Here is a 229,190-nt window from a genome sequence, read left to right as displayed (position 1 = left end):
CGCCGGGACGAAGACCGCCGAACGCCTCGCCGAGGCGACGGTCGACGTCGACGCCGTGCTCGACTTCGCGGCGACGTTCGGCACCATCGCACTCGCGCGCGCCTACGCCGACTGGTCGACGCCGGTGAACGCCAGCTATCGCGGGCAGCTCATCGACCGGGCCGTCGACCTGGTGCAGCTCTTCCCGCTGTCGGCGACGAAGAACGGCGCCGACATCCGGCTCGCGGTCGACGCGGTCGAGGACCTGTTCCGGCTCGACGACCTCACCCACATCGTGATCGTGGCGGGCGACAGCGACTACGTCGCGCTCGCGCAGAAGGCCAAGCGGCTGGGTCGCTACGTCGTCGGCATCGGCGTGGCGGGCGGCACGAGCCGCGCGCTCACCGCGTCGTGCGACGAGTACGCCGACTACGACGCGCTGCTCACGACGGATGCGTCGGTCGACGATGACGAGACGGATGCTCCGCCGGCCGAGCCGCCCGCAGCGCCCGCGCCGGCCGCGAAGTCGTCGCGGGGCCGCGGCCGCCGGGCGACGTCCGAGACGGTGAAGCCCGAGGCATCCGAGAGCTCCGGGAGCGCCGACGCGTCCGGGGCCGCGCAGCCCGAGGCATCCGAACCGGCGAAAGCGCCCGGCCTCGCGGTCGCGTTCCAGCCGCCGGTCGCGGCCGGCGAGTCGGCTCCGCCGTCGCGCAATCCCGGCCGCCTGCTGCTGAAGGCCCTCGAGCTGATGCGCGCGAAGAACGACGAGGAGTGGCAGCCGTCGGGCGCGGTGAAGAACCAGATGCTGCGCATGGATCCGTCGTTCCAGGAGCGGCGACTCGGGTTCGTCTCGTTCAGCGACTTCTTGAAGTCGCGCGGCGGGGTCGTCGAGCTCGACGAGCAGGCGAACCGCATTCGGATCCGCCCGAAGAAGCCCTGACCCGCGGCGCGGCCGGGCGCGGGCGCGCAGGGCGCACGGCCGGGCGCGGGCGCGCGGGCGCGCCGGCACGGCCGGGGCGCGCGGATGCCTCAGATCACGCCGAGGGCGAGCATCGCGTCGGCGACCCGCAGGAAGCCGGCGATGTTCGCACCGAGCACGTAGTCGCCGGGCGCGCCGTACTCGTCGGCGGTCTCGGCGCAGCGCTCGTGGATGCCCTGCATGATCTCGGCGAGGCGCGCGTCGGTGTACTCGGCGCCCCACGAGTCGCGCGACGCGTTCTGCTGCATCTCGAGCGCCGAGGTCGCGACGCCGCCCGCGTTCGCGGCCTTGCCCGGGCCGAACAGCACGCCGGCCTGGCGGAACAGTGCGGTCGCCGCGGGCGTCGTGGGCATGTTCGCGCCTTCGGCGACGGCGACGACGCCCGCGTCGATGAGCAGCTTCGCGTCGGCGTCGTCGAGCTCGTTCTGGGTGGCGGACGGCAGGGCGACCGAGACCCGGTGCTCGCGGGCGATCTGCCACACGCGCTCGCCCGGCAGGAAGGTCGCACCGGGGCGCTCGGCGACGTACTGGTCGATGCGGGCGCGGCGCTGCTCCTTCACGTCGCGCAGCAGCTCGACGTCGATGCCGGCGGGGTCGTAGACCGAGCCCGACGAGTCGGAGGCGCCGACGACCTTGCCGCCGAGCGCGTGCACCTTCTCGATCGAGTAGATCGCCACGTTGCCCGACCCCGACACGAGCACGTCGAGCCCGTCGAACGACATGCCGCGGGTTTCGAGCATGTGCTGGGTGAAGTAGACCGCGCCGTAGCCGGTGGCCTCGGTGCGCATGAGCGAGCCGCCCCAGGTGATGCCCTTGCCGGTGAGCACGCCCGACTCGTAGCGGTTGGTGATGCGCTTGTACTGGCCGAAGAGGTAGCCGATCTCGCGGCGGCCGACGCCGATGTCGCCCGCGGGCACGTCGGTGTACTCGCCGATGTGGCGGTGCAGTTCGGTCATGAACGACTGGCAGAAGCGCATGACCTCGGCGTCGCTCTTGCCCTTGGGGTCGAAGTCGCTGCCGCCCTTGCCGCCCCCGATGGGCATGCCGGTGAGCGCGTTCTTGAAGATCTGCTCGAAGCCGAGGAACTTCACGGTGCCGAGCAGCACGCTCGGGTGGAATCGCAGCCCGCCCTTGTACGGCCCGAGCGCCGAGTTGAACTGCACCCGGAACCCGCGGTTGATCTGCACGCGGCCGCGGTCGTCGACCCACGGCACGCGGAAGATGATCTGCCGCTCGGGCTCGCAGATGCGCTCGAGGATGGATGCCTCGACGTATTCGGGGTGCTTGTCGAGCACGCGGTCGAGCGATTCGAACACCTCGCCCACCGCCTGGTGGAACTCGGTCTCGCCCGGGTTGCGGGCGAGGACGCTCTGGTAGATGTCGGCGATGGTGCCGTTCTCGGCCATGGTGAAACTCCAACGGCGGATTGAGGGATTCCGCACGCCGAGGGAGTCGGCGGAGGCGGTTGGGAATGCCGCGCCGGGGTGGTGCGCGGGGGTGCGCCGCAGGGGCGCGGGGACTTGGTCTTGCCAATAGCTGGGGACTTCGTCGACCCGTCGCCGCATTCACTGTAACCCATGTGAACAGAGTGTTTCCTGTGGTCAGACCATCGGGCGGCAGATCGTGCTACCGTGGTCTGACCACATCCGCACCGCCGAGGAGGGCGCTATGGCGCGAGTACACGCCTACGAACGCCCGTCGGCGAGCCAGCGTGCCTGGCAGGTCGTGCTCGAGCACATCGAGTCGCAACTGCTGTCGGGTGAACTGGCCGCGGGCGATCGGCTGCCCGGCGAACGCCAGCTCTCGACCGACCTCGGCGTCGGCCGATCGAGCGTGCGCGAGGCGCTCCGCGTCCTCGAGGCGATGGGGCTCGTGCGCACCGCGACCGGGTCCGGCCCGACCGCCGGCGCCATCATCGTCGCGACCCCGGCCGGCGCGATGGGCGCGCTCATGCGGCTGCAGGTCGCGGCCCGCGGATTCCCCGTCGCCGACATCGTGCGCACGCGGCTCGTGCTCGAGGCATCCGTCGTCGAAGAGCTCGCCGACGCCGATCCGGCACCGTCCTTCGCCGAACTCGATCGCCTGCTCGACGCCATGGACGCGGTCGGCCTCGCAGCGGAGGACTTCCTCGCGCTCGACGCCGCCTTCCACCTGGCGCTGGCCGAGGCATCCGGCAACCAGGTGATCGCCGCGACCATGGCGGGCCTGCGCAGCGGCATCGAGGGCTACGCGAGGGCGGGCGTCGCCCGCATCGCCGACTGGGACGCGACCTCGGCCCGGTTGCGGCACGAGCATCGCGGCGTCCTCGAGGCGATCCGCGAATCGGATGCCCCGCTGGCGCGCACCCTCATCCGCGACCACATCGCCGGCTACTACGCCGAGACGCTCGCCGAGACATCCGGCCCGCCGCCCGCCCGGCCACCCGCCCCCATCCCCGCTCCCCCTGTTTCGAAGGAGAACCGCACATGGTGAAGCGCCAGGTCCCGAACCCGCGCGACGTGTTCGAACTGATGCAGTTCAAGCGCCCCACCTGGAACGCCACCGACCGCCGGCTCGCGCAGGCGCTCACGATCGCCGACCTGCGCGCGATCGCGAAGCGCCGCACCCCGAAGGCCGCGTTCGACTACACCGAGGGCGCCGCCGAGGGCGAACTGTCGCTCGCGCGTGCTCGCCAGGCGTTCGAGGACGTCGAGTTCCACCCGTCGATCCTGCGCAGCGTGCCCGTCGTCGACACGTCCACGACCGTGCTCGACGGGCCCAGTGCGCTGCCGTTCGGCATCGCGCCCACCGGGTTCACCCGCCTCATGCAGACCGAGGGCGAGATCGCCGGGGCCGGCGCAGCGGGTGCGGCGGGCATCCCGTTCACGCTCTCCACCCTCGGCACCACCTCCATCGAGGACGTGAAGGCCGCGAACCCGACCGGTCGCAACTGGTTCCAGCTCTACGTCATGCGCCGGCGCGAGATCTCGTACGACCTGGTGCGCCGCGCCGAGGCCGCCGGGTTCGACACGATCTTCTTCACCGTCGACACGCCCGTCGCCGGGGCGCGGCTGCGCGACAAGCGCAACGGGTTCTCGATCCCGCCGCAGCTCACGCCCGCGACCGTCATCAACGCGATCCCGCGGCCCGAGTGGTGGATCAACTTCCTCACCACCCCCAAGCTCGAATTCGCGTCGCTGTCCTCGACCGGCGGCACCGTCGGCGAACTGCTCGACGCCGCCATGGACCCGACCATCTCGTTCGACGACCTCGACATCATCCGCTCGATGTGGAACGGCAAGATCGTCGTCAAGGGCGTGCAGACCGTCGCCGACGCCCGCGCCCTCGCCGACCGCGGCGTCGACGGCATCGTGCTCTCGAACCACGGCGGCCGCCAGCTCGACCGGGCGCCGATCCCGTTCCACCTGCTGCCCGACGTGGCGCGCGAGGTCGGCCGCGACCTCACCGTCATGATCGACACCGGCATCATGAACGGCGCCGACATCGTGGCATCCGTCGCGCTCGGAGCCGACTTCACCCTGATCGGCCGCGCCTACCTCTACGGGCTCATGGCCGGCGGGCGCCGCGGCGTCGACCGCACCGTCGAGATCCTGCGCGGAGAGATCGAGCGCACCATGAAGCTGCTCGAGGTCGCGACCCTCGACGAGCTCGGCCCCCAGCACGTCACGCAGCTCACCCGCCTGCAGCCCATTCGTCGCGAAGCGGCGGATGCCGCGGAGCGCGCGGTGGCCACCCCGAAGCCGCGCGCGAAGCGGCCGGCGGGTGCTGCCACCGCTGCTCCCAAGGCGGGCGCGCCGAAGGCGACTGCGTCCAAGGCCGCCGCGTCGAAGGCCGCGGGCGCGACCAAGCCCGCTGCGGCCGCGAAGCCGGCGACCCCGCGCGCGGCGAAGGCGAGCTGACCGCCTCGATTCATCGTGCAGGAGATTGGGCCCTCTCCCCGCTCCACGGGGTGGAGGCAGCCCGATCTCCTGCACCTCGAACGGTCGGCCCCGTCCGCGCGGCCGGCTACGCGATCGCGGGCGCGGCCGGCGGGTCGATCACGGTGCGGCGCAGGATGGCGCGCTGCGCGAGCGTCCAGGTGATGCTGACCGCGAGGTAGAGCCCGGCGGCGACCGGCACGAACAGCACGATCACCGCGGTGAGGAACGGCAGCACCGCCGCCACGCGATGCAGCGCCGCGATCGGCAGCGCCGGCGAGGCATCCGATCGCGCGCTCTGCGCAGCAGCAGAACCAGCAGAACCAGCAGAAGCAGCACCCGAAGCGGCACCCGCCTGCTGCGCCCGCATCATCCGCCGCGTGAGTTCGCCGACGACGACCGCGACGAGCACGAGCGCGGCGGTCACGGCGATGAGGGCCGGCGTCAGCGTGCCGGTGCCGACGGCGTGCGCGAACGACGACCCGAGCGGAACGCCGAACACGGTGTGGGTGAGCAGGTCGTTGGGGTGCCCGTTCACCGTCGGCAGGATGAACAGGGCGTAGACGACCGAGATCACGGGCGCCTGGACGAGCGCGGGCAGGCAGCCGGCGAGCGGCGAGACGCGCTCGGACGCGTAGAGGTCCATCATCGCGCGCTGGAGACGTTCGGGATGCTTGGCGTGCTTGCGCTGGAGCTCGGCGAGTTTCGGCGCGAGCCGCAGGCGGTCGCGTTCGCCGCGGGCCTGGGCCAGCGCCGCAGGGATGAGCGCGGCGCGCACCGCGAGGGTGAGCACGACGACGGCGAGCGCGGCGCCGGCCGCACCGGCGAGCGGTTCGAGCGCGCTCGCGAGCCAGGCGAGCACGGCGTAGGCGCCGTCGATGACGGCGGCGATGGGCGGGAATTCGTAGAGGTTCATGGTGTCCTGTCGGTCGAAGGGATGCGGATCCGTTCGGCCGCGGGCGGCGAGGTGGTCGGGTCGCGGGCGCGGTGCGGATGCCTCGGGCGGATGCCTCGTGCGGATGCCCCCGGCGGATGCCCCCGGCGGATGCCCCGGGCGGATGCCCCGGGCGGATGCCTCGGGCGCAGCACGCGCACAGGCGCAACGCAGCGCAACGCAGCGATCGGATGCCCCGCCGCGGTGCCGCCCGTCTCAGCGGACGACTGCGCGGCCGGTCAGGCCGCGGTCGGCGCTCGCGGGCGGGTGCGCCCCGGTGCGTCGGGGTCGCTCTGCGAGAGCAGCCGCGAGACGTCGACGGTCTGCCCGCGATGCACGGATGCCGCGGGGTCGGGCTCGGCGGCCACGAGCGCCCGCAGCGCGACGAACGCGATGGCCGCGACGCCCAGCGCCCCGACCAGGAGCAGCACCGTGGCGGGCGTGCCGGTGGCGGCGGCGGCGGCGAACGCGTCGCCGGCGGAGACCACGCCCTGCGCCACCGCAGCGACGAGCTGCACGAAGGCGGCGAGGACGACCGTGGACATGCCGGGGAGTCTACCCGCGCGATCCGACGGCTCGCTGCGCGCGCTTGCCCGACTTCGCGATGGAGCGGTCGAGTTCCCGATCGGTCGGCGCGACGGTCGCCTGCGCGATGACGTGTCGGGCGACGAAGTCCGACATCTTCTTCACCTGGGCGACGCGCTTGCGCCGCCGCTTCACGGTGCGTTCGTGCGCCTTGGTGCGGGCTTTCGCCTCGCCGGCGGCCGCGGCGATCGGCCGTCCCCCGGCGTACCGTTCGGGGCGCACCGGCTCGGTGCGTCCGCCGGGGCCGACGTGCAGCGCTCGGCGTTCGAGCAGCGCCGCGGCGTGGGCGGCGCGGCGGGCCGCCGCACGCGGCCGGTCGCGGCGTTCGCGTTTCGCGAGCTTGCGGATGCGACGCGCCTCGGCGATCGCCGCTTCCAGCCGCCTGCGCTGCCCGCGGTCGGTGAGCGCCTTCGCGAGGTCGCGTGCCTCGTGCTCGGTGCGCTTCGCACTGCGGATCGCGGCGCGCGCGGCACGGTCGTCGCGGTGCGCCGCGTCGGCGCGCCGCGCCGCGCCCCCGGTTCTCGCCGTCATGTCTCCGGTCTACGCGCGGGCCCGCCGGACGGCAAGGGCTTGCGTGCCCGAGACGGGTGCGATCCACCACGTCCCCCGAACGGGGTACGTGACCGGATGCCCCGTTCCACCCCATGCTTGGCCCATGACGCCGTTCGACTCCTCGTCTCCGGCATTCGACCGAACCCCGATCGACGGCGCGCGCGTGCAGCACTCGATCGCGCTGCTCGACCACCTCGTCGCCCACGGGCCGACGACGCGCAGCGAACTCGCCTCGGCGACGGGTCTCGGGCGCAGTGCGATCACCGGGATCGCGGCGCGGCTCATCGACGCGGGCGTGCTGGTCGAGCAGGCGGATGCCTCGGGCGACGGCCGCGCGGTGCCGCTCGCGCTGTCCGCTGCCGACCACGTGCTCGTGACGGCGTGGCTCGCTCCGCATGCCGCGATCGCCACCGTCGCCGCGCTGAGCGGCGAGGAAGCGGCGCGGTTCGCCGACCCGTTCGCACGCGACGGGGAGGCCGCGGCACCCGTCGACCTGCTCGCGACCGTGCTGACCCGGGCGCTCGCGCACGCCGGGCGGGCGGGGCATCCGGTGGCTGATCTCACCGTCGTCGTCGACGGGCAGGTCGCCGGCCGGCCGGCCGTGGCGGTCGGCAGCGAGCGACTCGGCGCCGAGCCCTTCGACCTGCTGGGCGAACTGCGCAAGCTGGTGCCCGGTGTCGCCGAGGTGGAGCGCGGCGGCCGGACGGCCCGGCTCGTCCCGGCCGGGCAGGCGGCGGCTCTCGCCGAGTGCGAGGCGCGCGGCGAGGCCGATCTGTTCTCTCTCGACGGCGACGGCGGCATCGACAGCGCGGTCGTCGACGACGGCGTCGCACGTGCGGGCGCGCACGGGCTCGCGGCCTCGCTCGCGCACCTGCCGATCGAACCGAACGGGCCGCGCTGCGCGTGCGGACAGCGCGGATGCCTCGCGAACCTCGCGTCGGCCCGCCACGTGCTCGAGCACGCCGGCCTCGGCGACCTCGATGCGCAGGCCGGCCGCACTCGCGCGCTCGACGAGCTGGTGCGGCGCATCGACGCGGGCGACGACCGGGCGCGCTGGGCGTGGCTCGACGCCGCGCACGCGATCGGCCGCGCCCTGCAGGTCGTGGTGCCGGTGCTCGACCCGCCCGTGATCGTGGTGGGCGGATACTGGGGCGATCTGCTCGACGAGATCGACACGAGTTTCCGCAGCAACCGGCCGACGATCGCGAGCGGCGCGCTGACGCGGGTGCCCCGGATCGAGCAGGCGGTCGCCGGCCCCGACGCAGCGCTGGTCGGCGCGCGCCGACTCGCTCGCGACCGCCTCATCGCCGACCCGGTCCTCCTCGCCGGCTGACGCCTCGCCGGCCCTCTCACCCCTCCCACCCCTCCCGCAGGTACGCAATTCCCGCGGGTACGCAATTCCCGCGGGTACGCAATTCAGGGCGGGAGGTGTGTCGGGGGCCGTGGACACGGCGTGTCCCGCGACACGCCGGGCGCGAACCTGAATTGCGTATCGGGTGGTGGTCAGCGGGTGCGGCGCGCGTACTCCGAGAACACGACGCCCGATCGGTAGGCCGTCGTCGTGATCTCGTCGAGCCGCTCGGGCGTATAGCGCCGCTGGCCGAACAGCGGGACGCCCGATCCGAAGAGCACGGGGCTGCGCTTGAGCACGAGCCGATCGATCTCGTCGGCGAGGGTCGCGGCGAGCGCGCCCCCGCCGCAGAGCCAGATGGATGCCCCGGGCTCGGCCTTCAGGCGTCGGACCACCGCGACCGGGTCTTCGGCGGTGACCTCGAGGTGCTCGCCCTCCGCCTCGTGCGAGCGCGTGAAGACGAGCTGCCGCAGGTGACGGTAGGGGCTGGTGACGCCCATCGGCAGGCCCACCGCGTAGGTGTTCCAGCCCATCAGCACGGTGTCGAACGCCGAGCGGTGCTGCTCGACGCCGATCGCGGCCGCAAAGTCGGTGGGGATCAGATCGGGGAACCGCTCGTTGATGGCGTCCATGTGATCGCCCTCGACCGGGAAGGCGTCGAACTCGCCGTTCGGGCCCGCGATGAATCCGTCGAGGCTGACGGCGACGTAGTACACGAGTTCTCGCATCATGCTCCCTGTTCACAACATCTGTAGTGATTGCGAGACTACAACAGATGTAGTGACTGCGCTAGTCTTCGGGCATGGCGAAGAACGAGACGCGTCGTCGGGCCATCGCCGACGCCGGATTGGCGGTGCTCGCCCACGACGGGTCGCGAGGGCTCACGCACCGAGCGGTCGACGAGGCGGCCGGATTGCCGGTGGGCACGACGTCGAACTACTTCCGCAGCCGGGACGCGCTCATCGCGGGTCTGGTGGCGCGCATCGGCGAACGGCTCGCACCCACAGCCGAAGATCTCGAGCGCCGGGCCGCCGAACCGCCGGGGCAGGAGCTGTTCACCGAGTACATCCGCGACATCGTGCGACGCCTCACCGAGCATCGCGAGGTCACCCTCGCTCTCATGGAATTGCGTCTCGAAGCCGCCCGGCGACCCGAACTCGCGACCGTGCTCGGCGGCTGGCAGCGCGAGGGGTTCGCCGCCGACGTGGCGTTCAACGAGGCGGCGGGGCTGCCGGGCGGGCGGCGCGAGATCGCGCTCCTGCACTACGCGATCGACGGGCTCATGCTCGACCGGCTGACCACCTCGATCGACCCCGACACCCCGACCGACGAGATCGTCGACGACCTCGTGCGCGGCCTGCTCGCCTGACGCGATGAACGCAATTCAGGTGCGGAGGTGTGTCGCGGGTGCCGCGCACGGCGTGTCACCACGACACGCCGTGCGCGAACCTGAATTGCGTACCGGGTGGACGTGGCAGAGCCACGGGCGCTGACCGGGGGGTGCCTAGTGCGCGGTGTTCGCGGCGGCGATGAGCTGCTCGAGCTGTTCGAACGTCACCGGAACGCCCGGGAACGACACGAGCCTGCCGACCGGGAACGACGCCATCATCTTCGCCATGCCCTCGTCGCCGAACACGTCGGTGTCGCCGAGTCCGCTCGCGAGCCCGGCCATCGCCTGCGCGACGATCGGCCCGGCGACCGGGTCGGCCATCAGGTCGGCGACGGATGACTCGAACGAGAGCGGCAGGCGCACCTCGTCGCCGACGACCGCCGCGGTCGTGGTGAGCCGGATGTCCCGACTGGACGCCGCGACCGAGACGTCGTAGTCCCCGCCCTCCACCACCCAACGGTCGACGCGGACATCCCAGTACGCGAGATCGTCGCGACGCACGTGCACCGCGACCTCGCGGGAGGCGCCCGCCTCGATCTCGACCGAGGCGAAGCCGGCGAGCGACCGCGGCGCCCGCTGCACGCGCGACGCGGCGATCCCGGTGTACACCTGCACGACCTCGCGGCCGGCGCGGTCACCGGTGTTCGTGACCGTGACCCGCACGTCGAGCCCGCCGTCGGCGGCAGCCGAGACGGTCAGAGCCGAGTACGCGAACGTCGTGTACGAGAGCCCGTGGCCGAACGGGAAGCGCACGGCCGTGTCGCGCGCGTCGTACCAGCGGTAGCCGACGAAGATGCCCTCGCCGTACCGCACATGCCCGAACTCGCCGGGGAAGTCGAGGAACGCGGGAGTGTCCTCGAGCCGGTAGGGGATCGTCTCGGCGAGCCGGCCCGACGGGTTCACGACGCCGTAGAGCACGTCGGCGATGCCGCCGCCGCCCGCCTGTCCGCCGAGCCAACCCTCGACGATCGCGGGCACGTCGTCGGCGAACGGCAGCTCGACGACCCCGCCGTTGGCGAGCACGACGACCACGTTGGGGTTCGCGGCGCGCACCGCATCGAGCAGGTCGAGCTGCTCCGCGGGCAGGCGCAGGTGCTCGCGATCGAAGCCCTCCGACTCGTCCGCGGCGGGCAGCCCCAGGAACAGCAGCACCACATCGGCTGCGGATGCCTCGGCCACCGCCTCGGCTCGCTGAGCCCGTCGAAGCGACTCCCCTTCGACAAGCTCAGGGAACTCCCCCGCCCGCTGAGCCCGTCCAAGCGACTCCCCTTCGACAGGCTCAGGGAACTCCCCCGCTCGCTGAGCCCGTCCAAGCGACTCCCCTTCGACAAGCTCAGGGAACTCCCCCGCTTGCTGAGCTTGTCGAAGCGACTCCCCTTCGACAAGCTCAGGGAACTCCCCCGCTCGCTGAGCCCGTCGAAGCGACTCCCCTTCGACAGGCTCAGGGGACTCGACAAGCTCAGGGGCCTCCACCGTGAACCCGGCCGCGAACCCCACGCGACCGTCGTCGGCGAGCCGTTCGATCTCGGCGAGCGCGGTGTCGAGCCGGGTCGGGTTGATGAGCGACGAGCCGGCGCCCTGGTAGCGGGGCGTGCGTGCGAATTCGCCGATGACGGCGACCCGCTGCCCGGCATCGAGCGGCAGGATGCCGCCGTCGTTCTTCAGCAGCACGGCACCGCGCGCGGCGGCTTCACGGGCGAGCGCGTGGTGCGCGTCGACGTCGCCTGCGGGCACTTCGCCGGTCGCGGCGGGGTCGGCGCCGGCCACCGCCTTCTGCACGAGCTCGACGGCGCGGCGCGCCGCGAGGTCGAGGAACGAGACATCCAGCCGTCCCGCTTCGACGGCGTCGACGAGCTGCGCGTCGGTGCGCCCGCCGGACGCGGGCATCTCGAGGTCGAGCCCCGCCGGCAGACCCTCGACGCGGTCGTTCACCGCACCCCAGTCGCTGACCACGAGCCCTTCGAACCCCCACTCGTCGCGCAGCACCCGCGTGAGCAGCCACGGGTCCTCGCTCGCGTAGACGCCGTTGATGCGGTTGTACGAGCACATGACCGTCCACGGCCGGGCGTCCTGGACGACGCGCTGGAACCCGCGGAGGTAGATCTCGCGCAGCGGCCGAGGGTCGACGTCGGCCGAGACGCGCATGCGGTCGGACTCCTGGTTGTTCGCGGCGAAGTGCTTGAGCGAGGCGCCGACGCCCTGCGCCTGGAGCCCGCGCACGAGCGCCGCGCCGAGCTCGCCCGAGACGAGGGGGTCTTCGGAGAGGTACTCGAAGTTGCGGCCGCACAGCGGCGAGCGCTTGATGTTGATGCCGGGGCCGAGCAGCACGCCGACGCCGAGTGCGCGCGCCTCCTCGCCGAGGGCGCGGCCCACCCGCTCGAGCAGTTCGGGGTCGAACGTCGAGCCGAGTGCGACGGCCGGCGGGAAGCATGTCGCCGGCACGCTGTCGCCGATGCCGAGGTGGTCGGCGCTGCCGCGCTGCAGGCGCACGCCGTGCGGCCCGTCGGTGAGCACGATGCCGGGGATCCCGGCTCGTTCGACCGGCTTCGTGCCCCAGAAGCTCGCGCCGCTCGTGAGCGACGCCTTCTCGGCGAGGGTCAGGTCGGCCACGAGGTCGCCCGCCGGCCGATCGAGCGCTCGGGATGCCGCATGGTTCGGGGTGTCGGACATCTCGCTCCTTCGACGCTGAGGCAGTGCGAACACTGTAGACGAGCGAGCCCGGCCTCGGTGGGCGTCCTCCCCCGTGGGATGTCGGAAGCACTCGTTCGATCGCCCGGCGTCATCGGGTGCGTCGGTTCGGTCGCGGCATCCGGGCCGCGACGCCCCACGCCGTGACCCGCACCATCGCCTCGAGCACGATGCCGAGGGTCATCTTCGATCGGCCGTGCTCGCGTTCGACGAACGTCACCGGCACCTCGACGATGCGCAGGCCCGCGTCGCGCGCGTGCCACAGCATGTCGACCTGGAACCCGTAGCCGCGGGTGTGCACGTCGTCGAGGCGGATGCGGCGCAGCGCATCCGCCCGGAACACCCGGAACCCCGCCGTCGCATCCCGGGCCGGCAGCCGCAGCAGCGCGTGCGCGTACGCACTGCCCGCCCGCGAGAGCCACTCGCGACGGCGCGGCCAGTTCACCACCGACCCGCCGGGCACCCAGCGCGAACCGATCACGAGATCGACCGGCTCCGAGGCATCCGCACCGCCCTCATGCGACGCGACCGCCCCGCCCGCGAGCGCCGCCAGCATCGCCGGAAGGTCTTCGGGTCGGTGCGATCCGTCGGCGTCGAGCTGCACGATCGGGTCGTACCCGCGCTCGAGCGCCCAGCCGAACGCGTCGAGGTAGGCGGCGCCCAGCCCCGCCTTGCCGGTGCGGTGCCGCACCTGGACGGCGGCATCGGCGGCGGCGAGCTCGTCGGCGAGCGCGCCGGTTCCGTCGGGCGAAGCATCGTCGACGACGAGCACGGATGCCTCGGGCACCGCGCCGCGCACACGGGCGACGATCTCGGCGAGGTTCTCGCGCTCGTTGTAGGTGGGGATGACCACCAGCGGTTCGGGCATCCCGTGAATCGTAATCGAGGGGCGACGCGGCGCGGTTCGCTACCGCACACCCGACATGAGCTTCAGCACGCCGCGGCTGCCGACGGCGAGCGCGACACCGAGCACGATGGCGATGCCGCCGAGCACCCCGAAGTACGCCACCTCGGTCTCGGCGGAGTAGAACTCGGCGAGCCGCCCCGAGATCGCGGTGCCGAGCGCGACCGAGAGGAAGAACAGCGCGACCATCTGGGTGTGGAACACCTTCGGCGCGAGCTTCGTCGCCACCGACAGGCCGACCGGTGAGAGCAGCAGTTCGGCGACCGTGAAGACGAGCAGGATGCCGACGATGGCCAGCAGCGGCGTCGAGTTCGGCCCGCCTCCGGCGAACGGGATGAACAGCAGGAACGCGACGCCCATGATGATCGTGCCGAGCGCGAACTTGATCGGCGTCGACGGCTGCCGGTCGCCGAGCTTCGTCCAGATCGCGGCGAACACGCCCGACAGCACGATGATGAAGATCGGGTTGATCGACTGCACCCACGACACCGGCATCTCCCAGCCGAACAGGTCGCGGTTCAGCTGCTTGTCGCTGTAGATCGTGAGCACGGTGAACTGCTGCTGGTACAGCGACCAGAACGCGACGGATGCCACGAACAGCGGGATGAACCCGTACACGCGGTGCCGTTCGACGGTACTGATCGCCCGGCTCGCGAGGATGACCGCGAAGTAGGCGATCGCGGCGACGATGGTGCCGCCGATGATCCAGAGCACCAGGTTCTGCGCGTTCACCAGGCCGGTGAGCACGAGCACCGCGACGAGCACCACGGCCGCGATCGCGACGCCGATCACGAGCGGGCGGCGTTCGCGCGGCAGCGGGTTGGGCACCACGGATGCCTCGGGCGGCAGGTTCTTGCGCCCGAAGGCGTACTGCACGAGCCCGATCGCCATGCCGACCGCGGCCAGGCCGAAGCCCCAGTGGAACCCGAGCGTGGTCTGCGCGAGACCGGTGAGGATCGGCCCGAGGAACGCACCCAGGTTGATGCCGAGGTAGAACACGCTGAACCCGGCGTCGCGGCGCGGGTCGTGCTCGCCGTAGAGCGTGCCGACGACGCTCGTCGCGTTCGCCTTCAGCCCGCCCGATCCGAACGCGACGAGCACGAGGCCGACGCCGACGCCGACGAACCCCGGCAGCAGCGCGAGCGCGATGTGCCCGGCCATGATGACGATCGCGCTGAAGAACAGCACCCTCTCGCTGCCGAGCAGCCGGTCGGCGATCCACGCGCCGAGGATGGTCGAGAGGTACACCGCCCCGCCGTACGCGCCGACGATGCCGGCAGCCGAGACCTCGTCCATGCCGAGGCCGCCGCGGGTCGCCGAGTAGTACAGGTAGATGAGCAGGATGCCCTGCATGCCGTAGAAGCTGAACCGCTCCCACATCTCCACACCGAACAGGTGCACGAGCGCCCGCGGCTGGCCGAAGAATCCGTGATCACCCCGCGTATCGCGTTCGCCGCCCTCGACGATGCCGGGCTCGGGCGGCCCCGCCTCGCCGGGAGCAGGCTGCGTCGTCTCCCCCATGCCGGTCACCCTACTCCAGCCCCCCGCGCGACCTCGGGGGTTCACCCCCGTGCCGCGAGCGCGTCCCCGGGGATAGCGTCGAGACCGTGAACGCCACCGATCCGACCCGCCACGCCACGCGCATCGCCGCACTCGCCGCCGCCGCCCTCGTCGCCGCCTCGCTGAGCGGCTGCGCGTTCCTCGCGCCGCGGCACACCTTCGACGACACCGCCTCGATCGATCAGTCCATCGCGCACGTCGTGCTGGACTCCCGAAACGGCAACGTCACCGTCCGCGGCGTCGACGGCGTCGACTCGGTCTCGCTCGAGCGCACCGTCACGTACCGCGGCGCCGAACGCGAGATCGGCGACACCCACCGCGTCTCGGGCGACGAGCTCGTGCTCGGCGACTGCGGTCGCAACTGCTCGGTCGACTACGTCCTCGAGGTGCCCGCGGGCGTCGAGGTGTCCGGCAGTACGACGAACGGCGCCATCGAACTCGTCCGCGTGTCGAAGGTCGACGTCGAGACGAACAACGGGCGCATCGAACTCGACCGGGTCACCGGCTCGATCACCGCGACCACGAGCAACGGCAAGATCGTCGGGCAGGGCCTCGCCGGCACCGAGCCGATCGTCGTCGAGACGTCGAACGGCGCCATCGAGCTCGAGTTCGACGAGCCGCGCGATGTGCAGGCCACCACGTCGAACGGCGCGATCGACCTGCGCGTGCCCGACGCCGCGTACCGGGTCGAGACCGAGACGTCGAACGGCGGCACCGCCGTCGGCGTCGTCGACGACCCCGACGGCGAGTTCACTCTCGAACTGCGCACCTCGAACGGTTCGATCACGGTCGAGCCGCGCGGTTGACGGCGGCCGGCGGCGGCCGGCCGCTCGCGTCAGGCGTTCTTCGCGTCCCGCCAGGCGAGCCAGTGCTCGACCGGCGCCAGGTCGTAGTCGGGCCCCGAGATGCCGACGGTGAACAGGCGCGTGCCGGCGGCGTACAGCGCCTCGGCCCGCTCGTCGTCGCCGCGGCGGCCGAGCTCGTTCGAGACCGTGATCTGCGAGACATCCCGCCCGACCTCGTCGCCCCATCGACGCAGCACGTCGAGCTTGTGCGCGATCTCGTCGGGCTGCACGAACGAGTGCCAGATGTCGGCGTGCTCGGCCACGATGCGCAACGTCTTCTGCTCGCCCTTGCCGCCGATCATGATCGGGATCGCGCGGGTCGGCGGCGGGTTCAGCTTCGCCCACCGGTCGCGCACGCGCGGCAGCGCGCCGGCGAGCGCGCGCAACCGGGTGCCCGGCGTGCCGAACTCGTAGCCGTACTCGTCGTAGTCCCGTTCGAACCAGCCCGCGCCGGTGCCGAACACGAATCGGCCGACGCCCGATCCCTTCGCCGAGATGTGGTCGATGGTGCGGGCCATGTCGGCCTGCAGGTCGGCGTTGCGATACGAGTTGCAGCCGACGAGGCATCCGAACTCGATCTGCTCGGTCTGCTCGGCCCAGGCCCCGAGCATGGTCCAGGCCTCGAAGTGGAGGCCGTCGGGCTCGCCCGACAGCGGGAAGAAATGGTCCCAGTTGAAGACGACGTCGGCGCCGAGCTCCTCCAGGCGCAGGACGGTGTCGCGGATGGTCTGATACGTCGCGTGCTGCGGCTGGACCTGCACGCCGATCCGAACGCGGGATTCGAGGGTCACCGATCCAGCCTAGGGTCGGATGCCACGGGGCGGGCATGTCCCGCCCGCCCCGTGACGTCCCGTTGCTCAGTTCCCGCCGAGCTCCTCGAACGCCCGCTCCGCGCCCGGCGAGAGCGGCACGGGGTCGGTCTTCACCGCGGTCGCCGGGTCGAACTCGCCGGCCGCCGAGTGCACCTGCTCGAGGCGGTCGACGTTGCCCCACACGGTCGACGCGATCGCGCACGCGGTGGCGTCGTCCAGGTCGTCGCGCACGAGCAGCATGTTCGGCACGATGATGGTCGGCACGTCCTCGTCGAGGCCGTACGTCTCGGCGGGGATGGTGCCCTCCTCGTACACGGCGCTGAACTCCTGCATGCCCTCGAGCTGGGGCGTGATGTCGATGAACTCGACCGAGCCGGCGTCGGTGGTGAACAGCTCGGTGATGTTCGGCGTCGGCAGGCCGCCCGACCAGAAGATCGCCTGGATGTTGCCGTTGCGCAGCCCGTCGACGCTGGAGGCGAGGTCGAGGCGCTGCGCCGAGACATCCGTCTCGGGGTCGAGCCCGGCCGATTCGAGCAGCCGGTTCGCGATCACCTCGGTGCCCGACTTCGGCGAACCCGTCGAGACGGTCTTGCCGGCCATGTCCGCGATGCTCGTGATGCCGCTGTCGGAGCGCACGATCACCTGCGTGGAGTTGGTGTGGATGCGCCCGAGCGCCTGCACGGGCTGCGACTCGCTGAACGATCCGGTGCCCTCGACCGCGTCGGCCGCGGTGTCGGCGAGCGAGAAGGCGATGTCGTAGTGGCCTGCGACGAGCTGTTCGATGTTCTGCACCGACGCGCCCGTCTCGGCCGCGGTGACGCGCAGGTCGGTCTCGCTGCTGAGCAGGTCGGCGATGGCGCCGCCGAGCACGTAGTACACGCCGGTCGAGTTGCCCGTGGCGATGGTGAGCTGCTGCGCGGGTGCGACGCAGTCGCCGGCGTCGCCGGTCGCACCGGCTTCGTCGGGCGTGCGCTGCTGCTGTCCTCCGCAGCCGGTGAGCACGAGCGCGGCCGCGAGGGCTCCGACGAGGGCGCCGCTTGCGCGGCGCCGGACGGTGGTCGAGGTCATGGGTGGGTTCCTTCCTGGAGTGCGGTCGATGGGGCGGACGGTGGAGCGGATGCTCCGTCGGATGGTTCGACGGAGGGCTCGGCGGATGCTCCGTGCCGGCCGAAACCGGTGCGGATTCCGTTGAGCGCGGCGCCGGCGAGCACGCACGCGAGGCCGACGGCGATCGAGACCGGTTCGAGGTAGAGGCAGAACACGGCGCCGACGAGCAGGAGCGCCCGTTCGGGCCAGGTGGCACGGGCGAACACCCACCCGCCGGTCGCGCCGGCGAGGGCTGCCACCGCGACGATCGAGACCGCGCCGGCCCAGATCGAGGTGCCCACGTCGCCCTGCAGCAGCAGGCTTCCGCCGGCGGGGGTGAGCACGATCGCGAGCGGCGCGAGGAACGCCGGCAGGGTGTACTTCGTGGCCTGCCACATCGTGCGGATCGTGTCGCCGCCCGTGATGGCCGCCGAGGCGACCGCGGCGAGCGCGGTCGGCGGCGAGACCTCCGACAGCACGGCGTAGTAGAAGATGAACATCGCCGCCTCGGGCCGTTCGACGCCGAGGCCGATGAGGGCCGGGCCGATGATCACCCAGGAGATGATGAACGACGCGGTGACCGGCACGGCGAGGCCGAGCAGGATGACCGCGAAGGCGGCCAGCACGGCGGTGATCACGAGGATGGCCTGCGGGTCGGATGCGAGCGACTCGGCGGCACCCACGAGCAGTCGCGCGAAGCTCAACCCGACGCCCGTCTTCACGATGACGCTCGTGATGATCCCGGCTGCGGCGCACACTGCGACGACGGGGATGGCGCTGCGGATCCCCGAGGCGAGCGCGAAGTACAGCTCTCGGCCGTACTCGACGAGCGCCCGCACGAGCGGCAGGCGAACGGCGTCGTCGTCGAGCGGGTCGCGCCGCGACACCATCCGCTCGATGAGCCCGAAGGCCGCCGCCACGGCCGTCGCGTAGACGATGGCGCGGAAGGGCGGCAGCCCGACGGCGAGGAACAGCACGATGACGGCGAGCGAGAGGAAGTGGTATCCGAACCGGGCGAGCAGCCATCCCGTGCGCTTGCGCGGCAGGTCGACGGCTTTGGCGCCGAACCGGCGCGCATCGATCTCGACCGCGATGAAGATGCCGACGTAGTACAGGATCGTGGGGATGATCGCCCAGATCATCACCTCCAGGTACGAGACCCGCAGGTACTCGGCGATGATGAACGCCGCGGCGCCGAGGGTCGGCGGCGAGAGGATCGCCCCGATGCCCGCGGCCGCGAGCACGCCGCCGGCGGGGTTCTTCGGGTAGCCGGCCTGCCGCAGCACCGGCCAGGCGAGCGAGCCGAGCGTGACCGCCGTCGCCGTGCCCGACCCCGAGACGGTGCCGAGCAGGAACCCGCTCGTGACCACCGTGCGCCCGGCCGCCGACCGCGACGAACGGAACAGCGAGAACGAGAAGTCGATGAAGAACCGGCCGGCACCGGTGGCCTGCAGCACCGCGCCGTAGATGATGAACAGCACGATGTAGCTCGCGGCGACCGCGAGCGGGGTGCCGAAGAATCCCGACTGGTCGTTGAAGAACCCGTTGATGATCTGGTCGAAGTCGACGCCGGCGTGGCTGATGGCCCAGTCCATCGGCAGGTAGCCGCCGTAGTACGCGAACGCGAAGAACACGAGGCAGAAGATCGGCAGCACGAGCCCGGTCGTGCGGCGGGCGGCTTCGAGGATGAGCAGGGTCAGGATGGCGCCGGCGATGACGTCGATCGCGGCCAGCGAGCCCTGGCGGTCGAGGAACGAATCGAACCCGCCACCGCCGTCGCCGATCGCGAACGGCAGCACGGGGTAGAGGCAGACGGCGGCCGCGACGACGGTGAGCGTCCAGTCCCACCAGGTCGGACCGGCCGACCCGCCGCGGCGCGCGAACCCGCGGTAGAGCAGGAACGCGAGCGGCAGCGTGGACGCGAGGAAGAGGATGAGCGAGAACTGGATGCCCTGACGCAGCGGGAAGAACACCTGGTAGAGCACGAAGAGCGTGACCGCGAAGCAGTAGGCGGTCACCACCCGGTCGAGGCGGGGCGGGAGGCTGCGCGCGACCCGTTCCTCGTCGAACTCGGCGATGACCTCGTCGGGGGTGCGGGCCGGCGCGACGGACACGACGGGGGTGTCGGAGAGGGCCGGGCGCTCGGCCGTGCCGTTGCGGTGCTGGACTTCGTCGTCGGGCATGCGGGTCACGATAGGTGCGGCCGACGGCCCGATGGATGCTCCGGGCGCGATCTTTGCACCATCTTGAGGTTCCGCCCCGCCGACGGCCGCGCGGGCTGTGGATGCGCATGCGACCCGCCGCGCAGGTCGACCTAGACTGCCGCCCATGCGCGTGCTCATCGCAGAGGACGACGACTCGGTCGCCACGGCGCTGGCGAGCGTGCTCGAACGCGCCGGGCACGAGACGACGCGCACCGCGCGCGGCGGCGACGTGCTGCTGCGCCATCAGGAGTCCGACCTGCTCATCCTCGATCTCGGGCTCGAGGACACGGACGGGTTCGAGGTGCTGCGCCGGCTCCGCATGGTCACCGAGCTGCCGGTGCTCGTGGTCACCGCGCGCGGCGACGAACGCTCCACCGTCCGCGCCCTCCGGCTCGGCGCCGACGACTACCTGGTGAAGCCCGCCCGGGTCCGCGAGCTCCTCGCCCGCATGGAGGTCGCCGTGCGCCGCCGGCCGGGGCGGGCGCAACCCGACGTCGTGCACGCGGGCGAGCTCGAGATCGACCTGCGGGCGCGCCGCGCACGGGCGCACGGGGTCGACCTCGCGCTGACGCGCACCGAGTTCTCGTTGCTCGCCGCGCTCGCCGCCCGCGCCGGCGCGGCCGTGAGCCGCGAACAGATCCTCGACGAGGTGTGGGGCGACGCGTTCGCCGCGCATTCGCGCGCATTCGACGTGCACCTCGCCCAGCTTCGGCAGAAGCTTCCGAGAGGCGACCTCATCACGACGATCCGCGGGTACGGCTACCGGCTCGAGGTGGGCTGACCGTGCGCGCGCGCCTGCTGCTGCCGCTCCTGCTCTTCGGCCTGCTCGCGGTCATCGCGTTCGTGCTGCCCGCGGCCGAGGCGCTGGCCGTCTCGCGATCGCAGCAGGTGTCGCTGGCCCGTTCGGCGGCACTGGGTCATCTCGTGCAGCTCGCCGAGGGCTCGATCGCCGCAGGCGACCCCGCACCGCTGGAGGCCTACCTCGACCGATTCCACGACGTGACCGGCGAATCGGTGCTCGTCGTCGACGGCTCGGGCGACGTGCTCGCCTCGGTCGGCGGGCTCGACTCCGCGAACCCCGAGGTCGAACGGCACGTGCGCGCCGCCATCCGGAACCTGCCGCGGCGCGAGCTCGAAACCATCCGCCCGTGGAGCGAACCCACGGCCCTGCTCTCGGAGCCGATCCCGGGCGTCGGCGAGACGAGTCTCGGCGGTGTGGTGCTCGAGGCCGACCTCGAACGCGCCGTCACCGACGTGGGCGTGCGGTGGCTCGCGATCGCCGGCGTCGGCTCGGTGCTGCTCGCCGGGCTCGCGATCCTCGCACTGCGGTTCGCGCAGTGGGTGCTGCGGCCCGTGCGGGCGCTCGACGACGCGGCGAACGCCTTCGCCGAGCGACGAGATCCCGGCCCGCTCGTCGTGACGGGCCCGCCCGAGCTGCGTCAGCTCGAGGCATCCTTCACCCGCATGGCCACCGGCATGAACGACACCCTCGAGCAGCAGCGCACGCTCGTGGCGGACGCCTCGCATCAGCTGCGCAACCCGCTGGCCGCCATCCGGCTCCGGGTCGACTCGGTGCGCGAAGACGTCGATGCGGAGGAGATCGCCCTCGTCGACGCCGACCTCGACCGACTGGAGCGCACCGTCGACCGGATGCTCGCGCTCGCGAACGCCGAGCACCGCGCCACCGCCGAGACGAGCGGCGCGAAGACCGGGTTCGCGGTCGACTCGCGACGCGACCACACCGTGCCGACGGCCGCCGCGCTCGCCGAACCGCACCGCCCGCTCATGCACGCCGCCGGTCAGCACCTCATCGCCATCGGCGACCGCGAGGTGCGGATCGCCTGCCGGCGCTCGGACCTCGAGGAGATCGTCGCGACCGTGCTCGAGAACGCCCGCGCGTACGCCGGGCCGGGCGCGACCGTGCGCCTGCGGCTCGAACGCGACGGCGACCTCGCCCGGGTCGAGGTGAGCGACGACGGCCCCGGTCTCGACGACGAGCAGCTCGCTCGCGCCGGCGTCCGGTTCTGGCGGTCGCCGAAGCACCGCCAGGTGCCCGGCACCGGTCTGGGGCTGGCGATCGTCGGCGAGCTCGTGCGCGCGAACGCCGGCACGCTGCGGATCGACCGCGCCGACGAGGGCGGGCTGCGGGTGCGCGTCGAGTTCGGGGTGATCGAGTGACGGACCTCAGCCGGCGCGCCTTCCTCGCCGGCGTCGCGGGCGCCGGAGCCCTCGGCGCCGCGGTCGCCCTCGCCGGATGCGCGCCGAGCGCCGAGTTCGGCCGCCTGCGGATGGCCTGCGGTGAACCCGGCGGCACCTACATCCGCTTCGGGCAGCTGCTCGGCGCGGCGGTCGTCGACCAGGGCGTCGCCCGCGCCATGGCGGCGCTGCCCACCGACGGGAGCGTCGAGAACCTCGCGATGCTCCGCTCGGGCGACGCCGAGCTCGCCATCGCCCTCGCCGATTCGGCCGCGCCGTACGCGGGCGAGCTCGTCGCCATCGGCCGGGTCTACCAGAACTACCTGCAGTGCATCGTGCGCGTCGACGGGGGCATCGCCCGCGCGGCCGACCTGGCGGGCCGCGTCGTCTCCATCGGCGCGCCCGGATCGGGCACCGCGCTGATGTCGCAGCGGGCCTTCGAGGCGCTCGGCCTCGCCGCTGGTCCGGCGGCGGCGGTACTGCGCGAACTCGCCCTCGCCGAGGCCGTCGGCGCGCTCGGCGACGGCTCGATCGACGCGGTCATGTGGTCGGGCGGCATTCCGCTGCCCGAACTCGCACGACTCGACGGCATCGCCGAGGTGACGCTCGTCGACCTCACCGAGGCGATTCCCGCCATGAACCGGGCGCACGGCGACAGCTACGCGACGACGGCGGTGCCCGCGGGCACCTACGGCCTCGACGAAGCGGTCCCCGCGATCGGGGTGTCGAACTTCCTGCTCGCGCGCGGAGACCTGCCGGGTCCGCTCGCGGCGGCGCTCGTCGACATCCTCATCGACCGGGCGCCGCGGCTGGTGCCCGAGCCATCCGTGGGGTTGCAGTACCTCACGTCGTCGAGCCTCATCGACACCGGGCCGATGCCGCTGCACTCCGCCGCGGCCCGCCGTTACCGGGAGCGGTACGGCTGAGGCCGTCTCACGCAGGAAATCCGCGCCGAGGGGTGCGCCCGCGCAACGGATCGCCCTATGCTCTCGGAGCATGGACAACCTCGACCGCGCCATCCTCGACCTGCTGCGCCAGAACTCGCGCGCGGGCTACGGCGACATCGGGTCGTCGGTCGGGCTCTCGGCGTCGGCCGTGAAGCGACGGGTCGACAGACTCGTCGCCGACGGGGTCATCCGAGCGTTCACCATCCAGGTCGACCCGGCCGTCGACGGCATGAGCACCGAAGCGTGGGTCGAGCTGTTCTGCCGCGGCACCGTCGCCCCCGAGGAGCTGCGGCGCATCCTGCAGGACGTGCCTGAGGTGGTCTACGCCGGCACCGTGACCGGCAGCGCCGACGCGATCGTGCAGATGCGCGCCCGCGACATCACCTCGCTCGAGGACGCGCTCGAACGCGTGCGCATCGCGCCGAACGTCGACCACACGCGCAGCGCGATCGTGCTGTCGCGCCTCGTCAACCGCGACCGGGAGTAGCTGTGGTGAAGTTCACGATCGACCCCGAATCGGATGCTCCGCCGTACGAGCAGCTTCGCGCGCAGGTGCTGGAGGCGGTGCGCGAGGGCCGGCTCGTGCCCGGCGAGCGCCTGCCGACCGTGCGGGCCCTCGCCGACCAGCTGGGGCTGGCCGCCAACACCGTCGCGCGCGCGTACCGCGAACTCGAACACGACCACCTCATCGAGACCCGCGGCCGCTCGGGCAGCTTCGTCGCCGCGTTCGGCGACCCCGCGCACCGCCGCGCGCAGGAAGCAGCGGCCGAGTACGCCGCGCTCGTGCGCCGCCTCGGCGTGCCGATCGACGACGCGCTCGACCTCGTCGAGGCGGCGCTCCGCATCGGCACCTGAGCCCTTCCGCTCCTCGACCGGCGGATGCCCTTGACATCCCTTCGTTTGTCGCACGACAATGTTTGTCGTGCGACAAACCTGCGAGCGGAGCATCCGATGAACTGGACGGTCTTCACCGTCGCCATCCTGATCGGTGCGGCCGCGGGCAGCGCCGTGCAGCTGTACCGCCGATCGCGGATGCGCGGCGACCGCCAGATCACCGCCGTCCTCGCCGTCGCGAACCGCGTCGGGCTCGTCGTCACGACCGAGGCGCTCGGCGATCGCATCGCCGATCGGCTGCGCCGGCAGGCTCGAATCACCCTCCTCACGCTGCCGCTCGCGCTCACCGTCGGTCTGCTCGTGGCGCTCCGGATCCCCGCCGATGCCTCCACGATCTTCGTCGCGCTGCCCGTATGGGTGATGGTCGTCGCGCAGCAGGTCGCCACGTCGATCGCCGCCGTGGTCGAGGGCTTCCGGCTCGACCCCGACCGCCCGCGCGTCGCGATGGTTCGCCCTCGCAGCCGCGGAGACTACTCCGATGCGGTCGTGCGCGTCGGCGTCCGGGTCCTCGCCGTGCTCGCGGGAGTGGTCGGCCTCGCCGCGGTGCTCGCACAGGTCGAGGGCGCCGTCGCGATCGGCGCGGCCGCACTCATCGCGATCGCCGGCACCTTCACCGCGGACCTCCTCGCCGAGTCGCTCGCCCGACATCCGCAGCATGCCCGCGACGACGACGAACTCCGGTGGGACGACGCGCTCCGCGCGCTCGCCGTCAACGACCTGTACACCGGCCCGTTCGCCGTCGCCGCGCTCACGGCCTGGGCCGGAGGCATCCAGTTGCTCGACATCGTGCCGATCACCTGGGGCTGGGCCGGCGTCGCGGTCGTCGCGGCCGTGCCGCTGCTCGCGTCGGCGACAGTGATCGCAGCCATCGTGACCGGTTTCACTCGCCGACCCGCCTACCGGGCCGTGCGTCGGCTCTGGCCCGAGGAGACACGCGCGTGATCACCGTCGACCCGTCCTCATCCGTCCCGGTCTCCGAGCAGGTGCGAGCGGGCATCGCCGCCGACGTGCGGGCGGGTGAACTCGCACCCGGGGAGCGGTTGCCGACCGTCCGGGCGCTGGCAGCCGACCTCGGGCTCGCCGTCAACACGGTGGGCAAGGCGTACCGCGAGCTCGAACGCGACGGGGTGGTGCAGACGCTGGGCCGGCGCGGCACGTTCGTCGCCGGCGACGCGTCGGACGATGCGGTCGAGGCGCAGGCGCAGGCCGCGGCATCCGCCTATGCCGAACGGATCGCGCGGCTCGGGCTCGAGGCATCCGACGCGATCGCCCTCGTGCGCCGCGCGCTGCGCCCGCGCGACTGACCCTTCCGCCTGCGCCGCGCGCTACTCGACCGGGATGGGCTGCTTCGGCAGACGACGGACCTTCGCGCGGCGCCGGCGGCGCTCGGGGATCATCGAGCGCATCTCCTCGAGCTTGCCGAAGCACAGCAGCCGGTCGCCCGACTCGAGCAGCACGCCCTTGCGCGGATTCGGGATGACGTTGGCGCCGCGGTGCAGCGTGAGCACCGTGATGTCGCGTTCCCACAGACCCGACTCGCCGAGGGTCTTGCCGACGAGGTCGGCGTTCGTGTGCACGAGCAGTTCGGCGACACCGTACCCGGTCGAGACCGTGAGCCGCTGACGCACGTCGATCTCGGGGAACGCCACCTGGTTGGCGATGTAGTCGATGATCGCGCCCGCGACATCCAGCTTCGTCGCCGTCTCGATGCCCTGCAGGCCAGGCGAGGAGTTCACCTCCATCACGAGCGGCCCCTCGTCGCCCTCGAGCATGTCGACGCCCGCGACCTTGAGCCCCATGATCTGCGCCGACCGCACCGCCGCCAGCTCGTACTCGGGCGTCAGCTCGACCGGCTCGACGGTGCCGCCGCGGTGCACGTTCGAGCGGAACTCGTCGCCGTTCGCGACCCGGCGCATCGCGGCGACCACGCGATCGCCGACGACCAGGGCACGGATGTCACGACCCCGGCTCTCGGCGATGAAGCGCTGGATCAACACGTTCTGCTTCGTCGAATGCAGGGTCTCGATGATCGCCTCGGCGACCTTCACCTCGGGAGCGAGGATGACGCCGATGCCCTGCGTGCCCTCGAGCAGCTTGATCACGACGGGCGCACCGCCGACTCGTTCGATCGCCGGACGCAGGTCGGCCCGGTTGCGCACGAACGTCGTCGCCGGCATGCCGATGTTGTGCCGCGAGAGGATCTGCGTCGCGCGCAGTTTGTCGCGCGCGTTCGAGATGCCGTTCGCGGTGTTCGGCGTGTAGACGTCCATCTGCTCGAACTGGCGCACCACGGCCGTGCCGAAGTACGTGATCGAGTTGCCGATGCGCGGGATGATCGCGTCGTAGTCGCTGAGCCGGCGGCCGCGGTACTGCAGGTCGGGTTCGTCGGTCGAGAGATCGATGCCGAATCGCAGGGTGTTGAGCACCTTCACGTCATGCCCGCGCTGCTGCGCTGCCGCACGGAGACGCTGGGTGGAGTACGCCTGGGGGGCGCGCGACAGGATCGCGAGTTTCATGGAGAGCCCCTGACAAGATGGGTGGGATGACCGAGCCAGCCTATGCGAACACCTCCGTCGCCGGATGGCGCGAATGGGTGAGCCTGCCGGCCATCGGCGTCCCGTGGATCAAGGCGAAACTCGACACCGGCGCACGTACGTCCGCGATCCACGCGTTCGACGTGAAAGTGTTCCGTCGGCGGGGCGCCGACTGGGTGCGATTCGGCGTGCGGCCGTGGCAGGAGTCCGACGCCGACGCGGTCGTCGTCGAGTGCCCCGTGCACGACCGGCGCCCCGTGCGCAGCTCGTCGGGGCACGTGCAGCACCGCATCGTCGTGCTGATGGAGCTCGTGCTGCTCGGCCGCACGGTACCGGTCGAGGTGACGCTGTCGAACCGCGACCAGATGGGGTTCCGCATGCTCATCGGGCGTGAGGCGCTGAAGCAGGGGTTCCTCGTCGACTCGGCGCGCTCGTTCGTCGGCGGACGCGCCCCGAAGGCCATGCGCCGCCGCAACCGCGGGCGGGCCTGACTCCCGGCCCAGTGCAGGCACGGTGTTTCAGTCGGCGGCACCGACGGAGGCGCTTCGGTCTGAACACGGTGCCGTGCTCGGGTGGGGTCGGGCGGAAACCCGGGGCGCTCACACCGACCGCAGCGCCTCGGTCGGCGCGAGCCGCGCCGAGCGCAGCGCCGGGTAGATGCCGGCCACGACACCGACCACCAGCGCCGCGACGGGACCGCCGACGACGACCTCGATCGGCAGCACCACGATGCTGCGGTTCACGGCGGCGTAGCCGCCGACGACGAGCGCTCCGATGCCGAGCCCCGCGAGGCCGCCGATGAGGGCGAGGATCGCCGCCTCGGTGAGGAACTGGCTCGCGATCTGCCCGCTGCGGGCCCCCAGTGCCCGGCGCAGGCCGATCTCACCGCGCCGTTCGAGCGCCGCCACGACCATCGTGTTCGCGATGCCGATGCCGCCGACGAGCAGGGCGATCGCGGCGAGCCCGATCGCGAGCGACGAGAGCGTCGCGTCGGCGATCGCTCGGGCGCCGACGAGTTCCGACAGCTTCGAGACCGCGAGGTGGGGCGAGTACGGGTTCGCCGTGCGGGCGAGCATCGGCCGCACGGATTCGACGGTGCCGGGCATGCTGCGCACGAAGATCGACTCGATGCGCGAGGTCTGGTCGGGGTCGATGAGCCGGGCGGGGTCCACCTCGTCGGCGGGCCAGCGGGCGTCGGCCCACTCCGCGCCGATGAACGCCATCGAGTCGAGTTCTGCGGCCAGCCCGAGCGGTTCGAGCACCCCGATCACGACGTGCCACTCGCCGCCGATCCACACCCGCTGGCCGATCTCGGCGCCGAGCCGGGCCGCCGCGGTCGAGCCGAGCACGGTCGTCGGCAGCGAGGCGCTCGCGTCGTCGAACCAGTCGCCCTCCGCGAGCACCCCGTCGAGCGCGTCGAGCAGCCCGAGGTCGGCCGCCCGCACCCCGAGCCCGCCGGTCTGGGCCGCGGGCACGATCGAGGTGCGGTACACGGCGGCAGCCGCGTCGATCCGTTCGACGACGCCGACCGCTGCGACGCCGTCGACGCGTTCGAGCATGGACGGTGCGGTGGCCGGGATCTCCACCGGTTCGCCCTGCGGGTCGCTGCCCGGCTGCACGACGAGCAGGTTCGCGCCCTGCCGGTCGAGCTCGGCGAGCAGCTGCGCCCGGTCGGATGCCGCGATGCCGGTGATCGCCGTCAGCGACGCGATGCCGATCGCGATGCCGAGGGCCGACAGCGCGGTCCGCAACGGTCGCGAGCGCGGGCCCGCCACGGCGGTGCGCAGCAGCTCGAGGGCGCTGAGACGGCGCCGCGGCGAGCGCGCCGGCTCCCCGGTCACGATGCCACCCCCTGCTCGGCCACCACGCGCCCGTCGCGCAACCCGACGCGGTGGTCGAGCGAGGCGGCGATCTGCTCGTCGTGGGTGATCACGACGACCGCGGCCCCGTCGGCGGCGGCGCCGCGCAGCAGTTCGACGATGCCGGCGCCGGTGGCCGAGTCGAGCGCACCCGTCGGCTCGTCGGCGAACAGCACGTCGGGGCATCCGACCATCGCCCGCGCGATCGCGACGCGCTGCTGCTCGCCGCCCGACAGCGCGCCCGGCCGGTGGTGCAGGCGGTGGCCCAGCCCCACCTGCTCGAGCGCGCGACGCGCGCGGCGTCGTCGCTCGGCGAGCCCGACGCCCGCGTAGAGCAGCCCCGTGGCCACGTTGTCGAGCGCGTCGACGGCCGGCAGCAGGAAGAACTGCTGGAACACGAACCCGAACCGTTCGGCACGCAACGCCGCCCGGCCGGCCTCGTCGAGCCGACCGGTGTCGACACCCGCGACGACCACCTCGCCCGCGGTGGGCGTGTCGAGGGTCCCCATGATCGACAGCATCGTGGTCTTGCCCGATCCCGACGCGCCGACGACCGCGGTGAGCTCGCCCGCGTGCACCTGCAGCGAGACATCCTGCAGCGCGTTGACCGGCGGGTGCCCCGGATAGGTCTTGCTCACCGATCGCAGCTCGAGCACGGCGGCGGTCATGAGGCGACCACCACGTCTTCGCCGGCCTCGAGCGGGTCGGCTCCCCCGCCGCCGCTCGAGGTGATCTGCACGCGCGCGTCGGCGATGAGCCCGATCTCGACAGGGATCCGCACGACCTCGCCGTCGCGCAGCACGTCGAGGGCGTAGCCGTCGTCACCGTCGGCGACGAGCGCCGTGACGGGCACGACCAGTGCGTCGTCGACGGTCTCGTCTCCGAGCTTCAACCGCACGTTCGACGGCCCGACCGCGTCCGCCGCGGCTCGGCCGGCATCGTCGACGAGGTCGACGACGGCTCGCGCGGGGGTGTCGTCCGAACTGTCGTCGGTCGCGGGCACCGACGGCTCGACGGCCGCCACGCTGCCCGCGATCTCGGCGCCGTCCTTCAGCGTGAGGGTCACCGGGGTTCCGGCGGCGATCTCGCGCTCCTGCGCGTCGGTGAGGTCGGCGTAGCCGTGCAGCTCGGTCTTCGTGACCTCGAGCACGGCGCCGCCGTCGGGTTCGCCGAGCGTCTTCACGAGCGAGTCGACGCGGACCGACGGGGCATCCACCGCCACGACCGCGCCCAGTGCGACCGCACCGGTGCGCTCCACCCCCAGGGCGGCCTGCCACGCCTTGACCGCCACGGCGGTGTTCGCGGTGAACGTGTCGTCCACGTCGAGGTCGAGTCCGGCCGTGAACCCGAGGTCGGCGAGGTTCTGCTCGAGCTGGCGCACGTCCGGCCCGTTCGTCATGCCGAGTTCGAGCGGCCGCCAGAACGGCCGCTCGCCGCGGAACAGCACGACCGGCACCCCGCTCGCCTCGTAGAGACGGCCGCCGATGCCGATCACGTCGCCGGCGGCGGGCAGCGCGGTCACCATGCCCGACCCGGCGCCCTGCAGCGGCACAGGGTCGCCGTAGCTCAGGGTGCCCGTCAGCAGCAGGCCGCTGGTCAGGGTCACGCGCTCGGCGGGTCGGGTCACCGGCCCACCGGATGCTTCGCCGGATGCCCCGCCGGGCTCGCCCGGTTCGCCGGGGGTTCCGGCCCGCATCCAGCCGACCAGGCCGGCGCCCGCGAGGGCGAGGATCACCGCGGTGGCGGCGAGCGCGACGACGCGCCGCCGGGTCCTCCGCGCGGGCGACGCCGATTCCACCGGCTCGAACCGACGCGTCATCAGCGGCTCGCCCCCACGGTGACCATGAGCCCGTGGTCGGTGAGCTCGGGATAGTCCTCGAACACCCGCCCGAGGTCGCCGCCCGGGGCATCCGGGATCGCCTCCATCCGCACCGAGAGCGGCGCCTCGCTGTCGGCGAGGTCGCTGCTGCACGCGTCGAGGATGCTCCGCAGCGTGTCCTCGTCGACCGAGGCGGGCACGACCATCGAGCCCTGTTCGGGGTCGGGGAAGTCGGCGACGCCCTGCTCGCGCGCGCACTCGGCGAACGCGAGCAGCAGTTCGGTCTGCGCGGCCGCGACCTCGGGATCGAGGTCGTCGTCGGGCGCCCCGAAATCGCTCGACGCCTGCTCGAAGTCGGGCACCTCGGCGAGGCAGTCGGCGTAGATCGGTTCGATGCCCCAGTCATCGGCGAAGTCGGCGGGGTCGTCCACCCCCTGGTAGACGGCGCCGTCGATCACCTCGAGGCTGACCTCGCCGCCCGGCTCGCCCTCGGGCGGTGCGACGGGTTCGGGGATCCCGTCGGCGTCGACCTCGATCGGCACCTTCACGAGCACCCGCCCGTTCGCGCTGGTTCGGGCGTCGAGCCCGCCCGCCTGCAGGCAGGCGATGAAGCGTTCGGCGGTGGCGTCGAGCGCCTGCGCGGTCGACTCGGGCGCTGCCGTCGAGCATGCTGCGAGCAGGCTCACGCAGCCTGCGGCGAGCGCGGTCGCGGCGAGGGCTGCGACGGATCGGGCGTGGATGGAACGGGACATGCCGGTCTCCTCGTGGTCGGTTTCGACCAGTTCTAGGCTCGGGGGCGTTGGTGCGGCATCGCACGTCGGCAAACGCGCGGCAAACGGGCTGCGGTGCACAATCGGGGTGGAGGGGCGGAGGAGCCATGCGCGTGCTGATCGTTGAGGACGAACGCGAGCTCGCCGACACGCTCGCCGAGGGCCTGCGCCTCGACGGGTTCGGCGTCGGCGTCGCGCACGACGGCGCCGCGGCGCTGCAGTGCCTGTCCGAGGGCGGATTCGATGTGGTGCTGCTCGACCGCGATCTCCCCGTGCTGTCGGGCGACGCGGTGTGCCGCACGCTCGTGGCTCAGGGGCATCCGGCTCGTATCCTGATGCTCACCGCGGCGGGCACCGTGGGCGACCGGGTGCGCGGACTCGACCTCGGCGCCGACGACTACCTGGCGAAGCCGTTCGCGTACGTCGAGCTGCTGGCCCGCATCCGCGCTCTGGGCCGACGGCGAGGGGATGCTTCGGCCGACACCGTGCTCGAACGCAGCGGGGTGCGCCTCGACCCGGTGCGCCGGGTCGCCGAGCGCGACGGACGCCCGGTGCGCCTCACCCGGCGCGAGCTCGCGGTGCTCGAAGCGCTGCTGGTCGCCGACGGCGGCTACCTCACCCCGCAGCGGCTGCTCGGCCTCGCGTGGGACGAACCGGGCGAGCACACCGCCGCCACCGTACGGCTCGCGGTGCACACCCTGCGCAAGAAGCTGGGGCATCCGTGGCTGATCGACAACTCCCCCGGCCTGGGCTACCGGATCGAGTGACGATGACCGACCCGAGCCCCGCTCCCCCGCGCCGCCGATGGAGTTTCCGCACCCGCCTCACGGTGACGATCGCGGCGATCTTCGTCGCCGCCGGCGTCGGCCTGCTCGCCGTGCAGTACCTGCTCGTGCAGAGCTTCTTCCGGGCGGCATCGACCACGACGATCTGCTCCGAGGTGAAAGGGCCGGATGCCTCGGGCCCGGCGACGTCCGCCAACTGCTTCGTGATGACGGGCACCGCGCTCGGCGATGCGGACCATCCGCCGCCCGGCGCCGCGATCACGCGCGAGACCCTCGAAGCCGCCTTCGACGAGTACTCGGGTGCACTGTCGCAGGACGTGCTCGGCAGCCTGCTCATCGCCTCCGTCGTGGTGATCGTGGTGTTCGCGGTGATCGCCGTGCTGCTCGCCGGCTGGCTCGCCCGCCGCTCGCTGCGCCGCATCGCCGAGGTGACCGAGCTGACCCGGCGCATCACGACCGACGACCTCGACCGCCGGCTCGACCTCGCCGGGCCCGATGACGAGATCAAGGAGCTCGGCGACACGATCGACGACATGCTCGACCGGCTGCACACCGCGTTCGAAGCGCAGGACCGGTTCGTCCAGAACGCGTCGCACGAACTGCGCACGCCGCTCACCGTGACGCGCGCGGCACTGGAGATCCCGCTCGAGCAGGGCCGGGTGCCCGCGGAGCTGCAACCCGCGATGCGCCGCGCGCTCGCCGCGAACGCGCACAGCGAACGGCTCATCGGGTCGCTGCTGGTGCTCGCACGCGGGCGGGGGCGCCTCGACGAACGGGTGCCGGTCGAGCTCGGTCCGCTGCTCGCGACGGTGGTCGCCGAGGCCGCCGGCGAGGCGGGCGCGCACGGGGTCGAGGTGTCGTTCGACCCGCCCGCGACGAGCGTCACCGTCGACGGCGACGAGCAGCTGCTCGCGCTCGCCGCGCGCAACCTGGTCGACAACGCCGTGCGCTACAACGACGAACGCGGGGTCGTGCAGGTGCGGATCGATGCCGAACGCCCCGGGTTCACGATCGAGAACACCGGCCGCGAGCTCGGCGACACCGAGATCGCCGCACTCGGCGAGCCGTTCCACCGCGGTGAGGCGTCACGACGTGCCGACCGCGACGGCTACGGGCTCGGCCTGTCGATCGTGCGTGCCGTCGCCGCGGCGCACGGCGGCGACCTGGTGCTCAGCCCGCGCCCCGGCGGCGGCCTCATCGCGACCCTCACCCTCGCTGGTCACTGAAGCCGAGCTCCACCCACACCACCCCGTTACAGGCACGGTGTTCAGTCGGCGGCACCGACGGAGGTGCCTCGGTCTGAACACGGTGCCTCGAATGCGGGCGCGCGGGCGGGCGGGGCGCGGGCGCGCGGGCGGGAGGCTGGCCCCCTCAGATCACGCCGGTGGAGAGGTCGGTCGGGTTGCCGAAGCGGTGGTTCGTGATCGACACGGCCTGCTCGCGCAGGAACGGCAGCAGTTCGACCCGCCCCGACGGGGTGACCGGGTGCGCCCACACCGCGATGTCGGGGCGGCCGTGCAGCGCGGCCGTGACCGTCGCCGGGTCGCCGCCGACGAGCCGGATGCGGTCGGCGCCGGCGCCCTGCGCGGCGAGGTGCTGGAGCCACCCCCGGTCGTCCTCGCGGCGCACCCGGATGTCGCGCGCCTCGAGCAGGGTGCGCACGCGCTTGGGCAGCGGATGCGCCGTCGACACCGAGATCCGCGACTTCGCGAGCGTGGCCGCGGCGATGACCCGCAGGCCGTCGACGAGCGTGCCGCCCTCGGCGATGCGCACCGCGACCTGGGTCGGGCGGTACCGGAACACGTTGCGCTCCACGCCGAGGCCCGAGACATCCTTCACGACGCCGTACTCCTCAGCCCAGGCGATCTCGTCCGACAGGGCGCCCCGGCGCAGCACCTCGAACTGCTCGTAGTCGAGCGACGACTGCGACGCCTCGATGAGCTCGGTGACCCGGCGCTCGAGTCCGCGCAGGTGCAGCGACGTCGACTGGCGGTCGTCGGCGGGCTCCCAGTCGCCGAGGCCGAACAGGTAGTTCGGTCCGCCGGCCTTGGCGCCCGCGCCGACGGCCGACTTCTTCCAGCCGCCGAACGGCTGGCGCTGCACGATCGCACCGGTGATGCCGCGGTTGACGTAGAGGTTGCCGGCCTCGACGCGGTCGAGCCAGGTGGCGAGCTCGTCGGCGTCGAGCGAGTGCAGGCCCGCGGTCAGGCCGTAGTCGACGGCGTTCTGCAGGCGGATCGCCTCGTCGAGGTCCTTCGCGTGCATGACTCCGAGCACGGGGCCGAAGAACTCGGTGAGGTGGAAGTACGACCCCGGCGCCACGCCCGTGCGGATGCCCGGCGACCACAGCCGCCCGGTCGCGTCGAGCTGGCGCGGCTCGACGAGCCACTCCTCGCCGATGCCGAGCTCGGTGAGCGCGCTCAAGAGCTTGCCCGACGCGGGTTCGATGATCGGGCCGATCTGGCTCGTCGCGTCCTCGGGGTACCCGACGCGCATCGACGTCGCCGCGTCGACGAGCTGGCGGCGGAACCGCTCGCTCTTGGCCACCGATCCGACGAGGATCACGAGCGACGCGGCCGAGCACTTCTGGCCGGCGTGGCCGAAGGCGCTCTTCACGACATCGGATGCCGCGAGGTCGAGGTCGGCCGACGGCGTCACGATGATCGCGTTCTTGCCGCTGGTCTCGGCCAGCAGCGGCAGGTCCTCGCGGAACGAGCGGAACAGCTCGGCCGTCTCGTAGGCCCCGGTGAGGATGACGCGGTCGACGAGCGGGCTCGCGATCAGCTGGCGGCCGAGCTCGCGCTCGCCCACATCGAGCAGGGCGAGCACGTCGCGGGGCACCCCGGCCTCCCACAGCGCTTCGACCATGACCGCGCCGGCGCGCTGGGCGAGCCCGGCGGGCTTGATCACCACGCCGGAGCCCGCGGCGAGCGCGGCGAGCACGCCGCCGGCGGGGATCGCGACGGGGAAGTTCCACGGCGGCGTCACGACGGTGAGCTTCGACGGCACGAACCGGGCGCCGCGCACGTGGTCGAGCTCGCGGGCGCGCTCGGCGTAGTAGTGGGCGAAGTCGATGGCCTCGCTCACCTCGGGGTCGGCCTCGGCGATGGTCTTGCCCGTCTCGGACGCCATCACCTCGATGAGCCGGTCGCGGTTGGCGGCGAGCGAAAGGCCGGCCCGGTGCAGGATCGCAGCGCGCTCGGCGGCGGGGCGGCGGCCCCACGCCTCGCCCGCGGCGCGCACGCTCGCGAGCAGCGCGGCGAGCTCGCCGGCGTCGTCGATGCGCGCGGCGCGGATCGTCTCGACGCCGAGCGTCGACTCGGGTACGCGGGCCAGGATGCGACGGCCCCAGTCGCGGTTGGCCGCGAGCGCGGGGTCGGTGTCGGGCTCGTTGCGGAAGCCGGGCGTGGCGCCGGGCCCCGACACCTCGCCCGGCTCGCTGAGCTTGTCGAAGCGCGCCGCCCCGCTCCCTTCGACACCCGGCTCGCTGAGCTCGTCGAAGCGAACCCCGCTCCCTTCGACAGGCTCAGGGAGCTTGTCGAAGCGCGCCGCCCCGCTCCCTTCGACATCCGGCTCGCTGAGCTCGTCGAAGCGCGCCGCCCCGCTCCCTTCGACAGGCTCAGGGAGCCTCCCGTCGACAGGCTCGGGGAGCGACCCGCGCGCGATGTCGAGCACCGCGACGGTCAGCGACTCCTGGTCGTGCTCGGGGCCGGGCGCGGGAGCGCCCGCGTGCGGCAGGTCGGCGATGGGCGTGCGGCCCTGCCACTCGGTGCGGCGGTTCTGGGTGCGGTTCGGGCGCGGCGCCGGCGTGGCCCCTTCGGCGGACTCAGGGAACACCGTCTCACCTTCGAGGGCCGCGACCGACGCGAGGTACCGGTCGCGCTCACGGGCGAACAGCCGCTCGTCGCCGAGCTCGAACACGGCCGACATGAAGTTGTCCTGGCTGGCGTTCTCTTCGAGCCGGCGGATCAGGTACGCGATGGCGACGTCGAACTCGGTCGGGTTCACGACGGGCGTGTAGAGCAGCAGCCGGCCGACGTCGCCGCGCACCGCGGCCGCCTGACCGGTGGCCATGCCGAGCAGCATCTCGAACTCCACCGCCGAGTTCACGCCGCGCTCGCTCGCGAGCAGCCACGCGTGGGCGATGTCGAACAGGTTGTGGCCGGCGACGCCGAGGCGCACCGCGTCGACCCGCTGGGGCGTGAGCGCCCAGTCGAGCACGCGCTTGTAGTTGGTGTCGGAGTCCTGCTTGGTCCCGTACGTCGCGACCGGCCAGCCGTGGATCGCCGCGTCGACGTGCTCCATGGCGAGGTTCGCGCCCTTCACGACGCGCACCTTGATCGGGGCGCCGCCCGCGGCGCGGCGGGTGCGGGCCCACGCGTTCAGCTCCTGCATCGCGCCGAGCGCGTCGGGCAGGTAGGTCTGCAGCACGATGCCGGCCTCGAGGCCGCGCAGCGAGGGGCGGTCGAGCAGGGTCGTGAAGACCGCGATCGTCAGGTCGAGGTCGCGGTACTCCTCCATGTCGAGGTTGATGAACTTCGGTGTGCCGGCCGCCGACGAGCGGGCGGCGAGCTCGTAGAGGGGGGTGAGCTTGGCGACGACCTTCTCGACGGCCTCGTCGAACGACCACATCGAGAGCTGGCTGACCACGCTCGACACCTTGATCGAGACGTAGTCGACGTCGTCGCGGGCGAGGAACTCGTAGGTGCCCTCGAGCCGGCGGTCGGCCTCCTGTTCGCCGAGCACGGCTTCGCCGAGCAGGTTGAGGTTGAGGCGGTTGCCCGATTCGCGCAGCTTCGCGATCGCGGGGCCGAGCTTCGACGGCGTGGCGTCGAGCACGAGGTGGCCGACCATGGCGCGCAGCACGCGGCGGGCGATCGGGATGACGATCCACGGGAACGCGGGTGCCAGCACGCCGCCGAGGCGCACGGCGCCGCGCAGGTACCAGGGCAGGAACTCCGGTGTGAGCTTCGCGACCCGCTCGAGGTTGCGGCCGGCGACGCGCAGATCTTCGGGGCGCATGACGCCGTCGACGAATCCGACGGTGAAGGCGAGCCCGTTCGGGTCCTTCAGCACGCCGGCGAGGCGCTCGGCGGAGGGGTCGGTGGGGTGGGTGCGGCTCTCGGCGAGCCAGCGTCGCACGAGGGCGACGACCTGATCGGCGCTCACGGTCGAGTCGACGGTGGTCATGCTCACGACGGTACTTCTCTTCTCTGCGTGGATCCGCGGGGGCGCTCGGGATGGCGCGTGTGCGCCCGCGCAGCATCCTGCAACACGCGTTCTGTTCGGTCAAACGGATGAATCCGACTGATACCGTTCGATAGAAACGAAGAATATGATCGGATGACGCGGAGGAACCATGCTCGAGGTACGACGCCTGCGCCTGCTCGTCGAACTGCACCGCCGCGGCACGCTGTCAGCGGTCGCCGAAGCGCTCTCGTACAGCCCGTCGACGGTGTCGCAGCAGCTCGACCAGCTCGAACGCGAGGTCGGCGTGACGCTGCTCGTGCCGGCGGGCCGCCGCGTGCAGCTCACGCCGCAGGCCGAGGTGCTCGTCGAGCACGCCGCGGTGATCCTCGACCGGCTTGAGGCCGCCGAGGCCGACGTGGCGCGCTCGCTCACCGACGTGGGCGGCACGGTGCGTGTCGCGGTGTTCCAGTCGGCGGCGCACGCGGTGGTGCCGCGGGCGCTCACGACGCTGTCGGCGGAGCATCCGTCGCTGCGCATCGAGATCACCGAGCGCGAGCCCGAAGCCGGCCTCTTCGAAGTCGCGGCCCGCGATTTCGACCTGGTGCTCGCCGAGCAGTACCCGGGTCGCACCCGGCCGCGGCACCCGGGCCTCGACCTGGTGCCGCTCGCGGCCGACGCGATCCGGCTCGCCCTGCCCGCCGAGGCCGCCGCGATCGGCGTGACCCCGCTCGCGCAGTCGAACACCGCCGCCGACCTCGCCGGCGGCGACGCGGCGAGCGCCGACGAGGCGCTCGCGTGGGCGGCGACGCGGCCGTGGGTGCTCGAGCCGCGCGGCACCGCGTCGCGCGAGTGGGCCGAACAGCTCTGCCGGTCGGCGGGGTTCGAGCCCGACGTGCGATTCGAGACCGCCGACCTGATGGCCCACATCCGCCTCATCGAGTCGGGCAACGCGGTCGGGCTGCTGCCCGACCTGGTGTGGGCCGGCGACGCGCCCCGGCTGATGCTCGCGGCGCTGCCCGGCGACCCGCACCGCGAGGTGTTCTCGTCGGCTCGCCTGGCGAGCGCGGCCCGACCCGCCGTGGTCGCCGTGCGCTCCGCGCTCGCGCGGGCAGCCGACCCGACCGCGGGGCCGCACGCCTGACCTCTCGGCCCGACCGCGGGCCGCGGCTCGCGCGGATGGCCCCGGGCGTAGGCTCGGCCTCATGTGGGGGAATCGCAGCGCCATCGTCACGTCCGCACTCGTCGCCGCCGCGGCCGCCGCACTCGCACTCGCCGGGTGCGCGGGCGCCGGCTCGTCGGGCGGGCAGGGCGGCGACCCGATCGGCACCTGGGGCGACCCGTCGGCGACGGGCGAGCCATGGCTCTCGTTGGCGGACGACGGCGTGCTCACCGGCAACGACGGCTGCAACAGCCTGCGCGGCACGTGGGAGCGCGACGACGACGGCATCGTCGACTTCAGCGGTCTCGCGGCGACGCGCATGTTCTGCGAGGGCGTCGACACGTGGTTGTCGAGCGCCGAGGAGGCGCGAATCGACGGCGACACCATGACGGTGCTCGGCGACGACGATGCCGAGATCGGCACGCTCGCCCGCACCTCGTCGACGCCGACCACGGTCCAGCCGACCCCGGCGGCGGCCGGCGAGGGCTTCATCGGGACCTGGGGCACGGATGCCACGGGCGAGCCGTTCCTCGTCATCGCCGAAGACGGCAGCGTCACGGGCAGCGACGGCTGCAACCGGCTGACCGGCACCTGGGAGCCCGATGACGGCGGCGGTATCGAGTTCGAGGGCGTGGCCTCCACGCTGATGGCGTGCGAGGGGGTCGACCAGTCGCTGAACCGCCTCGACTCGGCGACCGTCGACGGCGACACCCTCACCGTGCTCGACGACGACGACGTGGTGCTGGTGATGCTCACGCGCACGGCCTGACGGCGCACGCTCGCCTGCCGGGGCCGCTCGTGGTCGCGTCCGCGTGTCACGGGCGACCACAAGCGACCCCGGCGGGGTGGTCGAGGCAGCGTCAGGCGCGTGCGGCCCGGCGACGGATGACGAGCGTCACACCGCCCGCGACGAGCAGCGCGAGTGCGCCGAGCGCGGCGAACGCGCCCTCGAACCCGGTCGACGCGAGCCCGCCGGCCGCGCCCGATCCCGAGCCGGCAGAGGCGGCCGTCGCCGCGACGGTCACGCCGAGGCTGGCCACGACCGACCCGTCGGAGCCGACGAGCTCGATCGTGTGCTCGCCGGCGTCCACCTGCGGCACGGTGAACGCGACGGTGAGCGCGCCGTCGACGCCGACCTCGGCCTGCGCCACCTCGACCGGGTCGGAGCGGAACACGACGGTGTACTCGCCGGCCGGGACATCCGACCCGGTCAGCTCGACCTCGTCGCCGACCTCGAGGTCGCCCGACACGTCGATGCCGAGGCTCGGCTCGTTCGGGTTCGGCGCACCGTCGCTGTCGATCGCCGACACGTTGCCCGCGGCATCCGTCGCGCGGAAGCTGACCACCCGCGCGCCCGGCTGCAGCTCGACCGGCTCGGTGTAGGCCTGCCAGTCGGCGTCGTCCCCGACCTCGGTCGACCAGAGCGCGTACTCCAGCGACGCGACGCCCGAGAGCGCGTCGGTCGCGTCGAGCGCGACCGTGCCCGCCTCGTCGTCGACCGTGGCGACGACGACCGGTGCGGTGCCGTCGACCTTGCCCGACCAGTCGGTCGAGGCGACGTTGCCCGAGTCGTCGGTGGCGCGCACCTCGACGGCGAGGTCGCCGTCGGGCAGCGCGATCGGCGCCGAGTACGCCGCCCAGTCGCCAGAACCGATGCGCACCTCGACCGCGGGCGGCGGGGTGAAGTCGTCGGTCGCGGTGGCGGTGAGCGTCGCGCCGCGGTACCAGCCGTTCGCCTGCGCGCCCGCGACCTCGACCTCCACGGTCGGGGCGGTCGTGTCGGCCGGCGGGTACGACACCAGCTGCGGCGAGGCGAACGACCCGACGGCCGGCTCGCCGGCGTCGTTGACGATGCGGTTGATGCCGCCCGTGCCGTTCAGGAACACGCTCGTCATCGACTCGAACCGCACGTCCTTCGACTTCGGCGTCTGGATGCCGCTCTCGACGCGGATGTCCTGCCCGCCGTTGATCGTCTGGTCGAAGAACGAGTACACGCCGAGCCCCTGGGCCAGGTGCGAGGTGACGCCGTCGCCGACGCGGTACGACGCGAACCCGAGCCGGTCGCCGTCCATGTAGGCGGCCTGGGTCGGCGGGTCGTACGGGATCTCGCTCTGGTAGAAGATCGTGCGACCGCCGTCGCCGTTCCAGATCACCTGGTTCTTCTGGTAGTGCTCGACGAACAGGCCGAGCGCGGTGACGTCGTCGCCGTTCACGATCACGCCGTGGTCGCCCGTGTTCGCGTCCCACGCGACACCGTCGCCGTGGTCGGCGCGCCACGCCCAGATGTGGTCCAGCAGCGTGTTCGGGCTGTTCACCTCGATCGACGTGGTCGCCTTGCCGGCCCAGGGGCCGCCCACGCGGATGAACACGTCGGTGAGGGTGGTCGGGTCGGTCGCATCGGCCACGGATGCCCCGCGGGGCCCGACCTGCACGAGCACGTCGGAGTTCTCGAGGCCCGCGTCGACGGTGAGACCCGCGATCTTCACGCCGGCGACGTCGCCGACCTCGATCGCGGCGGTGCCGGCGGTCGGCACGAGCGAGGCGTACCCCAGGCCGAGCACGACGGTGTCGGCGCGGTCGACGTGCAGCGGAGCATCCAGCTCGTAGACGCCGGGGGTGATGAGCAGGTGCTTGCCGCTCGCGAGCGCCGCGTTGAGCTCGGCCGCGGTCGCGCCCTCCTTCGCGATGAAGAAGTCGTCGATCGCGATCGAGTCGCCGGCCGAGGCATCCGTCGACCAGTCGTGGCCGCGCGTGTCGGCCTTCGCCTTCGGCACGAACACCTTGTAGTCGTCGCCGTCGAGGTACAGGAACGGCGATTCGCGGTTGATCGGGGTCTCGTCGACGACGGTCTTGTTGCCGGTGCCGCCGCCCTCGATCGGGCCGAAGTCGTGCGCGGGTGCGCCATCGACGCCCGAGAACACCATGTTCCAGACGCCGCCGTCCCACGTGCCGACGGTCGAGTTGCGGGTGAACCACTGCTGCTGCGAGCCGGTCACGACCGTGCCGTCGACGTTCGAGTTCGCGAGGTATCCGCCCGAGGCGTACTCGCCGACCCGGCCGAACACCGTGAGCGAGCCCTCGATGTTGATGCGGCGCAGGGGCGCGGCCTGCGACACGGCGAACCGCATCTCGTGCGGCGAGGTGATGCCGCTCGGGAACGGCCGGTCGGCGTCGATGCCGACGGGCTGCTGGATCGGGTTGAACGTGAGGTTCGACATGGAGCGCCAGAACCGGGTGAGCGAGCCGGGCTGCTGGCAGTCCCACGGGTTCGGCTCGCACGCGCGCACGGGTTCGACGTGGATCGCCCCGTTGATGCGCACGTCCTCGGGGGAGGCGCCGAGGCCCGAGACCGACTGGTAGTAGCCGAGTTCGGAGTTGATGATGCCGGTCGCGGTCAGCGGGTCGTCCTGACCTGCGGCGGAGCCGTAGGTGCCCGGCTTGAAGAAGAACTGGTGCCGGTTCAGGCTGAACTCCTCCTCGTGCGAGGCGGCCTGCAGGGCGGCGTTGATGTCGACGACCGACCACGTCTCGTCGAAGATCGTGACGTTCGGGCCGAACAGCGAGTCGTCGGCGGCGGCGGGTGCTGCGGCGGTGATGACGGTTCCTCCGAGGGCGAGGGCGGTGATGGCCGCCCCGGCGCCGATGCGGCGGGCGAGGCGGGCGGGCGGATGCTCCGCCCTGATCGGGTGCGTCACAGGTTCTCCTTCGAACGAGGGGCCGGCGGCCGTCGCGCCGCCGGTCTGCCGGTCAGTGCGAGTGGTGCTCGACCCGCGCCGACGGCGGCGCGGACGTGCTCGTCACTGTAGCGGAATGCTTACTTACTTGTCAGTAACATTTCGCGCCACGCACGTCGCGGCGGGCGGCGACTACGCTCGATGGATGCCTCAGACCCACGACGTCGTGATCGTCGGCGGCGGCCACAACGGCCTCACCGCCGCGGCGTACCTCGCCCGCGCCGGCCTCGACGTGCTGCTGCTCGAGCGCGACGACCACCTCGGCGGCGCGGCCGTGTCGGCGCAGGCGTTCGACGGCATCGACGCCCGGCTCAGCCGCTACTCGTACCTCGTCAGCCTGCTGCCGCAGCGCATCATCGACGACCTGGGCCTCGACATCCGGCTCGTGCGCCGACGCTTCTCGTCGTACACGCCCGACCCCCGCGACCCGTCGCGGGGCCTGCTCGTCGACACCGAGGCCGGCCCCGAGGCATCCGCCGCCGCATTCGCGCGCGTGGGCGCCGAGGCCGACGCGACCGCCTGGTCGTCGTTCTACGCCGATACCGCGCGGGTCGCCCGCGCACTCTTCCCCACCCTCACCGCACCGCTGCCCACACGCGACGAGGCGCGCGCGCTCGTCGCCGACGAGCGGGTCTGGAACGCCTTCGTCGAGCGGCCGCTCGGCGAGGCGATCGACGGATGCTTCGTCGACGACCTCGTCCGCGGCGTCGTCGCCACCGACGGCCTGATCGGCACGTTCACCGAACTCGACGACCCGTCGCTCGACGCGAACCGGTGCTTCCTGTACCACGTGATCGGCGGCGGAACCGGCGACTGGGACGTCCCGGTCGGCGGCATGGGCGCGGTCACCGGCGAGCTCGCCCGAGCCGCCCGCGAGGCCGGCACCACGCTCGTCACGAAGGCCGAGGTGCTGGCGATCGGGGCGGGCATCCCCGGCGCGCCGGCGCGCGTGCGGTACCAGCACGAGGGCGTCGAGCACGAGGCATCCGCCCCGACCGTGCTCGCGAACGTCGCGCCCGCCGTGCTCGACCGCCTGCTCGAGGCCGGGTCGGCTCGCCCCGCGACCGGCGCAACCCCCTCAGCCGGTGTCGAGTCCCGCCACGGTACGCCTCCGACCGACCTCGCAGTCCCAGCCGTCGTGCGGGCGCGCATGCGCGAGCTCGCAACGCCCGAGGGCGCGCAGGTGAAGGTGAACCTGCTGCTCACCCGCCTGCCCCGGCTGCGCGACGCGTCGGTGCGGCCCGAGGAGGCGTTCGCCGGCACCTTCCACATCAACGAGCTCGCCTCCCAGCTCGACGCCGCCTACCGCGCCGCCGCCCGCGGAGCCATCCCCGACCCGCTGCCGTGCGAGATCTACTGCCACACGCTCAGCGACCCGACGATCCTCTCCCCCGAGCTCGTCGCGAGCGGCGCGCACACGCTCACCGTCTTCGGCCTGCACGTGCCCGACCGGCTCGTGGAGCGGTTCGGCAACGACGAGCTGCGCTCCCGCCTCGAAGCCGCCGTGCTCGCGTCGCTCGACAGCGTGCTCGCCGAACCGATCCGCGATGTGATCATGACGGCGCCCCCTGAGCCCGCCGAAGGGGCAACGGGCCGCCCCTGCATCGAGGTGAAGACCACGCACGACCTCGAAGCGGCGCTCGCGATGCCCGGCGGCAACATCTTCCACGGGCCGCTGTCGTGGCCGTGGGCGGAGCCCGGCGACGCGCTGGACACGCCGGCCGCACGCTGGGGCGTCGCGACCGCGCACCCGAACGTGCTGCTGTGCGGCTCGGGCGCCGTGCGCGGCGGCGCGGTCAGCGGCATCGGCGGCCACAACGCCGCGATGGCCGTGCTGGAGTCGCGGGGCGCGTAGCTCGGTCGTTGCCCGCGAGACCGCCGGCACGTCACCCGCGTACGGCTCGGGTCGCGCGGCGATAGAGCTGCCGGAGATCGGATCCGGGTTCTCGGAGCCATGCCTGGCCCGCGATGTCGAGGCACGCGATGGCGCTGGCGACGATCGCGGCCGCGGCCGGGTCGAGCGGGTCGCCGCCGGCAGCCTCGAGTCGGCGCTGGATGTTCGGAACCAGCAGCTCCTGCCAGTGCAGGTGCTTCTCGATACTGCGGGCGCGAAGCGACGGAGTCCCGTACATCATCACGGCCACCTTGCGCGCGGCGTCGAGATCGCCGTTCAGGTCGGCGACCTGCCAGAGCGCCTGCTCGAGCGCCTCCCACGGCGGCACCGACAGAGGCACGGCTTCGAGCGACCGCTGCACGAGCACGCCCTGGCTCGCCAGATCGCCGAGCACGATGTCCTCTTTGGTGCCGAAGTAGCGGAAGAACGAACGCCGGGAGATGCCGGCTGCCGCAGAGATCTGATCGATCGTGGTCTGCTCGAACCCCTGCTCGAGGAACAGCTCCATCGCCGTGCGGGTGATCTCGTCGTAGACCGCTCGTCGCGTCCGCGTCCAGAGTCGCTCATCATCCACACGCCGAGCCTACCCTAGATGCCTGATTGACACTCGGTGCCATTGAGGCATACTGTGCAGATCAGCCCATGCGAGGAGGAGTCATGTCGTTCGCTCGAGACCCGCGCGGTCACACCGTCATCGTCACCGGCGCCAGCTCCGGCATCGGCGTCGCCTTCGCGAGGGCGATCGCGAACCGCGGCGCGGGCCTCGTGCTCGTCGCCCGGCGTCGCGAACGCCTGGTCGAACTCGCCGCCGAACTGCGCGCCGCGCACGGCACGGCGGTCACGGTCGTGGCGCTCGATCTGTCGACTGCGGACGCGGCGACGAGCCTGCAGCACGAGCTGGCGGCGGCGGGGGTCACGGCGACCGCGCTGGTCAACAACGCCGGATTCGGCACCTTCGGTCGATTCATCGACGAGGAGCCCGGCCGCCTCGCACAGGAGATCGCGGTCGACATCGTCGCTCCCGTGCAGCTCAGTCGTGCGTTCCTGCCGAGCATCATCGAGGCGCAGGGGTTTCTGGTCAACGTCGCGAGCATGGCGGCGTACACGCCGACGCCGCGCATGGCGGTCTACGGTGCCGCGAAATCGTTCGTGCTCAGCTTCACCGAAGCGCTCTGGGCCGAGACCCGGGGCACCGGGGCAACCGTCTTCGCGCTCTCACCCGGCGCCACGAGCACGGAGTTCAACGCCGTCGTCGGCACCGACGACGCCACCGCCGGCGCCGCGATGCGAACGGCCGAGCAGGTGGTCGCCACGGCGTTGTCGCACCTGGACGCGCGTGATCCCGGCCCCAGCGTCATCGACGGGCGGGCGAACCGGTTCAGCACGCTGGCGGCACGTGTGCTCAGCCGTCGCGCCATCGTCGCGCTCATGCATCGAGTGACCGACCCCGCACGCCGAGCGAGCGAGCGAGCGGCCACGGCCTGAGGCGAGCCGCTCAGAAGACGAAGAGCTGCCCCAGGATCACGATCGCGACGACGAACAGCACGACGATCGCACCCACGATCACGAGCGACCGCGCCGACAGCTTCGCGACGCCGAAGCCGACCAGGAACGGCAGTGCGGCGAGCAGGATGGTGACGATCCACCAGAACGCCTGGTACCCCCCGCTGCCGACCTCCTCGAGCCGCCCGCCGAAGAGCTGCTGCGTGTGCGGGTGCGTCGCGAACGCGAACGCCGCCGACAGCGGCACCGCGATGAGCGCCGCCACGATGAGTCCGGCGAGCGCACCCCAGAGCCCCGACCTGCCCTCGCTCGGATCGAGCGTCGTCTCCTGCTTCGTCCCCTGCCCACCCCTGGAAGTCATGGCACCGACTCTAGCCGCCATCCCCTCTCCCCGATTAGCCTGAACCGCAGGGGATCGACAAGGGGGACGACGATGAACGCCAAGCCGACCGGCCACTACGTCACCAAAGGCGACGAGCTCCGACTCCAGTTCGACCGGCTCTTCCACGCCCCCATCGAGGATGTCTGGTACAGCCTCACGAACCCCACCGCGACCGGCGGATGGATCGGCACCTGGACGGGCAGCCCGTCGACCGGCGGCATCCTGTTCAAGATGACGGCCGAAGACCCCGACGCCGACTGGATGAGCGTGTCGGTGCTCGAGTGCGAGCCGCCGCATCGGTTCCGCCTGCACGTCGGCTCGGGCGACGACACCCGCCGACTGCACTGCCACGTGCGCGAGGCTGCGGGCGGGCTGACGACGCTCGTGTTCCAGGAGCGCGTCATCGACCCGTCGGTGGTCGCCGACATCGGTCCCGGCTGGGACTACTACCTCGACCGCCTCACCGCGTTCCGCGCCGGCCAGCCGATGCCCGAGTGGAACGACTATCTCGCGTTGCAGCGGCACTACCGCGAACTCCCGGTGCCGCGAACGGCCGCCCGGTGAGATCGATCGACCGGCTCCGCCGCCGCGAGCAGATCGAGGATCGCACCTCGATGATCTCGTCTCAGCCGTTCCGCTGGGGGTTCATCGTCACGCTCGGCGTGCTCCTCGCGCTGCTGCTGGCGATCGCGGCGGCGAACCTGCAGAGCGTCATCCTGTCGGTGTTCATCGCCGCCTTCGTCTCGCTCGGGCTCGACCCGCTGATCCGCTGGTTCCAGCGACGCGGGATGAGCCGCGGCGTCGCGATCGTCGTGGTGATCCTGCTGTTCGTGGGCGTGGTGGTGGCGATCATCTGGGTGGTGATCCCGCCGCTGGTCGACCAGATCACCGAGCTGGTCCGCGGGATCCCCGACCTGGTGCAGCGCGCGCAGGACGCGAACTGGTACGACGAGGTCAATGCGGCGACGAACGGCCTGCTCACCGACGTGCTCGCGGGGGTGCAGCAGATCCTCAGCGACCCGAACCTGTGGGCGTCGATCGGCGGCGGCGCACTCGCCTTCGGCGCCTCGGTCATCGGCGCCGTGTCGACCGGCGTGTTCGTGGTGGTGCTGTCGATCTACTTCATCGCGACGCTCGACATGACCAAGCACGCGATCTACCAGCTGGTGAAGGCGTCGCACCGCGAGCAGGTCGTGTCGTACTCCGAGCGCATCATGAACTCGGTCGGCAAGTACCTGAGCGGCATGGTGGTGCTCGCGTTCTTCAACGCGGTCTTCTCGACGCTGCTGCTGACGGTGGTGGGCGTGCCGTTCGCGCTGCTGTTCGGTGTGATCGCCCTGTTCGTCACGCTGATCCCGCTGATCGGAACCGTGCTGACCACGGCGATCATGACGATCTTCTCGCTCTTCGTCTCGCCCACGGCGGCCCTCATCGTGCTGCTCGCGATGCTCGTGTACATGCAGATCGAGGCGTACGTGCTGACGCCGAAGGTGATGGGCAAGGCCGTGCAGGTGCCCGGCACGATCGTGCTGATCTCGGCGCTGGCGGGCGGCACGCTGCTGGGCTTGCTCGGTGCGCTGGTCGCGATCCCGATCTCGGCGGGCATCCTGCTGATCATCCGCGAGATCGTGATCCCCCGGCAGGCGCGCTCGTAGCGCACCTGCCGGGGGCTGGTGGTCGCCGGGGGCTCAGACGACGGATGCCTCGAGCTCGGCCTCGCGCGCGGCGTCCGCGTCGGCGGCGGTCTCCCGGCGCGGTGTGCCGCGGCCCGCGGGCAGGAAGAGCGCGGCGACCAGGCCGACCGCGAGGGCGCCGGCTCCGACGAGCACCGCCGGCACCGCCGCATCCACGTAGCCCGTCGGCGTGAGCTCGCCGCCCGCGCCCGTGAACACCGCGGTGAGCGCCGCGATGCCGAGCGCGACCCCCACCTCGCGGAGCGTCGAGTTCGTGCCCGACGCCTTCGCGTGGTCGGCCTCGGGCATGCCCGCGAGCACGGCGGTCGACATCGGCGCGAACACCAGCCCCATGCCCACCCCGGCGAAGATGAAGGGGGCGACCAGGGTGCCGTACGCGACATCCGGGGCCATGGTGAGGGCGATCCAGACGAGGGCGACGGTCTGCAGCGCGAGCCCCGTCACCATGAGCGCACGGGTTCCGACGCGCGAGGCGAGCGCACCCGCGAGCGGTGCGACGACCATGGGCGCGAGCGTCCACGGCATCGTCTGCACGCCGGCCTCCAGCGGCGTCGCACCCTGCACCACCTGCAGGAACTGGATCAGGATGAACACCGCGCCGAACATGCCGAAGCTGAACGCGAGGCCCACGACGTTGGCGGCCGAGAACCCGCGGTCGCGGAAGAGTCGGAGCGGCAGCAGCGGGGCCGCCGCGCGCTGCTCCCACCCGACGAATGCGACGAGCAGCACGGCGCCGGCGATCAGCGAGCCGAGCACCTCGGCCGAGTCCCAGCCGGCGTCGTTGCCGCGGACGATGCCGAACACGAGCCCGAGCACGCCGAGACCCGCGAGCAGCACCCCGGGCACGTCGATGCGCAGGCGCGCGCCGAGCGAGTTGGGCAGCGCGGCGAGGGCGAGCGGAATCGCGATGACGCCGATCGGCACGTTGAGCCAGAAGATCGCCTGCCAGTTCCAGCCTTCGACGACGGCGCCGCCGATGAGCGGGCCGAGCGCGACGCCGAGGCCCGCGACGCCGCCCCAGATGCCGATCGCGGCCGGGCGCAGTCGCGCCGGCACCGAGCCGGCGAGCAGGGTGAGCGAGAGCGGCATGATGCCGGCCGCGCCGACCCCCTGCACGGCGCGGGCTGCGATGACCATCCACGGTTCGGTGCTGAGTGCGACGAGTGCGCTCGCGGCGGTGAACACGCCGATGCCGGCGAGGAAGACGGTGCGCCGCCCGATGCGGTCGCCGAGCGCGGCGGCGGCCAGGATGAGGGCGGCGAACGAGAGGGTGAACGCGTTCACGAACCACTGCAGTTCCTCGATCGAGGCGTCGAGGTCGACGCGCATCACGGGCAGTGCGTTGGTGATGACGAGGTTGTCCAGCGTCGCCATGAACATCGGCAGGGATGCCGCGACGATGGCGAGCCAGAGCGGCACGCGGCGGGCGGTCGTGGTGGACATATCGGTTCCTCCGGATCGGGCGAATGAGCTTGTGGTAATCGACTGATTACTTACCAGAGCCGAATGTAGTAATCGACTGATAACATGTCAAGCGTGAGCACCAGAACCGATCGCATCCCCGCAACGGAGCGGCGCGAACTGATCCTCGAGGCCGCCACCCGCGTGTTCGGCGAACTCGGCTACTCAGGCGCCACGACCGACCGGGTCGCGCGCGCCGCCGGCATCAGCCAGCCCTACGTCGTGCGCATGTTCGGCACCAAGGAGCAGCTCTTCGTCGAGGTGCTCGAGCGCACCTGCGACCGCATCATCGGCGCGTTCGACGAGGCGCTCGCCGCAGACGACGGCCGTGAGATCCAGGCCCGTCTCGGCGAGGCGTACGTCTCGCTCGTCGAAACCGATCGCGGCATCCTGCTCGCACTCATGCAGGGCTTCATCCTCGGCCACGACACCGGCATCGGCCCGGTCGCACGCCGCGGATTCATGCGGATCTACGATCGCCTCCGCGTCGTCCTCGACCCCGACGAAGCGATGCGATTCATGGCGCAGGGCATGCTCATCAACACGCTCATCGCATCCGGGCTCATCCGTCGCGTGCACGACGACGCGAACGTCGACGAGCTGCTGGCGTGCGCGTTCGGCGCCAAGCTCGACATCGTGCTCGAGGGGCTCGCGCGCGAGGAGTGACGGGCTCGACCCGCCGGCGCGCCCGTGGTCGGTTCCAGACCGACGGCGCGCCCGTGGTCAGTTCCAGACCGACGGCGCCGCCGCCCGCGTGGCCGGCAGCGCGACATCCTCACCCCAGCGGTGGATCCACTCGGGCAGCTCCTGACCCGACGGGTCGGTGCCGAACGCCTCGATGAGCTCGGGCACCGGCACGGTGCCGCCCGACCGACGCAGGAACCGACCGCGGATGAACCCCTGCGCGTAGATCTCGGGTTCGCCGTCCGGGCCCGGCCGCACGAACCGCTGCTCGACGTACACCGACTTCTCGTCGAAGCCGATCACCCTCGACTGGATCGTGAACCGCTGCCACGGGTTCAGCGACTTGCGGAACGTGATCGTCTCGCTCGCGACGACCGGGTACCAGCCCTTGCGCAGCATGGTCTTCCAGATGCCGTTGCGCACCAGCATGTCGAACCGCGCGACATCCATGATCGAGAAGTACACGCCGTTGTTCATGTGCCGGTTGATGTCGAGATCGGTCGGCAGCACGATGAACCGGGTCTCCGCGACATCCCAATGACCGAGGTCGGGTTTGCGGCGCGAGAGGAACAGCACGTGGAGCAGGGTGCGGAAGAGCATGTGCATAGTTCACGAGGGTACGAGGCATCCGATGTTCGGAGCGTCCCGTTGTCGCAGGGTGACAAGCCCACCGGCGGATGTCTCGCGCCCTCCTTGTACGGAAGCGCCGAACCGCGCGCTACTCGACGGGCTCGCGGGCCGGCACGTCGCGCTGGTCGACGCCGTTGTAGACCGACAGCGGGCGGATCAGCGCGTTCGCCGCGCGCTGCTCCATGATGTGCGCGGTCCACCCGACGACGCGCGACGCGACGAACAGGGGCGTGAACAGCTCGGTGTCGAACCCGATCAGGTGGTACGCGGGGCCCGACGGGTAGTCGAGGTTCGGGTGGATGCCCTTGCGCGCCGTGAACTCGTCGGCGAGCGCGTTGTACAGGTCGAGGATGTCAGGACGCCCGTAGTAGCCGACCAGACTGTCGAGCGCCGTCTTCATGGTCGGCACGCGCGAGTCGCCGTGCTTGTACACGCGGTGGCCGAAACCCATGATCTTGCGCTTCTGCGCGAGCGCCTCGTCGAGCCAGGCGGTGACGTTCGACGCCTCGCCGATCTCGTCGAACGTGTGCATGACCGCCTCGTTCGCGCCGCCGTGCAGCGGACCCTTGAGCGCGGCGATCGCGCCGACGACCGCCGAGTGCAGGTCGCTGAGCGTCGACGTGATGACCCGCGCGGTGAACGTCGACGCGTTGAACGAGTGCTCGGCGTACAGGATCATCGACACGTCGAACGCGTCGACCACCGGCAGCTCGGGCACCTCGTCGAACGTCATGAACAGGAAGTTCGCCGAGTAGCCGAGGTCGTCGCGCGGCTCGACGAGGTCGAGCCCTCGGCGGCGGCGCTGGTCGTACGCGACCACCGCCGGGATGGCGGCGAACAGCCGCTTCGCCTTGCGCAGCTCGGCGTCGGGCGAGTCGTCCGCGGTCTCGTCGTCGCGGGCGCCCATCACGCTGACCGCGCTGCGCACGACGTCCATCGGGTGCGCGGTCGTCGGCAGTTCGTCGATGATGCGCTTGAGCACCGGGTCGAGATGCCGGTTGGCGCGCTCGAACTGCTCGAACGCGGCGAGCTCCCGGTCGGTCGGCAGCTCGCCGTGCCAGAGCAGGTACGCGACCTCTTCGAAGGTGACGGATGCCGCGAGGTCCTGCACGGGGTAGCCGCGGTACAGCAGCGAGTTCGTCTCGGGGTTGACCTTCGAGACGGCGGTGTAGTCGACCGGAACCCCGGCCAGTCCCTTGTAGATCTCCTGGTCGGCCATGCATGCTCCTCGTGGGATCGGCGGGGCGCCGCTTCGCGCCGGGTTTCCAGCCTAAACCCCGGCCGCACGTCGACTCCCCGTTCGCGCAGAGCCCACCATCGCAACCCCGGCGATCAGCACGACCGCGGCAGCCAGCACCCCGTAGACCGGCCAGTCGAACGTCGGCGAGAAGCCGCCGAGCATGCCGTACGCGACGCCCACGAGCGCGGGCACGACCGACAGCGTGCCGATCACCACGGCAGTGACCATGACGAACCCCGACTCGATCGCGATCATCCGGGTCAGCTGGCGACGGGTGGCCCCGATGCGTCGCAGGAGCGCGAACTCCGCCCTGCGTGCGCCCGTGAGCATGACGAGCGTGTTCGCGGCGGCGATGGCGACGAAGAAGACGAGCACGAAGAGCAGAATCGCCGACAGCTGCTGCTGCGATGCCGCACCCGCCACCATCCCGTCGACGTACTCGTCGACGGATGCCGTCTGCAATCCCAGGGAGCTCAGATCCGCCGACCCCTGCGCGAGCAGCAGGTCGGCGACCGCCGGCCGGCTCTGCTCGGGCAGCGACGACTCGTCGATGAGGTACTCGCCGAAGCCGAGGCCCCGGTCGTACACCGCGACGATCGTCGCGGACAGCTCCGTCGATCGGTCGAACCGCAGGTCGACCGTGTCGCCGACGCCCTTGCCCGTGCCGAAGAGACTCTCGCTGCTCACAGCGATCGTGGCCGCACGGGTGAGCGCGTCGAGCGAGCCGGCGGTCACCTCCGCGTCGATCAGCCCCGCGGTGCTGCCGCTCACGGCGTGCACGCCGGTCTGCTCCCACACACTGCCGCCGGGATCCTCGTCGCCGTCGGTCTTGACCTCCGCGGCCACCGTCGAGCTGCGCACGACCGCGGCGATCCCCGGAGTGGATGCGACGGCCGCCGTCTGCTCGGCCGTCACGCCGTCGGGCGAGGTGATGATGACATCCGACCCCAATCCGGCACGCAACTGCACGCCGGCCGCTTCGACCACGCCCGCGTTGACGCCGGTCTGCACCGTGCCGAGCGCGAGGAAGAGGGCGAGCGGGATGATCGCCGCCGTGAGACGTCGTGAGAATCCTCGGCTGTTCACGAGAGCGAGCCTGACGGCCGCGTTGCTCGACGAGCGCGTTGCGTGCGCGGCCCGACTCGCGACCGCGCCGACGATCGCCGGCCCGGCCAGCGCAGCGGCGCTGATGAGCAGGAAGGCCGAGGTCGCCCCAGCTGCGCTGCCCATCGTGCCCGGCACGATGAACGGCGTGCCCGCGACGAGGATGCCCGAGACCAGGAGTGCGACGGCGGTGGCCCGCCGGGCGCCCGAGAGGTGCGCCGACTCCGCAGCGGCACCCTGCACGGCGGCGGTCGGGCTGACCTTCGTGACCTTGCGGGCGGCGAGCCGCGAGGCGAGCAGCGCGGTCGGGAGCAGCAGGATCAGCGCGCCGATCACGGGCAGCGGCGTGATCGTGAGTGCGAGCCCTGCGGGCACGATGCCGCCGGAGACGAGCACGGGCGTGAGCAGTTCGGCTGCGAACAGCCCGGGGACGGCTCCCAGCGGCGCCGCGAGCGCGAACACGATGACGACCTCCGCCGTCACCATCGAGCGCACCTGTGCGGTGGTGGCTCCGACGGCGCGCAGCAGGGCGAACTGCGCGTGTCGCTGGCGCAGCGCCGCGGCGAAGGTCGAGGCGACGACGAGCACGACCACGAGGATCGCGGTGCCCGCGAACGACGCAGCGACCGTGGTCAGCATCGGCGCGTCGCCCCGAAGGCCGGTCTCCATGAGCACCCCGTTCGCCGCGAGCAGCGCCGCGGCCGAGACGACGATGAGGAAGCTGCCGACGAACCCGGAGCGGTACGCGCGAACGGCTGAACGAGCGAAGGACCACATGGCGTCACCTTCCCAACTCGACGAGGCGGGCGGCGATCTGGCCGCTGGTCGGCGCGACGAGCTCGCCGGCCAGTCGTCCGTCCGCGAGGAAGAGCACCTCATCCGCGGTGGCCGCGACGTGCGGATCGTGGGTGACGAGCACGAGCGTCTGCGCGAACCGCTTGGCGGTGCCGCGCAGCACGTCGAGGACCTGATCGCCCGTGCGGCGGTCGAGGGCGCCGGTCGGCTCGTCGGCGAAGACGACGGTCGGTCGCGTGATGAGGGCGCGGGCGATGGCGACGCGCTGAGCCTGGCCACCCGACAGCTCGCTCGGCAACCGGTCGGTCTTGCCCGTGAGCCCGACGCTGTCGATGAGGGCCTGCTGCCACTGGTCGTCGGGGCGTCGCCCGTCGAGCAGCATCGGCAGCTGGATGTTCTCGCCGACGGTCAGGTGCCCGATGAGGTTGTACGACTGGAAGACGAACCCGATGCTGCGCCGACGGAACCGGGTGACGGCATCCGGCGAGAGCTCGGTGAGGTCGGTGTCCCCGATGATCACCCGGCCGCTCGTCGGGGTGTCGAGCCCTGCGGCGAGGTTGAGGAACGTCGACTTGCCGGAGCCTGAGGGGCCCATGATCGCGGTGAACGCACCCGGTCGAACGGCGAGCGAGACGCCCTGCAGCGCGGCGACCGGCTCCGGTCCGTTCGGGTACGTCTTGGTGAGGTGCACCAGGCGCACGGCGGAATCGACCCGCGGCGGGCTGGCATTCGTGGTCGAGATCATGAGCCGACCTTTCTGTGAGGGGAGGGGAATCCTTCCTCACTCGACGGTAGGCACACCGCTCGACCCGCTCTACGCGCCTTCGGGTGAGCTTTCAACCTTGCGTCTTTCGACGCAGAACTGCTCCCTTCGACGCCATTCGCGGAGTTCGATCCCTCTGCGCTCGAAGCGCGCGCCGCCCGTTTCTAGCGTCGGAACGTGGCCGACTCGCGCCACCGGCAACCGAGGAGAGGAACGAGCTCATGACTGCGATCGACCACGTGCGAACCGGCGCGACAGAACCGGTGCGAAGGGGAATCCGGGGCCTCATCAGCCGGCATCCGCTGCTCAGCTTCTTCGTGCTCACGAACGCGCTCAGCTGGATCGCCTGGACCCCGTACATCCTGTCGAACCAGGGGCTGGGCGTCTGGGACTTCACGTTCCCGGGCATCCTCGGCATGCTGCCCGGCGCCTACCTCGGACCGATCACGTCGGCACTCATCGTGACCGCCGTCGCGGACGGGTCGGCCGGGCTGCGCGCGTGGATCGCACGTCTCTGGAAGTGGCGAGTGGCCTGGCACTGGTACGCGATCACGCTGCTCGGCGTCCCCGCGGCGATCATCCTGACCGGCTTCGCGTTCTCGGGCGGTCAGATCCTCGCCCCGTCGGTGACCGCGGTCGCGGTCTACGTTCCGTTGCTGTTGATCCAGATGCTCACCACGGGTCTCGCCGAAGAGCCGGGATGGCGCGACTTCGCGCTGCCTCGACTGCAGCGCCGGTTCGGGCCGATGGGCGCGTCGTGGGTGCTCGGGCCGCTGTGGGCACTGTGGCACCTGCCGCTCTTCTTCACCGAATGGGGCGGATGGCCGAATGCCGACTGGACTCGTCCGGCCACGTTCATCGTGTTCTGCATCGCCTTCAACTTCGTGATGTCGTGGATCTTCAACAGCACCGGACAGAGCCTGCCGCTCTCGATGCTCGCGCATGTGAGCGTCAACACGTTCGTCTCCGCGGTCTGGAGCGACATGTTCCCGACCCTCTCCGAGAGCATGACCTCGTGGGCGCTCGCCGTCGGCGGCAGCCTCGCCGCGGTCCTCATCATCGCGCTCACCCGCGGTCGACTCGGCTACCGCCCCGAGCCCCAGCTACCGCGCGTCGGGCAGGTCGACGAATCGGTTCTGGTACGCCCACACGACCGCCTGCAGGCGTGATCGCACCCCGATCTTCGGCAGCATGCGGGCCAGGTGCGACTTCACCGTCGACACCTCGATGACCAGGGCGCGGGCGATCTCGTCGTTCGACATGCCCTGGGCGAGCAATTGCAGGATCTCCTGTTCCCGGCCGGTGAGCACCTCGCTTCGATGCGAGGCGCTCACCGGCTGCAGGCTTCTGCGGCGCACGAATTCGCCGAGGATGCGTCGAGTCAGCGACTGGTCGATGGTGCCGTTGCCCGCAGCGACGTGACGAATGGCCGCAGTGATCGTCTCGGGTTCGGCGTCCTTCAGCAGGAACCCCGAGACGCCGGCCTCGAGGGCGCTGAACACGTAGTCGTCGAGGTCGAACGTGGTGAGCACGAGCACCGGGATGGGCGCCTCGACGTCGGGTCCGCAGAGCTCCCGGGCGACGGCGATGCCGTCGAGACCCGGCATGCGGATGTCGAGGCACACGACATCGGGACGCAGTTCGCGGGCCATCGCGAGCGCGGCCACCCCGTCGCCCGCCTCGCCGACCACTTCGAGATCGGGCTCCAGGTTCACCAGCGCGGTCAGCCCGGCGCGCACGAGGGGCTGGTCATCGGCGACGAGTACACGGATCATGCGGGCCCCTCGGTCACGTCTTCGAGTATCGCTTCCCGACGCAGGGTGAGGCGCACCTGCCAGCCACCGCCCGGCGTGGCGCCGTAGTGCAGTTCGGCGTCGACGAGGTCGGCGCGCTCGCGCATGCCGACGAGGCCGAATCCGCCGCCCGGCCCCGGATCTGGCGCGTGGGAACCATCGTTCTCCACGAGCACCATGAGGCGATCGGGTCGGCGATCATCGATCTCGACCACGCAATGTGCACCCGGCGCGTGCACGGCCGCGTTGGCCAGCGACTCCTGCACCATGCGATACGCCACGAGCTGGGCGAGGGGGCCGACGCCGGCGCCGAGATCGTGCTCGGTGACGGCATCGTGCTCTGCCGTGTGCAGCACGAACTCCACCTCGATGCCCGTGGTGCGACGAAGCTCGACGAGCTCGCGCACCGCGGCCAGGGTCTCGACCGATCGGGTGCCTCCGGGCTCGTCGCGAAGCAGCCCGATGACCCGCCGCAGGTCGTCGAGCGCTCGGGTGCTCTGGGCGCGCACCTGCTGCGCGGCGAGCTTGGCCGCTTCGGGGTCGACGTCGACCTGGCGCGAGATCGCCGCGGCCGACAGCGCGATGCCCGACATGTGGTGGGCGGCGATGTCGTGCAGCTCACGCGACATGGCGACCCGTTCACGCGAGACGGCCGCCTCGACGAGTGCCTCGCGTTCGCGCGCGAGCGCGTCGCGTTCCCGGGCGAGCGCCTGCACCTCGTGCTCCCGGGCGATCCGCGCAGCCCGCTGCGCCCGGAGGAACAGCCCGATGACCACGCCGATCGCCACCGCGACGAGGCCCTGCAGCAATGCGCCGCTCGTCGCGATCATCGACGCGGGATCGGGTACGGCGCCGCTGCGCACCTCATTGCCCCACTGCGCCACGGCGACGAGCAGGCCGGCTACCGGCACGACGACCGCCGACCGACCCAGCGGCAGCAGCATGACCGCCCAGGCGACGGCGACGACGACGGCGGCGGTGGTCAGGCTGAACGTGGCACCGGGAACCACGAGCGCGTGGATCACCGGCACGAGCGCCACGAGGAGCAGCACCGCACGCGGGAACCGTCGCACCCACAGCATCGCGCCGGCCTGTGCGAGCCCGAGCACGACGACCGCCCACCACCCGGGCTGAGCGGGCGTCACCGTGGACGGGTCGTCGCTCCCGGCCTCGGCCGCGGCGAGCAGCGGCAGCGCGAGCGCACCGAACAGCACGAACGCGGCCGTGGCGCACGCCGTCACCACCTCCGCCCTGCCGGGCCAGGTCGAGCGAAGAGGTGTCGCGCCCATCACCACGCGGCTCAGCGTGCGATCGTGAAGTTGTAGATGTCGGTGTCGAAGTGGTTGTAGCCGGGGTAGTCGACGAGGTCGTAGAGCTCGGCGCGGTGCTGCATCTGGTCGAGCTTCGTTTGCAGCGAGCCGGCGGTGGAGAGTTCGTCGAGTCCGCGCATCGCGGAGCCCATCGCGAGGCGCAGCAGCGAGACCGGCCAGATCACCAGGTTCATGCCCACATCGCGCAACTGGTCGACGGTGAACAGGTCGCTCTTGCCGAACTCGGTCATGTTCGCCAGCAACGGCACGTCCACCGCGTTGCGGACCGCTTCGAACTCGGCCAGGGTCGCCATCGCCTCGGGGAAGATCGCGTCCGCACCCGCATCCACCAGCGCCTTCGCACGGTCGATCGCCGCATCCAACCCCTCGACCGCACGGATATCGGTACGCGCCATGATCAGAAAGTCCTCATCCCGGCGCGCGTCGACCGCGGCCGCGATGCGCTGCAGCGCGGTGTGCTGGTCCACGACCTGCTTCCCGTCCAGGTGCCCGCACCGCTTCGGATTCACCTGATCCTCGATATGCAGGCCGGCCAGGCCCGCGTCCTCGAGCTCCTGCACGGTGCGGGCCACGTTCATCGGCTCACCGAACCCGGTATCCGCATCGATGATCGCCGGCAACTCCGTCATCCGTGCGATCTGCCGACCCCGCCCCGCGACCTCGCTGAGCGTGGTCAACCCGATATCGGGCAACCCGAGATCGGCCGCGAGCACCGCACCCGAGACGTACACCCCCTCGAACCCGCGCTGCTCGATCAACCGCGCCGACAACGGGTTGAACGCACCCGGGAACCGCAACAACTCCCCCGACCGGAGTCGCTCACGAAACGCACGCCGCTTCTCATGCGCCGGAGTCTTCGCATACAACATCAGAGGTACCTCCCGATGGTCTCGATACGCCTCGCTACTCGACCGACGAGCAGCGTCAGAACAGTCCGGTCGGGATCTCGGTCGCGGCCAGCACGCCCGGTGCCGCCGTGAAGGTGAGGCCGCCGAGCTCGTCGGGCGAGAGCTCGGGCAGCCGCTGCGCGAGGTCGAGGAACCGCTCGATCTCGGCGGGCTCGAGCGCCCACTCCGCGAGCGTGCGGAACTTCTTCACATAGTCGTCGCGACCGAACGGGCGGGCACCGAGCGGGTGCGCATCCGCGACCGCGATCTCGTCGACGATCTCGCCACCGTCGGCGAGCTTGATCACGACGCGCCCGCCGAACGCCTTCTCGGCGATGTCGAGCGAGTGGTAGCGGCGCGTCCACTCCTCGTCCTCGACGGTGGTGACCTTCTTCCACAGCGCGATGGTGTCGGGCCGGTGCGCCCGCTCGGGCGAGTACGACGTCTCGTGGTTCCACGCGCCGTCCTGCAGGGCGACGGTGAAGATGTACGGGATCGAGTGATCGAGCGTCTCGCGCGAAGCATCCGGATCGTACTTCTGCGGATCGTTCGCACCCGACCCGATCACGTAGTGCGTGTGGTGCGAGGTGTGCAGCGTGATCGACTCGACCAGGTCGGGGTTGATGATCAGCGGGTACTCGTCGTGCAGTTTGCGGGCCAGGTCGATCCAGGCCTGCGCCTGGTACTCGGCCGAGTGCTCCTTCGTGTAGGAGTCGAGGATGGCCCGCTTCGCTTCGCCTGCGTCGGGCAGGGGCACTTCGTAGGATGCCTCGGGGCCGCCGAGGAGCCACGCGATCACGCCGTCCTCGCCCTCGTAGATCGGCACGGGGCTGGTCTCGCCGCGCATCGCACGGTCGACCGCCTCGACGGCCATCTTGCCGGCGAACGCGGGCGCGTGCGCCTTCCACGTCGAGATCTCGCCCTTGCGCGACTGGCGGGTCGCGGTGGTGGTGTGCAGCGCCTGCCCGATGGCCTGGAAGATCGTCTCCTGGTCGAGCCCGAGCAGGGTTCCGATGCCGGCCGCGGCCGACGGCCCGAGGTGCGCGACGTGGTCGATCTTGTGCTGGTGCAGGCTGATGCCCTTGGCCAGGTCGATCTGGATCTCGTATCCGGTCGCGATGCCGCGCACGACGTCGCGCCCGGTGAGCCCGCGCGACGCGGCGAGGTGCTGCGCCACCGCGACGATCGGCGGGATGTTGTCGCCCGGGTGCGAGTACTCGGCCGCGAGGAACGTGTCGTGGAAGTCGAGTTCGCGCACCGCGACCCCGTTCGCCCACGCCGCCCACTCGGGGCTGGTGCGCCGCGCCGCGTCCGCGCCGAACACCGTCGCGCCGTCGCCGCCGATCGACACGGGGTGCGCGAGCGCCTGGCTGCGCGCCGACACGACCGGCTTGCGGGCGATGGATGCCGCAGCCACCGCCGCGTTGTCGATCACGCGGTTCACGACCATCTCGACCACGTCGTCGTCGAGTTCGACGGGATCGGTCGCGAGCGCCGCGAGTTGCCAGGCGAGCTGGCCCTCGCGGGCGAGGTGCTCATCGCTTCGGTGGGTGCGCACGTGGTGGGTCTTCACCCGCTCAACGGTACCGGGTGGGGTGCCGGATGTCCCGGGCCGGGCGCCGCCCTTCCAATGCGTGGGACGATGGAGGGGATGACTTCGTTCGACACCGACACGGTCGGCGGCCGTCGGGTCGCCGACATCCGCCGCGACTTCCCCGCCTTCGACCCGGTCGACGGCGCAGCCCCCCGCACGTACCTCGATTCCGCGGCGACCTCGCAGCGCCCGCGGCAGGTGCTCGACGCCGAACGCGACTACCTCGAGCACCACCTCGCCGCGGTCCACCGCGGCACGAGCGCCGCGGTCGGCGAGTCGACCTCGCTCTTCGAGGACGCGCGCGAGACGGTCGCGCGGTTCGTGGGCGCCGGCGAGCGCGAGCTGGTCTGGGCCGAGAACGCCACCGATGCGCTGAACATCGTCGCGCTCGGCATGGCGGATGCCTCGGCCGGACTCGGCGGCCCCGAGGCATCCGTCTTCGCGCTCGGGCCGGGCGACGAGATCGTGGTGACCGAGGCCGAGCACCATGCGAACCTGATCCCCTGGCAGCGGCTCGCCGCCCGCACCGGTGCGACGCTCGTGCCGGTGCGCGTCGACCAGCACGGCCTGTGGTCGATCGACGCGATGCGCGCGGTGCTCAACGAGCGCACGCGGGTGCTCGCGTTCGCCGAGGTCTCGAACGTGACGGGCTCCATCGCCCCGGTCGCGGAGGTCGCGGAGCTGGCGCACGCGCACGGCGCCCTCGTCGTGCTCGACGCCTGTCAGTCGGTGCCGCACCGGCCGGTCGACTTCCCCGCCGCCGGCGCCGACTTCGCCGCGTTCTCGGGCCACAAGATGCTCGGGCCGAACGGTATCGGCGCGCTGTACGGCCGCGCCGAACTGCTCGACGCGCTGCCGCCCGCCCGCACCGGCGGGTCCACGATCACGCTCGTCACGCTCGAACACGCCGACTTCCTGCCCTCACCGCACCGGTTCGAGGCGGGCACGCAGCCGGTGTCGCAGGCGGTCGCCCTCGCCGATGCGGTGCGGTACCTCGAGGCGATCGGCATGGCGTCGGTGGCGGCGCACGAGGCGGCGTTCGCCGAGCGGGTGATCGACGGGGTCTCCTCGATGCCGGGTGTGCGCATCCTCGGCCCGCAGGCGGGTGCGGCCCGCGCCGGGCTCGTCAGCGTGGCGATCGAGGGGCTGCACGCGCACGACGTCGGGCAGTTCCTCGACGAGTCGGGCGTGGTCGTGCGTACGGGGCACCACTGCGCGCAGCCGCTGCACCGGGCACTCGGACTCACCGCGTCGACGCGCGCGTCGTCGCACGTCTACACGACCGGCGACGAGGCCGACCGGTTCGTCGCCGCGCTCGGCGAGGCCCGGAAGTTCTTCGGGGTGGCGGCGTGAGCGGGCTGTCGGGTTCGGGTCTCGAGGGGCTGTACCAGCAGCTCATCCTCGAGCACTCGAAGGCGCGGCACGGCGAGGGCGTGCTCGACCACGCGGATGCCTCGCATCACGAGTTGAACCCGAGCTGCGGCGATGAGCTCACCCTGCAGGTTCGCCTCGCCGACGACGGCGAGCGCGTCGAGGCGGTCGCCTGGCAGGGCGACGGATGCTCCATTTCGATGGCCTCGACGTCGGTGCTCGTGGATCTCGTCGCCGGAGCATCCGTCGCGGAGTCGCTCGAGCGGGCCGACGCGTTCCGCACCATGCTGCGCTCGAAGGGCGCGGGCGAGCCCGACGAGGACCTGCTCGGCGACGCGATCGCGTTCCACGGCGTCTCGAAGTACGTCATGCGCGTGAAGTGCGCGATGCTCCCGTGGGTGGCCCTTGAGGCCGCGGTCGCGAAGGCGCAGGCCGCGCGCTGACAGCCTCTCCCACCCATAACCCGGGGGAGCAGCGCCCGACATCACGGTTCGATTTGCCCTACTGATCTGGCATTGTGCCTCTTGAACCGCTCGGGACAGCACCTATACCCTCTGGCTGTATGGCTACAGCAATGCCGGTGGGGGCGGAACCCAAAACCCGCAACAGCTGTGCAACGTTTACCAAGTCGGAGTGCAGCTGAACTGGACGCCGAACCCGAATCAGTCGTACGACTTCTGGACGAGTCCGACTTGGGGTACGACAACCGTGGCACAGTTCAAATCCGTGACTATCGGCGCCGATCACATCAGTGGCTATGGAACGTCTTCGACGTAGAAGCGGGGTGGCCATGAACGGCCGAAGGATGCCCCGGCTGGCGACGGGTGGGGCGCTAGTCATCTTGGTGGCTGCGTGCATCACTGGGTGCGCCGATGCGGATCGAGCGACGGTGGCATCAATCGCCGAACCGCTGGCTTCGACGCCCGTGCCGACATCGGCGGAACAGACGAACGCGCTGTCCGATGAGGTCGTGACCGAAGCCGAGTATCGCGATGGATTCACGCGATACCGGTCGTGCATGTCAGAGCGTGGCTACGAAGTATTGGTGACCGACGAGGACGCCACGGTGATCTCGTACTCGGTTCCCGGCAAGGCGCACGATGATGGCACCGACCGGACCTGCTATCAGTCCGAGTTCATCGGCATCGACCAGCGCTGGCAACTGTCTCATCCGGATGACACGTCGACCGCGGAGGTGCTTCGCCACTGTCTCGACGCACGCGGCATCGACTCGGCCGACACCCTCGATGGGCTGGTCGCACAGCTCGAAGAGGCCGACATCGACCTCGCGGAGTGCCTCGCGGACGCGAATCCGTCGTAGGCCCTCCGGTCAGGCTCAGACGGGCGGTCAGGGCCAGACGGGCGGGTAGCGCTGCTCGTCGAGGACGCGCGCCGTGAGGTCGGCGGGCACGTCGGCGAGGGTCGCGGGGTTCCACTTCGGCGAGCGGTCCTTGTCGATCACCTGCGCGCGGATGCCCTCGGCGAGGTCGTGCTGCTCGATGAACCAGGTCACCGCACGGAACTCCTGCTCGAGCGCGTCCTCGAGCCTCGGCAGCGTGCGCGCGCGGCGCACCGCCTCGAGCGTGACGGTCAGTGCGGTGGGCGACAGGGTTTCGAGTTCATCGGCGGCGGTCGAGGCATCCGGATGCTCCGCAGCCCGCAGCCGCTCGAGGATCTCGCCGACCGTGGGCGCTGAGAAGCAGGCGTCGACCCAGTCGCGCGCGAGCGCGAGCTTGGACAGCCCGGGTGTCTCGTCGAAGAGCATGACGATCTCGCTGGGCGTGCCGGGGTCGGCGCGTTCGGCGAGCGCCTGCACGAGCGCGGGCAGGTGATCGCTCGGCACGTACGCGTCGGCGAAGCCGGCGTACAGCGCGTCGGCGGCGTCCATGGTGCGGGCGTTCAGCGCGAGATGCACGCCGAGCTCGCCCGGTGCCGACGCGAGCAGCCAGGTGCCGCCGACGTCGGGCGTGAACCCGATGCGGGTCTCGGGCATGGCGATCTTCGACCGCTCGGTGACGACCCGGATCGACGCGTGCCCCGCGAGCCCGATGCCGCCGCCCATGGTGATGCCGTCCATGATCGCGACGACCGGTTTCGGATAGCGGGCGATCGCGGCATCCAGCCGGTACTCCTCGCGGAAGAAGCGGTGCGCGTCCTCGTGCCGTTCGCTCGTGGCCATCTCGTGGAGTTCGCGGATGTCGCCGCCCGCGCAGAACCCGCGATCGCCGGCGCCGTCGAGCACGACCACGCCCACCTCGGAATCGTCGCGCCACGCGTCGAACACGCCGGTGAGCAGCCCGATCATCTCGTAGCTCAGCGCGTTGATCGCCTGCGGCCGGTTCAGCGTGACATGGCCGACCCCGTCGGCGACGGTCGCTTCGATGGGTGCGCTCACGGATGTCACGCTAGCGCGTCGCCCGCGGCCGCTCTCGTCTTCCCGCACCGCCCGACCGTTCGGGACCCGGATCCGGCGCGGCGCGGCGACGAGCGCAGCCGGGACGTAGGATCGGCGGGTGGTCCCGGTCGAGAGTCTCATCGCGTTCGCCGTGGCGTCGATCGTGCTGATCGCCATCCCCGGCCCGAGCGTGCTGTTCTCGGTGGGGCGGGCGCTCGTGCTCGGGCGTGTCGGCGGGCTGCTCAGCGTGCTGGGCAACGCGCTCGGGCTGCTGCCGATCATCGTCGCCGTCGCGCTCGGCGTCGGCGCGTTCGTCGCGAAGTCGGCCGTGCTCTTCACGATCATCAAGATCGCCGGGGCGCTCTACCTCGTGTACCTCGGCATCCAGGCGATCGGGCATCGCAGGGCCGCCGGCGCCGCGCTCACCGGTGAGGTCGTGCGCGTGTCGCGCTGGCGCCAGCTCGGGCAGGGCTTCGTCGTCGGCGTGACCAACCCGAAGACGATCGCGTTCTTCGTGGCCGTGCTGCCGCAGTTCGTGTCGCTCGAGGCCGGGTCGGCGGTGCTGCAGATGCTCGAGCTCGGGCTCGTGTTCTTCGTGCTGGCGATCATCGGCGACAGCACGTGGGCGCTCGCCGCCGGCGCCGCCCGCGACTGGTTCGTGAAGTCGCCGAAGCGTGCCGAGCGACTCGCCGGAACCGGCGGGGTGATGATGCTCGGACTCGGCGGGATCCTCGCCTTCTCGAGCAACGCCTGAGCCGGGCCCCCTCGCGCGCCTCTGCGCCACGTGCGCGCGCTCCGCGCCACTTCATCTGGCGCAACGGACGCGGAAGTGGCGCAGCGGGAGGGGTAGGTGGGGCGGTCGCCCGCCTCGCGAACGGGCAGCATCCTCACCTCAGGCTATGGGCATCCGCTCAACCTGCGCACGTACGATCGCCCCGTGCCGCTCGCCAAGATCCTGCTCTACTACGTCTTCACGCCGCTGCCCGACCCCGAGGCGATCCGGCTGTGGCAGCGCGACCTCGCCGAGTCGCTCGGCCTGCGCGGGCGCATCCTCATCTCGAAGGACGGCCTGAACGGCACCCTCGGCGGCGAACTCTCCGCCCTCAAACGGTACGTGCGGACGACTCGCGAGTACGCCCCCTTCCAGACGATCGACTTCAAGTGGAGCCAGGGCACCGGCCTCGATGCATCCGGGGCGAGCCTCGACTTCCCGAAGCTCAGCGTGAAGGTCCGCGACGAGATCGTGTCGTTCGGCGCACCCGGCGAACTGCGCGTCGACGAGCACGGCGTGGTCGGCGGCGGTCGCAAGCTCAGCCCCGAGGCGCTGCACGCGCTGGTGTCGATCCGCGGCGACGAGGTCGTGTTCTTCGACGGCCGCAACGCGCTGGAGGCCGAGATCGGGCGCTTCCGCGGCGCGGTCGTGCCCGACGTCGAGACCACGCGCGACTTCGTCGCCGAGCTCGACAGCGGCCGCTACGACGACCTGAAGGGCCGGCCGGTCGTGACGTACTGCACCGGCGGAATCCGATGCGAGGTGCTGTCGAGCCTCATGCGCGACCGCGGTTTCGGCGAGGTGTACCAGCTCGACGGCGGCATCGTGCGGTACGGCGAGGCGTTCGGCGACGACGGGCTCTGGGAGGGGTCGCTCTACGTCTTCGACGGGCGCGGCTCGGTCGATTTCAGCGACCACGCCGCGGTGATCGGGCGGTGCGCCGGGTGCGGCGCCGCGACCAAGCGCACCGCGAACTGCCCGGATGCCTCGTGCCGCGTGCAGTTCGTGGTCTGCGAGTCGTGCGACGCGATCGCGTGCGAGGCGCATGCCGGCGAGGCATCCGCTCACCGCGTCGCGTAGCGATCGCTCGGCCGAGGCGACTCAGTCGAGGTACCGGGTCATCAGGCTGACCCCGACATCGTCGATCGGTTCGCCGCGGTTCGCCAGCACGATCACCGCGGTTCCGGCGGTGCGGTCGATGCGCAGCGGCGCAGACGCGGCGAGAGTCGACGGTTCGACCGAGCGGCCGTCAGCGGCGCGAAGACCGGGTGAGCGCATGGGCTCGGCGCGAGCGGGGCGGCGAGCGCTCCGTCATCGGGGTCGTCCCTGACTCGGCCGCTCCCTCGGTCGCCGTGCGTACGCGCGCGCCGGCCGGCTCGACAGCGCGAGCATGATGAGGATGTCGAGGGCGAGCGTGGCAAGGGTCTCATCGATGGTGATCCGCTGGTCGCCCGCCCACCAGGCGGCGAAGGTCAGGCTGATGCTGACGGTCGCGAAGACCATCACGAGGATGCGCGGCCAGTTCCAGCCGACGAAGATGAATACGGCCAGCGCGAGCTGCACCGCGAGCACGACCGCGCCGACGACGATGACGACGGCGAGCGCCGCGTCGCTCGCCTCGCCGAGGTCCGCGGGGTCGAGGTCGTCGAACTCTGCGGACAGCACGTTCCGCCACTCGACCGCGATCGCGACGAGCACCGCCACACCGGCGAGCACGCGCAGCAGCACGAGGACCGCCCCGACCGTCGTCGCCGCAGGGCGCCGCATCCGCGGATCGGGCCGGACCGGTCGGGCGAGGTCGCTCGGCGCCTCGAACGCGGGCCGCTTGCCCACCTCGGTCATGGGCGTCCTCGCTCCACCGGGACGCCCACCGCTCGCAGATCGACGATCGGCAGGTCGCCGTCGGTCGTGATCGTGTCGCCGCCGCCGTTGCGCGAGTGGTAGCCGGCGGAGAACTTCTCGATGACCGCGACGCGCACCGCGGCATCCGCACCCTGCAGCGACCGCACGATGTGGTCGCGCTCGACGTCCGTGTTCGCGTCGATCTTGTGCGTGATCTGCAGCGTGAACAGCGAGAAGCCGACTGCGCGGTCGAACGTGCCGGCGGCGAGCCAGTCGACGCGCGCGCCGCCGGGCAGCAGCCAGCCGTCGGGGGTGCGCCAGAAGCGCACGTGGTGGCGTTTGGCGGGGTTGCCGGCGACCTCCTGCTGGTACGCGAAGTCCTGCTGGCGGCCGAACAGGAACAGCGGGCTCACCGGCGCCTCGTCGTAGCTGCGACGGGTGAGGGTCGAGGCGATGATGCGCCAGCTCGATCGGAGGGTGATGTCGTCGGCGCGGGTCCAGCCCGCCTCGGCGAGCACCCGGTGCAGTTGCGCCTCGTCGCCGAGCAGCGCCAGGTTGACGGGGTCGCCGAGCAGGCCGTCGCTCGTGCGGGTGCGCCCCATGAAGTAGTCGGGCACGTAGATGGTGGTGAGGATGCGGTGGAACCGCGGCAGCACCAGGTAGGCGAGCAGCGCCCAGAACGCGAGGAACAGCAGGATGCCCCACCAGCCGAATGCGAACGACTCCGTGAGCAGCAGGTACGCGAGCCACAGCGACGCGACGCCCGCGTAGACGAAGAAGAACCCGTCGAGCAGCGCGTTGACCGAGAACCGCTTGGCGTGCGGTGCTCGTGGGCGCTCCCCCGTCGCCTCGGGCATGCGGCCAGACTAGCGGGGCTGCTCGGTGCTAGCGGGGCTGCTCGGGCGTCCCGGCGAGCGCGGCGACGGCGGCCGCGAACCGGTCGCCGTACGCGAGCTCGGCGTCGGGGTCGATGAGCCAGAGCAGACCGAGCCCTTGCACGAGCACGAACGACAGGTACGCGATCGCCTCGATCTGCGCGTCGGGCAGCTCGGGGTGCGCGGCGCCCAGGTTCTCGGCCATCCCGAGATGCCCGGCCGCGACCGCCTCGCGCAGGTGGCGACCGGCATCGGGGTCGGGGTCCCGCAGCACGCGAAGGGTGTTCTCGATGCTCGCGACGAGCGCTTCGCGGTGGTCGGCGAAGACCTGCGGCATGCGGTTCCACATGTCGGCGAACCCGTCGAGCACCGGCTGATCGCGGGAGTCGAGCACGAGCGCCTCGATGTCGTCGCCGATGCCCGAGCCGAGTGCTTCGACGAGCGCCTCGGTGACGAGCCGGTCTTTCGAGCCGAAGTGGTACCCGATCGCGGCGAGACTCACCCCCGCCTCGGCGGCGATGTCGCGGGCGGTCGCCTTCGCGACGCCGCGTTCGAGGATGACGCGCCGCGCGCCGGCCAGCAGGTCTTCACGGTTGCCCATGTCCTCATCGTACCGAAACGTCTAAGACATATGTACTAGACATTCGTCTCAATCAGGAGTAGAACATCTGTCTAAGACATTCGTTCAGCGCAGCATCCGATCATCGACTCCCCGGAGGAACCGCCATGACCGCTCCCATCACCACCCCGCACGTCCTCGTCTCGGGGGCCGGCATCGCCGGCACCGCGCTCGCACTGCAGCTCATCCGCAGCGGCATCCGCACGACGGTCATCGAGCGCGCCGCCGCTCCCCGGCCCGGCGGCCAGGCCGTCGACCTGCGCGGCCCGAGCCGCGAGGCCGCCGAGCGCATGGGCCTCATGCCCGGCATCACCCGTCACCAGCTCCACGAGGAAGGACTCATCTACGTGGACGCCCACGGCCGCGGCTACGGCCGCATGGCGATGGCGGACTTCGACGGCCAGGGCGCGGTCGCCGAGATCGAGATCACCCGCGGCGACCTCGTCGAGGTCATCGCCGAGGTGCTCGCCGAGGCATCCGCCCAGGCCGTCGACGAGGCCGGCGAGCCGCTGCTCGACCTGCGCTACGACGACGCGATCGCGAGCCTCTCGCAAGACGAACACGGCGTGGATGTCTCGTTAACGTCGGGTCGCACCGGCCGCTTCGACCTCGTCGTCGGCGCCGACGGCGTGCACTCGGCGACCCGCCGGCTCGCGTTCGGGCCCGAGGAGCGGTACGCGACGCCGCTCGGCGGCTACGGGGCCTTCTTCACCATGCCGAGCCCCGCCGATCTCGAGCCCGACTGGTTCTCGATGCGGCTCGTGCCGGGCGCGATGCTCGGCATCCGGCCCGACGCCGACCCCGCGACCTCGAAGGCGATCCTCACCGTGCGCGGCCCGCACGACCCGTCGCTCCGGCGCGACCGAGCGGCGCAGCAGGAGGTGGTTCGGCAGGCGATCCAGGGGGCCGGATGGCACGCCGCCGCGGTGCTCGCCGCGATGGAGGAAGCCGACGACTTCTACTTCGACGAACTCGTGCGCGTCGACGTTCCCGACCTCGCCGCCGGCCGGGTCACCCTCGTCGGCGACGCCGGGTACTCGGGCTCGCCGCTGACCGGCATGGGCACCGCGATGGCGCTCGTCGGCGCGTACGTGCTCGCCGCCGAACTCGCCGCGACCCCCGGCGACCCGACCGGCGCGATCGCACGGTACGGGGCGGCGATCGCACCGTTCCTCGAGCAGGCGAAGAAGATCCCCGGCGGGAGCCTTTCGACCATGCTCCCCCGCACCAAGCTGCTCTCAGCGCTGTCGAAGGTCAACGTGAAGGTGATGCTGTCGCGCCCGCTGCGGCCGATCATGAAGCGGATGTTCCTCGCCGGGCAAGGTGCCGAGCTCGAGCTGCCCACGACCCGGCGCGCCGAGCCCGTCGAAGCCCGCTGAGGCTCGCTGAGCCCGTCGAAGCTCGCTGAGCCTGTCGAAGCGCCGCCCCCTTCGACAAGCTCAGGGAGCTCAGAGCCCGTCGAAGCTCGCTGAGCCTGTCGAAGCGAGCCCCCTTCGACAAGCTCAGGGAGCCCGTCGAAGCTCGCTGAGCCCGTCGAAGCGCCGCCCCCTTCGACAAGCTCAGGGGGCTTCAGGGGGCTCAGGGAGCCCGCGCCCACCCGCCCCGCGTTTAGGCTCGTCGTCATGGCCTACGACGTCTCGCGCATCCGTTCCATGTTCCCCGCGCTCGAGACCGGGTGGGCGCAGTTCGACGGGCCCGGCGGCACCCAGACCCCGCGCGCGGTCGGCGAAGCGATCGCCGCGACGCTCACCGGGCCGCTGTCGAACCGCGGCACCACGAGCCCGAGCGAGCAGCACGCCGAGGATGCCGTGGCCGGGTTCCGGCTCGCGATGGCCGACCTGCTCGACGCGCACCCGCGCGGCATCGTGCACGGCCGCAGCGCCACCCAGCTCGTCTACGACTTCTCGCGGCACCTCTCGCGCGACTGGGGCCCGGGCGACGAGGTCGTCGTGACCCGGCTCGACCACGACTCGAACGTCCGGCCGTGGGTGCAGGCCGCCGAGCGCACGGGCGCGACCGTGCGGTGGGCGGACTTCGACCCCGCCACCGCCGAGCTGCCGGTCGCGGCGGTCACCTCGCTGCTCTCGGAGCGCACCCGGGTGGTCGCGGTCACGGCCGCGTCCAACCTGCTGGGCACGATGCCGGATGTCGCGGCGATCGCCGAGGCCGCGCACGCCGTCGGCGCGCTCGTGTTCGTCGACGGGGTGCACTTCACCGCGCACGAGCTGCCGGCGCTCGGCGCGCTCGGCGCCGACCTGTTCACGTGCTCGCCGTACAAGTTCCTCGGCCCGCACTGCGGCGTGCTCGCGGGCGACCCGGCGCTGCTCGAGACGATCCGCCCCGACAAGCTCGCGCCGTCGACGAACGTGGTGCCCGAGCGGTTCGAGTTCGGCACCCTGCCGTACGAGCTGCTCGCCGGCGTCACGGCCGCCGTGGACGTGCTCGCCGGGCTCGACGGCGTGGCATCCGGTTCGCGAAGAGATCGACTGGATGCCTCGTACCGGGCGCTGCACGCGCACGAGTCGTCCCTGCTCGCCGACCTGGAGGCCGCGCTGGCCGACTTGGCCGGCGTGACGGTGCACTCGCGCGCCGCCCGGCGCACGCCGACGCTGCTGCTCACCTTCGACGGGCGCGAGGCGGCCGACGTGACCGCCGCGCTCGCTTCGCGGCGCATCCTCGCCCCGAGCGACAACTTCTACGCGCTCGAGGCGTCACGGCGCCTCGGCCTCGGCGACGCCGGCGGCCTGCGCGTCGGGCTCGCACCGTATACCGACACCGACGATGTCGATCGCCTGATCGACGGGCTGAAGGAGGCCATCGCATGACCGAAGGAACCAGCACCACCGTCGCCGAGCGCGGCGCCGAATTGCGGCGGCTGCACGACGCCCCAGAGCTGCTGCAGGTCGTCAACGTGTGGGACGTCGTGAGTGCGAAGGTCGTCGCGGCGCATCCCGAGACCCGCGCGCTCGCGACCGCCGGCCACTCGATCGCCGCGAGCTTCGGCTACGCCGACGGCGAGATCCCGCTGCACCTGATGCTCGACATGATCGGGCGCATCGTCGCGGCGGTCGACGTACCCGTCAGCGCCGACCTCGACGACGGCCACGGCGACGCCGCCGAGACCGTGCGCCGCGCGATCGGCGTCGGCGCGGTCGGCGCGAACATCGAGGACCGCCTGCGCCCGCTCGACGAGTCGGTCGCCGTCGTGCGCGCGGTCGTGGCGGCCGCCGAGGCCGAGGGCGTGCCGTTCGCGCTGAACGCGCGCACCGACGCGTTCCTTCGCGGCGGCGACCGTCCGCTCGCCGACTCGATCGACGACGCGATCGCGCGGGGGCGCGCCTTCATCGACGCCGGCGCGACGTGCGTGTTCGTGCCGGGGAACTTCGGCGAGGACGTCGTCGCCGCGCTCGTCGACGGCATCGGCGAGCGCCGCGTGAGCGTGATCGGCCTGCCCGCCCTGCCGGCACCCGGCCGGCTCGAAGAGCTCGGCGTCGCGCGGGTGTCGTACGGCCCGACCACGCAGCGAGTCGCGCTGGGCGCCCTCGACGACCTCGCCGCGTCGCTGTATGCGGGCGGCGTGCTGCCGCGAGGCATCCGCCCCCTGAACTGAGCGCGCCACCCGACCCGCGTCGACCGGTCTCCGGGTGTCTCCGCGGGATGGGGTGGCGGGAGAGCCCGCCGAATCCGCGAATTCCCCGCGAGACGGATGCCCCGTGTCGGGGCCCCTCGCTAGGGTGACGAGTGGCGGCAACGCCCGCCGGAGACGAGGAGCGCGCATGGCGAGCGGCATCCCCATCGAGATCTCAGGGCTCACGAAACGGTTCGGCCACGTGACGGCGGTCGACGACCTGAGCTTCACCGTCGAGCCCGGGCGGGTGACCGGGTTCCTCGGCCCGAACGGCGCCGGCAAGACGACCACGCTGCGCAGCCTGCTCGGCCTCGTGAAGCCGACTGCGGGCACCGCGACCTTCGACGGCACGCCGTACCACAAGCTCGAACGCCCGCTCGAGACGGTGGGCGCGGCGCTCGACGCGGCCTTCCACCCGGGTCGTACCGCCCGCGACCACCTGCGCGTGTATGCGACCGCGTCGGGCATCGCGAAGACGCGCGTCGACCACGTGCTCGAACAGGTCGGCATCGCCGAGTACGCGAACCGGCGGGTCGGCGGCTTCTCGCTCGGCATGCGGCAGCGGCTCGCACTCGCGTACACGCTGCTGGGCGACCCGGGTGTGCTCGTGCTCGACGAGCCGATCAACGGGCTCGACCCCGAGGGCATCCGGTGGATCCGCATCTTCCTGCAGGGGCTCGCCCGCGAGGGGCGCACCATCCTGGTCAGCTCGCACCTGCTGAGCGAAGTGCAGCAGACCGTCGACGAGGTCGTCATCATCTCGCGCGGCCGGCTCGTGAAGACCGGCACACTGGCGAGCCTCGAACTCGACTCGGCTCCCCGCACGGTGGTCGACTCGCCCGACCGGGCGGCGCTCGCGACCGCGCTCGACGGTGCGGGGCTCGCCTACACCCCCGGGCGGCAGGGGTTCATCGTCGACGAGCCCGAGCCCGGCCGGGTCGGCCACGCCGCGTTCGTCGGGCAGGTCGAGCTGAGCTCGCTGCACCGGCTGCGCAGCGGCCTCGAGGAGTCCTTCCTCCAGCTGGTCGGCGAACCCCACGAAGCGGATGCCCCGGAGCTCGAGCCGTCCGCGACGGGCGGGGCCCGATCCGAGGCATCCGGTCAGCCCGAGGCATCCGGTCAGCCCGGAGCATCCGATGAGCCCGAGGCATCCGGCCCTCCCGACGAACCCGACGCCCCGCCCGCCGCGACGACCGAGCCGGAGGCCTGACATGCGCGCACTCGCCTCCGAGTTCCAGAAGACCCTGACCACCCGCATGTGGTGGCTGCTCGCGATCCTGCTGGTCGCGTACATCGCGATGCTCGCCGGCGGGTTCGGCGCGTTCCTCGGCTGGGCCATCGGCAATCCCGAACAGGCGGCCGAGGCGAGCAGCGGAGGCGGCGGCGCACTGCTGCCGCCGGGCGCCGAGCCGTGGCCGCTGGTGTACAGCTTCGCGACCTCGATCGGGTACGTGTTCCCGGTGCTGCTCGGCGCGCTCGCGGTCACGAGCGAGTTCCGGCACCGCACGCTGACGCCGACGTTCCTCGCCACGCCGAACCGAGGCGTCGTGCTCACCAGCAAGCTGGTCTCGCAGCTCGTCATCGGTGCGGTGCTCGGCGTGCTCGCGTTCGCGGCGTCGGTCGGCGCGGGGTCGGGCGCGCTGGCCGCCTTCGGCGTCGAGACGGGGCTCGACCAGTCCGACACGTGGGCCATGGTCGGGCGCGGCATCCTCGCGATGGCGCTCTGGGGCGCGATCGGCGTCGGGCTCGGGTCGGTCGTGCCGAACCAGGTCGCCGCGATCGTCATCGTGATCGCGTTCACCCAGTTCGTCGAGCCGGTACTGCGGCTCATGGCGTCGCTGTCGGACATCACCGCGCAGATCGGGCAGTTCCTCCCCGGGGCGGCGAGCGACGCGCTCGTCGGGGCCTCGTTCTACTCGGTGGCGATGACGGGTGGCAGCGCCGTGGCGTTGGAGTGGTGGCAGGGCGGGCTCGTGCTCGCCGGCTACGCGGCCGTGCTGTCGATCATCGGCGGGCTCACGACCTGGCGCGGAGACGTTTCGTAGGTGGAGCTCGCCGAGCTGCGGTCGCGGCGGCTGTTCGCGCAGCGGTTGCGCGGTGCGGGCGGTGCGGCCCGGCCGGGTGCGGCCGGGCCGGGTGCGACCGGTCGGCGCGCCGGGAAAGACAGGCCGGACGCGGCGGATGCCTCGCCCGCCGATCTCGTGCGCGATGCGCTGGCCGTGCAATCGCAGGAGTACCTGCCGGCGCAGTGGGGTCTGGCCCAGCGCCTGCCCACGGCGAACCGGCCCGACCGGGCGGCGGTCGCGGCGCTGATCGACGACGGCGCGATCCTGCGCACGCATGTGCTGCGCCCGACCTGGCACTTCGTGCACCCGGCCGACGCGCGCTGGCTCGTCGGCCTGTCGGCCGAACGGGTGCACCGGCAGAACGGCACGATGTACCGCCGCGGCGGCATCGAGGGTCCGCTGCTCGCGACCGGTCTCGACGTCATCGCCGGCGAGGTCGCCGGCGGGCACCGCACCAGGGTCGAGCTGCAGACGGCGCTGGCCCGCGCCGGTATCGATCTGTCGGGGCCCGACCTGGCGCACCTCATCATGTACGCCGAGCTCGAGCGGGTGATCATCTCGGGCCCGTCGGTCGGCGCGCAGCGCACCTACGCCGCATTCGATGAGCGGGTGCCTCCGAGCCGTGAACGCGATCGCGCCGAGGCCCTCGCCGAGCTCGCCGAGCGGTACCTGCTCACCCGCTCCCCCGCCTCGGCGCGCGACCTGGCGACCTGGTCGGGGTTCACGCTCGCCGACGCGCGGCAGGCGCTCGCGGATGCCGCCGACCGCACCGGCGACCGCATCACCCGGTTCGGCGGCACCGACGGCGCCGCCCCCGGAAGCGCCGGCAGCGCCGGCAGCGGCGGCAGTGCGGACGAGCTCTGGCACGATGCATCCGTCTCGGCCGCGTGGGCGGCGCGCGCGACCGGCGCCGGTGCGCCGGAGCCGGCCGACGACCCGAGCCGGGTCGACCTGCTCCAGGCGTACGACGAGTACGTCATGGGGTATGCGGCTCCCCGCGCGTTCCTGCAGCCGCCGGGCGCCGCGGCCACGATCTTCTCCGAGTTCCCGCTGCACGCGCTGATGATCGGCGGGGTGATGTGCGGCCGCTGGGCGCCGACCGTGCAGGGCCGCCGCGCACGGGTGCGCATCGTGCCGTGGCGGCGCCTGTCGCGGGCCGAGCTGCGCTCGCGCGACGCGGCGATCGCCGAGGTCGAGGCGTTCCTGGGGGTCCCGGTCGCCGTCGAGGTCGAGCGGGTCACCCGGGTCTGAGCCGAACCCGGGCGTACGATCGGCGCATGGCCGCCATCGCCAGCGTGTTCGTCGCCCTCGCCGCGCTGCTGCACGGCTACATCTTCCTGATGGAGAGCGTCTGGTGGTCGCGTCCGGCGATCTGGAAGCGGTTCGGCGTCGCCGATCAGGCGCAGGCGGATGCCACGAAGCCGATGGCGTACAACCAGGGGTTCTACAACCTGTTCCTCGGCATCGGCGCCGCGCTCGGCCTGGTGCTGTTCTGGTCGGGCGCGATCGCGCCGGGCAAGGCGCTGGTGCTGTTCACGACCGCGTGCATGACCCTCGCGGCCCTCGTGCTCACGACGACCGGTCGCGGGTACTGGAAGCCCGCGCTCGTGCAGGGCACGCTGCCGCTCGTCGGCTTCGTGCTGTTCGCGTTCGCGTAGCGGCTGCCGCTGGTCGAATGGCGCGAAGCTCGTATCAACGTCGCCGCAGCACGCCTCACCGGGTCTCGATACGCTCGCCGGCGCTCGCTCGTCGACCCGCGGAGGGGTCACCCCTCGCCGGTCGGCGTCTCCTCGGCGGAGAGCTTCAGCCGGTCGATGAGTTCGGAGGCGTGGCTCGTCGACAGGATGAGCCGCGCGAACTCGCCGCCCGCCAGTTCGAGCACGACCGCCTGACGCTTGCCCTTCACCGCGACGAAGTCGAGGCCGCCGTGGTACTTCCACGTTCCGGCGGCGACGACCAGCGGCACTTCGGTGCCGCGGCGGCGGATGCCGCGGATCCAGATCCACGGGTCATCCGTGATCGTGGCCGACCGGATGTCGTCGCGCTGGATGACGACGTCGGCGCTGCGCAGCGCGAGCGCGCGTTCGGTCGGGGTGAGATGCACCTCGATCCGGTCGGCATGCACGCGCAGATTCGCCATGCTCCCATCCTGCCCGAGACTTTCGGATGCCACGGTGTCGACGCTCCACAAACCCGACCCCGGATCCGTGCACGCCTCCCACTGTTGCCTGCGCTGGTCGAGCAGCGAGCGCCGGCGGAGGCGGTCAGGCGGGCGGCGTCGCCGCGGCGGCCGCGCGGGCCGCCGCCGGGAGCGCCTCGACGATGCGGGCGATCGCGGCGTCGTCGTGCGCGGCGGTGACGAACCAGGCCTCGAACACGCTCGGCGGCAGCGAGACCCCGGCGTCGAGCATCGCGTGGAAGAACGGCGGGTATCGCCACGCCTCCTGCCGCTGCACCTCGTCGTAGTCGCGGGCCCCGCCCGCGACCGCCTCGCCGAACACGAAGCTGAACAGGTTGCCCGCGCGCTGCACGGCGTGCGCGACGCCTTCGGCTGCCAGGGCGGCAGACACTGCGTCGGCCACGATGACGGATGCCTCGTCGAGCCGCGTGTACACCGAGGCATCCGCCGCCCGGAGCGTGGCGATGCCCGCCGCGACCGCGACCGGATTGCCCGACAGCGTGCCCGCCTGGTACACGGGGCCGAGCGGTGCGAGGCGCTGCATGATCTCGGCGCGACCGCCGAGCGCGGCGACCGGCATGCCGCCGCCGATGACCTTGCCGAACGTCATGAGGTCGGGGGTGTACGCGGTCTCGCCCTGCTCCAGCCCCCACCACCCGGCAGGCGACACGCGGAACCCGGTCAGCACCTCGTCGCTGATCACGAGCGCAGCGTGTGCGTGCGCGATGCCGACGAGGTCGCGGTTGAAGCCCGGCAGCGGCGGCACGACGCCCATGTTCGCCGCGGCGGCCTCGACGATGACCGCGGCGATGCGGTCGCCGTGCTCGGCGAACACCGCGCGCACCGCGTCGAGGTCGTTGTACGGGATGACCAGGGTGAGGCCGGCGATCTCGGCCGGCACTCCTGCCGAACCCGGCAGCGCGAAGGTCGCGAGCCCCGACCCCGCGGCGGCGAGCAGCCCGTCGGAATGCCCGTGGTAGTGGCCGGCGAACTTCACCAGCAGATCGCGGCCCGTGAACCCGCGAGCGAGGCGGATCGCGGTCATCGTCGCCTCGGTACCCGTCGACACGAGCCGGAGCTGCTCGACCGGTGCGACGCGCTGCTCGACGAGCTCGGCCAGTTCGGTCTCGGCGGGCGTCGACGAGCCGAACGAGAGACCTCGGCTCGCGGCATCCTGCACCGCTTCGACGACGCGAGCATCCGCGTGACCCAGGATCGCCGGGCCCCACCCCGCGACCAGGTCGACGTACTCGCGACCCTCGGCGTCGGTGACGTACGGCCCGCGGGCGGACACCAGGAATCGCGGCGTGCCGCCGACCGAGCCGAACGCGCGCACCGGCGAGTTCACGCCGCCGGGGATCGCCTGCCGGGCGCGGTCGAAGAGCTCGTCGTTGGTCGCGGCGCCCTGAGCCTGTCGAAGGGCGGTGCCCTGAGCCTGTCGAAGGGCGGTGCCCTGAGCCTGTCGAAGGGCGGTGCCCTGAGCCTGTCGAAGGGTCATTCCAGTCCATCCTTCAGCCAGCCGGCGAGCTCGGTCGCCCAGTACGTCAACACCACGTCGGCGCCCGCACGACGGATGCCGCGCACCGACTCGACGATCGCGCGACCCCGGTCGATCCAGCCGTACGCCGCGGCGGCCTCGATCATGGCGTACTCGCCCGAGACCTGGTAGGCCCACACGGGCACATCGCTCGCGGCGGCCACGTCGGCGAGCACGTCGAGGTAGCTGCCCGCGGGCTTCACCATGACGATGTCGGCGCCCTCGTCGATATCGAGGATCGCCTCGCGCACGCCCTCGCGCCGGTTGCCGGGATCGAGCTGGTAGGTGCGCCGGTCGCCCTCGAGCTGCGACTCCACCGCATCGCGGAACGGTCCGTAGAAGGCGCTCGCGTACTTCGCCGCATACGCCAGCAGTGCGACATCCGCGAAGCCGGCCTCGTCGAGGGCCTCGCGCACGGCGGCGGTCTGGCCGTCCATCATGCCGCTGAGGCCGAGCAGCTGCGAGCCGCTCGCCGCCTGGACGAGCGCCATCTCGCGGTACCGCTCGAGCGTCGCGTCGTTGTCGACCACGAAGTCGGTCCCCCAGCCCGTCGAGGGGCGAAGGACGCCGCAGTGCCCGTGGTCGGTGAACTCGTCGAGGCAGAGATCGGTCTGCACGACGAGCGCGTCGCCGGCCGCCTCGCGGGCGACGCGAGTCGCGACGTTCAGAATGCCGTCGGGATCGGTCGCCCCCGACCCCACCGCGTCGCGCGACTCGGGCACGCCGAAGAGCATCACGCCGCCGACGCCGACGGCCGCAGCCTCGGCGATCGCGGCGGGCAGGCTGTCGAGCGAGTGCTGCACGACGCCCGGCATCGAGTTGATCGGCATCGGCTCGGTCACGCCCTCGCGTACGAATACGGGCAGCACGAGGTCGGCGGGGTGCAGCCGCGTCTCCGACACGAGCCGGCGCATGGCGGGTCCGGAGCGAAGGCGGCGGGGGCGGATGACGGGATGCGGAGTCGCGGTCACCGAACCAGCCTACGTCGGGCAGCCTGAGCGGATGCCCCGTCGCGCGCTCAGGCGCTGGCGAGCGCCGCGTTCACCACCGCGTCGATGAGCGACTCGGCGCTGCGTTCGGTGGCGACCACGTCGACGCGCAGGCCGAAGTGCGCGGCATCCTTCTGGGTCTGGGGGCCGATCGCGGCGATCAGCGTGTGCTCGGGGATCGGCCCGAGCTGCAGCTGCACCTGCTCGGCGACGCTGCCCGAGGTGACGAGCACCGCGTTCACCCGACCGGCGCGCACATCGTCGACGACCTTCTGCGCGACCGGCACCCCGACGGTGCGGTACGCGACGACCGCCTCGACGTGATGCCCGATGCGCGCGAGCCCGACCGACAGCACCTGCTTCGCGATGGCCGACCGCAGCGCCAGCACCCGCAGGCCCTTCTGCCCGTCGGTGGCCGCCTCCCACTCCTCGAGGAGGCCCCTGGCCGAGTTGTCCTCACTCGGCACGATGTCGGCGCGATACCCGGCGGCGACCAAGGCCGCGGCGGTGGTCTCGCCGACTGCGGCGACCTTCGTCGTCGGGGGGATCACCGCGTGGTACGACGCCAGCACGTCGACCGTGGTGGCGCTCGTGACCGTGAGCCAGTCGAACTCGCCGGCGGCGAGCTTGCGCAGCGCCTCCTCGAGGGCGGGCTGGTCGTCGGTCGGTGCGAAGTTGATCATCGGCGCGATGATGGGCGATGCGCCGCGTGCACGCAGCGACGCGGCGACGCTGTCGCCCCAGGGGCCGCCGCGCGGCACCAGGACACGCCATCCGGCGAGCGGCTTGCCCTCGACGGTTCCGGGCAGGCTGATCGCGCCGGTCATGGGCTCGAATTCGGTCACGGTGCCTCCGCGGGGGGTGCAAGGTCGGCGGCACCGTTGCCGAGGAGTTCCGCGACGGCACGGGATGCGACGTCGCGCGCCGCGTCGGCCAGGTCATCGGCCGAGCGACTGTCGGGGGTGGCGGCGTGCGAACTGGTCACCCGCCGGGTTCCATCGGCACTGTACACCGTCGCCGAGAGGAACAGGAGTTCGTCGTCGATGAACGCGTGCGCCGCGACCGGGGCGGTGCAGCCCGCCTCGAGGCCGGCGAGCACGAGCCGCTCGGCGAGCACGGTGGCCCGTGTCGAACGGTGCTCGACCGCGTCGAGCGCCTGCTCGAGCGAGCGGTCGAGCCGCCCGCCGCGCACCTCGATCGCCAGCGCGCCCTGGCCGGGCGCGGTCGGCCAGACGTCGAGTTCGAACAGTTCGGTGATCGCCTCGGTCCGCCCGAGTCGACCGAGACCGGCGGCCGCCAGGATCACCGCGTCGAGTTCACCCGACGCGACCTTGCCGAGCCGGGTGTCGACGTTGCCGCGCAGGTCGACGACCTCGAGGTCGGGACGGGCGGCACGCAGTTGCGCGATGCGGCGCGGCGAGCCGGTGCCGACGCGGGCGCCCTCGGGCAGTTCGGCGAGGGTGAGCCCGTCGCGGGCGCACAGTGCGTCGCGCGCATCGGCACGCTTGGGCACCGCGCCCAGGCGCAGGCCGGGCAGGTCGGCGGTCGGCAGGTCTTTCAGCGAGTGCACGATGAGGTCGCAGTCGCCGGCGAGCAGCGTCTCGCGCAGTGCCGCGGCGAACACGCCCTCGCCGCCGATCTCGCTGAGCGACGCGCGCGACGTGTCGCCGTGCGTGGTCACCTCGACGAGTTCGATGTCGGCCTTCGCGGCCTTGCCGATGCGCTCGGCGATCCAGCGCGTCTGCGCCGTCGCGAGGGCGCTGCCCCGCGTGCCCACCCGGATGGCGCTCATCGCGCCGCGGCTCCGGATGACGAGGGCGCCGAGGACGTGGCATCCGCGACCTCTTCGCCCGACCGGATGCGCGCGTGGTCGGCCCACGGCCCGAGCTCGGTGAGGTGCGGGCGGTCGGCGTCGGGCACGTCGTTCACGCGCTCGAGCACGAGGTCGACGAGGCCGGCGACGTACGCCGGGTGCACGCCGGGCGTGGGCACGCGGCGCGCCTTCAGGCCGTGCTCGGCCGCGGTCTCGAGGACCTCGTTGTCGAGGTCCCACATGACCTCCATGTGGTCGCTTACGAACCCGAACGGCACGATCACGATCGCGTCGACTGCGCGGGTCGCTGAGCCGGTCGAAGCGGCGAGGTCGGCGATCGCGTCGTTGATGTCGGGCTCGAGCCACGGCGTGCGCGGGTCGCCCGAGCGCGACTGGTAGCTGAGCGACCAGGGCGATTCGGGAGCGGCCGCTTCGCTGATGACGGATGCCACGGCCAGATGCTGCGCGACGTACGCGCCGCCCTCGCCGAACGACGGACCCGATGCGAGCGCCGCCGCGGTGGGGATGGAGTGCGTCACGTACATCACGTGGATCCGGTCGGGCGCGCCCCCCTCGCCGCCGAGCGACGCGATCGCCTCGCGCACGCCCTCGACGAACGGCTGCACGAAGCCCGGGTGGTCGAAGTACTCGCGGATGCGGTCGATCGACACGCCCGTGCCATCCGTCGCCTTCAGGAAGTCCTCGCGGTACTGGCCCACACCCGAGTACGACGTGTAGGCGCTGGTGACGAGGCCCAGCAGCTCGGTGTGCCCGTTCGCCTCGGCCTCGCGCACGACGTCGCCGAAGTACGGCGCCCAATTGCGGTTGCCCCAGTACACGGGCAGGTCGATGCCGCGCGCCGCGAGCTCGGCCTCGAGCGCGGCCTTCAACTGGCGGTTCTGCTCGTTGATCGGGCTCACGCCGCCGAAGTGGCGGTAGTGGTGGGCGACCTCTTCGAGGCGCTCGTCGGGGATGCCGCGCCCCGCGGTGACGTTGCGCAGGAAGGGGATCACGTCGTCCTGACCCTCGGGCCCGCCGAACGACGACAGCAGGATCGCGTCGTAGTGCGTCATTACTGCAGGACCTCCACGAGTTCGGCGGTGGTGATTCGGCGACCCGTGAAGAACGGGGTCTCCTCGCGCACGTGCAGGCGCGCATCGGTGGCGCGGAGTTCGCGCATGAGGTCGACGAGCTCGGTCAGCTCGTCGGACTCGATCGGCAGCAGCCATTCGTAGTCGCCGAGCGCGAACGCGGCGACCGTGTTGGCGATCGCCCCGCGGAACGAGGCGCCCTTGCGCCCGTGCTCGGCGAGCATGCGGGCGCGCTCGGTCGGCTCGAGGAGGTACCAGTCGTAGCTGCGCACGAAGGGGTAGACCGTGAGCCAGCCCTTCGGCTCGACCCCGCGCAGGAACCCGGGCACGTGCGCCCGGTTGAACTCGGCGTCGCGGTGCACGCCCATCGCGTTCCAGGTCGGCAGCAGCGCCTTCAGCAGGCGGCTGCGGCGCAGTTCGCGAAGCGCCCACTGCAGGCCCTCGGCCGTCGGGCCGTGCAGCCAGAGCATGACGTCGGCGTCGGCACGCAGGCCCGACACGTCGTAGATGCCGCGCAGCACGACGCCTTCGCCCTCGACCAGCGCGATGGCGCCGTCGAGGTCGCGCACGACGCGCGGGACGTCGTGCCCGTCGAAGTCGTCGGGTCGGGCGGGGTCGCGCCGGAACACGGCGAAGAGGGTGTAGCCCTCGGGCGTCGGTTCGGCGTCGGGTTCGGTTCTGGGCGCGTCGGCTGCCGCTTCAGCAGCGGGGGAAGACATGCATCCAGTCTCCCCCTTCGCAGCTGATCGGCCAAAACAGCACCGGATGCCGCGGCGCGCCGCCGACCCGACGCAATGCAGGCGCCCTGTTCAGACGAAGGCCGCACGGGTGATGCCTCGGACTGAAGAGCGTGCCTGCCGCGGGACGCGTGACCCTCCGTCGCCCGCTGCTGCACCGCGTCGAGCAGCTCGCGATGCTCGGCCACGAGTTCGGCCACCGTGTAGTGCGGCCGCACGCGCAGCAGGAACAGCTGCAACTCGCTGCCAAGCGCCGCGTGCGCCTCGACGATGCGCGGGCTCGCGGATGCCTCGACCAGCGGAAGGGTGGGCGGAGTGCTTGCCCCATCGCCGAAGCATCCGACAGGATGATGCTCACGACCGGAGTCACTGGGGCGATCCGGCTGGGGCCGGGGGGTCGCCTTTGAGCGAGCACGAGCACGCTGGAGCCACTCGATGGCACCGGTTCTGGAATCGGGGCGGTTGGTGGAAGGCGCTCGCGGTCGCGGTCGTCTACCTGGTGGTCTACGAGGGGCTGGGCTTGCTGCTCAGCGTGCCGTTCGGGCATCTGGTCGACTCCGCGGACATCCTCGCGACGCCCGAGAGCGTCTTCTTCGGTCTCGCGCTGCCGATCCTGCTGGGCGGCATCATCCTGCTGCTCTTCGTGTGGTCGCTGGGCTGGCTCCGCGAGATCTTCGGACCGCAGCCGATCAGGGGCAGCTGGTGGATGTGGATCGGCGTCGCGCTGCTGCTCATCCCGATCGCGCTCCGCGTCGTTGGCACGAACTGGTCGGCCTACTCAGTCGGCGTCGCGCTGACGATGCTCTTCACGGGGCTGTGCATCGGGCTGGCGGAAGAGCTCGTGAGCCGCGGTCTCGCGGTGAACCTGCTGCGCCGTGCCGGTTACGGCGAGAAGGCGGTGATGCTGCTGTCGTCGCTCATCTTCGCGCTCATGCACAGCGTGAACGCCTTCACCCAGCCCCTGCTGGCCGTCGCGCTGACCGTCGTTTACACCTTCACGTTCGGCATCATGATGTACCTCGTGCTGCGGGTCACGGGCAGCATCATCTGGCCGATGCTCGTGCACGCGGCCACTGACCCGACGACGATCCTCGCGACCGGCGGCGTCGACGCACACGGCGACGCATCGGGGTCCGAGGGGCTCATCGCCCTGGCGGGCGATTTCAACTCCGTCTACGTGGTGTTCGCGATCATCGCGATCATCTTCGTGAAGGGCAAGGTCTTCCCCGACCGAACCCCGTCGCTTCGGAAGGCAGAGGTCGACTGATGGGTGCTCCGACGACCGACCGGGTTCCCCGTGTTCTCTGGGTGGGGTTGGTCGCCGCCCTGGTGTACTACGTGGTCGCGGGCGGCGGCGGCGCCGTGTTCAACACCACGCTGCCGTCCGACATCGACCCCGTGGCATCGTTGGCGCTCTCGCACCTGACGATCCTCCCCGTGCTGATCGCGATCGGCTTGGCGTTCGCCTGGTTCTCGGGATGGTGGCGCGACATCTGGACGACGCCGCGCATCTCCTCCTCGCGCCCGCGCCGCTGGTGGCTGTACGTCGTGCCGCTCGTGCTCGCACTGCAGGTCGTGGTGATGTTGGTGGACGCGCCGTGGGCATCGCTCAGCGCCGCATACATCTTCGTCGGGCTCATCGCGTACCTGCTCGTCGGCCTCGGCGAGGAGCTGTTCTTCCGCGGCATCCTGCTGCAGTCGGTCCGCAGTCACCACGGCGAGACGGTGACGTTGCTGGTCACGGCGTTCGTCTTCGGCCTGGGGCATTCCGTCAACAGCGCGTTCCTGGGCGTGCCGGTCTCCGGCATCGCTTTCCAGGTCATCGTCACGGCCGCCGCCGGCGTGCTCTACTACGCGGCCTTCCGGGTCACCGGCACGCTGTGGGTGCCGATCGTGCTGCACGGACTCGGCGATTACGGCCGGTGGCTCCTGGGCGGTGACGGCCAGGACCACACGACTCCCGGAGACATCTGGCTGCAGGGCATCAGCTGGGTGCTCGCCGTCGCCGTGCTCGTCAGCACCATCCGCGAAGACCGCAGAACCCACCGCGAGCGACGGCAGAGCGCCCCCGATACCGACACCGAAACCGAACCCGTGAGGAGCGAACGATGACCACGACCACTGAACCCACCGTGCGGGTCGAGCCCCGCGTCTGGCTCGGCGTCCTGGCGCTCCTCATCTATCTCGCCGTCTTCTACGGCGTCTGGATCTTCAACGGCATCGACTATCTGCACATCGGCGACGACGAAGACACCCTCTTCAAGTGGTACTTCGCGCCCCTGCTGGCGGGAACGATCGTGATCACGATCGTCGTGTCGGTCTACGGCTGGTGGCGTCCCTCGCTCTTCGAGACCCGCAAGCGCCTTCCCGGGTGGGTGTGGATCCTGCCGGGCCTGCTCGCCCTCGCGGCCATCGCCAACCTCGTCGCCGGCGATACCTCGCGCCTCACGCCCACCATGCTGCTGCTGCTCGTCGCCGGCAGCCTGCTCGTGGGGTTCAACGAAGAGCTCGTCACCCGCGGGCAGCTCGTCGTCGCGCTGCGCAGCCGGTTCGGCGAACTCGGCGTGTGGTTCTTCAGCACCCTGCTCTTCGGGCTCATCCACCTGCCGAACACGCTGTTCGGCACCGGTGTCGCGGGGGTGTCGCAGGTCGGCATCACGTTCCTCATCGGCAGCGTGTTCTACCTGCTGCGCCGCGTCAGCGGCACGCTCATCACGGCGATGGTGCTGCACGGGCTGTGGGACTTCTCGACGTTCGCCGCCGCGAAGACGACCGACTTCGCCGGCTTCGGGGGCATCGGCATCGGCATCGCCGCGGTCATCGTCGCGATCGTCCTGACCCGCAGGGAGAGCCGCGCCGAGAAGCACGCTCGCGCGTCGGTTGCGGCGTAGCCGCCCGCACCGACCGGGCGCTCAGGCCGACGGCGACGCGCGGCCGCCGACGAGCAGCGCGGCCGAGCGCGCGAGGTGCTCGCGCAGCGGGTCGGCGCCGCGGCGCTGCACCGCCTCGAGCAGGTCGCGATGCTCGGCCAGCAGTCCGTCGACGGTGTACGACGGCCGTACCCGCAGCAGGAACAGGCGCAACTCGCTGCCGAGCGCGGCGTGCGCTTCGATGATGCGCGGGCTGCCGGATGCCTCGACGAGCGCCCGGTGGAAGTCGGCGTGGGCCGTCTCGACCTCGAGCCAATCGGGGCCCGTCTCTCCCGAGGCATCCGCATCGGGCCCGGCCCGCCCGGCCAGCCGCTCGAGCTCGTCGAGCGCTGCCTCGGCGGGCGCGAGCACCTCGGCCGGCCAGGCCGAGCCGTGCCGCTCGCCGGCGAGCCGCACCGCCTCGCACTCGAGCGCCATGCGCAGGTGCTGCAGCGCGAGGATGTCGTCGCCGTCGAAGCTCGTCACACGCACGCCCCGGTAGGGGGCGGCGACGGCGAGCCGCTCGGCCGCGAGCCGCGCGAGGGCGGCGCGGACCGTATGGCGCGAGGCGCCGAATCGCGCAGCGAGCTGCTCCTCGCGGAGCGGGGTGCCGGGCTCGAGCACGCCGGACAGGATCTCATCGCGCAGCAGCACCGCAACGCGACCGACCGCCGTGGAGCGGTCGGCGCGGCCGCGGGACTCGGCGCGCATGCGTGCGGGTCAGGGCTTGGTGGCGTTGCGCACCACGAGCCAGACGATGCCGCCGGCGACGAGGACGACACCGACGGCGGCCGCCGCGGCGGCGACCGGCTGCTCGTTCGCGAACCGCCGCAGCCGCACCTTGGCTCGATCGGTCGCCCGACCGACCTGCTTGGGAACGTTCAGCTTGTCTTCGAGCGCGTTCAGCGTGCCGGCGAAGTCGGCTCTCGCCCGCTCGACCTGGAGCCGTGCCTGCAGCCGGGTGAGGTTGCGCTCGTGCGCCTTGCGGTCGCGCTTCGAGAGGTCGGCACCGGTGCGACCGGTGCGATCAACGGTGGTCATACTCGCCCGTGCCCTTCACCATGTCGACGTCGCGCTTGAGCGATTCGATCGACTCGAGCGGCTCGGCGCCGCGCTTGAAGCTGACGATGCCGATCCACACGAGGATCGCGATGATCAGCAGCAGGATGCCCGAGACGGTGAGCGCCGCCGCCCACGGCGGCATCACGAGCGCGAGGGCGAGGATGCCGGTCGCGATGAGCGTGCCGAGCAGGAAGATCCCGACGAAGGCGGCGACGACCATGAGGCCGGCGCCGATGCCGAAGTGCTTCGCCTTGTAGCTCAGCTCGGCTTTGATCTGGTCGATCTCGGCGCGCACGAGGGTGGACACCCGGTCGGGCAGCTCGCCGATCAGTGTGAACAGCGAACGCTCGTCCTCGGTGGGTGCGGCCATGCGGTCACCTCCGGTGGTCTGGGTCGCGGATGTCAGTGGATCGCGGATGTCTCAGTGAATCAGTTCCACGGCCTCAACGGTCGGATGCCGCGGGCTTGGCGCGCCCCGCGCGCTTCGCGCCGCCCGTCGAGGTCGTGGACTTCGATGCCGTGGAACGGCTCGACGACTTCGCCTTGTCGGCCCGCTCGGCCGCATCCTCGACGGCGTCGGCCGCATCCTCCACGGCATCGGAGACGCCGTCGGCCGCGCGCTTGGCGGCATCCGAGACCCCGGTGGCCGCCTTCTCGGCGGCGCGACGGAACTCCGACGACCCGCCGCCGCTCGGCTTGGTCGCCGAGCCGATGAACTGCTTCACGTTGTCGAGCACGGTGTCGCTCAGGTCGCCGACTTTCGATAGCGCGAAGTCTTTGACCGTGCCGACGCCCTGCTGCACGGCGGGCTGGTTCCACACGCCCTCGGCGGCGCGCTTGATCTGCTCGTAGCGTTCGCGCCCCGCGCGGGTGCCGAGCACGTACCCGACGCCGAGTCCGACGACGAAGAGGATCTTGCCCTTCATGTCCACCCCAATCCGGTCGCCCAGGGATCGGCGACGTCTCTCCAGCGTAGACCCCGCACCACCGGGAGCAAGGGGGTTGCGCGGATTCATATTCCGCTGCGGCCATGCGACTGGGAGCTCGGTGTCAGCGTCGGCGGAAGGGCGCGAGCGTGGCGCGCACGATCTCGGCTGCACCCCAGTCGTGGTCGAACTGGGCGATCACCGCGAGATGCTGGCGCAACTGGATGATCGGCATCCGCTCGCGCCAGCCCGCGTCGAGCGAGGTGAGTTCCGCATACAGGTCGAAGAAGGCGCGAGCCTCGGGCGGCGGCGCGGTGGTCCAGAGGTGCGCGAGGTCGACCTCGGCCCACGTGTACGAGACCGCCGGGTCGATGAGCGCTGGACGCTCGTCGTGCGTTGACATCACGTTCTGGGCCCACAGGTCGCCGTGCGTGAGGCATGCGGGGCGCTCGGGCAGCAGCTCGGGGAGCCGGGCGCACAGCCGCTCGAGCGCGGCGCGATCGGCGCTGTCGAGCGCGGCCTGCACGCGCGGCTCGTCGAGCCACCGCAGCAGCCGGTGACTGGCGAAGAACTCGAACCCGTCGTCTTCCCAGGTGTTGACCTGTCGGCGGCGGCCGAGCGAGTTGTCGCGGTGCCATCCGAACCGCGGATGCATCGTGCTCAGGTGCAGGTGCGCCAGCGTGTGCGCGAGCCGCGTCCAGAAGGCCTCCGAGTCGGGCCGAGGGCGCAACGCCTCCAGCACCAGCACGTCGCGGGTCGCGAGCAACACCTCGGGCGTTGCCACGCCACCGAGCCGGCGCACGGCATCGAGGCCTTCGGCCTCGGCTTCGAAGGCGCCCGCCGACGGAGCTTCGTCGAACGACTTGACGAACAGCGCAGCCCCGTCGGCAGAGCGCGCGACGCCCGCCGTCGCCGCGAGTCCGCCCGTTGCCGGCTCGATCGAGACGATGTCGGTCATGCCGGCGGCGCGCAGCCGGTCGTGCAGCAGTGTCCTCGATTCCATCCCGCAGTGTTCCCTTCACCCCGCTGCCCCGTGCCGCGGCCACCCCAGCCTGCCACGACGATGCGCGCCGACGCCGCTCAGTCGAGCGTCTGCACCCCGCCCAGCTCGGAGATCGTCGAGCGGAAGAGTGCTTGGCTGTCATCCAGCGGCACCTACGTCCAAGTCGATCCGATCACCGCAACGCCCAGGCTCTGGCCCAGCTGAGCAGCCGCGCGCTCCACGCTGCGTCGCGGAAGCAAGGTGACGGGGTAGGACCGGTCGTCGCCATGGTCCACGGCGAACCCCACGGTCCAGAAGACTCGACTGAAGAAGCCGCTGCTCGTGAACCGGGTCAGCGCACCCGAGTACCTCCCGACCAGCACGTTCTCGATGTCGTGTCTCGGGATCTTGTATGTCCGCAACCAGGACACGACAAGCACCTCGCGCTCGCGAAGTTCGACCCGGAAGAACACGCTACGAACAAGGAACCCGACGCTGACGAGAAGGAGAAACCAGGTCCACGGGTCACCCAGGGCGGAGAGGGCGCCACCGATGATGGAGCAGACTAGCAACGAACCCCACAGCATGACGGCAACGACTCTTCCCCCGTTTCCGAGATGCCACAGGCGCGTGGCTCGAGCAGTCGCGATCACCAGGCGATACTCCTTCCGCCGCTGTACTGAACGTACGCTCGCGAAACGCTTCCGTGAGCACTCGGCGGCGTATACAAGGTACCCGGGAGCGTGCCGACGAGATGTCCAATGGCGTTTCGAGCCACCTCAGTCTGCTTCAAGTACATCGTCGTTGCACCTCGTTCGAGCCTCAGGCTCAGTGCGCGAGTCGCCATCGGGATCTCGCGGGCGGCGGCGACGGCAACCCGTTTGGCCCCCGCCTTGAGGGCGATGCCAACCCCAGCTCCCAAAAATCCGCCGGCTACGCTCAACCCCGCTTCAACCCAGCGCCCCTGTGCAGCGTAGGCCGCCCCTTCGATCGCGCCGCAAGCGACCGAAATGGCGCCCACCATGAACCCGCACGCAAAGAGCGCCGCCTGCGCCACGGGTGAGTCGGTAACGAATTTGGCGGCAGAGATCCACCACTCCTCCGTGCCACTCAGGTCGATCTTGTTGATGGGGTCTGCTGGATAGTCGTAACTGTTGGTGACGCCGCCCTCGACGGGGTCAACTTCGAGGAATCGGCCGAGCGCGGGAACGTATTGGCGAGCCCCCATTTCGATCGTGAAGACACTTCCCACATGCTCGGTGAGTTTCCGATGTTGGCCGAACCATCCGTAGTCCGCATCGCCATGCGCGTTGTCGGGCCCGGTGTCATCGGCGCGGGTCGTACCGGTTAGCCCGGTTGCGCGGTCGATTGGTTGGCCGAACGGGTCATACCGGTAGGGCTCGCTGGTCCGGGTGCCGGAGCTGTCGGCGGTCACGAGGATATCGCCGTGGAGGTTCGGATACGACCAGGTTTCGGTCTCGCCTAGCGTGACGGTTGCGCCGCCCGGAAGGGACAGGATTCGCTGGACCACAGTGTTCCCGGCGTCCAAGATCAATGCAGCACCGTCCCCACCGCCGGTGTGCCCATATCGGGTCGTGCCCGGGTTCTCACCACCGATCTGCGTGCGTTGCACGATCCGGCCGACCACGTCCCGCATGTACTCGACTCGGGTGCCATCGGCGAGCTCGGTTGCGACGTGCTGGTCGGCCACGTCGTACTCAAGCTCCTGGTCGACGAGTCTGGTCGTGTTCCCGTGCGCGTCGTAGGCCAAGTTGGAAGCGGCGATTCCCGCATTCACCGGTGAAGGAGTTTCGCCTACAGGAAAGGTACCCGTCACCGTAGTCGAGATGAGCCGATCGGCCTGGTCGTAGCAGTACGTCGTGGTCCGCGCCTGCCCGCCTGAGGGAGTCACCTTCCAGCTTGTGCGGTTCCCATTTGCACCGGCGCGGGTGTTTGACCCGCACCCTCCGCTTGCGGCAAACGCATAGTCGATCGTCTGTCCCGCGAGGACGGCGCGCGTCAGCCGGCCCGCGGCGTCGAACGAGTAGGTGTCGGGCTGAGTCCACGAGCCGGGAGTCATGATCGCGTGCCCAGTCACGCGACCGGATTGGGAGCGCAAGGCGAGCGATGCCACCGTGTCTTCCAGGGGGCTCGCATTCTCAGGGACAATGGGAGCGTCGAGTTCGAATGCCCACATGGCGTAAATGGATCGACCCGCTTCGTCTTTCAGGTTTGAAGCCAGCGCGGTGTTGTTGCCGTAGTTGACGACACGTAGCTCGCCTGAGTGGTATTCCGCGTCGGCCAGCGGGCGGCCGTCGATGGCAATCGACTCGACTTGCCCGTCAGTGTTGTAGGTGACCTCGGAGACCATGGATGTGCCGCCCGGTGGTGTGACGGTTGAGGTAACGGGTTGCCCGAGAACGTTGTACTCGATCGTAGTCGTGACGCCCCACACGTCCGTGTAGCTGATCGGACGGCCGAGTATGTCGCTCTCGGTCTGTATGTCTCCAGCTTGGTCGCTCGCAGTCTGCTTAAGGGGATTCCCACCGACCGCGTACTCGAACACGGCGGTTCGGGCCGGACTCTCTGCATAGGCAGAGTAGTCGACCTGGATTGTGCGACCGCGTGCGTCGTACCGGGTGCACGTCCATCCCGCGTCTCCTGTGCGCTTTGCACCGGCTTGCCGGCCCCATACATCGTGGATGGTTTGTGTCACGACCCGGGACCCGTCGGCTGCCGGTGGCGAGGTCGCAGACTTGAGCGCCCCGTTCTGCGGAGTGGTTTCGTCGATCCCACAGATCTTCGCATCCGCGTCGGAGATGGCTGGATCGCTGGGCAGTGCCTGCGCGATGGTCTGCGTGTCGCCGTAGTAGGCGTAAACGGTTCCTGCCTGCTCCACGGTGGCTCCTGCTGCGACACCGGCCGGCAGCATTCGCGAAGTTCGCCGATTCAGATCGTCATAACTGGTCGCCGTGCGAAGGTTGATGCCGGCCGGGTCGACGGTCGACGTCGATGGGAGGCCAAGCCAGGGGGCTGCGCCAAATGAGGTCGCCGTCGTGATGGCGGGCACAGCGGGATCCGGTCGACCATTGGTCGAGTCGTCCGTCGTGGATGAGGTCGCCAAGTTATACGCCGGGGCAAGCGCCTCCCCAGGCACCTTAGTGAAGGTGGTGTCCCCTGGCTTCTTCCAGGTCAACGTCAGCGCGGAGGGACCGGTCGATTGGAAGAACGCGACACGGATCCGAGCGACCTCCCCAGCAGCGGTCGGGGTAAAGACCCCAACAGGTGACGCGCTCCACGCACCGGCACGCCAGTAGTCGACGGTGAGATTGTCATCGACCCAGACGCGGGAGCCGTCATCTGAATAGGTCTGGAACTGGTACAAGCCCGCGGTTGGGAACGTGATCGTGCCGGTGAACTGCACCGACCAGTTCGTGGTCGGAATTCCGGCGATCGGGGCGTTTCCGGCCCAGTCTTTGTCGATGCTGCCGTCAGCGATCGCGGGGATCCCGAGGCTGAACGCTTTGGGAACTCCTGCAAGTTGCAGGTTGTCAAACCATTGTGCGTTCAATCCGACCATCCCCTCGTCGTAACGGGTGGAGGAGTGGGCCGCAGTGATCCCGCACTCCGTCGCTGTGTTGGCCAGGGGGCGACGGTCCGGCCCGAAGCAAGTGCCCGGCGCTGGGCCGTACCCGTCGGTCACCCGATCCTGCTGGTCGTAGATCACGGTCGACATTCGTCCCAACGGATCTGTGCGGGACAGCATCTGGTCTTTCGCATTCCACACCGTCGTCGCGGTCAAGCCTGATGGGCTGGAATCCGAGATGGTACGCCAGGCCTCGTCGAAAACCACGGTGCGCGTGTGACCGGTCGCAGGCACGCCCCACTCGTCTTGACCAGTGACATCGACATACGTAGTCGACGCCTCCCCATACGTGTACCTGTACGTGGACTGCGACGCGATTGTCGTGCCGTCGGGTGCAGCAAGAGTCACCGTGCTCGCCCGACCGGTCGTATCGTAGGTGATGCTGGTCCGGTTCGTGGGCCCGGCGTCACGGCTCGGGTTCGCGCGCAACCAGTCGGTCTGCAGCGCGTCCCGGATCGATGTCAGCCGGCGTTCGCCGTCGTACCCGAAGGAGACTTCTTCGTTCCCTGGGTCTTGAATGCCGATCAACCGTTTCTCGGCATCGTAGAACAGTCGCGTCGTGTCGGCCATGCCTGGGACATGCCCGGGATATACGATTCGGCACAGCAATCCTGCCGGCGCCTCGGGTGCGCCAGCTGTCGCGGGCGGGCACGCCTTGCCCGAGCCATCACTGTCTGCGCCGGTGAGCGGGCCCGCAACCTGGTCGCCACCATAGAAGTACCACACCTCTCGCGGCGCGGTCATCCCACCCAACCGGTCGAACGTGCGCTGAACTCGGCCGTCGGCGCGGTATTCGATCGAGGGCTGCGCCGGCTTCTTCGCGTCAAGCGGGCTGGTTACCTGCTCGATCGCACCGTCGGCGCGGAACACATGAACCACTCCAGCGCCGTCCGTGAACGACACACGCCCGTCACCCGTGATCGTGACGACACCGGTCTCACCGGGGGGAGGCGCATACCCACCGTTCGGCTGTTTCGTATACGCGTGCGTTCCTCCCTGCTGATCCAAGAGCGTCACAGATCCCTCCTCGACGCGGACCCTCGTGAACGTGCCGAGATCACCACTCATGAACGTCGACGACGCCCAGCCGTCCGGGAGGATCTCAGCCGACTTCGTGAACCACGACGCAGGAACCGGGGCCTCACTGCCGTCAGGGGTTCTCACCCACAACTCGATAACCGCAGCTCCGGCGTTCTCGAAGTACTCCAGTTTCAAAGGCACCGGCCTGGCTGCGAGCGTCTTCGCGGTCCCCCATTGGACCCCAACGGGTGCCGTGTTCGTCCACTGATCAAGGACTCTGCTGCCATCAACGTCCAGCCGCGCACCATCATCACGCACCACTCCGAACGTGTAGGTTCCTGCCGAAGGCGGTGTCACGAATCCGCTCCAACGGGCCATGAAGACCTCGACCGGCACCCCCTCGCCCGGTGACCCAATTCCCCACTGGAAGCGCACCTGCGTGTCCGTCCGTGCGAGCACCCGATTCGCCTTCGCGAAATCCCATGTCTGCGGTTGCCCGGCGGAAGTCGTCGCGTCGAAGTACTCACCGCGCAGTCCCGCATTCGACGAGTGCTTTGAGTTGTAGGTGAACGACATCCCCATCGGTCCACCAACCGTGGACACGGTGGGTGAGCTGAACGACACCGACACGTTCCCAGACGCCAGGTTCACCGCGACAGGCCCGGCTACGCCGACAGGGAACGGGCCCGAGACCCCCAGTCTGGCGTCCACCGTGAATCGGCTGACCCAAGGCGTCGGCGACTCCACCCCGTACCCCTGGTCTTTCGTCAACGCCGTCCACGAATACGTCGTTCCGCTCTGCAACGAACCAGCCGGCACGGTCCAGGTCGGAGTATCCAACCAGTTCGACAACAACACCCCACCAGTCCGCGAGTCCCCACCCGTCGCGACTCGGAATCGATACTTCAATGTACGCCCCGCCGGATTCGCGGGCGCTACGACCGACAAGGTCGGCTGCGTCGATACGACCACCGCCCCGTCGCTAGGGGACGCCGTCGCAGCCGCAGCCACCGGCACCGACGCCGTTGTGAACGCCCAGGTTGCTGATCCGCGCTGAGTCGACACGTTCAAGTGACTGTCCCAGTCGTCCCGGACGTACGCCTTCCAGTAGTACGTTCGTCCGGGCAACAGCACCGTCTCGGGCACCTTCACCGAATCGGATGCCTGCCAGCCGGTTGAGAACACCGGATTTACGTCTGGGTTCGGATTCTCCGACACCTTGAACCAGTGCTGTCCAATCGTGCCCGCTGGAAAGGAGTACCCGTCCACTTTCAGTGTCGGTGTCAACGATGTGTTCACCGCGTTCGCGGCCGGTGCACCCGCCGCCAAAGTTCCCGGCCGGGGGTACTCCTTCCACGCCACGAACAGGTCGTACTGGCGATAGTGCTTGTACGTGAAATCAGCGATCTCAGCGCCGGTGAACGTTAACCACATCGCGGTGGAGCCACCAGCGGTCCACGACGCCATTGCTTGCGCAAAATCTAGATCCACAATCTCGCCGCCGCCATGCCAATAGTGAGCTGACCCGAGATATCCGCCAAGTGACTCGTACTGGAAGTTGTTCGACGCGTACAATCCGCCCCACCGCTCCGTCGTAGTGGAGTCATCCGACTGGTTGCCTAGCGCGATTGCCGCGTCCGTGACCTGCTTACCGGCGATCTCCCCCCAACTGAACAATGCCATCGTCCGCCATGTGCCGGTCCCGTTCGTGTTCCCGACCTGGACACCGTAGTTGTGGTTGTACTGCCCGTTCGTCTTGTACGCATGCGTTTCAGAAGCACCGAACTGATACACCACTGGGTCGACCATCACCGGATAAACACGATCCTTCGCGTTCAACCATGCACGATCCGGCCGCAACGTCAGATTCCACCCGTCACCGTCACGCACCACTGTCGCGTCAACGTTGGCCTGCTCGTTCGCCCGTTCACCCAACGCGCCCGAGGAGTCCCACATCGTCGGACGGGGCATCACCATCCGCACTCGGCCCGATGCCTCCTCAAACACGATCTCCCCCGTGTCCGGATCCTCCCGCAGATGCAGACCTGGCGCGTCGACCCGCCACTGCCACGAGGACACGCCCTTTCGACCTGGCGCCTTCGCCAGTTGGAACAACTCCTTCACGCCTGTCTGTTCGACCTCGTACACCAGATCAGTGTTCGGGAACACATCGGCATATACCACCCGGCCCTTCTCACCAGACCACGGCGCCAGATCCCGCGACATCCGCGCCGACGACGCCCCGACCAACGTGAAACCGACCCTTTGTCCACCCTGAGAAACCATCAAGAGCGGGGCCTCATCGGCCCGCTCCGCGAACACCGGTCGCAACGGATGGTCCCGGACCTCCGCACCTCCCATACCCAACCATCCGAACGCGCCGCGACCCGCCAGCTCCGTCGACACCGGCTTCCACTCGCCATCAACGCGTACGTTCAGCGGAACATCCGAGAACTGCGTTACGCGCGAACCGTCCTCTGCTGCGAACGTCTGCGAGAACGCCTCCCGCGCAACGACTCTGGCGGAGAGAGGATCGAAATCTTCCAACCCCGGCTGGTCCGCGCCAGCCTCATCTCGTCCCCCGCCAGGACTCTCCTCCAACGTAACCGGAGGCTCCGACGCGAGCGGCGACAAAAGGGAATCGCCGGCAGGATCCGCCGGCTCGACCACTTCACCCGCCGCTTCATCAACTGGCTCCGACTCGTCGGGCAACAACGGCTCGACGACTGTACCGTTAGGCTCAGTCGGCTGAGCCAGCTCCGCCGCAGTCACCGGCTGCGCCAAGGCACCCACCAGCACCACCGACAGCACCGAAGCAATCATCACATCGACCAAGCGGCGCCGAACGTCCAAGCCAACCTCCACGTTGTAGGGAACGTGAGCAGGAATCTAGGCTCTCCAGGACCCCTAGCGCGTACCCCATAACAGGGGCTAGTCAGAGCCATCAAGAACGCAGCAAGGTGTATGTTCGCTGTTTCTCTGGCATCGATCCGCGCCTCCGTTCCGGACGGCGCAGACATTTGTGCGCCGCTTCGGTCCTGGCCCAGTCGCACGAGCGACCCTCGCGGAGGTGGCTCCCCACGCGGCCAACTTGAGAACGGTTTGGCTGCGCTCACCGAATCGCGCTTATCCGCGGGTCGGGGCAGCTATTGCTCGACACAACCGCCAGCGTCCGGGGATGACACCCTCAGTCCGCCGCGGGAGCGTGACCCTCCTGCACCGCGAGCTGCCGGATGCGGCCGGCTGCGTCGCGCGCGTGCGGCACGACGGAAGCGAGCCCGGTGCCCGCGATCCACGAGCCCGTCGCCTCGATGCCCGGCTCCGCGGCGAGCGCCGCCTCGAGCGCCCGCACGCGTTCGCGCTGCCCGAGGGACGCGTGCGAGAGCGCGTCGCGCCACGCGGTGCGACCCGAGGCGCGCAGCATCGAGGCGTCGAGCGGCACGCCGAGCAGCGTGGACGCGTCGGCGAGCGCGAGCGCGGCGACCGCGTCGGCGTCGAGCCCGTCGAGCGGGTTGGCGGCGCCGGCGCGACCGTACGACAGCCGAACGACGTGGCGGCCGCCCGCCTGCTCGGCGAGCCACGGCCATTTCGCCGTCGCGTGCGTGAGCGCCTTGGCCGACACTCCGGGCGTGCCCTCGGCCACGAGCACGCCGGTTCCGCGCGGCGCGGCATCGAGGGCGGGCGCGTCGAGCACGAGCGTCACGAGCTCCACGGATGCCGCGGCCGGCCAGTCGCTCGCGTCCGCCCAGCCCTCGACGGCGTCGGTGAGGAGCCGGCGCGAGGTGCGGGCCGGGGCGGCGAGGATCGCGAAGCGCGCGTCGACGAGGAGGTCGCGGTCGGAGGCGATGGCCCGCGCGCGCCAGCCGGCGCCGGCGGTTCCGGCCGGTTCGGCGGAGGTCGTGGCATCCGACCGGTGCCGCTCGAGGCCGGTGACCTCGGCGCCGGTGACGACCTCGACGCCGAACCGGTCGAGCTCGGCGACGAGCGCCTCGACGAGGGTGTGCATGCCGCCGCGCAGGCCGAGCACGGCGCTGCCGGCACGACGCGAGCCGACGAGTTGGGCGACGCCGCCCGAGAGCGAGCCGGTGCGGGTCATCGCCTCGTTCAGCCCGGGTGCGACGACGTCGAGGTCGAGGTCGTCGGGGTTCGCCGAGTACACGCCCGCCGAGATCGGCGTGACGAGCCGGTCGAGCACCGCGGCGCCCATGCGCGAGCGCACGAGCTGCCCGAGACTGCGGGCGCGGCCGATGCGCAGGATCGGCATCACGCGATCGGCATATGCGCGCCACGCGCCGCTCCAGCCGATGATCGCGCGCACGTCCTCGCCGAGCGGGTTCGCCGGGATGCCCAGCACGCCCGTCTTCGGCAGCGGCGCCGCCGCGACCTCGTCGCCCCGGCCCCACGCCAGCCAGGCCCCCGCGGGGTTCGGCGACTCGACCCGATCGCCCAGTCCGAGCCGTTCGACGAGGGCCGCGACCGAGCCGTTGCGGGTCGCGAACGATTCGGCGCCCGCGTCGAGGGCGAGGTCGTCGAGGTCGATGCGGGCGACGCAGCCGCCCACCCGATCGCGTCGCTCGAGCACGATGACGTGCAGCCCGATCCGGGCGCACTCGAGCGCCGCGACCAGGCCGGCCGCGCCGCCGCCGACGACCACCACGTCGGCCGAGCGGTGGTCGGGTTCGGCCGGCTGCACCGCTTCGGGGAGCTCGGATGCCTCGGATGCTCCGGGGAGCTCGGATGCCTCGCTCACGCGCCGGCCTCGTGCACGAGCTCGACCACCCGGGTCAACACGGTCGGGTCGGTTTCGGGCGGCACGCCGTGCCCGAGGTTGAAGACGTGGCCGGGGGCGACCCGACCGCGCCGCAGCACGTCGCGCACCGCCGCGTCGAGCACCGGCCAGGGCGCCGCGAGCAGCGCCGGGTCGAGGTTGCCCTGCAGCGGGACGCCGTCGCCGACCCGCGACGCGGCGACGTCGAGCGGCACCCGGTAGTCGACGCCGACCGCATCGGCTCCGACGCCGCGCATCGCACCGAGCAATTCGCCCGTCCCGACGCCGAAGTGGATCACGGGCACGGTGCTGCCGGGGGCCTCGCCCGAGGCATCCGTCGTCTCGTACGCGAGGTCGTGCACGAACGAGAGCGCCCGCGCCGAGGCGGGGGCGACATGCTGCTCGTAGTCGGCGAGCGACAGCCCGCCAGCCCACGAGTCGAAGAGCTGCGCCGCCGAGGCCCCGGCGAGCACCTGGGTGCGCAGGAACCGCCCGGTCAGCTCGGCCGTCCAGTGCATCAGGTCGCGCCAGGCGCCCGGGTCTGCGTGCATCAGCGTGCGCGCCGCGAGGTGGTCCTTCGAGGGCCCGCCCTCGACGAGGTAGGCCGCGAGGGTGAAGGGGGCGCCGGCGAATCCGATGAGCGGCGTCGCACCCGTCTCTCGGCCCGCAGGAGCGGTCGTGCTCAGCTCCGCGATCGTGCGTTCGACGGCCTCGGTGATCGGACCGCTCTTCTCATCGAGGATCGCCGGATCGATCGCGGTGAGCTCGGCGATCGCCGAAGCATCCGCATAGCCCTTGCCGAAGACCGGCCCCCGACCCGGCTGGATCTCGACGTCGACGCCCACCAGCTTCAGCGGCACCACGATGTCGCTGAAGAAGATGCCCGCATCGACCCGGTGGCGGCGCACGGGCTGCAGGGTGATCTCGGCCGCCATCGCCGGGTCGAGGCAGGCGTCGAGCATCCGCGTGCCGACCCGCAGGTCGCGGTACTCGGGCAGCGAACGCCCGGCCTGCCGCATGAACCAGACGGGGGTCGTGTCGCTCCGCTCCCCGCGATAGGCGCGCACGAGTCGCGAATCCGAGGTCGAGCCGGCCGAGAGCGGATGCTGCGGAGGAAGGATCACCCGCACATTCTCGCCTACCCGGGCTGAGAGGAACGACCGGGTCAACGGGTCAGCACGCGTACTTCTTCGCCCACTGGTAGTCGGCCTTCAGCTGCATGTCAGAGCCCCAGTAGTAGCCGGTGCTGCAGAGGCGCGTCCAGGTCTGCGGGCCGACGACGCCGTCGACCTGGAGGTGGTTGACCGACTGGTAGGTGCGGATCGCGCCGAGGGTGATCTTGCCGAACGACCCGTCCCGCGCGATGGGGGTGCGGATGTCGGGGCGGGCTGCGTTCACCGTGCTCGACGTGCTCACGAGCGCCTGGATGGCCTTCACGCAGTTGCCGGTGCCGCCGTAGCCGTACACGTACTGACGACACGGCGCCGTCGCGGCGGAGGCGGGTGCTGCGGTGCCGAAGATGCCGGCGGCGACGGCCACAGCCGCGAGGACGACGAGGATGCGCGAGCGCATGGTGCCCCTTTCGAAGGGTTCGAAGATGCACGAGAGGGTGCTTCGGCCCGGTGCCACCAGGATGCACGGCGCGCGGCCCCGGCCATCGAAGCACATCCCCCTCGACCTCGTCGGATCGCCTGTGGACAACTCCGCGCTCGCCCGACGCACTGCGGGACACGGGCCGAAAACCAGCGGAAAGCTGCGCCGATCGGGCCTCCCGGGTCTACAGTCGTGAAGGTCGTGTCCCCCGCACGACGACGTACGGCCGCCCCAGCCGTGCGCCTCCGCTCCCCCCGGAGACCATCGTGACCGAAGACGTGTCACCCGCACGACGCGCAGTCCCCACCGTCCTGATCGGTCTGGCTGCGGCCGCCCTCGTCGCCGTGCTCATCGCCGCAGGCCCCATGGTCGAGCGAGCCATCGCAAAACTGCCGGGCGTGCCGGCGAGCCGAGCCGCCCTCGCGCTCGGCGCGGCATCCGTCGTGTTCGTGGTCGTGCTCGCATTGCGCCGCCTGCGTCTGCACGCCCGCGACCGCACTCGCCGACGGGCGCTCGAGTCGTCGCTCGGCGCGACCGTGACCACCAGCCTGCGCACTCCCATGCTCACGACCGCACTCGGCGAACTCGGAACGCAGGGCCGGCTCGGTCCGCACTTCTCGATCGTCGCGGATGCCACGGGCATCGTGTTCTGGCGCGGCAGCCGACGCCCCCGCCCGGTCGTCTCGTTCGCGTGGCGCGAGATCCGCAACATCCGCTGCGACCGCATCGCGGCCGGCGCCCGAAGCGTGCCGGTCGCCGTGCTGCGGGTGCGCCGTGGCGGGTCGAGCCTCGAGGTGCCGCTGGTCCTCGCGAGCGACCGCGCGTTCGGGTTCGTGCTCCCCGACGAGCAGTTCTACGCCACCGTGCGCGGGTGGAAGGCCGAGCATCGCGCCGCGCTCGCGGCCGAGGGCCTCGAGCTCCCGCCGCTCACGTCGCCGATCCCCGTCATCACGGCTGAACAGCTCGCCGCGGCCGGCGCCGGCCGCGGTCTCGCGGCCGCGCACCGCTGACCGTCCCCACCCTGTTCAGCACGGCATTCCACAGCTTGTAGAATCGTGCGGTGCTCATCTGCTTCACCGCGAGTCACAAGAACGCCGGGTTCGATCTGCTCGAGCGTCTCTCTGCGACGGCCGAAGGTGCAGCCCGCCGCATGATCACCGGCCACGAGGCCGTGCAGGGCGCCGTCGTCGTGGCGACGTGCAACCGATTCGAGGCCTACCTCGACCTCGATCAGGTCGACGGCGAGTCGCCGGTCGACGCGGTGCACGGTGCCATCCACGCCGTCGGCGAGGTCGCGGGCGTCGATGCCGAGGCGCTGCGCAGCACGTTCGGGTTCGCGCACGGCAACGCCGTCGCCGCCCACCTGTTCGCCGTGGCATCCGGTCTCGAATCCGTCGTCGTCGGCGAGGGCGAGATCGCCGGGCAGGTCCGTCGCGCCCTCGAGGCCGCGCATCGGGAGGGCACCACCACCCCTGAGCTCGAGCGGCTGTTCCAGCGTGCGTCGCAGACGTCGCGCAAGGTGAAGAACCGCACCGGCATCGGCAGCGAGGGCCGTTCGCTCGTGCGTCTCGCACTCGAGCTCGCCGAGAGCCGCATCACCGACTGGGCGCAGACGCGCGTCCTGCTGATCGGCACCGGCCGGTACGCCGGCGCCTCCCTGGCGGCGCTGCGCGACCGCGGCGTCACGGATGTCTCGGTGTACTCGCCGTCCGGTCACGGCGCGCGGTTCGCCGCATCGCACGACCTGCCGGCCGTCGCCGCAGACGACTACGCCCGCGCCGCGGCGGCGGCCGACGTGATCGTCACCTGCACCACGATCGAGACGCACGTGCTCGATCGGGCGATGCTCGCCGAGGGTCGCGAGCTGCTCGCCCGCGCGACGGCGCTGCCGACGATCGGCGCCGTCGAGGTGGCGCCCGAGATCGAACGCCGCCAGCTCGTCATCGATCTCGGCCTGCCGCGCAACGTCGACCACGATGTGACCGAGCTCGTCGGGGTCGAACTGCTCGACCTCGAGACCATCAAGTTCCACGCCCCGATGGAGGAGTTCGGCTCCACCGACGAGGCGCGCGAGATCGTCGCCCGGGCCGCCCGCAAGTTCGGCGACGTCGCGGGCGAGCTCGACCTCGCCCCCACCGTCGTCGCGCTGCGGTCGCATGTGTTCGACCTGCTCGACGGCGAGATCGAACGCGCCCGCTCGCGCGGCGACGCCGACGGCCGCATCGAGGAGGCGCTGCGTCACATGGCGGGCCGGCTGCTGCATACGCCGATGGTGCGGTCGCGGCAGCTCGCGCGCGACGGCGAGCAGCGCGCGTTCATCGACGCGGTCGAGGCGCTGTTCGGCGTGCGCGCCGACGAGGCGGATGCCGCGACCGCCGTCGAGGCATCCGAACCGTCCGACCGCCGCGCCCACCGCGACGCCTCCTGATTCGCTGCGCCGCCCGCGCCGTGGGCCGCGCGCCCGTCGGGGGTGCGCGGTAGCGTCGAGCCGTGCCCTCGACCGACGCGCCCGACCTGCGCCTGCCCTACGACGCGAACATCCTGTTCGACGCTCCGCTGCGCACCGAGCGGCTCGTGCTGCGCCCGCTCGCCGAGTCCGACCGGTGGGACGTCTGGGAGTACCAACGGCTGCCCGAGGTGCTGCGCTACATCCCGTGGCCCGAGCGCACCCGTGAGGAGGGGTTCGCGCACACCGCCAAGCGCGCCGGGCTGCACCGCCTCGAACGCGACGAGGACGCCCTCTTCCTCGCGATGGGGCTCGTCGGCGAGCCGACGACCTCGCCCGACGCTCCCGATCGGGCGCACGGCGGCGACCGCGTGGTCGGCGACATCATGCTTCGGGTCACGAGCGTGCAGCACGCGCAGCTCGAGATCGGGTGGGTCGTGCACCCCGGGTTCCAGGGCCGCGGGCTGGCGGTCGAAGCCGCTCGCGCCGTGCTCGGCCTCGCGTTCCGCGACCTGCGCCCCCACCGCGTGCACGCGCAGCTCGACGCCCGCAACGAGGCATCCGCCCGGCTCTGCGAGCGGCTCGGCATGCGCCGCGAGGCGACCCTTCTCGAAGAGGAGTACCACGACGGCGAGTGGGAGGACACTGCGGTCTACGGCATCCTCCGCCGCGAGTGGTCCGCCGCCCGGTGAGCCCGGTGAGCGCGGTCAGCGCCGACCGAGGTCGATTCGCGTCAGCAAGGCGCATCCGGCCCGCGCTCGGTCGCACGGATCGACCGTGGTCGCGGGTGGCCGGGTGGCCGGCTGGCCAGGGAGCCCCCAGGCCGCCGGGTGTAGGGTCTCCTCCGTGCATGCATCCGTTCGTCAGGAGGTCGTCGGCGTCCGCGCCGACCTGAGATGACCGCGCCCCGGGGCTGCGCCTGCGGCGCGGCCTCGTTTCGCGTACCCGCCGCGCGCCGACACGCCGCGCCGGGGCATCCCTGATCAGAGCGACGAGACAGGCGCGCCGCCACGGCCGCCAGAGAGACATCCATGCACCCCATCACCGAACCGACCATCCGCGCATCGTTCGTGAACGCCTCCAAGCGCGAACGCAGCATCCTCACCCTGCCCGAGGGCTTCGCCGAACTCGACTGGGACCGACTCGACTACCTCGGCTGGCGCGACCGCAAGCTGTCGCAGCAGGCGTACGTGATCGCGATCATCGACGGCGAGCCGGTCGGCATCCTGCTGCGCAAGGCCGACGGTCGCATCCGCACCCGGCCGCAGTGCTCGTGGTGCGAAGACGTGCACCTGCCGAACGACGTCGTGTTCTACACCGCGAAGCGCGCGGGCGAGGCCGGACGCCGAGGCGACACCATCGGCACCCTCGTGTGCGCCGGGTTCGAGTGCTCGCGCAACGTGCGCAAGCTCCCGCCGCTCGCGTACACCGGCTTCGACCGCGAGGCCGCCAGGCAGCGGCGCATCGACGCGCTGCGCGAGCACGTCACCGCCTTCGTGCGCGACGTGCGCGACGGCGTGCGCTGAGCTGCGCCGGGAACGCACGGATGCCTCGGGCGGCAGTCGCCCGAGGCATCCGGTGGTGCGGTCGCTACGCGCCGATGAGGCGCGTGGCGAGGTAGGCCTGCAGGCCCTCGAGCGGCACGCGCTCCTGCTGCATGGTGTCGCGGTCGCGCACGGTGACGGCCTGGTCGTCGAGCGAGTCGAAGTCGACCGTGATGCAGAACGGGGTGCCGATCTCGTCCTGGCGGCGGTAGCGGCGGCCGATCGCGCCAGCATCGTCGAAGTCGACGTTCCAGAACTTGCGCAGGTTCGCGGCGAGCTCGCGGGCGACCGGCGACAGCTTCTCGTTGCGGCTCAGCGGCAGCACGGCGGCCTTCACCGGAGCGAGGCGCGGGTCGAGCTTCAGCACGGTGCGGCTGTCGGTGCCGCCCTTCGCGTTCGGCACCTCCTCCACGTGGTACGCGTCGACGAGGAACGCCATGAGCGACCGGGTGAGGCCCGCCGCGGGTTCGATGACGTAGGGCACCCAGCGCTCGTTCTTCGCCTGGTCGAAGTACGAGAGGTCTTTGCCCGAGTGCTTCGAATGCGTGGTCAGGTCGAAGTCGGTGCGGTTCGCGACGCCCTCGAGCTCGCCCCAGTCGCCACCGGCGAAGCCGAACTTGTACTCGATGTCGACGGTGCGCTTCGAGTAGTGGCTGAGCTTCTCCTTCGGGTGCTCGAACAGGCGCAGGTTCTCGGGGTCGATGCCGAGGTCGACGTACCAGGCGAAACGCTGGTCGATCCAGTACTGGTGCCATTCCTCGTCGGTGCCGGGCTCGACGAAGAACTCCATCTCCATCTGCTCGAACTCGCGGGTGCGGAAGATGAAGTTGCCCGGCGTGATCTCGTTGCGGAACGACTTGCCGATCTGCCCGATGCCGAACGGCGGCTTCATGCGCGCCGTCTGCAGCACGTTCGCGAAGTTCACGAAGATGCCCTGGGCGGTCTCGGGGCGCAGGTACTGCAGGCCCGACTCGTCGTCGACGACGCCGAGGTAGGTCTTCAACAGGCCCGAGAACGCGCGCGGCTCGGTCCACTGGCCGCGGGTGCCGCAGTTCGTGCAGACGATCTCGGCGAGCCCGTCCTTCGGGGCGCGGCCCTTCTTCTCCTCGAACTCCTCGATGAGGTGGTCTTCGCGGTAGCGCTTGTGGCAGTGCAGGCACTCGACGAGCGGGTCGGTGAAGACCTCGACATGGCCGGATGCCTCCCACACGGCCTTCGGCAGGATGACGGACGAGTCGAGCCCCACGACGTCGTCGCGACCCTGCACCATCGCCTGCCACCACTGGCGCTTGATGTTCTCCTTCAGCGCGACACCCAGCGGCCCGTAGTCCCACGCCGACCGGGATCCGCCGTAGATCTCACCCGCCTGGAAGACGAACCCGCGATGCTGGGCGAGGGTGATGACGGCATCGAGACGGCTGGGTGCGGCCACGGTGGCTCCAATGGTGCAGGCGGTGGGAAGGATGCGCGACACGCGCGCACGATCCATCCTACGGGCGCGCCGCACCCCCGCCACGACCGAGCCCGCGCGAACCGCTACCCTGAGGCCACGCTCGGACGGGAGGACCGATCGTGTGGGACGCGTTGCTCGAGATGAGGATCGTCGATCCGGCCTTCGTCACGACCTGGCTCGTCGTGAGCGGTGTGCTCGTGCTGTACCTGCTGGCGAAGCAGTGGAGCATCCGCTGGTTCCTGGTCGCGTTCATCGCGCTCTTCGTGGGTGCGCTGATCGGCGGGGCCGTCGTGTGGGTCGCGGTCAACGTGCTCGACTCGTTCGGAGGGCCCGTCCAGGACGCGGTATGGCTCTGGACTGCCGGCGCGTTCGCCGCGATCATGCTCGCGATCTTCAACCTGTGGGGCTCGAGGTGGTGGCGCAAGCTCATCGCCGTGCTGTCGATCGGCGTGTTCGCGGCCACCGCGGCGTTCGGGATCAACGCGGCCTACGGCATCAATCGCACCCTCGGGGCGCTGCTGCACGTGAGCACCGCCGACCCGATCCGCCCGACCCCGCCGCCCACCGACCCCGCGACGCCCGCGCCCGAGGGCCCGCTGTACGCGTGGTGGCAGGCGCCCGAGGGCATGCCCGAGCACGGGGTGCTCGGCGAGGTCGAAGGCGGCGTCCCGAACGAGGCATCCGGGTTCCCGGCCCGGCCCGCCCAGCTCTACCTGCCGCCCGCCGCCCTCGTCGAGAACGCACCGCGACTGCCCTTGGTGATCTTCATGATGGGCCAGCCCGGCGACCCCGACGGGTCGTTCATCGCCGACACGTTCGAGGCGTACCAGGCCGAGCACGCGGGCCTCGCGCCGATCGCGCTCGTCATCGACCAGCTCTCGGATCCGACGATCGATCCGATGTGCGTCGACTCGCCGCGGGGCGCGGTCGAGACGTACGTGATGCAGGACGTCGTGCCGTGGGCGCGGGCGAACCTCAACGTGCAGGCGGAGCCGCGGTTCTGGACCGTCGGCGGGTACTCGAACGGCGGACAGTGCGCCACGTCGTTCGGGGCGAGGCATCCCGACGTCTTCGGCAACATCCTGTCGGTGTCCGGTGAGGAGTTCCCCGGCGCCGACGACGAATCCGACGCGCTCGTCGGCGTGTTCGGCGGCAACCAGGCCGCCTACGACGCCGCCAAGCCGGCCAACATCATGGCCGCCCACGGCCCGTACGCCGACTCGTGGGCGGTGTTCACGATCGGCAGCGAGGACCCGCGGTACGCGGCCGGCGTCGAGCGCAACGCGGCGGCGGCCGAGCAGGCGGGCATGCACACCACGGTCATCACGATCGAGGGCGCCGGGCATGTGGCCGACGCGCTGATCGGCGGGCTTCGCGACGGCTTCGCCGCGCTCGCACCGCGGCTCGAACTCGAGGCGCCGCCCGAAGCGGCGCCGGCCGAGTGAGGTGTGCCGGCTCCGTCGCCGGGCTGATTAGGCTGATCGGATGCCCCTTCCCGACCTGCTCGTCGCGGCGATCGCGCTCATCCGCGACCGCCGCGTGCTCATGGTCACCGCGCGCGAACGCGAGGTGCACTACATGCCGGGCGGCAAGATCGACGCCGGCGAGACCGCGGCCGAGGCGGCTGCACGCGAGGCCTTCGAGGAGGTCGCGCTCGAACTCGACCCCGCCGCGCTCGAGGAGCTGTTCGAGGTGCGCACCCAGGCGCACGGCGAGCCCGACGGGCGCTTCGTGCGGATGCGGGTCTTCCGGGCGGTGACGGATGCCTCGCCGCGGGCGTCGGCGGAGGTCGGCGCCCTGCACTGGGTCACGACCGGCGACGCCGACCGCTGCCCGCCCGCCGGCCGCGAGGTGCTGCGGCGGCTCGCCGACGCCGACCTCATCGACTGAGACCGCGGCGACCGCGCACGGGGCCATCCGGTTCTCGAAACCCCGGGATGACCTGCGCCGGTGACGGTCACCGGGTCTCGTGGCGCGTCCTCGCTCCGCTCGGGCGCTCCTCGACCGGCGAGGAGGGGCGCAGGACGTCGGGGCCGAGGTCGGCGGCGGCCGTGCATCCGGCGAGGCCGAGGGTGACGTCGAACTCGGCGATCGTGTTGCGCACCACCTCGCTCACCCCACTCGCCCCGGCGATCGCGAGACCGTACGCGTAGGGGCGGCCCAGCCCGACGGCGGTCGCGCCGAGCGACAGCGCGATCGCGACATCCGCCCCGCCGCGCACGCCCGAGTCCAGCAGCACCGGAACCCGGCCCGCGACCCGCTCCACCACCGCGGGCAGCGCGGCGACGGTGGGCACCGACCGGTCGATCTGACGCCCGCCGTGGTTCGACACGACGATGCCGTCCATGCCGGCGTCGACCGCGCGCTCGGCGTCGTCGGGGTGCACGATGCCCTTCAGCAGCACGGGCAGGTCGGTCCACTCGCGCACCTTGGCGAGCGCGTCCCAGGTGAGGCTCGGGTCCGCGAACACGTCGAGGAACGTCTCGACCGCCGCACGCGGCAACGGTGAGCGCACCGCGTCGGCGAGTCCGCCGTCGACCAGCCCGGCACGCCGCGCCCCTCGCGCCATGCCGACGACGGCCGCGAGCGACTTCGCGTTCACTTTGACGGCGGGCGCCGAGGGATCGGCGGGCGCGCCGTGCCGCACACGCTCGCGCACCAGCTCGGCGAACACGGGATCGCTGGTGTACTGCGCGATGCCCTGCCCGCGGGTGAACGGCAGGAACGCCAGGTCGAGATCGCGGGTGCGCCAGCCGAGCAGGTGCGTGTCGAGGGTGACCACGATCGCTTCGCAACCGGATGCCTCGGCCCGCCGCAGGAACGAGGCGTTCAACTCGTCCGACGCGCTCCAGTAGAGCTGGAACCATCTGGCGCCGTCGCCCATCGCCGCAGCGACCTCCTCCATGGGGCGGGACGCCTGGTTGGAGAGGACGTACGGCACATCGAGCGCCGCCGCGGCTCGGGCCACCGCGACATCGGCGTCGGGGTGGGCGAGCTCCATCACGCCGAGCGGCGACAGCACGAGCGGGGTCGCGCGCCGGCGCCCGAGGAGTTCGATCGACAGGTCGCGCTCCGCGACATCCCGCAGCACCCGCGGAACCACCTGCCACCGACCGAATGCCTCGGTGTTCGCGGCCATCGTGTGCTCGGCGCCCGCTCCGCCGGCGAGGTACGCGAACGCCTCGGCCGAAAGCGTGCGTTCCGCCGCCTGCTCGAGACCCGCGAACGTCGTCGGCACCGCCGGCCGCGCGCCAGCGATGCCCGCACGGTAGACGGCCGATTGCACGCCGCGGGCGTACCCGCGCGAGGTGTCGATGCGCGCCATGGGACCTCCTCGTCCTGGTGATGACCGCCTCACTCTAACCGCCTGCGGGCGGGCCTAGACTGCCGGGATGGCGCAGACCCGGTGGTTCCGACGCGGCGATCTGGCGGTGCGCATCGTCGAGTCCGGAGTCGCCGACGGGCCGGTGGTCGTGCTCGTGCACGGGCTCGGCATGGCGCACGAGTACTGGGACGGACTCGCCGACGCGCTCGAACCGCACGCGCGGGTGCTCGCACTCGGTCTGCCGGGGTTCGGCGACTCGCCCGACCCCGACGAGCCGCTGACGATGCCCGAATCCGGAGCCCTGCTCGCCGATCTGCTCGCCGACGAACGGCTCGAACGCCCGACGCTCGTCGGCCACTCGACGGGCGCCCAGGTCGTCACCGAGACCGCCGCCCAGCATCCCGAGCTCGTCGGCCGCGTCGTGCTCATCGGCCCGACGGTGAACCCCCGCGAACGCACGGTGCCGCAGCAGGCCGCGCGGTTCCTGCAGGACCTCTCGCGGGCGAACCCGAAGGTGCTCGCCGTCGGGCTGCACTCGTACGTCGAGGGCGGCGTCCGCTGGTACTTCCGCAACCTCGAGCCCATGATCGAGCACCGGATGGAGCTCGTGCTGCCTCGCGTCGACGCACCGACCCTCGTCGTCCGCGCCGAGCACGACCGCATCGTGCCGCGCGAGTGGGGCGTCGAGGTCGCCCGGCTCGTACCGAATGGCCGATACGTCGAGGTGCCCGGGCGCGGGCACGAGACGATGGTGACCGCCGGCCCGCAGGTCGCCGAGCTCATCCTGCGGCACGCCCGAGGCGAGCGGGTCGGGAGCCCGCCCGGTCGGGCAGCCGTCGCGGCGCGGGCCGATGCATCCGAATCGGTGTCGCGCACCCGGCTGCGCACGGCGGGCGTCTGGATCGCCGACTACCTCGTCGCCGGCGTCGCGCACCTCGCCGTGCCGTTCGCCGGGCGCGCGCCGCGCCGCTGGCTGCGCGGCGACGACACCCTGCCCGACGTGATTCTGCTGCCGGGCGTGTACGAGCACTGGTCGTTCCTGCGCGGGCTCGGCGAACGGATGCATCGCGCGGGCCACCGGGTGCGCACGGTGCACGGCCTCGGCGTCAACCGCGTACCGATCGCCGAGACCGGCGACAAGCTCGCGCGGGCCCTCGAACGGATGCCCCGACCTGCCGCCGGACGCATCATCGTGGGGCACAGCAAAGGCGGGCTCATCGGCAAGTACCTGCTGGTGCGCGACAGCGAGCACGACGGCGGGGTCGACGGGGCCGGCGGGGTCGGCGGGGTCGGCGGGGTCGGCGGGGTCGACGGGGTCGACGGGGTCGGCCCGCTCGGCCTGCTCGGCGTGGTCGCGGTCGCCTCGCCGTTCGCGGGCTCGCGGCGGGCGAGACTGCTGCGACGCGACCCGGGGGTGCGGGAGTTCCTGCCGGATGCCCCGATCATCCTCACCCTCGGCGAGGCGTCGACCGTGAACGGGCGCATCGTCTCGGTGTTCGGGCCGTACGACACGCACGTGCCCGACGGCAGCGAGCTGCCCGGAGCGACGAACATCCTCGTGCCGCGGTCGGGGCACTTCCGTGTGCTCAGGGCGCCCGAGACCGCCGAGGCGGTGCTGCAGGGGCTCGCCCTGCTGGGTGAGGCCGCCCCGGCCGGCCACGACTTCGGAGATCACCCCGGTCTCGGACCCACCCCGCCGAATGCCCCCTGAGTTGTGGTGATCGCCGAAGTTGTGGCGTACGGCGGGGCGCATGCGAAAGGGCGGGGCCGGCATCCGCCGACCCCGCCCCTGAGCGAGCGCGTCAGCGCTGCGCGAGCGCAGCCCGGCGACGCACCAGGATGACCGAGCCGGCGCCCAGCACGAGCAGCGCGATCGCCGCGGTGCCGACACCGAGGTCGATGCCGGTCTCGGCGAGGCCGGTGCCGGCCGTGGGAGCGGCCGCTGCCGGGGCGGCGACGACGGGGGTCTCTTCGTCGATCGAGCGGCCCGTGGTGTCACCGGCCACGTAGTACGCGAGCGTGTCACCGACCTGAGCGCCGGGGATGGTGGCGGTCAGGGCACCGGCGCCCGATGCGTCGGCCACCGCCTGCTGGAGCCCGCCGACCAGTTCGTTGATGGGCTCGCCGTCGCGGATCACCAGGAACCCGTAGTAGATCGGTTCGCTGGCACCGAAGCCCGAGTAGTTCAGGGTGAGGCCGGCCGCGAGCTGCTCGGGCGACACCACCTGGGCGAAGGTCGCGGTGGGTGCCGGCACATCGGATGCGGTGATGGTCAGCGCCACGGAGTTCGACACGAGCCGCTCCGTGTCGGTCAGCTGCTGACTGGCGACCACGCCGACCCGGGGGTAGTCGGTCTCGCTGGTGACCGGCGCGTCGCGGGTGGGCACGACCTGCACGTCGATCGCTCCCGCGTTGTCCGGGGTGACGGTGGTCTGGTAGAGCCCGTCGCCCGACTGGGGGCCATAGCTCACGCCGATCGAGATGCTCACGTCGCCGGTGCCGACGAAGCCCGTGCCGGTGACGTGGAACCCGGCTCCCCAGTTTCCGGCGGGGAAGCTGGTCTTGTCGAGGGTGATGGTGGGGGCAGGCGTCTCTTCGGCGGCGGCGGGCGACGCGGCGGCGAAGCCGGCGAGTGCGAGGCCCGCGACAGCGGCGAGGGCGCCGACGCGGAGACGAAGTGCGGAGGTGGCCACGGTGATGATGGTCCCTTCGGGTCGAAGTGAATGCGGACTTGGGAGTCCGATTCGACTCCCCGAACTACCCTAGTCACCCCGATGGGGGTCAGCCGATGGGGAGGACTCCCCTGTGCACAACCCGCCGACGCATGGCGTCACATTCGACCGTGCGCCGGCACCGGCGCGTTCAGTGCACGTACTCGAGCAGGTCTGCGCCGACCTGCCGCATGCCGTCGAGCACCGCCAGCCGGCTCGACAGACCGGTGTCGGCGAAGTACGTCGACACCGCGTACGCGACACCCGCGCGCGGGCCGCGCAGCACCCCGACCTCGCTGCGCACCCCGCCGTCGGTGCCGGTCTTGTTCATGAGCAGCACGTTGTGATCGGGCATCCGATGCGCGAGCGGGTCGAGCCCGAACGCGGACGCGACCATCGAGAGGTCGGTGTTCAGCGAGAGCCAGCCGACGACGCGCTGCGATACCTCGGGGCTCACGACCTCGCCGCGCGCGAGCGAGGCGAACAACCAGGTGAGCTCTTTCGCCGAACCGATCGACAGCTGGGGGGCGTCGTCGGGCCCGCGGTGGTCGCGCACCAGGTCGAGCAGGGCGGTGCGGGTGAGCCCGAGCGCTTCGGTCCGGGCGCGCACCGCCTCGAGGCCCACGTGCCGCAGCAGCACGTTGGTGGCGAGATTGTCGCTCGATGCCCCGATGAGCGCGGCGAGGTCGGCGATCGGCAGCGACGGCGACTGCAGGTGCTGCCAGATGCCCGAATCGCCGACGGCGTCGCGCGGCGCGCGGTCGAGCACGGTGAACGACTCGGAGCTCGTTCCGCCGAGCCGGGACGCGACCTCGACGAGCAGCAGCACCTTGCCGATCGACGCGGTCGGCATCACGACGTGATCGTCGACCGAGAACAGCACCCGCCCCGTCGCGAGGTCGGTGGCGCGCGCCGAGACCTGCACCCCGGCGATCGCGAGTTCGCCGAGCGCGTTGAATCCGCGCGAGAAGTTCTCGGCGGGCTCGTCGGCGACGTACCGCCCGCGCTTGGTCGAGGCATGCCGAGCCCTGCGCTCGGATCCCTGCGACGAGGTCACCACGGTGGCACGTTCCCTCTCTGGCGGACGGCGCTCCCCCGCCGCATCGCGGCGCGCTCGTGATGGTTCGTTCGGACTCAGCTGTGAGACTGCAGCGGCTACCAGATCGACACGCGCTCGCTCTCGTCGAGCCAGAGCGCATCGTCGGCGGTGACGCCGAATCCAGTGTAGAACTCGTCGATGTTGCGAACGATCTGGTTGCACCGGAACTCGTTCGGCGAGTGCGGGTCGATCGCGAGGAGCCGCACGACCTCCTCGTCGCGGGCCTTCATCTGCCAGGCCTGCGCCCAGGAGAGGAAGAACCGCTGCGCACCGGTGAGGCCGTCGATCACGGGCGGCTCCTGCCCGCCGAGCGAGATCCGGTAGGCCTTCCAAGCGATCGCGAGGCCGCCCAGGTCGCCGATGTTCTCGCCGATCGTGAGCGCGCCGTTCACGTGCGGGGCGGGCGAGTCCGCCCCTTCGGCAGAGCTCGCTGAGCCCGTCGAAGCGACCGCCCCTTCGACAGGCTCAGGGAGCGAGCCCGTCGAGCTCGCTGAGCCCGTCGAAGCGACCGCCCCTTCGACAGACTCAGGGAGCGAGCCTGTCGAAGCGACCAGCTGCGCCGGAACCAGCGCGTCGTACTGGGCGATGAGCGCCCCGGTGCGCGCTTCGAACGCGGCGCGGTCGTCGGCCGTCCACCAGTCGGTGAGCCGCCCGTCACCGTCGTACTTCGAGCCCTGGTCGTCGAAGCCGTGCCCGATCTCGTGCCCGATGACCGCGCCGATCGCGCCGTAGTTCGCCGCGGCGTCGCGCTCGGGCGTGAAGAACGGGAACTGCAGGATGGCGGCCGGGAACACGATCTCGTTGAACCCCGGGTTGTAGTACGCGTTGATGGTCTGAGGGGTCATGAACCACTCGTCGCGGTCGATCGGCTTGCCGATCTTGCCCAGTTCGCGGTTGAACTCGAACTCGGCGGTCGCCCGCACGTTGCCGACCAGGTCGTCGGGCGCCACCTCGAGCGACGAATAGTCGCGCCACTTCACCGGGTAGCCGATCTTCGGCGTGAACTTGGCGAGCTTGTCGAGGGCACGGCGCTTGGTCTCCTCGCCCATCCAGTCGAGGTCGACGATCGACTGCCGGTAGGCCTCGACGAGGTTGGCGACCAGGTCGTCCATCGCCTCCTTCGCCGCCGGCGGGAAGTGCCGCTCGACGTAGATGCGGCCGACCGCCTCGCCCATCGCGCCCTCGACGAGCGAGACCCCGCGCTTCCACCGCTCGCGCAGCTGAGGGGTGCCGGTGAGGGTCCGGCCGTAGAAGTCGAAGTTCGCCTCGACGAAGTCGCTCGACAGGTAGGCGGCGTTCGAGCGCACGACCTGCCAGGCGAGCCAGTCGCGCCACGCATCCAGCCGATCGTCGGTGAAGAGGCGGCCGAGCCCCTCGACGAACGAGGGCTGGCGCACGACCAGTTCGGTGAAGGCCCCCTCGGGCACGCCCATCGCGTCGCGCCAGATCGCGAGGTCGACCCGGCTCGCTGAGCCGGTCGAAGCGAGTTCGCCCCCTTCGACAGGCTCAGGGAGCCCCGGTTCGCCCCCTTCGACAAGCTCAGGGAGCCCGGACTCGCCCCCTTCGACCGGCTCAGGGGGCCCGGCGAACAGCCGCGCCACGTCGGCCCATGGCGTGAGGTTGTACGTCTTCTCGCTGTCGCGCGAGTCGACGTTCGTCCAGTGCGACGACGCGATCGCCGTCTCGAGATCGAACACCCGCTGCGCCCGAACGGCGGGCTCGTCGAGACCGGCGAGGCGGAGCATCCGTTCGAGGTGCGCGAGGTACGCCTCGCGCACCGGAGCGAACCGCTCTTCGCGGAAGTAGCTCTCGTCGGGCAGGCCGATGCCGCCCTGCTCGACGAAGACGAGATAGCGCTCGGGGTCGCCCGGGTCGTTGTCGACGAAGAGCTGCACGAACCCGCTCACGCCCTGCCGCTCGAGGCACCCGACCGTGGCGAGCATGCCCGGCACGTCGGCGACCGCCGCCGCCTCGGCGAGCAGCGACGCGATCGGCTCGGCGCCGAGCTGCTCGGCGCGCGCCTCGTCCATGAAGCTCGCGTACAGGTCGCCCACCTTGCGCGCCTCCGTGCCCGGCTCGGCGCCCTGCGCCTCGACGATGATGTCGCGCACCGCCTGCTCGGCCTCTTCATGCAGCACGATGAACGAGCCGTAGCGGGCCTTGTCGTCGGGGATCTCGGTGCGTGCGATCCACTTGCCGTTGACGTGACGGAACAGGTCGTCCTGCGGACGCACCTCCTCGTCGAGTTCGTCGAGCGCGATGCCGGAGATGCCGGAGGTGAGCGAGACGTCGGTCATCGTCCCAGCCTACGCATCGCCGCCGACGATCCCGGTGCCGGGTTCGCATCGGTGGAATGTCGGCCCCCGATGCTTGGATGGAACCTCGAACGAGGGAACCGACATGAACACCGTGCTGAACATCATCTGGGTCGTGCTGGCCGGTCTCTGGCTGTGGGTCGGCTACGCCCTCGCGGGCCTCATCATGTGCATCCTCATCGTGACCATCCCGTGGGGCATCGCGTCGTTCCGCATCGCGGGGTACGCGATCTGGCCGTTCGGGCGACGGGTGGTGCAGAAGCCGACGTCGGGCGCGTGGTCGTTCATCGGCAACGTCGTCTGGGTGATCCTCGCGGGCTGGTGGCTCGCGCTCGAACACCTCCTCACCGGCGTGCTGCTCTGCATCACGATCATCGGCATCCCGCTCGGCATCGCGAACTTCAAACTGGTGCCGGTCTCGCTCGCCCCGCTCGGCAAAGAGGTCGTCGCGGCGTGAGCGAACGGATGCCCCGGTCGGGCGCCGAGGGGGCCGCGGGCGCGTCGGGCGGTGCGTCCGGTCGCGCCGGGGAGCGGATGCCCCGAGCGGCCGTCGACCGCGACATCCTGCGCCTCGCGGTGCCCGCGCTCGGGTCGCTCATCGCCGAGCCGCTGTTCCTGCTGGCCGACACCGCGATGATCGGGCATCTCGGCACCGCACCGCTGGCCGGGCTCGGACTCGCGAGCGCGGTGCTGCAGACGATCATCGGGCTCATGGTGTTCCTCGCCTACGCGACGACGCCCGCGGTCGCGCGGCGCCTCGGGCTCGGCGACGAACGCGGTGCGGTGACCGCCGGGCTCGACGGACTGTGGCTCGCGGCCGCGCTCGGCGCCGTGCTCGCGGTCGCCGGGTGGTTCGCCAGCCCGTGGCTGGTCGGGCTGTTCGGGGCATCCGACGCCGTCGCCGAACAGGCGACCGCCTACCTGACCATCTCGATGGCCGGTCTGCCCGCGATGCTGATCGTGTTCGCCGCGACCGGCCTGCTGCGCGGCCTGCAGGACACGCGCACCCCGCTCTGGGTCGCCGGCGTCGGCTTCGCCGCGAACATCGCGCTCAACTACCTGTTCATCTACGTGCTCGGCCTCGGCATCGCGGGGTCGGCGACCGGCACGGTCGTGGCGCAGTGGGGCATGGTCGCGGTGTACCTCGTGATCGCGGCACGCCACGCGGTGCGCACGGGCGCCAACCCGTGGCCGCATCGCGCCGGGCTGCTGCGGGGCGCCGTGTCAGGCGGGTGGCTGTTCCTGCGCACCGCGAGCCTGCGCGCCGCACTGCTGCTGTCGACCTGGTCGGCGACCGCGCTCGGCCCCGACGAACTGGCCGCCTACCAGGTCGCGATCTCGATCTACTTCACGCTCGGGTTCGCGCTCGACGCGCTCGCGATCGCCGCGCAGGCGCTGATCGGCAAGGGCCTCGGTGCGGGCGATGTGGCGCAGGTGCGCCAGGTGCTGCGGCGCTGCCTGCAGTGGGGCGTCGCATCCGGTGCGGCGATCGGCCTGGTCGTGATCGCGACCGCGTGGGTGCTGCCCGGCCTGTTCACCTCGTCGGCGACGGTCGCCGCGCTGCTGCCGCCCGCGCTCGTGGTGCTCGGCGTCTCGGCGCCGCTCGGCGGGCTCGTGTTCGTGCTCGACGGCGTGCTCATCGGCGCCGGCGACGCCCGCTACCTCGCGTGGACGGGCCTGGTGAACTTCGCCGTCTACGTGCCGCTCGCGCTCGGCGCGGTGTGGTGGGCCGGCTCCGCCGGGCTGCCGGGCGCGGTCGCGCTCGCCTGGCTCATGGCCGCGTTCGCGATCGGATACCTCGCCGCCCGCGCCGTGACGCTCGGGCTTCGGGCACGAGGCCGCGCGTGGATGGTGGTCGGGGCGGCCTGAGCCCGCCCCTTCGAGAGAGCGGATGACGAGACTCGAACTCGCGACCCTCACCTTGGCAAGGTGATGCGCTACCAACTGCGCCACATCCGCATGCCGCCCGGATGAACCCGGCGACGGTGTCCGATGCTACCGGATGTCGCGACGAGCGCCGAACCGGTCGGCCGGGTGCCGGGGCGGGGTCGGGCCGGTCAGGCCGACCGCGGCGCCGCCGTGGTGTCGCCGATGTGCAGGGTGCTGGTGAACGCGACCGATTCGGGCTCCTCGCCCGCGAGCATCCGCACCACCGCCTCACCGGCAGCGCGACCCTTGTCGGCCGAGGGCTGGTCGAGCGTGGTGAGGTCGTGCTGCAGGCCGTCGACGCGGATGCCGTCGAAGCCGAGCACGCTGAGGTCGCCGGGCACCGCGACGCCGAGTTCCTCGGCGGCACGGATGACGCCGGCGGCGAGCAGGTCGCTCTGCGCGATGATCGCGGTCGGGCGGTCGGCGGCCGGAGCATCGAGCAGCAGCCGTGCGGCCTCGCGCCCCTCCTCGATCGAGCTGCCCCCGGCGGCGACCGCCGGTGCGTCGGGGAACACGCTGCGCGCGCCCGCGAGTCGCTCGAGCGTCACCGCGGCCGTCGCGCGGGCGACGAGGTCGTCGGTGACGACGCCGCGCGTGCGGTCGGCATCGAACGGCAGCGTCACGATGCCGACGCGCCGGTGCCCGAGCCGGTGCAGGTAGTCGGCGCCGCGGCGGGTCGCCTGCTCGTTGTCGATGGTGATCTCGGGGATGTCGCCGCCCGGTGCGCCCTCGATGGCCACGGTCGGGATGCCTCGTCGCCGCAGCGCTTCGACCGAGGCATCCAAGCGGGGGCTGCAACCGATGAGCACGACCGCATCGACCGGTGCGGACTCGATCGAGACCGGGGCGTCCGCGGCGCCGGTGTCGGTGAACAGCAGCAGGCCTGCGCCGAGCGGGGCGATGCCCTCGGCGATGCCGTCGAGGGTTCGGATCTTCACCGGGTCGAGGAACGCGGCGCGCACGCGCTCTTCGAGCACGACGCCCACGATGCCGCTGCGCCCGCGTCGCAGCGAGCGGGCGCGCGGGTCGGGCCCCGCGTAGTCGAGTTCGGCGGCGGCGGCGAGCACGCGCTCCTTCGTGGCATCCGACACTGGACCCGACCCGCTGAAGGCGAGCGATGCGGTCGAGGGCGAGACTCCGGCGCGCGCGGCCACATCGGCCAGGGTCGGATGCCTCGGAGCGGTGTCGGAGCTCATGCCCGGTAGTGTAGGCCATCCCTCTCGAATCGATTCGAGTGCGCGCACCCCGGTTCGCGTTCGACGAATGTCGGATGTGGCGCGCGACACGCCGCGCGCACCGCGCTCGCACCCGGCGTGCCGCCGAGCCGTTCCGACATTCGACGAATGTCGAGGGGCGGGGCGCGCCTAGGCTGGGCGGCATGCCTACCGCCCTCATCACCGGCGCGAGCTCGGGACTCGGCGTCGAGTTCGCCCGACAGCTGGCCGCCTCGGGTGCCGACCTCGTCCTCGTTGCGCGCGACCGTGCCGCCCTCGACCGCGTCGCCGAGCAGATGCGCGCCGCGAGCGGCGTGCGCGTCGACGTACTCGCCGCCGACCTGCTGAAGCCCCGCGACCTCGCACGCGTGGTCGCACGGGTCGCCGACGCCGAGCGCCCGATCGACCTGCTCGTGAACAACGCCGGATTCGGGTTGCCGCTCGACTTCGCGCGCAACGACATCGACGACGAGGTGCGCCACCTGCACCTGCACATCGAGGTGCCGATGCGGCTCAGTCACGCCGCGCTCGGCGCCATGCTGGCCCGCGGGCAGGGCCGGATCGTGAACGTCGCCTCGGTCGCCGGATTCATCCCACGGTCGACCTACGGGGCCTGCAAAGGGTGGCTCATCTCCTTCAGCCGCTGGGCGAACGGGCGGTACCGGCCCGACGGCGTCACCACCACCGCGATCTGCCCGGGATTCACGCACACGAACTTCCACGAGCGCATGGGCGTCGCGCCCGGCGAGGAGGGCGTGCCCGGGCCGATGTGGCTCGACGCGAAGCAGGTCGTGCGGGAGGGGCTGCGCGACGTCGCCCGCGGCAAAGCCGTATCAGTGCCGTCGCTGCGCTATCGGGTGCTCGTCGGGCTCACGAAGCTCGCGCCGCCGTCGGTCGCCGCGCGCGTCGGGGAGCGCGGGCGCTGACGCCTGCCCCATCCCGTCCCTCGCTCGCTCCGAAATGTCGGGCACCTGCCGCGACGCGCCGTCGAGTCGCACCCGGTTCGGCGTGTCGGCTCGGCGTGCCGGCTCGGCGAACCGACATGTCGGAGCATCCTCAGTCGGCGACCGGTGAAGGGTCGGCCACCGCGTCCCGCGCGGCGACGAACGCGGCGACGCAGCGGCGGATCTCATCCTCCGAATGCGCGGCCGAGAGCTGCACCCGGATCCGCGCCGCCCCCCGCGGCACCACCGGGAACGAGAACGCCGTCACGTACACCCCGCGCTCCTGCAGCGCGTCGGCGATGCGGGCAGTGAGCGCCGCGTCGCCGAACATCACCGGCACGATCGCGTGCGACCCGGGCAGCAGGTCGAAGCCCGCGTCGGTCATGAGCGAGCGGAACAACGCCGCGTTCGACTCCAGCCGCACGCGCAGCTCCCCCGATTCGGCCAGGAGCGAGAGCGCCTGCAGGGTTCCGGCGACGATCGCGGGCGCGAGGGTGTTCGAGAAGAGATAGGGCCGGGCGCGCTGCCGCAGCAGGTCGACGATCTCCTGTCGGGCGGCCACGTACCCTCCGGATGCTCCGCCGAGTGCTTTGCCGAACGTTCCGGTCGTGATGTCGACTCGCCCCTCGACGCCGAGCAGTTCGGGCGTGCCGCGCCCGTTCGGCCCCACGAAGCCGACGGCGTGCGAATCGTCGACGAACACCAGCGCGTCGTAGCGCTCGGCGAGGTCGCAGATCTCGGCGAGCGGAGCGTAGTACCCGTCCATCGAGAAGACGCCGTCGGTCACGATGACGCGGCGCCGGGCGCCGGCCGCCGAGACGAGCTGCGCCTCGAGGTCGGCGAGGTCCCGGTTGCGGTACCGGTACCGGCGCGCCTTCGACAGCCGGATGCCGTCGATGATCGACGCGTGGTTCAGCTCGTCGGAGATGATCGCGTCGTCGGGGCCGAACAGCACCTCGAACACGCCGCCGTTCGCATCGAAGCACGACGAGAACAGGATCGCGTCGTCGTACCCGAGGAACTCGGCGACCCGGCGCTCGAGCTCGAGGTGCTGGGTCTGCGTTCCGCAGATGAAGCGCACGCTCGCCATGCCGTACCCCCACTCGTCGAGACCGCGGTGCGCGGCGGCGACGATGCGCGGGTCGTCGGCGAGGCCGAGGTAGTTGTTCGCGCAGAAGTTCAGCACCTCGACGCCGGCGACCGACACCTCCGACGACTGCGGCCCCTCGATGCCCCGCTCGCGCTTGGTGAGCCCCGCCGCCTCGATCTCGTCGAGTTCGGCGCGCAGTTGCGCCTGCACGGTTCCGTACATGCCTAGACCTCCGTCCAGTCGAGGATGATCTTGCCGACCCCGGCCGAGTGCGCGGCGTCGAACGCGGCCCGCCACTCACGCGCCGGGTAGCGCTCGGAGATGATGGATGCCACGCGCTCGCGCAGCACGTCGCTGGTCTGCAGCATCGCCGACATCGAGTTCCAGGTCTCGAACATCTCGCGCCCGTAGATGCCCTTCATCGTGAGCATGTGGGTCACGACCTTGCCCCAGTCGACCGCGAACCCCTCGCTCGGCAGGCCGAGCAGCGCGATGCGCCCCCCGTGGTTCATGTTCTCGATCATCTCGGGCAGCGCCTTCGCCGACCCGCTCATCTCGAACCCGACGTCGAAGCCCTCGCGCATGCCGAGTCGCGGCTGCACCTCGCGCACGCGCTCGGTCGAGACATCCACGACCGCGTCCGCGCCCATCTCGAGGGCGAGCCGCAGGCGCGCCTCCGAGACATCCGTGGCGACGATGAACCGCGCACCCACGTGACGGGCGACCGCGATCGACATGAGCCCGATGGGGCCGCACCCGGTGACGAGCACGTCCTCGCCGACGACCGAGAAGGCGAGCGCCGTGTGCACGGCGTTGCCGAACGGGTCGAAGATCGCGCCGACCTCGGGGTCCACCGGGGAGTGATGCACCCACACGTTCTCGCCCGGGATCACGATGTACTCGGCGAACGCGCCGTCGCGCTGCACGCCGACCCCGAGCGTGCGGATGCACATCTGCCGCCGGCCGGCGCGGCAGTTGCGGCACATGCCGCAGACGATGTGACCCTCGCCCGACACCAGATCGCCCACGGCGACGTCGTGCACGAGCGGGCCGACCTCGACGACCTCACCCGAGAACTCGTGGCCCGGGATGAGGGGCGCGGCGATGGTCGACGCGGCCCAGTCGTCCCAGGAGTCGATGTGCAGGTCGGTGCCGCAGATGCCGGTGCGCAGCACCCGGATCTTCACGTCGGCGGGGCCGGTGACCGGCTCGGGCCGGTCGACGAACTCGAATCCCGCGCCGGGCGCGGCTTTGAAGAGGGCCTTCATCGATACCTCGTGTGCTGGTGCACGAGCCACTGGGTGCGGCGGCTCATGCGATGGTCCGGTGGGTGCGCCGGATGACTCAGCCATCGTATCGGCGCGGGTGGAGAGGTGGTGGCTGCCCGGGTCCGCCTCCCGGGGCTGCGCCACCTCCGCGCGGTCTGCGCCAGGTGGGGTGGCGCGCAGGGCGCCGAACTGGCGCAGCCGAGGGCTGCGTCGCGGGGAGTCGGCCGCGGGCGGAGTTCTGCGCGGGCAGAGCCGACCGCGGGCAGAGTCGGCCGGGGGTGGAGTCGGCCGGGGGCGAGTCAGCGCATGCCCGCATCCACCTCCCGGCACTGCGCCACTTCGGCGCGGTGTGCGCCAGTTGGAGTGGCGCGCAGGGCGCCGAAGTGGCGCAGCGGCGGGGCTGGGCCTGCGCGGCACGGAACGGCGGCAGGGGTGGGGCCCGCGGCGCCGCGTGCGGTTGCGCGGCGCGCCCCCGACCGCTACTCTCGAATCGATTCGAGTCGAATCGATTCGAGAACGTCTTCCCGGCCCCCTGAGGCCCGGGACACCCCGAGGAGAGCACCGCGATGGCGCACGAGGCATCCGTCGATACCGTTAAGGACGTGACCGACCCCGGCGCCCGCCCGCCCCGCCCCACGCGCGAGCTGCGCGCGTGGCGCAACGCCGTGTTCGCGGTCTTCTTCCTCAGCGGGCTCAGCATGGCGAGCTGGGTCGCGCGCATCCCCGCCGTGCGCGACTTCAACGAGCTGTCGACCCAGGGCGTCGGGCTCGTCATCCTCGCGGGGTCGATCGCGTCGATCGGCGGCCTGGTCGCCGCCCCCATCGTGCTCGCTCGCTTCGGGCCGCGCATCGGCATGGCCTCGACCCTCATGGTCGTGTCGGTCGGGCTGGTGTCGGTCGGCATCGGCAGTTCGATCGTGCCGTCCATCCCGCTCGTCGTGGTCGGCCTCGCGCTGTTCGGGTTCGGCAACGGCGCCGTCGATGTGATCATGAACGTCTCGGGCGCCGAGGCCGAACGTGAGATCGGCCGCACCGTGATGCCGCTCATGCACGCGTTCTTCAGCTTCGGCACGGTCGCGGGCGCGGCCGTCGCGGCCGGGGCATCCGCGCTGTCGATCGCGGTGTTCCCGCACCTGCTGGCGGTCGCGATCGCCATCGCGATCGGTGTCGTGATCGCGGTGCGCTTCGTTCCGGTGCGCACCGAGCTGGGCGATGCGCCCGAGGGCGATGGCGAACCGGATGCCGCGCAGCCGCGCCGCACGTTCGGCGAGCGCCTGCGCGCGAGCCTGCGGGTGTGGGGCGATCTGCGACTGTGGCTCATCGGCCTGGTCATGCTCGGCATGTCGTTCGCCGAGGGCAGCGCGAACGACTGGATCGCCCTCGCCGTCGTCGACGGCCACCACCTGGATGCCACGACGGCGGCCGCGGTCTTCACCGTGTTCACCGTGGCGATGACCGCGTCGCGGGTGCTCGGCGGGCCGGTGCTCGACCGGTTCGGGCGGGTGCCGGTGATCCGGGTGCTCGCGGCGGTCGGCGCTGGCGGGCTCGCCCTGTTCATCTTCGGCACCGAGCCGTGGATGCTGGTCGTCGGCACCATCCTCTGGGGCGCCGGCTGTTCGCTGGGGTTCCCGGTCGGCATGTCGGCCGCCGCCGACGTGCCCGACCGCGCCGAGTCGGCCGCGCGCGTGTCGGCCGTGGCGATGATCGGCTACTGCGCGTTCCTGGTGGGGCCGCCGGTGCTCGGGTTCCTCGGCGAGCATTTCGGCATCCTGAACGCGCTGCTGGTGCTGCTCGGGCTGCTCGTGGTGGCCGGCCTCGCCGCGCCCGCGGTGCGGGAGCGCACGGGGCGGCGCTGACCCGACCTCACCCCGTTGCAGGCACCCCGTTGCAGGCACCGTGTTGCAGGCACCGTGTTCAGATCACGGTGCCGCCGAACGTGCCTGCGTATGAACAGAGTGCCTGCGACGGGGGCGGACTCAGCGACGTACCAGGTACGACACGAACACCTTCCCGCTCGGGAACCGGTGCTCCTCGGTCAACTCGAGGTCGAGTCGGGCGCGGTCAGGCAGCGCCCGCGTTCCGCCTCCGACGACCACCGGCAGGATGTAGAACGAGATGCGGTCGACCGCGCCCGCGCGGATGGCGTCGGCCGCGAGCGTGGGCCCGCCCACCTCGACATCCCGGTCGGATGCCTCGGCCAACGCACGCAGGTCATCGACGCCGAGGCGGCGTACGAGACGCGTCCGCGCGGTGGTGATGTCGGAGTCGCCGAGCGTCGTCGAGCAGACGATCTTGTCGGTGTCGTGCCACAGGGCCGCGAACTCGGCGACCGCCGGTGACTGCCCCTGCAGATCGAGCGTCTCCCAGACGCGCATCGTCTCGTAGAGTCGGCGGCCGAACACGAAGGTGCCGAGCCCACGCAGGCGATCGTTGATGAACGCGTGCTCTTCTTCGGTCGGCGCCCCCCAGTCGAAGTTCCCGTGCTCGTCGCAGACGTAGCCGTCGAGCGAGATCGAGATCGAGTACAGCAGCGCGCCCATCGCGGACTCCCCCCGTCGCCGCCCAACGTACACTCGTACGGTGCGTCTCGTCATCGCCCGCTGCTCCGTCGACTACGCCGGAAGGCTTTCGGCGCACCTGCCGCTCGCGACCCGCCTGCTCATGGTGAAGGGCGACGGCTCGCTGCTGGTGCACAGCGACGGCGGCAGCTACAAGCCGCTGAACTGGATGAGCCCGCCGTGCACGCTCGAGGCGTCCGAGCCCGACGACGATCAGCGCGGCGCCGGCGTGATCGAGGTGTGGACGGTCACGCACAAGAAGACCGCCGACCGGCTGATCGTCTCGATCCACGAGGTGCTGCACGACTCGGCGCACGAGCTCGGCGTCGACCCGGGCCTCGTGAAGGACGGCGTCGAAGCGCATCTGCAGCGGCTGCTCGCCGAGCAGATCGAGTTGCTCGGCGACGGCTACCGGCTGGTGCGCCGCGAGTACATGACGGCGATCGGTCCGGTCGACATCCTGGCCACGGATGCCTCGGGCGGCTCGGTGGCCGTGGAGCTGAAGCGTCGCGGCGACATCGACGGCGTCGAACAGCTCACCCGGTACCTCGAACTGATGAACCGCGACCCGCGCCTCGCGCCGGTGACCGGCGTATTCGCCGCGCAGGAGATCAAACCCCAGGCCCGCACCCTCGCGGAGGACCGGGGCATCCGATGCGTCGTGCTCGACTACGACGCGATGCGCGGGGTCGACAGCGGGCATCCGAGCCTGTTCTGAGCAGACCTGAGAGTCCCTCGCAGCCGCGGCCCATAGGATGGCACGCGTGACCCGCACCCTGACCACCCCGCCGGCCAGCGCTGCCCCGACGCGCACATGGTCGGCCGTCCTCTTCGACCTCGACGGCACCATCGTCGACTCCGCCTCCGACATCACCGCGTCGCTGGCGCACATGTTCGAGTCGCTCGGTCTTCCCGTGCCCGACGACGACACGCTGCGCTCGTACGTCGGCCCACCCCTGCTCGACAGCCTCCGCATGACGGCCGGCTTCGCCGACGCCGAGGCGTGGGAGGCGCTGAACGTCTACCGCGACCACTACGATCGGCACCTGCTGCGCTCCCCCGTCTTCCCGGGCGTCGCCGGCGTGATCGAGCTCGTGCACCGCGCGGGCATCCCGATCGCGCTCGCGACCTCGAAGCCCGAGTCGATGGCGACCGCCGTGCTCGAGCACGCCGGTCTCGCGCAGTACTTCGACGTCATCGCCGGCGCGAGCGAGGACGAGGTGCGCAGCACCAAGGCCGACGTGGTCGCCGAAGCGCTGCGCCGGCTGCAGACCGAGGGCATCGACACCGCGCACGCGGTGATGGTCGGCGACCGCGGCTACGACACGCTCGGTGCGCTCGCGAACGGCGTGCCGACGATCCTCGTCGAGTGGGGCTACGGCTCACCCGAAGAGGCCGGCGACGCCCTCGCGGTCGTGCACTCGGCCGACCAGCTGCGCGGCCTGCTCGTCGGGTAGCCTCACCCGCTCGCCGAGGACCCGACGGAGTCGGACGCCTCTCGAGATCCGGTGACCCGGCGCGAGGTCGGCGTCAGCCCGCCTCGACGACGTCGACGGTGAACGTCACGCTGTCGCCGGTCTCGGAGTTGTCGAGCGTGACCTCGGTCGAGCCGACCTTCAGGGGCGTGATGCCCGGATCGAAGCTCGCCGAACCGTCGTCGCGACCCGGCGTGAACTCCGCCACCGACTCGTCGGCGATGTCGGCCTCCCACGCCGTGTAGGTCTCGTCGTCGCCCTGCAGCACGATCACGTTGTCGAGCGGCACCTCGACCGTCGTGCCGTCGACCTCGTCGAGCTGCACCATGATCGGCGGCAGCACGTCGCCGTCCGTCGGCTCGGCAGTCTCGTCTCCGGCGCCTGCGGCGCAGCCCGAGAACGCGAGTGCCCCGGCCACCCCGATCGCCGCGACCAGCACGGACGCACGCCTGCGTCGAAACATCCGATCCCCCGATCGCACCGCCCCCCAGCAGTGCTCCGCTCGCCAGCGTATCGCGCGCGCGACGGGCGCGCCATGCGTCCGAGAATCGACCGATCTCGTCGAACCCTCTTCCCCCGAACGGGGGTCAGGGTGCAGGATTCCACCATCGTCCGTCCACCAGGCGGACGTCGTTCGTACGGCTCGGAGATCCCCGACGCCGTACCCGGAGGGAGATGCATGTCTGGAAGAAGCACTCGCGCGCGTACGCGCGTGGTCGCGACGCTTCCCGTGATCGCGCTCGTGGCTGCCGGCTTGGCGACCGCGGGCGTGGCCCCGGCGAGCGCGGCACCGCCATCGGCACCCGTCATCGGCGATGACGAGTACTACATGAACTACGTCGAGCCCCGCGTCGAGCAGGCGTTCCTCGACGATGTCGCCGTCGGCGATGACGCCGGCCAGAAGCAGGCGACGGCCATCACCACCGCAGAGGAGATCGACAAGAAGTTCTCCCAGGGCAACCCGGTCGCCGCCGAAGGGCTCGCCAAGGCCGAGGCGAAGGCGCTCGAGACCGGCAAGAGCCCGAAGGAGATCCGCGAGTCGATCCTCAAGAAGCTGAAGTCGATCTGGGACAAGCTGAAGTCGCTGTTCCAGAAGAAGCCCGACTACAAGCAGGCCGAGGTGACCCAGGAGGCGAAGCTCCTGACGATCCTCGTCGAGTTCGACCCCGGCGCGCAGGACGACTTCACCGACCTGCAGGTGCCCACCGAGTTCGGTGCGACGACCTGCATGCCCGGCAACGTGCAGAGCGGCCCGTTGCACAACAACCTGCCCGACCCGGCGACCCTCGCGCGTGCCGACAACAACTCGATGTGGGTGCCCGACTTCTCGTCGGACTACTACAACAAGCTCCTCTACTCGTCGAAGGGCATCACCGAGCGGGTCCGCAAGGACCTCAAGGGCCCTGACGGCAGGAAGGGCATCGACATCTCGGGCTTCACGATGAAGAACATGTACGAGGAGATGTCGCACGGCGCCTACACCGTGACCGGTGCGGCGACGCCGTGGATCACGGTGCCGCACTCCGAGGCGTACTACGGCGCGACCGTCTGCCACCTGAACGAGGACGGCGAGTACGAGGCCGGCCCGATGCAGGACATGCAGGGCCACCCCGACAACCCGCTCGGCCCCGGCCAGCTCGCGATCGACGCGGTCGCGGCGCTCGCGCAGGCGCAGCCGAACTTCCCGTGGGCCGACTACGACCTCGAGGACCAGGGCGACCGCGACGGCGACGGCAACCTGTGGGAGCCCGACGGCGTGATCGACCACGTCGTGCTCGTGCACGCCGGTGCCGACAAGTCCGGCGGCGGCGGCGACGAGGGCACGTACGCGATCTGGGCGCACTCGTCGGCGGTGCCCGGCGGTGCCGACATCCCCGGCACGAACCTCAAGCTGTCGAACTACATCGTGCAGCCCGAGGACTCGGGCGTCGGGGTGTTCGCACACGAGTACGGCCACGACCTCGGCCTGCCCGACCTGTACGACACGTCGAACGCCGGCAACAGCGACATCGACTTCTGGGACCTCATGAACTCCGGTTCGCACTCGGGCCCGATCTTCCAGTCGATGCCGACCCACATGGGCCTCTGGGACAAGTGGGTGCTCGGCTGGGTCGACCCGGTCGAGGTCAACCCCGGGGATGCTCCGCGTGACGTCACGGTCGGGCAGAACTCGCGCCCGCTGAAGAACACCGAGGACGGCGTGAAGATCAACCTGCCCGACAAGGTGGTGCACATCACGGATCCGCACTCGGGCGAGAACATGTGGTACACGGGTGCCGACCAGGACTACGGCGACATCCGGCTCAGCCGGTCGCTCGGCGTCGTCCCCGAGGGCTCGAAGTTCTGGATGTGGAACGACTACTTCATCGAATCCGACTGGGACTTCGGCTTCGTCGAGGTGTCGACCGACGCCGGCGCCAACTGGACCGACGTGCCCGTCTACAACGAGGACGGGTCGCTCGCCACCACCCCCGACTCGTACCCCGACCCGAACGGCAACCTGCGCGGCTGGTTCCAGCGGTCGCACGGGATCACCGGATCGTCGGGCGGCTGGGCGCACCAGTACATCGACCTGTCCGAGCTCGCCGGTCAGGACGTGAGCGTCCGGCTCCGGATGGCGACGGACGCCGCCTACCAGGAGCGCAACTGGTTCGCCGACGACTTCTCGCTCGTCGACGGGGACGGCAACGTCCTCTGGAGCGATGACGTCGAGGGTGCCGACGACAACGGCTGGGTCAACGAGGTCGCCTCGTGGGCGACCACGACCGGCCCGGGCTGGCGCAAGGACACCGGCACGTCGATCAGGGCGCAGTACTACCTGGTCGAGTGGCGGAACTTCGACGGGTTCGACCAGGGCCTGCAGTACGCGTACGACACCGTCTACCAGGACGATGAGGGCGCGTGGAAGGTCGACAAGATCAAGTACAACGCCCCCGGCGCGCTGGTCTGGTACCGCGACACCACGTACGGCAACTCGAACATGGTGCGCAACAACCTGACCTCGCTGCCGAGCGAGGGCGCCAAGGGCGGCCTGCTGCTCGTCGACAGCCACTTCGACCCGCTGCGCCGCACCGGCGCCTCGGCCGATGTGGACACCTCGGCGCTGAACAACATGCCGTCGCGCGCGCAGTCGTCGAACGTGGCGTTCGGTCTGTCGAAGACGTACCCCTTCCAGGAGTGCATCACCGACGTGAACTACACGGAGTACTGCACGAAGGTCCCCGCACTGGCAGCGGTGAGCACGTTCACCGACGACCAGGGCTGGTACCCGGGACTCGAGTACCGTCCCGACCTGCTGCCGGTCACCGGAAGCGACCTGTACTACCGGTTCGTGGACGGGTCGGTCGTGGTGCCGTCGGTGGGCAACGCGCCCTACTCGACGCGCATCGTCGACGCGAACGGCAACCTGATCCCCGAGCTGTTCGGGCTCGACATCGGGGTGGCCACGCCGCTCGGCACCGGCAACCCGGCCGATGACGGCGTCGGCTACGGCACCGTGGTGAAGGTGAAGAAGGCGGGCAAGAACAACACGTCCGCCGTGATCTCGATCACCCCGCCGCGCGCGGGCTGAACGGGAGTCCCACCGGCACCAGCGCGAGGCGCCGGCCCTTCGGGGTCGGCGCCTCGTCGCATCCGGTCCCCGGTTCGCCCACCCGCTGTGGCAGGCTGGGGCGATGCCAGCACCGTCGCCTGCGCCGTACACGTCTCCGCTCGCCGAGTCGCTCGCGCCCGGCCTGCTCGCCCGCTTCGATCGCTACGTCCGGGTGGGCACCCAATCCGACCGCGACAGCGACGCGCAGCCGAGTTCGGCCCGCCAGCTCGACCTGCAGCGGGTGCTCGTCGACGACCTGCTCGCGCTCGGCCTCGACGACGCCCGCCTCGACGAGCACGGGTACGTGTATGCGACGCTGCCCGCCACGATCGACCCGGCCGACGGGCCGGTGCCCGTGATCGGACTCATCGCGCACGTCGACACCAGCCCCGACGCCCCCGGCGACGGGGTGGAGCCGATCGTGCACCGCGCCTACGACGGCGGGGTCATCGAACTGCCGCGCGGCGGCACGCGGCTGGACCCCGCCGGCATGCCCGATCTGAGCGCCCATGTCGGCCACGACCTCGTCACGAGCTCGGGCGACACCCTGCTCGGCGCCGACGACAAAGCCGGGGTCGCGGCGATCCTGACCGCCGTCGCGCACCTGCTCGACCACCCCGAACTGCCGCGACCCACGCTGCGCCTCGCGTTCACGCCCGACGAGGAGATCGGCTTCGGCACCCGCAAGTTCGACGTCGAGGGGTTCGGCGCGCTGTGCGCGTACACCGTCGACGGGTCGGAGCTCGGCGAGCTGCAGGACGAGACGTTCTCGGCTTCGATGGCCACCGTGACGATCGAGGGCCACGACGTGCACCCCGGCTTCGCGACGGGCAAGCTCGTCAATTCGACCCGGCTCGCCGCCGAGGTGATCGCCGCGCTGCCGGCCGACCGCACCCCCGAACGCACCGACGGCCGCGACGGCTTCATCCACGTGTTCGAGGTGCGCGGGGCGGCCGCGCGCACGACGATCCGGGCCATCCTGCGCGATTTCGACGACGCGAAGCTCGCCGAGCACGGTGAGGTGCTGCGCCGCACCGTCGACGAGGTCGTCGCGCGCGAGCCGCGTGCCCGCGCGACTGTCGAGATCACGCCGCAGTACCCCAACATGCACAGCCACATCGAGCGGTTCCCGCTGGTCTCGGACGCGGCCGAGCGCGCGATCCGCGCGGAGGGGCTCGAGCCGTTGCGCACCTCCGTGCGCGGCGGAACGGATGGCTCGCAGCTGAGCGCGATGGGCCTGCCGACGCCGAACCTCTTCACCGGCGGACACGAGTTCCACTCGGTGCGTGAGTGGGCGTCCGTACAGGAGATGGCGGCCGCCGCCGCGACCGTCGTGCGGCTCGCCGAGGTGTGGACGACCCCGGGGTTCCGCGACGCGACGCGCTGACGCGACGTCGCCCGCTCGCCTGCTGGTCGCCGGATGCTCCGTGCCCGCCCCCCGGCACCCGCGTCAGTGACTCCCTGCCCCCTTTCGCGGATCAGGAAAAATGTGCCGACACGCCGGAACCCTTCCGTTCTTCCTGATCCGCGAAACGTATGCGCGGGGCGGGTGGGGAGTGCAGGCGGGTGGGGAGTGCAGGTCAGCGCACGAACCGCACCTCGGTGATCTGCCAGTCGTCGTCGAACTTCGTCGTGCCGTCGAGCTCGAACCCGTTGCGCCGGTAGAACGCGTGCGCGCGCGGGTTGACGTCGAGTGCCCAGAGGTAGGCGGGCCGGTCGCCGAGCGCGGCGTCGAGCAACGCCTGCCCCGCACCCGTGCCGTGGAACTCCTCGAGCAGATACAGCGCCTCGAGCTGAAGCGGACGCGGCCCGTCGGGTTCGGCGTCGATCGAGGTGCACGCGAACCCGACGACGCGCCCGTCGTCGTCGACCGCCACGTGCAGCGACATCCGGTGGAACCCGTCTGGCGGCGGATAGATCCCCTCCGAGATGGCGGCGTTCGCCGTCCAGACCAGCACCCGGTTGCGCATCGACCAGCCCTCGACCCGATCGCGGCGCACGAGGCCCGGCTCCACGTAGGTCGTCTGGTGGCTGTCCCAGTGGGCCTGTGCGACGCCGGGCGCGTCGGCGACGGTCGCGTCGCGCACGATGAAGCGGGTCACGAGTTCGGGCCCAGGTCGGGGGCGAGGTGCGTCGGCGCCCAAGCGTCGACGACGCGTTCGAGCGCCCGGCGGAACTCGGCCTCGGCGCCCTCGCGCAAGCCGAGCGCGGCGCCGGCTTCGGTGATCGGATGCGGCGGAGCATCCGACCAGAGCGCAGCTGAATCGGTCTCGGATGCCGCGCCCCACGCCGTCTCGAGCGCGACCTGGCCGAGCACCAGCGCGAGCAGCGCGTGGGCGGCGCGCGCCGCGTCATCGGGGTCCGATGCACCCGCGACGGCGAACGCCTCGCCGAGCCGCTCGGCCAGGCCGAGCGCCTGCGCCCCGTCGAGCGGGCCGCTCGTCATCAGTGCGATCGCACCGGGGTGGTCTCGCAGGCGCGCCCGCAGTGCGAGGGCCGTGTCGACGAGGAGGCCGCGCGCGGCGGCGGCGGGCGGAGCATCCGCCGGGCCGTCCTGGCCGGTGACGCCGGCCAAGAGCTCCTCGACCATGGCGGCCAGCAAGGCCTGCTTCGACGGGAAGTACGTGTACATCGCGGTCGGGGTGAGGCCGAGCGAGGCGGCGACGCCTCGTACCGAGACCGCCGCGAAGCCCTTCTGCTCGAGGAGTTCGAACGCGGCGCCGACCAGGTCGGACTGGCTGACGCTGCGGCGTGGGCCGGGTTTCATGCGGGGGTGCTCCTCGGGGGTCGCGACTACGCTACCGGCCCCCGATCACGCCCGCCCGCCGCGCGCACGGCGCACGCCGCTCGGGCTTGCACGCACCTCGGGCCCGCAAGCACCTCGGGCTTGCACGCACCTCGGGCTTGCACGCAACTCGGGCTTGCGCGCAATTCAGGCTTGTACGCAATTCAGGTTCGCGCACGGCGTGTCGGCCTGATCGGGCGGAAAACAGGGTGCGACACACCTCCGTACCTGAATTCGCTACATCGCGAGCGCTGCATCCCGGTGCTGCAGTGCCGGTGCACGGGGTGGCTGGGGCGCGCGGGCGGTTACGCGGGCAGGGCGGCCTCGATCGCGGCGACGACGCGGGGGTCGTCGGGCTCGGTGTGCGGGCGGAACCGCTGCACCGTGCGGTCGGGAGCGACGAGGAACTTCTCGAAGTTCCAGCTGACCCGGCCGGCCTTGCCGTCGGCGTCGGGCGTCTTCTTCAGTTCGGTGTAGAGCGGATGCTCCTTGCGCCCGTTGACCCGCACCCGGTCGACGACCGGGAAGGTGATGCCCCAGGTGGTCGAGCAGTACTGCTTGATCGCCTCGTTCGACGAGAGCTCCTGCAGGAACTGGTTCGACGGGAAGCCGATCACGGTCAGCCCGCGGTCGCCGAACTGCTGCTGCAACGCTTCGAGCTTCTCGTACTGCGGGGCGAGCCCGCAGCGGGAGGCGACGTTGACGATGAGCACGGCGCGGCCGGCGTAGTCGGCGAGCGACGCGGTGCCGCCGTCCATCGTGCGGAAGGGGATCTCGTCGAGCAGGGTCGAGGTGGTCACGAGGGTTACCGTACCGCCCGGGCCCGCAGGGCGGCCTCGGTTCGGCTGGATGCTCCGAGCTTTCGCAGGATCGCCGACACGTGCACGCTCGCCGTCTTGCCGCTGATGTACAGCCGCTCGCCGATCTGGCGGTTGCTGAGCCCCTCGGCGATGAGCCCGAGCACCTGCCGTTCGCGGGCGGTGAGGTCGTCGAGCACGGGATCGGCGGGCGCGGCGCCGCCCTCCACCCCGGGGGGCCCGGAGGCCGTGCGGGCCGCGGGCGAGCGGGGCGGTTCGGCGGGGGCGGATGCCTCGTCGGCGGCGGCGCCCGCGGCGACCGAGAGCCCGGCGGCGGTCGCGACCTGGTCGACGAGCCGTACGACCAGCCCCACGCCGCCCGTCTCTGCGGCCGCCCGAGCGGCGCGCAGCTCGGTGCGCGCGAGCTGGCGGTCGCCGGTGGCGAGCGCGGCCTCGCCGAGCCGCAGCCGCGCGTAGCCGTCGAGGTAGCCGAGGGCGGCCGGATGCGCCGCCGCGTCGACGGCCGTGCGCCACGCGTCGACGGCGTCGGGTGCGCCGGGCGCCACGAGTTCGGCCTCGACGAACGGCGCCCACACCGGAAAGGTCGGCCAGATGGCGACGCCGGCGAGCCGTTCGCGGATCTGCCGTTCGAGGTCGACGAGCGCGGGGCCGTCGAGGCCGGCCGGCTCGGCGCCGACGGGATCGCGCCGGGCGGCCGCGACCAGCCGTGCCGAAGTCCAGAGGAACGGCAGCACGTACCCGAGATGGTGGTGTGCCGGTTCGTCGAGGAGGATGCGGACCGCGTCGAGCGCATCGCCGAGGTCGCCCGATTCGAGCGCGAGTTCGGCGATGAGCCGGCCCACGCCGAGCCGCGTCTGCGCTTCGACCGCCATGATGGGGGTCATCACCGCCCGCACCCTGCGGAACTCGTCGGCCGCGCCCTCGGGGTCGCCGCGCCAGAGCCGCGCCCAGATGCGAGCACGCAGCAGGTACACCCGGAACGACCCGGGCGGGTCGAGCGCGAGCGCGCGCGAGATGAGCTCGTCGGCACGCTGCCATTCGCCCAGCGCGTGGAGCGGGTCGACGGCGTTCGACGCGAGGATCACGCCCGAGCTCCGTTCCAGCCCCTGAGCCCGGGCCCGCTCGAGCCCCTGCTCGGCGTGCTCTACCGCGGAGCGGTGGTCTCCGACGAGGTAGCGTGCATCGCTCGCATTGACCCAGTACCGCAGCAGCGCGGCGCCGTCGCCGTGCGCGAGCCGACGCGCCTCTTCGAGACCGGCGAGCCCCACCTCGACCTCGCCGCGCGAGAGGCGGCTGACCGAGGCGACGTTGTAGGCGACGGATGCCGACCGATCGGAGTCGAACTCGATCGCGAGCGCATGGGCGGCCTCGGCGATGTCGATCGCCTCGTCGACCTGCCCGGCGATCATCAGCCGACCGGCGAGCGCGGTCATGACCGACGCCCGCAACCTCGACGTCTCGAAGTCGGGCGACGGGATCGAGGCGAGGCGCGCCAGCGCTTCGCGCAGCAACGGGATCGCCCCCTCGCGCCCGAGGCTCGCGAGCACGAGCGCCTGGTCGCGCAGCAGCCGGGCGAGCCGCGCGTTGTCGTCGGGGCACTCGGCGATCGCCGCCTTCACGAGGGCGAGCGCGCGTTCGCTCTCGCCGGCGTTGCGCAGGTACGTGGTCGTGCGGCCCATGAGCTCGATCTTGTCCATGCGGGCCGCGGCGGCCGGGTCGGGCACGACGTCCCACAGCGAGAGAGCCCGCTCGCCGAGCTGCGCGGCCGTCGCGTACGCCGCCGAAGCGCGCGCCTCGCGCATCGCCTGGACGGTCGCGGGGAACGCCTTCGCGGCGTTGTGCGCCCCGAGCCAGTGGAACGAGATCTCAGCCGCGAGCCGACGGACACCCGCCGCGGACACCCGCTCGTACGCCTCGGCGTAGGCGGCGTGGAACCGCGCGCGCTCGCCCGGAAGCAGATCGGCGAGGATCGCCTCGCGCACCAGGGCGTGGCGGAACGCGTACTGCTCGCCGTCGACGGTGAGCACACCCCCGACGACCGCGTCACGGGCGGCGCGATCGAGCTCGTCGGGGGTGCCCGGGAACACGTCTTCGAGCAGGGCATGCGGCACCCGCACGCCGCCGGTGGAGACGAGTCGCAGCAGCGACTGGGTCGACTCGCTGAGCCCCTCGTAGCGGGCGAGCAGCAGGTCGCGGAGGGTGTCGGGAAGTTCGGCAGCGTCGCCGCAGTCGCGGCCGATGCCGATGAGCTCTTCGACGAAGAACGGCACGCCCTCGCTGCGGCCGTACACGCTCTCGACCATCGCCGCCCCGGGCTCGTCGGCCAGCAGCACGCGGGCGAGTCTGCGCACCTGGGCGCGGGTGAGGCGCGACAGCTCACGGCGGTCGACCCAACGGTCGCGCTCGATCTCGGTGAGGAACCCGCGCACCGGGTGGCCGCGACCGATGTCTTCACTGCGATAGGTGAGCACGATGAGCACCCGGCTCGACGTGAGCGCCCGCATGAGGAACCGCAGCAGCGCCAGCGTGGCCGCGTCGACCCAGTGCAGGTCTTCGATGATGAGCACCGTCGTGCGCTCGCGCGAGATCGTCTCGAGCAGCACGGCGATCGCCTCGTGCAGGCGGCCGGTTGCTTCGGGCCCGCCCGCGATCGGCGTGCCGGCCGGGCTCGCTTCGACGGATGCCCCGGAACCGGCGAGTTCGGGGAGCAGGGCGACGAACGCCGCCCGCCCCGGCCCGACCGCGTCGAGCACGGCGTCGGCGCCCACGTCGGCGACGAGTGCGCGCAGCGCCGACTTCACGGGCGCATAGGGTGCGGCGACCTCGCCGAGATCGACGCACTGCCCCGCCAGCACGCGGACATCGTCGCCGAGCCGGCGCGTGAACTCGGCGATCAGCCTGGTCTTGCCGATGCCCGCCTCGCCGCCGAGCACGCCGGTGCGCGGGGCGCTCTGCCGCGCCTCGTCGAGCAGACCTTCGAGCCACGCGAGATCGGCCTGCCGGCCCACCATCTCGGGACTCGACACCGATGTCGTCACGCACTCATCGTGCCACGCCCCACCGACACCGGATCCGGGGTCCGCCGCGAGCGAACGCGCCGGCGAGGCATCCGTCATCGTCTGTGCCATCCCACCCCCGCATCGACGCGACCGGGCTTGCTCGCGGCGCGACCCGTCGCGCTCGCTGCGCGACCCGCCGCCTTCACGGCGCCCGTCGCGCTCGCGGCGCGACCGGGGCCGCTCACCGCAGCGCGAGCCGCGGCACGCGGTGTGCGCGACGGTGCCGGAGGGCGCCGCGGCCGGCGGCGCCGCCCTCCTCCTCGTCGCGCTCGGCGATGCGCCGACGGATCTCGAGCTCGCGTTCGCTGCGCTCGAGGAGCGACTCGTGCAGATGCAGCACCATGAGATCGCTGGTGTGGTACATGGTTCCTCCTGGGGTGACTGGGTGCTTCCAGCGTTCTCGCTAAGGCACCTCTCCCCCATCGGGTGATCGCCCTATTTCGGGCGGATGCTCGGGCGAGAGCCTGCACCTCGCCTAAGCCGTCGCCTCAGGCGAACCGCACCGGGTCGGCACGGTAGCCGTCGCGGCGGAGCTGCACCGCGGTGGCGACGACCGCCGACGCGGCGAGCGCGGCGACGACGATCGCGAAGATCGCTGCGAACATGTCGGTTCCTCCTTTCCGGTCGCGAGGGGGTGTTCGGGCCTCTCACAGCGTGGGCAGCCGCGCGCGGGATCGCATCAGCGCTACCACCGATTCGGGCATCGGGGTCTGCTCGGGGGTCAGCTCGGATGCCACGGGCTCACCCCAGGCGGGGGCGAGCGGCACGACTCCGGCCCAGACCGAGCGGTCCTCGCCGTCGTCGGGTGCTTCGCTCGGGCCGCCGGCGCGTGCCTTCATCACGACGTCGTCGAGGGCGAGGCGCAGCACGCGCGTGCCGGCGACCTCGCGTCGGGTGTTCGCCCGCACCTCGGCTCCGCGACCGGGGATGAGCCGGTCGGCGAGCGCATCGAGCGCGGCGGTCGGGTCGTCGACGGGTTCGAGCGTGCCGTAGGCGACGGCGCTGCGGTAGTTCATCGAGCTGTCGTAGAGCGAGCGGGCGACGACGACCCCGTCGAGCGAGGTGACGGCGAACGCGACCGGTGCGCGGGTCTCGACCGCGCGCAGCGCGAACCCGCCGCCGGTCGAGCCGTGCAGCAGCAGGTCGTCGCCGACGCGCGCGTACGCCATGGGCACCACGATCGGCATGCCGTCGGCGACGGCGGCGAGGTGGCCGACGAGCTGGTCGTCGAGCAGGCGGTACAGGGCGTCGCGGTCGGTCACCTGGCGGTCGGCGAGGCGACGGACGCGACGGGCGGGGGCGTCGTTTGTGAGGGTCATGCGTCTCAGCTTCGACGTTCACTGGTCGGATCGGGAGACCAGTTCTGCCATATTCATCCAGTCCAGTCATCCGGGCTCTTTCGCAGCCGGGGGCATGTTCGGTACAGTTGGCCGCCTGACCGAACAATCGGTCAGTAAAGTTGCCCCACCCCACGGTCACGACCTGAACAATGGAGTTCCCCCTATGTCAACGACGACACAGCTCGAGCTGTCTCCAGCCCAGATCAGACGCGAAGAACGCAAGGTCCTCGCGTCGACCCTCGTCGGCACCTCGATCGAGTGGTACGACTTCTTCATCTACGCGCAGGCCGCCGGCGTCGTGCTGGCGCCGCTGTTCCTGGCACCGCTCGCCGAGGCGAACGCGGGGCTCGCGCAGATCATCTCGTTCGCGACGATCGGCATCTCGTTCCTGTTCCGCCCGCTCGGCGCCGTCGTGGCCGGCCACCTCGGCGACAAGTTCGGCCGCAAGCGCATGCTGGTCTTCACGCTCGTGCTGATGGGTCTGTCCACCTCGCTCATCGGCCTGCTGCCCACCTACGCGCAGATCGGTATCGCGGCACCGCTGCTGCTCGTGTTCCTGCGCATCCTGCAGGGCTTCTCGGCCGGCGGCGAGTGGGGCGGCGCGGCCCTCATGGCCGTCGAGCACGCACCCAAGGGACGGCGCGGCTTCTTCGGCGCGTACCCGCAGATCGGCGTTCCCGTGGGCATGATCCTCGCGACCTTCACGCTGTGGATCCTCACCTCGTCGATGAGCCCCGAGGACTTCCTCGCGTGGGGCTGGCGCGTGCCGTTCCTGCTGTCGATCGTGCTCATCCTCGTCGGCTACCTGATCCGCCGCTCGGTCGAGGAGAGCCCCGTCTTCCAGGAGCTGCAGCGCCGCAAGAAGGAGTCCTCGGCGCCGCTCGGCCAGCTGTTCAAGCACCACACCAAGCAGGTCGTGCTCACCGCCGTCATCTTCATCGCGAACAACGCAGCCGGCTACCTCCTCATCGCCTACTTCGCGACCTACGCGGTCGCCGCGCTCGGCATGGACCGCCCGACGGTGCTGCTGGCCACCACCCTCGCCTCGTTCGGATGGCTCGTCTTCACGCTGTGGGGCGGCGCCATCTCCGACCGCCTCGGCCGGGTGCGCACGTTCCAGATCGGATACCTCTTCCTCGCGCTGTGGGCGATCCCGATGTGGTTCCTCATCGACACGGCGGACATCGTCTGGTACTTCGTCGCGCTGTTCGTGATGACCTTCGGCCTCGGGCTCTCGTACGGCCCGCAGGCCGCGCTCTACGCCGAGATGTTCCCCGCGAAGGTGCGGTACTCGGGGGTCTCCATCGGGTACGCGCTCGGCGCGATCCTCGGCGGCGCGTTCGCCCCGATGATCGCCGAGGCGCTCATGAACACCTTCCACGCCTCGTGGACGATCGGCGTCTACATCGCCGTCGCCGCCGTGGTGTCGCTCGTCGGCGTCTCGCTCGTGAAGGAGCCGAAGGGCGTCGACCTGAACGACTGAGCACGTTCCCGCGGTGGGAGCCGGTGCCCGTCCGGGCGCCGGCTCCCACTGGTATGGTGCGGCACACGCACATGGACGGACCACTGCTCTCGATCGCCCTCGACCGCGGGCGCCCCATCGTCGGGCAGCTCGTCGCGGCCGTGCGGCGCGGCATCCTCACCGGAGCCATGCTGCCGGGCGACCCGGTGCCCTCGACCCGGGCGCTCGCGGCCGAGCTCGGCGTCTCGCGCTCGTCGATCGTCGCCGCCTACGACCAGCTCGCCGGCGAGGGATACCTCGAGCAACGGCAGGGCGCGGCGACGCGGGTCGCCGCGGTGCCCTCCGCGCCCGCAGGTCGAGAAGCGCCCGGCGGAGCCTCGCCCCCAGGTCGAGAAGCGCCCGGCGGAGCCGGACCCGTCCCGAGGCCCGGCGGCCCGCCCACCCTCCCCGGGTCCCCCGATCCCGACGCACCGCGCATCGACCTCACGCCCGGTCGGCCCTCGACGGCGCGCCTCGACGAGCGGGCGTGGCGCGCGGCCTGGCGTGCCGCCGCGGCATCCGTCGTGCCCTCCGACGCACCGCCGCCCTTCGGCCTGCCCGCCCTGCGCGACCGCCTCGCCGACCACCTGCGCCAGGCGCGCGGCATCACCTGCACGGGCGACGACGTCGTCATCACCGGCGGCACGAGCGAAGGGCTCGGCCTGCTCGCCCTCGCGCTGCACGAGCGGCTCGGCCGCCCACCGCGGATCGCCGTCGAAGACCCCGGATACCCCGGCGCACGTGCCGCGCTCGTGCGGCACGGCGCGACCGTCGTGCCGGTGCCCGTCGGGGTCGACGGGCTCGACGTCGCCGCGCTCGGCACCCTCGGCCGGCTCGACGCCGTCATGGTCACGCCGAGCCACCAGTACCCCCTCGGCGGGCGACTGCCGGTCGCCGATCGGTTCGCCGTGCTCGACTGGGCGCGCGCGCACGACGCCGTCGTGATCGAGGACGACTACGACAGCGAGTTCCGGCACACCGGTGCACCGTTTCCGGCCCTCGCGTCGCTCGACGCCGAACGGGTCGTGCTGGTCGGCAGCCTCTCCAAGGTGCTCACGCCCTGGCTGCGGTTCGGGCACCTCGTGCTGCCCGCCGACCCGGCGCTGCGCGCCGCCGTGGAGGCGGTGCGCATCGACATCGCCACGCCGGTGGCCGGGCCGATGCAGGTCGCGATGGCCGCGCTCGTCGAGTCCGGCGCGCTGCGGCGGCACATCGCGACGGCCCGGCGCGACTACTCGCATCGGCGCCGGCTCGTGATCGACGCCCTCGGAGCAGTGCCCGGCACCCGGCTCACCGCCCTCGCCGGGGGGCTGCACGCGGTGCTCGAGTTCGAGCCGGCGCGCGGCCGGACGGCGGCCGCGCACGCGGAGCGCGTGTCGCAGACGCTCGCGGCCGAGGGCGTCGCGGTCGCCCGCCTGTCGGCCTACGCGTTCGACCCCGACCTGCCGGGCACCCGCGACGGGCTGGTCATCGGCTATGCCGCGGTCGGCGACGCGCAGCTCGTCGAGGCGCTCGGGCGCGTCCGCGACGTCGTGCGAGCGTCCCTCGACGCGGGGCCGGAGGCCCTTTAGGCTGGCCGCTGTCGGGGGTACGAGAAGGAGGTCGGATGTCACGACGAGGCGCCGCACGATCGGTCCGGCCGCTCGTGGCATCCGTGGTCGTCCTCCCGCTGCTCGCCGGTTGCGCCGCGCCCGGCGAACCCCCAGCGGAGACCGTGATGGTGACCGTCACCGCTCCGCCGCCGAAGCCCACCCCGACGCCCGTCGTCACCACGCCGCCCCCCGTCGCCGAACCCGAGCCCGCACCCGCTCCCGCGCCCGTGCCGAACGCACCCGCGCCCGTCTACGAGCCGGGGCCGGCGTACGACAACGGCCCCGTGCCCGGCGCGAACGGCCCCGCCGAGACCGACGGGAACGGCATGCCGGCGATGTACACGGTCGTCGAGGGCGACAGCTTCTTCGACATCGCCCAGCGGTTCGATCTGCCGCAGCAGCAGCTACTGCGCATGAACCCGCAGATCCACGACTTCGGCGAGACGGTGTACATCGGCGACAGGATCAACCTCGATTGGCAGCGGGTCGGACTGGGGTGAACGACGTCGTCATCACCCTCGAGCCGTGGCATCCGTGGCCGCTCCTGTTCCCCGCCATCGCGATGGCGACCGGAGCGGTGCTCGTCTTCGTCGGCGTGCTGCGCGAGGTGCGGTGGGCCCGCGACATCGGCATCGTCGCCCTCGTCGGCGGCGGGCTCGCGCTCGTCGGACTGCTGGCGTTCCTGAGCGGCACGTGGGATCAGGCGCAGCGCCGCGACGCGCTGGTCGAGCTGGGATACGAGGATCCGACGTTCGCCGGCAGCACCGGCATCCTCGGCAGTACGACGCCGAGCGACGTCGAGTTCACCGCGAGGCTCGACGGCCGCCGGGTGACCGGCACCCTGCAGTGGCTCGGCGACGACCGGTGGGCGGTGGTCGAGACGCCGTAGCGGGCTGCATCGGCCGGTCGAACGTGCCGACGGCGTGTGCGCGAGGGCGGCGGGCGACCGCGCGCGCCGGCGGACCGCGGCAGCGCGCGCCGGCTCAGGCGAACAGCGCCTGGCCGACGAACTCGCCCTCGGCGATGCCGCCGGGAACGGCGAAGACCGCCGAGCCGACGTGCTTGAGGTACTCGTTCAGCCCGTCGGCGGCGAGCGAGCGCTGCACGTCGATGAACTGCTGCGGCGAGCGCTGGTACGAGAGGAAGAACAGGCCGGCGTCGAGGCGGCCGAGCTCGTCGTTGCCGTCGACGAAGTTGTACCCGCGGCGCAGCATGCGCGTGCCGCCGTTCGCGCTCGGGTGCGCGAGCGCGACGTGCGCGGTCGGTGCGATGAGCGGTGCACCCGTCGGGCCTTCGGCTGCGAAGTCGGGCTCGGTGAACTCGGTGCCGCCCGACAGCGGCGCGCCGGCGCCCTTCGAGCGGCCGACGAGCTGCTCCTGCTCGCCGAGCTGCACCCGATCCCAGTTCTCGATGATCATGCGGATGCGGCGGGCCACCAGGTAGGAGCCCCCGGCCAGCCAGGACGGTTCATCGGATGCCGCGACCCACACGTGCTCGTCGACGGCCGCCTGCTCTTCGGACTTCACGTTCGCGGTGCCGTCCTTGAAGCCGAACAGGTTGCGCGGCGTCGCCTGCGCGGTCGACGTCGACGAGGTGCGGCCGAATCCGAGCTGCGACCAGCGCAGCGTCGCCCGCCCGAACGCGATGCGGCTCAGGTTGCGGATCGCGTGCACCGCGACCTGCGGGTCGTCGGCGCAGGCCTGGATGCACAGGTCGCCGCCGGTCAGCTCGGGCACGAGCGCGTCGCCCTGGAAGCGCGGCAGCGGCTCCAGCAGCGGCGGGCGTCGGGCGGCGAGCCCGAACCGGTCGGATGCCCCGTCGCCGGCGCCGAACACGCCGGGACCGAACCCGAACGTGATCGTGAGACCCGAGGCCGGGAGCCCCTGCGCCTCGCCGGTGTCGGCGGGCGGCGCGTAGTCGCTGCCGCCGACCGCGCCGCCCTCCTCCACCTCGAGGCCCTGCGTGAGGCGTGCGGCTGCGTTCGTCCAGTCGGTCAGAAGGCCGATGAGCCCGTCGCGGTCGAGGCTCGGGTCGGTGTCGAAGGCGGCGAAGTGCAGGCGGTCCTGCGCGGGTGTGGTGATGCCGGCCTGGTGCGCGCCGTGGAAGGCGTAGGCGCGCGCCGGGTCGGGTGCGCCGGCCGCGTTCGCGAGGGCGGTGGCGACGGATGCTCCGCCGGCGGCGCCGACCGCGGCGCCCGCCGCGCCGGCGCCGAAGAGCCCGAGCAACTGGCGGCGGCTGACGCCGCCCCCCTCCGGCCCGCCCCCGTCCCCACCCCGCATGTCAGACGCCGAGCACCGTCGCGGTCAACTGCGAGAGCGGTTCGGCGAGCGCATTGACCGCGTCCGAGAGCGACTTCTTGTCGGCGTCGGTCAGCGTCGCGTAGTCGACGAACCCGGCGTCGATCGAGCCGTACTCGGCGAGCGCCGCCTCGAGCGCGGCGAACTCGTCCTCGATCTCCGCGGAGAGCGCGGCGCCGGCGTCGCCCTTCGACTCGGCGAGCGCCTTGACCGCGCCGAACGCGACGCCCGCGCCCTGCACGTTGGCGGCGAAGTCGGTGAGGTCGGTGCCGCTCCACCAGTCCTCTTCGCCGGTGATCTTGCCGCTGGCGACCTCGTCGAGCAGGCCGATCGCGCCGTTCGAGATGTCGGCGAGCGAGACCGTGAACGACGGGTCGGTGACGAGATCGTGCAGCTCCGTGACATCCGCCACCAAACCGTCGGCGAAGGTCTGCCGCTGCTCGGGGGTCGACGGCGCCCAGTCGGCGAGCGCATCCTGCCCGTCGGAGTTGAGGTCGCCCGGCTGCGGGGCCCAGAGGTCCTTCTCGATGCGGTGGAAGCCGGTCCAGTCGAGACCCTCGGCGACGGCGTCGACCTCGCGGTAGTCGATCTTCGGGTCGAGGTCGCCGAACGCCTCGGCGGTCGGCTCGATGCGCTCGTACGAGACGCGGGTCGTCGCGAACAGCGACCGCGCGGTGTCGTCGTCGCCGGCCGCGTAGGCGGCGGCGAACGCCTCGACCTGCGGCAGCAGCTCGCTCACCTGCGAGCGCACGTAGGCGAGGTACTCGGTCACGGCCTGGTCGGCGAGCTTCTGCTCGTCGGCCGAGACGGCGGATGCCTCGCCGGTGACGGTGAACTCGGCGAGGCCGACCGGCGCCCCGACCTGCTGGAACTTGCACGCCGTGTAGTAGGTGCCCGGCTCGAGCTGCGCCGTGAAGTCGACGGTCTGCCCGGGTGTCACGTTCTCCTTCTCGCCGACGATGCGGAGCTGGTCGTCGGCGAGGATCTCGAACTCGTTCACGTCGGTGCCGTTGTTCGCGAGCGAGAACGTGACGGCGCCGGCTGCCGCGGTCGACGTGGCGACGGCGCATCCGTCGTCGGTGATGTCGACCGTGATCGCGTCGGCGAGGTCGCTCTTCGCGACGCAGCCGGTCAGCACGAGGGCGAGTGCGGTCACGGCGGCGCCGGATGCCACGAGGGTGCGGCGGGTCATGTGTGCTCCTGGGTTCGTGTGGGGGTGAGGTGGGGGCTCGCTTCGACAGGCTCAGCGAGCGAGACGCGGTCGCCCCCTGAGACGGGGTCGCTCCCTGAGCCCGTCGAAGGGAGCGAGACGCGGTCGCCCCCTGAGCCGGGATCGCTCCCTGAGCCTGTCGAAGGGAGCGAGACGCGGTCGCTCCCTGAGCCTGTCGAAGGGGGCAGCACCGCCGAGCGGCTGCGGCGCCGCAGCATCCCGAGGTAGAGCGAGAGGGTGATCGCGACGTACGCGATCCAGCCGATCACCTGGGCCCAGGTGGGCTCGGGCGTGAAGTTGAAGATGCCGCCGAGCACGGTGTCGAGCACGCTGCCGGGCTGCACGATGCCGGTCAGGCTCCAGGCGGGTGCGCCCCAGCCGGGGATGACGGATGCCTCCTGCAGATCGCCGATCCCGTAGGCGAGCACACCCGCGGCGACGACGACGAGGAACAGACCGGTCCAGGTGAAGAACACCGACAGGTTGAACCGCACGAGCCCCTTCGAGAGGCCCCACGAGATCACGATCGCGGTCGCGATGCCGAGAACCGCGCCGAGCGTGGCGAGCATCGGCTCACTGCCGCCGGCGACGTTCGCCCACACGAACAGGGCCGTCTCGACGCCCTCGCGGCCGACGCTCAGCGCCCCGAGCAGCACGATCGCGAACCACGAACGATCGATCGCGGCATCCACCTGGCCCCGAAGCTCGCGCGACAGGCTCGCGCCGTGGTTGCCCATCCAGAAGATCATCCAGGTGACCATCGCGACCGCGACGATCGAGAGGACGCCGCCGAGGATCTCCTGCGCCTGGAACGTCAGCGCGTACGGCCCCCAGGTGAGGATCGCGCCGACGCCGAGCGAGACCGCGATCGCCAGGCCGATGCCCACCCACAGCCGGCCGAGCAGGTCGCGCCGGCCGAGCTTGCCGAGATAGGCGACGAGGATGCCGACGATGAGGCCGGCTTCCAGGCCTTCGCGGAGGCCGATCAGGTAGGTGGCGAGCACGGATGTCCCGGGGTCAGCGAGTGGGGATTAGCGAAGGCTTACCTTACTCCGTCGCAGCACCGCCGCAAACCCGATCCTCCGGCGCGACGACCCGATCGCCCGGCCCCTCCCGCGGCGCCGGCTGCAGCATCCGGTCGAGCACTCGTGCAGGAACCCGCGGAGCAGCGCAGTCGGGCGGGTGAGCGCGTAGCGTGGGGGAATGCTCACCCCGCCCGTCACGCCCAAACGGCCGACCGTTCGCGAGCACCACGGCGACCGGTTCATCGACGACTACGAGTGGCTGCGCGAGAAGGACTCCCCCGAGGTCGTGGCCCATCTGCACGCCGAGAACGCCTACACGATGGCGCGCACCGAACACCTCGGCGTGCTGCGCGAGCAGGTGTTCGAGGAGATCAGACACCGCACGAAAGAGACCGACCTCTCGGTGCCGACGCGCGAGGGCGACTGGTGGTACTACACGCGCACGGTCGAGGGGCTGCAGTACGGCATCCACTGCCGGGTGCCGGTTCGCGGGGTGGATGACTGGGAGCCTCCGGAGCTCCCTGAGCCTGTCGGAGGGGGGCCGCTCGCTTCGACGGGCTCAGCGAGCTCGACGGGCTCAGCGAGCTCGACGGGCTCAGCGAGCTCGACGGGCTCAGCGGGCTCGGCGGGCGGGGGATCGCCGGAGGGCGAGCAGGTGCTGCTCGACGACAACGTCGAGGCCGAGGGGCACGAGTTCTACGCGCTCGGCAGCTTCGACGTCTCGGCCGACGGATCGACGCTGCTGTACGGCGTCGACGTCGAGGGCGACGAGCGGTACACGCTGCGGCTGCGCTCCATCGACGAGTCGGGGCGGGAGTACGCCGACGAGATCCCCGGCACCGCGGGCGGCGCGATCTTCGACCCGAGCGGGCGGTACGTCTTCTATGCGACCGTCGACGAGTCCTGGCGCCCCGACACGATCCACCGCCACGAGGTCGGCACCGAGGCATCCGACGATGTCGTGGTCTTCCACGAGCCCGACGAGCGATTCTGGCTGGGCGTCGGGCTCACTCGCTCGCGCAAGTACCTGCTCATCGAGGCCGGCTCGAACATCACCAGCGAGACGCGGCTCCTGGATGCCTCGACGCCCGACGGCACCTTCGAGGTGGTCTGGCCGCGCAAGGAGGGCGTCGAATACGACGTCGAGCACGTCGTCGCGGGCGGCCGCGACCGGCTGCTCATCACCCACAACGACGGTGCGGAGAATTTCGAGCTCGTCTCGGTCGCGGCGGACGACCCGCAGGGGCCCAGGCGGATGCTCCTCCCCCACGATCCCGCGGTCAGGATCGAGGGCGTGGACGCGTTCCGCGACTTCGTCGCGCTCGAGTACCGGCGCGACGGGCTGCCGCGCGTCGCGATCGCGAAGGTGCCCCCGCAGGGATCGGACGGCGCGCTGAGCCCGTCGAAGCGAGCGCCCGACGACACCCTGCACGAGCTGTCGTTCGACGAGGAACTCTTCGCGGTCGGCGTGGGCGCCAACCCCGATTGGCAGCAGCCGACCCTGCGCATCGGGTACACGAGCTTCGCGACGCCCACGACCGTGATCGACGTCGTGGTGGCGAACGGCGAGCGCATCGTGCGCAAGCAGCAACCGGTGCTCGGCGACTACGACCCCGCCCGGTACACGCAGCGACGCGAGTGGGCGGTCGCACCCGACGGCACGCGCGTGCCGATCTCGCTGGTCTACCGCACCGACCTCGTCGAACCGGGCGTCCCCGCGCCGACCCTGCTCTACGGCTACGGGTCGTACGAGTACTCGATCGACCCGTCGTTCTCGATCCCGCGGCTCTCGCTGCTCGACCGGGGCGTGGTCTACGCGGTGGCGCACGTGCGCGGCGGCGGCGAGCTCGGTCGGCTCTGGTACGAGGACGGCAAGAAGCTGCACAAGAAGCACACCTTCACCGACTTCATCGCGTGCGCCGAACGGCTCATCGAGCTCGACGTGTCCGCGCCCGACCGGCTCGTCGCCCAGGGCGGGTCGGCCGGAGGGCTGCTGATGGGCGCCGTCGCGAACCTCGCGCCGCGCCTGTTCTCGGGGATCCTCGCCGAGGTGCCGTTCGTCGACCCGCTCACCTCGATCCTCGACCCCGACCTGCCGCTCACCGTGATCGAGTGGGACGAGTGGGGCAACCCGCTCGACGACGCAGACGTCTACTCGTACATGAAGTCGTACTCGCCGTACGAGAACGTGCACGCCGCCGACGCCGGTAGCCACTACCCGCCGATCCTCGCCATCACCTCGTTGAACGACACTCGCGTGCTGTACGTCGAGCCGGCGAAGTGGGTCGCCCGGCTGCGCGAGTGCGGTGCCGACGCGCTGCTCAAGGTCGAGATGGCGGCCGGGCACGGCGGGGTCTCGGGACGGTACGCGGCGTGGCGCGAGCGCGCCTTCGGCCTGGCGTGGGCGATCGACCGGGCGGGCGCGCACCCGAGCGGCGAGTAGCCGGGGTAGTGCGTAGCCGGGGTAGTGCGCAGCCGGGGTAGTGCGTAGCCGGGGTAGTGCGTAGCCCGCACGACAGGCACCGTGTTCAGACGGCGGCAGCGTCGGCGTCGCCGTCGTCTGAACACAGTGCCTGGTTCGGGGATAGTTTGTTAGGACATTCTGTGTAAACTGGCACCCACGCGACGAGACGAGGGAGTGCACGTCGACGTATGACGACCTCAGCAGCGCTGGACGTGCTCACGATGGGCCGGATCGGCATCGACCTCTATCCGCTCCAGCTCGAGCACACGCTCGACGAGGTGGAGACGTTCACGCGCTCGCTCGGCGGCAGCGCCGCGAACGTCGCGGTCGCCGCCGCCCGTCACGGTCGCCGATCGGCGATCTTCACCCGCACCGGCGCCGATGCGTTCGGCCGGTTCCTCCGCCGCGAGCTCGAACGGCTGGGCGTGAGCGCGGCGTTCGTCGGGACATCCGATGACCAACTGACGCCGATCACGTTCTGCGAGGTGTTCCCGCCCGACCGCTTCCCGCTCACCTTCTACCGGCGCCCGAAGGCGCCCGACCTCGAGATCACGCCCGACGAGGTGCCGGTCGAAGCCGTGCGCACCGCGCGCATCCACTGGTCGACGGTGACCGGGCTCAGCGAGGAACCCAGTCGCGCCGCCCACCACCGGGCATGGGAGATCCGCGAACGTCGCCCGCTCACCGTGCTCGACCTCGACTACCGGCCGATGTTCTGGTCGTCGATCGACGCCGCGCGGCGCGAGGTCCACCGCGCCCTCGACCGCGTGACCGTCACCGTCGGCAACCTCGAGGAGTGCGAGGTCGCGACCGGCGAACGCGACCCCGAGCGCGCCGCGCGAGCGCTCCTCGACCGCGGCATCGAGCTCGCGGTCGTGAAGCTCGGCCCCGACGGCGTGCTGGCCGCGACCCGCGACGAGACCGTGCACTCCCCCGCGATGCCGGTCGACGTGGTGAACGGGCTCGGCGCGGGCGACGGCTTCGGCGGGGCGCTCTGCCACGGGCTCCTCGCGGGGTGGCCGCTCGAGCGCATCATCCGGTTCGCGAACGCGGCGGGCGCGATCGTCGCGACCCGCCTGGAATGCTCGACGGCCATGCCGTCGACGGCCGAGGTCGACGGCTTCATCGCCGAACGCGGCGACCGCAACGCCGCCGCCGCCGCGGTCGACGCCGCCGCCGCGACCACTGCGACCACGACCGGGGGCACCGATGCCGAGCACTGACGACTGGTTCCTCCATCCCGACCGCTACGCCGAGGTGCGCCGCATCCGGGCCTCCGAGCCCGCCGCGATCGCCGCCGCGCACACCGCGCGCACCCGGCGCCCGCTGCTCGGCGACGACGGGCGGCTCTTCCTCATCGCCGCCGATCACCCGGCGCGCGGGGCGCTCGGCATCGGCGACGACCCGATGGCGATGGCCGACCGCATCCGCATGCTCGACCGGCTGGCGCTCGCACTCAGCCGCCCCGGCGTCGACGGCGTGCTCGGCACCCCCGACGTGATCGACGATCTCGCGCTGCTCGGCGTGCTCGACGGCAAGGTGGTCGCCGGGTCGATGAACCGCGGCGGGCTGCGCGGCGCCGTCTTCGAACTCGACGACCGGTACACGGCGTACGACGTGCCCGCGATCGTGCGCGACCGCCTCGACGTCGCGAAGTGCCTGCTGCGCATCGACCTGCGCGACCCGGCGACCGTGGTCACCCTGGAGGCGACGGCCGCAGCGGTCAGCGCGGCGGCCGCGGCGGAGCTGCCGATCATGCTCGAGCCCTTCATGAGCCGCACCCGGAACGGAGTCGTCGAGAACGACCTCACCGCCGACGCCGTCATCACCGCCGTCGGCATCGCCGCGGCGCTCGGCACCTCGTCGGCGTACAGCTGGATGAAGCTGCCCGTCGTTCCCGACATGGAACGGGTGATGGCCGCGACCACCCTGCCCACCCTGCTGCTCGGCGGCGACCGCGCCGACGACCCGGATGCCGCGTACTCCAGCTGGGAGCACGCGCTCTCGCTGCCCGGGGTGCGCGGGCTTGTGGTCGGCCGCAACCTGCTCGCGCCGCCCGGCGGCGACGTGGCCGCGGCGGTCGACCAGGCCGCCAGGATGGTGCGGCCGGCGATCGCGGAGGCGCGCTGATGGCCCGGCTGAACGAGTGGTTCCACCCGCGCGGCGCGCTCGCACGCGACGGCTGGGATGTGGTGGTGGACGACCGCATCGACGGGTGGCGGTGGACGGGCCTGCGCGTCGGCCGGCTGGACGGCGGGCAACGGCTCACGCTCGACGCCCGGCCGGTGGAACGGATCGTGATCCCGCTGGCCGGGTCGTGCACGGTCGCGGTCGAGGGCGGCGAGGGAGGCGGCGACGGCGACGGCGACGGCGGCACGATCGAGCTCGTCGGCCGCGCCTCCGTCTTCGACGGCCCGACCGACACCTGCTACCTGCCGATCGGCACGGCGGCGACCCTCACCGGCACGGGCACCGTCGCGGTCGCCGAGGCGCGCGCGACCACGCGGCATCCGCTGCGTCGCATCGCCGCCGCCGACGTGCCGGTCGAACTGCGCGGCGGCGGAGCATCCAGCCGTCAGGTGCACAACTTCGGCACGCCCGGCGTGCTGGCCGCCGACCGCATCATCGCGTGCGAGGTGATCACTCCGGCCGGGTGCTGGTCGAGCCATCCGGCGCACAAGCACGACGAGGAGCTGCCCGGGCGCGAGACCCGGCTCGAAGAGATCTACTGGTTCGCGACGGCGGTCGAGCGCGGCCGGATGCCTCGGAGCGATGCCGACCCGGCCGGCTTCTTCGCGACCTCGTCGTCGCCGGCCGGCGAGATCGAGACGCGGGCGCTCGTGCGCACCGGCGACGTCGCGCTCGTGCCGTTCGGGTACCACGGGCCGGCCGCCGCGGCGCCCGGCGCCGACCTGTACTACCTGAACGTGATGGCCGGCCCGGGCGCCGAGCGTGCCTGGTTGATCAGCGACGACCCGACGCAGGCGTGGATCCGCGACGACTGGCCCGCGCAGGGCATCGACCCGCGGCTGCCGTACGGGGTGGCCGTCGAAGGGCCCCCTGAGCCTGTCGAAGGGGAAGGGCTCGCTGAGCCTGTCGAAGGGGAACGGCTCGCTTCGACAAGCTCAGCGAGCGACAAGGTCCCTGAGCCCGTCGAAGGGGAAGGGCCCCCTGAGCCTGTCGAAGGGGAACGGCTCGCTTCGACAAGCTCAGCGAGCAACAAGGTCCCTGAGCCTGTCGAAGGGGAAGCGCCCGCTTCGACCAGCTCAGCGAGCGACAAGGTCCCTGAGCCTGTCGAAGGGGAACGGCCCGCTTCGACAAGCTCAGCGAGCGACAAGGTCCCTGAGCCTGTCGAAGGGCCCGCTTCGACCAGCTCAGCGAGCTCGGAGGACGAAGGGAACAACGGATGACCCGCACCCGCCGCATGACCGTCGCGCAGGCGCTGGTGGCGTTCCTCGCCAACCAGTACACGGTCGACGGCGACCACCGCGAACGCACCGTGCCGGGCGTGCTCGGCATCTTCGGCCACGGCAACGTCGCGGGGCTCGGTCAGGCGCTGCGGCAGGCGCACCTGCTGGAGCCGGGCCTGCTGCCGTTCCGGCAGGGACGCAACGAGCAGGCGCTGGTGCACCAGGCGGTCGGGTTCGCGCGGATGCATCGGCGGCTGGCGACGCTCGCGACCACGGCGTCGGTGGGGCCGGGCTCGGCGAACATGCTGACCGGGGCCGCCCTCGCGACGTCGAACCGACTGCCGGCGCTGCTGCTGCCCAGTGACGTGTTCGCCTCGCGCAGCGCCGACCCGGTGCTGCAGGGGCTGGAGCATCCGCACGATCCGGGCATCCAGGTGACCGACGCGTTCCGTCCGCTCTCGCGGTTCTTCGACCGCGTCGACCGGCCCGAGCAGCTCTTCTCGATCGCGCTCGGCGCGATGCGGGTGCTGACCGATCCCGCCGACACCGGCGCGGTCACCATCGCGCTGCCTGAGGACGTGCAGGCCGAGGCGCTCGACGTGCCGGTCGAGTTCCTCGCCGAACGCGACTGGCACCTGTCACGGCCGCTCCCCCAGCGTGGGCAGCTCGACCGTGCGCTGGCTGCGATCGCTGCGGCGGAGCATCCGCTCATCGTCGCCGGCGGCGGCGTGCTCTACTCGGGCGCCGAAGCGGTGCTCGCCCGATTCGCCGAGCAGACCGGCATCCCGGTCGCGACCACCCAGGCCGGCGGCGGCGCCCTGCCGTGGGATCACCCGCAGTACCTCGGCGGCATCGGCGCCACCGGGTCGACCGCAGCGAACCGGCTCGCGGCCGACGCCGACGTCGTGATCGGCATCGGAACCCGATGGAGCGACTTCACGACCGCGAGCCGCACGGCGTTCCGGCATCCCGAGGTGCGATTCGTGAACGTCAACGTCGCCGCGGTCGACGCGTTCAAGCACGGCAGCCGCCTGCCGGTGCTCGCCGACGCCCGCGAAGCGCTGGACGCGTTCGCCGAGGGTCTGTCGCGGTACCGGGTCGCCTCTGCGTACGCCGAGCACATCGACCGCGAGCGTTCCACGTGGAACGCAACCGTCGACGCCGCCCTCGCCCCGACCGGGCGCGAACTGCCGACGCAGGCCGAGGTGATCGGCGCCGTGCACGAGGCATCCGATGCCCGTGATGTGCTCGTGCAGGCCGCCGGCTCCCTGCCCGGCGATCTGCACAAGCTGTGGCGGGTGCGCGACCCGCTCGGCTACCACGTCGAGTACGCCTTCTCGACGATGGGGTACGAGATCGCCGGCGGGCTCGGAGCGAAGCGCGGGCTGCTCGCCGCCGGAGACGACCGCGACGTGATCGTGCTCGTCGGCGACGGCTCGTACCTCATGCTGCACTCCGAGCTCGTGACCGCGGTCGCCGAGGGCATCAAACTCATCGTCGTCATCGTGCAGAACCACGGCTACGCGTCGATCGGCCGGCTGTCGGAGAGCGTCGGCACCGACCGGTTCGGCACCTGGTACGGACAGGTCGACCCGACCGCGCCCGATCTGCGCGCGGCCGAGCCGCCCGCCATCGACCTCGCGGCGAACGCCCGCAGCTACGGCGTCGACGTGATCGATGTCGCCCCCGGCCCCGATGTGGCCGCCCGCCTCGCCGAGGCCGTGCGAGCCGCGAAGCGCTCGGTGACCTCGACCGTCATCCACGTCGAGGTCGACCCGCTGCCCGACGCGCCCGACGGCGAGGGCTGGTGGGAGGTGCCGCCGGCCGAGGTCGCAGAGCTCGACAACGCGCGCGCGGCGCGCGAGCGGTACGACCAGGAGCGGGGTCGGCAACGGCCGCTGCTGGGGTGACCCCGGTGGTCGCGCCGCGCGCCGCGCGCGCCCCTCTGCTCGCTAGCGGGCGAGGTACTCGTCGAGGGTGTGGATGTACTCCTCGTCGCCCGGATAGTCGACCCCGAGGAACTCGGTCGGGCCGCTGGCCCGCCGAGACGTGGCGACCTTCGGCCGGACGCTCCCAGAGCAGGTCGTGCACGTGAGAACGGTACGCAATTCAGGTCGGGAGTCGGCGTGTCGCCGCGACACGCCGAGCGGATGCCACGACACGCCGGTGCGCTCCTGAATTGCGTACATCGGGGAGGGCGGGGTCGGGTGCCGGAGACCGCTAGCGCTCCACCAGCGTCACCTCGAACGCGTACCGGTCGGGGCGGTAGCAGTGCTGGCCGTACTCGACGGCCACGCCGGCGTTGTCGAACGCGGTGCGCGACATCGTGAGGATCGCCGCGCCGCGGCGCAGGTCGAGCAGGTCGGCCTCCTGCGCGGTCGCGGCGCGTGCGCCGATGCGCTGTTTGGCGACGCGCATCGTGACGCCTCGGGCGCGCAGCAGTTGGTACAGCCCGTGCCGTTCGAGGTCGTCGCGCTCGAGGTCGGCGTAGGCGGCGGGCAGCACGTTGTCGAGGATCGCGAGCGGCACGCCGTCGGCGAACCGCAGGCGGCGGATGTGCAGCGTCGGGCTGCCGACCGGCACGCCCAGGGCCTCGGCGACCCGCTCGTCGGCGGTCGCGGACGCGACGTCGAGCACGGTGGTCGTCGGCTCCTGCCCGGCGCGTTCGAGGTCTTCGTAGAGGCTGGTCAGCTCGACGTTGCGGGTGACGCGTCCGTGCACGACCTGGGTGCCGATGCCGCGGCGCCGCACGAGCAGACCCTGGTCGACGAGGTCTTGGATGGCCCGGCGGATCGTCGGCCGCGACAGCCCCAGCCGGCTCGCGAGCGCGACCTCGTTCTCGAGGCGCGCACCGGCCGGCAGGGTCTCGTCGCGGATCGCCTGCTCGAGGCGCTGCGCCACCTGGTAGTACAGCGGCACCGGGCCCGAGCGGTCGAGGTCGAGGAACAGCTCGACGGGGAGCCGCTGCTCGGGGAGCTGTGCCATGTGGCCTCCAGAATGTCCGAATGTGGTGACAGTAGACGGGTGGACGTGCCGCGGTGCACCGCGGCACCGCGCTCACCCCCGATCTGGGGCGCTCCCGCGGCTCCGGAACGTCTCGATCCGCGCCGGACCCATCATGAACCCGGTGAGATCCACATCACGCTCGATGACGCGCCCGGTCAGGTCGGTGCGATCCCAGATTCCGGATGCCACGGCGGCGAGCCGCGCGGGCGAGGCGCCGTAGTTCACGAAGCGGGCCTCGAGCACACCGCCCTCGACCCACCGATACGACTCGAGCACGACCGATCCGCCGACCTCGAGCACCGAGACATCCGGAAGCCCTGCCGCGTCGGCCGCACCGCCCGCGCCCGCGACGCCGCCGACCACCGCCGGGCCGCCGCGCGTACCGCGCGCGACCTCGGGCTCGCTGCGCAGCAGCTCGGCCCAGCGCGGTGCGTCGGCCGCAGCCCAGCCGTCGGGCGACGGCAGCACCGCGAGTTCGGTGCGCACGCGCGCGCCGAGGTACTGCGCGCCGGGCACCGGGAACTGCGCTCCGGCGGGCTCGTCGCGAAGGGGATGGATGTTCACGCTCATGAGGCCCACCGAGCGCACGAGGGTGAGGGCCAGGGCGTCCTGGCCGGATGCCTCGTCGGCGACGAGCTCGTACTCGGAGTGCTTCGTGACGAGGAGGGTCGCCGCCCCGGCCGCGGCGAACCGGGCGGCCGGGAACGTCGGCAGGGGGAACTCGCCCCAGCCGCCCTCACCGGATCGCCCGCGCTCGGTCACCGCGTACTGGCCGGCCGCCGCCGAGGTCGGCAGGTCGCTCGCACCGGTCGGTACGAGCAGCCGCAGGCGGTGGTCGGCGGCGAGGTTCGTGAACTCGACCGCGACCCGCAGCATCGGCTCGCCCTCGCGCAGCTCGAGCACGGTGTCGACGTCGAGCGGCACCGGCGCCGCAGCGCGGCGGTCGGGGTCGGTCGCATCGATCGAGGCGGGCAGGGTGTAGCGCCGCCGCACGAGTACCCGGCCGCGAATCGGCCCCGACTCGAGCACCGTGATCTCGACCGCGTCGGGGGTGTCGACGACGGTGCCGGCCGCCATCGGGCCGTAGTTGTACGAGTCGCCGCGGTCGCCCTCGTCGACGAGTCGCAGCACGTCGTCGAGCACGGTGCGCTCGCCGCCCGCCCCGCCCACCGTCTCGATGCGCACCGAGCCGGTCTCGCCGACGACGACCGAGAGCGACGCGTTCGCGAGCGTCCGCCCGTCGGCGCCGACCCGCACGACGTCGCCACCCGCATGCCCGAGCGAGCTCGCCGTCGCGGGGTCGACCTCGACCGCGGCGAGCCCGCCGACATCGACCCCGACGATCGCCCGCCGCCGCGGCGCCGCGATGATCTCGACCCGCCAGGTGCGGGCGTCGTCGGGGTCGCTCGCGATGCGTCGTTCGAGTTCGGCGACGAACGCGGCGAGGTCGAAGTCGCCGACCGGCGCCTCGGCGACGTCGAACCGCAGGCCCTCGTCGGTGAACCGCCAGTCGTTGATGAGCTGACCGAACAGCTCGCGCCCGTGGATGCGGGCGAGCAGCCGGCGCAGGTCGGAGGTCCGCATCACCTCGTCGCCCAGCACCTCGGGGAACCCGTCGAGCAGCTGCACGCCCGAGCCGAGCTCGCGTCGCGCGGGGTCGTCGAGCCGCACCTCGACGTGGGCGCGACGCGCGAACCCGGCGGGGTTGGCGACGACGAACCGCTCGGGCGGCACCGCGGCCGCGAGCCGCTCCATGGTGCGCAGCACGACGCCGCGCGCGACATGCGCCGCGGTCGCGAGCCGGTTCTCGACCTCGTCGGCCGTGGTGTCGACCCCGCAGCCGGTCACCGAGTCGTGGGCGGTGGACTCCACCAGGCGGTACCACGCGGTGTCGAAGAACGCGCGGTGATCGTCGGCGCCGAATGCGGCGTCGAGCCGTTCAGCGACCGAGAGCCGGCGCTCGGCGTCGGCCATCGCACGCTTCAGGTTCGTGCGGATCGAGAAGACGCCGGGCAGCAGGTTGCCGCGTGCGTGCGAGCGCAGCTCGCCGTCGACGGCGGGCCATCCGTCGAGCGCGGCGTCGTCGCCGGCATCCCACTCGGGCGCGACCCGGCGCACGTACCCCTCGATCGTGTCGACCGACAGCCGAGTCGAGATGCCGGCATCCGTCGCGGCGCCGACGACCTCGATCAGATCGGCGGGAGGGGCGCTGTGGTCGGTGCCGAGCATGCCGAGAATGGGGTCGCTGCCGTACCAACTCGCGATCGACCGCCCATACTCGGCGACGAGCTGTTCGAGCTGACCGGGCAGCGCGAACAGGTCGAGCGCGTTGCCGTACCCGTCGAGCAGATACTCGGTGCGCACGACCGACCCGTCGGGCGAGCGCCAGGCGAACGCGTGCCGGTCGACGCGCGCGGGCACGCCGCGCCAGAGTGCCGCGTGCCGGATGCCGAACCCGCGCAGCAGCTGCGGCATCTGCGCGGCGTGCCCGAACATGTCGGGCAGGTACCCGACCCGCATCTCGGGGCCGATGCGACGGCTCGACTTCAGACCGAGCTCGAGGTTGCGCACGATGGTCTCGCCGTCGCAGAGGAACTCGTCGAGCAGGATCAGGAACGGCCCGATCGCGAGCTGCCCGCGTTCGACCGCCGCCGCGACCCGGTCACGCTGCTCGGGACGGATCTCGAGGTAGTCGTCGACCGCGGCGGCCTGTCCGTCGAGCGTGAACCGATAGTCGGGATTCCGCTCGAGCGTGGTGAACAGCCGGTCGAGCATGTGGACGAGCCGCAGGCGGAACACGTCGTGCGGCTCGTACCACTCGCGATCCCAGTGGGTGTGCGGCACGATCACGAGTTCGTCGGGTGCGGGCATCGTCGGTTCCTCGGTCTTTCGCGTGGAGTCGGCGGTCGGGTTGGTCGGCTGGGTCATTGCGGATGCTCCGTCAGGCGCTGAGGGCGAGGATGCGCCGATCCGAGTCGGCGAGGTGGAAGGGGCCGTCGGCGCGGTCGAGGGTGAATCCGGCGCGTGCGCCGCGGACCATCCGTCGCCGGCCGGCACCGTCGACGAGGATCAGCCCGTCGGCGTCGACCGCGACGAGCTCGTCGCCGACGCGCACCAGCGCGGGCGCGGCCATGAGCTGCGGCACGCCGACGCCGTCGACCAGCTCGGCCGCGCCGGTCACCGCCGTGCGGCCGAGCCGCACGCCCTCGAGGATCGCCTCGGCCGAGTCGTCCTCCGCGGCCACCCACGTCGTCGGCGTGCCCGGGCGCTGCGGCTCCTCGGGCAGGTGGAAGTCGCTGCCGCCCAGCAGCGTCGCCCCCTGCGGCCAGGTGCGGAACCACGCGAACGGCGCCGTCGAGATGAGCTCGAGGTACCAGGTGGCGTGCCAGAGTTCGACGGCGGCGGGCCGGCGCTCGAGGCGGTGCACCCACGAGCAGTCGCCCGAGATCGGGTGGTTGATGCTCAGGATGCCACCGCGACGCTCGACCTCGTCGACCCAGTGCTGGGCGGGCCGACGGAAGTCGATCCATCCGATGTCACCGAAGGCGTTCGCGTGCCCGAGGTGGGTGGTGACCTCCTGGCCCGGCAGCAGCGTGATCCCGTGCGTCGCGCCCTCCGCGGCCAGGTGGGCATGATGGCTCACGGTGTTGTGGTCGGTCACGGCGAGGAAGTCGAGACCGGATGCCACGCCCAGCGTCGCGAGCCCGCCGATGGGCAGCCGCCCGTCGGAGTGCACCGTGTGCCCGTGGAAGTCGCCCGCGAACCAGGTGAGCCCCGGCTCCGCCGGCAGCCCGCGGTCGCTGCCGCGCACGGTGCGCGCGACCGGCGGCACCGCCTCGGGCCGGGGCGCCGGCCTGGTCGCCGGCAGGCTGATCGTGACATCCACGTCGACGCCCGCCGCCGGAACGCGGTGCAAGCCCAGCACGACCTTCCAGATCCCCGGCTCGGGGGCGCCGGGAAGATACCCGGGGGTCGCGGCATCCGCCTCGATGACGTAGTCGGTGCGCGCCCCGCCCGACCAGCCGCGCCATCCGGCCGCGCCCTCGCAGCCGAGGTCGATGCCGGCGACCGAGCCGTCGAAGTCGATCGACACCTCGATCGAGGGCGTGCCAGGGGGCACCTCGAACGGCACCTCGTGGTAGCGGTCGTCGTTCTGCAGCTCGGGTGTCACCCGGATGCGCTCGCGGATCACGCTCATCGGCCGATGCGCTCCGTCGACTCGGCGTCGAAGAGCAGCGTCTTCGCCGTCTGCGGCACGAGCCATCCGGCCGACCCGGGCTCGAGTTCGGTGTCCTCGGGCACGACCACCTGGATGCGATGCTCGCCCGCGTGGGCGGCCACGAGCAGGCTCGCACCCAGGTTCTCGACCACGCTCACCTCGGCGGCGATCGCGCCCGGCTCCTCGGTCGCCGACCAGCGCAGGTACTCGGGGCGCACGCCCCAGATCACCCGCTGGCCTTCGGTCACCGCACCCTCGGCGTCGGGCGGCAACGGCACGCGCGTGCCGTTCACATCGACCGCGCCGCCCACGACACGCGCCGGCACCAGGTTCATCGGGTTCGAGCCGATGAACCCGGCCACGAACGTGTTGTTCGGCCGCTGGAACACCTCGCGCGGCGTGCCGATCTGCTGCAGCTTGCCCTGCTTCATGACCGCGATGCGGTCGGCGAGCGCGAGCGCCTCGGCCTGGTCGTGTGTGACGAACACCGTCGTCACGCCGAGGTCGCGCTGCAGCTCCTTCAGGAAGGTGCGCGCCTCGAGTCGCAGCCGGGCGTCGAGGTTCGACAGCGGCTCGTCGAGCAGCAGCACGTCGGGCCGGGTGGCGACCGCGCGCGCGAGCGCGACGCGCTGCTGCTGCCCGCCCGAGAGCTGACCGGGCCGGCGCTCGGTGAGCCCCTGCAGGCTCAGCCCGTCGGCGACCTCGGTGGCCTTCGCCCGGCGTTCGTCGCGCTTCACGCGCTTGATCCGCAGCGGGTACGCGATGTTGTCCGCGACATCCATGTGGGGGAAGAGCGCGTAGTCCTGGAAGACCATCGCGACGCCGCGCACGCCGGGCTCGGCGTTCGTGACATCCCGGTCGCCGATCACGAGGGTGCCCCCCGTGATCGCCTCGAGCCCAGCGATCGAGCGCAGCAGGGTGGTCTTGCCGCAGCCCGACGGGCCGAGCAGGGCGAAGAACTCGCCGTCGCGGATCTCGACGTCGACCTCGTCGACGCCGCGAACCCCGCCGGGGTACTCCTTGACGAGTTGGGTGGCGGTGATGCCGGCCATCAGGACTTGATACCTCCATGGAAGCGGAAACCGAAACGTCGGTTGACGACGAAGTAGATCACGAGCACCGGCAGCGAGAACAGCAGGGCGAACGTCGAGATGAGGCGCAGGTCGGCCTGGCCGCTCTCGGTGTAGAAGGTGTACATCAGCACCGCCGCCGGCTGCAGGTCGGGGCTGCGCAGCAGGATGAACGGCACCAGGAAGTTGCTCCACACCTGCACGATCGTCCAGATCGCGATGAACGCGAGCCCCGGCCGGGCGATCGGCGCCACCACGTCGCGCAGAATGCGGAACGGCCCCGCACCGTAGAGCCGCGCCGACTCCTCGTACGACTTCGGGATCGAATCCATGAAGTCCTTCAGGATGAAGATCACGGTCGGCAGGATGCCGCCGGCCAGCACCAGCAGCACGCCGACGTAGTTGTTGATCAACCCGAGCTGCGTGATGATCTGGAACGTCGGCACCATCGCCGCGGTGCCCGTCACGATCGACGAGAGCAGCAGCAGCCCGTAGAGGATGCCGTCGCGGCCCGGGATGCGGATACGGCTCATCGCGTACGCCGCGAGCGCACCCAGCACGATGACGATCAGCATCGTGCCGACGCCCAGCAGCAGCGAGTTGCCGATCGAGCGCAGCGCGTACGGGTTCTCGGCGAGCCGGGCGAAGTTGTCGAGCGTCCAGTCGGGCCACTCGAGCGAGAGCGTCGGAGTCGCGTCGAACGGCGCCAGCACCAGCCACACCATCGGCAGCGCGAACGCCAGCCCGACGAACGTGATGACGACGGTGAAGAGCACCCGGGAGACGAAGTACCGCACGCTGCGGTTCCGGGCGACCGTGCGGACCGGGGTCGCGCTCATCGCTTCCTCCTTCCCTGCCGGCGGCCCTGCGCGACGCGCACGTAGCCGAGCGCGATCACCAGGTTGATCAGCAGCATGATGAGCGAGATCGCCGCGCCCATGCCGAGCTGCCCGCCCGGGATGGCCGTCTTGTAGATGTACACCGACAGGATCTCGGTCTTGCCGTTCGGTCCGCCCGCGGTGACGAGGTACGGCGTGAACGTGTTGAACGTCCACAGCGTGATGAGCAGCGTGTTCGTGAGGATGTGCCCCTTGATGTTCGGCACGATCACGTCGCGCAGCTGCTGCCACTGCGACGCGCCGACCATCTTGGCGCTCTCGATCTGCGTGGGCGGCACGGCGCTCAGCGCCGACGAGAACAACTGCATCGAGAACGCGGTGCCGACCCAGATGTTGAAGAGGATGATCGCCTCCATCGGGTGGTCGATCAGCCACGCGGTGCCCTGGATGCCGAACAGCTCGTTGACCGTGCCCGACCGCCGGTCGAGCAGCGCGAGCCACAGGAACGACGCCACCGACGCCGGGATCACCCAGGCTGCGAGCACGAGGCCCTCGATGAGCCCCTTCGCCCAGCCGCGCAGGTCGCGGATCGACCAGGCCAGTCCGAAGCCGATGAGCGTCTGGCCGATGATGCCCGACCCGATCACGAAGATCAGGGTGAGCCAGAGCGAGTTCCAGAAGTCGCCGTCGGTGAGCGCGTCGATGTAGTTGTCGAGGCCGACGAACTCGGGCGACGCGGCCTGCAGGCCCGTCAACCGGTAGTCGGTCATGCCCAGCCAGATGGTCCACAGGGCCGGGAAGAGCAGGAACACGCCGATCAGGATCAACCCGGGCGCGACGAACAGCCCGGCACGCAGGGTGCCGAGACCGGCGACGTCGTCGGCCCGCCGCCGGCGGGGAGCAGTCGCGCTCCCCGCCGGCGGCATGGTGGTGCTCGTCGTCATCAGTTGCCCGAGATCGCGTCATCCCCGACGATGTCGCTGAGCGAGTCGACGTAGTCGGCCAGGGCATCGTCCACACTGGTGCCCGACACCACGTCGAGCGACGCCTGCTGCAGCGCCGTCGAAACCTGCGGGTACGCGGCGAGCGGCGGACGGTACGCGGTGATCGGCAGCACCTCTTCGCTCACGAACGTGAGCATCGGGTCGTCGGCGAGCATCTTGTCGTTGACATCGGTTCGGGGCGTGATCGAGAGCGTGCCCGCGTTGCGGGCCTCGAATGCGTCGGCCGAGTTCATGAACGCGAGCAGCTCCCAGGCCAGTTCGGGGTGGTCGCTGTTCGGGTTGAGGACACGGCCCGTGCCGCCCGACATCGACACGAAGTCCTGGTCCTTGATGCCCGAGCCGGGCTCCTTCGCGGGGATCTTCGTGTAACCGACGACGGTGTCGCGGTCGGCCATCGGCGCGGTGCCCACGCCCTCGGCGGGGTTGATGACGCTCCGCCAGAAGTAGTCGCCCTCGAGCAGGATGCCGATCTGGTTCGCCGCGAAGAGCTGGAACGAGGTGTCGCGACCCGCGGCCTCCTGCTGGAGCACGGCGTCGCCGAGGCCCTCGTCGATGTAGATCGTCTTGTACAGGTCGAGCACGTCGCGCAGGCCGTCGGTGTCGCCGACCCACTTGCCGTCCTCGTAGACCTGCTCGCCGGTGCCCACGAGCATCGGCAGCAGCCCCTGCATCGTGGTGGCCTCGCCCATCGCGGTGCCCGCGTTCAGCTGGATCGGGGTGACCCCGTCGAGCTTCTTCAGTTCGCGCGCCGCGTCGAGCACGTCGGCCCAGCTCTCGGGCTGCCAGTCGGCGGGCAGGCCCGCCTGCTCGAACAGCGCCTTGTTGTAGTAGAGCACCCGGCCGTCGGCGCCCTGCGGCACGCCGTACCGCTCACCGTCGAACGACAGCGCCGACTGCACGGCGTCGGGGATCTGGTCCCAGCCGTCCCAGCCGTCGACGGCGTCGCCGCCGACCTCGGCGAGGGGCTTGATGTACCCGGCCTCGGCGAACTCGCCGACCCAGATGCCGTCCATGCCGATGATGTCGGCACCCTCGCCCGACTGCAGGTCGAGGGCGATCTTCGTCTTGTAGTTCTCGTCGTCGACGCCCTGCGGCTCGAACTGAACGGTGACGTCCTTGCCGTCCGCCTCCATCGCGGCCTCGAACTCGGGGATCACCCAGTCGGCGATCCAGTCGGCCTCGGCCGCGTTCTTGCCGCCGGTGATGGCGTTGGTGGTGATGGTGAGCGTGACCGGCCCGTCGTCGGTGGTTTCGGGCTCGGCACTCGAGCAGCCCGCGAGCAGGAGTGCTCCTGCCGCCGTGAGCGCCAGCGCGGCGGTGGTTCGCCTCTGGTGGATCATCTTCGACCTCTCTCTCGGTGCGACCGGCCCGGATGGGGCCGACGTGGTGCTGGTGGTGTGGTGCGGTCGTGGTGTCAGGGGTGGGTCGGCGGGCTCTCGCGGTCGGTCGCGGCTTCGCTCTCCGCCGCGATCGGCGCGCCCATCGAGTCGGCGAGGCGGCGGAGCATCCGCTGGCCGACCCGCAGATCGTCGGCAGCCTCGGCCGCTGACGACGCACTGCCCGGAGCCCCCGGATGCCCCGCGACGAGCGCCGCGAACGAGCGCAGCTCGTGCTCGAACGCCTCCTCCTGCATCCACTCGGTCTCGGACCGGCGGCTGCCGAGCGGTTCGGCCCGCTCGGCGACGGTGAGCACGGTGGGCGCGTTGAGCACGTACGGCACGGCGAAGCGCAGCGACACCGTGCCGGTCGCGTGGTGGAAGGTGACGGTCTCGCGGTACTCGGGATAGTCGGGGATGAAGTGCCAGTCGATCGACCACGGCACGTCGGCGTGCGCGGCGAGGCGGCCGCCGAGCGACAGCGAGCCGGGGAATCCGCCCCACTGCTGCGCGCGCTCGACCGTGCCGATGCCGCCGACGAGGCGGCGCAGCAGCGCGATGTCGTGGATGACCGAACCCAGCACGACGTTCGTGTACAGCTTGGGCAGGGGGTCGGGTGCTGCGCCGATCGCGCGCTCGACGATGGCGGCGGTGCGGTCGGCGAGCTCGGATGCCACGTCGCCGGGGATGTCCGTCGGCGGCGGGGCCAGGCGCGCGAACGCCAGCTGCGCGCCGTCGGCCGGGTGCAGCACCTCCACGGTGACCGCGCGCAGCTCGACGCCGGCGAGCAGGTCGGCGGCCGCGCGGGTCGCCGGGTCGTACTCCTTCATGTAGCCGACGCGCAGCTCGGCGGCGAGGTCGGCTCCGCGACGGGCGGCGGATGCCTCGAGCTCCTCGATCTCGCCGAGCGAGAAGGCGAGCGGCTTCTCGGCGAGCACGCGGATGCCCGCATCGAGCAGCCGGCCCACATCGCCGGCGTGCGAGCCCGAGGTCGCCAGCACCGCGCCGTCGACCCGCACGTCGCCGGCGTCCCGGGCCGCGAGGAGCGCGTCGAGCGACGAGAACCCCTGCACTCCCTCGCCCGCTTCGCGGGCGAACTCGGCCGCGCGACCCGCCGAGAGGTCGACCACGGCCGTGAGCTCGACCAGGTCGCGGTTGCGGCGGATGAGCGGCAGGTGCACGCTCTGGCTGATGCCGCCGAGCCCGATGACGGCGATCGCGACCCGCGGTGCCCCGGTCTGCGACGTTCCGCTCATGCGAACCACCGACGCAGGCGCTCGCGGTTGTCGATCTGGTCCTGGCGGGCGCGGTCGACGTCGGCCGCATCCTGCAGGATGACGTCCTGCTCGACCACGAGCCATCCGTCGAACCCCGACGCGACGATCTCGTCGACGATGCGGTCGACCGCGAGATCGCCGTCGCCGAGGCGCACGAACATGCGCTGCTCCCACACCTCGTGCAGCGGGTCGGCGGAGCCGGCCGCACGCTCGAGCACCGACCGGTCGGCGTCCTTCAGGTGCACATGGTTGATGCGCGACCGCCACCGGCCGAAGTCGGCCACCGGGTCGCCGCCGCCGATGAGCAGGTGCCCGGTGTCGAAGGTCAGGTCGACGTCGGTGTCGGCGAGGAAGCGCTCGATCTCGTGCGGGGTCTCGACATAGGTGCACGCGTGGTGGTGGAACGTGGGCTCCAGGCCCGCGGCGCGCACGCGCGCCGCCACGACGGCAACTCGATCGGCGAAACGCCGCCACGCGGCATCCGACAGCTCGAGATCCGCGCCGCCGCCCGGCCGCGCGTTGCGCTCGGCCGAACCCGAGTCGGCGATCGTGGGCTTCGGCGCGCGCTCGGGATCGGCTTCGGCCGCGGCGCGGAAGATCGCGAGCGCCGCGTCGAGCCCCTCGAGGGATGCCTCGAACGCGGCATCGTCGCCCGCACCGAACGGCAAGTCGACCCATCCCCCGGCCAGCCCGAGCCGGTGGGCGCCGAGGTTCGCCGCGATCGAGTCGGCGTCGCCCAGCAGGCCGATCGGCCCGAGATCGATGCCCTCGTAGCCGGCCTCGGCGACCCATGCGGCGAGCTGCTCGCCATCGGGCAGCGGCACGAGGTCGGGCCGGGACAGACCGAAGACGCCATAGCTGACAGGCGCATTCGCAAGTCGGATCACGGAGGTCCTCTCGACGGGTCGGCCCGCTACCCTGCGAGCCCGCGTGTCACGTTACTAGGTTCTGACATATTTACAACCGCACATGCGAACTTCGAGCCCGGCGACGCCGTATCGACGCCGCCTCGACGCCGCCTGTTCATCGTTCGGACGCGATTCGGCGCGGCATCCGACCGATGGCAGCCGAATCGCGTCCGATCGCCGGAGTACCCGCGTCCGATCGCCGGAGCCCCCGCGTCGGACCCGTCCGCGGACGACCGCGGCGATCAGCCCCAGTAGTTGGCGAACGGGTTCTCGAGCTCTTCGCGCCGCTCCTCAGCGCGGCGCACCGCGAGGTCGAGGTCGTCGGCGAGCTCGCGCATCCGCTGCGGGCGGGCGAGTTCGTACTCGGCATCGATCGGGATATCGGGCCACTCGCGATCGAGTCGCTGCTCGATGACCTCGCCGATCTGCTCCCACGCCGCGTCGCGGGCCCGCACGGCGAGGTCGCGCAGGTACTCGGGATCCTCGCGCTTCGTCCAGAGCGCCTTGGCGACCGCCGCGTACACCTTCTCGCGGCGGCGCAGGTTCATGGTGTCGCCGCGGTGGTAGTCGTGCTGGTGCTTGCCCACTCCGTCGCGGCTCGCGGCGGCATCGCGCTCGGCCGCGGAATGCTCGGCGGTCTCATCGGCCTCGTGCACGAGCTCGCGCAGCACTTCGCGCGCCGCCGCGACCGCGCGGTCGTCGCTCCAGGGTTCGTCGCCGCGCAGCGCCTGCACGATGAACCGGTTCGTGAGGGCCATGCGACCGGATGCCTCGGCGAGCAGCACGCCCTCCTCGATCATGTCCTCGATCGGCGAGGGCACGACCTCGGGCAGCGCGTTGCGGTCGAACGGCTTGAATCGCTTGCCGCGCCTGCGCGCGAACCACCAGGGCATGCGCACCTCCGAATTCCACCCGCTCCGAGCCTACGGCCCGACCCGCCCGCTCGCGAGGTCGCGGGCGCGCGGGCGCGCGGGCGCGCGTGCTGCTGGCGGGACCGCCCACCCCACCATCTCCGCTGCGCCACTTCGCCGCCCTCCGCGCCACCCGGGCTGGCGCAGACCCCGCCGACGTGGCGCAGCGGTGTGAACGCCGCCCGTGCGAGCGCGCTACAGCCGACCCGCATCCCCGCCGACTCACGCGATCGCGGTCACCGTCGCCGCCGGCCCGCCTTCCCCGCGCCACTTCGGCGTCCGTCGCGCCACTCCGGCTGGCGCAGACCCCGCCGTACTAGCGCAGCCGCGGGCGGCCGCGCCGAGAGATCGTGCGATCGCTGCGCGACCGACTCACCGACGTGATCGCGGCGGCGCAGCGGGGTCGAAGATCCTGTGAGGGATCCAGCCGGATGTCATCCGTTGCGGCTAGAATCGGGAACGCAGGACGCCACAGGCCTCCCGCACCTAGCCAACACCCCGCCCTGGCGGGGTGTTGTGTTTCTATGGCTGCCAGACGTATTCCGAGACCGTCACACTTCTGATGCGAGCGGTGATACGGCCGACCGCAGCGCGGGATCGCGGATCCTCCTCAACGATCGTCCGATCGCGGTTGAGAAAGTACGTAGCGAGGTCCGCCGCTTGCAGCAGCCTGCTGGCGTGCGAGGGGCCGAAGTAGATCGTGTCGACGAGATTGCCGAGCTTTCGCTGCGTATAGCCGGGCACTCGGCGGATCTTGAAGTCGACGAGGTTTCTTCGGCTGTTCGTCGCACTGTGATGGTCATCGGCAAGCACGATGGCCATTTCGTCATGCACCCGCTCCATCCGTGAATCGATCTCGTCGAGCAGATGCGCAAGCGTGAGAAGGTGCGCGGGATATGGGTTCTGGTAGCGAGTGCGCAGCCGCACGAGGTCGATCCCGCGAAACACGTACTCAGCCCTCGAGCGCTCGATCGTCTTAGCGATGAGCTCGCTGGCCTTGACTCGCCACGCCACTGGTACCCCGTCCCACTGGTTCGTGCCATGGAACATCTCGTGGGCATGGAACTCGGTCCGGCGGTCGAATCCCGGAACATTCGCTTCGATGAGCTTGCCTATTCCATCCAACCCGGCCTCGATCATCCGCGCCGCGCGGTCATCCACGATGAGTCCGCCGATGAAGTAGTACCGAGTATCCCTCGCCGACTCATCCACATACACCGCGCGCACTCGGGCGACTCTACTGGAGGGGCACGACAAGGAAGCCGTGTGACAACGCGTCACGAAACACGGATCTACGTGTCGACACAGCCTCGAACTCGAGGCTGATTCGAGCTGCGGCTCAGCCCTTCTCCACGGCGACCACCGTGTCGTAGAGGCCGTACTCGCGCAGATCCACCTGCGACTTGATGCCGGTGTACTCCAGCGACGCATCCTCGTATCGACGGAACGCGAATACCGCCTGATTCATGTGGCCGGCATTGAACACGCCGAGCGAGACGAGCAGATCGAAATCCTCGACAGTGAGTCCTGTGACCGCTTGGAAGAGTTCGGGCTCGATCTTCGTGATGACGTCTTTCAGCGTGTGCTCGCGGAAGTCGGTGAGATACATGAACGCCGGGATCCGGGTGGCGAACTTGATCAGCTTCTCCTGGATCTGCTTGCGCTTGGATTTGTACTCTCGCTCCTCGGCCGTGAGCTGCTTCTTCTCGGTCGGGGTGAGGTCGTCCCCCTTCTCCTTCTTGGTCGTCTTCACCGCCTCGCTCTTGTTGACGACCGTCTCGAAGACGTTCGACCCGAGCGCGCGGAACCCCTCGATGTTCATGACCGCATCCATCGCGGCCTGATTGCCCATGATCTTCTTCAGGGTGAGGTTGTCGACATTGACGAGCACCGCCGACTCCCACTTGCGCGCGAGGAGGGTCGCCGAGGTGCCCGACATCGCGATGTCGAGGATGCCGGCGGCGTCGACCTGGGTCATGTTCGATCCGTCGTACGCGAGCACCGGCAGGAAGCTCACGAGTTCTTCGACCGCGCGCTCGGGGTTCGGCTCGTCGGGCGCGAGGCCCGTGCCGTACTCGCTGATCTGACGCAGCGCGCGAGTCGGAGCGAAGTCGAAGACGAAGCAGACGGGCTTCAAGATCTCTTCGCGGCTCGGGTCGTCGCCTTCGGGGTTGCGGATCGTCCACGGCGACTGCACTCTGAACGCGGCCTGGAAGTAGGTCTCGGGCGCCTGCAGATTGCGCAGCATGAGGATCGACGACCACTGCGGCACCGTCACGCCCGTTGTCAACTTGCCGACGGTGAGGGTGATCGTCTTGGTGTCGTGCCCGTTGCCGATCGCCTCGCGCACCGGCGGAAGCGCATCGAGCCCGACACCGATGCCGGGTGCCGACACGTTCACAACCTGATAGTCGTGCCAGAACACGTTCTGCGGTTCGGCGAGCAGGTTCTCCATCGCCGCGCACGACGCGGTGCGCGGGAGCATCCAGATCGAATGCTGCAAGTACGGCAAGAGTCGCACGTCGGAGTATGGAAAGGGCGGCTTGGTGCCGGCTTTCAGTGCGTCGACCTGGGTCGCGAAGTGCGCTCCGCGAATGACGTCGAGCCACTTCTGGACCTCGTGCTTGTGCACGAACTCGGCGTCTTGGATCCCTGAGCCTGTCGAAGGGACCGTCGCCTCGAAGAACGCGTTCAGGTCGAACTCGTCGAACTCCCCCTGGCTCGCGATCGCGATGAGCTCGTCGGGCATCTGGTAGGTGAGCAACCGCATCTCGGGAAGGGCCGCGTACGGGTTCGGCTGATAGTCGAGGGAACCGGCCGGATGCTTCGCCGCGAATGCCGCCTTCGCGCGCTGTTCATCGGAGTAGGTCCAGTTGAAGATCTGCTCTTCGATGAACCGGCCCTCTTTGAGCACTTTGAACGGGGTGCCCGAGAGGTAGAGATACGACCGGGCCTTGATCGGCACGAACGCGTCTTCGTCGCTGCCGCGCTCTTCGAGTTCTTCGGCGAAGGTCTCGAGGTCGGCCCCGAACTCGAGCTCGGTCTCCTTCTTGCGCGCCTTGTCGTCCTCGCCCTCGAAGAGCTCTTTGGCGGCGTCGCGCCAGGCGCCGAAGTGGTACTCATCGAAGATCACGAGATCCCACATCAGGTCGGTGAGCCACTTGTGCTTAGCCTTGAAGTTGCCGGCTTTGTCGCGCCCCATGAGGTCTTGGAAGGAGCCGAAGAACACCAGCGGCCGGTCGGGGTCGACGCCAGCGGGGTCTCCCCCGGTCTCGCGCGAGAGGTACTGCCAGCCGTCGAAGTCGACATGCGACTGCAGATCGGTCTTCCAGGCGTCTTCGACCGCGGGCTTGAACGTGACGACGAGCACGCGCTTCGCCGCGAGCTTCTTCGCGAGCTGATACGCCGTGAACGTCTTGCCGAACCGCATCTTCGCGTTCCAGAGGAACTCGGGAACCGCGTCATCGTTCTCGGCCCAGATCGACTCGAAGTAGTCGTAGGTCTTCTCGACCGCGGCGCGCTGCTCGTCGCGCATCGGGAAGTCGGCATGGTGGGTGCCCTCGTACTTCTGGCCGGTGCGCAGCTCGACGATCGCGGTGCGCACGTCGTCGACGGTGCATTCCATCCACTCAAGCGTCGGGTTGGCGAAGCCCTTCTGCTTGAGCCGCGCTCGCACGTCGTGGTCGCGGAACACGCTGCCGTCGTCCCGATCGGCCGGCTCGTCGAGCACGATCGTGTAGTTCTCGATCGCGGCCGTCTTGAGCTGCTGGGCAATGCGGGTCTTCACGTCCTGAGTCGTCTGCCCGATCTTGAGCCGGCCCGCGTGTTGATCGTCGTCGATCGAGTAGGCGTAGATGCGGAGACGGGCGGCGGGCTTCTCGGGGAGGAGTGCGTCAATCGGTTTCGGCATCGACATCCTCGTCGAACAGCGTGTCGTCGTGTGCTGCCACCTGAGACTCGATGAACGCGATCTCCTCGTGCGTGAGGCCATACCGTTCGTACAACTGCTCATCCGTCCAGCGGCGATCGAGTGGCACCTCGGGTACGAAGGCGTACACGGCACGCGGTGCATCCTGGGTGGATTTGCGGAGCGACACGAGGAAGCGCACGAACCGTGTGCTGAGGTACTGCGCGAGCGCTTCAGCCTCCGGCCTGGTCGGAAACCAACCCGCTACGAGGTAGGTCTCAGTGCACGCGGTGCCGGGACCTGTCACGATCGGCTTACTCAGGAACTTGGTCTCGATGGCAGCGCTCGTGCCCTGGACTCGAGTCATCAGGACCTTCCACCCGTCGACCCACGCTTCGTTCGACGGCAGGCTTCCTCGCTCGATCCAGTCGATGCGCTGATTTGCGAAGAGCTTGACAGGATCGGTCATTCTCTCCGGCGTCGATCGACCGGTGTAGTTCGTAGGGAGGCCGAACGGCTTACGGCTCGAGACTCGCGCATCGAGAGTCGACTCGCCGCGCGCGCGCACCTTCTCCAGAATCGGCACAGCCTCGTTTCTACGAACGAGTACGTCGTATGCGTCGAGGTAGCGCGCGACCGGTACACCGAGCGCTTGGCGATCCCACATCGTCTGCACCGTGCAGGGCCCGTCGTACTCCCGTTCCCAGAGGAAGTACGAGATACCGCCGCGGATCTTCACTCCGGGGAAAGCGTCGTACAGTTTGGGGAAATCGACTATCGAGCGCATCCGATGGTCGCCGAGCATTCGACGTCGATATGCCTCGAGCCCCTTCCCGCCCGCGAACCATCGAGACGGCGTGACGAAAGTGGCCATCCGCGGGTTGAGTTCGAGCGCCCTCTCGACGAACAGCTGATAGATCGGTGCCGCGCTCGTGCCGTATCCACCGTCATCGAGCTGATATGGCGGGTTCCCGATGATGACGTCGAACTGCATGGCTTCTCCGAACAGCTCGGCGATGCGAGCCTTGATGTCGTCGGTGTGGATGAATGCGTAGGCGTGGGTCTCGAGCACATCCGCGCGGTCGTAGCCGCCGCCGGCACCGCAGTACTTGCATCTCCCGGTGCCCCGTTGTTCCACCGAAACCTCACGACCGGTGGTCGGGTGCACGCGGAAGACGCGCTTGCGTCCGACCCACGTATGTTCGGTCCGCTCGAACCAGATGTTTCCCCAGTCGCGATCGAAGCTCCTCGCGATCGAGTGCGGCCCCGTGGCATCCTTCGAGCAGTACACGCTGCGGCGCGCGAGCAGTGCGGTGAGCCGCGTGATGCCGATGCCGAACACCTGTTTGGTGAGGATGTGGTCGACGCGCTGCTGCAGGTCGGGGATCTGCGATTCGAGCCCGTCGGTCAGTCGGCGAGTGATCTCACGCAGGAAGACGCCCGACTTCGTGAACGGATCGAGGAAGGTGACCGTCGGATCGGCCCAGATGCTCGCCCCGGCGTTCGATTCGGCCCAGGCCCGCTCGAGCGTGTCGAGCATCTGGTTGGCGAGCTCGGGCGGGGTGAACACTTCGTCGCTCGAGAGGTTCGCGATACAGGTGAGCACGTCGGGGTTGTGGCCGACGCGTAGGGCGAACGACGCCTTGTGGGTCACTGCGCGTCCTCGGTTTCGACAGGCTCAACCAGCGGACGCGCGGTTTCGACAGGCTCAACCAGCGGACGGTCGAGCTCCGCGACGGTCATCACCGGGTAGGTACGCACCGGCGTGAACACCTCGTGCTCTTCGAACGCGTCGAAGAGCGTGCCCTGGAACGATGCCCGCTGGGTGAGGTTCGCGTAGTGGAAGTCGCGCCGCTGGTACTTGCCGCGCCCGAGGTAGCCCCACTCGGGGAACGTGATCGGCTCGCCGGAGGCATCCGTCATCTTGAGGGCGTCGCCCTGCACGATGTTCGCGGCGAGGACGGCTGCGGCCGCGCGCGACCATTCGCTCGAAGCATCCACCTTCAGATACCGGGCGAAAGTACCCGCGAGGTTCTCGCGGCACTCGGCCGCGTTGTCCGCCAGCAGTTCGATGCCGTACACGCACATCAGCGCGAACAGGGCGTAGTGCCGCTTCTCGAAGTCACTGCGCCCGTGGCGGGCCTGCACCGCGGCGAGCTTGCGCTCGAGGATCGGCACGAGGAAGTTGCCCGACCCGCACGCCGGCTCGAGAAAGCGCGAGTCGATGCGCTCGGTCTCACCCTTGACCAGGTCGAGCATGTCGTCGACCAGCCACCGGGGCGTGAACACCTCGCCGTGATCGGCGACGCGCTGGCGCGACTTGACCAACCGCTCCTCGACCACCGGCGGCTCCCTCCATGTGCGGACAGAGCTGAGTGTACTTGTACCCGGGGTCACTCACCCTGGCACCGGAGACCGGGCGCGTTCACGCTGGACGGATGCCCCGCGTCCCATCAGCCGCAGCTGCCCATATCGGCAAGCGGATCGCGGCCGCGCGGGCGTCGCGGGGAGTGACGCAGGACTGGCTGGCCGTCGAGAGCGGCATCGACTCGTCCAACATCCGCGGCTACGAGAGCGGGCGAGCGATGGTGAGCGTGCATACGCTCATGCGGATCGCCGACGCACTCGACGTACCGCCCGGAGACCTGCTCGACGGGCTCACGCTCGACCTCTTCGACGAGGTGGCCGCGCGCCGGCAGAAGGCGGGCTGAGCTCGCCCGGCGCGCTCTGCGCCACTTCGCCGCCCTCCGCGCCACCCGGGCTGGCGCAGACCCCGCCGACGTGGCGCAGCGGTGTGCGAGACCTCGACAGCGGCGCCCCTCACGCCCCCGGGTCGAACCCCGCAACGCTCCCATCCGGCGACGGATGCTTCGCCACCAGGCTGCAGTCGAGCCCGCCGTATCCCTCGGCGATGAGCTCGCGGAACTGGCCGAGCGCGATCGCCGCGGCCGGCAGGTCGAGCCCGGATGCCTCGCCCGCCGCCAGCGCGAACGACAAGTCCTTCTCGGCGAGCGCCGTCGAGAACGTCGCGGCGTAGTTGCGATTCGCGGGGCTCGACTCCACGACGCCGGGCGCGGGGTACCAGGTCCGCAGCGGCCACGACTCCCCCGACGACACCGACGCGACCTCGAAGAACCGGCGCGCGTCGAGCCCGAGCGAGGCGGCGAGCGCCGCGCCCTCGGCGACGCCCAGCAGCGACACGAACAACATCAGGTTGTTCGCGAGCTTCGCCGCGATCCCCAGCGTCGGCCCGCCGAGGTCGAAGACGTGCCCCGCCATCGGCTCGACCAGCGGGCGGGCGGCAGCGACCGCGGCCGGGTCGCCGCCGAGCATGAAGGTCAGCGAGGCGGATGCCGCTCCGCCCACGCCGCCCGAGATCGGCGCGTCGACGAACGCGAATCCGCGCGCGGCCGACTCGTCGTGGCACCACCGGGACGTCTCGACGTCGACGGTCGACGTGTCCAGCAGCAGCGCGGTCGCGGGTGCCGACGCCCAGATCCCGCCGACCCCGGCGTAGACCTCGCGCACGTGCTCGTTGCGCGGCAGCGACGTGAACACGGCGTCGGCCTCCGCGACGGCGTCGCCGATGCTGTCGCACGTGATGACACCGGCGGCCGCAGCGAGGTCGTTCGCGGCGGGATCCAGGTCGAACCCGCGCACCACGTGGCCCGCCTCGACGAGATGGGCCGACATCGGCCCGCCCATGTGCCCCAGTCCGATCCATCCGATGGTCGCCATCGTCGCCTCCTCGCGCCGCTGCCCCCACGCTACGCCGCACCCGAGCGGGGCGGCATGCCCCGCGCGCCGAACGGTGCCAGACTCGGGGGCGGGGGCGGCATGGCGGGAACCATCGGGACCACGAAGACGGATGCTCCGAACGAGAGCCTGATCACCGTGCTGATCGCGTTCGCGGCGAATGCGCTCATCGCGATCGCCAAGACGGTCGCGGCCGTGCTGACGGGGTCGGCGTCCATGGTCGCCGAGACCGCGCACTCGTGGGCCGACACCGGCAACGAGGTGTTCCTCTACGTCGCCGAGCGGCGGTCGAAGCGGCGCGCCGACACCATGCACCCGTTCGGTTACGGCAAGGAGGCGTACGTCTGGTCGATGTTCGCCGCGTTCGGGCTGTTCACCGTCGGCGCGGTCGTGTCGGTCTGGCACGGCTTCTCGGAACTCGCCGACCCCGAACCGGCCGGCGACTTCGGCATCGCGTACGCCGTGCTCGGCATCTCGGCATTGCTCGAGGGCGTGTCGTTCCTGCGTTCGGTGCGGCAGGCGCGCCACGACGCGCGTGAGCGCCACACCGACACGCTGCGGCACATCGTCGACAGCTCGAATCCGACTCTGCGCGCGGTGTTCTTCGAGGACGCCGCCGCCCTCATCGGCCTCGCCCTCGCGTTCGGCGGCATCCTGCTGCACCAGCTCACGGGGTCGGCGGTGTTCGACGCGATCGGGTCGATCCTCGTCGGCGTGCTGCTCGGCGTCGTCGCGATCCTGCTCATCGGGCGCAACCGCGACTTCCTCGTCGGCGTGATGGTCGACCCGCGCGCCCGCGATGCGGTGCTGCGCGAGGTACTCGCCGACCCTCGCATCGACCGGGTGACGAGGTTGCACATCGAGTTCCTCGGCCCGTCGTCGGTGCTCGTCATCGCGGCGATCGACCTCGCCGGCGATGCGGCCGAGCACGATGTCGCCGCGGTGCTCCACGAGATCGAGCGCGCCATCCTCGCGCACGACCGGGTCGGCGCGGTAGTGCTCACCCTGTCGGCCCCCGGCGAGGCGGCACTGCTCCCCGAGCAGTGACCCCGCCGGGCACCGCCCCGAGCAGTGACCCCGCCCGGCACCGCCCCGTTGCAGGCACCGTCTTCAGTCGGCGGCACCGCCGGACGTATCTCGGTCTGAACTCGGTGCCTTGTCTGCGGGGTAGGGGCGGCTACAGCAGCAGGTCGGCGGGTTCGCGCACGCGCTTCCATCCGGCCGCGGCGACGGTGCGGGGCATCCGATCGGCCGCGACGAGGCCGGGCATCGCGAGCCCGGCGATCGCGGCGATGTCGGCGACCGGCGCTTGGAAGGTGCGGAACGGCCCGAGGTCGGGCGCGGTCGACCGATCGGATGCTCCGGGCCGGACGCCGCGCTCGACGTCGACGAGCGGCGACTGGTCGAGCACGAAGCCGGCCGTCGCGAGCACCTCGTCGCGCACCCACGCGACCACCTTCCAGAAGCGCAACGGCACGCGGATGCCCCGGTACGGCGGGTCGTCGGGCTCGAGGAACGGCGCCGTGAACACCGACAACCGCAAGTCGTTGACGTCGGCGAAGGCCAGCACGTGGTCTTCGAGCCCGAGCCACAGCTCGGCTGACTGGTTGAACCCGGCCGCCTGGGGCGCCGCGTTCGGGTAATGGAACGTGTCGGCGTTCGCCCGCGCGGCGACCTGCGGCGGCCCCCACACCGGGTCGCGACGGCGCACGAGATGGCCCCGGTCGAGGTCGTTGCGCACGTAGATCTCGGGCCCGGCCTGCCAGTCGGCGGGGATGCGTTCGTCGAGCCGCCAGTCGTCGCCGCGCGCAAGATCGACCAGGGCCGCGCCGTCGACGTTCACCCCCGTCACGCGTGCGAGCCGGCGCACCGGATCGAGCACGACCGTGAAGTGCAGGTAGTCGAGCGCGACGGTCGGGGGCGCCCCCGATGCATCCGTCTCGACCCGCGGCATCGCCGCCTGCACCCCGAGGAACCGCCCGTCGAATCCCATGCCCCGATTCGACCACGCGCCCCCGACATCCCGCACTCCCCGCCCTGCCTGTACGCAATTCAGGTTCGCACTCGGCGTGTCGCGGTCAGCCGCCCGGATTCCGGCTGCGACACACCTCCGAACCTGAATTGCGTACAAGCGAGAAGCAGCAGGCAGCAGGCAGCAGGCAGCGGGCGCGCCCGCGCTCAGCGCAGCTCGCGCAGCCGGGCCGCCACGCCGCCGCGGCTCGTGCGACGCTCGGCTCCGGCGGCGATCGCGAGCAGCACGGCGCCGGCGGTCGCGAGGGTGATCCACCACGGCATCGCGCCGACGGTGCGGTCGAGCTGGGCGCCGAACACGACGATGTTCTCGAGCGGCAGCACCGCGAGGCCGAGCACGAACGGCGCGGCGAGCCGGCGCGACGACCCCACGAGGATCGCGACGAGCGCGAGCGCGATCACCAGGATCGGCCGGTAGAGCTGCGGGTCGGTGCCGGTGGCGAGCACCGACGGCAGCAGGGTGAGCACGATGCCGGGCGCCAACAGGGGCCACGATCCGCTGAATCCGAGCGGCCACGAGTTCAGCGATGCCCGCACGGGCGACGCGAGCGGGCCGGCGGCCCGCAGCCCGGCAGCCCCGGCGGCCCGCAGCCCGATGACCCCGGCGGCGACGACCGCGAGCCCGAGCGGCAGCGAGAACGCCTCGACGCGCAGGTCGCGCGCGCTCCATCCGGCGACGCCGACCGCCCACGCGAGCGCGTACGTGAACCAGAACGGGGGCAGCACCGGCCGCGCACCGCGCGCCCGCGCGACGGTCGCTACGGCGAGCACGAGGAGCACGGCCATCAGCGCCCAGAGAGTCCAGATCGCGAACCATTCGCGGCGGATGGCGGTGATCGGCCCGGCGGCGAGCATCACCAGCGCGGGCGCGGAGAGCCATCGGGTGAGGGCGAGCGGATGCTCCGCGGGCACCCCGGTGCGCAGTGCCCGCGCCGCGAGCGCGGCGAGGGCGGCGGCCACGACCGAGAGCGCCAGCACCGGAGCCATCACGGATGCTCCGCCCGACGTGCCGGCGAACCATCCGGGCAGTGCGTCGATGCCGATTCCCCAGCGCACCGCCTGCAGCGCGCCGGCCGTGGCGGCCGCACCCCCGCCGACCAGCAGCGGAGTGCGCAACGCGCCGAAGCGGCCGGCCGTCGCGAGGCGCGCACCGACCGCGACGAGCAGGATCGCTGCGGCGAGCAGCGCCCAGGTGCGCCACGCGACCACGACGGAGGACGCGACGGAGGACGCGACGGACGACGCGTCGCCGAACCCCGTGTTCGGCGCACCGAACGCCAGCACGAGCAGCGACGGCGCCAGCGCGACCGCGGTCGCCCAGCCGAACAGGGCGCCGCCGCGCCGCGTGCGGGCCACGAGCACCGCCGCGACGACCGCCGCCGCGAGGGCCGGCGGCAGCGTGTACGGCTCGACGACGTCGATGCCGAGCATCGCCCAGACCGTCCAGAGCGCACCCGTCCAGCAGGCGGCCGCGATCCACCAGCCGTACCGGCGGCCCGCGACGACGCGCGCGGCCGCCGCCCCGAATCCGAGCACGACGAGCACGGCGACGGCGGTGCCGAGGCCGGCCGCCTCGCGCACGTACGCCAGCACGACCGCGATCGCGCCGGTCGTGAACGTCGCGACTTCGAACCAGATGCGCAGGTCGGCGGCCGCGGCCGGCGTGAGGCCGCGGGCCGTGACGACCCGCTGGCCCGCCGCCGACGTCGCGAGCGCGAGCGCGACGATCACCGCGACGACGGGAAGCACGACGGGCGATCCGCTCGATTCGAGCAGTTGGGCGCCGAGACTCACGACGACCACGGCGAGCGCCGGCACGATGAGCGCCGCGGCGGCACCGCGCACGAGCAGGTGCAGGCCGGGCCGCCGGGTGAGCACGAGCGCGAACGCGAGCACGACGGTGACCCCGGTCGACAGCGCCGTCCACCCGCTGCGCTCGACCAGCACCGACGCGACGCCGATGACGAACGGTACGGCCGTGACCGCGAGCACCGCCTGCCAGACGCGTGCGCCGACCTGCGGCAGCAGGGTGACGACGAGTGCGGTCAGCGACGCGGCGGTCGCGGTGAGGCTGATGACCGCGAGGATGTCGAGCCCGGCCCGGCCGAGGGCGGTCGCGAGCAGCACGAGGGCGTACGCGTACGCGACGGCGAGATGGACGGGCCGGATGCCTCGCGGCAGTGTGCGGGCGACGACGAGCAGCGTCGCGGCGAGACCCGCACCGACCGGCACGACCGTCGCCGGGTCGGCCCAGCTCAGCATCGCCGCCGTGATGAGGGCGAGGTGGGCGAGCACGGTGAGGGGCGCGCGCATCGCACCCGACGCGTTGCCGAGCGCGCCGCCGGTCGCCCGTCCGGGCCTCGCGAGCACGAGCCCGGTCGCGACCAGTGCGACCGCGATGCCGACGAGCGCTTGCCCCCACGGCAGGAGCCCGGTCCATCCGGTCAGCAGCGTGGCCGCGGCGGCCGCGATCCATCCGGCCGTCGCGAAGGCTCCGCGGGCGAAGGCGGCGGATGCCTCGCCGGCGCGCTGCACCGCGAACCCGAGTGCCGCGATGCCCACCGCGACGGCCGCGACGCCGAGCAGCATCGCCAGCCCCGCATCGGCGGGCAGCCCGGTGACGGTGGATGATCCGACACGCCGGACGGGTTGGGTGATTCGCAGCCCGCCGGATCGGGCACCGAGTGCGACGAGCGCCGACCCGGCGGTCGCGACGAGCCCCTCCAGCGCGGGCAGGATGCTCGCGAGCGCGATGGTCATCGCTCCCGCCCGGACACCGCGCACGCGCAGGGCGCCGCCTGCGGCGAGCCATCCGTTCGGATCCGATCGTTGCGCACGGGAGACGAGCGCCCACCCGGCGGGAACCCAGCCGGCGAGCGCGGCGACGGCTGCGGCCGCGGCCGGCACGATCGCGAGGAACCACACCGTCGGCACCGGCAGGGCGCACACTGCGAGCGCTGCCGCGACCGCGGCGAGCGCGCCGGCCGACCAGCTCCAGAACCGGATCGCGCCGCGCACCCCCGACACTCCTGCGAGCAGGGCGAGGCCGGCGATGAGCGCCGACCCGCCGAGGGCCCCTGCCCGGGCGTCGCCCAGCCAGGCGATCGCGATGAGCGGCGCGACGCACACGGTGGCCGCCGCCTGCATCACGTCGAGCGTGACGCGGGTTCCCCGCAGGGGGCTCTCGAACCGCCGCGCCGCCCGGCGAAGCGTCCGACGCGCGGCGACCGCGGCCGCGGCCGCCCCGGCCAAGCCGACCGCCCACGCCCACACCGGCCGGGTCGACGGCTCCAGCGGTCCGCCGAGCACGTCGCCCGCGGCGAACCCCAGCAACGCGGGCACCAGGGCGAACCCGACGAGCCCCGACCACCACCAGGCGCGCAGCCGCAGCGCCCAGCCGAGCCCAAGCAGCGCCGCGGCGGCGACCGACGTACCGGCCGCTGCGTACCACCAGCCGCTCGTGCCGGTCGGTGCCGCCTCGGCGAGCGCCTGCACGTCGAGCACGAGGAACACCGCGGCGAGCGCGGCGAGCGCCTCGGCCGAGAACCCCGCGCCGCGCCGGTCGAGCAGCCATGCGCCGACGCCGAACAGGAGGGTGACGGCGGCGATCACGGTCGTGCGCACCCCGAATCCCAGATCGGGTGTGAGGAACGCGAACACGATGGCCGCGGTCGCCACGAGCGCGGCGCCGGCGACGGCGAGCACCGACGAGACGCTCACGGGCGAGCCGCCGGGCGACGGGTGCGCCGAACCCCGGGCGGGAGGCGCAGCATCCGTCGTCGATGCCGGGTGCGCCGGTTGCGCAGCGCCCGGAGCCGCACCCGGGCCGGCACCGGGAGCGGCGACCCACGCCGCCGCACCCACCGCACCCACCGCACCCACCGCACCCGCCGCCTCGGCCGCACCCGCCGGCGCCTCCGTCCGCGCGGCGCGCTCCGGAGCATCCGCGAGTTCGACCGTGGCCAGCCTGCCGATCGCGTGGTCGCGCTCGCGCAATGCGTCGGCGACGGCGACCGAGGCGCGCCAGACCGCGACGCCCGCCTCACCGTCGAGGTCGGCCCCGCACCGGCCGCACACCTTCGCGGTGAGCGCCGCGTCGCACCGAGGGCACGCCGTGGTCGAGAGCAGATACCGGGTCGCGAGGTCACTCCAGGTGGTCGCCATCCTCGCAGGGTAGGAGGGATCGCGGGCCCCGTCGTCATCCTCGCGGCTGATCGCGGACGGGGCGACGGATCGCCCGCGACGGAGACGACCCGGATGCCCCGTGTCAACGCCTCGACGCGCGCCCCGCGATGGGCCGACGATCGAAGTGGTCGCATCGAGCGACCGACGACGAGATCCGTGCGCACCTCGGCGAGTGAGCCGACGGGGGTAACCGGTGTGCGATCCGGTCCGGCGGTGCCGCTTCGCGGCGGCATCCGCCAGCATGGACCCATGAGCTCCAAGCGCATCCTCTTCCTCGGCGGCACCGGCGTCATCAGTTCGGCGTGCGTCGCACGCGCGATCGAGGCCGGTCACGACGTCACGGTGCTCAACCGCGGCGGGTCGTCGGCCAAGCGACCGCTGCCCGAGGGGATGCGGGCGCTCACGGCCGACCTGCGGGATGCGGCGTCGGTCGATGCGGCACTGCGCCAGGCAGGGTCGGATGCCACGGGCCGCGACTTCGACGTGGTCTGCCAGTTCCTCGCGTTCACGCCCGACCACGTGCAGGCCGACCTCGATCGCTTCGAGGGCCGGATCGGGCAGTACGTGTTCATCTCGTCGGCATCGGCGTACCAGAAGCCGCCGAGCCGCCTGCCGATCACCGAGTCGACGCCGCTGCGCAACCCGTTCTGGCAGTACTCGCGCGATAAGATCGCCTGCGAAGACCTGCTCGTCGGCGCCTACCGCGACCGTGGGTTCCCGGCGACGATCGTGCGCCCGTCGCACACCTACGACCGCACGCTGCTGCCGACGATGGGGCACTGGACCGACCTCGCGCGCATGCGCGCCGGCAAGCCGGTCGTCGTGCACGGCGACGGCACCAGCCTCTGGACGCTCACCCACGCCCGCGACTTCGCCGTCGCGTTCGCGGGGCTGCTCGGCCACCCGGCCGCGATCGGCGAGGCGTTCCACATCACCGGTGACCACACGCCCACCTGGAATCAGATCTACGGATGGCTCGCCGACGCACTCGACGTCGAGGCCGACCTGGTGCACGTGGCATCCGAGACCATCGCGGCCGTCAGACCCGAGTGGGGGCCCGGCCTCGTCGGCGACAAGGCGCACTCGGTGGTGTTCGACAATGCGAAGGTGAAGGCGCTCGTGCCATCGTTCTCGACGACGGTGACCTTCGACGAGGGCGCGCGCGAGATCGTCGAGTGGTTCGAGGCGAACCCGGCTGAACAGGTCGTCGACCCCGACGCCGATGCCGCCTTCGACCGCCTGGTGTCGTTCGCCCGAGCCCGGTAGCGACCCACCGCTGGTCGAGCGCGTCTCGAGACCCCGCACCCATCACCTCCCAGCGCACCTCACGAGGTTTCGAGACGCGTGCTCCTTCGTCGGGCGCTGGTTTCGAGACGCGTCCGACTTCGTCGGGCGCTCCTCAACCCACCGCTCAAACAGCGTTCCCCGCGCTAAGACGAGATCGTGGCCATGACGAGCGCGTGCGGGCGATCCTCGGCGAGATCGAGCGCGAGGCCGCCGCCTGAGCGCGGCCGCGACTGAATGAATGAGTAGATGAGTAACACGTCAGGACTGCGCGCCGGCCGACCGAGCCGAGCGAAGGCCGAGCCGCCGGCGACGCTGAGCGCCGTGATTGGCGCCGATGAGGAAACCCAGCGGGTGAACTTTGACCTGGCGAAGTGCAAGCACCGCTGGCTCAAGTCATACGTGGCGCGCGAAGGCACGACGATCACGGATCTACTGACCCGTCACATCGATTCACTGATCGCCCGCGATCGGTAGCCGGCCCACGAAGAACGTCTCCGGAGGTCTCCGGGGCGTCTTCGCGTGAATGGGCTCGGGCGCGCCGGCTCGAGGGCCACGACGGACGCCCCGGAGACTTCCGGAGGCGTCCGTCGTGCCAGTGAGGTACCGGCGCGCTGGACTCTACGGCGTCAGCGAATTCTCGTCGCGTGCTTGATCCGAGGTTTGACCGCGACTAAGGATCGCTAGCTGAATGCCTGCCAGAGAGAGATACCCCAGAAGGACTAGCGTTCTCGCCGCGGGCGTGAGTGTCATGTCAAAGAGAATGATCACCACAGCGATCGCACCGAGACCCAAGACCACGAGAGAAATCCGTCGCATGACCAGCGACGCTACCAGCATGATCTGCCGGTAGCGTCGCTGCACCATCTAGTGCCGATGGTTCCCCCGCTAGAACTGCACGATGCCTGACGACTTCTGCAAGGTCGAAGAGGGAGCTGAGTAGCTCACGCCGAAACCGAAGAAGCTGGCGGAAACGCTGGCGACGGCGCCGCCGTCCTGATTGTGCTCGTAGGTGAACATGCCCGAAAGATCCACCGGACCGCAGTAGTGACTCCGGAGATGGCTCAACACCACGCCATGGTCCGCATCCATCTTGAACCCGGAGACGCCGTCGCGAACCCCGGCGATGGGGGAATTCGTTCCCGCTCCCGCATCGTAGAGATAGCCCTTGCCGGTCGCCGCCCCGTCGTACGTATAGGTGTGGACGTACGTGGCACCCAGCGAAAGGCAGCCCGACGAGTTGTTCGCGAGACGGATCGAGGCGAAGTCATCCGGGGCAGAGCCGTTCACGAAGTCATCGCGAAAGTCCCACGTTCCATAGGCAGCACCATGATTTGCAGAGTGCCGACGTCGATGCCACAGTTTGGCGTGGGCTTGCCGGCGGCGACATCCTCGATCTGTCGGAGGTAGCGCGGTTCGAGCACGCGCAGCTGCCCAGTGGCGGCCGCGGCCGCAAGCTCTTGGGCCAGCGCCTGGGCGTTGCCGTCCACGCTGCACGAACCGCCTCCGGCGCTGCTGCTAAGGGCTTGCACGACCTCGACGGCCGCGGGGTAGAACTTCGTGTAGTGGTCGGGATCCTGGTTGCTCCGCTGGTTGCGGAGCGCCCGAGCGCCAACGAGGACGCGTCTCGAAACCAACGCGACCACCACCCAGCGCACCTCACCGGGTTTCGAGACGCGTGCTCCTTCGTCGCTCGCTCCTCAACCAGCGGCTGGCGATTCCCCTCGTCGCATTTCGAGACGCGTGCTCCTTCGTCGCTCGCTCCTCAACCAGCAGGTGGCGATTCCCCCTCGTGCGCTCCTCAACCCACCACTCAACCCGCGCAACCCGCTACAGCGCGACCTCCGCGTTGTCGCGGAACAGGCCCGCCGGGTCGACCTCGGCCTTGATGGCACGCAGGCGCTCGAGGGTGTCGCCCGGGTACGCGCGCGCCGCGGCATCCGCACCGCGTCGCGTGTCGAAGCTCACGTACGCGCCCGACGAGTGCGGTTCGATGAGCTCGGCCCAGCGCTCGTCGGTGCGGCTCGCCTGCGTGCCCATCGCCGCGACCGAGAACTCGGCGTCGCGGTGCGCGAACGCGGTCGCGTCGGCGGATACGTCGTGCACGGCTCCGCCCATCGCGCGCAGCTGGAAGAAGTACGTCGCCCCCGAGTCGAGGAACGCCTCGGCGTCGCGCGCGAACTCGGGCGTGATGCGCCCGATCACGGCGGTGCGGGCGAGCGGCTCGCCCTCGGCCGAGTGCGTCTCGTCGCTCGCGTTCGAGATGACCGCGCGGTAGGTCGTGAGCTGCACCTGCTGCCCCACCAGGGGCGCTGCGGCCGCCAGCGGCTGCAGCCGCTCGATCACGGTGTCGGGGTCGGGCGAGTCGACCATCGCCATCACCTGCGCGTAGCGCGGCTGGCCCGGGCGCGAGCCGCCGATGAGCAGGAAGCTCGTGACATCCCGCGGGGAGTCGACGATCCAGTCGCCCCAGGCCTGCAGGAACGCGGCCGTGTCGGAGGCGTCGAACACGAGCTGCGCGAACCCGACCTCGCCCACCTCGTCGACCTCGAACTCGAACGCGGTCGCCACGCCGATCGCGGCTCCGCCGCCGCGCACGGCCCAGAACAGGTCGGGATGCTCCGTCGCCGACGTGCGCACGATCGAACCGTCGGCGAGCACCAGCTCGACCGCGCGCAGGTGGTCGATGGTCAGCCCGTGCTCGCGCACGAGCCAGCCGATGCCGCCGGCGGTCGCGAGCCCGCCGACGCCCACCCCGCCGTAATCGCCCGAGCTCAACGCCCAGCCGTGCGGCTCGAGGAACGCGGCGACGTCCTTCCAGCGCGCACCGGGTTCGATGCGCACCAGCCGGGATGCTTCGTCGAGCACCGTCATCTCGCGCATGCGCGACACGTCGATGATGATGCCGCCGTCGTTCGTCGAGCGTCCGCTGATGCCGTGCCCGGCGCTGCGGACTCCGAGCGGGATGCCGGCGGCGGCGTGCTCGCGCGCGAACCCGACCGCGTCGGCCACCTCGGCCGCGGTCGTCGGCTGCAGCACGAGGCCGGGCGCGCCGCCGCGCATATACGTCGAGCGCACGCGTGCGTACGCCGCGTCGCCGGGTTCGATGGCGGATGCCGCGAGCGAGGCCGGCACGGCGTCGTAGTCGATGCCGTCGCGGCGCTTCGCGAGCTGGGCGGTCGAGCGGATGCGCGCGCCGCCGCCGACGTCGCCGGCCGTGCCGGAGGCATCCGGGCTCGAGCCGAGCTCCCGCGCGACGGCCTCGCGCAGCCCGGGCGCGACCTCCTCGATGAACCGCTGCATGGTGCCGGGGTCGTCGCTCGCGAGGATGAAGGTGTCGGCGCCGTCGTCGACGACGTAGGGCAGCAGCTGCTCGACCCACTGCTCGGCCGGTCCGTCGAGGAACCGGCCGCCGGCCGGCGAGAAGCGGCCGCCGATGTTCAGCAGCCGGCGGATCTCGGCGGGGTTGCGGCCCGCCTTCAGCGCCGCCTCGTCGATGCGCGCCGCGCTCTCGGCGTACTCCCCCGGCTGCAGGTACGCGAGCGACGGCAGCCACCCGTCGCCGAGCCGGCCGATGAGGCGGAGCATCCGGGGCTTCAGGCCCCCGATCCAGATCGGGATGTCGTGCGCCGGAGCCGGCCCGCGCTTCGCGCCGGCGACCGAGTAGTACTCGCCCTCGACGCCGAAGTACGAGCGATCGGACGCGTCCCATGTGCCGCGGATGATCTCGATCGCCTCGGCGAGCGCCTCGACGCCCTGGCCGGGCGTGCGCTTCGGGCCGCCGATCGCGCCGATCGCGTCCTGGAATCCGCCCGAGCCGAGGGCGAGCTCGAACCGCCCGCCGCTGAGCAGATCGAGGCTCGCCGACGCGCGCGCGAGCACCGCGGGCTGACGCTGCAGCGGCAGGTTCAGCACGTTGCCCGCGAGGTGGATGCGCTCGGTCTGCGCGGCGACCCAGGTCAGCAGGGTCCACGTGTCGTGGAAGCGCGGCTGGTAGGGGTGGTCCTGGAAGGTGACGAGGTCGAACCCGACCTGCTCGGCGAACTGCGCGAGGCGCACGGGCGTCTCGGGCGGGTCGTTCGAGGGGGTTATGAAGGTGCCGAACTGCAGAGGGCGGCCGTAGTGCATGGTGCTCCGTTCTATGCGCTTCCATGATGCGTCGGATGCCTCGACCGCCGCATTCCGCTGGTAAGCTGCTAACCGAAAGTAAGCGAGGTGTCGTGATGGCGCATTCCCCTTCGGCGCAGTTGCGCGAGCTCGGCCACATCGACGACGAGATGTGCCGCAGCTTCACGCACGCGGTCGAGTTCGCCGGCCGCAAGTGGAACGCGGCCATCCTGCTCGCTGGAGTGCGCGGCGCCCGGCGGTTCTCGGAGTACCGCGAGACCGTGCACGGCATCTCCGACCGTGTGCTCGCCGCACGCCTGCGCGAACTCGAGTCGGGCGGGCTCATCGAACGGCACGTGCGCCCGACCACGCCCGTGACGATCAGCTACACGCCGAGCGCCGACGGCCTGCGGCTCATGGAACTGCTGCAGCCGCTCACCGAGTGGGAGCTCGCGCGGCGCCGTCCGTCGCCGGTCGAGTAGGCGCGCCGGCGCGCGCCCCGCTCGACCAGCGGAACCGCCGACCCCTACCCGGCGAGCCGCTCCGCCAGCCAGGCGGCCTGGCGCTGCCAGTGCACGCCCTGGCCGCCCTCGTGGTCGTTGAACGCGTAGTCGACGAGGTCGGCCTCGCCGGCCCACGCGTTGCGTGCGGCGTGCACCGTCGAGGGCGGGCAGGTGAAGTCCATCAGCGCCGCCGAGAACAGCGCCGGCGCGCTCGCGCGCTTCGCGAAGTTCACGCCGTCGAAGTACGAGAGCGTCGAGAACACCTGCTCCGCAGCATCCCGATGCACCGAGAGGAATCGCACGATCTCGTGATAGGGGTCGCGGTCGGTGAGGCCGACGGCTCGCTCGAAGTGGCAGAGGAACGGGACATCCGGCATCGCCGCGACCAGGCCCTCGCTGAGTCCGGCGGCCGCGATCGCGATGCCGCCGCCCTGGCTCGCACCGACCACGCTGACCCGATCGGCATCGACGAGATCGAGCGAGCGCACCGCGTCGATCGCGAGCACCGCGTCGGTGAAGACGCGACGGTAGTAGTACTCGTCGGGCGACTGGATGCCCCGGGTCAGGAACCCCGGGAACGACGGCCCGGTGCCGTGCGGGTCGGGCGTGCCGCCGCCGTTGCCCCACGCGCTGCCCTGCCCGCGGGTGTCCATCGTGACGTGCACGTACCCGGCCGCGGCCCAGACGAGTCGCTCATGCGGCAGCCCGCGTCCGCCGCCGTAGCCGACGTACTCGACCACCGCCGGCAGCGGCCCCTGCGCGCCGCGCGGCGCCACGAGCCATCCGCGCACCGGATCTCCCGCGAACCCGCTGAAGGCGATGTCGTACACGTCGACCAGGCTGAGCGGCGACTCGACCCGCTCGACGCGAGGGGCCGTCGCGACCGCGCGCGACTCGGCGAGGGTGCGCTGCCAGAACGCGTCGAAATCGGATGGTTCGGCCACCTCGGGGCGGTAGGCGCGGAGCTCGTCGGGCGACAGGTCGAAGCGGGACATGCGGGGCGAGGATCCTCTCGGCGCTGATCGGGGCGGATGGCTCAGCCAGCGTATGCGACTCGGTGCGCAACGTGACGAAATGGGGAGTCGTCCCCCTTCCCCGCGGCATCGGCCTCCGCCATGATGATCCCCGCGGCCGGGCCCGGCTCGGCCCCGCGCACCGACCTCTCGATTCCCTTCCCCTGGAGGAACCATGTCCTACGCCCCCGCCCCCACGGCCACCGCCGCCCCGCTCTCGGCACCCCTCTACGGCGCCTCGTTCGGTGAGGCGATCAAGCGCTTCTTCACGAAGTACGCGACGTTCACCGGTCGCGCGAGCCGCAGCGAGTTCTGGTGGGCCTACCTCGGCTACGTGATCGTCGTCACGGTGCTCTACGTGCTCGCCCTGGTCGGCGGCTTCTCCGGCGCCACGGTCGACCCGCTGACCGGCGTCGCGACGCTCGGCCCGCTCTTCTGGGTCGCGTGGGCGGTGCTCGGCCTGTTCGGCCTCGGCACGATCGTCCCGTTCCTCGCGATCACCTGGCGTCGCCTGCACGACACGAACCGCTCGGGCGGCTTCTTCTTCCTGTCGCTCATCCCCTTCGTCGGGTCGATCATCCTGCTCGTCTTCCTCGTGCTGGACAGCGACCCGGCCGGCGCTCGCTTCGACGTCTGACGCCTCCGCGCCGCTGCGCCACATCGACCGCCGCTGCGCCAGCCCGGCTGGCGCGGACGGCGCGCAACTGGCGCAGCGGCGCGTCAGTGCCAGGTGTGGTCGACGAACGGGAGCTTGGCGCCACGGCGCGGGCGGCGCAGCCGGCCGGATGCTCCGAGCAGCCGCACCACGCGATACCGGTGTCCGCGCCACGGCTCGAGCAGCGCGAGCATCTCGTCGTCGGTCACGTCGTGGCCGACCAGCGCATGGCCGACCTGGTTCGACAGGTGGTAGTCGCCGATCGAGAGCGCATCGGCGTCGCCGAGTGCACGCTGGGCGACCTCGGCCGCCGTCCATTCCCCCACTCCCGGGAAGTGCGTGAGCCGCGCCACGGCGTCGGCCCGTGACATCCGTGCCGCTTCGTCGACGCGCTCGGCGAACCGCGCAACCGTCGCGATCGTCTGCGCCCGCCGTGGATCGACGCCCGCGCGATGCCACTCCCAGACCGGGACGACGGCCCAGGTCGAAGGCGGAGGCGGCACGCGCAACGGGCGAGCGGTCGGCCCGGGCGCGACCTCGCCGAACCGAAGCAGCAGCCGCCGCCACGACTCGTGCGCCTGCAGCGTGATGACCTTCTGTTCGAGGATCGCCGGCACCAGCGCCTCGAACACGAGCGTGGTGCGGGGAATGCGCAGGCCCGGGTTGCGCCGGTGCGCGTCGCGCAGCGCGTCGTGGATCGGATCGAAGTCACTCGTGTCGTCGGCGTCGCCGACGAGTTCGGGCGCCTGCGCGACCGCCCAGCCGGCGCCCGGACCCCACGCCTCGGCGCGGATCGAACCGCCGCCCGCCTGGATGAGCCGCACCGTGGCGACCCCCTCGGGCGTGCGGGTCGCGCGCCACACCGCTCCGTCGCGATCGAGGTGGAACGCCGGGTCGCCGGGCCCGCGCCGCAGACTCCCGACCGTGCGATGCAGATCGGTCGGATGCCGCGGCTGCCAGTCGAGACGTTGGTCGGCGATCACCCGTCCAGTGTGACCCACGCCCCTGACAGCCGCCGCCGTCTTCCCCGCCACCCGTCGACGTTCGCCTGCCCCGCCGCCCGACGATGATCGGAGGACGTCAGGGGCGGGCGGGCGCCGGTACGCTCTCGGCTATGACTGCAAGCGTTTGCATCGTGGGACCCGCCGCCTGGAACCGCATCGTCGTGCTCGACCGGCTGCCCGAACCGGTGCCGCACATGCAGTTCGCGCTCGACGAATGGCAGACCGTCGGCGGCACATCCGCCGGCAAGGCGCTCGGGCTCGCGGGGCTCGGCCGGTCGGTCGCGCTGCACGCGCTCATCGGTGCGGACGACGACGGGCTGCGTGTGCGGCGGGCGCTCGAGGCATCCGGCATCGACCTGCTGGTCGAGGCATCCGACCGAACCGAACGCCACCTCAACCTGATGACACGCGAGGGCGCCCGCGTGTCGCTGTACCTGTCGACGCCGACCGACGACCCCGCCAGCCCGTCCGCCGCCGAGGCCGCAGCCGAGGCCGAGCGCGCGATGGCCGACAGCGACGTGATCGTGCTCGACCTCTCGCCGCGTGCGCGCCGGCTCATCCCCGCGGCGCGGGCGACCGGGCGCCCCATCTGGACCGACCTGCACGACTACGACGGCGAGGCAGAGTTCCAGCGGCCGTTCCTCGAGGCCGCCGACGCGGTGTTCCTGAACGCTGACGCGCTGGGCGACCCGCTGCCGTTCCTGCGACGGGCGATCGACGGCGGCGCGTCGCTCGCGGTGTGCACGCTCGGCGCCGAGGGGGCGGTCGCGCTCGACCGCGATGGCATCGAGCACCGCGTCGCCGCCGTCCCGGTCGACGTGGTCGACACGAACGGCGCCGGGGACGCGTTCATGGCGGGCGTGCTCGACGCGACGCTCGGTGGCCGCGACCTCGACACGGCGCTGCGCGCCGGCGCGGAGCACGCGGCATCCGTGCTGACCACCCGCCACCTGCACCCGTCCCTCGACGCCGTGCTCGCCTGACGCCGCCCGCCGCACGGTCGCCCCTGCCGCCGCCGCACCTCGTCCCAGGCACGCTGTTCAGTCCGCGGTACGGCGTGCGCTGCCTCCGTCTGAACACCGTGCCTGCACCGCGGCCATGGGGGCGGGCCGGCCTGCGGGCGGGGCGCGGGCGGCGCCGGTACCCGCCATTGCTGCCGCCGCACCTCGTCCAAGGCACGCTGTTCAGTCCACGGCACCGCGTGCGCTGCCTCCGTCTGAACACCGTGCCTGCACCGCGGCCGTGGGGAGCGGGGACTCCGGGCTGCGTGGGCTGGGTGACGCCCCGCTGCGCGGCCGCGGACTCGGCGCCGCTCGGCGCTGCTCGGCGCCGACCCGCCACCTGCCACTGCCGCCGCACCTCGTCCCAGGCACGCTGTTCAGTCCGCGGCACCGCGTGCGCTGCCTCCGTCTGAACACCGTGCCTGCACCGCGGCCATGGGGGCGGGAGCGAGAGCGGGAGCGAGAGCGGGAGCGAGAGCGGGGAGCGGGGAGCGGGCGGCGGCGGTACCTACCATTGCTGCCGCCGCACGTTCCAGGCACCGCGTTCAGTCCGCGGTACGGCGTGCGCTGCCTCCGTCTGAACGCGGTGCCTGGAGCGCGGCGGGGCGGCGGCGGGGCGCGGCGGCGGGCGGCGGGCTACGGCACCGGCACGATCGGCGCGGGCACCGGCGCCGAGAGGTCGACGATGATGCGGTCGATCTCGGCGAGCGCGTAGGCGGCGAGTTCGCGCTGCTGCGCCTCGGCGACGGGGTCCTGCTCTTCGAGGTCGCCGATCACGAGGATGTTCTCGTCGTTCAGCGTGTTCGCGGGGTCGGTGTAGTTGAAGCTGCCGAGGATGAGCAGCCGCCGGTCGATGACCATGAGCTTGTGGTGGAGTTTGCGCACGCCGGTGCCGCGGCGGTTGGCGTGCAGTTCGACGCCCGCCGCGCCGAGTCCGGTCGTCGCCGCCCACTTCGCGGCGCCCTGGTCGCGGTCGAGCACGCCGCGCAGCACGTCGAGCGACGGCCGCAGCCGGATCATCGTGTCGTCGATGCCCGATGACTGCGAGAACGTGAACATGGCGAAGTCGATGCGTTCGGTCGACTTGAGCATCTGCTTCATGATCTCCATCTCGGGCCCGTGCCGCGGGGCGAACAACGGCTTCACCCGCACCTTCGGCAGCCCGAACTCGCTCGGCCGCGGCTGCACGCGTTCGCTCAACGCGCCGAACGTCCCGGTCCACATCCGTTCGAACTCACGCAGGTACTGGGCCGCCGACTTCTGCCCGCGCAGGATCACGACGTGGTTGAGGTTCTGCCCCGTGACCCCGCCGGTGCCGCCGCCGTGCGCCGCGTCGTTCGTGCCGGTGTCGGTGAGGGTGAAGTTCGTCGAGCCGGTGAGCACGCCCGCGCCACGCTCGCCCTCGTCGCGGACGATGAACTTCTGATGGAAGATCGCGGGGTTCAGGTCGGTGATCACGCGCACCCGGGCCTTCAGCATCGCGGATACGATCTCGCGGTTCACGTCGTGCTCGCCGGGCTTGAGCCACGGGTCGTCCACCGCCTTGGTCTCGGTGAGGTAGTCGCCCTCGAGGATGACCCTGACGTTCACGCCGCGCGCCTTCGCCGCGATGATCGCGCGTGCGATGTCCTTCGAGTCGATCTCCTGCACGGCGATGGCGAGGCTGTGCTTCGCGCGGTCGATGAAGCCGCGGATCGCGGCATCCAGGTCGTCGGGTCCGCCGACCGACGACGGCCCCATGTGCAGTTCGATCCCGCCCACGCTGATCGGCATGGCGCACCCCCTGTCCCCTGAGCGCAGGTCTACCAGCGCGGGTGCGGGGTTGCGTCAGGGCAGGCACGGATGCCACGGGGTGCCGCCGACCCGTCGCGGCGGCACCTCGGCGAAGGCACCGTGTTCACTCCGCGGTTCGACGCACCGGCCCTCCAACTGAACACCGTGCCTGGAATGGGCCGGCAGCCCGCACCAGGCGGCTCACTTCCGGCGCGGCGCCGGCACGAGCGAGGAGCGGTGGACCTGCGGAGCCGGGGCGTCGGCGTACAGCGGCGACCAGTCGGGCTCGCCCAGCGGGGTGTCGTCCGTGAGTGCGTCGGCGGGTGCCGGCGACGACGCGGGCCGTGCCGCCTCCGAACCCGCGCCCGGCGGCTGCAGCGTACCGAGACGGTCGACCTGCTCGGTCAGCGCTTCGAGCACCGAACGGAGCTGGATCTGCGCCACCTGGGCATACGTCCGCACGTATTCGATCTCGGGAACCGCCGGTCCGTGCGCGGCCGGCACCACCGCGGTGGTCGCGGGAGTCGCACTGCTCTCGGCACGGTCGAGGATTTCGCGGTATTGATTGCGCGCCGTGAGCACCAGGTCGCGGGCGTACTGCTCGGCGTCGGCGACGGCCTTGTCGGCGATGAGCTGCGCCTGCGAGAGCAACCCGACCGCTCCACTCGTGATCTCGTGTTCGAGGTCGCCGCCGGCCGCTGCGCGCAGCCGCGCGTTCTCGGCTCGAAGGTTCGTCACCTCCTGCCGGCCGCTGTCGAACGCCGCACGTACGGCTTCGACGGCTTCATCGACCTGCGCGACGTATGCATCGACCTCGCCGCGGTCGTAGCCGGCACCCATGTGCTTGACGGCGAATCGCGTCGCGCCGACCTCGGGCAGTCGTCGCACGGCCCCGGCGAGCGCGTCCTCGTGCTCACCGGCCGAGGCGTCGGAGAGAGTGTCGGGAAGGTCGTCGGGTGTGGGTGTCATACGAGGTCCCCGATCTTCTCGACGGCGGCCTCGTCGGGCTGCCGTTCCTGGGTGTCGTGATGCGGCGAGGGGCTGTCTTCGTCGAGTGCGGCGAACTGCTCGTAGCGCAGGTCGGTCGAGGGGATGCCGGCGGTCTGCAGGCGCGACACAGTATGCCGCACCATCTTCGCCGACCCGCAGACCAGCCCGAGTGAACCGCTCCAGGGGCCGTCTTCGACGGCGGCGTCCCCGACCAGTCCGCGGCGCCCCGGGTAGCTCGGGTCGTCGGACACGACCGGGGTGTAGCTGAACCACGGTCGCACCGTGAGGTTGCGCAGCAGCTGGTGTTCGTACAGGTTCCACGGCACCCGCGTGCCGTGGAACAGGTGCACGCGCGGCGCCTTCCCGGTGCGCTCCCACTGCTCGTCGATGCGTTGCAGGTGGGCCCGCAGGGGCGCGAGACCGGTGCCGCCGGCCACCATGAGCAGGTCGCGCTCGCGATCGTCGCCGGCGAGGGTCAGTTCCTGCCCGACGGCGGCGCCGAGCCGGATGGTGTCGCCGACCGCGAGTGAACGCACCAGCACGCCGCTCACCCGCCCGCCGGGCACCAGTTGCACGTGGAACTCGATCGTGCCGTCGGTGCGCGGCGCGTTGGCGGGGCTGAGGTAGCGCCAGAGGCGTTCGCGCGTGGGCACCTCGACCGCGATCGACTGCCCGGGTTCGAACGGCAGCGCGCGCTCGGGCCGCACTTGGATGACGCCGATGTCGAGGCTGCGGCGGTCGACGCCGATGACCTCGGCCGACCAGGCGGCCGGACTCGTCAGCTCGGACTCCTCGGCGGCCTGCACCATGGTCGTCGCGATGACGCGGTAGGCCGCGGCCCAGTCGGCGGCGAGCTCGGGGGTCCATCGTTCGCCGAGGAAGTGCTGCAGCGTCGCGAGCAGCGACACCCCGACCGCGTCGTAGTGCGCGGCCACGGCCTCGAAGCGCCGGTGGTCGCGGCCGAGCTGCTGGATGAACCCGGTGACCTCGTCGAGCTGGTCGACGCGCGAGACGATGCGGCCGAGCGCGCCGACGAGCCGGTCGCGCTGGGTCGCCATCGAGACGGGGAACATGCTCCGCACCTCGGGGTGCGAGAGGAACAGGTGGGAGTAGAAGTAGAGCGGGACCTCATCGCCGAGGGTCTCGGCGAGGGCCCACGTCTCCTTCAGCGCCGCGGTGTCCACCGCGTCAGGCGTGCGCCGCGCCGGCCCCGACGATCTCGGGCTGGGACTGCGCCAGGGCGGCGCCGACGCGACCGATGATCTCTTCGGGAACCCCGGCCTCGGTGAGCGCGGTCACGAGGTGCACGACCACCAGGTCGAAGTCGGCCTCGGAGATGCCGAGGCGCTCGTGTGCGCTGCGGAGGTCGCGGCCCGAGTAGGCCACGGGCCCGCCCATGACCTGCGAGACCAGGGCGACCTGGTGGCGCTTGAGGCGGTGGATCTCGACCCCGTCGAAGTAGCCGACGAGTCGCTCGTCGCCGAGCACGAGTTCGTAGAACCGGTCGACCACGGCGGAGATCGCCGGGCCGCCGCCGACGGCGGCGTAGTCGCTCACTGCTTCATTGCTGGCGCTCATGTAGGGCACGTCCATTCGTCCGGGGAAACGCTCCAGTCTTCCTAGCAGAGTCCGGGACGACACGACCGTGACTTTCCACAGCCTTCACGAACCATCCGTGGAGCCCTACTCCTCCTCGTGGGCGACGCCGTGCACGTGGTGCGTGCGTTCGAGGGCGGCGCCCTCGACGTCGACGTTCGGGATGATGCGGTCGAGCCACTTCGGCAGCCACCATGCTCCGCGGCCGACGAGGTGCATGATCGCCGGCACCAGCACCATGCGCACCACGAACGCGTCGAAGAGCACGCCGATCGCGAGTCCGAACCCGAGCGGGCGCACCATGCCGAGGTGCGAGAACACGAACCCGCCGAACACCGCGACCATGATGAGCGCGGCGGCGGTCACGACGGCGCGGCCGTTGCGCAGGCCGGCGATGACCGCGTTGCGGGCGGGCAGGCCGTGCACGTACGCCTCGCGCATGCCCGACACGAGGAACAGCTGGTAGTCCATCGCGAGCCCGAAGAGCACGCCCATGATGATGATCGGCGCGAAGTTCAGCACGGGACCGGGGTCGTGCACGCCGAACAGGCCGCCGAGCCATCCCCACTGGTAGACCGCGACGATCGCGCCGAACGCGGCGAACAGGCTGAGCACGAATCCGCCGGTCGCGACCAGCGGCACCACGAGCGAGCGGAACACGACGATCATGATCAGCAGGGACAGGCCGATCACGACCGCGAGGTACACGGGCAGCGCGTCGGCGAGCTTCTGCGAGATGTCGATGTTGCCGCTGGCCTGGCCGGCGACGCCGAGCGCGACCTCGCCGTCGATCCCGGCGGCGCCGGCGGCGCCGGCGGCATCGGACACGGAACCGTCGAACGCCACCGGCGACGCGTCGCGCAGCGAGTGCACGAGCGCCTCGGTCGACTCGCTCGTCGGCCCGTCCGCGGGGACCACCTGGAAGGCCAGCACCTCGCCGTCGTCGCTGACGCCGACGGGCGCGGCCGCGACGACGTCGTCCTGCGCCATGAGCCAGTCGGCGAGGTCGGCCTGGGCGAGCACGACGTCGTCGCCCTCGACCGGCGACGGCAGTTCGGCGACCACGAGGATCGGCCCGTTCTGCCCGGCGCCGAACCCGTCGGCCACGGCCGTGTAGGCGCGGTACTGGGTCGAGTCGGTCGCCTCCGACGACCCGGTCGGCAGCCCGAGCCGCATGGACAGCGCGGGGGCGGCGATGACGAGCAGGCCCACCACGGATGCCACGAGCGCGAGGATCGCCGTCGAGGTGCGCATGGGGCGGATCACGGGCGCCGCGTGCGCCTCGTGGCCGATCTGGGCGCGGGCCCGCTTGCCGAGCACCCGCAGCTTCAGCAACCCGAGCATCGCGGGCGTGAGGGTCACGGCGATGAGCACCGCGATGAGCACGCAGGCGGCGCCGACCGTGCCCATCACGCCGAGGAACGGGATGCCGGTGACGTTCAGCGCGAGCAGGGCGACGAGCACCGTCGACCCGGCGAACACGACGGCGTTGCCCGAGGTGCCGTTCGCGAGCCCGATCGACTCGTGCAGCTCGACTCCGGCGAGCAGCTGTCGCCGGTGGCGGTTGATGATGAACAGCGTGTAGTCGATGCCGACGGCGAGGCCGAGCATGACGCCGAGCACGGGGGTGACCGACGACATGTCGACGACGCCCGAGAACGCGAGCGACCCGGCCACGCCGACGCCGACGCCGATGAGCGCCGAGACGAGCGGCAGCAGGGCGGGCAGCAGCGCCCGCAGCATCACGATGAGCACGATCGCGGCGACGAGCACGCCGACGATCTCGCCGACGCCGAGGAGGCCGTCGATCGAGGCGGCGATCTCGGCCGAGTAGTCGACGGTCACGCCGTCGATGCCGGCGCCGTCGAGCACCTCGGCGACGGCCGCCTTGGTCTCGGTGGAGAGCGTGAAGAGGGTGTCCTCGAAGAGCACGGCGCCGATCGCGGTCGCGCCGTCCGCCGAGACGGTGCGGATCTCGGCGCTCGCGTCGAGCAGCCGCCGGCCCGCGTCGAGCTGCACGGTGTTCGCCTCGAGTTCGGCGCGGCCGTCGTCGAGCTGCTCCTGCCCGGCGTCGAGCTGCGCCTGCTGCGCGTCGAGTTCGGCGAACCCGGCGTCGAGCTGGGCCTGCTGCGCTGCGAACCGGTCGGCGGCGAGGTCGTAGGCCCCGGCATCCTGCGCCTGCTGTACGGCCGCGTCGAGTTGCGCCTGCCCGGCGTCGGCTTGGGCGCGTGCCGCGTCGAGCTGCGCCTGCCCGGCGTCGAGCTGCTCCTGCGACTGGTCGAGCTGCGCCGCCCCGTCGGCGAGCTGGGTCTGCCCGTCGGCGAGCTGCCGGGTCTGCTCCTCGAGGTCGGCGGTGGTCTGGAACGGGTCGACGACGCTCGCCACCCCGTCGATGCCCTCGATCTCGCCGAGCACGTCGGCGATCTCGTCCTGCTGCGCGGCGGTGAACGCCGAGCCGTCGTCGGTCTGGAACACCACGGTGCCGGTCGCGCCGCCGATGCCGCCGATCTCGTCCTCGAGCTGGTCGATGACCCGCGCGGTCTCGGTGCCGGGGATGCTGAAGCTGGTCGCGAGCGCGCCGCCGAAGGCGAGGAACGCCCCGCCCGCGAGCCCGAGCACGACGAGCCATCCGACGATGACGACCCAGGCGCGACGCGCCGAGAAGCGCCCGAGACGGTAGAGGAGTTCGGCCATTCGAACGAGCCTTTCGAGAGGTGGGGAGGCGGAGCACGTCGTCGGGCCACCGACAGGATAACCGACAGATGTTGGAAAAATCCCAGCCCCGAGACATCCGGCTGGCAGAATCACCCCATGGACCCCCGGATCGCGCGCACCCGACGCAGCCTCCAGCGCGCGCTGCTCGACCTCGCCCGGGAGCGACCCCTCGACGAGATCACCATCGCCGACATCGCCGAGCGCGCGGCCGTGAACCGGTCGAGCTTCTACCAGCACTACCCCGACAAGGACACGCTGCTCGCCGACGCGCTCGACACGGCCGTCGAGGAGGCGGGCGCGACGCTGCCCGAGGGCGTCGGTCGATTGGATGCTCCGCCCGACGCCCTCGTCGCCTACCTGCGGCACTACGACGAGAACGCCGACCTCTACCGTCGGGTGCTCGGGCCGCAGGGCTCGGCGGTGGTGCGGGCGCGGCTCCAGGGGCGCATCCAGCAGATCGCGCTCGAGAGCATCCGTTCATCGGGCGCCGATGTGTTCGAGACGCTGCCGCTCGATGTGGTCGCAGCGGGCGTCACCGGGTCGGTGCTCGGCGTGATCGAGGCGTGGCTCGAGCGCGACCCGCGTCCGCCGGTCGAGGTCGCCGTCGACTGGGTGTGGCGGATGCTGCTCGGCCCGGGTGCGCCGTAGCGCCGCCCCTCAGTGCGACTCCCGGCTCACCTCCGACCCCGAGGCGCCGACCAGGAAGTCGAGGTCGGCGCCGGTGTCGGCCTGCATGACGTGGTCGACGTAGAGCCGCTCCCACCCGCGGCGCGGCGACGCGAACCCGTCGACGGTCGCACGCGACGGCTCGCGCGCGGCGAGCTCCTCGGCCGGCACCTCGAGGTCGAGCCGCCGGGCCCGCACGTCGAGCGAGATCCAGTCGCCCGTGCGCACGACCGCCAGCGGCCCGCCGGCCGCGGCCTCGGGCGTGACGTGCAGCACGACCGTGCCGTACGCCGTGCCGCTCATGCGCCCGTCGCAGATGCGCACCATGTCGCGCACGCCCTGCTCGAGGAGCTTCCGCGGCAGCGGCAGGTTCGCCACCTCGGGCATGCCCGGGTATCCGCGCGGCCCGCACCCGCGCAGCACGAGCACCGACGAGGCATCCACCTCGAGGTCGGGGTCGTCGATGCGCGCGCGGAAGTCCTCGACGCTGTCGAACACGACGGCCCGCCCGCGATGCTGCAGCAGGTGCGGCGACGCGGCGGCGGGCTTGATGATCGCGCCGCCCGGCGCGAGGCTGCCGTGCAGCACGCTGATGCCCGCCGCCGGCAGCAGGGGCGCGTCGCGCGGCGCGATCACCTCGGGATCCCAGATGCGCGCGTCATCCAGGTACGAGACGAGCGGATGCCCCGTCACGGTCAGCGCCGTCGGGTCCAGGAGGTCCCGCACCTCGCGCAGCACGGCGAGGAACCCGCCCGCCCGGTGCAGGTCCTCCATGAGGAAGCGGCCCGCGGGTTGCAGGTTCACGAGCAGCGGCACCTCGGCGCCGATCCGGTCGAAGTCGGCGAGTTCGAGGTCGATCCCCAGCCGCCCGGCGATCGCGAGCAGGTGCACGACCGCGTTCGTCGACCCGCCGATCGCGGCGAGCGCGACGATCGCGTTGCGGAAGCTCGCCTCGGTGAGGAAGGTGCTCGGGCGCCGATCGGATGCCACGAGCTCGACCGCGAGCCGGCCGGTGCCGTGCGCCGCCTCGAGGAGCCGGCTGTCGGGCGCCGGCGTTCCGGCGAGGCCGGGCATCACCAGCCCGAGCGCCTCGGCGACGAGCGCCATGGTCGACGCCGTGCCCATCGTGTTGCAGTGCCCCCGGCTGCGGATCATCGACGACTCCGACCTCCGGAAGTCGCGTTCCGAGAGCGTGCCCGCGCGGACCTCCTCGCTGAGCCGCCACACGTCGGTGCCGCACCCGAGCGGCACGCCGCGGAACGTGCCGTTCAGCATCGGCCCGCCGGGGACGACGACGGCGGGCAGGTCGACGCTCGCGGCGGCCATCACGAGCGCCGGGATGGTCTTGTCGCAGCCGCCGAGCAGCACCACGCCGTCGACGGGGTTGGCGCGCAGCATCTCCTCGGTCGCCATCGCGGCGAGGTTGCGCCAGAGCATCGCCGTCGGACGCACGAGCGTCTCGCCGAGCGACACCGCGGGCAGGTCGAGCGGGATGCCGCCGGCCTCGTAGACCCCGTTGCGCACGGACCCGCCGACCTCGTCGAGGTGCGCGTTGCACGGCGTCAGGTCGGAGGCGGTGTTCGCGATCGCGATCTGCGGGCGACCCTCGAACGCGCTCTGCGGCACGCCGCGGCGCATCCACGCCCGGTGGATGTACGCGTTGCGGTCGTCGCCCGCGTACCACTCGTCGCTGCGGAGTCGTGACGTCATCGTGCACCTGCTTCCCGCGTTCGGTCTATCACGCGACGCGCGAGTTCGGCGAGAACGGATGCCCCGCCGCCCGATCGGTCGGCATGATGGATGCCAGTCGATCGAAGGAGACGGCATGCCCGACCGGGGCGACGAGGTGCGCCCGGCGAACCGCGAGCGTTGCGTGCTCGGCGAGGGCCCGGTGTGGGATGCCGCGCGCGAGCGCCTGCTGTGGGTCGACATCCGGCGGGCGCTGGTGCTGGTCGGTGCGTTGCGCGACGACGGCACGGTCGAGGTCGTCGAGCGGGTCGGGCTGCCCGAGGCCGGCACGGTCGGGGCGATCGCGGTCGCGGAGTCGGGCGAGTGGCTGATCGCCGGCGCCGAGGGGGTGCTCGTGCGCGGGGTCGACGGCTCCGTGGCATCCGGCCCTCGTCTCCTCCCGGCCGGGAGCGGCCGCCGCCTGAACGACGGCGCACCCGACCCGGCCGGCCGATTCGTCGTCGGCTCGATGTCGCTCGCCGAGGACACGACCGACGAGGTGCTCGTGCGCGTCGAACACGACGGTTCGGTCACGACCCTCGACGCCGACCTGTCGCTGTCGAACGGGCTCGCCTGGACGGCCGACGGGCGGCGGATGTACAGCGTCGACACGCTGCTGCGCACGGTGTTCGTGCGCGACTACGACCCGCAGCCCGGCGCGACCGGGCCGCGCGAGCCGTTCCTGCGACTGGACGCGATGCACCCCGACGGGTGCTGCCTCGACGAGGAGGAGCACCTCTGGATCGCACGGTGGGATCACGGCGAGGTGCAGCGGTACTCCCCCGCGGGCGACCTCGTGCGCAGCATCCCGCTGCCGGTCGCCCACGCGACCAGCGTCGCGTTCGCGGGGCCCGACCTCGCGACGCTCGTCGTGACGACCGCGAGCGACGGCCTGAGCGAGGCGCAGCTCGCCGCGTCGCCCGCGTCCGGGCTGCTCTTCACGCTCCGGCCGGGCGTGCGCGGGCTGCCGGTCGCCTCCTGGGCGGGCTCGACCGGGTGGCCCGCGACCCACGAGCGCGATGGATGACCCGATGCGCGCATTCGTGATCACCGGGCCGGGCGAGGCCTCCGTGCAGGAGGTGCCGCCGCCGGTCGCCGGGCCCGGCGAGGTGGTGGTGGAGGTCTCGCGCGCCGGCGTGTGCGGCACCGATATCGAGTTCTTCACCGGCGAGATGGCCTACCTGCACGACGGGCACGCGCGGTTCCCCATCCGGATCGGGCACGAGTGGGCCGGGCGGGTCTCGGCGGTCGGCGAAGGCGTCGACCGGTCATGGCTGGGCCGCCGGGTCACCGGCGACACGATGCTCGGCTGCGGCGACTGCGACCGCTGCCGCGACGGCCGGCACCGCGTGTGCGACCGGCGCACCGAGATCGGCATCCGCGGCGGGCGTCCCGGCGCGCTGGCCGAACAGCTCGCGGTGCCCGCGGTCGCGCTGCACGCACTGCCCGACGAGGTCGACGACGTCGCCGGAGCGCTCGTCGAGCCGGGCGGCAACGCCTGGCGCGCGGTGCACGCCGCCGACGTCCGGCCCGGGGAGCGGGTGCTCGTGCTCGGGCCCGGCACCATCGGACTCCTCTGCGCGATGTTCGTGCGCGCGGCCGGTGCCGAGGTGCACCTCATGGGTCGGCCGGGCCGGTCGCTCGAGTTCGCCCGCGGGCTCGGATTCGACGGGGTGTGGACGCGCGAGGACCTCACGGGCGCGGGCGGGGGCGCGGGCACGGGCGCGGGCGCGGGCGCGGGCGGGGCGGCCGCCGGGCTCCGCTGGGATGCGGTGATCGACGCATCCACCTCGCCCGAGCTGCCGGCGTTGGCGGTCGAGCTCGTCGAGCCCGGCCAGCGGGTCGTCTGCATCGGCATCTCGGGCACGCCGAGCCGCCTCGACACCCGCCGGCTGGTGCTGCGCGACGTGAGGGCGACCGGCATCCTCAGCGCGTCCGGCGGGCTCTCCCCCACCATCGCCGCGTACGCGCGCGGCGACGTGGATCCGCGCGTGCTGGTCGGCGCGACCGTCGGCCTCGACGGAACGGCCGACGTGCTGCGCGGCATCCGCCCCCGAAACGCCGGAGCCGGACCGAAGCTGCACGTGACGCCGCCGACCGACGCAAGGTAGCTCGGGTGGGCGCAGAATTCGATCACAGAACGGGAGCCGGACGCACGATCATTGCGTGAACGGAAGGTTTCACGACCGCAGCTTGCATGGCGGCCACCGTACATGCACACTGTCTCAGGCGTGATCGAGAGGGAGTCGAGATGGCCGGTACGGACCCCACCCGGATGCATCGCATCAGCGACGAGAACGAGCGCATCGTCGACCTCGTGCTCGACTACTCGCGGCGGCGCATCCTCTCGAACGACACCCCCCTCGACAAGCCGGCGCCGCCCGCCGAACTGCGCCGCCTCGCCGGCCGCACCGTGACCGAGCAGGGCCTCGGCGCCGACCGCGCGCTGTCGATCTTCGAGCACGTGCTCGCGCCGGCCTGCATCACCACCGACCATCCGCAGTACCTCTCGTTCATCCCGGTCGCGCCGACCAAGGCGGCGACCGCGTTCGACCTCGTCGTGTCGGCGAGCGCGCTCTACGGCGGCTCCTGGCTCGAGGGCGCCGGCGCCGTGCACGCCGAGAACGAAGTGCTCACCTGGCTCGCCGCCGAGTTCGGGCTGCCCGAGGGCGCCGGCGGCGTGTTCGTGCAGGGCGGCACGCTCGGCAACCTGTCGGCGCTCGTCGCCGCACGCGAAGAGGCGCGCCGCAAGCTCGACGAGCGCGGGCTCCCGCACCCCGCCCGCTGGAAGTTCGTCTGCGGCGCCGAGGCGCACTCGTCGGTCGCGTCGGCCGCCCGCATCATGGACGTCGAGATCGTGCAGGTCGCCCCCGACTCGGGCGGCGTGCTGCGCGGCGACGCGGTGGCCGCGGCGCTCGAGGAGCACGGGGCATCCGTCTTCGCCGTCGTCGCGACCGGCGGGTCGACCAACTTCGGCATCGTCGACGACCTGGCCGGCATCGCCGAGGTCGTCGAATCGCACGACGACGTGTGGCTGCACGTCGACGGGGCGTACGGGCTCGCGGCCATGCTGTCGCCGATCGCGCGCCGCCACTTCGCCGGCATCGAACGCGCCGACTCGGTCATCGTCGACCCGCACAAGTGGCTGTTCGCGCCGTTCGACGCGTGCGCGCTGATCTACCGGGACCCGGCCGCGGGTCGCCGCGCCCACACGCAGCACGCCGAGTACCTCGACACGCTCACCGCCTCGGCCGAGTGGAGCCCGTCGGACTACGCGGCGCACCTCACCCGCCGGGCGCGCGGGCTGCCCACCTGGTTCTCGCTCGCGACCTACGGCGCCGCGGCCTACCGCGAGGCGATCACCGCATCGATCGAGCTCGCCCACCGCATCGCCGCCGAGATCGCGTCGCGCGACGGACTCACCCTGGTGCGCAAGCCGCAGCTCGCGGTCGTCGTGTTCGAACGAGACGGGTGGACGAAGGCCGACTACGACGTCTGGTCGCAGCGCCTGCTCGACGACCAGCTCGCCTTCGTCACGCCGAGTTCGCACGCGGGCCGCCCGAACGCCCGCTTCGCCGTCCTCAACCCGAATACGACGTTCGAGCAGCTGACGGGCATCCTCGACACCATGCGGTAGCCCCGACATTCGCCGAACGTCGAGCGGAGCGGGCGGGCGGGGGCCGGTCACATTCGGGCGGGCCGCGCACCGCGGGCGTACCGTGAAAGACATGCCCGAGCCTGACGACCATCTCGTGATCGAACCGAGCGTGCTCTACGTGGGCACGCCGGTGTACCTCGTTTCGACGGTGAACCCCGACGGCTCGCCGAACCTCGCACCCGCGTCCAGTCATTGGGCGCTCGGGCGCATGCTGGTGCTCGGTCTCGAGACCGACGGGCGCACGGTCGAGAACCTCGTCGATCGGCCCGAACTCACGGTGAACTTCCCGTCGGGCGCGCTGTGGCGCAACGTCGAGCGGCTCTCGACGGTGACCGGGCGCGACCCCGTGCCGGACGCGAAGGCCGCCCACTACCGGTTCGAACCCGAGAAGTTCGAACGAGCCGGGCTCAGCCCCGTGGCATCCGACCTGGTGGCGCCGCCGCGCGTGCGCGAATGCCCGCTGCAGTTCGAGGCGAACGTGCGCCGGATGACCCCGGGCGTCGACCCCGGCTACCTCATGGTCGAGGCCGAGGTCGTGCGCGTGCACGCGCTTCCGTCGCTGGTCGTGCCCGGCACCGATCACCTCGACCCGCGGGCGTGGCATCCGCTGATCTACAGCTTCCGGCACTACTTCGACCGCGGCTCCGAGCTCGGCTGGACCCGCAAGAGCCGCACCGCCCCGACTCCGCCCGAGATCGCCAGATGGGAATCGTTCGGCGGCACCTGGGAGGTCGCCGACGTCGCAGACTCGAGCGCGACCGTGCGGCTCTGCCGGTGCGACGGCGGCGAGGAGGTCTCGCGCATCACCTCGAGCGAACCCGCTTTCGTCGCGTGGGCGACGGTGATGGCCTCGTGAGCGAATCGGATGCTCCGCCGCACCTGTCGACCGACTGGTCGGCGTCGCTCGGCCTCACGGCCCCCGTCGTGTGCGCGCCCATGGGCGGCGCCGCCGGCGGCCGGCTCGCCGGCGCGGTGTCGCGCGCGGGCGCCCTCGGCATGATCGGACTCGGCAGCGCGGGGTCGCCCGCACTGCTGGCGCGCGAGCTCGCCGCGCTCGAGGAGACGGGCGGCACCGGCGGGGCGCCGTTCGGCATCGGCGTGGTCGACTGGGTCGCGCGACGCACGCCCGAACTGCTCGACCACGTGCTCGCCGCGAAGCCCGCGCTCGTGTCGGTGGGGTTCACGTCGGGGCGTTTCGAGTGGGTGGAGCCGGTGCACCGGTCGGGCGCGCTCGCGACGACGCAGGTGTACGACGTCGCCGAGGCGGTCGCCGCCCGCGATGCCGGAGTCGACGTGATCGTCGCGCGCGGGGCCGAGGGCGGCGGACACGGCGACCCGCGGGTCGGCACGCTGCCGCTGCTCGACGGCGTACTCGACGCGATCGGCGGGGAGGCCGCGGTGCTCGCGGCGGGCGGCGTGTCGAGTGCGCGCGCGCTCGCCGCGGTGCTCGCGGCCGGTGCCGACGGCGCATGGATCGGCACCGCGTTCGCCGTCTGCGAGGAGTCGCTGTTCTCGGACACCGAACGGCAGGTGCTGTTCGCCGCCGACGGCGCCGACACCGTGAACACCCGAACGCAGGATGTCGCGGCGGGGCTCCCGTGGCCCGACCGGTTCCCCGAGCGGGTGGTCCGCACGGCGTTCACCGACGAGTGGGCGGGCCGCGAGGACGCGCTGCGCGCCGACGCCGACGCCCGCGCCGCGTTCGTCGACGCCCTCGCGCGCACCGACCTCACCGTGGTGCCGCTCGACGCGGGTCAGGGAGTCGGGGTGCTGCGCGAGTCGCGACCGGCCGCCGACGTGATCGCCGACCTCGTCGCGGGCGCGCACGCGCTGCTCGCGCGCTGGACCTGACCTCCCGCCGGTCGAGCAGGGAGCGCGCCCCCTCCGCCCGTCGAGTCGGGAGCGCCCGCTCCTCCGACGCGCGCTCCTCGACCAGCGGAGCGGGCGGGCGACGCCCTAGGGTGGAGCGCATGGCGGGGCGGGACGCCGAGATCATCGAGGTGGGCGGGCACGAGGTGCGCATCAGCCACCCCGACAAGGTCGTGTTCCCGCAGCCGGGCCTCACGAAGCGGGACCTCGTCGACTACTACGTCGCGGTCGCCGACGGCGCGCTTCGCGGTGCGGGCGGCCGCCCGATGGTGCTGAAGCGGTTCGTGAAGGGCATCGACCACGAGGCGTTCTTCCAGAAGCGGGTGCCCGAGAACCATCCCGAGTTCATCGATACGGCGACGCTGCACTACGCGCGCGGCACCTCCGCCGAGGAGGCGGTCGTGCGCGATGCGGCCGGCCTCGCGTGGGTCGTGAACCTCGGATGCCTCGACCTGAATCCGCACCCCGTGCGCGCCGAGGATCTCGACCACCCCGACGAGTTGCGTGTCGACCTCGATCCGATGCCGGGCGTCGACTGGTCGCAGATCGTGGATGTCGCGTTCGTCGCGGCGGAGGTGCTCGACGACGTGGGGCTGGTCGGCTGGCCGAAGACGAGCGGCTCGCGCGGCCTGCACCTGAACGTGCGCATCGCGGCCGAGTGGGACTTCCGGCAGGTGCGTCTGGCCGCGGAAACCCTCGCCCGCGAGGTCGAACGCCGGGCGCCGGGACTCGCAACCGCCCGCTGGTGGAAGGAGGAGCGCGGCGAGAGCGTGTTCGTCGACTTCAACCAGAACGCGAAGGATCGCACCGTGGCATCCGCCTATTCGGTGCGGCCGCTGCCCGACGCGCGCGTGTCGACCCCGCTCGACTGGGGCGAGGTGCGCGACTCGCGGCCCGAGCGCTTCACGGTCGCGACGGTGCTCGAACGGTTCGCCGAGCGCGGCGACCCGCACGCCGGCATCGACGAGCCCGGGTCGGTCGGACGCCTCGACGGCCTGTTGCGACTCGCCGAGGAGCTCGGGCCGGCTGAGAAGGCGCCGCGCGGCGGAGGCGGCGACGGTCGACGGCAGTCGACCATGCCGCTCATCGAGATCGCGCGCACCGAGACCAAGCCCGAGGCGATCGCCGCGCTCGAGCAGTGGAAGGCGACGCATCCGGATGCCTCGAAACTGCTGCATCCCGCCGATGTGCTGGTCGACGGGATGCGCGGGTCGAGCTCGCTCTGGTACCGCGTGCGGGTGAACCTGCAGCACGTGCCCGAGGCCGAGCGCCCCGCGCAGGAGCCGCTCATCGCCGACTACGACCCGTGGGCCGGCCGGGAGTGGCCGGGCCGGCCGTAGCCCGCCGGTCGACCGCCTGCGCGACGGGCCCGCAGGCGGGTGCGCGCACGGACGCCGCCGGATGCCCCGGGCCGCAGCCCGGGGCATCCGTCTGTTCAGCGGCGGCGGCGCGCGACCGCGGGCATCAGGATCGCGCCGGCCGCGACGAGTGCGATTCCGAGCAGGACCGTCAGCCAGATCTCGACGCCGGTCATCGCGACCGAACCCGAGCCGGCTGCGCTCGAACCGCCGGTGCCGGCTCCGCCGCCCGTTCCGCCGTCGCCCGGTCCGCCGGGCGCGTCATCGCTCAGCAGGGTGAAGGTGGCCGACGCGATCTGCGCGGATCCCTCGAGCTGCACGGTGTGCGTGCCGGGATCGAGCCCCTCGGGAACGGTGAACGTGATCGAGCCGATGCCGGCCTCGGTCGCGTCGACCGTGCCCAGGTCGACGGGGTCGCTGAAGAGCGTGCCGACGAGGGTCTCGTCGGCCACGAACCCGATCGCTGAGAACGTCAGCTCGTCGCCGACCCGCGCCGTCGATGCGCTCAGCGTGCCGGCGACCTGCGCCTTGCCGGGGTCGGTCGGGTCGGTCGAGTCGAGCTCGATCCCGAGCACCGAGGCCAGCAGCCGCACCGCTTCGACCGGGTCGCCGTTCAGCAGGGCGACCTCGGCGTCCGCGGTGCGGGCGGCCAGGTCGGGCAGGTCGGCCGCGGTGCCGTCCGCGATCGCGTGCTGCGCGAGGTCGCGCGCCACGGAGACCAGCAGGTCGGCGTGGGCGAGCGTTCCGCGCTCGGTGCCGGGCAGCGTGGCCGCGGCGGCGGCGAGCAGGTCGAGCGCATGCTGCACGTCGTCGGCGTCGGGCGAGACCGTGCCGTCGGCCGCCCACACGTCGGCGTCGCGCAGGGCGGCGACGGCGTCGGCCGCCTCCGCGTCGGGGGCGCCGAGCGCGTCGAGGGCGTCGGCCACCCGCGCCACCCGGTCGGCCGGCACGTCGGTGCGCTCGCCCCAGCCGAACGCGAACAGCGGCTCGTACTCGTCGTCGCCGACGTTGATCGGCACCTGCGCGGCGGAGGCCGGCCACGTGATCGGCAGGCGACCGGTGAACGGCACGTCGCCGAACAGCACGTCGGCCACGCCGGCGCCCTCGCTGCCGGGCAGGAACGACGAGACGAGCGCGTTCATCTCGCCGAGCTGATCGGTCACGAGCTGGGTGCGACCGGCGACCACGAGCACGACGCAGTCCATCGCACTGCAGACCCGGTCGATCGCCTGCCGGTCGGCGGCCTTCAGGTCGAGGCTCTTGCCGTTGTTGCCGACATCGCCCTGACCCTCGGCGTACGGGGTCTCGCCGACCACGACGATGCCCGCATCGAAGCCGTCGGTGGGGGCCGAGGCATCCGTCGACACCGTGATCGACGCACCCGGCGCGACCTGCCGGATGCCCTCGAGGATCGACGTGCCGGCCGTCGTGTCGCCCGAGCCGCCCTGCCACGAGATCGTCCAGCCGCCCATCTGGTTGCCGAGGTCGTCGGCGTTCGAGCCGGCCACGTAGTAGGAGCCCGACCTCGGCAGCGGCAGCACGCCGTCGTTCTTCAGCAGCACCTGCGACTCGGCCGCAGCCTGCCGCGCGATCGCGCGGTGCGCGTCGCCGCCGAACTCGCCCTGCCGGCTGCGGTCGGTGAACGGCTGCTCGAACAGGCCGAGTTCGAACTTCTGCGTCAGGATGCGGCGCACCGCGTCATCCACCCTCGTCGGTTCGATCGCGCCCGACGCGACCCCCTGCTCGATCGCCGAGATGAAGGCCGCGAAGTTGTACGGGGCCATCGCCATGTCGAGGCCCGCGTTCACCGAGCGCACCGCCTTGTCGGCGTAGCTGCCGCCCGGCAGCTTGTCGATGCCCTCCCAGTCGCTGATGAGGAACCCGGTGAATCCGAGCTCGCCCTTCAGCACCTCGGTGTTCAGCAGTTCGTGCTCGTGCATGCGCACGGGCCCGTCGCCGAGGTCGACCGCCGAGTACGACGGCATGATCGAGCCGACGCCCGCCGCGATCGACGGCAGGTACGGGTCGACGTGCAGGCGCACGAAGTCGGCGAGCGAGTCGGCCGACGTGATGCCCTGGTCGATCGGGTAGCCGCTGCCGACCTTGGTCGGGTCGTACGCCGTGCCGCCGTCGCCCACCCAGTGCTTCGCGGTGGCGAGCAGCGTGTCGGCGGCCGACTTGTCGGCCGGGTCGGCGCCCTGCAGGCCGACCGTCACGGCCTCGGCGTAGGCCCGCACGAGCGCCGGGTCTTCGCCGAACGACTCGTAGCTGCGACCCCAGCGCTCGTCGCGCGTCACGCAGAGGCAGGGGGCGAAGGTCCAGTTGGGGCCGGTCGCCTTGGTCTCGATCGCGGTGGCCCGCCCGATCGCCTCGACGAGGTCGGCGTCGTGCGTGGCGCCGAGGCCCGTGTTGTGCGGGAAGATCGTCGCGTCGAGCACGTTGCTGTGCCCGTGCACGGCGTCGACGCCGTACAGCAGCGGGATCTGCAGCGCGGTCGAGCGCGCCTGCCGCTGGTACCCGTCGACCATGTCGGCCCACGCTTCGGGCGTGTTGCCGGGCGGCGTCGAGCCACCGCCCGAGAGCACCGATCCGAGCGCGAGGTCGGCGATCTGCGCGGGGCTCTGCAGGCCGAGACGTTCGGCCTGCGCCATCTGCCCCGCCTTCTCCGCGACGCTCATGCGGCCGAGCAGATCCTCGACCCGCTCGGCGACCGGCAGTGAGGCGTCGAGGTACGGCAGGTCGTGCGCGTTGATCACGATCTTCACCGAGTCGGGCAGGCGAGCGCCGTCGCCGTCGAGCACGACCGGGATGACCCGGGCCTCGTCCGGTCCGTCGACCGCGGAGGTCTGCACGGTGAACGACTGGGTCGAGCCCGATTCGGCGCCCGCCGGGAAGGTCAACTCCCCCGCGAAGGCGGCGAAGTGGGTGCCGGCCTCGGCCGTGCCGTCGCCGTTCGCGTACGACACGGTGACGGGCAGGTCGAGCGGGTCGCCGCTCGCGGTGGTGACCGCGAGCGTCACCTCGGCGGTGTCGCCGCCGTCGACGAGCACGACGTCGGGTTGCGCCGTGACCGTCGCGTTCGCGGCCGACGCGGGCGTGCCGTAGACCTGCACGTCGTCGATGGCGTACGTCGTGTCGTCGGTGCCCTTCGGGAAGTGCAGCGCGAACCCCCACGCGGCGGTGAGGTCGAGCGTGCCGTTCTTCGTCTCGGCGCTGCCGGGCTGGTTGCCGCCGAGCGTGAACGCCGAGAACGGCAGTTCGACGAGCTTCCAGCGGCTGGTCGAGCTGCCCCAGTTGTCTTTGAAGGTCGCCGCCCAGAGCTCGGCGTGCTCGCCGTCGGGCCCGCCGTCCTTCAGTTCGATCTGCACGTCGCCGCCGGCGGTCGGCGAGGCCGGATTGGTCGGCTGCGACGCGTACCACCAGAGTCGGATGCCTCGGAATCCGCTCCAGTCCTGCGGCGAATCGAGGTTGTCGGTGATGCCGCCCCACTGTCCGGCGGGCACGCGGTAGCTGCCCGTCAGCACGTGGTTGTCCGTGACATCCGCGCGTTCCTGCTCGCCGACGCCGACCGTGACCTCGCCGCCCGGAGCGACCCAGCTGAAGATGCCCGACGGCCCCGACCCCACCGGAACCTCGCCCTCGAAGTCGTCGATCATGATCGCCCGCTCGAAGATCGCGACGTCGTCGAACGACCAGGTGCCCGAGCCGAGGCCCGTGAGCGTGACCGCGTACCCGGTCGACGCCGACGGCAGGAAGCGGTCGGGCGCGCCCGGGTTGCCCTTCAGGCGCAGGTCGTCGAACAGCACCGACACCAGCCGCCAGCCGGCCGTGTCGTCGACGACGGTGCGGTCGAACAGCTTGCCCTCGCTCTTCAGCTCGAAGTTCAGCGCCTTGCCGGTGCCCTTGCCGAGGAACCAGAACTGGAATCCGTCGGCGTGCGACCAGTCCGCCGCCGGGGTGTCGTCCGTGAAGCCGAACCAGTCGGAGGCGACCGGGGTGCCGGCCACCGTCGCGGTGAACACGTGGTTGCCGGGAGCCGAGCCGGGCACCGTGTCATCCGTCGCGGTGCCGAGCTGCGGCGTCACCGGGCCGGTGCTGCCCCACGCGAACCAGCCGGCGGGCACGCCCGCCTCGAAGTCGGCGAGCACGTCGACCGCGCCCGCGTTGGGCGCCTCGCCGCTCGGGCGCAGCGTGACGGTCACCTGCGACCGCGATCCGAGCACGAGCCCGCCGCTCGGATCGCTCAGCGTGAGCACGAAGGTGCGCGACGGTGCCAGGGCGCCGTGCCCGACGGTCGCGACGCTCACCGTCTTGGTGGTCTCGCCCTCGGCGAAGGTCAGCGTCTCGTCGAGGGCGGTGTAGTCGTCGCCCGCCACGGCAGTGCCGCCGCCGCTCGTGACCCGCACGGTCTGCGCGCCGGTCGCCGCGTTGGTGAGGTTCACGGCGACCTCGACCGTGTCGCCCGCATCGACGCCGATCGACGTGCGATCGAACGCGACCGCCGGCGACGGCAGCGAGCCGAACACGCCGAAGGAGAAGAGCGAGTACCCGTACCAGTGCAGCTGTGCGGGATCCCACGTGAAGGAGGTGCGCTGCAGCATGTCGAGGCGCACGTAGCGGGCCTGCACGGGTTCGTCGAGCACGATCGACTCGTCGCCGCCGCTGCCGGCGGTTTCGGTGTGCACGGTCGTCCAGCTCGCGGGGTCGGACGGGTCGGCGGTCGCGACGCGCAGTTCGTACCCTGCGGCGAACGCGGCCTCCCATGCGAGGTCGATCCGGGTCACGGTCGCGACGGCGCCGAGGTCGGACTGCAGCCAGGCGGTGAACTCGGTGTCGGCGTCGGGTCCGTTGCCGCTGGCCCAGCGCGTCGTCGGATCGCCGTCGATCGCGTTCGATGCGGGGAACGAGCCGTCGCCGTCGTCCTGGGCCGCCGATGCAGTGATCGTGCCGAGCTGGGCGAGGTCGGCGTCGGCTGCGGCGGCCGGCGCGCTCGCGATCAGGCCGGATGCGACGACGCCGAGTGCAGCGAGCGCGGCCGCCAGTCGGCGGTGAGGGCGGGCGGGTCGAACGTCTCGAGGCACGTGCTACTCCTTCGTAACCGGTGCGTGCGGCGCACGGCCGCACTGCCACGCGTCACTTTACTGACATGTCAGTAACTTGCGCGAGACCTCCGGAACAGAACGATGCCTCGGGCGGAGCAGACGGATGCCCCGGGCCGCAGCCCGAGGCATCCGTCTGTTCAGCGAACGCGAGGCCTCACGCGGCCGACCACCCGCCGTCCGACGCGAGCACGACGCCGTTGATGTTCACGCCGTCGTCGCTCAGCAGGAAGGTGATCGACGCGGCGAGCGCCTCGGCCTCGGCGGCGTCGGGCAGGATCGCCATCGCCTGGCGCACGCGCTGCGCGCCGAGCGGCGACGCGAACTTCGCCTCGATGTTGGTGATCGTGGCGCCCGGCGCGACGGCGTTCGTGCGGATGCCGCTCGGGCCGTACATGAACGCGTTCGACTTGGTGAGGCCGACGACCGCGTGCTTCGACGCCGTGTAGGCGGCACCGGCGGCCGAGCCGCGCAGGGCGGCCTCGCTCGCGATGTTCACGATCGAGCCCTTTCCCTTCGCGAGCATCGCGGGGATGACCGCGCGCATCAGCTTCATGGTGCCGGTGACGTTGATCGCCATGACCCGCTCCCACACGGCGTCGGTGAGGTCGCCGACGGGCGTCATGTCGTCCATGATGCCGGCGATGTTCGCGAGGCCGTCGATCTGCTCGCCGGCGGCGGCGACGATCGCGGCGATCGCCTCGTCGGAGGTGATGTCCCCCGCGATCGGCACGATCTGCGCGTCGGGCAGCTCGGCGGCGAACTCGTCGAGGCGGTCCTGGAAGATGTCGACAGCGATCACGCGGCCGCCCTCACGGGCGATGCGCGACGCGGTCGCACGGCCGATGCCGCTGCCCGCGCCGGTGACGATGACGGTCTTTCCGGCGAAGCGGCCGGGGGTCACGACCTCTTCCCACGGCTCGGCTTCGACGAGGGGGGCGGATGCCTCGGTGCCGGCGTCGGCGGCATCGTCGGCGTCGCTCGCGTCGGCGGCGGCGGGCGCGGCGGGCGCACCGGCGGGCACGTCGCCCGCGGCGGCGCGTGCGACCAGCTGGTCGACCATGTCCTGGCTGAACTGGCCCTTGCTGAGCTTGATGAGGCGCTTCAGTGCGAGGCGGCTGACGGGCTTCAGCACATCGGGGTCCTGCCCGGACTGGGCGAGCAGTTCGCGGATGATGGGGCCGCCGACGGGGTCGGCGAGCCAGGTCTTGATCGACGAGTCGCCGGTGAGCTGGGTGCTCATGTGGTGTTCCTTCTTTCGGTCTGCCGTCTCGTGTCTCGGAGCCGGACGCTTCGGGATCGCAGCGACCGGAGACGGTTGGCTGCGCTCACCTACCGGACAACGATGTCCGGTACTAGTCTACGTCCGTGTCGTCGAATGCGGAAGCCCCGCCCGGTCGCAAGCCCAACCTCGGGCCGAAGGCCGGGCCCGAGAACCGCCGCAAGCTCATCGATGCCGCGCGCGAGGTGTTCCGCGACGGCGGATTCGCCGCGCCGCTGAGCGCCGTGGCGAAGGCGGCCGGCGTGGGCCAGGGCAGCCTCTACCGGCACTTCCCCGACCGGCTCGCGCTCGCGTTCGCGGTGTTCGACGAGAACCTCGACGAGCTCGCCGACCTCGCCGAGCACCCCGACGCGTCCCTCGACGACCTGTTCGACGCGCTCAGCACCCAGGCCCTCGGCTCGACGGCGATCGTCGAGATGATCGCCGCGGCCCCCGACGACCCGCGCGCGGCGCACCTCGGCGAGAAGCTCGACCGCCTCGTCGGCCTGCTGCGCGACCGCGATGTCGCCGCGGGCCGCATCGGCGCCCACGTCGAGACGGCCGACGTGACGCTCGCCATCGGCATGCTGGGCCTCGCGGTCGCGCGATCACCCGAGGGATCCCAGGCGGATGCCTCGACTCGCGCCCGGGCGATCTTCCGAACCGCGTTCGCACCTCGCGACGAGCCCGTGCGGCCCGCGGGCTCGAGTGCTACGATGGGTACCCCCTAGGGGTATCCAGAAGGAGTCAACGTGCACGATCTCGGCCTCACCGCGAAGCAGTCCTCCGACCACGGCTGCGCCTGCTGCGCGCCCGCGACGAGCGGCAGCGCATCGGCAAGCGGCGGCGCGGCAGCAAGCGGCGGCGCGGCATCGAGCGCCACGGATGCCGCGCCCCACGCGCCCGTCGCCGAGTTCGGCGTCGCCGGCATGACCTGCTCGCACTGCGTCGGCGCCGTCACGGGCGAGCTCACCGCCCTCGACGGCGTGACCGACGTGTCGATCGACCTCGTCGCCGGGGGCGTCTCGCGCGTCCGGGTCAGCGGCGAGCGTCCGCTCACCTCCCAGGAGATCGCAGCGGCCGTCGACGAGGCCGGCTACGACCTGGCCGACCTGCCCGTCTGAGCCGTCGCATCCGGGATCGAGGCATCCGATGACCGACACCGCGAGCCGGCCCGTCGAACTCGTCGTCGGCGGCATGACCTGCGCGTCGTGCGCCGCGCGCATCGAGAAGCGGCTCAACCGCATGCCCGGCGTCGAGGCATCCGTGAACTTCGCGACCGAGAAGGCGACCGTGCGCCTGCCCGACGGCACCGCGCCCGCCGATGCGATCGCCGTGATCGAGGCGACCGGGTACACGGCCGAGCTTCCGGCGCCGCCCGAGCCCGCTCCCGGCGCCGAGCCGACCGCCGAGCGATCGCGCCGGCGCGCGCACGGAGCATCCCTCGACCTCCGCCTCCGGGTCTCGCTCGCGCTCGCGATCCCGGTCGCCGCGCTGTCGATGATCCCGCCGCTGCAGTTCGCGGGCTGGCAGTGGGTCGCGCTCGTGCTCGCCACGCCCGTGGCGACGTGGGGTGCGTGGCCGTTCCACCGCGCCGCATGGCTGAACCTGCGGCACGGCTCCGCCACGATGGACACCCTCATCAGCCTCGGCGTGATCGCCGCGTACGGCTGGTCGGTCGTCGCGCTCGTCTTCGGCGGCGCGGGCATGCCGGGTATGACGATGGAGTTCCGCCTGCTCGCCGAGCCCGGCAGCGTCGGCGACGAGCTCTACCTCGAGGTCGCCGCGGCGGTCACCGTGTTCATGCTCGCGGGCCGGGTGTTCGAGTCGCGCGCGAAGCGCCGGTCGACCGAGGCGATCTCCGCCCTCCTCGAACTCGGCGCGCGCGAGGCGAGCGTGCTGCGCGACGGCGTCGAGGTGCGCGTGCCCGTCGGCGCGCTCGTCGTCGGCGACCGGTTCGTGGTGCGCCCCGGCGAGCAGGTCGCCACCGACGGCCGGGTCGTCGAGGGCGCCTCGGCGATCGACGCGAGCCTGGTCACCGGCGAGTCCGCGCCCGTCGAGGTCGGCGTCGGCGACGAGGTCGTCGGCGCGACCCTGAACGCCGGCGGCCGGCTCGTCGTCGAGGCGACGCGGGTCGGCGCCGACACCGAGCTGGCGACCATGGCGCGGCTCGTCGAGGAGGCGCAGTCGGGCAAGGCCGAGGTGCAGCGGCTGGCCGACCGGGTGTCGGCCGTGTTCGTTCCGGTCGTGCTCGCGCTCGCAGCGGTCGCGCTGATCGGATGGCTCGTGGCCGGCGCCGGGGCGGCCGTCGCGTTCAGCGCGGCGGTCGCGACGCTCGTCATCGCGTGCCCGTGCGCGCTCGGCCTCGCGACGCCCATGGCGCTGCTCGTCGGCACGGGGCGCGGGGCGCGACTCGGCATCCTCATCCGCGGTGCGCACGTGCTCGAGTCGACGCGGCGCATCGACACGGTCGTGCTCGACAAGACGGGCACGGTGACGAGCGGCCGGATGTCGCTGACCGACGTCGTACCGGTCGCCGGGCTGTCCCGTGATGAGGTGCTGCGGTTCGCCGCGGCCGCCGAGGCCGGGTCGGAGCATCCGATCGGCCGCGCGATCGCCGCAGGCGACGCGGCGCTCGGCCATCGCGACCCAGCGCACCTCACGGGGTCCCGAGACGGGTCCGACTCCGTCGGGCGCTCCTCGACCGGCGAGACCACTGACTTCTCGTCCGAACCCGGCGGCGGTGTGCAGGCCGTCGTCGACGGGCGGCTCGTGCTGGTCGGGCGGCCCGGGTGGCTCGCCGACGCCTGGGCGATCGGCCTGCCCGACGGGCTCGCACTCGCCCGCGACGAGCTCGAGTCCCGCGGGCGCACGGTCGTCGCCGTCGCGTGGGACGGCGCGCTCCGCGGCATCCTCGCGGTCGCCGACGAACCCAAGCCGACGAGCGCGTCCGCCGTGGCCGCGCTGCGCGACCTCGGGCTCGAGCCCGTGCTGCTCACCGGCGACCGCGACGCGGTCGCCCGCACGGTGGCGGCCGAGGTCGGCATCACCGACGTGCGCGCCGACGTGCGGCCGGCAGGCAAGGCCGAGGCGGTGCGTGCGCTGCAGGCCGACGGGCGGGTCGTCGCGATGGTCGGCGACGGCGTGAACGACGCGGCCGCGCTCGCGACCGCCGATCTCGGCATCGCGATGGGCGGCGGCACCGACGCGGCCATCGCGGCGAGCGACCTCACGCTCGTGCGCGACGACCTCGCGGCCGTCGGCGATGCGCTCCGGCTGTCGCGGCGCACGCTCGCGACCATCAAGCAGAACCTGTTCTGGGCGTTCGCGTACAACGCGGCGGCGATCCCCGTGGCGATGCTCGGCATGCTGAGCCCGCTGCTGGCGGGCGCCGCGATGGCGGCCTCGTCGGCGTTCGTGGTGGCGAACAGCCTGCGGCTGGCCCGGTTCCGGTAAGCGCGCGAACCTGCGCGATGCTGTGAGTATTGCTCGATTTCCACCGTTCGGTGCCGCACGCGCGTAGCGTCAGCCGTATGTGGACAGTACTTGTGATCCTGCTGGTGGCTTGGGCGGTGCTGTCGATCGTCGGATTCGTCTTCGAAGGTCTGCTCTGGCTCGCCATCATCGGCATCGTGTTGTTCGTCGGCACGCTCGTGTTCGGATTCATCCGGCAGGGCGCGCGGCGCGCGAAGGCCTGACTCGGCGTGACGCGGTCTGCGCGTCGATGCCGAGCAGGACAAGAGGGAAGAAGGTCGTCATGACCGCCGGAGAGAGCATCAAGCACGCCGCCGAGGGCACGAAGAACGTCACCGAACGTGTCGTCGATGCCGTGGAGTCGAAGATCAACGACGTGACCGACAGCGTTCAGGACGCGCTGCACCAGGCCGGGGAGAAGATCCACGGAGCCGCAGGCCGCGACGACGAGCGAGGCGCCGAGAAGCAGTGACGCCGACGCCGGGGCGCCCGGCCGTCAGGCCGGGTCGCCGCCGACGCGGATCCGCAGCGCCCCCGGGCGCACGGTGATGCGCGCCCGCACGATCGGACCGAAGCTGTCGCCGTCGAGTTCGACCCCGTGCGGCGTCTCGAATCGCACCTCGAAGCGGCGGCCCTGGGCATAGACCAGCGCCTCCAGGTCGGGTGCGAACTCCAGCATCCGCCGGCCGAACCGCGACCGGCGCGCGATGCCCTGAGCGGTGAGGCGGGTGCCGATCCGCGCCCATCCGAACCTGCCCTTGGGGCGCAGCATCACCACGTCGAGCAACCCGTCGTCGGGCGTCGCGTCGGGGATGAGCAGCAGATTGCCGGTGAGCGTCCCGCAGTTGCCGACGATGACCGTGTGGGCGCGCGCCGACCTGGCGTGCCCCTCGTCGACGCGGAACTGCAGATGGAACAGCCGGTTCGCGATGATCGATCGCGCGATCGGCTGCACATAGGCGAGCCAACCGAGTCGTCGCTTGGCGGCGGCGCTCGTGCGCTCGGCCATCTCGGCATCGAGTCCGATGCCGGCCATCACGACGAAGATCGCGCGGGTGCGGGCGCCGGATTCGTCCTCGAGGTCGGCGACCGCGACGTCGATCGACCGCGCCGTGCCGTCGAACGCCGCGCCCACGGCGCGGTCCAGATCGTTCAACGGCAGTCCGAGGTTGCGGGCCAGCAGGTTGCCCGTGCCGGCCGGCACCAGCGCCAGCGGCGTCGCGCCCTCGGCCAGGACTTCCGCGGCGGCACGGACGGTTCCGTCGCCGCCGGCCACGATGACGACCGCGGGGTCGGTGCCGAGCGCCGCCTCGGTCGCCGCCCGCCCCGAGTCGTCGGCGCTCGTCTCGAACCACTGCGACGGACCCCAGCCGTGACCCTGCTCATGCGCCTCGACCGCGGCGCGCAGCCGCTCGAGCGGCGTCTTCACCGGGTGGAAGACGACCGCCGCATGCACCGCGTCGGTCGAGGGCATGTCTGCAGCCTAGGCGCGTCGGGGTGACTTGCGGCGGGTGGCGCCGCCACGGGCGAGCGGATGCGGCATACTCGGGCTGACCGGATGGGGGAATCATGGCCGAGGACACGAGCGACGTCGCATCGGGGCAGGCGACCGCCGCACCCGTCACCCGCACCATGCTGCTCTGGACCGCCGTCGGCGTGGTGGTGCTCGCCTTCGTCGCAGCGTTCCTCGGCGCGCTGCTCGCACGCGGGGTGGGCGACGGCGGGTCGGTCGCCGCGGCGACGCCGACGGCCACGGCCGACGCGGATGACCCGGGCGACGAGGACGACTCGGACGACGACTCGGCGGATGACGAGATCGTGGAAGCCGAGGTGCTGCCCGCGGGCTCGGACGTGCGGGCGGGATCGGGCACGCCGAGCAACGCCTACGGCGCCGACGGCGACGTGTTCATCGACATCACCACCGCGAACCTCTACTTCTTCCGCGACGGCGGGTGGACCGCGGTCGGGAATCTGCGCACCGCGGCGGTCGATCACCTCACCGGCGCGCAGGGCAAGCAGGGCGAACAGGGCAAGCAGGGCGCGCAAGGCAAGCAGGGCAAGCCGGGCGAACCCGGCGAACCGGGGGCCGACGGCACGCAGGTGGTGCTCGGCAGCGAGTCGCCGGGCGAGGATGACCCGTGCGAGGTCGACGGCAGCATCTTCGTGAACACCGCCACGACGGGCTTCTACCTCTGCACCGACGGCGTGTGGGTCGCGGCCTGACAGCCGGAGCGCGCGAGGACGGTCGCGGCACCGACAGCGTCATCGACGCCGTCGGGATGGAGGCGCACGGCAACCCGGACGTCGGGGGGTCGTGGCACGCTGGGTGCAGGGTCAAGCGGAGGGACATCCATGTGCGGCAGGTTCGTCGTCTCGCAGAAGGTCACCGACCTCACCGACGTGTTCGACGCCGAAGACGACTTCCCCGACTGGCAGCCGAGCTTCAGCATCGCGCCGACCGAGGTCGTGCCGATCGTGCGCGAACGCGCCGACCGCGAGACGGGCGAGTTCACGCGGCGGGTCGAGCCTGCGGTGTGGAACTTCCGGCCCTCGTTCATGAAAGAGGCGAAGCGCCCGCAGTTCAACAGCCGCATCGAGACGGTCGCCACCAACGGGCTGTGGAAGGGCGCGTTCGCGCAGGGCCGATGCATCGTGCCGATGCGCGGCTACTACGAGTGGACGGGTGAGCCGGGCAGCAAGCGCGCGCACTACCTGCACGGGCCGGGCGAGCTGCTCGCGGCCGCGGGCATCTCGACGGCGCGCAGGCTCGACGACGGCAGCTGGCAGGTCTCGACCTCGATCATCACGAGAGAGGCGAAGGATGCCTCGGGCGAGATCCACGACCGCATGCCGGTGTACCTGCCGCTCGACGAGGTCGATCACTACCTCGACCCGGTGAAGCTCGACCCCGGCGCCATGCAGGCGATGGTCGGCTGGCTCCTCGACGTGTCCGACCGGGTCGCGACCACCATCACCGAGTACGAGGTCGATCCGAGGGTGAACAACAGCCGCCGCGTCGACCCGGGCGACCCGACCCTCATCGAGCCGATCGACACCGCCGAGCCGCTCGACGCGGCCGAGTCCCAGACGAAAGGGTGACCATGCCGCACTGGACGACCGACGACCTCGACCGCATCGTCGGCACCGTCGTCGGCGACGCGGTGCGCGGCACCACCGTGCGCATCGACCCGGTCGGCTAACCGGGCTCCTCGCCGGCGCCGCGATCGAGTTCGGCGACGAGCGTCTTCGGCGCGACCGTGCGCCACGACAGTTCGATCAGCTCGTCGAGCCGGTCGGCATCGATCGCGTCGAGCTTCACCAGCACGGTCGCGTACCCGTCGAAGTGCGGCGTGGTGAAGAAGACGTCGGGCTCGGTCTTCGCCCACGCGAACTTCACCGCCTCGTCGGGCACCCGCGCGCCGAGGATGACCCCGTCGGGCGCCGCATCGCCGAGCGCCTCGAAGTCGGCCTTGCGCAGCGGCCGCTCCCAGACGACGAGCTTGCCGCGCACCCGCCACGCGATCGCCCCCGACGGCGGGTGCAGTTCGCCTTCTTCGACGCCCGGCAGCGACATCGCCGACCTGCGCACCTCGTCGAGCGTCGCCATGCGGCCGAGGGTAGCGGATGCCCCGCCTCGCGGCATCCGAGAAGTCCGGCGAGAACACGCCGCTCGGCGTCACGGGCGGCGGGCCGCCGTCGTAGCCCGGCGGGCGCCGTGAGCTGCGCGGGGTCGCGGGTGTCAGTCGGCGGAAGCGAACACGTTCGGTGCGACCTCGACCATCCGATCGGGTTCCGGCGCGCTGTCGGGCCGAACGACGTAGTTGCCGTTCGGACCCCCGACGGCGAACTCCGGCTCACCGCCGCAACCGATCACCCAGTCGCTCGCGTTCGCGTAGACGAGCAGGCAGACCCGCTCACGCTCCTTCGCGTTCGCCAAATAGAGCGCGTTGCCGTCGTGCTCGCCGACGGACCGGCTGCTGGCCGGCTCCACGTCGTCGAGCGCGTACGCGGGCAGGTCGGCCGGGAGCGTATCGGCCGGTTCGGCGTCGCGTTCGAGCACGGCGTACCCGGAGCCCGGGGCGACGCATCCGGTCAGTGCGAACACGGTGGCGAGCGCCACGCCGACGGTCGAAGGGAGCTTCCCGCGTGAACCCATGACGGCATGCTGCCACAGCCCGAGGTGCCGAGCGGAGACTGTGCGCATTCGAGTCGGCCAGCCGTCGCGCGCGGCGGCGGGCGCTCGCGGCTTCGAACTGAACTCGTCGCGCGGCAGCGTGGCGAGCGCGGGCGCCTCGGCGAGCAGCGGGTCGTCGGGCGCGCTCACCCCTCGACGGCGCTCTCATCGTGCGGAGCGCCGACCGGTTTCGACTCCGAGCTGCCGCGCTGGCGCAGCACGATCGACAGGGCGACCATGCTGCCGACCGCGAGGAACTCCGACTGCCAGTTCTGCAGGGTGCGGTTCCAGAAGTCGGCGTTCACCAGGTACTCGGCGACGGTGAGCGGCGGCTGCCCGTGCAGTGCCTGATCGGCGTTGAAGACGGTCGTGCCGGCGAGCAGCTGCACGAGCCACGACAGCACGAAGATCGCGCCCATCGTGAGCAGCAGCGAGTTGCTGTACAGCCAGGTGCGGAATCCGCCGACCTTCGCCCACTTCGGCGAGTCGGGGCGAGCGTGCGCGCCGACGAGCTGCTCCTCGTCGCTGCCGACCCCCTCCTCGCCGGGCTTCTTCGACTCGGGCGAACCCTTCTGCACGAGCCAGATGGTGGCGAGGATGAACAGGAAGAACTGCAGGTACTCCGACTGCCAGTTCTCGGCGACGTCGACGACGAAGTCCGACGACGTCACGAAATCGAGCCAGCCGACCGTCGACGCCCCGTGCGCGAGCTGCTCGTCGTTGAAGACCGACAGCCCGGCGAAGGACTGCCCGATGAGCGCGAGCACGAAGATGCCGCCGAAGAAGATGCTGAGCGTGTGCTGCTTGAGCCGCATGCCGATCACCTGCCGATCGCCACGATCACGAACATGTACGCGAGTCCGACCAGGATGCCCGCCAACCACACGGTGAACACGACCTTCATGTTCCGTACCGTGGCCCGCCCGCGGGCGCCGCGTCAAGGGGTCGACGGCGCCGTCACCGCCGGATGCGCAGCTCCACCCGGTCGACGTCGGCCCAGCCGTCGCCCACGGCGAACGGGCCGATCCAGGTGCCGACGAACCGGCTCGTGCGCCCGGTCGCGAGCGACGACAGGTCGACCCCGCCGAGCGGGCGATCGGCGACGAACAGGTCGGCGTGCAACCCGTCGATGCGCGCCTCGACTGCGACGGGGCCGGCCGGTACGTCGGTCAGCGTCCCGATCACCGATCGTTCGCCTTCGTCGACGAGGGTCGCGACCGCCACGCCGTTGTGGTCGACCGCGAGTTCGAGGTGCGCACGCTCGGAGGTGCGCAGGAGGAGGCCGGCGCGGCCGGTGCCGCCGAGTTCGAGCACGACGGTCGCGTCGACGCGATGGTCGGGCAGCCGTCGCCCGAGGAACGCGAACGGCTCGAGATCGGTCGGCCCGGCCGGCGTCGCCCGAAGGCGCACGCGGCTCGCCCGTTCGCCGAGCGCGGCGAAGGACGCGGGCAGCACCGCGACGCCGGTCCATGCGGGGTCGAGTTCGGGCGCGTCGAAGTCGTCGACGAGCTCGGTGGGCCACGGCTGCTGGTCGGGCAGGCCGTCGGCGGCCATCTCGGGGTGCACCCGCCCGATGCCGGGTGCGAACAGCGGCCGGCCCCGCTCCCAGTCGACGGGCACGAGGTGGGTCTGCCGCCCGAGCAGCCCGTTCGCACCGCGCCCGGCATCATCGACGAGCTGCTGCGTCCCGAGCACGGTCGCCCAGGTGCGCCCGTCGGCGTCGTCGACGAGGTCGGCATGGCCCACGTTCGCGATCGCCGCGCGGTCGCCCAGGTCGCGGTGGCTCAGCCGGGGGTTGCCGGGGTCGCCGGTGTAGGGGCCGGTGATCTCGTCGGCGTAGGCGACGCACACCGCGTGGTCGCGGTCGGTGCCGCCCTCGGCGGCCACGAGCATCCACCCGCCGCCCGGCCGCGGGAACAGATGCGGGCCTTCGGCCCACGCGCCGCCTTCGAGCGCGCCGTGCCAGATCAGGTGCTCGTCGCCGATGACCGCGAAGGTCACGGGGTCGAGCTCACGCAGCCAGATGTCGGTCTGCCCGGGCCAGCGCCCCGGCGCGGCGAGCCGGTTGCCGCACAGCCAGACGCGTCCGTCGTGGAATACCAGCGACGGGTCGATGCCGTCGAGTCCGTCGAACCAGATCGGGTCGCTCCAGGGGCCGGCCGGGTCGTCGGCGGTCATCAGGAAGTGCCCGGCGCGCGGCCAGCCTCCCTCGGGCGGTGCGGCCTGGTGCGGCGCCGGCACAACGACCGTGCAGACGACGAAGAACCGCCCTTCGTGGTGGCGGATGGTCGGCGCGTACAGCCCCTTCGAGCCGGGCAGTCCGGCGAGGTCGAGCTGCCCCTCGCGGTGCACGACGTGCCCGATCGGCTCCCAGTCGACGAGGTTCGTCGAGCGGTGGATCGGCAGCCCGGGCAGGTACTCGAACGTCGAGGTGACGATGAAGAACTCGTCGCCGACCCGGCAGATGCTGGGGTCGGGGTGGCACCCCGGCAGGATCGGGTTGCGGTAGCGGCCGGGCCGCGTGGATCGAGTCATCCGTCTCACCTTCGAAGCGTCGCCCGCGGCTCGTCTTGCTTCACCGCGCGTGACATGGCAGGTTAACGTTTACATGCGAGGTAAACGTTATCATCAGCGGTCGCGCCCGCGACGACGGATGCCTCGAGCTCACGCCCGCGGCGCACCGGTCGACCCGCGCACCCAGAGCTGCGCGCCGAGTTCGCGGTGCACCCCGTGCGCGGGCGTCGCCGCGGCTGCGCCGTCGATCCGCTCCATGAGCAGCTCGACCGCGGTCTCGCCGACCTCGCGCAGATCGGCGCCGACGCTCGTGAGGTGCGGCGCCGACAGCTCGGCCACGTACGTGTTGTCGAAGCCGACCAGGCTCACATCGTCGGGCACGCGCACGCCGAGTTCGGCCCACCGTGCGAGCAGGCCCATCGCGGCCAGGTCGTTGTAGGCGATCACCGCCGTCGCACCCGAATCGAGCGCGGCCTGCGCGGCCGCGCGACCGCCCTGCGCGGTCGGCTCGAAGGCGCCGAGATCGGTGACCGCGAACCCGTCGATCACGGCGGCGGCATCGCGGATGCCCCGCAACCGGCGGGTCTGCGACCACGAGCGGGCCGGACCGCCGACGTACGCCACCTGCCGGTGCCCGAGCTCGGCGAGATGCTCGACCGCGGCGCGGGCCGCGGCACCCTCGTCGACCGTGACCGTGGGGGTCGTCTCATCCTGCCCTTCGAGGGTGCGGTTCACGAGCACGCACCGATGCTCGGCGGCGACCTCGGCGAGCGCCGCCTCGTCGAGTCGCGACGACACCAGGATGAGCCCGTCGATCTGCGGCGCGACCGCCTCGATCTCGTCGAGCTCGACCTGGGCGAGCTCGGTGGTGTCGACGACGACGAGTCCGTAGCCACGGGCGCGCGAACTCGCCTGCGCCCCCTTCGTCAGCGACGAGAAGTACGGGTTGTCGATGTCGGGCACGACCAGCGCGATGGTGCCGGTGCGCCCGCCGCGCAGGCCGGCCGCCGCCCGGTTGGGGCGGTACCCCAGTTCGCGGATCGCCTCGAGCACCCGATCCCGAGTGGACTCGGTGACCCGGTGCGGCGCACGGATCGTGCGCGACACGGTGGCGATGGACACGCCCGAACGGGCGGCGACATCGTGAACGGTGACCAAGTCGTCGACCTCGCTTCGAAGCGGGTCGGGCCGTCGCCCGACCCGGGGGTGAGAGTGCGTTGAACACTATTGTAAGAACGTTTACACGGCAAGGAGCCCGCGCATGACCTGGACGCTGCACCCCGACCGGGCGCTGCCCGCCGAACCCGGGCTGCGCACGATCGCGCGCGAGATCCTCGACGCCACCGAGCACCTGCCGATCGTCTCGATGCACGGCCACGTCGACGCACGCATGCTCGCCGACGATCTGCCGTTCACCGATCCCGCATCGCTCCTGGTCACCCCCGACCACTACCTCGTGCGCATGCTGGTGTCGCAGTCGACCGCCCCGGGTGCGATCCGCGATGCGGGCGTGCGGTCGAACGGGTCGCTCGGGGTCGGCGGTGCGAATGCCCGCGGCGACGACCTGCCCGAGACCGATCCGCGCGAGATCTGGCGGCGGTTCTGCGCCGGGTGGGCGGCGTTCCGGGGCACCCCGACCCGGTTCTGGCTCGAGCACGTGCTCGCCGAGGTCTTCGAGGCGCCCGTGCCGCCGTCGCCCGAGGCATCCGATCTGCTCTACGACCACCTCGCCGAGCGGCTCGCGAGCCCCGAGTACCGGCCGCGCGCCCTGTTCGAGCGGTTCGGCATCGAACGCCTCGCCACGACGGATGCCGCGACCGACCCGCTGACCGCGCACGCACGTCTCGCCGACGACGGGTGGGGCGACCGGGTCATCCCGACGTTCCGACCCGACGACCTGCTCGAAGCGGGCCGGGCCGGCTGGCGCGACCGCCTCGGCGAGCTGACCGAGGCGTCGGGCGTCGATGCGTTCGGGTACGACGGGTTCCTCGCCGCGATGCGGGCGCGCCGTGACGCGTTCGTCCGCGCCGGCGCCCGGGCGACCGACCATGGGCACCTGAGCGCCGACACCACGCGGCTGGCCGACGCCGACGCGCGCCGCCGCTTCGATCTCGCGCTGCGCGGCGCGCTCGAGCCCGGCGACGCCGAGGCGCTGACCGCCCACCTGCTGTTCGAGCAGGCCGCGATGTCGGCCGATGACGGGTTGACGATGCAACTGCACCCCGGGGTGCTGCGCAGCCACGACCGCGGCCTCGCGGCCCGGTTCGGCACCGACCTGGGCTTCGACATCCCCGTGCGCACCGAGTTCACCCGCGCACTGCGCCCGGTGCTCGAGGCGTTCGGGCACCGCGAGGGATTCGGGCTCATCGTGTTCACCGTCGACGAGACGGCCTACTCGCGCGAGCTCGCGCCGCTCGCCGGTGCCTACCCGGCGCTGCGGCTCGGCGCGCCCTGGTGGTTCCTCGACGCACCCGACGCGATCCGCCGGTTCCGCGAGGCCGCGGTCGAGACGGCGGGCTTCCGCAACACCAGCGGGTTCGTCGACGACACACGCGCGTTCTGCTCGATTCCGGCGCGCCACGACCTGGCCAGGCGAGCGGATGCCTCGTACCTCGCGCGGCTCGTCGCCGAGCACCGGCTCGGGGTCGACGAGGCGATCGACACCGCGGTCGACCTCGCGGTGCGGCTCGCCCGCGAGAGCTACCCGGTGCCGGCGAGCGCGCCACGCGCCGACGGGTCGACGACTCCGGCGGTCGCGCGATGAACGGCGTGCACCCGATGTGGCTGCGCCCCGGGCCGATCCCCGGGCTCGCGGGCGGCGACGCGCTCATCGAGGGCGACGATCCGCTGCTCGACACCGTGCGCGCCGAGGCGCGCGCCGCGGGCATGCACGTCGCCGAGGCCGCCGCCTCCGACGGCGCCCTCGCCCCGCAGGTGCGCATCTCCATCGATCGCGCCGGAACGCCGGCGGGGTTCGCGGTGACGGGCGACGGCGAGCGCACGGTCGTCGTCGCGGGCGGAGCATCCGGCGCCCTGTACGGATGGTTCGAACTGGTGCGCCGCGCCGCGACCGGCCGCCTGCACGAGCCGGGCACCACGCGCCACGAACCGACCCAGGCGGTGCGGATCCTCGATCACTGGGACAACGTCGACGTGCACCCCGTGATGGGCCAGGTCGAGCGCGGCTACGCCGGCGGGTCGATCTTCTTCGACGCCGGGCGCGTGCGCGACGACCTCTCGCGCGTGCACGAGTACGGCAGGCTGCTCGCCTCGATCGGCATCGACCGGGTCGCGATCAACAACGTGAACGTGCACGCCCGCGAGGCGCGGCTGCTCACCGACGACCTCGCCGACGTGGCGCGCATCGCGGCCGAGCTCCGGCCGTGGGGCATCCGACTGCACCTCTCGGTGAGCTTCGCGTCGCCGATCGTGCTCGGCGGGCTCGAGACATCCGACCCGCTCGATGCGCGCGTGCGCGCGTGGTGGCGCGAGACCGCCGACCGGGTGTGGGCGGCGATCCCCGACTTCGGCGGGTTCGTCGTGAAGGCCGACTCCGAGGGCCAGCCCGGGCCGTTCGCCTACGGGCGCGACCACGCCGACGGCGCGAACCTGCTCGCCGAGGCCGTCGCCCTGCACGGCGGACTCGTGCACTGGCGCGCGTTCGTCTACAACCACGCGCAGGACTGGCGCGACCGCACGACCGACCGGGCCCGCGCCGCGTTCGACCACTTCACGCCGCTCGACGGGCGGTTCGCCGACCAGGTGATCGTGCAGGTCAAGCACGGCCCGATGGACTTCCAGGTGCGCGAGCCCGTGTCGCCCGTGCTCGCCGCGATGCCGCGCACGCGCGTGGCGCTCGAACTCCAGGTCACGCAGGAGTACACCGGGCAGCAGCGGCACGCGGTGTATCTGGCGCCGATGTGGCGCGAGGTGCTCGACTTCGCACCGTTCGGTGCCGGCTCGCCGCCGGTCGCCGACCTCACGGCGACCGGCGGCGGCATCGCCGCGGTGTCGAACGTCGGCGACGACGCGTTCTGGACGGGGCATCCGCTCGCCCAAGCCAACCTGTACGCGTTCGGCCGCCTCGCGTGGGACGCGACGCTCGACCCGGCCGCGATCCTCGACGAATGGATCGCGCTCACGTTCTGGTCGGGCGCGTCCCTCGATCGCGAGGTCGCCGCGGTCGTGCACGAGCTGCTGGATGCCTCGTGGCAGACGTACGAGTCGTACACCGCGCCACTCGGGGTGGGGTTCATGGTGACGCCCGGCACCCACTACGGGCCGTCGGTCGACGGGTACGAGTACTCGCCGTGGGGCACCTACCACTTCGCCGACCGCGACGGCATCGGCGTCGACCGCACCGTCGCGACCGGCACCGGCTACGCCGGGCAGTACCCGCCGCCGTGGCGCGAGACGTACGAGTCGCTCGACACCGTGCCCGACGAGCTGCTGCTGTTCTTCCACCACGTGCCGTACACGCACCGGCTGCACAGCGGATCGACCGTCATCCAGCACATCTACGACACGCACTTCGCCGGAGCCGACGCGGTCGATGCGATGGTCGCGGCGTGGGCGTCGCTCGAGGGCCGCGTCGACGACGCCGTGTTCGCGCGGGTGCGCGACCGACTCGCCGAGCAGCAGCGGTCGGCGCGGGAGTGGCGCGACCAGGTGAACACGTACTTCCTGCGCAAGTCGGGCATCCCCGACGGGCGGGGGCGTGCGATCTTCGCGTGAGGCGCCGAACCCGCGAACCCCGCCCTACGCGGCGCCCTACGCGGCCGGGTCCGCGGTGAACCGCTCGGTGACGTCCTGGATCATCGTCTTCGCGTTCGCCAGCGCGAGCGCGGCGAGCATCGACGCGATGAGCGCGAGCACCCACGGGTTCGTGAACCAGGCGAGCGCCGACGCGAGGACGAGCCCCGACACCACGCCGAGGCTCACCAGCGGCTTCGCGGCCAGGTAGTAGATCGACAGCCGCGCAACGTCGCGCGTGCGGAAGCCGAAGAGCGCGACGATGACCAGCGCGTGCGTCGCGGCGACCGCGACGAGCAGGGCGAGCACGATCGAGATCACCGAGAACACGCCGCCCGCGCCGACCGCGCCGCCGAAGGCGATGTTCATGCCCAGCACCGTCAGCACCGCGACCACGGGCACCCACACGAACAACGCGTCGCGCAGGTCGCGCCACCACGCCCGCCAGAACCGCGGCCAGACGACGAGATCGTCGTCGCGCTGCCGCGCACGGAACGTCGCGATCGCGGCGGTGAAGGCGGGGCCGACGGGCACCAGCACGAGCGCGTACAGCGGGATGTTGCTGGGGTCGGGGGCGAGCAGCACGAGCCCGACGATCGTCGGCGACGCCGCGAGCAGGAAGGCGATCTCGGTGACGATCACCCAGTACACGGCGCCGGTGATGCGCCCGAACGCGCCGCCCCACGGCGTGCGGCGTCCGCTCGTGGTCTGGTCGCCGCGTTCACTCATGCCGGTCACCGTACCCGGCCCGTCTGGGAGCGCCGAAGACGCCCGCGTCAGTGGCCCGCCGGTCGGTGGCGAGGTCGGTGGCATGCATGCGGTCCTCCAGGAGCGGACGGCCGGCAACACCCGGCGCGGCCCGGCAATGGGTCGGACCCCGCCCCGGGGAGAGGGGCGGGGTCCGACCGGTGTCAGTGCGTCAGTCCTTCTTCGAACCGGCGTCGGCGAGCGCCTCGGCCTGTCGCTGCTGCGCACCGTTGATGGTGTCGATGTAGTCGGTCATGCCCGCTGCCTCGAGCTCGGCGACGTAGTCGTCCCACTCGTCCAGCGAACGGTCGCCCGTGATGAACGCGGCAGTCGCGGCGCGCACGACATCGAGCAGGGCGGTCTTCTGCAGGCCCGCCTGCTCGTTCTCGAGCTCGGTGAGCGGTGCAGCCGGCGCGGTGGCGAACTGCTCCTTGGTGAGCATCGACGAGACGAAGTCCTTCGTCTCGGGGAGCATCATCGACGTGCGCAGCTCTTCGGTTCCGCCCTCGGCCGACATGAAGGCGCCGTTGGCGAAGCCGCCGTCGACGTTCAGGATCTTCGTGGCGCCCGGGTTGAGCAGGTCCTTCGCGCGGTCCCAGTCGGCGGTGAAGACGCGGGTGTCGCCGTCGCGCTCGAAGGTCAGGCCTTCGACGCCCCACTTGGCGAACTCGAGGCCGCTGTCGGAGTAGTACAGCCAGTCGATGAACTGCAGCAGCGCCTTGAAGTGCTCCTGCTCCGCGGCCTTGGCCGAGATCATCAGGCCGGGCAGACCGTCGAGGCGCCCGCCCGAGGCGAGCTTGTCGCCCGCCGGTCCGGCGGGCACGCGGATGAGTGCGGCCTCGGCCTCGGTGTTGCCGACCTCCTTGAACGAGGTGACCGAGGATGCCACGAACTGGTCGTTGCCCGTGATCACGAACGAGTCGCCGTTGTAGAAGCGAGCCTTCGCCTCGTCGTCAGTCTGGGTGACGCTCGCGGGGTCGAGCACGCCGTCCTCCACCAGGCCGTGGTAGTACTCGAGCAGCTCGCGGTACTCGTCGGTGGCACCGGCGTACACGAACTCGTCACCGGTCCACCACGCGCCGGTTCCGGCCGAGAGGCCCCAGCCGGCCTGCGTGCCGAAGTTCGGTGCGGCGAAGTTCAGCGCGCCGCCCATGGGGTCGGGGTCGCTGGCCTGGTCGGAGATGACGAACTTGTCGGGGTACGCCTTCTTGACCTTCTGCAGGTCCTCGGCGAACTCGTCGAAGGTCTCGGGCTCGAGGCTGAGGCCCAGCTCCTCCCAGATGTCCTTGCGCACGACGTAGCTGTACTGCGGCACGACGATCTCGGAGACGCCGGGGAGCAGGTAGTACTTGCCGTCGTCCTTGCGCAGGACGGCGTCGATGTCGGCCTCCAGGCCCCACTTCTCGATCTTGTCCTGGTAGTTCGGCATGTACTGCACGAAGTCGCTGACCGGCAGCAGCGCGCCGCCCGCCACGAACGGGGTCTCCTGGCCGGGGTAGGCGATGGTGATGATCTCGGGGGCGTCGCCGCTCGCGATCGCCGCCGAGCGGGCGTCCTCGTAGCCGACGCGGGGGGATGCCTCGACGTCGAAGGTGACGTTCTGGTTCTCCTCGAGCGCGGTGAGGAACGGCCAGTCCTCCTGCATCGGGTACGCCTCGTGGTCGCGGTAGAACATCGAGAACTCGACCGGCTCGGTGGCCTTGAAGGTGTCACCGACACCCCACTCCTCCATCGCACCGACGTCCTTGCCGGTGAAGTCGAAGTCCGCGGCCGTGTCGCCGTCCTCGGGAGCGCTGCACCCGGTGAGGATGAGACCCGTTGCGGCGATGCCCGCGACGATCGCGGTGGTGACGCCGCGACGGCCGAGCCGCCGACGCGTCGTCGCGCCTGACTGCTGTGTCATATGGGGGGTTCCCTTTCTTGTTTTCGTGGATCTCTGGGTGGGGCGGAGGGGACGGATCAAGCGGTGGGATGCGGGCCGGCTCAGGCCTTGACCGAGCCGAGCATGACGCCCGAGACGAAGTACTTCTGCAGGAACGGGTAGAGGCAGACGATCGGCAGCACGGTGAGCAGCATCGTGACGGCCTTGACGTTCGCCGCGATCTGCAGGCCCTCGTCGGACCCGTCGGGTGCGGACGCGGACATGAGCAGGTTGCGCAGGTAGAGCGTGACGGGCCACAGGTCGGGTTTGCTCAGGTAGAGCAGTGCCGAGAACCAGGAGTTCCAGAAGCTCACCGCGTAGAACAGCACCATCGTCGCGAGCACTGCCTTGCTGAGCGGCAGCACGATGCGCAGCAGGATGCCGTATGTCGTGAGGCCGTCGATCGACGCGGCTTCCTCGAGCTCTTCGGGGAAGTTCTCGAAGAAGGACTTCATGACGAGCAGATTGAAGATGCTGATCGCGTTCGGGATGACGAGCGCCCAGATCGTGTTGCGCCAGCCGAGCGAGTTGATGAGCACGTAGTTCGGGATGATGCCGCCGGCGAAGAACATCGTGAACACCGCGACGCCGACGAAGAACGCCCGGCCCTTCAGCCGCTTCTTCGACAGCGCGTAGGCGAACATCGTGGTGAGCACCATGGACACGGCGGTCGCGACGACCGTGTAGATCACGGTGTTGCCGTAGTTGCGCCAGAACTGCGGGTCGCTCATGACCAGCTGGAAGGTCGTGACGTTGAAACCGCGCGGCACGATGTTGACCTGGCCGGCGTTGATGAATCCCTGCGAGCTGAATGCCACGGCGAGGACGTTGAGGAACGGGTACAGCGTCGCGAAGCAGATCGCGATGATCGCGGCCGCGTTGAGCACCCGGAACACGGTGTACCCGCGCGAGTCCTTGATGCCCGCGACCTTCCGCGGGCGGAAGAGCCGCTCGACGGCCCGGTCGGTGTGCGTCTTGATGGTCGTGGTCACCACAGGCTGGCTCCGGTCACTCGGCGCGAGATGGCATTGGCGGTCATGACGAGCACGAGTCCGATGACGGCCTCGAACAGGCCGATCGCGGTCGCGTAGGAGAAGCTCCCCGAGCCGATGCCGACGCGGTAGAGGTAGGTGGCGATCACGTCGCCGGTCGAGTAGACGAGCGGGTTCTGCAGGAGCAGCACCTTCTCGAAGCTCACCGAGAGGAACGATCCGATGTTCAGGATGAGCAGCACCACGATCGTCGGGGCGATGCCGGGAAGGGTGACGTGCCAGGTCTGCTTCCAGCGGTTGGCGCCGTCGATTCGAGCTGCTTCGTAGAGTTGCGGATCGATCGTGGTGAGCGCCGCGAGGTAGAGGATCGTGCCCCAGCCGACGGTCTGCCAGATCTCGGAGCCCACGAAGATCGGCCGGAACCACTCGGGCTTCTGGATGAAGTCGACCGGGGTGCCGCCGAAGGTCTCGACGATCTGGTTGATCGTCCCCCTCGTCGAGACGAGCTGCAGCACGAGGCCCGCGACGATCACGATCGACATGAAGTGCGGCAGGTAGCTGATCGACTGCGCGATGCGCTTGAACCTCGCCGACCGGAGCTCGTTCAGCATGAGGGCGAGCACGATCGGCAGCGGGAAGATGATCACCAGGCACAGAGCGCCGAGGACGATCGTGTTCGTGAACACCCGCCAGAACGTCGGATCGTTGATGAACATCTCGAAGTAGTGGAAGCCCACCCACTCGTCGCCGAAGATGTTGCCGCCCGGCCGGAATCGGCGGAACGCGATGATGTTCCCGGCCATCGGCAGGTAGCGGAAGACGAGCAGGAACACGAGCGGAAGCACCAGCAGCGAGTAGAGGCGCCAGTCGCGCTTCAGGGCGGTCCGCCAGGTGAGCTTCGCCCCGCGCGACGGGCGCGCGGGCTTCGAGGGGCCGGATGTCGCGGAGCCCGTCGCGGCGTTCGCGACCTCGTCCGTCGGCGCGGCGGAGGAGGTCGCCGCGTCGACGATCGCGACGTTGGTGGTGGTCGACATGCGCTCCCTTGCGGCTGTCAGCGTGACTCGTCCGGGGGATGGATGAGCACGAAACTTTCGGTGTTTCAAGCGATAACGGGTACGAACGTAACTCGCCTCCC

198 protein-coding genes and 1 tRNA gene (1 of these 199 only partly in view) are annotated in these 229,190 nt (G+C 71.6%); 86 read left to right on the top strand and 113 right to left on the bottom strand.

Annotation, left to right across the window (positions count from 1 at the left end):
- Positions 1-919: the 3' portion of an NYN domain-containing protein gene (locus tag MTO99_RS15940; protein ID WP_243554806.1), read on the top strand. 125 nt of this gene lie to the left of the window's left edge; only the last 919 of its 1,044 coding nucleotides appear in the window; the start codon falls outside the window, past its left edge; the stop codon is at positions 917-919.
- 89 nt (positions 920-1,008) lie between these two features.
- On the opposite strand, the gene gdhA is transcribed toward MTO99_RS15940, so the two are convergent.
- Positions 1,009-2,364, bottom strand: a complete 1,356-nt coding sequence (gdhA, locus tag MTO99_RS15935; protein ID WP_243554805.1) for an NADP-specific glutamate dehydrogenase — start codon at positions 2,362-2,364, stop codon at positions 1,009-1,011.
- A gap of 262 nt (positions 2,365-2,626) precedes the next feature.
- Between gdhA and MTO99_RS15930 the strand changes: the two genes are divergently transcribed.
- On the top strand, positions 2,627-3,430 hold the full coding sequence (locus MTO99_RS15930) for a FadR/GntR family transcriptional regulator (protein WP_243554799.1): 804 nt from the start codon (positions 2,627-2,629) through the stop codon (positions 3,428-3,430).
- On the top strand, positions 3,424-4,857 hold the full coding sequence (locus tag MTO99_RS15925) for an alpha-hydroxy acid oxidase (protein WP_243554797.1): 1,434 nt from the start codon (positions 3,424-3,426) through the stop codon (positions 4,855-4,857). Before MTO99_RS15930 ends, MTO99_RS15925 begins: the two co-directional genes overlap by 7 nt.
- Positions 4,858-4,963: 106 nt before the next feature.
- Here MTO99_RS15925 and MTO99_RS15920 read toward each other — a convergent pair whose 3' ends face one another.
- From MTO99_RS15920 to MTO99_RS15905, 4 genes are all read right to left on the bottom strand, one after another.
- Positions 4,964-5,791 (bottom strand): YidC/Oxa1 family membrane protein insertase, encoded by an 828-nt coding sequence (locus MTO99_RS15920; protein WP_243554796.1) that lies wholly within the window; start codon positions 5,789-5,791, stop codon positions 4,964-4,966.
- The gene (locus MTO99_RS15915; RefSeq protein WP_243554794.1) at positions 5,788-5,970 is read right to left on the bottom strand and encodes a hypothetical protein; all 183 of its coding nucleotides are present in this window, start codon (positions 5,968-5,970) and stop codon (positions 5,788-5,790) included. The genes MTO99_RS15920 and MTO99_RS15915 overlap by 4 nt, the downstream gene beginning before the upstream one ends.
- Before the next feature lie 78 nt (positions 5,971-6,048).
- Positions 6,049-6,354: a DUF6412 domain-containing protein gene (locus MTO99_RS15910; protein WP_243554792.1), complete on the bottom strand. Its 306-nt coding sequence runs from the start codon at positions 6,352-6,354 to the stop codon at positions 6,049-6,051.
- A 10-nt stretch (positions 6,355-6,364) separates the two neighbouring features.
- Positions 6,365-6,925, bottom strand: coding sequence for a hypothetical protein (locus MTO99_RS15905; RefSeq protein WP_243554790.1), 561 nt, complete (start codon positions 6,923-6,925; stop codon positions 6,365-6,367).
- A 124-nt stretch (positions 6,926-7,049) separates the two neighbouring features.
- On the opposite strand from MTO99_RS15905, the gene MTO99_RS15900 reads away from it, so the two are divergent.
- On the top strand, positions 7,050-8,279 hold the full coding sequence (locus MTO99_RS15900) for an ROK family transcriptional regulator (RefSeq protein WP_243554789.1): 1,230 nt from the start codon (positions 7,050-7,052) through the stop codon (positions 8,277-8,279).
- Positions 8,280-8,449: 170 nt separating this feature from the next.
- On the opposite strand, the gene MTO99_RS15895 is transcribed toward MTO99_RS15900, so the two are convergent.
- Positions 8,450-9,028: a dihydrofolate reductase family protein gene (locus MTO99_RS15895; protein ID WP_354002489.1), complete on the bottom strand. Its 579-nt coding sequence runs from the start codon at positions 9,026-9,028 to the stop codon at positions 8,450-8,452.
- A gap of 71 nt (positions 9,029-9,099) precedes the next feature.
- On the opposite strand from MTO99_RS15895, the gene MTO99_RS15890 reads away from it, so the two are divergent.
- Positions 9,100-9,666 carry a TetR/AcrR family transcriptional regulator gene (locus MTO99_RS15890; protein WP_243554787.1) on the top strand — a complete coding sequence of 189 codons (567 nt, stop codon included), beginning with the start codon at positions 9,100-9,102 and terminating at the stop codon, positions 9,664-9,666.
- Positions 9,667-9,801: 135 nt separating this feature from the next.
- Here the strand turns inward: MTO99_RS15890 and MTO99_RS15885 are convergent, their stop codons facing one another.
- The 3 genes from MTO99_RS15885 to MTO99_RS15875 form a co-directional block, all read right to left on the bottom strand.
- Positions 9,802-12,357, bottom strand: a complete 2,556-nt coding sequence (locus MTO99_RS15885; protein ID WP_243554785.1) for a glycoside hydrolase family 3 C-terminal domain-containing protein — start codon at positions 12,355-12,357, stop codon at positions 9,802-9,804.
- Positions 12,358-12,466: 109 nt separating this feature from the next.
- Complete coding sequence (locus MTO99_RS15880; RefSeq protein WP_243554784.1) at positions 12,467-13,243, bottom strand: polyprenol monophosphomannose synthase; 777 nt, start codon at positions 13,241-13,243, stop codon at positions 12,467-12,469.
- Positions 13,244-13,282: 39 nt separating this feature from the next.
- On the bottom strand, positions 13,283-14,800 hold the full coding sequence (locus MTO99_RS15875; RefSeq protein ID WP_256461018.1) for a peptide MFS transporter: 1,518 nt from the start codon (positions 14,798-14,800) through the stop codon (positions 13,283-13,285).
- 86 nt (positions 14,801-14,886) lie between these two features.
- On the opposite strand from MTO99_RS15875, the gene MTO99_RS15870 reads away from it, so the two are divergent.
- Positions 14,887-15,645 carry a DUF4097 family beta strand repeat-containing protein gene (locus tag MTO99_RS15870; RefSeq protein WP_243554782.1) on the top strand — a complete coding sequence of 253 codons (759 nt, stop codon included), beginning with the start codon at positions 14,887-14,889 and terminating at the stop codon, positions 15,643-15,645.
- Between the two features lie 29 nt (positions 15,646-15,674).
- Here the strand turns inward: MTO99_RS15870 and MTO99_RS15865 are convergent, their stop codons facing one another.
- From MTO99_RS15865 to MTO99_RS15855, 3 genes are all read right to left on the bottom strand, one after another.
- Positions 15,675-16,475 carry an LLM class F420-dependent oxidoreductase gene (locus tag MTO99_RS15865; protein WP_243554781.1) on the bottom strand — a complete coding sequence of 267 codons (801 nt, stop codon included), beginning with the start codon at positions 16,473-16,475 and terminating at the stop codon, positions 15,675-15,677.
- Between the two features lie 66 nt (positions 16,476-16,541).
- Positions 16,542-17,564 (bottom strand): TAXI family TRAP transporter solute-binding subunit, encoded by a 1,023-nt coding sequence (locus MTO99_RS15860; RefSeq protein WP_243554780.1) that lies wholly within the window; start codon positions 17,562-17,564, stop codon positions 16,542-16,544.
- Positions 17,561-19,765, bottom strand: a complete 2,205-nt coding sequence (locus MTO99_RS15855) for a TRAP transporter permease (protein ID WP_243554779.1) — start codon at positions 19,763-19,765, stop codon at positions 17,561-17,563. The genes MTO99_RS15860 and MTO99_RS15855 overlap by 4 nt, the downstream gene beginning before the upstream one ends.
- A 145-nt stretch (positions 19,766-19,910) precedes the next feature.
- On the opposite strand from MTO99_RS15855, the gene MTO99_RS15850 reads away from it, so the two are divergent.
- The 7 genes from MTO99_RS15850 to MTO99_RS15820 all read left to right on the top strand — a co-directional run bounded on the left by MTO99_RS15850 (position 19,911) and on the right by MTO99_RS15820 (position 25,127).
- The gene (locus tag MTO99_RS15850) at positions 19,911-20,567 is read left to right on the top strand and encodes a response regulator transcription factor (protein ID WP_243554777.1); all 657 of its coding nucleotides are present in this window, start codon (positions 19,911-19,913) and stop codon (positions 20,565-20,567) included.
- 2 nt (positions 20,568-20,569) lie between these two features.
- Positions 20,570-21,964 (top strand): sensor histidine kinase, encoded by a 1,395-nt coding sequence (locus MTO99_RS15845; RefSeq protein WP_243554776.1) that lies wholly within the window; start codon positions 20,570-20,572, stop codon positions 21,962-21,964.
- Positions 21,961-22,908 (top strand): TAXI family TRAP transporter solute-binding subunit, encoded by a 948-nt coding sequence (locus MTO99_RS15840; RefSeq protein ID WP_243554774.1) that lies wholly within the window; start codon positions 21,961-21,963, stop codon positions 22,906-22,908. The genes MTO99_RS15845 and MTO99_RS15840 overlap by 4 nt, the downstream gene beginning before the upstream one ends.
- 70 nt (positions 22,909-22,978) lie before the next feature.
- Complete coding sequence (locus tag MTO99_RS15835) at positions 22,979-23,416, top strand: Lrp/AsnC family transcriptional regulator (protein WP_243554770.1); 438 nt, start codon at positions 22,979-22,981, stop codon at positions 23,414-23,416.
- A 5-nt stretch (positions 23,417-23,421) separates the two neighbouring features.
- A complete protein-coding gene (locus MTO99_RS15830; RefSeq protein WP_243554768.1) occupies positions 23,422-23,784 on the top strand; it encodes a GntR family transcriptional regulator in 363 nt (120 codons plus the stop codon).
- Positions 23,785-23,880: 96 nt separating this feature from the next.
- On the top strand, positions 23,881-24,765 hold the full coding sequence (locus tag MTO99_RS15825; RefSeq protein ID WP_243554766.1) for a hypothetical protein: 885 nt from the start codon (positions 23,881-23,883) through the stop codon (positions 24,763-24,765).
- On the top strand, positions 24,762-25,127 hold the full coding sequence (locus tag MTO99_RS15820) for a GntR family transcriptional regulator (protein ID WP_243554765.1): 366 nt from the start codon (positions 24,762-24,764) through the stop codon (positions 25,125-25,127). The genes MTO99_RS15825 and MTO99_RS15820 overlap by 4 nt, the downstream gene beginning before the upstream one ends.
- A 21-nt stretch (positions 25,128-25,148) precedes the next feature.
- On the opposite strand, the gene MTO99_RS15815 is transcribed toward MTO99_RS15820, so the two are convergent.
- The gene (locus MTO99_RS15815; protein ID WP_243554763.1) at positions 25,149-26,339 is read right to left on the bottom strand and encodes a RimK family alpha-L-glutamate ligase; all 1,191 of its coding nucleotides are present in this window, start codon (positions 26,337-26,339) and stop codon (positions 25,149-25,151) included.
- Positions 26,340-26,365: 26 nt separating this feature from the next.
- Between MTO99_RS15815 and MTO99_RS15810 the strand changes: the two genes are divergently transcribed.
- Positions 26,366-26,848, top strand: coding sequence for an ATP-dependent zinc protease family protein (locus tag MTO99_RS15810; protein ID WP_243554760.1), 483 nt, complete (start codon positions 26,366-26,368; stop codon positions 26,846-26,848).
- Positions 26,849-26,956: 108 nt separating this feature from the next.
- Here the strand turns inward: MTO99_RS15810 and MTO99_RS15805 are convergent, their stop codons facing one another.
- From MTO99_RS15805 to MTO99_RS15790, 4 genes are read right to left on the bottom strand one after another with little or no spacing between them, the layout of a single operon-like run.
- A complete protein-coding gene (locus MTO99_RS15805; RefSeq protein ID WP_243554758.1) occupies positions 26,957-28,198 on the bottom strand; it encodes an ABC transporter permease in 1,242 nt (413 codons plus the stop codon).
- Positions 28,195-28,884, bottom strand: coding sequence for an ABC transporter ATP-binding protein (locus MTO99_RS15800; RefSeq protein WP_243554756.1), 690 nt, complete (start codon positions 28,882-28,884; stop codon positions 28,195-28,197). The genes MTO99_RS15805 and MTO99_RS15800 overlap by 4 nt, the downstream gene beginning before the upstream one ends.
- Complete coding sequence (locus MTO99_RS15795) at positions 28,881-30,035, bottom strand: peptidoglycan-binding protein (protein ID WP_243554754.1); 1,155 nt, start codon at positions 30,033-30,035, stop codon at positions 28,881-28,883. The genes MTO99_RS15800 and MTO99_RS15795 overlap by 4 nt, the downstream gene beginning before the upstream one ends.
- A complete protein-coding gene (locus MTO99_RS15790; protein WP_243554752.1) occupies positions 30,035-30,787 on the bottom strand; it encodes a hypothetical protein in 753 nt (250 codons plus the stop codon). The genes MTO99_RS15795 and MTO99_RS15790 overlap by 1 nt, the downstream gene beginning before the upstream one ends.
- A gap of 125 nt (positions 30,788-30,912) precedes the next feature.
- On the opposite strand from MTO99_RS15790, the gene MTO99_RS15785 reads away from it, so the two are divergent.
- Positions 30,913-31,572, top strand: a complete 660-nt coding sequence (locus tag MTO99_RS15785; RefSeq protein ID WP_243554749.1) for a response regulator transcription factor — start codon at positions 30,913-30,915, stop codon at positions 31,570-31,572.
- Between the two features lie 2 nt (positions 31,573-31,574).
- A complete protein-coding gene (locus MTO99_RS15780; protein WP_243554747.1) occupies positions 31,575-32,816 on the top strand; it encodes a sensor histidine kinase in 1,242 nt (413 codons plus the stop codon).
- A gap of 145 nt (positions 32,817-32,961) precedes the next feature.
- On the opposite strand, the gene MTO99_RS15775 is transcribed toward MTO99_RS15780, so the two are convergent.
- Entirely contained in the window at positions 32,962-36,780 is a 3,819-nt protein-coding gene (locus MTO99_RS15775; RefSeq protein ID WP_243554745.1) for a proline dehydrogenase family protein, read from the bottom strand.
- 169 nt (positions 36,781-36,949) lie between these two features.
- On the opposite strand from MTO99_RS15775, the gene MTO99_RS15770 reads away from it, so the two are divergent.
- Both MTO99_RS15770 and MTO99_RS15765 read left to right on the top strand, forming a co-directional pair.
- Positions 36,950-37,921 (top strand): LysR family transcriptional regulator, encoded by a 972-nt coding sequence (locus tag MTO99_RS15770; protein ID WP_243554744.1) that lies wholly within the window; start codon positions 36,950-36,952, stop codon positions 37,919-37,921.
- A gap of 61 nt (positions 37,922-37,982) precedes the next feature.
- Positions 37,983-38,708: an META domain-containing protein gene (locus tag MTO99_RS15765; RefSeq protein WP_243554743.1), complete on the top strand. Its 726-nt coding sequence runs from the start codon at positions 37,983-37,985 to the stop codon at positions 38,706-38,708.
- 91 nt (positions 38,709-38,799) lie between these two features.
- Here MTO99_RS15765 and MTO99_RS15760 read toward each other — a convergent pair whose 3' ends face one another.
- Entirely contained in the window at positions 38,800-41,634 is a 2,835-nt protein-coding gene (locus MTO99_RS15760) for a pectate lyase-like domain-containing protein (RefSeq protein WP_243554741.1), read from the bottom strand.
- Positions 41,635-41,818: 184 nt separating this feature from the next.
- Between MTO99_RS15760 and MTO99_RS15755 the strand changes: the two genes are divergently transcribed.
- Positions 41,819-43,528: a phytoene desaturase family protein gene (locus MTO99_RS15755; RefSeq protein WP_243554740.1), complete on the top strand. Its 1,710-nt coding sequence runs from the start codon at positions 41,819-41,821 to the stop codon at positions 43,526-43,528.
- 31 nt (positions 43,529-43,559) lie between these two features.
- Here the strand turns inward: MTO99_RS15755 and MTO99_RS15750 are convergent, their stop codons facing one another.
- A complete protein-coding gene (locus tag MTO99_RS15750; RefSeq protein WP_243554738.1) occupies positions 43,560-44,141 on the bottom strand; it encodes a TetR/AcrR family transcriptional regulator in 582 nt (193 codons plus the stop codon).
- Positions 44,142-44,224: 83 nt separating this feature from the next.
- On the opposite strand from MTO99_RS15750, the gene MTO99_RS15745 reads away from it, so the two are divergent.
- Entirely contained in the window at positions 44,225-45,052 is an 828-nt protein-coding gene (locus MTO99_RS15745) for an SDR family NAD(P)-dependent oxidoreductase (RefSeq protein WP_243554736.1), read from the top strand.
- A gap of 10 nt (positions 45,053-45,062) precedes the next feature.
- Here MTO99_RS15745 and MTO99_RS15740 read toward each other — a convergent pair whose 3' ends face one another.
- Positions 45,063-45,431 (bottom strand): hypothetical protein, encoded by a 369-nt coding sequence (locus tag MTO99_RS15740; RefSeq protein ID WP_243554734.1) that lies wholly within the window; start codon positions 45,429-45,431, stop codon positions 45,063-45,065.
- A 72-nt stretch (positions 45,432-45,503) separates the two neighbouring features.
- Between MTO99_RS15740 and MTO99_RS15735 the strand changes: the two genes are divergently transcribed.
- Entirely contained in the window at positions 45,504-46,016 is a 513-nt protein-coding gene (locus MTO99_RS15735) for an SRPBCC domain-containing protein (RefSeq protein WP_243554732.1), read from the top strand.
- A complete protein-coding gene (locus MTO99_RS15730; RefSeq protein WP_243554730.1) occupies positions 46,013-47,107 on the top strand; it encodes an AI-2E family transporter in 1,095 nt (364 codons plus the stop codon). Before MTO99_RS15735 ends, MTO99_RS15730 begins: the two co-directional genes overlap by 4 nt.
- Before the next feature lie 33 nt (positions 47,108-47,140).
- On the opposite strand, the gene MTO99_RS15725 is transcribed toward MTO99_RS15730, so the two are convergent.
- Complete coding sequence (locus tag MTO99_RS15725) at positions 47,141-48,589, bottom strand: DHA2 family efflux MFS transporter permease subunit (RefSeq protein WP_243554729.1); 1,449 nt, start codon at positions 48,587-48,589, stop codon at positions 47,141-47,143.
- 93 nt (positions 48,590-48,682) lie between these two features.
- On the opposite strand from MTO99_RS15725, the gene MTO99_RS15720 reads away from it, so the two are divergent.
- On the top strand, positions 48,683-49,273 hold the full coding sequence (locus MTO99_RS15720; protein WP_243554727.1) for a TetR/AcrR family transcriptional regulator: 591 nt from the start codon (positions 48,683-48,685) through the stop codon (positions 49,271-49,273).
- A 57-nt stretch (positions 49,274-49,330) separates the two neighbouring features.
- Here MTO99_RS15720 and MTO99_RS15715 read toward each other — a convergent pair whose 3' ends face one another.
- From MTO99_RS15715 to MTO99_RS15700, 4 genes are all read right to left on the bottom strand, one after another.
- Positions 49,331-49,897: an acyl-CoA thioesterase gene (locus MTO99_RS15715; protein ID WP_243554725.1), complete on the bottom strand. Its 567-nt coding sequence runs from the start codon at positions 49,895-49,897 to the stop codon at positions 49,331-49,333.
- A gap of 112 nt (positions 49,898-50,009) precedes the next feature.
- A complete protein-coding gene (locus tag MTO99_RS15710) occupies positions 50,010-51,140 on the bottom strand; it encodes a bifunctional 2-methylcitrate synthase/citrate synthase (protein WP_243554723.1) in 1,131 nt (376 codons plus the stop codon).
- 51 nt (positions 51,141-51,191) lie between these two features.
- The gene (locus MTO99_RS15705) at positions 51,192-53,042 is read right to left on the bottom strand and encodes an FtsX-like permease family protein (protein WP_243554721.1); all 1,851 of its coding nucleotides are present in this window, start codon (positions 53,040-53,042) and stop codon (positions 51,192-51,194) included.
- A gap of 4 nt (positions 53,043-53,046) precedes the next feature.
- Positions 53,047-53,805, bottom strand: a complete 759-nt coding sequence (locus MTO99_RS15700; RefSeq protein WP_243554719.1) for an ABC transporter ATP-binding protein — start codon at positions 53,803-53,805, stop codon at positions 53,047-53,049.
- A 239-nt stretch (positions 53,806-54,044) separates the two neighbouring features.
- Here MTO99_RS15700 and MTO99_RS15695 point away from each other — a divergent pair, with 239 nt between their 5' ends.
- Positions 54,045-54,992, top strand: a complete 948-nt coding sequence (locus MTO99_RS15695; protein ID WP_243554717.1) for a type II CAAX endopeptidase family protein — start codon at positions 54,045-54,047, stop codon at positions 54,990-54,992.
- On the opposite strand, the gene MTO99_RS15690 is transcribed toward MTO99_RS15695, so the two are convergent.
- The 4 genes from MTO99_RS15690 to MTO99_RS15675 are packed head-to-tail and all read right to left on the bottom strand — an operon-like array spanning position 54,927 to position 59,407.
- Positions 54,927-55,598 carry a response regulator gene (locus MTO99_RS15690; RefSeq protein ID WP_243554716.1) on the bottom strand — a complete coding sequence of 224 codons (672 nt, stop codon included), beginning with the start codon at positions 55,596-55,598 and terminating at the stop codon, positions 54,927-54,929. The genes MTO99_RS15695 and MTO99_RS15690 overlap by 66 nt on opposite strands.
- A complete protein-coding gene (locus MTO99_RS15685; RefSeq protein WP_243554714.1) occupies positions 55,595-56,857 on the bottom strand; it encodes a sensor histidine kinase in 1,263 nt (420 codons plus the stop codon). Before MTO99_RS15685 ends, MTO99_RS15690 begins: the two co-directional genes overlap by 4 nt.
- A 59-nt stretch (positions 56,858-56,916) precedes the next feature.
- Positions 56,917-57,816: a methylisocitrate lyase gene (gene prpB, locus MTO99_RS15680; RefSeq protein WP_243554712.1), complete on the bottom strand. Its 900-nt coding sequence runs from the start codon at positions 57,814-57,816 to the stop codon at positions 56,917-56,919.
- Positions 57,817-57,871: 55 nt separating this feature from the next.
- Positions 57,872-59,407, bottom strand: a complete 1,536-nt coding sequence (locus tag MTO99_RS15675; RefSeq protein ID WP_243554710.1) for an MmgE/PrpD family protein — start codon at positions 59,405-59,407, stop codon at positions 57,872-57,874.
- Between the two features lie 78 nt (positions 59,408-59,485).
- Here MTO99_RS15675 and MTO99_RS15670 point away from each other — a divergent pair, with 78 nt between their 5' ends.
- From MTO99_RS15670 to MTO99_RS15660, 3 genes are all read left to right on the top strand, one after another.
- Positions 59,486-60,781 (top strand): aminotransferase class V-fold PLP-dependent enzyme, encoded by a 1,296-nt coding sequence (locus tag MTO99_RS15670; protein WP_243554708.1) that lies wholly within the window; start codon positions 59,486-59,488, stop codon positions 60,779-60,781.
- Positions 60,778-61,242: a Fe-S cluster assembly sulfur transfer protein SufU gene (sufU, locus tag MTO99_RS15665; protein ID WP_243554706.1), complete on the top strand. Its 465-nt coding sequence runs from the start codon at positions 60,778-60,780 to the stop codon at positions 61,240-61,242. The genes MTO99_RS15670 and sufU overlap by 4 nt, the downstream gene beginning before the upstream one ends.
- 341 nt (positions 61,243-61,583) lie before the next feature.
- The gene (locus MTO99_RS15660) at positions 61,584-62,120 is read left to right on the top strand and encodes a hypothetical protein (RefSeq protein ID WP_243554704.1); all 537 of its coding nucleotides are present in this window, start codon (positions 61,584-61,586) and stop codon (positions 62,118-62,120) included.
- Between the two features lie 27 nt (positions 62,121-62,147).
- On the opposite strand, the gene MTO99_RS15655 is transcribed toward MTO99_RS15660, so the two are convergent.
- Positions 62,148-63,194: an enoyl-CoA hydratase/isomerase family protein gene (locus MTO99_RS15655; protein WP_243554701.1), complete on the bottom strand. Its 1,047-nt coding sequence runs from the start codon at positions 63,192-63,194 to the stop codon at positions 62,148-62,150.
- A gap of 118 nt (positions 63,195-63,312) precedes the next feature.
- Between MTO99_RS15655 and MTO99_RS15650 the strand changes: the two genes are divergently transcribed.
- A complete protein-coding gene (locus MTO99_RS15650; RefSeq protein WP_243554699.1) occupies positions 63,313-63,948 on the top strand; it encodes a LysE family translocator in 636 nt (211 codons plus the stop codon).
- Positions 63,949-64,131: 183 nt separating this feature from the next.
- Positions 64,132-65,046: an oxygen-dependent tRNA uridine(34) hydroxylase TrhO gene (trhO, locus tag MTO99_RS15645; protein ID WP_243554697.1), complete on the top strand. Its 915-nt coding sequence runs from the start codon at positions 64,132-64,134 to the stop codon at positions 65,044-65,046.
- A 21-nt stretch (positions 65,047-65,067) separates the two neighbouring features.
- Here trhO and MTO99_RS15640 read toward each other — a convergent pair whose 3' ends face one another.
- Genes MTO99_RS15640 through MTO99_RS15625 form a run of 4 tightly spaced genes read right to left on the bottom strand, consistent with a single transcriptional unit; the run spans position 65,068 to position 67,284 of the window.
- Entirely contained in the window at positions 65,068-65,244 is a 177-nt protein-coding gene (locus tag MTO99_RS15640; protein WP_243554696.1) for a hypothetical protein, read from the bottom strand.
- Positions 65,245-65,277: 33 nt separating this feature from the next.
- Entirely contained in the window at positions 65,278-65,808 is a 531-nt protein-coding gene (locus MTO99_RS15635) for a hypothetical protein (protein WP_149160329.1), read from the bottom strand.
- Positions 65,805-66,665 carry an LssY C-terminal domain-containing protein gene (locus tag MTO99_RS15630; RefSeq protein ID WP_243554695.1) on the bottom strand — a complete coding sequence of 287 codons (861 nt, stop codon included), beginning with the start codon at positions 66,663-66,665 and terminating at the stop codon, positions 65,805-65,807. The genes MTO99_RS15635 and MTO99_RS15630 overlap by 4 nt, the downstream gene beginning before the upstream one ends.
- A 28-nt stretch (positions 66,666-66,693) precedes the next feature.
- Positions 66,694-67,284 carry a TetR/AcrR family transcriptional regulator gene (locus tag MTO99_RS15625; RefSeq protein WP_243554694.1) on the bottom strand — a complete coding sequence of 197 codons (591 nt, stop codon included), beginning with the start codon at positions 67,282-67,284 and terminating at the stop codon, positions 66,694-66,696.
- 125 nt (positions 67,285-67,409) lie between these two features.
- Here MTO99_RS15625 and MTO99_RS15620 point away from each other — a divergent pair, with 125 nt between their 5' ends.
- From MTO99_RS15620 to MTO99_RS15590, 7 genes are all read left to right on the top strand, one after another.
- A complete protein-coding gene (locus tag MTO99_RS15620) occupies positions 67,410-68,681 on the top strand; it encodes an FAD-dependent monooxygenase (RefSeq protein WP_243554693.1) in 1,272 nt (423 codons plus the stop codon).
- Between the two features lie 243 nt (positions 68,682-68,924).
- A complete protein-coding gene (locus tag MTO99_RS15615; protein ID WP_243554692.1) occupies positions 68,925-70,127 on the top strand; it encodes a cysteine desulfurase-like protein in 1,203 nt (400 codons plus the stop codon).
- On the top strand, positions 70,124-70,912 hold the full coding sequence (locus tag MTO99_RS15610) for an isocitrate lyase/PEP mutase family protein (protein ID WP_243554690.1): 789 nt from the start codon (positions 70,124-70,126) through the stop codon (positions 70,910-70,912). Before MTO99_RS15615 ends, MTO99_RS15610 begins: the two co-directional genes overlap by 4 nt.
- Before the next feature lie 166 nt (positions 70,913-71,078).
- Positions 71,079-72,140: an ABC transporter ATP-binding protein gene (locus MTO99_RS15605; protein ID WP_243554688.1), complete on the top strand. Its 1,062-nt coding sequence runs from the start codon at positions 71,079-71,081 to the stop codon at positions 72,138-72,140.
- Between the two features lies 1 nt (position 72,141).
- Complete coding sequence (locus MTO99_RS15600; RefSeq protein WP_243554686.1) at positions 72,142-72,975, top strand: ABC transporter permease; 834 nt, start codon at positions 72,142-72,144, stop codon at positions 72,973-72,975.
- Entirely contained in the window at positions 72,976-74,247 is a 1,272-nt protein-coding gene (locus MTO99_RS15595) for a winged helix DNA-binding domain-containing protein (protein WP_243554684.1), read from the top strand.
- Between the two features lie 26 nt (positions 74,248-74,273).
- Entirely contained in the window at positions 74,274-74,654 is a 381-nt protein-coding gene (locus tag MTO99_RS15590) for a DUF1304 domain-containing protein (RefSeq protein WP_243554682.1), read from the top strand.
- A 107-nt stretch (positions 74,655-74,761) separates the two neighbouring features.
- Here MTO99_RS15590 and MTO99_RS15585 read toward each other — a convergent pair whose 3' ends face one another.
- From MTO99_RS15585 to hemQ, 7 genes are all read right to left on the bottom strand, one after another.
- Positions 74,762-75,136 carry a hypothetical protein gene (locus MTO99_RS15585; RefSeq protein WP_243554680.1) on the bottom strand — a complete coding sequence of 125 codons (375 nt, stop codon included), beginning with the start codon at positions 75,134-75,136 and terminating at the stop codon, positions 74,762-74,764.
- A gap of 124 nt (positions 75,137-75,260) precedes the next feature.
- Positions 75,261-76,673, bottom strand: coding sequence for a glutamate-1-semialdehyde 2,1-aminomutase (hemL, locus tag MTO99_RS15580; protein ID WP_243554678.1), 1,413 nt, complete (start codon positions 76,671-76,673; stop codon positions 75,261-75,263).
- Complete coding sequence (hemB, locus tag MTO99_RS15575; protein ID WP_256461017.1) at positions 76,670-77,683, bottom strand: porphobilinogen synthase; 1,014 nt, start codon at positions 77,681-77,683, stop codon at positions 76,670-76,672. The genes hemL and hemB overlap by 4 nt, the downstream gene beginning before the upstream one ends.
- A 47-nt stretch (positions 77,684-77,730) precedes the next feature.
- Positions 77,731-78,528, bottom strand: a complete 798-nt coding sequence (locus MTO99_RS15570) for a uroporphyrinogen-III synthase (RefSeq protein WP_243559144.1) — start codon at positions 78,526-78,528, stop codon at positions 77,731-77,733.
- Positions 78,529-78,542: 14 nt separating this feature from the next.
- A complete protein-coding gene (gene hemC / locus MTO99_RS15565; protein ID WP_243554676.1) occupies positions 78,543-79,493 on the bottom strand; it encodes a hydroxymethylbilane synthase in 951 nt (316 codons plus the stop codon).
- Positions 79,490-80,587 carry a ferrochelatase gene (locus MTO99_RS15560; RefSeq protein WP_243554675.1) on the bottom strand — a complete coding sequence of 366 codons (1,098 nt, stop codon included), beginning with the start codon at positions 80,585-80,587 and terminating at the stop codon, positions 79,490-79,492. The genes hemC and MTO99_RS15560 overlap by 4 nt, the downstream gene beginning before the upstream one ends.
- Entirely contained in the window at positions 80,587-81,324 is a 738-nt protein-coding gene (hemQ, locus tag MTO99_RS15555) for a hydrogen peroxide-dependent heme synthase (protein ID WP_243554672.1), read from the bottom strand. The genes MTO99_RS15560 and hemQ overlap by 1 nt, the downstream gene beginning before the upstream one ends.
- A 421-nt stretch (positions 81,325-81,745) precedes the next feature.
- Between hemQ and MTO99_RS15550 the strand changes: the two genes are divergently transcribed.
- Genes MTO99_RS15550 through MTO99_RS15540 form a run of 3 tightly spaced genes read left to right on the top strand, consistent with a single transcriptional unit; the run spans position 81,746 to position 84,233 of the window.
- Positions 81,746-82,609: a CPBP family intramembrane glutamic endopeptidase gene (locus MTO99_RS15550; protein WP_243554670.1), complete on the top strand. Its 864-nt coding sequence runs from the start codon at positions 81,746-81,748 to the stop codon at positions 82,607-82,609.
- Complete coding sequence (locus tag MTO99_RS15545) at positions 82,609-83,454, top strand: CPBP family intramembrane glutamic endopeptidase (protein WP_243554668.1); 846 nt, start codon at positions 82,609-82,611, stop codon at positions 83,452-83,454. The genes MTO99_RS15550 and MTO99_RS15545 overlap by 1 nt, the downstream gene beginning before the upstream one ends.
- Positions 83,451-84,233 carry a CPBP family intramembrane glutamic endopeptidase gene (locus tag MTO99_RS15540; protein ID WP_243554666.1) on the top strand — a complete coding sequence of 261 codons (783 nt, stop codon included), beginning with the start codon at positions 83,451-83,453 and terminating at the stop codon, positions 84,231-84,233. Before MTO99_RS15545 ends, MTO99_RS15540 begins: the two co-directional genes overlap by 4 nt.
- 21 nt (positions 84,234-84,254) lie before the next feature.
- Here the strand turns inward: MTO99_RS15540 and MTO99_RS15535 are convergent, their stop codons facing one another.
- The 10 genes from MTO99_RS15535 to MTO99_RS15490 all read right to left on the bottom strand — a co-directional run bounded on the left by MTO99_RS15535 (position 84,255) and on the right by MTO99_RS15490 (position 98,227).
- Entirely contained in the window at positions 84,255-84,962 is a 708-nt protein-coding gene (locus MTO99_RS15535; protein WP_243554664.1) for a GntR family transcriptional regulator, read from the bottom strand.
- A gap of 9 nt (positions 84,963-84,971) precedes the next feature.
- A complete protein-coding gene (locus tag MTO99_RS15530; protein WP_243554663.1) occupies positions 84,972-85,292 on the bottom strand; it encodes a DUF3618 domain-containing protein in 321 nt (106 codons plus the stop codon).
- Positions 85,279-85,683, bottom strand: a complete 405-nt coding sequence (locus MTO99_RS15525) for a phage holin family protein (protein WP_243554661.1) — start codon at positions 85,681-85,683, stop codon at positions 85,279-85,281. The genes MTO99_RS15530 and MTO99_RS15525 overlap by 14 nt, the downstream gene beginning before the upstream one ends.
- A 73-nt stretch (positions 85,684-85,756) precedes the next feature.
- Positions 85,757-86,239, bottom strand: coding sequence for a hypothetical protein (locus MTO99_RS15520; protein WP_243554659.1), 483 nt, complete (start codon positions 86,237-86,239; stop codon positions 85,757-85,759).
- A gap of 124 nt (positions 86,240-86,363) precedes the next feature.
- Positions 86,364-87,242: a fructosamine kinase family protein gene (locus MTO99_RS15515; protein ID WP_243554657.1), complete on the bottom strand. Its 879-nt coding sequence runs from the start codon at positions 87,240-87,242 to the stop codon at positions 86,364-86,366.
- Between the two features lie 152 nt (positions 87,243-87,394).
- Entirely contained in the window at positions 87,395-87,874 is a 480-nt protein-coding gene (locus MTO99_RS15510) for a hypothetical protein (RefSeq protein ID WP_243554655.1), read from the bottom strand.
- On the bottom strand, positions 87,871-94,713 hold the full coding sequence (locus MTO99_RS15505) for a PA14 domain-containing protein (protein ID WP_243559142.1): 6,843 nt from the start codon (positions 94,711-94,713) through the stop codon (positions 87,871-87,873). Before MTO99_RS15505 ends, MTO99_RS15510 begins: the two co-directional genes overlap by 4 nt.
- Positions 94,714-95,074: 361 nt before the next feature.
- Positions 95,075-96,637, bottom strand: coding sequence for a protoporphyrinogen oxidase (hemG, locus tag MTO99_RS15500; RefSeq protein WP_243554653.1), 1,563 nt, complete (start codon positions 96,635-96,637; stop codon positions 95,075-95,077).
- The gene (gene hemE, locus MTO99_RS15495) at positions 96,634-97,779 is read right to left on the bottom strand and encodes a uroporphyrinogen decarboxylase (protein ID WP_243554651.1); all 1,146 of its coding nucleotides are present in this window, start codon (positions 97,777-97,779) and stop codon (positions 96,634-96,636) included. The genes hemG and hemE overlap by 4 nt, the downstream gene beginning before the upstream one ends.
- A 49-nt stretch (positions 97,780-97,828) precedes the next feature.
- Entirely contained in the window at positions 97,829-98,227 is a 399-nt protein-coding gene (locus MTO99_RS15490) for a peptidoglycan-binding domain-containing protein (protein ID WP_243554649.1), read from the bottom strand.
- 287 nt (positions 98,228-98,514) lie between these two features.
- Between MTO99_RS15490 and MTO99_RS15485 the strand changes: the two genes are divergently transcribed.
- From MTO99_RS15485 to MTO99_RS15470, 4 genes are all read left to right on the top strand, one after another.
- Positions 98,515-99,258 carry a hypothetical protein gene (locus MTO99_RS15485; protein WP_243554647.1) on the top strand — a complete coding sequence of 248 codons (744 nt, stop codon included), beginning with the start codon at positions 98,515-98,517 and terminating at the stop codon, positions 99,256-99,258.
- 50 nt (positions 99,259-99,308) lie between these two features.
- Entirely contained in the window at positions 99,309-100,676 is a 1,368-nt protein-coding gene (locus MTO99_RS15480) for a glutamyl-tRNA reductase (protein WP_243554645.1), read from the top strand.
- Positions 100,677-100,738: 62 nt separating this feature from the next.
- Positions 100,739-101,386, top strand: coding sequence for a GNAT family N-acetyltransferase (locus MTO99_RS15475; protein ID WP_243554643.1), 648 nt, complete (start codon positions 100,739-100,741; stop codon positions 101,384-101,386).
- Positions 101,387-101,725: 339 nt separating this feature from the next.
- Positions 101,726-102,220, top strand: coding sequence for an FBP domain-containing protein (locus tag MTO99_RS15470; RefSeq protein WP_243554642.1), 495 nt, complete (start codon positions 101,726-101,728; stop codon positions 102,218-102,220).
- Between the two features lie 64 nt (positions 102,221-102,284).
- On the opposite strand, the gene MTO99_RS15465 is transcribed toward MTO99_RS15470, so the two are convergent.
- Positions 102,285-103,670 carry a glycine--tRNA ligase gene (locus tag MTO99_RS15465; RefSeq protein ID WP_243554640.1) on the bottom strand — a complete coding sequence of 462 codons (1,386 nt, stop codon included), beginning with the start codon at positions 103,668-103,670 and terminating at the stop codon, positions 102,285-102,287.
- Positions 103,671-103,810: 140 nt separating this feature from the next.
- Here MTO99_RS15465 and MTO99_RS15460 point away from each other — a divergent pair, with 140 nt between their 5' ends.
- Positions 103,811-105,136 carry an alpha/beta hydrolase-fold protein gene (locus tag MTO99_RS15460; RefSeq protein ID WP_243554639.1) on the top strand — a complete coding sequence of 442 codons (1,326 nt, stop codon included), beginning with the start codon at positions 103,811-103,813 and terminating at the stop codon, positions 105,134-105,136.
- Between the two features lie 40 nt (positions 105,137-105,176).
- Complete coding sequence (locus tag MTO99_RS15455) at positions 105,177-105,581, top strand: NUDIX domain-containing protein (protein ID WP_243554638.1); 405 nt, start codon at positions 105,177-105,179, stop codon at positions 105,579-105,581.
- Positions 105,582-105,648: 67 nt separating this feature from the next.
- On the opposite strand, the gene MTO99_RS15450 is transcribed toward MTO99_RS15455, so the two are convergent.
- Complete coding sequence (locus MTO99_RS15450; protein ID WP_243554637.1) at positions 105,649-107,016, bottom strand: alpha-hydroxy-acid oxidizing protein; 1,368 nt, start codon at positions 107,014-107,016, stop codon at positions 105,649-105,651.
- A 67-nt stretch (positions 107,017-107,083) separates the two neighbouring features.
- Here MTO99_RS15450 and MTO99_RS15445 point away from each other — a divergent pair, with 67 nt between their 5' ends.
- Positions 107,084-108,727 (top strand): alpha/beta hydrolase, encoded by a 1,644-nt coding sequence (locus tag MTO99_RS15445; RefSeq protein ID WP_243554636.1) that lies wholly within the window; start codon positions 107,084-107,086, stop codon positions 108,725-108,727.
- A gap of 91 nt (positions 108,728-108,818) precedes the next feature.
- Here the strand turns inward: MTO99_RS15445 and MTO99_RS15440 are convergent, their stop codons facing one another.
- The 3 genes from MTO99_RS15440 to MTO99_RS15430 all read right to left on the bottom strand — a co-directional run bounded on the left by MTO99_RS15440 (position 108,819) and on the right by MTO99_RS15430 (position 113,123).
- The gene (locus MTO99_RS15440; protein ID WP_243554635.1) at positions 108,819-109,709 is read right to left on the bottom strand and encodes a hypothetical protein; all 891 of its coding nucleotides are present in this window, start codon (positions 109,707-109,709) and stop codon (positions 108,819-108,821) included.
- Positions 109,710-109,878: 169 nt separating this feature from the next.
- The gene (locus tag MTO99_RS15435) at positions 109,879-110,787 is read right to left on the bottom strand and encodes a serine hydrolase (protein ID WP_243554633.1); all 909 of its coding nucleotides are present in this window, start codon (positions 110,785-110,787) and stop codon (positions 109,879-109,881) included.
- A gap of 95 nt (positions 110,788-110,882) precedes the next feature.
- Entirely contained in the window at positions 110,883-113,123 is a 2,241-nt protein-coding gene (locus MTO99_RS15430; protein ID WP_243554631.1) for a M13 family metallopeptidase, read from the bottom strand.
- A 103-nt stretch (positions 113,124-113,226) separates the two neighbouring features.
- Between MTO99_RS15430 and MTO99_RS15425 the strand changes: the two genes are divergently transcribed.
- Positions 113,227-113,598: a YccF domain-containing protein gene (locus tag MTO99_RS15425; protein ID WP_243554629.1), complete on the top strand. Its 372-nt coding sequence runs from the start codon at positions 113,227-113,229 to the stop codon at positions 113,596-113,598.
- Positions 113,599-113,675: 77 nt separating this feature from the next.
- Entirely contained in the window at positions 113,676-115,010 is a 1,335-nt protein-coding gene (locus MTO99_RS15420) for an MATE family efflux transporter (protein ID WP_243559141.1), read from the top strand.
- A gap of 17 nt (positions 115,011-115,027) precedes the next feature.
- On the opposite strand, the gene MTO99_RS15415 is transcribed toward MTO99_RS15420, so the two are convergent.
- Together MTO99_RS15415 and MTO99_RS15410 are read right to left on the bottom strand one after the other, a co-directional pair.
- Positions 115,028-115,100: transfer RNA gene (locus tag MTO99_RS15415), tRNA-Gly, on the bottom strand.
- Positions 115,101-115,198: 98 nt separating this feature from the next.
- On the bottom strand, positions 115,199-116,266 hold the full coding sequence (locus MTO99_RS15410) for a LacI family DNA-binding transcriptional regulator (RefSeq protein ID WP_243554627.1): 1,068 nt from the start codon (positions 116,264-116,266) through the stop codon (positions 115,199-115,201).
- 182 nt (positions 116,267-116,448) lie between these two features.
- Between MTO99_RS15410 and MTO99_RS15405 the strand changes: the two genes are divergently transcribed.
- Positions 116,449-117,210 carry an SDR family NAD(P)-dependent oxidoreductase gene (locus MTO99_RS15405; RefSeq protein ID WP_243554625.1) on the top strand — a complete coding sequence of 254 codons (762 nt, stop codon included), beginning with the start codon at positions 116,449-116,451 and terminating at the stop codon, positions 117,208-117,210.
- Between the two features lie 130 nt (positions 117,211-117,340).
- Here the strand turns inward: MTO99_RS15405 and MTO99_RS15400 are convergent, their stop codons facing one another.
- Positions 117,341-118,540: a glycine C-acetyltransferase gene (locus MTO99_RS15400; protein WP_243554624.1), complete on the bottom strand. Its 1,200-nt coding sequence runs from the start codon at positions 118,538-118,540 to the stop codon at positions 117,341-117,343.
- Positions 118,541-118,542: 2 nt separating this feature from the next.
- The gene (tdh, locus tag MTO99_RS15395) at positions 118,543-119,586 is read right to left on the bottom strand and encodes an L-threonine 3-dehydrogenase (RefSeq protein WP_243554622.1); all 1,044 of its coding nucleotides are present in this window, start codon (positions 119,584-119,586) and stop codon (positions 118,543-118,545) included.
- Positions 119,587-120,188: 602 nt separating this feature from the next.
- Here tdh and MTO99_RS15390 point away from each other — a divergent pair.
- Entirely contained in the window at positions 120,189-121,442 is a 1,254-nt protein-coding gene (locus tag MTO99_RS15390) for an MFS transporter (protein WP_243554620.1), read from the top strand.
- Positions 121,443-121,562: 120 nt separating this feature from the next.
- On the opposite strand, the gene MTO99_RS15385 is transcribed toward MTO99_RS15390, so the two are convergent.
- Positions 121,563-122,126 carry a dihydrofolate reductase family protein gene (locus tag MTO99_RS15385; RefSeq protein ID WP_243554618.1) on the bottom strand — a complete coding sequence of 188 codons (564 nt, stop codon included), beginning with the start codon at positions 122,124-122,126 and terminating at the stop codon, positions 121,563-121,565.
- Between the two features lie 40 nt (positions 122,127-122,166).
- Here MTO99_RS15385 and nucS point away from each other — a divergent pair, with 40 nt between their 5' ends.
- Together nucS and MTO99_RS15375 are read left to right on the top strand one after the other, a co-directional pair.
- Complete coding sequence (nucS, locus tag MTO99_RS15380; protein ID WP_243554616.1) at positions 122,167-122,862, top strand: endonuclease NucS; 696 nt, start codon at positions 122,167-122,169, stop codon at positions 122,860-122,862.
- 46 nt (positions 122,863-122,908) lie between these two features.
- The gene (locus tag MTO99_RS15375) at positions 122,909-123,601 is read left to right on the top strand and encodes an HAD hydrolase-like protein (RefSeq protein WP_243554614.1); all 693 of its coding nucleotides are present in this window, start codon (positions 122,909-122,911) and stop codon (positions 123,599-123,601) included.
- 73 nt (positions 123,602-123,674) lie between these two features.
- On the opposite strand, the gene MTO99_RS15370 is transcribed toward MTO99_RS15375, so the two are convergent.
- Entirely contained in the window at positions 123,675-124,082 is a 408-nt protein-coding gene (locus MTO99_RS15370) for a hypothetical protein (protein ID WP_243554612.1), read from the bottom strand.
- Between the two features lie 249 nt (positions 124,083-124,331).
- On the opposite strand from MTO99_RS15370, the gene MTO99_RS15365 reads away from it, so the two are divergent.
- Entirely contained in the window at positions 124,332-127,190 is a 2,859-nt protein-coding gene (locus MTO99_RS15365; protein WP_243554611.1) for an immune inhibitor A domain-containing protein, read from the top strand.
- A gap of 103 nt (positions 127,191-127,293) precedes the next feature.
- Complete coding sequence (gene pepT, locus MTO99_RS15360; protein WP_243554609.1) at positions 127,294-128,598, top strand: peptidase T; 1,305 nt, start codon at positions 127,294-127,296, stop codon at positions 128,596-128,598.
- Positions 128,599-128,791: 193 nt separating this feature from the next.
- Here the strand turns inward: pepT and MTO99_RS15355 are convergent, their stop codons facing one another.
- The 6 genes from MTO99_RS15355 to MTO99_RS15330 all read right to left on the bottom strand — a co-directional run bounded on the left by MTO99_RS15355 (position 128,792) and on the right by MTO99_RS15330 (position 135,192).
- The gene (locus tag MTO99_RS15355; RefSeq protein ID WP_243554607.1) at positions 128,792-129,313 is read right to left on the bottom strand and encodes a GNAT family N-acetyltransferase; all 522 of its coding nucleotides are present in this window, start codon (positions 129,311-129,313) and stop codon (positions 128,792-128,794) included.
- Positions 129,310-129,978, bottom strand: coding sequence for a TetR/AcrR family transcriptional regulator (locus MTO99_RS15350; RefSeq protein WP_243554605.1), 669 nt, complete (start codon positions 129,976-129,978; stop codon positions 129,310-129,312). Before MTO99_RS15350 ends, MTO99_RS15355 begins: the two co-directional genes overlap by 4 nt.
- Positions 129,979-130,301: 323 nt before the next feature.
- Positions 130,302-130,754, bottom strand: a complete 453-nt coding sequence (locus MTO99_RS15345) for a glutathione peroxidase (protein ID WP_243559139.1) — start codon at positions 130,752-130,754, stop codon at positions 130,302-130,304.
- Positions 130,755-130,801: 47 nt separating this feature from the next.
- On the bottom strand, positions 130,802-133,852 hold the full coding sequence (locus MTO99_RS15340; protein ID WP_243554603.1) for a helix-turn-helix transcriptional regulator: 3,051 nt from the start codon (positions 133,850-133,852) through the stop codon (positions 130,802-130,804).
- A gap of 202 nt (positions 133,853-134,054) precedes the next feature.
- On the bottom strand, positions 134,055-134,237 hold the full coding sequence (locus MTO99_RS15335; protein ID WP_243554601.1) for a hypothetical protein: 183 nt from the start codon (positions 134,235-134,237) through the stop codon (positions 134,055-134,057).
- A gap of 283 nt (positions 134,238-134,520) precedes the next feature.
- On the bottom strand, positions 134,521-135,192 hold the full coding sequence (locus MTO99_RS15330) for a pyridoxamine 5'-phosphate oxidase family protein (protein ID WP_243554599.1): 672 nt from the start codon (positions 135,190-135,192) through the stop codon (positions 134,521-134,523).
- A gap of 184 nt (positions 135,193-135,376) precedes the next feature.
- Between MTO99_RS15330 and MTO99_RS15325 the strand changes: the two genes are divergently transcribed.
- The 4 genes from MTO99_RS15325 (at position 135,377) to MTO99_RS15310 (ending at position 139,195) form a co-directional block, all read left to right on the top strand.
- Positions 135,377-136,696, top strand: coding sequence for an MFS transporter (locus tag MTO99_RS15325; protein ID WP_243554597.1), 1,320 nt, complete (start codon positions 135,377-135,379; stop codon positions 136,694-136,696).
- Positions 136,697-136,767: 71 nt separating this feature from the next.
- A complete protein-coding gene (gene pdxR / locus MTO99_RS15320) occupies positions 136,768-138,285 on the top strand; it encodes a MocR-like pyridoxine biosynthesis transcription factor PdxR (RefSeq protein WP_243554596.1) in 1,518 nt (505 codons plus the stop codon).
- A gap of 35 nt (positions 138,286-138,320) precedes the next feature.
- Positions 138,321-138,806, top strand: coding sequence for a LysM peptidoglycan-binding domain-containing protein (locus tag MTO99_RS15315; protein WP_243554594.1), 486 nt, complete (start codon positions 138,321-138,323; stop codon positions 138,804-138,806).
- Positions 138,803-139,195: a hypothetical protein gene (locus MTO99_RS15310; RefSeq protein WP_243554592.1), complete on the top strand. Its 393-nt coding sequence runs from the start codon at positions 138,803-138,805 to the stop codon at positions 139,193-139,195. The genes MTO99_RS15315 and MTO99_RS15310 overlap by 4 nt, the downstream gene beginning before the upstream one ends.
- 94 nt (positions 139,196-139,289) lie before the next feature.
- Here MTO99_RS15310 and efeB read toward each other — a convergent pair whose 3' ends face one another.
- Genes efeB through efeU form a run of 3 tightly spaced genes read right to left on the bottom strand, consistent with a single transcriptional unit; the run spans position 139,290 to position 142,817 of the window.
- Positions 139,290-140,585: an iron uptake transporter deferrochelatase/peroxidase subunit gene (efeB, locus tag MTO99_RS15305; protein ID WP_243554590.1), complete on the bottom strand. Its 1,296-nt coding sequence runs from the start codon at positions 140,583-140,585 to the stop codon at positions 139,290-139,292.
- Between the two features lies 1 nt (position 140,586).
- Positions 140,587-141,795, bottom strand: a complete 1,209-nt coding sequence (gene efeO / locus MTO99_RS15300) for an iron uptake system protein EfeO (RefSeq protein ID WP_243554589.1) — start codon at positions 141,793-141,795, stop codon at positions 140,587-140,589.
- Positions 141,792-142,817, bottom strand: coding sequence for an iron uptake transporter permease EfeU (efeU, locus tag MTO99_RS15295; RefSeq protein WP_243554587.1), 1,026 nt, complete (start codon positions 142,815-142,817; stop codon positions 141,792-141,794). The genes efeO and efeU overlap by 4 nt, the downstream gene beginning before the upstream one ends.
- Before the next feature lie 199 nt (positions 142,818-143,016).
- Here efeU and MTO99_RS15290 point away from each other — a divergent pair, with 199 nt between their 5' ends.
- The 5 genes from MTO99_RS15290 (at position 143,017) to iolD (ending at position 150,622) form a co-directional block, all read left to right on the top strand.
- Positions 143,017-145,281, top strand: a complete 2,265-nt coding sequence (locus tag MTO99_RS15290) for a S9 family peptidase (protein WP_243554585.1) — start codon at positions 143,017-143,019, stop codon at positions 145,279-145,281.
- Positions 145,282-145,490: 209 nt separating this feature from the next.
- Positions 145,491-146,525, top strand: coding sequence for a 5-dehydro-2-deoxygluconokinase (iolC, locus tag MTO99_RS15285; RefSeq protein WP_243554583.1), 1,035 nt, complete (start codon positions 145,491-145,493; stop codon positions 146,523-146,525).
- Entirely contained in the window at positions 146,512-147,432 is a 921-nt protein-coding gene (locus MTO99_RS15280; protein WP_243554581.1) for a Cgl0159 family (beta/alpha)8-fold protein, read from the top strand. The genes iolC and MTO99_RS15280 overlap by 14 nt, the downstream gene beginning before the upstream one ends.
- Positions 147,432-148,712 (top strand): 5-deoxy-glucuronate isomerase, encoded by a 1,281-nt coding sequence (iolB, locus tag MTO99_RS15275; protein ID WP_354002488.1) that lies wholly within the window; start codon positions 147,432-147,434, stop codon positions 148,710-148,712. Before MTO99_RS15280 ends, iolB begins: the two co-directional genes overlap by 1 nt.
- Complete coding sequence (gene iolD, locus MTO99_RS15270) at positions 148,709-150,622, top strand: 3D-(3,5/4)-trihydroxycyclohexane-1,2-dione acylhydrolase (decyclizing) (protein WP_243554579.1); 1,914 nt, start codon at positions 148,709-148,711, stop codon at positions 150,620-150,622. The genes iolB and iolD overlap by 4 nt, the downstream gene beginning before the upstream one ends.
- 42 nt (positions 150,623-150,664) lie before the next feature.
- On the opposite strand, the gene MTO99_RS15265 is transcribed toward iolD, so the two are convergent.
- The 15 genes from MTO99_RS15265 to MTO99_RS15195 all read right to left on the bottom strand — a co-directional run bounded on the left by MTO99_RS15265 (position 150,665) and on the right by MTO99_RS15195 (position 169,572).
- Positions 150,665-150,820: a hypothetical protein gene (locus MTO99_RS15265; RefSeq protein ID WP_243554571.1), complete on the bottom strand. Its 156-nt coding sequence runs from the start codon at positions 150,818-150,820 to the stop codon at positions 150,665-150,667.
- 112 nt (positions 150,821-150,932) lie between these two features.
- The gene (locus tag MTO99_RS15260; protein ID WP_149160418.1) at positions 150,933-151,697 is read right to left on the bottom strand and encodes a GntR family transcriptional regulator; all 765 of its coding nucleotides are present in this window, start codon (positions 151,695-151,697) and stop codon (positions 150,933-150,935) included.
- Between the two features lie 72 nt (positions 151,698-151,769).
- On the bottom strand, positions 151,770-154,646 hold the full coding sequence (locus MTO99_RS15255; RefSeq protein WP_243554569.1) for a glycoside hydrolase family 38 N-terminal domain-containing protein: 2,877 nt from the start codon (positions 154,644-154,646) through the stop codon (positions 151,770-151,772).
- Positions 154,647-154,659: 13 nt separating this feature from the next.
- Positions 154,660-155,916 (bottom strand): CehA/McbA family metallohydrolase, encoded by a 1,257-nt coding sequence (locus MTO99_RS15250; protein WP_243554567.1) that lies wholly within the window; start codon positions 155,914-155,916, stop codon positions 154,660-154,662.
- Positions 155,913-156,989, bottom strand: coding sequence for an ABC transporter ATP-binding protein (locus tag MTO99_RS15245; RefSeq protein WP_243554558.1), 1,077 nt, complete (start codon positions 156,987-156,989; stop codon positions 155,913-155,915). The genes MTO99_RS15250 and MTO99_RS15245 overlap by 4 nt, the downstream gene beginning before the upstream one ends.
- Positions 156,989-157,846: a carbohydrate ABC transporter permease gene (locus MTO99_RS15240; protein ID WP_243554557.1), complete on the bottom strand. Its 858-nt coding sequence runs from the start codon at positions 157,844-157,846 to the stop codon at positions 156,989-156,991. Before MTO99_RS15240 ends, MTO99_RS15245 begins: the two co-directional genes overlap by 1 nt.
- Positions 157,843-158,790, bottom strand: coding sequence for a carbohydrate ABC transporter permease (locus MTO99_RS15235; RefSeq protein ID WP_243554556.1), 948 nt, complete (start codon positions 158,788-158,790; stop codon positions 157,843-157,845). Before MTO99_RS15235 ends, MTO99_RS15240 begins: the two co-directional genes overlap by 4 nt.
- On the bottom strand, positions 158,790-160,190 hold the full coding sequence (locus MTO99_RS15230) for an extracellular solute-binding protein (protein WP_243554555.1): 1,401 nt from the start codon (positions 160,188-160,190) through the stop codon (positions 158,790-158,792). Before MTO99_RS15230 ends, MTO99_RS15235 begins: the two co-directional genes overlap by 1 nt.
- Before the next feature lie 74 nt (positions 160,191-160,264).
- Complete coding sequence (locus MTO99_RS15225) at positions 160,265-161,482, bottom strand: Gfo/Idh/MocA family protein (protein WP_243554554.1); 1,218 nt, start codon at positions 161,480-161,482, stop codon at positions 160,265-160,267.
- Entirely contained in the window at positions 161,479-162,390 is a 912-nt protein-coding gene (locus MTO99_RS15220; protein WP_243554553.1) for a TIM barrel protein, read from the bottom strand. The genes MTO99_RS15225 and MTO99_RS15220 overlap by 4 nt, the downstream gene beginning before the upstream one ends.
- A gap of 263 nt (positions 162,391-162,653) precedes the next feature.
- Positions 162,654-163,304, bottom strand: a complete 651-nt coding sequence (locus MTO99_RS15215) for a hypothetical protein (protein ID WP_243554552.1) — start codon at positions 163,302-163,304, stop codon at positions 162,654-162,656.
- Positions 163,305-163,844: 540 nt separating this feature from the next.
- The gene (locus MTO99_RS15210) at positions 163,845-164,549 is read right to left on the bottom strand and encodes a DUF3800 domain-containing protein (RefSeq protein ID WP_243554551.1); all 705 of its coding nucleotides are present in this window, start codon (positions 164,547-164,549) and stop codon (positions 163,845-163,847) included.
- Positions 164,550-164,661: 112 nt separating this feature from the next.
- Complete coding sequence (locus MTO99_RS15205; RefSeq protein WP_243554550.1) at positions 164,662-167,232, bottom strand: DEAD/DEAH box helicase family protein; 2,571 nt, start codon at positions 167,230-167,232, stop codon at positions 164,662-164,664.
- Entirely contained in the window at positions 167,216-168,883 is a 1,668-nt protein-coding gene (locus tag MTO99_RS15200; protein ID WP_243554549.1) for an Eco57I restriction-modification methylase domain-containing protein, read from the bottom strand. Before MTO99_RS15200 ends, MTO99_RS15205 begins: the two co-directional genes overlap by 17 nt.
- Positions 168,880-169,572, bottom strand: a complete 693-nt coding sequence (locus MTO99_RS15195; RefSeq protein WP_243554548.1) for a DNA methyltransferase family protein — start codon at positions 169,570-169,572, stop codon at positions 168,880-168,882. Before MTO99_RS15195 ends, MTO99_RS15200 begins: the two co-directional genes overlap by 4 nt.
- 95 nt (positions 169,573-169,667) lie before the next feature.
- Between MTO99_RS15195 and MTO99_RS15190 the strand changes: the two genes are divergently transcribed.
- Positions 169,668-169,940: a helix-turn-helix domain-containing protein gene (locus tag MTO99_RS15190; RefSeq protein WP_243554547.1), complete on the top strand. Its 273-nt coding sequence runs from the start codon at positions 169,668-169,670 to the stop codon at positions 169,938-169,940.
- A gap of 109 nt (positions 169,941-170,049) precedes the next feature.
- Here the strand turns inward: MTO99_RS15190 and MTO99_RS15185 are convergent, their stop codons facing one another.
- Positions 170,050-170,967 (bottom strand): NAD(P)-dependent oxidoreductase, encoded by a 918-nt coding sequence (locus MTO99_RS15185; RefSeq protein ID WP_243554546.1) that lies wholly within the window; start codon positions 170,965-170,967, stop codon positions 170,050-170,052.
- 99 nt (positions 170,968-171,066) lie between these two features.
- On the opposite strand from MTO99_RS15185, the gene MTO99_RS15180 reads away from it, so the two are divergent.
- Positions 171,067-172,032 (top strand): cation diffusion facilitator family transporter, encoded by a 966-nt coding sequence (locus tag MTO99_RS15180; protein WP_243554545.1) that lies wholly within the window; start codon positions 171,067-171,069, stop codon positions 172,030-172,032.
- Positions 172,033-172,162: 130 nt separating this feature from the next.
- On the opposite strand, the gene MTO99_RS15175 is transcribed toward MTO99_RS15180, so the two are convergent.
- The gene (locus MTO99_RS15175; protein ID WP_243554544.1) at positions 172,163-172,978 is read right to left on the bottom strand and encodes a DNA/RNA non-specific endonuclease; all 816 of its coding nucleotides are present in this window, start codon (positions 172,976-172,978) and stop codon (positions 172,163-172,165) included.
- Positions 172,979-173,163: 185 nt separating this feature from the next.
- Positions 173,164-177,180: an SCO7613 C-terminal domain-containing membrane protein gene (locus MTO99_RS15170; RefSeq protein ID WP_243554543.1), complete on the bottom strand. Its 4,017-nt coding sequence runs from the start codon at positions 177,178-177,180 to the stop codon at positions 173,164-173,166.
- Positions 177,181-177,450: 270 nt separating this feature from the next.
- On the opposite strand from MTO99_RS15170, the gene MTO99_RS15165 reads away from it, so the two are divergent.
- Both MTO99_RS15165 and MTO99_RS15160 read left to right on the top strand, forming a co-directional pair.
- Entirely contained in the window at positions 177,451-178,467 is a 1,017-nt protein-coding gene (locus MTO99_RS15165) for an SDR family oxidoreductase (protein WP_243554542.1), read from the top strand.
- A gap of 267 nt (positions 178,468-178,734) precedes the next feature.
- The gene (locus MTO99_RS15160; RefSeq protein WP_243554540.1) at positions 178,735-178,962 is read left to right on the top strand and encodes a hypothetical protein; all 228 of its coding nucleotides are present in this window, start codon (positions 178,735-178,737) and stop codon (positions 178,960-178,962) included.
- 411 nt (positions 178,963-179,373) lie between these two features.
- On the opposite strand, the gene MTO99_RS15155 is transcribed toward MTO99_RS15160, so the two are convergent.
- From MTO99_RS15155 to MTO99_RS15145, 3 genes are all read right to left on the bottom strand, one after another.
- A complete protein-coding gene (locus MTO99_RS15155; protein WP_243554539.1) occupies positions 179,374-179,775 on the bottom strand; it encodes a hypothetical protein in 402 nt (133 codons plus the stop codon).
- Positions 179,772-180,134 (bottom strand): hypothetical protein, encoded by a 363-nt coding sequence (locus tag MTO99_RS15150; protein WP_243554537.1) that lies wholly within the window; start codon positions 180,132-180,134, stop codon positions 179,772-179,774. Before MTO99_RS15150 ends, MTO99_RS15155 begins: the two co-directional genes overlap by 4 nt.
- A gap of 181 nt (positions 180,135-180,315) precedes the next feature.
- Entirely contained in the window at positions 180,316-182,613 is a 2,298-nt protein-coding gene (locus MTO99_RS15145) for an LLM class flavin-dependent oxidoreductase (protein WP_243554535.1), read from the bottom strand.
- A gap of 95 nt (positions 182,614-182,708) precedes the next feature.
- Here MTO99_RS15145 and MTO99_RS15140 point away from each other — a divergent pair, with 95 nt between their 5' ends.
- A complete protein-coding gene (locus tag MTO99_RS15140) occupies positions 182,709-183,074 on the top strand; it encodes a winged helix-turn-helix transcriptional regulator (RefSeq protein WP_243554533.1) in 366 nt (121 codons plus the stop codon).
- 44 nt (positions 183,075-183,118) lie between these two features.
- Here the strand turns inward: MTO99_RS15140 and MTO99_RS15135 are convergent, their stop codons facing one another.
- A complete protein-coding gene (locus tag MTO99_RS15135; RefSeq protein WP_243554531.1) occupies positions 183,119-184,090 on the bottom strand; it encodes an acetylxylan esterase in 972 nt (323 codons plus the stop codon).
- A gap of 193 nt (positions 184,091-184,283) precedes the next feature.
- Here MTO99_RS15135 and MTO99_RS15130 point away from each other — a divergent pair, with 193 nt between their 5' ends.
- Positions 184,284-184,745 carry a DUF805 domain-containing protein gene (locus MTO99_RS15130; protein ID WP_243554529.1) on the top strand — a complete coding sequence of 154 codons (462 nt, stop codon included), beginning with the start codon at positions 184,284-184,286 and terminating at the stop codon, positions 184,743-184,745.
- An 83-nt stretch (positions 184,746-184,828) separates the two neighbouring features.
- Here the strand turns inward: MTO99_RS15130 and MTO99_RS15125 are convergent, their stop codons facing one another.
- Positions 184,829-185,746, bottom strand: a complete 918-nt coding sequence (locus MTO99_RS15125; protein WP_243554527.1) for a DNA-3-methyladenine glycosylase family protein — start codon at positions 185,744-185,746, stop codon at positions 184,829-184,831.
- A gap of 152 nt (positions 185,747-185,898) precedes the next feature.
- Here MTO99_RS15125 and MTO99_RS15120 point away from each other — a divergent pair, with 152 nt between their 5' ends.
- Entirely contained in the window at positions 185,899-186,750 is an 852-nt protein-coding gene (locus MTO99_RS15120; protein ID WP_243554525.1) for a carbohydrate kinase family protein, read from the top strand.
- A gap of 654 nt (positions 186,751-187,404) precedes the next feature.
- On the opposite strand, the gene MTO99_RS15115 is transcribed toward MTO99_RS15120, so the two are convergent.
- From MTO99_RS15115 to MTO99_RS15095, 5 genes are all read right to left on the bottom strand, one after another.
- Positions 187,405-188,541 (bottom strand): phospholipase D-like domain-containing protein, encoded by a 1,137-nt coding sequence (locus MTO99_RS15115; RefSeq protein WP_243554523.1) that lies wholly within the window; start codon positions 188,539-188,541, stop codon positions 187,405-187,407.
- Positions 188,542-188,742: 201 nt separating this feature from the next.
- A complete protein-coding gene (locus MTO99_RS15110) occupies positions 188,743-189,510 on the bottom strand; it encodes a DivIVA domain-containing protein (RefSeq protein ID WP_243554521.1) in 768 nt (255 codons plus the stop codon).
- On the bottom strand, positions 189,507-190,715 hold the full coding sequence (locus tag MTO99_RS15105) for a globin domain-containing protein (protein ID WP_243554519.1): 1,209 nt from the start codon (positions 190,713-190,715) through the stop codon (positions 189,507-189,509). Before MTO99_RS15105 ends, MTO99_RS15110 begins: the two co-directional genes overlap by 4 nt.
- A 4-nt stretch (positions 190,716-190,719) precedes the next feature.
- Positions 190,720-191,109 (bottom strand): group I truncated hemoglobin, encoded by a 390-nt coding sequence (locus MTO99_RS15100; RefSeq protein WP_243554512.1) that lies wholly within the window; start codon positions 191,107-191,109, stop codon positions 190,720-190,722.
- A 105-nt stretch (positions 191,110-191,214) separates the two neighbouring features.
- Positions 191,215-193,821: an MMPL family transporter gene (locus MTO99_RS15095; protein ID WP_243554510.1), complete on the bottom strand. Its 2,607-nt coding sequence runs from the start codon at positions 193,819-193,821 to the stop codon at positions 191,215-191,217.
- Positions 193,822-193,938: 117 nt separating this feature from the next.
- Here MTO99_RS15095 and MTO99_RS15090 point away from each other — a divergent pair, with 117 nt between their 5' ends.
- Complete coding sequence (locus tag MTO99_RS15090) at positions 193,939-194,490, top strand: TetR/AcrR family transcriptional regulator (protein WP_243554508.1); 552 nt, start codon at positions 193,939-193,941, stop codon at positions 194,488-194,490.
- 9 nt (positions 194,491-194,499) lie between these two features.
- Here the strand turns inward: MTO99_RS15090 and MTO99_RS15085 are convergent, their stop codons facing one another.
- Positions 194,500-196,218 carry an IlvD/Edd family dehydratase gene (locus MTO99_RS15085; RefSeq protein ID WP_243554506.1) on the bottom strand — a complete coding sequence of 573 codons (1,719 nt, stop codon included), beginning with the start codon at positions 196,216-196,218 and terminating at the stop codon, positions 194,500-194,502.
- A 115-nt stretch (positions 196,219-196,333) separates the two neighbouring features.
- Here MTO99_RS15085 and MTO99_RS15080 point away from each other — a divergent pair, with 115 nt between their 5' ends.
- The 6 genes from MTO99_RS15080 to ligD all read left to right on the top strand — a co-directional run bounded on the left by MTO99_RS15080 (position 196,334) and on the right by ligD (position 203,103).
- Positions 196,334-197,263 carry an SMP-30/gluconolactonase/LRE family protein gene (locus MTO99_RS15080; protein WP_243554504.1) on the top strand — a complete coding sequence of 310 codons (930 nt, stop codon included), beginning with the start codon at positions 196,334-196,336 and terminating at the stop codon, positions 197,261-197,263.
- 4 nt (positions 197,264-197,267) lie between these two features.
- A complete protein-coding gene (locus MTO99_RS15075) occupies positions 197,268-198,347 on the top strand; it encodes a zinc-dependent alcohol dehydrogenase (RefSeq protein WP_243554502.1) in 1,080 nt (359 codons plus the stop codon).
- A gap of 164 nt (positions 198,348-198,511) precedes the next feature.
- The gene (locus MTO99_RS15070) at positions 198,512-199,873 is read left to right on the top strand and encodes a pyridoxal phosphate-dependent decarboxylase family protein (RefSeq protein WP_243554500.1); all 1,362 of its coding nucleotides are present in this window, start codon (positions 198,512-198,514) and stop codon (positions 199,871-199,873) included.
- A 91-nt stretch (positions 199,874-199,964) separates the two neighbouring features.
- Entirely contained in the window at positions 199,965-200,750 is a 786-nt protein-coding gene (locus tag MTO99_RS15065) for a flavin reductase family protein (protein ID WP_243554498.1), read from the top strand.
- Positions 200,726-201,745, top strand: a complete 1,020-nt coding sequence (locus MTO99_RS15060; RefSeq protein WP_243554496.1) for an NAD(P)H-dependent flavin oxidoreductase — start codon at positions 200,726-200,728, stop codon at positions 201,743-201,745. Before MTO99_RS15065 ends, MTO99_RS15060 begins: the two co-directional genes overlap by 25 nt.
- A 119-nt stretch (positions 201,746-201,864) precedes the next feature.
- Complete coding sequence (ligD, locus tag MTO99_RS15055; RefSeq protein ID WP_243554494.1) at positions 201,865-203,103, top strand: non-homologous end-joining DNA ligase; 1,239 nt, start codon at positions 201,865-201,867, stop codon at positions 203,101-203,103.
- Between the two features lie 95 nt (positions 203,104-203,198).
- Here ligD and MTO99_RS15050 read toward each other — a convergent pair whose 3' ends face one another.
- Both MTO99_RS15050 and MTO99_RS15045 read right to left on the bottom strand, forming a co-directional pair.
- A complete protein-coding gene (locus MTO99_RS15050; protein ID WP_243554492.1) occupies positions 203,199-208,202 on the bottom strand; it encodes a glycoside hydrolase family 3 N-terminal domain-containing protein in 5,004 nt (1,667 codons plus the stop codon).
- Positions 208,203-208,377: 175 nt separating this feature from the next.
- A complete protein-coding gene (locus tag MTO99_RS15045; RefSeq protein WP_243554484.1) occupies positions 208,378-209,463 on the bottom strand; it encodes an SDR family NAD(P)-dependent oxidoreductase in 1,086 nt (361 codons plus the stop codon).
- Between the two features lie 125 nt (positions 209,464-209,588).
- On the opposite strand from MTO99_RS15045, the gene MTO99_RS15040 reads away from it, so the two are divergent.
- The 5 genes from MTO99_RS15040 to MTO99_RS15020 all read left to right on the top strand — a co-directional run bounded on the left by MTO99_RS15040 (position 209,589) and on the right by MTO99_RS15020 (position 213,427).
- Positions 209,589-210,212: a TetR/AcrR family transcriptional regulator gene (locus MTO99_RS15040; protein ID WP_243554482.1), complete on the top strand. Its 624-nt coding sequence runs from the start codon at positions 209,589-209,591 to the stop codon at positions 210,210-210,212.
- A 21-nt stretch (positions 210,213-210,233) separates the two neighbouring features.
- Positions 210,234-210,605 (top strand): heavy-metal-associated domain-containing protein, encoded by a 372-nt coding sequence (locus MTO99_RS15035; RefSeq protein WP_243554480.1) that lies wholly within the window; start codon positions 210,234-210,236, stop codon positions 210,603-210,605.
- Positions 210,606-210,633: 28 nt separating this feature from the next.
- Positions 210,634-212,937, top strand: coding sequence for a heavy metal translocating P-type ATPase (locus MTO99_RS15030; protein WP_243554478.1), 2,304 nt, complete (start codon positions 210,634-210,636; stop codon positions 212,935-212,937).
- Positions 212,938-213,014: 77 nt separating this feature from the next.
- Positions 213,015-213,179 (top strand): hypothetical protein, encoded by a 165-nt coding sequence (locus MTO99_RS15025; RefSeq protein WP_243554476.1) that lies wholly within the window; start codon positions 213,015-213,017, stop codon positions 213,177-213,179.
- 59 nt (positions 213,180-213,238) lie between these two features.
- The gene (locus MTO99_RS15020; RefSeq protein WP_243554474.1) at positions 213,239-213,427 is read left to right on the top strand and encodes a hypothetical protein; all 189 of its coding nucleotides are present in this window, start codon (positions 213,239-213,241) and stop codon (positions 213,425-213,427) included.
- Between the two features lie 24 nt (positions 213,428-213,451).
- On the opposite strand, the gene MTO99_RS15015 is transcribed toward MTO99_RS15020, so the two are convergent.
- Positions 213,452-214,429, bottom strand: a complete 978-nt coding sequence (locus MTO99_RS15015; RefSeq protein ID WP_243554467.1) for a diacylglycerol/lipid kinase family protein — start codon at positions 214,427-214,429, stop codon at positions 213,452-213,454.
- 95 nt (positions 214,430-214,524) lie between these two features.
- Between MTO99_RS15015 and MTO99_RS15010 the strand changes: the two genes are divergently transcribed.
- Both MTO99_RS15010 and MTO99_RS15005 read left to right on the top strand, forming a co-directional pair.
- Complete coding sequence (locus MTO99_RS15010; protein WP_243554465.1) at positions 214,525-215,178, top strand: collagen-like triple helix repeat-containing protein; 654 nt, start codon at positions 214,525-214,527, stop codon at positions 215,176-215,178.
- Positions 215,179-215,307: 129 nt separating this feature from the next.
- Positions 215,308-216,054 (top strand): SOS response-associated peptidase, encoded by a 747-nt coding sequence (locus MTO99_RS15005; RefSeq protein WP_243554464.1) that lies wholly within the window; start codon positions 215,308-215,310, stop codon positions 216,052-216,054.
- Positions 216,055-216,151: 97 nt separating this feature from the next.
- Here the strand turns inward: MTO99_RS15005 and MTO99_RS15000 are convergent, their stop codons facing one another.
- From MTO99_RS15000 to MTO99_RS14980, 5 genes are all read right to left on the bottom strand, one after another.
- On the bottom strand, positions 216,152-216,562 hold the full coding sequence (locus tag MTO99_RS15000) for an MmcQ/YjbR family DNA-binding protein (RefSeq protein WP_243554463.1): 411 nt from the start codon (positions 216,560-216,562) through the stop codon (positions 216,152-216,154).
- Between the two features lie 132 nt (positions 216,563-216,694).
- Complete coding sequence (locus MTO99_RS14995) at positions 216,695-217,279, bottom strand: hypothetical protein (protein WP_243554462.1); 585 nt, start codon at positions 217,277-217,279, stop codon at positions 216,695-216,697.
- Positions 217,276-217,944, bottom strand: a complete 669-nt coding sequence (locus tag MTO99_RS14990) for a DUF6766 family protein (protein ID WP_243554461.1) — start codon at positions 217,942-217,944, stop codon at positions 217,276-217,278. The genes MTO99_RS14995 and MTO99_RS14990 overlap by 4 nt, the downstream gene beginning before the upstream one ends.
- Positions 217,945-218,086: 142 nt before the next feature.
- Positions 218,087-219,664 (bottom strand): glycoside hydrolase family 43 protein, encoded by a 1,578-nt coding sequence (locus tag MTO99_RS14985; protein ID WP_243554460.1) that lies wholly within the window; start codon positions 219,662-219,664, stop codon positions 218,087-218,089.
- Positions 219,665-219,793: 129 nt separating this feature from the next.
- Positions 219,794-220,801, bottom strand: coding sequence for a LacI family DNA-binding transcriptional regulator (locus MTO99_RS14980; RefSeq protein ID WP_243554459.1), 1,008 nt, complete (start codon positions 220,799-220,801; stop codon positions 219,794-219,796).
- A gap of 103 nt (positions 220,802-220,904) precedes the next feature.
- Here MTO99_RS14980 and uxaC point away from each other — a divergent pair, with 103 nt between their 5' ends.
- Complete coding sequence (gene uxaC, locus MTO99_RS14975) at positions 220,905-222,407, top strand: glucuronate isomerase (RefSeq protein WP_243554457.1); 1,503 nt, start codon at positions 220,905-220,907, stop codon at positions 222,405-222,407.
- The gene (locus MTO99_RS14970) at positions 222,404-224,377 is read left to right on the top strand and encodes an alpha-glucuronidase (protein ID WP_243554455.1); all 1,974 of its coding nucleotides are present in this window, start codon (positions 222,404-222,406) and stop codon (positions 224,375-224,377) included. Before uxaC ends, MTO99_RS14970 begins: the two co-directional genes overlap by 4 nt.
- 36 nt (positions 224,378-224,413) lie before the next feature.
- On the opposite strand, the gene MTO99_RS14965 is transcribed toward MTO99_RS14970, so the two are convergent.
- The 4 genes from MTO99_RS14965 to MTO99_RS14950 form a co-directional block, all read right to left on the bottom strand.
- A complete protein-coding gene (locus tag MTO99_RS14965; protein ID WP_243554453.1) occupies positions 224,414-225,124 on the bottom strand; it encodes a DUF624 domain-containing protein in 711 nt (236 codons plus the stop codon).
- Between the two features lie 190 nt (positions 225,125-225,314).
- Entirely contained in the window at positions 225,315-227,045 is a 1,731-nt protein-coding gene (locus tag MTO99_RS14960; protein ID WP_243554452.1) for an ABC transporter substrate-binding protein, read from the bottom strand.
- An 80-nt stretch (positions 227,046-227,125) separates the two neighbouring features.
- Entirely contained in the window at positions 227,126-228,058 is a 933-nt protein-coding gene (locus MTO99_RS14955) for a carbohydrate ABC transporter permease (protein WP_435520768.1), read from the bottom strand.
- Positions 228,052-229,089 (bottom strand): ABC transporter permease, encoded by a 1,038-nt coding sequence (locus MTO99_RS14950; protein WP_243554450.1) that lies wholly within the window; start codon positions 229,087-229,089, stop codon positions 228,052-228,054. The genes MTO99_RS14955 and MTO99_RS14950 overlap by 7 nt, the downstream gene beginning before the upstream one ends.
- Between the last annotated feature and the right edge of the window lie 101 nt (positions 229,090-229,190).

Origin of the sequence: Agromyces larvae (genome assembly GCF_022811705.1) — a bacterium.
GTDB classification, from domain to species: Bacteria; Actinomycetota; Actinomycetes; order Actinomycetales; family Microbacteriaceae; genus Agromyces; species Agromyces larvae.
Note: the sequence above shows the minus strand (reverse complement) of the source record. Positions and strands in the feature narration are given on the sequence as shown.

What these genes read in the sequence shown, in the direction of transcription:
- gdhA (WP_243554805.1), bottom strand. Translation starts at nt 2,364, where the DNA reads ATGGCCGAGAACGGCACCATCGCCGACATCTACCAGAGCGTCCTCGCC.
- MTO99_RS15930 (WP_243554799.1), top strand. Translation starts at nt 2,627, where the DNA reads ATGGCGCGAGTACACGCCTACGAACGCCCGTCGGCGAGCCAGCGTGCC.
- MTO99_RS15925 (WP_243554797.1), top strand. Translation starts at nt 3,424, where the DNA reads ATGGTGAAGCGCCAGGTCCCGAACCCGCGCGACGTGTTCGAACTGATG.
- MTO99_RS15920 (WP_243554796.1), bottom strand. Translation starts at nt 5,791, where the DNA reads ATGAACCTCTACGAATTCCCGCCCATCGCCGCCGTCATCGACGGCGCC.
- MTO99_RS15910 (WP_243554792.1), bottom strand. Translation starts at nt 6,354, where the DNA reads ATGTCCACGGTCGTCCTCGCCGCCTTCGTGCAGCTCGTCGCTGCGGTG.
- MTO99_RS15905 (WP_243554790.1), bottom strand. Translation starts at nt 6,925, where the DNA reads ATGACGGCGAGAACCGGGGGCGCGGCGCGGCGCGCCGACGCGGCGCAC.
- MTO99_RS15900 (WP_243554789.1), top strand. Translation starts at nt 7,050, where the DNA reads ATGACGCCGTTCGACTCCTCGTCTCCGGCATTCGACCGAACCCCGATC.
- MTO99_RS15895 (WP_354002489.1), bottom strand. Translation starts at nt 9,028, where the DNA reads ATGATGCGAGAACTCGTGTACTACGTCGCCGTCAGCCTCGACGGATTC.
- MTO99_RS15890 (WP_243554787.1), top strand. Translation starts at nt 9,100, where the DNA reads ATGGCGAAGAACGAGACGCGTCGTCGGGCCATCGCCGACGCCGGATTG.
- MTO99_RS15885 (WP_243554785.1), bottom strand. Translation starts at nt 12,357, where the DNA reads ATGTCCGACACCCCGAACCATGCGGCATCCCGAGCGCTCGATCGGCCG.
- MTO99_RS15880 (WP_243554784.1), bottom strand. Translation starts at nt 13,243, where the DNA reads ATGCCCGAACCGCTGGTGGTCATCCCCACCTACAACGAGCGCGAGAAC.
- MTO99_RS15875 (WP_256461018.1), bottom strand. Translation starts at nt 14,800, where the DNA reads ATGGGGGAGACGACGCAGCCTGCTCCCGGCGAGGCGGGGCCGCCCGAG.
- MTO99_RS15860 (WP_243554780.1), bottom strand. Translation starts at nt 17,564, where the DNA reads ATGACCTCGACCACCGTCCGGCGCCGCGCAAGCGGCGCCCTCGTCGGA.
- MTO99_RS15855 (WP_243554779.1), bottom strand. Translation starts at nt 19,765, where the DNA reads ATGCCCGACGACGAAGTCCAGCACCGCAACGGCACGGCCGAGCGCCCG.
- MTO99_RS15850 (WP_243554777.1), top strand. Translation starts at nt 19,911, where the DNA reads ATGCGCGTGCTCATCGCAGAGGACGACGACTCGGTCGCCACGGCGCTG.
- MTO99_RS15835 (WP_243554770.1), top strand. Translation starts at nt 22,979, where the DNA reads ATGGACAACCTCGACCGCGCCATCCTCGACCTGCTGCGCCAGAACTCG.
- MTO99_RS15825 (WP_243554766.1), top strand. Translation starts at nt 23,881, where the DNA reads ATGAACTGGACGGTCTTCACCGTCGCCATCCTGATCGGTGCGGCCGCG.
- MTO99_RS15815 (WP_243554763.1), bottom strand. Translation starts at nt 26,339, where the DNA reads ATGAAACTCGCGATCCTGTCGCGCGCCCCCCAGGCGTACTCCACCCAG.
- MTO99_RS15810 (WP_243554760.1), top strand. Translation starts at nt 26,366, where the DNA reads ATGACCGAGCCAGCCTATGCGAACACCTCCGTCGCCGGATGGCGCGAA.
- MTO99_RS15800 (WP_243554756.1), bottom strand. Translation starts at nt 28,884, where the DNA reads ATGACCGCCGCCGTGCTCGAGCTGCGATCGGTGAGCAAGACCTATCCG.
- MTO99_RS15795 (WP_243554754.1), bottom strand. Translation starts at nt 30,035, where the DNA reads ATGACGCGTCGGTTCGAGCCGGTGGAATCGGCGTCGCCCGCGCGGAGG.
- MTO99_RS15790 (WP_243554752.1), bottom strand. Translation starts at nt 30,787, where the DNA reads ATGTCCCGTTCCATCCACGCCCGATCCGTCGCAGCCCTCGCCGCGACC.
- MTO99_RS15785 (WP_243554749.1), top strand. Translation starts at nt 30,913, where the DNA reads ATGCGCGTGCTGATCGTTGAGGACGAACGCGAGCTCGCCGACACGCTC.
- MTO99_RS15780 (WP_243554747.1), top strand. Translation starts at nt 31,575, where the DNA reads ATGACCGACCCGAGCCCCGCTCCCCCGCGCCGCCGATGGAGTTTCCGC.
- MTO99_RS15775 (WP_243554745.1), bottom strand. Translation starts at nt 36,780, where the DNA reads ATGACCACCGTCGACTCGACCGTGAGCGCCGATCAGGTCGTCGCCCTC.
- MTO99_RS15770 (WP_243554744.1), top strand. Translation starts at nt 36,950, where the DNA reads ATGCTCGAGGTACGACGCCTGCGCCTGCTCGTCGAACTGCACCGCCGC.
- MTO99_RS15765 (WP_243554743.1), top strand. Translation starts at nt 37,983, where the DNA reads ATGTGGGGGAATCGCAGCGCCATCGTCACGTCCGCACTCGTCGCCGCC.
- MTO99_RS15755 (WP_243554740.1), top strand. Translation starts at nt 41,819, where the DNA reads ATGCCTCAGACCCACGACGTCGTGATCGTCGGCGGCGGCCACAACGGC.
- MTO99_RS15745 (WP_243554736.1), top strand. Translation starts at nt 44,225, where the DNA reads ATGTCGTTCGCTCGAGACCCGCGCGGTCACACCGTCATCGTCACCGGC.
- MTO99_RS15740 (WP_243554734.1), bottom strand. Translation starts at nt 45,431, where the DNA reads ATGACTTCCAGGGGTGGGCAGGGGACGAAGCAGGAGACGACGCTCGAT.
- MTO99_RS15735 (WP_243554732.1), top strand. Translation starts at nt 45,504, where the DNA reads ATGAACGCCAAGCCGACCGGCCACTACGTCACCAAAGGCGACGAGCTC.
- MTO99_RS15725 (WP_243554729.1), bottom strand. Translation starts at nt 48,589, where the DNA reads ATGTCCACCACGACCGCCCGCCGCGTGCCGCTCTGGCTCGCCATCGTC.
- MTO99_RS15715 (WP_243554725.1), bottom strand. Translation starts at nt 49,897, where the DNA reads ATGCACATGCTCTTCCGCACCCTGCTCCACGTGCTGTTCCTCTCGCGC.
- MTO99_RS15710 (WP_243554723.1), bottom strand. Translation starts at nt 51,140, where the DNA reads ATGGCCGACCAGGAGATCTACAAGGGACTGGCCGGGGTTCCGGTCGAC.
- MTO99_RS15705 (WP_243554721.1), bottom strand. Translation starts at nt 53,042, where the DNA reads ATGTGGTCCTTCGCTCGTTCAGCCGTTCGCGCGTACCGCTCCGGGTTC.
- MTO99_RS15700 (WP_243554719.1), bottom strand. Translation starts at nt 53,805, where the DNA reads ATGATCTCGACCACGAATGCCAGCCCGCCGCGGGTCGATTCCGCCGTG.
- MTO99_RS15695 (WP_243554717.1), top strand. Translation starts at nt 54,045, where the DNA reads ATGACTGCGATCGACCACGTGCGAACCGGCGCGACAGAACCGGTGCGA.
- MTO99_RS15690 (WP_243554716.1), bottom strand. Translation starts at nt 55,598, where the DNA reads ATGATCCGTGTACTCGTCGCCGATGACCAGCCCCTCGTGCGCGCCGGG.
- prpB (WP_243554712.1), bottom strand. Translation starts at nt 57,816, where the DNA reads ATGTTGTATGCGAAGACTCCGGCGCATGAGAAGCGGCGTGCGTTTCGT.
- MTO99_RS15670 (WP_243554708.1), top strand. Translation starts at nt 59,486, where the DNA reads ATGACTTCGTTCGACACCGACACGGTCGGCGGCCGTCGGGTCGCCGAC.
- MTO99_RS15640 (WP_243554696.1), bottom strand. Translation starts at nt 65,244, where the DNA reads ATGCGCTCACCCGGTCTTCGCGCCGCTGACGGCCGCTCGGTCGAACCG.
- MTO99_RS15635 (WP_149160329.1), bottom strand. Translation starts at nt 65,808, where the DNA reads ATGACCGAGGTGGGCAAGCGGCCCGCGTTCGAGGCGCCGAGCGACCTC.
- MTO99_RS15630 (WP_243554695.1), bottom strand. Translation starts at nt 66,665, where the DNA reads ATGCCCGAGGCGACGGGGGAGCGCCCACGAGCACCGCACGCCAAGCGG.
- MTO99_RS15625 (WP_243554694.1), bottom strand. Translation starts at nt 67,284, where the DNA reads ATGGGCAACCGTGAAGACCTGCTGGCCGGCGCGCGGCGCGTCATCCTC.
- MTO99_RS15620 (WP_243554693.1), top strand. Translation starts at nt 67,410, where the DNA reads ATGACCGCTCCCATCACCACCCCGCACGTCCTCGTCTCGGGGGCCGGC.
- MTO99_RS15615 (WP_243554692.1), top strand. Translation starts at nt 68,925, where the DNA reads ATGGCCTACGACGTCTCGCGCATCCGTTCCATGTTCCCCGCGCTCGAG.
- MTO99_RS15610 (WP_243554690.1), top strand. Translation starts at nt 70,124, where the DNA reads ATGACCGAAGGAACCAGCACCACCGTCGCCGAGCGCGGCGCCGAATTG.
- MTO99_RS15605 (WP_243554688.1), top strand. Translation starts at nt 71,079, where the DNA reads ATGGCGAGCGGCATCCCCATCGAGATCTCAGGGCTCACGAAACGGTTC.
- MTO99_RS15600 (WP_243554686.1), top strand. Translation starts at nt 72,142, where the DNA reads ATGCGCGCACTCGCCTCCGAGTTCCAGAAGACCCTGACCACCCGCATG.
- MTO99_RS15590 (WP_243554682.1), top strand. Translation starts at nt 74,274, where the DNA reads ATGGCCGCCATCGCCAGCGTGTTCGTCGCCCTCGCCGCGCTGCTGCAC.
- MTO99_RS15585 (WP_243554680.1), bottom strand. Translation starts at nt 75,136, where the DNA reads ATGGCGAATCTGCGCGTGCATGCCGACCGGATCGAGGTGCATCTCACC.
- hemL (WP_243554678.1), bottom strand. Translation starts at nt 76,673, where the DNA reads ATGACCCTTCGACAGGCTCAGGGCACCGCCCTTCGACAGGCTCAGGGC.
- MTO99_RS15570 (WP_243559144.1), bottom strand. Translation starts at nt 78,528, where the DNA reads ATGACCGGCGCGATCAGCCTGCCCGGAACCGTCGAGGGCAAGCCGCTC.
- hemC (WP_243554676.1), bottom strand. Translation starts at nt 79,493, where the DNA reads ATGAGCGCCATCCGGGTGGGCACGCGGGGCAGCGCCCTCGCGACGGCG.
- MTO99_RS15560 (WP_243554675.1), bottom strand. Translation starts at nt 80,587, where the DNA reads ATGACGCACTACGACGCGATCCTGCTGTCGTCGTTCGGCGGGCCCGAG.
- hemQ (WP_243554672.1), bottom strand. Translation starts at nt 81,324, where the DNA reads ATGTCTTCCCCCGCTGCTGAAGCGGCAGCCGACGCGCCCAGAACCGAA.
- MTO99_RS15545 (WP_243554668.1), top strand. Translation starts at nt 82,609, where the DNA reads ATGGGTGCTCCGACGACCGACCGGGTTCCCCGTGTTCTCTGGGTGGGG.
- MTO99_RS15540 (WP_243554666.1), top strand. Translation starts at nt 83,451, where the DNA reads ATGACCACGACCACTGAACCCACCGTGCGGGTCGAGCCCCGCGTCTGG.
- MTO99_RS15535 (WP_243554664.1), bottom strand. Translation starts at nt 84,962, where the DNA reads ATGCGCGCCGAGTCCCGCGGCCGCGCCGACCGCTCCACGGCGGTCGGT.
- MTO99_RS15530 (WP_243554663.1), bottom strand. Translation starts at nt 85,292, where the DNA reads ATGACCACCGTTGATCGCACCGGTCGCACCGGTGCCGACCTCTCGAAG.
- MTO99_RS15525 (WP_243554661.1), bottom strand. Translation starts at nt 85,683, where the DNA reads ATGGCCGCACCCACCGAGGACGAGCGTTCGCTGTTCACACTGATCGGC.
- MTO99_RS15520 (WP_243554659.1), bottom strand. Translation starts at nt 86,239, where the DNA reads ATGAAGGGCAAGATCCTCTTCGTCGTCGGACTCGGCGTCGGGTACGTG.
- MTO99_RS15515 (WP_243554657.1), bottom strand. Translation starts at nt 87,242, where the DNA reads ATGGAATCGAGGACACTGCTGCACGACCGGCTGCGCGCCGCCGGCATG.
- MTO99_RS15490 (WP_243554649.1), bottom strand. Translation starts at nt 98,227, where the DNA reads ATGCGCTCGCGCATCCTCGTCGTCCTCGCGGCTGTGGCCGTCGCCGCC.
- MTO99_RS15470 (WP_243554642.1), top strand. Translation starts at nt 101,726, where the DNA reads ATGCACCCCATCACCGAACCGACCATCCGCGCATCGTTCGTGAACGCC.
- MTO99_RS15455 (WP_243554638.1), top strand. Translation starts at nt 105,177, where the DNA reads ATGCCCCTTCCCGACCTGCTCGTCGCGGCGATCGCGCTCATCCGCGAC.
- MTO99_RS15450 (WP_243554637.1), bottom strand. Translation starts at nt 107,016, where the DNA reads ATGGCGCGCATCGACACCTCGCGCGGGTACGCCCGCGGCGTGCAATCG.
- MTO99_RS15445 (WP_243554636.1), top strand. Translation starts at nt 107,084, where the DNA reads ATGGCGCAGACCCGGTGGTTCCGACGCGGCGATCTGGCGGTGCGCATC.
- MTO99_RS15430 (WP_243554631.1), bottom strand. Translation starts at nt 113,123, where the DNA reads ATGACCGACGTCTCGCTCACCTCCGGCATCTCCGGCATCGCGCTCGAC.
- MTO99_RS15425 (WP_243554629.1), top strand. Translation starts at nt 113,227, where the DNA reads ATGAACACCGTGCTGAACATCATCTGGGTCGTGCTGGCCGGTCTCTGG.
- MTO99_RS15420 (WP_243559141.1), top strand. Translation starts at nt 113,676, where the DNA reads ATGCCCCGAGCGGCCGTCGACCGCGACATCCTGCGCCTCGCGGTGCCC.
- MTO99_RS15410 (WP_243554627.1), bottom strand. Translation starts at nt 116,266, where the DNA reads ATGAGCTCCGACACCGCTCCGAGGCATCCGACCCTGGCCGATGTGGCC.
- MTO99_RS15405 (WP_243554625.1), top strand. Translation starts at nt 116,449, where the DNA reads ATGCCTACCGCCCTCATCACCGGCGCGAGCTCGGGACTCGGCGTCGAG.
- MTO99_RS15400 (WP_243554624.1), bottom strand. Translation starts at nt 118,540, where the DNA reads ATGTACGGAACCGTGCAGGCGCAACTGCGCGCCGAACTCGACGAGATC.
- tdh (WP_243554622.1), bottom strand. Translation starts at nt 119,586, where the DNA reads ATGAAGGCCCTCTTCAAAGCCGCGCCCGGCGCGGGATTCGAGTTCGTC.
- MTO99_RS15385 (WP_243554618.1), bottom strand. Translation starts at nt 122,126, where the DNA reads ATGGGCGCGCTGCTGTACTCGATCTCGATCTCGCTCGACGGCTACGTC.
- MTO99_RS15370 (WP_243554612.1), bottom strand. Translation starts at nt 124,082, where the DNA reads ATGTTTCGACGCAGGCGTGCGTCCGTGCTGGTCGCGGCGATCGGGGTG.
- pepT (WP_243554609.1), top strand. Translation starts at nt 127,294, where the DNA reads ATGCCAGCACCGTCGCCTGCGCCGTACACGTCTCCGCTCGCCGAGTCG.
- MTO99_RS15350 (WP_243554605.1), bottom strand. Translation starts at nt 129,978, where the DNA reads ATGAAACCCGGCCCACGCCGCAGCGTCAGCCAGTCCGACCTGGTCGGC.
- MTO99_RS15345 (WP_243559139.1), bottom strand. Translation starts at nt 130,754, where the DNA reads ATGGACGGCGGCACCGCGTCGCTCGCCGACTACGCCGGCCGCGCCGTG.
- MTO99_RS15335 (WP_243554601.1), bottom strand. Translation starts at nt 134,237, where the DNA reads ATGTACCACACCAGCGATCTCATGGTGCTGCATCTGCACGAGTCGCTC.
- MTO99_RS15330 (WP_243554599.1), bottom strand. Translation starts at nt 135,192, where the DNA reads ATGACCCTCACAAACGACGCCCCCGCCCGTCGCGTCCGTCGCCTCGCC.
- MTO99_RS15325 (WP_243554597.1), top strand. Translation starts at nt 135,377, where the DNA reads ATGTCAACGACGACACAGCTCGAGCTGTCTCCAGCCCAGATCAGACGC.
- pdxR (WP_243554596.1), top strand. Translation starts at nt 136,768, where the DNA reads ATGGACGGACCACTGCTCTCGATCGCCCTCGACCGCGGGCGCCCCATC.
- MTO99_RS15315 (WP_243554594.1), top strand. Translation starts at nt 138,321, where the DNA reads ATGTCACGACGAGGCGCCGCACGATCGGTCCGGCCGCTCGTGGCATCC.
- efeB (WP_243554590.1), bottom strand. Translation starts at nt 140,585, where the DNA reads ATGCGGGGTGGGGACGGGGGCGGGCCGGAGGGGGGCGGCGTCAGCCGC.
- efeO (WP_243554589.1), bottom strand. Translation starts at nt 141,795, where the DNA reads ATGACCCGCCGCACCCTCGTGGCATCCGGCGCCGCCGTGACCGCACTC.
- MTO99_RS15290 (WP_243554585.1), top strand. Translation starts at nt 143,017, where the DNA reads ATGCTCACCCCGCCCGTCACGCCCAAACGGCCGACCGTTCGCGAGCAC.
- iolC (WP_243554583.1), top strand. Translation starts at nt 145,491, where the DNA reads ATGACGACCTCAGCAGCGCTGGACGTGCTCACGATGGGCCGGATCGGC.
- MTO99_RS15280 (WP_243554581.1), top strand. Translation starts at nt 146,512, where the DNA reads ATGCCGAGCACTGACGACTGGTTCCTCCATCCCGACCGCTACGCCGAG.
- iolB (WP_354002488.1), top strand. Translation starts at nt 147,432, where the DNA reads ATGGCCCGGCTGAACGAGTGGTTCCACCCGCGCGGCGCGCTCGCACGC.
- iolD (WP_243554579.1), top strand. Translation starts at nt 148,709, where the DNA reads ATGACCCGCACCCGCCGCATGACCGTCGCGCAGGCGCTGGTGGCGTTC.
- MTO99_RS15260 (WP_149160418.1), bottom strand. Translation starts at nt 151,697, where the DNA reads ATGGCACAGCTCCCCGAGCAGCGGCTCCCCGTCGAGCTGTTCCTCGAC.
- MTO99_RS15255 (WP_243554569.1), bottom strand. Translation starts at nt 154,646, where the DNA reads ATGACCCAGCCGACCAACCCGACCGCCGACTCCACGCGAAAGACCGAG.
- MTO99_RS15250 (WP_243554567.1), bottom strand. Translation starts at nt 155,916, where the DNA reads ATGAGCGTGATCCGCGAGCGCATCCGGGTGACACCCGAGCTGCAGAAC.
- MTO99_RS15245 (WP_243554558.1), bottom strand. Translation starts at nt 156,989, where the DNA reads ATGGCCGGCATCACCGCCACCCAACTCGTCAAGGAGTACCCCGGCGGG.
- MTO99_RS15240 (WP_243554557.1), bottom strand. Translation starts at nt 157,846, where the DNA reads ATGAGCGCGACCCCGGTCCGCACGGTCGCCCGGAACCGCAGCGTGCGG.
- MTO99_RS15235 (WP_243554556.1), bottom strand. Translation starts at nt 158,790, where the DNA reads ATGACGACGAGCACCACCATGCCGCCGGCGGGGAGCGCGACTGCTCCC.
- MTO99_RS15230 (WP_243554555.1), bottom strand. Translation starts at nt 160,190, where the DNA reads ATGATCCACCAGAGGCGAACCACCGCCGCGCTGGCGCTCACGGCGGCA.
- MTO99_RS15225 (WP_243554554.1), bottom strand. Translation starts at nt 161,482, where the DNA reads ATGAGCGGAACGTCGCAGACCGGGGCACCGCGGGTCGCGATCGCCGTC.
- MTO99_RS15215 (WP_243554552.1), bottom strand. Translation starts at nt 163,304, where the DNA reads ATGCCCTGGTGGTTCGCGCGCAGGCGCGGCAAGCGATTCAAGCCGTTC.
- MTO99_RS15205 (WP_243554550.1), bottom strand. Translation starts at nt 167,232, where the DNA reads ATGCCGAAACCGATTGACGCACTCCTCCCCGAGAAGCCCGCCGCCCGT.
- MTO99_RS15190 (WP_243554547.1), top strand. Translation starts at nt 169,668, where the DNA reads ATGCCCCGCGTCCCATCAGCCGCAGCTGCCCATATCGGCAAGCGGATC.
- MTO99_RS15185 (WP_243554546.1), bottom strand. Translation starts at nt 170,967, where the DNA reads ATGGCGACCATCGGATGGATCGGACTGGGGCACATGGGCGGGCCGATG.
- MTO99_RS15180 (WP_243554545.1), top strand. Translation starts at nt 171,067, where the DNA reads ATGGCGGGAACCATCGGGACCACGAAGACGGATGCTCCGAACGAGAGC.
- MTO99_RS15175 (WP_243554544.1), bottom strand. Translation starts at nt 172,978, where the DNA reads ATGGGATTCGACGGGCGGTTCCTCGGGGTGCAGGCGGCGATGCCGCGG.
- MTO99_RS15170 (WP_243554543.1), bottom strand. Translation starts at nt 177,180, where the DNA reads ATGGCGACCACCTGGAGTGACCTCGCGACCCGGTATCTGCTCTCGACC.
- MTO99_RS15165 (WP_243554542.1), top strand. Translation starts at nt 177,451, where the DNA reads ATGAGCTCCAAGCGCATCCTCTTCCTCGGCGGCACCGGCGTCATCAGT.
- MTO99_RS15160 (WP_243554540.1), top strand. Translation starts at nt 178,735, where the DNA reads ATGAGTAACACGTCAGGACTGCGCGCCGGCCGACCGAGCCGAGCGAAG.
- MTO99_RS15145 (WP_243554535.1), bottom strand. Translation starts at nt 182,613, where the DNA reads ATGCACTACGGCCGCCCTCTGCAGTTCGGCACCTTCATAACCCCCTCG.
- MTO99_RS15140 (WP_243554533.1), top strand. Translation starts at nt 182,709, where the DNA reads ATGGCGCATTCCCCTTCGGCGCAGTTGCGCGAGCTCGGCCACATCGAC.
- MTO99_RS15135 (WP_243554531.1), bottom strand. Translation starts at nt 184,090, where the DNA reads ATGTCCCGCTTCGACCTGTCGCCCGACGAGCTCCGCGCCTACCGCCCC.
- MTO99_RS15130 (WP_243554529.1), top strand. Translation starts at nt 184,284, where the DNA reads ATGTCCTACGCCCCCGCCCCCACGGCCACCGCCGCCCCGCTCTCGGCA.
- MTO99_RS15115 (WP_243554523.1), bottom strand. Translation starts at nt 188,541, where the DNA reads ATGCCGATCAGCGTGGGCGGGATCGAACTGCACATGGGGCCGTCGTCG.
- MTO99_RS15110 (WP_243554521.1), bottom strand. Translation starts at nt 189,510, where the DNA reads ATGACACCCACACCCGACGACCTTCCCGACACTCTCTCCGACGCCTCG.
- MTO99_RS15100 (WP_243554512.1), bottom strand. Translation starts at nt 191,109, where the DNA reads ATGAGCGCCAGCAATGAAGCAGTGAGCGACTACGCCGCCGTCGGCGGC.
- MTO99_RS15095 (WP_243554510.1), bottom strand. Translation starts at nt 193,821, where the DNA reads ATGGCCGAACTCCTCTACCGTCTCGGGCGCTTCTCGGCGCGTCGCGCC.
- MTO99_RS15090 (WP_243554508.1), top strand. Translation starts at nt 193,939, where the DNA reads ATGGACCCCCGGATCGCGCGCACCCGACGCAGCCTCCAGCGCGCGCTG.
- MTO99_RS15085 (WP_243554506.1), bottom strand. Translation starts at nt 196,218, where the DNA reads ATGACGTCACGACTCCGCAGCGACGAGTGGTACGCGGGCGACGACCGC.
- MTO99_RS15080 (WP_243554504.1), top strand. Translation starts at nt 196,334, where the DNA reads ATGCCCGACCGGGGCGACGAGGTGCGCCCGGCGAACCGCGAGCGTTGC.
- MTO99_RS15075 (WP_243554502.1), top strand. Translation starts at nt 197,268, where the DNA reads ATGCGCGCATTCGTGATCACCGGGCCGGGCGAGGCCTCCGTGCAGGAG.
- MTO99_RS15070 (WP_243554500.1), top strand. Translation starts at nt 198,512, where the DNA reads ATGCATCGCATCAGCGACGAGAACGAGCGCATCGTCGACCTCGTGCTC.
- MTO99_RS15065 (WP_243554498.1), top strand. Translation starts at nt 199,965, where the DNA reads ATGCCCGAGCCTGACGACCATCTCGTGATCGAACCGAGCGTGCTCTAC.
- ligD (WP_243554494.1), top strand. Translation starts at nt 201,865, where the DNA reads ATGGCGGGGCGGGACGCCGAGATCATCGAGGTGGGCGGGCACGAGGTG.
- MTO99_RS15045 (WP_243554484.1), bottom strand. Translation starts at nt 209,463, where the DNA reads ATGAGCACCCAGCTCACCGGCGACTCGTCGATCAAGACCTGGCTCGCC.
- MTO99_RS15030 (WP_243554478.1), top strand. Translation starts at nt 210,634, where the DNA reads ATGACCGACACCGCGAGCCGGCCCGTCGAACTCGTCGTCGGCGGCATG.
- MTO99_RS15025 (WP_243554476.1), top strand. Translation starts at nt 213,015, where the DNA reads ATGTGGACAGTACTTGTGATCCTGCTGGTGGCTTGGGCGGTGCTGTCG.
- MTO99_RS15020 (WP_243554474.1), top strand. Translation starts at nt 213,239, where the DNA reads ATGACCGCCGGAGAGAGCATCAAGCACGCCGCCGAGGGCACGAAGAAC.
- MTO99_RS15015 (WP_243554467.1), bottom strand. Translation starts at nt 214,429, where the DNA reads ATGCCCTCGACCGACGCGGTGCATGCGGCGGTCGTCTTCCACCCGGTG.
- MTO99_RS15010 (WP_243554465.1), top strand. Translation starts at nt 214,525, where the DNA reads ATGGCCGAGGACACGAGCGACGTCGCATCGGGGCAGGCGACCGCCGCA.
- MTO99_RS15005 (WP_243554464.1), top strand. Translation starts at nt 215,308, where the DNA reads ATGTGCGGCAGGTTCGTCGTCTCGCAGAAGGTCACCGACCTCACCGAC.
- MTO99_RS15000 (WP_243554463.1), bottom strand. Translation starts at nt 216,562, where the DNA reads ATGGCGACGCTCGACGAGGTGCGCAGGTCGGCGATGTCGCTGCCGGGC.
- MTO99_RS14990 (WP_243554461.1), bottom strand. Translation starts at nt 217,944, where the DNA reads ATGCGGCTCAAGCAGCACACGCTCAGCATCTTCTTCGGCGGCATCTTC.
- MTO99_RS14985 (WP_243554460.1), bottom strand. Translation starts at nt 219,664, where the DNA reads ATGACTCGATCCACGCGGCCCGGCCGCTACCGCAACCCGATCCTGCCG.
- uxaC (WP_243554457.1), top strand. Translation starts at nt 220,905, where the DNA reads ATGACCTGGACGCTGCACCCCGACCGGGCGCTGCCCGCCGAACCCGGG.
- MTO99_RS14970 (WP_243554455.1), top strand. Translation starts at nt 222,404, where the DNA reads ATGAACGGCGTGCACCCGATGTGGCTGCGCCCCGGGCCGATCCCCGGG.
- MTO99_RS14965 (WP_243554453.1), bottom strand. Translation starts at nt 225,124, where the DNA reads ATGAGTGAACGCGGCGACCAGACCACGAGCGGACGCCGCACGCCGTGG.
- MTO99_RS14960 (WP_243554452.1), bottom strand. Translation starts at nt 227,045, where the DNA reads ATGACACAGCAGTCAGGCGCGACGACGCGTCGGCGGCTCGGCCGTCGC.
- MTO99_RS14950 (WP_243554450.1), bottom strand. Translation starts at nt 229,089, where the DNA reads ATGTCGACCACCACCAACGTCGCGATCGTCGACGCGGCGACCTCCTCC.